A 230,686-nucleotide genomic window follows, 5' to 3' on the forward strand; every position below is an offset into this window, starting at 1 on the left:
CGTGGATATCGACCGCACCAAAGCCGAATCCCTCGGCATTCCGATGAAGAGCGTGTTCGACACGCTCAGCGCCTATCTCGGCTCGGTTTATGTCAACCTGTTTAACAAGTTTAACCAGGTGTTTCAGGTCTACGTCCAAGCGGACGCGGCCTATCGCCTGACACCGGACGACATCAAGTCGCTGTATGTACGCAACAACAAGGGGGAGGTGGTGCCCCTTGGGACGCTCTTGACGATCGAGACGATCCTAAGCAGCGAACTGGTGACGCGCTACAACCTCTATCCCGCGGCGGCGGTGTTCGGTGCTGCTGCGCCAGGCTTCAGTTCTGGTGAAGCACTTGAGCTGATGGAGCAGGTGGCGGCGAACACGCTCCCCGCCGGCATGTCTTTCGATTGGACGGCAACCGCCTTCCAGGAGCGACAAATCGGCAATCAGGCCTACTTCATCTACGCCCTGTCGCTGATACTGGTGTTCCTGGTGTTGGCGGCGCAGTACGAGAGCTGGTCCAGCCCCGCCGCTGTTATCCTGACGGTGCCGATGGCGCTGGTCGGCGTCCTTTTGGCGCTGATGGTCCGCAAGTTCGACAACAACCTCTACACCCAGGTCGGTCTGGTGCTGATGATCGCGCTCGCCGCCAAGAACGCGATTCTCATCGTCGAGTTCGCCCGCGAGTTGCGAGCGGAAGGCATGCCCATCGTCGATGCGGCCATCGAGGCGACACGGCGGCGGTTCCGGCCGATCATCATGACCTCCTTTGCCTTCATCCTTGGCGTCGTGCCGATGGCGATCGCAAGTGGTGCCGGCGCAGCGAGCCAACAGGCCCTCGGTACCGTCGTCGTTGGCGGGATGCTGGCCTCGACCCTGCTCGCCATTCCGTTCGTTTCGGTGTTCTACGTCATCATGGAGCGGNNATGGCGGAAAGCAGACAGGCCAGGAAAGCGAAAAAGGCGTCCGCAACAGCCGCCGCGCCGGCGAAGACGGAACCGCAGGGCCCCAGCCATTGATCAACCAGCATTGATCAATCGGCATTGATCAATCGGCATTGATCGAATCAGCACCTGGTCGAAGCACGAGGGAAAAGCGAACGGGACGGCTGCGCAACGGTAGCGACCGAAATGTTGGCGGCCTCTCGCTCGACACTTCGTCGTAACGAATTCCTGCTATAAGCAGGCGCAGCCACCTCCGGGGGCGAAGCTCCCCCCACCTCTCTCTCCGCAACCAAGCCGGCTCAATGACAACCGGCCATCTGAATCAAAGGAAGCGCGATGCTCCGCCGCCTTTACGACTGGGTGATGCGTGCGGCCGAAAGCCCGCAGGCGCTGAAATGGCTTGCCGCGGTTTCCTTCGCCGAGAGCTCCTTCTTTCCCATTCCGCCGGATGCGATGATCGTTCCCATGGTCCTGGCGCAACCGCGCCGCGCCTGGCTCATCGCCACCGTTTGCACCATCGCCTCGGTAGTTGGCGGCTTCTTCGGCTACGCCATCGGCTATTATCTCTATGAAGGTGTCGGGCGGCACATCGTCGAGTTCTATGGCTATCAGGCGGCTTTCGACCGCTTTCGCGATGAATTCCAGCATTGGGGGATGTGGATCATTCTGATCAAAGGGTTGACGCCGATTCCCTACAAGCTGGTGACCATCGCCAGCGGTGTCGCCCATTTCGATCTGCTGGTGTTCGCCTTCGCGTCACTGGTGACGCGCTCTGCCCGCTTTTTTCTTGTCGCGGCGTTGTTGCGCTATTTTGGCCCACCGATTCGCAACTTTATCGAGCGCTACCTGACCTGGGTGACGACCGCCTTCGTTGCATTGATCGTCGCCGGTTTTGTCGTCGTGACCTATTTGTAGAGTGAGACTGTTGCCAATCTGCGGCTGATTTGCTGGCAGTGGCGGGCGAATGGGTGTAAGGGAACTATCACGTACTTCGTCGGGTTTAATCGGTGCGGTAACAGAAGCCGCAACAGTATTCGACTGCTGGAGGCATGATGAGCGAAAAGGCGTATGACGTCCTCGATCGTCCCGAGGTGTTGAGCGTCTTATTTTATCCGCGACGGGACGTGAGCATGGCGCAGACTCTGCCCGGTACCTTCGTGGTGCGTGTCCCGGTCGCCGAGAACATCGCCCTGGGTGGCAAGATTTACTACGCCGGCGCCGGCTGCCCGGTCATTCTCTATTTCCATGGCAATGGCGAAATCGCTGCCGACTACGATACCATCGCTCCCTTCTACACCCGCCTCGGTTTGACCTTGTTCGTCGTCGACTATCGCGGCTACGGAGCCAGTGACGGCTCGCCGACTGCGACGACACTGCTTCGGGACGCCTGTGCCTGCTTCGAGCAATTGCGCGAGGTGATGGCGACGAAGGAATTGCAGGGCGGCGACATCTACGTCATGGGGCGTTCGCTCGGCAGTGCGGCGGCGCTGGAAATTGCGTCACGCGCCCACAACGCTCTTGCCGGCATCATCATTGAAAGCGGCTTTGCCTACACGTTTCCACTGGTGGAGCGGATCGGCTTCCTGCAGATTCCTGACGCTTTCGAGCACAAGGACGGCTTCGGCAATCTCGACAAGATCGCGGACGTCGAACTGCCGACGCTGATCATCCATGGCGAGCGTGACTGGATCATTCCGATCAGTGACGGGGAAGCGCTCTACGACACCTGCGGCAGCAAGAATAAGAAGCTTGTGCGCATTCCCGGTGGCGGCCACAACGACCTGATGCTGATCGGACGCAAGGCCTACTTTGAGGCGGTCGCCGCCTTTTGCGGCCGCGTCGCAGAAAATGCCGGCGCCGAGGTCATCGACGAACCGCAGACGTTGGCGAGTCTGGTTCGTGACATGCCGGAGGGCGGCTCGCCACCGCGCCGCTGAGCCAGCAAGCGGACGGGCAGCGCTGCGCTGCCCGGCGCAACTGGCCATCTTCAGTCGGCCATTTCCAGAGCGATGACCGCGAATGCGGCTCCTTGGGGGTCGGCGAGCACGGCAATCCGGCCAACATCCGGCACGTCGAATGGCTCCTTGAATGTCCGGCCGCCGATGGCCGTTGCCGTTGCGACGGCGGCGTCACAATCGGCGACGTTGAAATAAACCAGCCAGTGCGGCGGCACATCCGGACAGATGACGCTCAGCGGCAGCAACCCGCCCACCGGCTCGCCTTCGAGCATGAACTGGACATAATAGACACACTCCGCCACCGGCTCCGGCCCGGGAACCTGCTTGATCGCCCAGCCGAAGAGTGCGCTGTAGAAGGTGGCGGCGGCGTCCAGGTCTGAGGTCGCCAGCTCGTTCCAGCTTACGGTTCCCGGCTTCGTTCCCTGGCGCGCCGCACCGGCAAAGGCACTGTCACGGCTCCACAGATTGACCACTGCCCCTTGCGGGTCGGCGATCGCCGCCATCCATCCGGTGTCGGGCACCTCGCAAGGCGGTGCGACGACNNGTCTGCCACCCTGCGCCGGGACGAGCGCCACCACACTATCCAGGTTATCGACACTGATGTAGGGCGTCCAGGCGGGTGGGATCCCTGCCGCCTGCATCGCTGCCGGCTGCGGATAGAGGCCGCCGACCGCGCCGCCATCGACGCTGATGATCGAATAGACCATATCCGGCGCCACTGCGTTATCGGTGAACGTCCAGCCGAAGAGGGCGGCGTAAAAGGATTTGGCCGCGGACACGTCCGTCGTCGCCATGTCGGCCCAACAAAACAATCCGTGGGGGTAGTTGCCTTCGGGCATTCATGAGCCTCCTCAGTTCTTGCCGACGTTGCCGTGGAACGCCGTTGCTTAGCGCGTCAGCGGGCGTGACATCAATCGCCGTCCGCGGCGATTCGGCCGCCGTGGACGGGAGCCGATCGGCACCTCGGCCGTTACCGCGAACCCTGTCGGCGCATACAGGGCGAGGGTCTCTCCGATGTTGCGCCTGAGGTGACGAAATCAAGCCGTTTGCCGTTGTTGCGCGGCGATAGCTGCCGCCTTGGTGCCGGACCGGCTATACTCGGCGGATGTACAATGCTGCGTTTGCGAACGCTCGCGTCCGCCTTCCTGCAAGTCCGGCCCTGGTCGCAAGCGTACGCGATGTGGCCTGGGCATGGTCGGGCGAACGGTGCGAGCGGCTGAGCCGAGCCGCCGCTGTCCTTCGCCTCGATGAGGGCGTGGTTCCCTTCGTCTGCCATCTGCGCGCTGTCGCTGCTCGCCTTGGTCGAGGCGTCTTTCCCGCCTTCGACCTGCTGGAACTCTACGCCTTTGTCCGCCCGGCGCGCTTCTGCGTGCCCACTCCGCGCGGCCTCGCCGAGGCGCTGATGCTGCCGCTGCCGTTGACCCCGGAAGAGGAGGCAGCGAGCCTGTTCGTCGCCGCCCGCGCGCTCATCGCCGAATTGACCGCCTCGCCGCGCGATGACGCTCTGCCGATCGCTCTTGCCATGGCGCGCGGTCAGTGGCGATGGGCGGCGACGGTGTTGGCCGCTCTCGGCAGCGAGGTGCCGCCACCGGCCGCCTCCTTTGGCTTCGGACTGCATGTCTGGACCCGGCTGCGCGAGTGGGAGGAGGGGCCGCCACCGGTGCCACCCGACTCGCGACCGGTGGAGCCGGTGGAGGCGCGGGCGCGTCTGGTGCGCCTGCTTGCCGGTGTGGCCGAACCGCGGGCGCGTCAGCTCGACTACGCGTCAACCGCTGCCGCGGCGTTCCTGCCGCGCGATGCCGCCGGGCAGCCGAACATCGCCTTGATCGAGGCCGGCACCGGGATCGGCAAGACGCTCGGTTACATCGCGCCGGCGACGCTGTGGGCAGAAAAGAACCGAGGGCCGGTGTGGATCAGCACCCACACCCGCAACCTGCAACGCCAGCTCGACCGCGAGCTGGATCGGGCGTTTCCCGAACATCGGATCAAGGCCGACCGGGTGGTGGTGCGCAAGGGAAGGGAGAATACGGTCTGCCTGCTCAATTATGAGGAGGCGGTGAGCCGCACCGGCGTGCGCAGTGAAGACGGCGTCGCGCTTGGCCTGGTGGCGCGCTGGCTGATGGCCACCCGCGACGGCGACATGATCGGCGGTGACTTCCCTGCCTGGCTCGCCGACCTGCTCGGCGTCGGCCTGACCCTCGATCTCACTGATGAGCGCGGCGAGTGCATCTACAGTGCCTGCCGCCATTATCGTCGCTGCTTTATCGAACGCTCCATCCGCCGGGCGCGGCGCGCCGACATCGTCGTCGCCAACCATGCGCTGGTGATGATCCAGGCCACCCGTGGGGACGATCCGCTGCCGCCCACCCGGTTCGTCTTCGACGAGGGGCATCACCTGTTCCAGGCCGCCGACGCAGCCTTTGCGCTGCATCTCTCCGGACGCGAGACGCGCGAACTGCGGCAATGGATCAGCGGTGCCGAGCGTTCGCGGGGTTCGCGTCGGCGTGGCCTGCGCATTCGCCTGGGCGACGCGGCGAACGAGGACGCCGCCACCGAGACGGCGCTCGGCCACGTGGAGCGGCTGGCGCGGGTGCTGCCCGATGCCGGCTGGCGGCAGCGGCTAGTGGCCGGCGAACCCGTCGGCCCGGTCGAAGCATTTCTCGCCCTGGTCCGCCAACAGGTCCTTGCCCGCAGCCATGAGCGCGATCCGCTCTACAGCCTGGAGGCAGCACTGCAGCCACCCGTACCGGGACTGGGCGAGGCGGCACTGGCGCTCGGCCAGGCGATCGGCCGTTTGCTGGAGCCGCTCCGCAGCCTGATGCGGTTGCTGCGCGACCGGCTCGACGAGGAAGCGGCGACGCTCGAAACCGGTGCCCGGCAGCGGATCGACAGCATCCGCCGCGGCATCGAGCGCCGCGCCATCCTGCCGCTCGCCGGCTGGCAGGCGATGCTGCGGACGATCGTCGCCACCGAGCCTTCCGCAACGGACACATTGGCATCGCCAAATGCGCCGGAGTCGGCCGATTTTGTCGACTGGCTGGCGATCGAACGCTTCAACGGCCAGGAGTTTGACGTGGGCGTCTACCGCCACTGGGTGGACCCGATGCAGCCCTTCGCCCGCGCGGTGCTGGCGCCGGCGCACGGCGTGCTGATCACCTCGGCGACGCTGCGCGACGGCAGCGGTGACGAAGCGGCCGACTGGCAGGCGGCGGCACTGGCCACTGGCGTGCAGCAGGTGGAGGTGACGCCGACACGGGCAATGCTCGCGTCACCCTTTGACTATCCGGCGCAGACGCGGGTGGTCATCGTCACCGACGTCAACCGCGACGATTCGCGGCAGGTGGCGGCGGCGATGCGCGAGCTGTTCATCGCTGCTGGCGGAGGCGCGCTCGGTCTGTTCACCGCCATCAGCCGGTTGCGCACCGCCTGGCGCCTGCTTGCTGAGCCGCTGGAGGCAGCGGGACTGCTGCTGCTCGCCCAGCATGTGGACGCGCTCGACACCGGCACCCTTGTCGATATTTTTCGCGCCGAGGAGAACTCGTGCCTGCTCGGCACCGATGCGCTGCGGGAGGGGATCGATGTGCCGGGCCGCGCCCTTCGTCTCGTCGTCCTCGATCGGGTGCCATGGCCGCGGCCGACACTGCTGCATCGCGCCCGGCGCAGCGCCTTCGGCCCGCGCGACTACGACGACCGGCTGACGCGGATGCGGCTGAAGCAGGCCTATGGCCGGCTGGTTCGCCATAGCAGCGATCGCGGTGTCTTTGTCGTTCTCGACCGGGCGCTGCCGAGCCGCTTGCTGTCGGCGTTTCCGGAGGGAGTGGTGGTGGAGCGCGTCGGGCTCGCCACAGCGCTCACCCTGGTGCGCGAAACGCTACACTCCTGAGCGCGAAGGGCCTATCGTGGGATCCGGGTGGGCAGCGGCCCGCCGGCGCAACGAGGACTGCGAGCGAAGCGATGCCGAAGGATTGCACTGGGAGAGGCCCCATGATCAGCCACCATGCCGCACTTGTGTATACAATGGTGCTGGTCTCGGCATCCGATCGCGAGATGCCGGATATCGAACTGCGGCAGATCGGCGAAATCATTCGCGGGCTGCCGGTATTCGCCGATTACGATTCCTCCACGCTGCCGCAGACGACGGCGGCGTGCGCGGAGTTACTGGATGAGCCCGACGGCCTTGACAAGGCGGTGGCGATGATTGCCGCGGCCCTGCCGCTGAAGCTGCACGAAACCGCGTACGCACTCGCCTGCGACATTGCCGCCGCCGATGGTCGGGTCCCGGTGGAGGAAATGCGGATGCTGGAAATGATCCGCCATGCGCTCGACATCGACCGGCTCTCCGCCGCGGCGATCGAGCGTGGTGCCCGCGCCCGCTTCACCAAGCTGTAAGGCGGTCTCCGCACCGTTAGACGTACCTGCCGTCGAGCGGCCGGGTCGGCACCTGGGGGCGGATCAACCTGATCCTGGTCTGATCCCCGCCGCCATCGAAGGCGTTCCGGCGGAAGCCTGCCTGCCACCGCCACCGTCGCCCGGATCCGCCGGCAGCGCGCGCGCGGCGGCGTTGCCACCGGTGCACCTTTACAGGTGCCTTCGGTAATTCTACGGTGTTAGCGGGTGCAACATGAAGCCGCGAATGAAACATGCCCGACGGTCCACTCTCCCACTATCGCGCTCGCCTTGCGGCNGGTGAACTCCGAGCCGATCCGGCGCAGGCACTCGCCGCCGAGAAGCTGCAGAGCCTGCACGCGGCGCTGAAAGGCTACCAACCGCAAACTGGCGGCGGCGGTTGGAAGGAGCGCTTCGGTCTCGCCCGCCGGCGCGCCGAGCCACCGCAGGGCCTCTACATCTACGGCGGTGTCGGCCGCGGCAAGTCGATGCTGATGGATGTCTTCTTCCGCACCGCGCCGGTGGTGAAGCGCCGCCGCGTCCACTTCCACGCCTTCATGCAGGAGATTCACGGCCTGCGCGCCCGCCTTGGTCATGGTGCCGGCGCCGCGATCAAGACGAAGGGATCGATGCGGACGGTGGCCGCCCGCAGCCAGGACGTCATCGCCGATGTGGCCGCCCGGGTTGCCGAGAGCGCCCAACTGCTCTGTTTCGACGAGTTCCAGGTGCTGGATATCGCCGACGCGATGATCCTCGGCCGGCTGTTCGAGGCACTGTTCGACGCCGGGGTGATCATCGTTGCCACCTCCAACCGGCCGCCGCGCGATCTTTACAAGAACGGCCTGCAGCGGGAAAACTTCCTGCCCTTCATCGACCTGATCGCCCGTAAGCTCGACGTTTTGCACCTCGACTCACCCACCGATTATCGCCTCGAGACCATGCGGCAGATGGATGTCTACCTGACGCCGCTTGATCAGGCGAATGAGGCACGGCTGAAGGATTACTTCGCCCGGCTGACCCATGGTGCCGACGTTGGCCCGGAAACAATTCTCGTCAACGATCGCCGAGTGGTGATCCCGATGGCGTCGGACGACATCGCCTTCGCCTCCTTCGACGACCTGTGCGAGGCGACGCTTGGACCCGCCGACTATCTGGCCATCGCCGGGCGCTTCGACGTGGTCTGCCTGGCGCGCATTCCTCGCCTCGATACCCACCGCCGCAACGAGGCGAAGCGCTTCGTCACCCTCGTCGACGCGCTCTATGAGCACAAGGTGAAGCTGATCTGCACCGCCGAGGGACCGCCGGAGTCGCTCTATCCGCTGGGCGACGGCGCCTTCGAGTTCGAGCGGACGGTGAGCCGCCTGTTCGAGATGCAGTCCGAAAGCTACATCGGCACCCAGCATCTGTCGTAGCTTGGCCGCAACAGCCTTTCCGCGCGCCCTGCCGCTGGTTGTGTCCTCGTGGTCTGTGAAGCGACGGCTGGGGCGAGTTCCACTGCAACGGCGGCTCGGTCTCGGTCTGGGTAGAAGACTGACGCTGTGCGAGGGGGAGGCGCTAGCCCCCCACCTGCACATGATCCGTACCAAGCGGGGTGGGGTAGTCGCTGCCGATCTGTTCGCAGGCGACGGCGTAAAAGCGGTGATAGGCGGCGTTGGTGTCGCTGTCGGTCAGCCGGACTTCCGCAGTGTGGAAATCCGTAAGCACTGTGTCCACTACCGCGTCGGCGTGTGGCCCGTCGAGGGTGAGACGAACCAGTCGGCGCGCGTATTCGTCTGCCTGTTGGCCATCCAGCCCAAGATGATCGGCTGCCCAGAGACCGAACATCTTGCTGCAGCGACACATCGCCTTGAATCGCATTTCTTCGTCGAGCTTGTACTTGGCTTCGTAGCCTTTTTCGATTTCGCGTAACAGATCAGTCATGGCGCCTCTCCAAAACTCCCTGCTGGAATGTACGATGCGGCAAGGGGTGACGCAATGATTCCTCGGGCGGCGTTAGCCCCTGGCCAACGCATGCGCGGGGCGCTATGTCCTTGTTCAGCATGTGCACGATCATAGTGTTGCGCCGGCCGGGACACCGCTGGCCACTGTTGGTTGCGGCCAATCGGGACGAGATGAACACCCGACCCTGGCTGCCGCCCGGCCGTCACTGGAGCGACCGCGTCGAAGTGCGCGCGGGTCTCGACACGCTTGCCGGCGGAACCTGGCTCGGCCTCAACGACTGGGGCGTCGTCGCCGCCGTGCTCAACCGGATCAATACGCTGGGACCGGCGCCCGGCTTGCGCAGCCGCGGTGAACTGCCACTGGAAGCGCTCGACCATGCGGAAGCCGCCGTTGCCGCGGAAGCGCTTGGCCATCTGGACGCCAGCGCCTATCGTCCCTTCAACATGGTGATCGGTGATGCCCGCGATGCCTTCTGGCTTCGTGCCGCGGCTACGGCGGACGGTGCGGTTCGCCGCATCGAGGTCCTGCCGCTGCCGCCGGGGTTGGCGATGATCACCGCCTACGACCGCAACGACGAAACATCGCCACGCATCCGCCGCTTCCTGCCGCAGTTTGCCGCCGCCGTCACCCCCGATCCTGACCGCGGTGACTGGCGGGCCTGGGTCGAGCTGCTTGGCGTGCGCACCGGCGAGGCAGATGCTGGGCCGGGCGGGGCGATGAGCGTCGTCACCGCCGCCGGCTTTGGCACCGTCTGCTCGTCGCTGCTCGCCCTGCCGGCGCCGGATGATCCGCGTCGCCGGCCGGTCTGGTTGTTCGCCGCCGGCCGACCGGACGAGGCGCCCTACCAACCGGTCGCCTAACCACAGACGTCCTGTCATTGTGTTGATCCAGGTGAGTTGCTATATCAGCCGCGCCGCTTTTCACCGGCCCGTGGCGCGCCGCGAGGAAATGAGGACCATGGCCCGTCGCAGACAAATCTTTGAAGGCAGAGCCAAGATCTTATTTGAAGGTCCGGAGCCGGGAACGCTGGTCCAGTACTTCAAAGACGAGGTTGCAAGCGTCAGCCTGACGTCGAAAAACGTGATCAGCGGCAAAGGCGTTCTCAACAACCGCATCTCGGAATACTTGATGCTGCGTCTTGGTGAGATCGGCGTGCCGACGCACTTCGTTCGCCGGTTGAACATGCGCGAGCAGCTTGTGCGGGAAGTGGAGATGATTCCGCTCGAAGTCGTGGTGCGCAATGCCGCCGCCGGCGATTTTGCTTCGCGCTTTCGCTTGGCGGAAGGCGCGCCGCTGCCGCGTTCGATTGTCGAATTCTATTTCAGCTCCGACGAACTTGCACGGCCGCTGGTCTCGGAAGAACATATCACTGCCTTTGGCTGGGCGGCACCGCAGGACATTGACGAGATCATGGCCCTGTCGCTCAGGATCAACGACTTTCTGAGTGGGCTGTTTCTCGGCATCGGCATGCGGCTGATGGATGTGAAGGTGGAATTCGGCCGCCTGTGGGAAGACGAGCAGATGCGGATCGTGCTTGCCGACGAGATCTGCCCCGACTCTTGCCGCTTGTGGGATTTGCGCGCCAATCAGCCACTGGAACCCGACGCCAGTGAGGGCACGTCGGCAGGCCATCTCGCCGACGCCTACCAGGAGGTGGCGCGCCGGCTCGGCATCCTGCCGGAGAGCGGACCTGCCGATCTCAAGGGGCCGGACACGGTACAATAACGGCGGGGCAGCGCGATCGCCGCCGACTGATTCAGCCATAGAACGGTTCCGCCGCAGGACACTGCGGCCATAAGGAGCGAAGGAGGTCCGGTGAAGGCGAAGGTGCACATCATGCTTAAGGCGGGCGTCCTCGATCCGCAGGGCCGGGCGGTGCAACATTCGCTGGCCGCGCTCGGCTTTGCCGACGTCGACGAGGTGCGGCAGGGCAAGTACATCGAACTTGACCTGAACGAGGACGATCAAGCGGCGGCACGGGCGAGGGTGGAAGCCATGTGTCGGCAACTGCTCGCCAACACGGTGATCGAGACCTATTCGATCGAAATCGTCTAGCCACTGGCGAGATCGTCTAGCCACTGGCGCGGCCAGGCTCGCCATATAGAACTCGCAATACAGGGAGAAGGCGGATGCGCGCCGGGGTGATCGTCTTTCCCGGATCCAATTGTGATCGGGATGTTGCGGTGGCACTGGAACAGACCACCGGGCGACCGACGACGATGATCTGGCACCGGGACACCGCGCTGCCGCCCCTCGACCTGATCGTCGTTCCTGGCGGTTTTGCCTTCGGTGACTACCTGCGTGCCGGCGCCATTGCCGCCCAATCGCCGGTGATGCGCGAGGTGAAGGCCCGCGCTGCCGCAGGGGCGTACGTGCTTGGCATTTGCAACGGCTTTCAGGTGTTGACGGAAGCAGGCCTGCTGGAGGGCGTGCTCATGCGCAATACCGGTCTGCGCTTCGTCTGTCGCGACGTCTACCTCAGGGTCGACAACGCGGCGACGGCGTTCACCCGGGGCTATGGCCAGGGCCAGGTGGTGCGGATGCCGATCGCCCATAACGAGGGCAACTTCTATGCCGATGCGGCCACCCTCGACCGACTGGCGGCGGAGGGCCGGATCGTCTTCAGCTATTGCGACGCCGAAGGTCACAGCGACGTTGCCACCAATCCCAATGGTGCTCAGCGCCACATTGCCGGCATCGTCAACCGGGGTGGCAACGTCCTCGGATTGATGCCGCATCCGGAACGTCTCGCCGACCCGCTGCTTGGCGGCACCGACGGCCGTGCCATGTTCGAAGGCCTGCTCGCGGCCGTCGCTGCCTGACCGCGTGCTGTAGCCGGCGGCAGCGTCGATGACGCCTGCGGTCACTTGCGCTTTTTCATCTTCTATTTCGTCTGCGGCATCACCGCGGCGCTGATCCATGTGGCCAGCGATCCGGGCTCGCTGGTGCTGATGATTTTCTTCGGCGTCTCCGTCCTGGTGCCGGCGATTCTCGTGCTCAGTCTGTGGATTGCGGTGCAGGTGTGTAGCCGGTGTTAGCCATCGCAGGACCTGCTTAGCGCGTTGCATCCATTGGTCCGGCACAAGCGGTCCGATGACCAGCTGGCACAGGCTGTTCCATCGTCCTTGACCGGCGTGGAACAGGTGGCTATTGTATTAGAAAGTTAGTATGTAATGCGTCGCGCTGTCGCGCTGTCGCGCTGTCGCGCATCGGCGTCAGAATCTCCACGATCATCAAACCGAACGTGCTGCCGCGTCGCGGCGAGAGGAGGAGCGGGTGACAGGTCTGCGCGCTGTTCCGGTCTGGGACTTCCCAACACGGGTGTTTCACTGGCTGCTGGTGCTGGCCGTAGCTGTCAGCTACGTCACGGGTGGCGAAGAGGGCTGGCTGTTCGCCCTTCACACCGCATCAGGCTACGTGGTCGCGCTGTTGCTGCTGTTCCGCCTGATCTGGAGTGTGATCGGTAGCCCTCACTCCCGCTTCAGTGATTTCGTCTATGGTCGGCAGGTGGTGGCTGACTACGTCCGCCGCCTGCTCACCTTGGCTCCCCCACGATATGTCGGCCACAATCCGCTGGGTGGCTGGATGATCGTCCTGATGCTAGTCGTCCTGTCGCTTGCGGTGTTGACCGGGCTCTTCTCCGGTGAGGAGGGTGGATTGGCGGGACCACTCTCGTCGTTGCTCGCCGCGCCGCTAAGCGAGGCGATCGGCGAGGGCCACGAGGTTTTCGCCAACCTCATCTTGCTGCTTGCTGTCGTTCATGTCTGCGGCGTTCTGGTCGACTGGTGGCTTACCGGTGAGAACCTGATTTCGGCAATGGTCTCGGGTCGAAAGCAGCTCGACGAAACACTCGCCGCGGCCGAGAAGCCTGTGGCACCCGCCTGGCGAATGATCCTTGCCGCCGGCATCGTTGCCATTGCTGGCGTCATCGTGTTCGCGAAGACGGATTTCGCGGCGTTGATGACGGCGCAGGCGGAGCACAAAGACATTTCCCACGATGATGATTAAGAAAAGCGAGGAGATCGTTATGCGGACAGTGGCAGTGGCGCTGGCCCTTGTGTCAGCGACCATCGGCGCGACGGCAGCGTTGAGCGCCGAAGACCCATTGATGAAGGAAGCACAGGGGCTCTTTCAGCCGATCCCCAACAAGCCGCCGGTGGTGAAGGATGTGGTGGCGACACCGGCACTGGTAGAGCTGGGCAAGGCTCTTTACTTCGATCCGCGCTTGTCGGAAAGCCACAACATCAGCTGCAATACCTGCCATCAGATCGGCCTAGGCGGGGTCGACATGCTGCCGGTTTCCATCGGCCACAAGTCGCAGAAGGGCACCCGCAACGCGCCGACGGTGCTGAACTCCGTCTTCAACACGGCGCAATTCTGGGATGGCCGTGCGGCAGACCTGAAGGAGCAAGCGGGTGGGCCGATCCAGAATCCGGTCGAGATGGCGATCACTCACCAGCACGCCATCGAGATGCTGCGTGGCATTCCCGGCTACAAGCCGCTGTTCGAGGCAGCATTCCCGGGCGACAAGGATCCGGTGACGATCCAAAACGTCGAGAAGGCCATCGCCGTCTTCGAAGCGACGCTGATCACCCCCAACGCGCCCTTCGACAAGTTCCTGCGCGGTGATGGCAATGCGCTCACCGCTGAACAGAAGGCTGGGCTGAGGTTGTTCATCGACCAAGGATGCGCCAGTTGTCACAACGGCATCAACGTCGGCGGTGGCATGTACGCGCCCTTCGGCGTCGTTGAGAAGCCGGGTGCCGATATCCTGCCGCCCACCGACAAGGGACGCTTTCAAGTCACCAAAACGGCCGACGACGAATACGTTTTCAAGGTTCCCACCTTGCGCAATATCGAACTGACACCGCCCTATTTCCACACCGGCAAAGCCTGGGACCTGAAACAGGCAGTGGGCGTGATGGCGACGAGCCAGCTTGGCGAGCACCTGAGCGATGATCAGATCAGCAAGATCACCGCGTTTCTGCATTCGCTGACCGGCGAACAGCCGATGGTGACCTACCCGATCCTGCCNCCCAGCACCGCCACGACGCCGCAACCGGAAATGTGACCGTCAGTCGCCCGTCGTTGTCGGGCAGACATTCGCGATAAGCGTCGGCTTGATGAGGGCCTCGAACGCAGGCAAGAATCCACCTGCATTCCGGCTCCTGGTTTGCGAACCCAATGACTCCGACAGCTTATCGCAAAGCCTGTCTGGCAGGGTGCGGTGCGATGTGCCCTCGTCGCATTGCTAGCAGGTGAGCGGCCAGCGGTTGCTGCGGCCGCTTGAGCGACGAGCGGGCGTGTGCCAGGATCGTCCAGGTTTGCTTTTATGGCGAGTTCGCTCCAGCTAGATGGGCGCTGACTCGGCCGACGGGGATATGGCCACGCAACCGGGCTGATACGGAGAGGAAGCAGCGATGACGTATTGCGTAGGGGTCAAGGTGAACGAGGGATTGCTGTTCGCCAGCGACTCCCGGACTAACGCCGGCGTTGACAGCGTTGCTACCTATCATAAGTTGTTTGTCTTCCCACAGCCNGGGGAGCGGCTGATCGTCGTCATGACCGCCGGCAACCTCGCCGTTACCCAGGAGGTGATTACCCGGTTGCAACAGGGGCTGCAAACGGATGATCCCTTCTCCAACCTCCTCCTCGCACGAACCATGTTCGATGCGACGATGATGGTGGGGGGATTGCTGCGTCGGGTGATCGATCGGGACCGCGCCTACGTGCAATCCTTCGGTGCCGATGTCTCGTCCTCGTTCATTGTCGGCGGCCAGATTGCCGGCGACGAGCCACGATTGTTCCTGGTCTATCCGGCCGGCAACTTCATTGAGAGCGAGCCGGCCACGCCCTACTTCCAGTTGGGTGAGACGAAATACGGCAAGCCGATCCTGGAGCGGATCCTGAACCCGCAGACGACCCTTGCCCAGGTGGCGAAATGCGCCTTGCTGTCATTCGACGGCACGATTAAGGCCAACCTTTCCGTCGATCTGCCTATCGACGTGTTGATCTACAAGGCCAATAGCCTCAGCGTCGGCCGTCACCAGGAGATCAGCAATGGCGATCGCTACTTTGCCGACGTCTGTTCGGCCTGGAGTGACGGTTTGCTGCACGTCTTTGACAGTATCCCCAATCCGCCCTGGGCGGCGGACGACGCCTAGCCAGGCGATGACGCGGGCGAGCCACTGCCGCCGTGAAGGATGCCGGGCGTGATGCAGATCAGCCTGGAATGTCTCCCGGTGGGGCGGCGACAACGGGCAGGGATCATCCTTGCCCTTACGGCCCTCGTTTTCCTCGCCGGTTGTGCGCAGGGTCCGGTGGCGGAAGAAATCGAAGCTGAGGCAAAAGCTGCCTGTGCGGCGCGTGGGTTCACCCCCGGCTCCGCCGACTTCGCCGCCTGCATGAACCCCGCGGAGGCGACGACGCTGCAGCGTGCTGCGGAAGGCTGGCAGCAGATGCAGGAGTAAGCGCGGGAACACCTCTCCTCCCCGCGCCGCGACTTCACCGGACATTTAAGCCTCAATCGTCGCTCCCTTGCTTGCTTTCGCAAGGCTGGGAAACGCTGTCTCAGGCCGTTTCGATTGGCCAATCCAGAGCGCCCCAGCAGTCTTCCCTCCGCGTCGAAAGAAAATCTTGCTATTGCCAACGAAAACGGCAGGCTGTGCTGATAACAACGCTTGCGCTGAAGTCGTGTACACGTAAGTGATTTGTACTTACAGGGGTATTAGACAATAACGGGAGGTGCAAGCGAACATGTAGGTTGCATGCCTCGCTCCCGTTATCATCCTTGTACTCCTCGCCATTGTTGTTTTACTTTATATCAAGGTGAGTTTGGCTGATGCAGGCTACTGCTTATCGCGCCAGATCGGCGCTCTTGTTTTGCTGGTTTTGCGGCACTGGTGCATCGACCTCAGCGTAGAGGTTTAATGACAAAGTCTCACGCGACGGGATGTAAAGCAATGTTCGTGGGCGCAAATCGGCTTAGAGTAATAGTAATGAGCGATATATGTAGGGTGTCCTGGAATAATATCGATAAATCGGCAGTGTTCGCGGTGGTTGTTGCGGGCATGCCATCAGCAGGTTCGAGGGGAACTCAATGATGGTTACGCTGTTGTCAAGGCTGGCTTTGGGATTTTTGCTGGCTGTAATCTACAATATAACGGCGTCTGCTGCGCAGGAGCCGGCCCTTGACTGTACTCAGGATTCGAGTCTCTTACACCACCCGATCTTCAATAGCAGTATGGTCTTGCAGCGCAACGCCATCATCCCTGTCTGGGGCTGCACCCAGCCGGGAAGCAAGGTAACGGTGATGATGGCTGGGCAGACGGTGAAGACCACTGCCACCGCCAATGGCTTCTGGAAACTGCGTCTGGCACCCATGCCGGCAGGCGGGCCGTATTCCATGGCGGTCACTGCCGCCACCAAGCGAACGATCTCCAATGTGTTCTTCGGCGACGTGTGGTTGTGCTCGGGACAATCGAACATGGAGATGGCTCTTTGGAAAGTGCTCAATGCGGACGAGGAAATGGCTGACAGCGTCAACTATCCGCAGATCCGTCTCTTCAAGGTGCCGCCGTTCACCGGCCTGCCGACGCCCAGCCAAACGTTTTCCGCCTCCGCGATCTGGCAAATCAGCAAATCCACCACGACGTACGGGTTCTCGGCCGCCTGCTACTTTTTCGCTCGCGACCTGTTCAACAGCACGGGAGTAGCGCAGGGCCTCATNCAAGCCGCCTACGGCGGATCGCAAATCGAGGATTGGATGAGCGCAGACTCGCTGGCCAACGATCCGGACTTTGCTGCCACCATTGCCGATATCGCCGCGGGGAGTATCCACAGGACACGTTCTACNCCGACATCGCTGTTCAATGGGATGATTTCGCCGCTGCTGCCCTTTGCCCTGCGCGGCATCGTTTGGTACCAGGGCGAAAGCAACGCGCTGCTTCCCGTCCAATACCGACGGTTGCTCCCCAACATGATCGCCGACTGGCGTCAGAAGTTCGGTCTTGGTCAGGGGCCATTCCTGATCGTGCAGTTGCCGAGGTACTCGACGCCGCAGACCCAGCCCTCGCAGGACTACGGCTGGGTAGGGATGCGAGAGGCACAGTTGCTGACGGCAAAGTCGGTAGCTGGCGTCGGCCTGGCGGTAACCGTCGACACCGGGCGGAGTGACACCGTCCATCCACCGGACAAGCAGGACGTGGGCGAGCGCATCGCCACCCTTGCTCGGGGCGTTGCCTACAATGAGGCTATCACTGCCGAGAGCCCGCTCTATGCAGGTATGGCCATCCAGGGATCGACGATCCGGATCTCCTTCCTCAATGCAGAGAACGGGCTGATGGTCGGCTACAAGGAACCGCTGCAACCCGTCGTTGCCGTGCCGAATGGCAGCCTGACCGGCTTTGCCATCGCTGGAGCCGATCGCAAGTTCGTCTGGGGTAACGCACTCATCGACGGATCAACAGTCGTGGTATCTGCGCCCGGAGTGTCGGCGCCGGTTGCCGTACGTTATGACTGGGCCACCAATCCCGCCGGCAACCTTTATGGAGTGGAGGGACTGCCGGCGTCGCCGTTCCGTACCGACGCTTGGTAGCGGACCGCTTCGTCGCCCGGCCGACCGCCGGCTCGGCATGGTCAGGGAGGTCCCGCCAAAGTCGGGATCGAGACCCTGCCGCACCGGCGGCGGCGAGCACCCAATCCAGCGACGATCCCTCGACGCAATAGGGGGCGCTTCTTGGCGGCTAATCCGGCGCTGGCACATAGGTATGTACATATCCACCCGCATTACGTGTTAAATACTATTATGCTTGATTAGCAAACAAGAATAAAATGATGGCAATGAAATTAGCGGTGTTCATGAGACGGTGGAGGAGCAACTCCGGCGGCGCGGCACTGTCCGCAGCGTTCAATGCAGCCATGCCACCAGTACATTCGAAGGATAGTGCAACCATGGTTACGCTATGGGCGCGACTAGCGCTAGTCCTGTTGCTTGCGACGATCTGCGGTGTGACGGGGGCGGCGGCGCAAGAGCCGCATCTCGACTGCGCTAAGCATCCGGGGCTTCTGCACCCGATCTTCTCCGATTATATGGTCCTGCAACGTAATGCCTCGGTACCGGTTTGGGGCTGCACCAAACCGGGAAGCAATGTAACGGTGACGATAGCGGGAAAGACGGTTCAGGCCACCGCGAACACCGGCGGCCTCTGGAAGCTGCGCTTGGCACCCATGCCGGAAGGTGGGCCGTATTCCATGGTGGTCACCGCCGCCACCTCGACACGGACACTTACCAATGTGCTTGTCGGTGACGTCTGGCTGTGCTCGGGGCAATCGAACATGGAACGGGCGCTCTGGAGAATGCTCAATGCGGACGCGGAAATTGCCGCTAGCAGCAACTATACGCGGGTCCGTCTTTTCAAGGTGCCGGTGTACAACGGCTCTTCGACACCCAACCAAATCTTTCACGCTGCCACGAGTTGGCTTATCAGCAACCCCGACAATGCGCAGAGTTTCTCTGCAGTCTGCACGTTCTTTGGCCGTCGACTTTACCAAAGCGGCGGAATTCCTCAGGGCCTCATTCAAGCCACCTACGGTGGCTCACGCATCGAGCATTGGATGAGTCAGCAAACCCTTGCGAATGATCCGGACTTTGCTGCCACCATTGCCGATATTGTTGACGGCAGGTACCCACAGGATACGTTTTATCCGACGTCGCTGTTCAATGGTATGATCTCACCGCTGCTGCCCTTCGCTCTGCGTGGCATCGTTTGGTACCAGGGCGAAAGCAACGTGGAACTTCCTGTCCAGTACCGGCGGCTGCTCAGCAATATGATTACCGATTGGCGCAGTCGACTGGGCATTGATGCGGCTCCGTTCCTGCTCGTGCAGTTGCCAAAGTACACGACGCTGCAGACGCAACCTTCCCAGGACTACGGCTGGGTTAGGTTACGTGAGGCGCAGCTGCAGATGGCAAAAACGCTGCCCGGCGTTGGCTTGGCGGTGACCATCGACACCGGGCGGAGCGACACCGTCCATCCACCGGACAAGAAGGATGTGGGCGACCGTCTCGCCGTCCTCGCCCGCGGTATCGCCTACCACGAGGCCGTCAGGGCCGAGGGGCCGCTTTACAAGAGCATGGCCATCCAGGGATCGACGATCCGGATCTCGTTCCTCAATGCGGAAAACGGCCTCATGGTCGGCAGCAAACAGCCGCTGCAACCTGTCGTCCGGCTACCCAACGCAAATCTGACCGGTTTTGCCATCGCCGGAGCCGATCGCAAGTTCGTCTGGGCCAACGCACGCATCGATGGTTCAACGGTGGTGGTGTCGTCGCCCAACATTGCCGCGCCGGTGGCGGTACGATACGACTGGGCTAACAATCCCATCGGCAACCTTTACCGCATGGTGGGCNNCCCCGCATCACCGTTCCGCACCGACTCCTGGTAGCCGGCCGACACCTGGTAGGCCGCCGGCTCGACATGGTTCGGGCCGGCGCCACCAAGGTTTGGATCGAAGCCCCTGCCGTATCGGTCAGGGAGAGCAGCTGAGCCAGCGGCAACGCCTTCGGCGCAGCAGTGGGGTGCGCGCGTCTGTTGGACTTGCTGTACCAGCGCTTCGATGCGGGTGCAGATATGTGGACACAAATTCCCGTATTACCTGCCGCCGAGCATTGATCTGGGGCATTAGGTTAAGATAGAATTATATCGGTCAAAATTAGCGTTTTGCGCGGGTCGTCGGGAAAGCGATCCCGACGGGAGGGCACTGTGCGCAGCGTTTGATGCGGACATGCCATGAGTCTATGCCAGGGGGCACTCGACGATGGTCGTACTAAGGGTGAAACTGGCGTTAGGCCTGATGCTTGCGGCGATCCTCGCTGCGGCGGGGGCGGCAGCGCAGGAGCCACGTCTTGACTGCGCCCGCCAGCCAGGACTGCTGCATCCGATCTTCACCGACAATATGGTCCTGCAGCGCAACGTCAGGGTCCCAGTCTGGGGTTGCACCCAGCCAGGACGTGCGGTAACGGTGACCGTTGCCGGGCAGACGGTACGCACCGCTGCCGACACCGGCGGCTTTTGGAAACTTCGTTTGGCGCCCATGCCGGCAGGCGGACCGTATAGCATAGTGGTCACCGCCGCCACGCGACGGACGCTCACCAACGTGCTCGTCGGAGACGTCTGGCTGTGTTCGGGTCAATCAAACATGGGACTGCCGGTCTCGGAGGCGCTCAATGCCAACCGGGAAATTGCTGACAGCGTCAATTACACGCGGGTCCGCCTTTTCAAGGTGCTGCCTTTCAAAGGATCGCCTAAACCCGCTCAAATATTTCACGCCGATACGGGATGGCTTGTCAGCAATCCAGCCAATACGCCGAAATTCTCCGCAGCCTGCTACTTNTTTGGCCGTAAATTGTACAACAACCGAAAGGTTCCTCAAGGTCTTATTCAAGCCAGTTATGGTGGCTCACGCATCGAGGATTGGATGAGCGCTACCTCACTGGCCAAAGATCCGGATTTTGCCGCCACCATTGCCGATATTGTTGACGGCAGGTACCCACAGAATACGTTTTATCCAACGTCGCTGTTTAATGGCATGATCTCGCCGCTGCTGCCCTTCGCTCTGCGCGGCGTCGTCTGGTACCAGGGCGAAAGCAACGTGGCCCTTCCTGTCCAATACCGACGGCTGCTCACTAACATGATCGCCGATTGGCGCAGCCGGTTTGGCATTGATACGAGCCCGTTTCTGATCGTGCAGTTGCCAAAGTACTCGACACCACAGACGCAACCTTCCCAGGACTACGGCTGGGTGGGGCTGCGTGAGGCGCAGCTGCAGACGGCAAAAACGCTGCCCGGCGTTGCCTTGGCGGTGACCATCGACACCGGGCGGAGTGACACCGTCCATCCGCCGGACAAGCAGGACGTGGGCGACCGCATCGCCACCCTTGCTCGGGGCGTTGCCTACAATGAGGCTATCACTGCCGAGAGCCCGCTCTATGCAGGTATGGCCATCCAGGGATCGACGATCCGGATCTCCTTCCTCAATGCGGAGAACGGCCTCATGGTCGGCCGCAAGCAACCGCTACAACCAGTCGTCCGGCTGCCCAACGCAAATCTGACCGGCTTTGCCATCGCCGGAGCCGATCGCAAGTTCGTCTGGGCCAACGCACGCATCGATGGCTCAACGGTGGTGGTGTCGTCGCCCTACGTTGGCGCACCGGTGGCGGTACGCTATGACTGGGCTAACAATCCCATCGGCAACCTTTACCGCATGGTGGGCNNCCCCGCATCACCGTTCCGCACCGACGCTTGGTAGCCGGCCGCTAGACCAAGCTTGCCAGCCTGGATACGGCGCACGTTTCAACGATCCGGCTGGGGATGGGCGTGCAGGCTTGCCTCCCCCAAGCTGCCGTTGTTGAGGATCACTGCGCGCCCTGCGAGACGTTGGACCAAGCGGGGATCGTGGGAGACGATCAGCATCGCCTGCGGCAGGCGTTGCAGCAGTGCCACCAAGCGGGCCTCCGCCTCGCTGTCCAGCCCGTTGGTGGGCTCATCCAGCAGCAGGACCTCCGGTTGCATCGCCAGCACGGCGGCGAGCGAGACGAGGCGCTTCTCGCCACCGGAGAGCTTGTGGGTAATCCGCGGCCCGAATCCATCGAGGCCGACGGCGTGGAGGGTGCGCTCGGCGATGGCCAGTGCCTCGCGCCGCCCCTTGCCGAGGTTGAGTGGCCCGAACGCCACATCTTCGATCACCGTCGGGCAGAACAGCTGATCGTCCGGGTCCTGGAACAGTAAACCGGCGCGGGCGCGTACCGGATGAAAATCCGCCTCGCGCCGTCGCTCCCGGCCGAACGCGGTGATGGTGCCGGCGAGCGGCTTGCGCAGGCCGACGAGGAGATGCAGCAGCGTCGTCTTGCCGGCGCCATTGGCGCCAACGATGGCTACTCGCTCGCCCGGATGCAGATCGAGATCAACACCGTCGAGTATGCGCCGGCCGCCGGGGTAGCCGAAGGCAACGTGGCGCAACGCCATCAGCGGCGCGGTCGACGTTGTCATCGCGTGTATTCTAGGGCGATCAGCAACAGCAACGCGGCAACGGTCGTGGCGGCGAACACCCGGTCNGCTAGGGCGGAGTGGTGCAGCCTCCACGGCATGAAACCGGCCGGTGAAGCCGCGGCATTTCATCGCCTCCAGGATCCGCTCCGAGCGCTCGCAGCCGCGGACCAGCAGCATGCCGAACAGATAGCCGATGCTTTGCCAGGTATGCATGCTGCAGGCGGCGCGGAATGCCCGCGCCCGCATTGCCTGGCGCAGCCGCGCATATTCGACCTGCAGTACGACGACGTAGCGGGCGGTCAACAGCAGCATTTGCGCCAGCTTTTCCGGCAGGCCAAGGCCGAGGAAGGCTTGGCCCAGCAGCACCGGCTCAATGGTGCCCACCAGCGCCAACAGTGCCAGCACCACGGTGTTGGCGGTGAGGACGATCCTTGCCGCCTGTTGCACGCCTTCCGCGCTCACCGGCCAGTAACCGATGCTGCCGATCGCGTCGCCCGGCACCGTAAATGGCAGCAACAGCAGGATGGGCAGCATGAAGGCATCCATGCCGAGCATCCGCCGCAGGGTGAGCTCCAGCGGTAGGCGGGCCAGCGCTGCCAGGGCAACGGCGAGAGCGAAGGCGAGGCCGAGGATGACGGCGCTGTGCAGGGCAACCGCGGTCAGCGCAAAGGCCCCGGCGGTGGCGACACGCACCCGGGCGTTAATCTGTTGCAGTGGGCCGAGCGGTGGCGCGGCATCGCCGCCACGCCAGTCGGTGGTAACGAGTTCGGTCATGCGTGCCGATCCTGTTGCCGACGGCGCAACCACATGGCCAGACCGGCAAGGCCGACGATGTAGCCAATGCCGCCGACGATGTCGCGTAGCCGCACCTGATCCTCGTAGGCATTGAGTTGTTCGCGCAGCGGCCGGATCTGCTGCGCCACCGCCTTGGTGATCAGATTCTCCAATGCGGCCTCGTCGGTGGCGGTGGCGACCATTGCTGCTCGTGGTGCCGGCGCAGCAGCCAACGTTGCGGCGGCGGTGCCGGCGCTGGTGGATGATGGCAGGGAGGGNNGGAGATCATCGGCGGCGACGATCGTCTGTGCCGAATGACCATCGCCGGTATCGACGCTGATCACGTGATCGGCCCGCCGCACCACGGTGAACCTGAACTTGCCGTCGGCGTCCGTCAGCAGCGGCGTCACGGNCGAGCCGTCGCCGATATCGATCCTGACTTTGGCGCCGGGAGCAGGCCCGCTACCGACGAAGTAGACGCTGCCTTCGATCTCGGCACCGACAGCGGTGGCGAAGACCTTGAGCTTGTGCGCGTACGCTGGAGAGGCGAACACCATCGCCAGCGCGAGCGTTGCCCAGGCCGCCAATCTAGCCATGGGAAGGTTCCTCAATGCCAAGCAGTTCAGGCTTCGTCTGGCGGAGGAGGAGGACCGTCGCCCCGGTTACCGCACCTTCCATCAGCGCCAGTGGGCCGTAGCTGACGAGGATGATGCCGAGGGCGGGGACGAATTCGCGTCCGCTCAAGGCGAGCGCGGCGCAAACGAACGCGGCGGTCAGCACGACGGCGCTGCCGCCAGCAACGGCACCAATAGCGAAGGCAGCGCGCGGCCGTGCCGCCCGCCGCAGCGTCGGACGCAGGGTTGCGGCGATCAGCAATGCCGGCAGCGCCATGTTGAAGACGTTGACGCCGAGGACGGTGAGACCGCCGAAACCGAAGAATACCGCCTGCAGCAGCAGGGCGACAAGGATCGCCGGCACCGCGGCCCAGCCGAGGACCAGCCCCATCAGACCGCCGAGCAGCGGGTGAACACTGGTGGGGCCGATCGGCAGGTGCACCAGCGAGGCAACGANAAATACCGACGCCAGCATTGCCACTTGCGGAATCCGATCGTAGTCAAGCCGCCTCAGGGCGATGCCAAGGAGGGCAGCCGAAGCGACGCTGCCGCCGATCAGCACAGGTGCCGAAAGCACGCCATCGGGAATGTGGGCCATGCGGCGCTTCTCAACCTTCAGCCCTGGCCGTGGCCCGGTCGGCCAACCGGGCGGNNCTAGCTGTTCGGCGGCAGGCGAACAGCGGATCATCGCATGTCCACCGCGCGCACCCACATCAGCCCGCCTAACTCGACCGGGACCTCCTTCCCCGCGGGNGTTTTTCATCTTCTTGTCGCCCTCGACCAGTGCGGCGAAACCCCACCAGCCGGCGCGTGGCATGGCGTAACTGAAGCTGCCGGCAGCGTCGGTCTTGATGACCTGGGTGACGAAGGGATCGGACGGTGGCTGCACCGTGCCGTCGTTCATCCATTCCACTTCGATCTCGGCGAAGGACACCGGCTTGCCGCCCTGCTCGACCACGCCGCGGAAGACGTTGCCGGTCCACAGGCCATAGGGGCGCACCAGCGGTCTGATCTCCAATGGCAGGCCGATCATTGCATCCCAGCCCTCGCCGGCGCCGAAACCATCCACCACCACCTTGGCGTAGTGAACGATCATTTTCTGCTCGCCCGGCTCCCAGTAGGGCCTGGGCTCGACAAAGAAAACGTAGTCACCCGGCGCCTTGACCACATAGGTTGCCTGCCAGGCCTGCTTGCCGTCGACAGTCTTTGACTGCAGGCTTGCGCTCAGGTCGGCGATGTTGCCGTCCGTCTTGACGGCGAAGCGCGTCGGCCGTTCCATCGCCATAACCGGCCCGCGCTGCATTGGATGGGTGAAGAGCAGATCGAGAGTGACCGGAACGGCCTTCTCGCCCTCGACGATATCCGTCGACGGCTGAATGACCTGGAAATGCGCGCTTGCCGTCTGCGTCAGGGCAACAAGCATCCCGCACACGGCGGCGCTGCATCGGACGATCCGCATCGCTCCCCTCTGCCCACTTAATCCCGCTTCTTGCGGTGGTTCGTCGTTATCGCGCCGCCGGCGTCACGCTAGGATAAGCGGATAGCATATCCGCCGGTATGACGAAACGCTCAATTCGTCATACGTGGTGATCGTGCACGCGTGCGCCGGATGCATCGGCGGCAGTCAGTTCGGGGAGGCATGGCATGCAGCGGATCACCATCTCGGTTGATGACGAGCTGCTGGAGCAGTTCGATACCCTTATCCGCCGTCGCGGCTACATCAATCGTTCGGAGGCGTTTCGTGACCTGCTTCGCGAACATATCGAACGCGAGCGGTTCGCCAGCGTGTCGGCGCCGTTNTGCGTCGGCTGCCTGACCTACGTCTACGATCATGGCGAGCGAGACCTGCCGCGCCGACTGGTGGAGGCGCAGCATGCCCATCACGACCTGCATGTCTCCACCCTGCATATGCATCTGGATCACCACAACTGCCTGGAGGCCGTCATCCTGCGTGGTGCCACCGTCGACGTGCAGGCCTTCGCCGATGCGGTGACGACGGAGCGTGGCGTGCGCCACGGCAATCTGTGGATGGTCCCGGTGGATTTGGATCTGGCGCACCACCACCATCACCATGGGGAGGCCGACAACGTGGGTGAAGAGGCGGTGCCGCATATGCACAGCCGGCCGAAGAGTTGATTGCCGGGGGCGGACGCGGACGACGAGGTAAGTGGGCCCCGTGCGTGGGGCCCATCGGCAGCGGTGTGCGGTGCAGGTAGAGGCGAGCGCAGCAGCCGGCTTACGACAGCAGCGAGCAGGATGCGGTACCGTGCAAGGAGCGCGAGAACTTGCAGGCGGCGTTATATAACTCTTTGAACTTGTTGACGTTATTTGGGCCGGACAAGGTCGATGCACCTTGGATCTTGAGACTGGTATCGATGTAGCCCCACGAGGTGGTGGCGAAAACGACGTTGCGCTTGGACCACAAGCCCAGCGACCCGGCGGTAGTGCTGGTGAGATCACCGAGGTTGGCGAAATGACCGCCACCGCTGGAGCCGCCCTGCATGCCGGAGCCGTAGACGTAATCCCGGCTGTCCGAGACCTCCAGGTGTTCGCCCTGGGTCATGTACTTGCCACTATAATAGTTGGCAGGATAGCCGAGCTGAGTCAGATACCAGTATTTTTGCAGGCAGTTCGTATAGCAGAAGCTGTTGTAGCCGGTGTAGGTGCCGAGTTCGTTGCTGGTCCCGCTGCGCTTGCGCAACACGAAAATGCCCACGTCATAGCCGGCATCGAGCGCACCCGTTTTGTACCAGCCGGCGGTGGTGTTCACCCAGGCGACCTGGGTCGTTCCATAGGGGGCGGTGCCGTTGGCATAGGCCGGGGTGAAGGTGGCGCTCTTGATCCACCCCGCGGCCTTGTTGCCGCCCTTGTGGACGCAGTGACCCGCCGTCACACCGATGGAGCGGCCGATGAGTTGGGCGGTGCAGCGGTAGGAGGCGCCATTGTAGGCAACAAAGCGCAGCCAGCCCACCGTCCGGTACGGGTAGTCGTCGTTTAATTCGGAGTCCAGCAGCCGATCCGTGTAGTGGTACACGGTGGCAACTTTGCCCTGACCATAGTCGAAGGGGGTAATGCCGCCGCCGATGGCATCACTGGCGGAAATCTCCGGCCCCTCAACACTGACGCTTTGCGTTGACTTGAGACCCATATTGCCGGCGCTGATCGCGGGCTCGGCCTCGGTGCTGATTGCAAGTGGGTCGATGAGGGTATGCGCCTCATACGGCAGGGCCGACAGTTGCGGCGTTGGATAAGGTTCGGTGTTTGCCAACAGCTTCGCGACTTCCTGCTGCGAAAGGCCGCCCGCGGCAGTGAGGGATTGACCGGCAGGGATGGTCGCGGCCTCGTTGCTGCTGACGCTGGTGTTGCTGCCCGGGCTCGTATCGGCGGCGTGGCCGAGGCTGGCCGCCGCGCATAACACGATCGCCGATACTGCGGCTAAGTAAAACGTACGAGCGTACATAGGTGTGACCTCATGAATATCGCGCACAGGCTGTAAGATACCTGGTGCTATTTCAGCATTTTATTTGCTAATTTGTCCAACTGAGCGTGCTGCAATTTCAGAGTTGTCGTTGAATGTGATACTATCAACCTGTGAGCGGCGTGCTAACATTAGATTAAGTTCCAATTGCGATGGTATTCGTGTTAAGATTGTGATCGTACACATATATGTATGTGTACGCCATGTCTCGCGGTCAGCTTTCCCCGTTGGCTCTGTAATAAGACGTAAAATACAACGCTCCCCGCAATCCGATAAACTAAAGTATTAATATGTGTAGCCAATAATATTATTGGCTCGCCATCCAGTGTAATCAGATAAGGCAAGAGGTCATTGGCGCGGTAAGAGGGTGCCGCTGCTGTTGGTCCAGAAACGGATTGGCCCACCGTCGCGGTAGACAGTGCGTGCGGTGATTTAGCGGTGGCGACCGGACCGGCTCGCGCAACCCCGGCGATGGTTCATCCAGTGCAACGCCAAGCTGCCTCGCCAGCGCTTAAGGCACGAGCGGTCCATAGAGCCAGACGAGCCACAAGCCAATGCAGAGGAAGGGACCGAAGGCGATCGGACGCTGGGTCTGCAGCCGTCGTTCATGAATGGCAAGGGCCAGCGTTGCCACAAGTGCCGCCATGGAGCCGATCAGCACCACCCCCACCAGTCCCTGCCAGGATACCCAGGCTCCGGCTGCCGCCAGCAGCTTCGCATCGCCAAGACCGAGGCCCTCTCGGCCACGCCAGCGAAAATAAATGGCGCGCAGTGCCGTCGGAACGAGGAAGCCGGCACAAGCACCGATGAGGTGATCGCTGAGGGGCAAAACACCGATCCATGCGGCAACGGCGAGACCGGCCGGGATCAGCGGTAGCGTCAGCGGATCGGGAAGCAGCAGATGGCGAGCATCGATCACAGCGAGTGCCAGCAGCGTCCAGCCGAGGCCGCAGCTCACCCAGAGCACCGGTGGCGGCACGCTGAGCGCTGCCCACAGCGCCACGAGGCCGGCCGCTATTTCGATCAGCGGATAGAACCATCCAAGCCGGGTTCCACAGGTCCGGCAGCGGCCGCGGAGCGCCAACCAGCTGACAATCGGCAGCAGGTCGAGAGCCGACAGGACCCGCCCGCATCCCGGGCAGCGGGAACGGTCGAAGATAACCGGCGCCCCGACCGGCAACCGCAGTACGAGGACGCCAAGGAAGCTACCCACCAGCGGTGCGAGCACCGCCGGCAGCCACCACACGCTCCACCACGCCGTCGAGGCGAGCGCCGCTTGCGTCGGCGGGTCGGCGAAGGCGCTGATCGTCATCGTCATCCTTTCGCCACCGTGGCCGGCGATCCACATTAAGGGAATGGTTCAGCCAGTGGTTCTCGCGGTCGCTGCCCCCATGCGTGCCCTGTTGATGCTCCTGGCGTTGGTCATGGCGCTCGCCGTCAGGCCCGCCCGCGCCGACTTCGCCAGCTATGCGGTGGTCCTTGAGGACGCCTCGTTGCTGATTCGCGGCAAGGTGGTTCATCTCTATGGCATCTATATTCCCGACAACCGGCAGTTCTGCCAGTCGACGATCCGTCCGCCCAGTTGCGGCAACCGTGCTGCGGTGGCGCTTGACCAAAAGATCAGCAAGTTCGTTCGCTGTGAGCCGATCGTCGAATATGACGATGGCTCCATCGGCGCCCAATGCTGGACCAACTACAGCAAGTTTTCCACCGGCGAGGATCTTGCTGCCTACCTGATTTTCCACGGATTCGCCATGGCAGGGCCCGATGCGCCCTTCGAGTATATCGCCCTGGAGCGGTTGGCCGCGGCGAACGGCCGCGGCGTTTGGGGCTTCCAGGCGGATCAGGTCAGCAACGTGCCGCGGCGGCAAGGCCTGTTCAGACATCGTTAGCGCTTCCGTCGCGCCAACGCAGCAGCCAGCGTGACAGCCAGCCGAGGGCGCTGTGAAGGAGAACGCCGGTCAGCGCGAGCAGCAGCAGCGCCGCGAACATCCGCGGCACCTCCAGACGATAGCCGGCTTCGAGGATACGGGTGGCGAGGCCGGTATCGCTGCCGCCGGTTCCGGCGACGAATTCGGCCACCACGGCGCCGATCAGCGCCAGCCCGCCACTGATTCGCACCCCGCCCAAGATATGCGGCAGTGCCGTCGGCAGGCGCAGCAGGCAAAGCGTTTGCCACGGTGATGCGCGGTACAGCCGGAACAGATCCAGCAGGTCCTTCTCGGCACTGGCGAGACCAAGGCTGGTGTTGGCGACGATGGGAAACAAGGCAACGATCGCCGCGCAGATCACCTGGGCGAGGAAAACATCGTCGATCCAGATCAAGATCAACGGCGCGATTGCGACGATAGGCGTGACCTGCAGGGCGACGAGGTAGGGATAGACGCTGCGCTCCAGCCAGCGGAAGCGGGCAAGAGCAAAGGCCAGGGTGAAGCCGACGACGGTTGCCAACACCAGCGCCGATCCGGTCACCTGCAACGTCACCGCCAGCGCGGCCAGCAGTGAGCGGCCATCGCGCCACAGCGTTTCGGCGACGAGCAGCGGGCCGGGCAGGAGGTAAGGCGGGATGGCGAACCAGCGAACCAGGGCTTCCCAGATGCCGAACGCCAACACGCCCACCAGCAGTGGCAGGACGCGCTCGATGCGACGCGCAGCAGCGCTTCCAGCTATCGTCATGTTGCCATCGCCGCCGCCAGCCGCNNTCGCTCGCCTCTCGGCAGAGATCGAGGAAGGCTGCAGAGGTTCGCAGCGCCGCTGCCCGCGGCTGCGGCAGGGTGATCGGCTGATCGGCATAGATGCGGCCCGGCCGCGCCGCCATGGTGATCACCGGGTGGAGAGGTAGCAGGCTTCGAAGACGTTGTGGGTCACGAACATCACCGTCAGCTGCGCCCGGCGCCAAAGATGGTGCAGGTCATCGGTCAGGCGCATGCGGGTGATCTCGTCCAGGGCGGCGAACGGCTCGTCAAGCAGCAGCAGCCGCGGCCGGGTGACCAGCGCCCGGGCGATGGATACCCGCATGCGCATGCCGCCCGAGAGCTGGGGCGGCCGCGCTGCGGCGACACTGTCGAGGCCAACCATGCTTAGTGTTTCGGCGACGCGGTCCGCCGCCGCGGCGCGAGGGAGGCCGGCCAGGCGCAGCGGCAGCCATACATTGTTCGCAACCGTCGCCCAGGGCAGCAGCGTCGGTTCCTGAAAGACGTAGCCGATGCCGCCACTGGCATCGAGCGCCGGGTCGCGGCCGAGCTGACCGCCGGTCGCTTGGGTTAAGCCGGCGACGAGGCGCAGCAGCGTGCTCTTGCCGCAGCCCGACGGCCCGATAAGGCTGAGGAACTCACCGGCGTTGACGCGGATGTTGATGCCGGATAGGGCCAGGTTGCCGGTCGCGAACCGCTTGTCCACTTGCTGCAGCGTCAGCAGCGCTGCCATCTCAGCGGTGGCGGTTCATTGCGGGCGACCGCTGTCGCCGCCAGAACCGGCGCCCTTGCCGACACCGGTGCCGACACCGGTGCCGACATTTGCGCCGACGAAGGCAAGCGTGAACGCCCGTCGCCAGTCGAGGTCGGCAGGGTAGACGCCCGCCTGCGCCATCGTGGTGAAAAACGTCTGCCAGCGAGCTTCGCTCATGGCTCCCGGGCCCGCCGTCGCCGCGTCGCCGCCGAAGACGATCTGATATCGCTTCATCGCGTCGATGGCGTAGGCGAGAAGGGCGTCACTCATCTCCGGATTATCAAGCTTGATCAGGGCATTGCCGGGAGCAGGATCGCCATTGAGGTAGCTCGTCCAGCCGGCCTTGCTGGCGGCGATAAAGCGGCGCACCATATCCGGTCGGCTGTCGACGGTGGATTGCGGGAAGACGACGAGGGCGCCATAGGAGGCGTAACCAGAGTCGGCAAGCAGCATGACCACCGGCTCCACACCTTGCTGCCGCAGCAGGAATGGCTCGCTACCGAGATAACCCTGCTGAATCGCCTGCTTGTCGCGCAGGAAGGGAGCCAGGGAGAAGGTATAGGGTCGGATCTGCGCGTCCGAGTAGGCGAACGCCTGCTTCAGAAACAGCCAGGAGCCGACGCGGGTGTCGGCACCGATCATGATCGGCTTCTGGCGCAGATCGGCGAGGTGGTCGTTGCCCTGACCAGGATGGGCGATCAATATCGCCGGGTCCTTCTGGAAGAAGGCGGCAACGGCAACGAGCGGGATATTCTGCCGGACGAAATTAAGCGGGATGAAGGAATTGGGCGCCATCGCGGCATCGATCCGGCCTGCCGCCAGCAGCTGCGCCTGATTGACCTGCGGTCCCCCTGNGCGGATGGTCACCGCGAGGCCGTTCTGGGCGTAGAGCCCGGTCGCCAGCGCCTGATAGAAGCCGCCATGCTCCGCCTGCGCCCGCCAGTCGGTGCCAAAGATCACCGTATCTGCCGCCTGAAGCGGTGCCGGCGTGGCGGCGAACGCCAGGAGCGAGAGAACCGCCACGAGCAGGACCGGCAGGCGTCGCCGCATCGCTGGCTGCCGCTCGGCCGGGGCCAGCGGCTCAGTCAAACGGCGCCGACTCGGCCGCCGGGTCAACCTTCGACGACCGCACGACCTCCTCGCCAGATTCGACACTGGGCGAGATGACGTCGAGCGGGATACCGGTGGCGTGGGCGTAGAGGAGGAGGTCGTTGAGAAGTTCCGCTTCCACCTCGAAGCGGCGTTTGTCGCGACGGATCATGATCAGCCGGGTAAGCGCCTGGACGTTGAAGCCATCATTCTTCGCCTGCCCTTTCAGGTCCTTGAGGTCGTCCTTAAGGCCATCGATTTCCTCCATGAGCCGCTCCATCCGGTCGGCGTAGGCTCGGAGCTTCTCGCCCGCGTCGGTGTTGATGCCAGTGCTCAATGGTGGTCTCCCTCACGCTGAAACAGGACGGCTGACGTCATTCGCGACGGCGATCGCCATGGCCGCGAACCCAGGCGCCTACCCCGCCCATCGCCTGAACGCAAGCCTTCTTGTGCCAGACTGGCGGCGGAGCCTGGCGCTAGCCTAACGCCAGAGGCTAACGGCAGAGCGAATACGTCAGTTGCCACAGTGCCTGCAGCTCCGGTCGGGCGTAGGCGGCAAAGGCCAGCCCGGTGATCACCGCCAGCAGCGCCAACAGGACCAGTGGCAGGGGTTGCAGGCGCTTCATCCCGCCTCGGTTGCCAGGCGCAGGCGCGCCACCGGGCGCTCGTGCAGCGGCAGATTAAGCAGTGCCGCGGCGATGCTGAGGCCGATCGCCGCTATCCAGACGATGTCGTAGGAGCCGGTCCGGTCGTAGACGGAGCCGCCCAGCCAGCCGCCGAGGAAGGCGCCCAGTTGATGGAAGAGGAAAACCACTCCGGTCAGCATCGACATATTCTTAACGCCGAAGATCGAGGCGACGGTACCGTTGGTCAGTGGGACGGTGCCGAGCCAGAGGAAGCCCATCGCCGCACCGAAGATATAAGCGGTCCACGAGGTAATCGGCAGGACGAAGACGAACAGGACGATCACCACCGCGCGTGCCGCATAGAGACCGGCGAGCAGCTTCGGCTTGCTGAAGCGTCCGCCCCACAGACCGGCGAGATAGGTGCCGGCGACGTTGAACAGACCGACGAGGGCAAGGGCGATGGTGCCCACCTCGATCGACAGGCCGCGGTCGGAGAGGAATGCCGGCAGATGCACAGCGATGAACACCACCTGAAAGCCGCAGACGAAGAAGCCGAAGGAGAGCAGACAATAGCCCCGATGGCTGAAGGCTTCGCGCAGGGCACCGATCAGGGTCAGATCTCCCTCCGGCCGGCGCGTGGCAGGCGCCTCGGTGAGCGTGGCGGCGAGCGGCAGCATCAGGATGGCTAAACCGGCGAGCACGAGAAAGGCCACCGACCAGCCGAAACCGGAGATCAGGGCGAGCGAGCCCGGTACCATCAGGAATTGACCGAGGGAGCCGATGGCGCTGCAGATGCCCATGGCGAGACTGCGCCGCTCGGGTGGAAACGCCCGGCTTACCCCGGCGAAGACAATGGTAAAGCTGGTGCCGCTCAGACCGATGCCGAGCAGGACACCGCTGCCCAGGTTGAGCAGCCACGGCGTCGACGAGGCTGCCATCAGCAACAGCCCGCAGGTATAGAGGACAGCGCCGCCGGCCACCGCCCGCGCCGTGCCGAAGCGATCGGCGAAGGCGCCAGCGAAGGGTTGCGCCACGCCCCACAGGAGGTTCTGCAGCGCGATGGCGAAAGCGAACACCTCCCGGCCCCAGCCGTTGTCGAGCGACATCGGCTGCAGGAACAGCCCGAAGCCGTGGCGAATCCCCAGCGACAGGAACAGAACGCATGCCCCGCACCAGAGCATGAGCTGAGCCGAGGGGCGGAACAATCGCTGCATGGACAGGCCTTTCATCAAAACTTCATCGAGGCAAAACGGGGCGGGTCATCGGCGGGTACCGCTCTCACCGCCGGTGGCCAGTTGCTCGATGACAGCCAGGAGCGCGAACAGCTGCGTGCGTCCCTCCCTGCCCAGCCCGTGTTCCATAGTGTCCTGAACGCGTTGCCAAAGTGGGATAGCCTGGTCGATCATCGCCGCGCCTTCAGGGGTGAGGCGCACCAGTTTTTCGCGCCGGTCCGCGCCGGCGTCCATCCGCACCAGCCCGGCGGCGGCAAGCAGGCGCAGATTGCGTCCGATGGCGCTGCGCTCGATGCCGGTGGCGGCGGCGAGCGCCGACAAATGCGGCTCGGAAAGCCATTGCACGTTGCGTAGCAACGAGAATTGGGCGACGGTGATGCCAAGTGGGCCGAGCGCGGCATCGTAGAGGCCGGTGATCGCGCGCGTTGCACGCCGCATTCGGCTGCAGACGCAAGGGCTGGGTTTCATGTTTGTTGTATATACCCGCTTTCTGCGGATGTCCAGTGGCGGATTAGGGGTTTTCCGTCCATACCCCTTTTTTCGGTTGACCTTTGCCCTGGTTTCGTATTTCTACTGGTTGAAGACGACTTTTTGGCCAGACTTGCCGGCCCGCCCCAAGAGGCTCTGATACAAGTTTCTCACCCAAAAATTTGTCGTTGTGCAGGACCGTGCGATCTACGTGCGGTCGAGTGTTTTGCTACATGCCAAGGAGACGACGATGGCTTCCGGAACTGTGAAGTGGTTCAACGCGACAAAGGGCTATGGCTTCATTCAGCCCTCCGACGGATCCCGTGACGTGTTCGTTCACGTGAGTGCCGTTGAGCGCGCGGGACTGCGGACCCTGGTGGAAGGGCAGCGGATTTCTTTTGATATTACAACGGAGCGGGGCAAGACCGCGGCCACCAACCTAAAGGCCGACTGATCACGCCGGGGCTGGCCCGCAGGCTCCTCCAGCCTGCGCGCTTCGGCCCGCATTTGATCATGCAAGCGGGTCCCGGCTTACGTCGGGGCCCGTTTTTGTTTTGCAGCCGGTGGTTATTGGCGCCGGGATGGTCAACGCCACGGCAACTGCTGTCGCGGCATGGTTCAGCAGTTCGCGAGCAGCCGGGCTAGGTCTGCCTGGCGCGCGCATTCGGTTTTTGCCAGAACCTGCTTCATTTGAAAGCGGACGGTTTGCACCGAAATCGCCCGTCTTTCGGCGTATTCGCGTAGCGAGACGCCCTTCCCGAAGGCGGAAGCCAAAGCCGCTTCTGCCGGCGTCAGCCGGTAGCGGGTCCGCAGCATCTCCTCGCAGCGAGGCGACGGGTAGGCCGCTGCGTCGCCGCCAATCAATACCGTCAGTGCCTGGCGCTGAATAATCTGCCAGAGTTCAGGGTTGTGCCGTGCCGGTTGGATCTTCAGCCTGTAGGGAGGGCGCCCGGAGGGGCGCTCAATTTTCAGCGTGCGGCTGGTAGGCGCTGCCGCCGCCGTGTCGTCCGCCGCCATCGCCACATCGCGCAACACCGCCATCAGTCGGCGTCCGGTCTGCCGATCCGTGGTTTCGATGTGACGTTGGCGGAGGGTGAGGCCATCGTTTGCCTGTAGAATCGTCTGGGCGCGCTCGTTGGCGTGCAGCACTGTGCCACTCGGTTCGAGGACCAGCATCGGATTCGGCAGGCAGTCGAGGGCGTCGGCGAGCAGCCGGGTTCCCTCCTGTATTTGCCACAAGGCCAGACGAAGGGCCATGGCCCGCTGCAGGTGGGGCAGAAAGGCATTGAGCCGCTGCCGCTGTTCTTCCTGGAATGGTCCGCGCAAGGCGCGTTGACCGCAGGAAATCCTGCCGACGAAGGGCGCTGCGACGGCCAGATGCATGCCGATCGTGTAGGCGATATCCGGACGCGGCAGCAATGGGTTACGAATGGGGTGGCGCTTGCAACCGCTGGACGTAAACAATTGTTGGCCATCGTTACTTACAAGGGTCGGCTTGGCTGGCGTGCGCGCACCACGGGTATTGGTCCCCAGATAGTGAGCCGCGTCGTCGCGTTGCTCGTAGAAGTCATCGCTGCTGATGTGTTCGATGATCTGATCGCCAGTCGATCCGTCCAACAGCATGAAATCGACGGTGTCACAGAGCACGAAACGCTGTAGCGCGTTTGCCACGTCGGCCCACAGTTCAGGGCACGCCACCGCATCATAGATGGCGAGCGTAAGGTCCTGTTCGGAAATGGGTTTTTGTGGATCGAGGCGCACTTTGATCTCCGTCCCAGCAGGGTCTTCGGCGCTGCCTAGGTCGGTTTGTCCCGACGCATTCATAGCACAGTTTAAACGATGTGCTAAAGCGAAGCCAAAACGTGTTCTCTCATCTCCCAAATGGGAGATGCATCGATGCCCTGGATCATGCAGGATCGCTCTTACGTTGCATTGATACACCGGCTGGCTTCATACCGAGGTGCGCCGGTTAGCAAAGGGGGTTGAGCAACGTATTAGGGAGCGGTGGGCATTCAGAGTCAAATCTGCGGGAGGCCGACGGGGGTACAGTCGGCCTATCCTGCATTTTCGGCCTATCTGCTGCGCGCTGGTTTAGTGTCGCGTTTCCATTTCCTCTGCCACGTTGCAATTGAAGACATCCAGTGCGCTGTCGATGCTCGCGTTGAGCAGGCGGGTGGCTTCGCGTTTGGCATCCCGCCCCTGGAGCGCACCGACGCCATAGATCAGTCGTGCTGCCGAAATCCCCAAGGCGATGATCGACCATTCGACGGAAGCCGGTTGATCCTTCATCCAGTCGGTCAGTTTCCGCTCCAGATTAATCACGTTCTCCACATCTTCATTCGTCACGGCTGCTCTCCCTCCACCCAGGGTTGCTGATTGCTGACCTTGATAAGAACAAACAGCGAACAATAGGCAAGCAGCTGGCTGATTGTCAATATCTAAGTTTATATTCCTTTTTTCTGCGAGAAAGTGGCCAATTTGGGTGGGGGTGGATAGCCATGGCGCCCGGATAACGGGAAGTTATTGGTCAAATTATGATAATAAGAAGGCATGTTTGTAATTACATCCCCAATAGAGGGGCTACTTTGGCTCGTGTAGAATGTACATACATACCACTTAGTGGGCATGCGCCAAGTCATATGTGTCGTATAGGTTAAAAAACAGAACTTATAAGTATATACATCTCAATGATCATCTCGTTGATTCCGCATATTTGTCTCATACGGGCCATCATCTGGTCATAAAATACATATTGATTAGCATATGCACGCAGTTGTTTAGGCAATGCCGTGCAACATTGTGGTCTAAGCATTTCTACCTAATACAACCGGCGAAGCAATGCGATCGCCGGCGCGGACCACGCAGCGACCGAGAGAAATATGCCCTAAATGGGGCTGTCAGCGACCAACAACGGGAGGACATTCGCAATCTCGCTGGCGTACGCCAGCGTGGACTGCAGATGTCCGGTCCCGCCTGATCAACCACGAGTCATCAACGGTTACAGGGGAAGTAAAAATGCTATGCCGGAACGTAAGTACACATAACCCGTGGGTGAGGACACGTCACGGTCTGTGCCTGTTTATTTGCGCATCTCTTCTACTTATCGCCGCGTTCTTGCCGTCGGCGCCAGCGCAGGCGGCATCGTCCTGCCTCGCCAGTACGATCACCGGCTGGGCCGGCAAGTCGCGGGTCATGACTGGAGCGATGATGACGGACGACGTCGCCGCCAAGGCACCCTTCGATCTGCGCTACGTCTATCTCGCCGGTCAATTGCCCGACCAGGGCGACGCCTGCAACTCTTGCACCTCAAACTGCACGGTCGGTGGTGTCAGCACATCGAATTCGCGCGGCGGCAACTGGTGGGGATGCTGGCAATGGGACCAACTGCCTCCGGGTGCCTACGTCCGTGATCTGATCACCGCCGCAAAGGCGAAGGCGCAGATCCCCATGTTCACCTACTACTACCTGTTCCTCCAGGCGAGCGGTGCCAGCGAGGGCAAGGGGGAGATCAGCAAGGCCAGCGATGCAAGCTTCATGAAGCGGTACTACAACGACTTCCGCTTTTTCCTGAAGCAGATCGGCAGTAACAAAGCAATCGTGCACGTGGAGCCAGACTTCTGGGGCTACGGCCGCCAGGTGAACAGCAGCTCGGCCAATCTCCAGGCGGCAGTTGCGAGCGCCAACGGCACCGACTGCGCAGGGCTACCGAATACGCTCGCAGGCATGGGGCGTTGCATGATCGCCATGGCGCACAAGTACGCACCGAACGCACAAATCGGCCTGCACGCCAGCCCCTGGAATATCTCCTTGAACAAGAACGCGTCCTATAACATCGAGGCCGATGCCCAGGCGGCGGCAAGTTTCCTGACCGCGGCCGGCGGCGGTGACTTGGTGGTGAGCGATCTCGCCGATCGTGATGCCGATTATTATCGCATTGTCCAAGGCCGCAACGAATGGTGGGACGCGACCAACAAGGCGCTTCCCAACTTTACCCAATATCTCCGCTGGGTAACCGCGCTCACGGCGGCGATGCAGAAGCCAGCATTGCTGTGGCAGGTGCCGGTTGGCAACGCCAATCAGAACAACAGCGTTCTCCACTGGAAGGACAACCGCTTGGCCTATTTCTTTGGCCACATGGCGGACTTGGCCAAGGCCAACGTCGCCGGCATCGCTTACGGTGCCGGAGAGGAACAGCAGACCAACCCCTCCTCCGATGGGGGATTGTTGGTTGCGCAGACGAAGTCCTACGTGAATGCTGGCGGCACGGCGGCCTGCGCCCAATGAGCGGAATCACGTGACCGGCGTCGGGACGATCTAAGGCTGAAAGCCGGAAAACAGACCCCGGGGTGCTCATGCAACGCCCCGGGGTCACCTGCTTGATGGCGCACCGCTATCCGCTGGTGGGCGCTGCCGATGCGGTCGGGCTAAGGTGGGGTCAGGCGACGCTGGAGTTCAGGCGACGGGAAGCAGCAGGTGCGAAGTCACGTCGCCAAGCGCCGGAACCTGGCCGATCGGGCCGATCGAGGCCATGGTTGGCGCCGAAGTGAACAGGCGCTGCGCCGCGCGACGGACGGCGGTCGCATCCACCGCCTCGATTTTCGCCACCGACTCGGCCACCGGGATCGGCCGTTCGAACACCATCAATTGCCGCGCCAGTTGTTCGCAGCGCGACGACGTGCTCTCAAGCGACATCAGCAGTCCCGCTTTCATCTGCGCCCGCGCCCGCGCCAGTTCCTCGGCGCTCACCGACTCGATCATGCTGGCGATCTCATCGCAGACCAGAGGCACCAGTTCACCGGCCTCGCGTTCACCGGTGCCGGCGTAGACGCCGAACAGGCCGATGTCGGTATAGGCGGCGGGGAAGGTGTAAATGCTGTAGACGAGACCACGCTTTTCCCGCGCTTCCTGAAACAGCCGCGACGACATGCCGCCACCGAGAATGGTCGACAACACCGACAAGGCGTGGAAGTCCGGATCGCGAAAGCCGAGGCCGCGGAAGCCCATCACCAGGTGCACCTGTTCCAGGTCCCGCTCTTCGCGCCATTCACCGCCGCGATACTCTGCCGGTTCACGTTCGGAGCTGACAGCGGCGGGCAGGCTTGCGAACGCTTCCTCCGCCATTGCCACCAGCGCCTCGTGCTCCACCCGGCCGGAGGCGGCGAGAATCATCCGCGGCGCGCCATAGTGCTCGCGCATATAGCCCATGACCACATCACGGGTGAGGGCGCCGATGTGCTCCGGCGTACCCAGCACCGAGCGACCCAGGGCTTGGGCGGGAAACGCCGTCTCCTGGAAGCGATCGAAGATGATGTCGTCGGGGGTGTCGTTGGCTTGCATGATCTCCTGGATCACCACCGTCCGCTCGCGGCTCAGTTCCTCGTCATCGAGGGTGGCGTTCTGCAGCAGGTCGGCGATGATATCGATGGCGAGACCCTGGTTTTCTTTCAGCACCTTGGCATAGAATGCGGTGTACTCGCGCGAGGTGTGGGCGTTCAGGTGGCCACCCACGGCTTCGATTTCCTCGGCGATCGCCCGCGCGTCGCGGTTGCGCGTACCCTTGAAGACCATGTGCTCAAGGAAATGGGAGATACCGTTGATCGGAGCCCGCTCGAAGCGGCTGCCGGCTTCCACCCAGACACCAACCGACGCCGTCTCCACCGAGTCCATGGGATCCGACGCCACCCGCATCCCGTTGGCGAGGGTCGACACGCGGATGCGGCTCATGAGGATTCCCCTTTCCGGGCTAGAATGCCGTCGATGTGTGCCTCGACGGACGATAAGTCGTTCTTAAGGATATGATACCGCTCTGGCTTGGTGAAAAGATCGGCCAGACGGGGCGGCAACGCCGGACTGACACCGGTCGCCGCTGCCACCGCGTCGGGGAACTTCGCCGGGTGCGCCGTTGCCACCGCGACCACCGGTGTTTGCCGCTCGCCAGATGCTAGGCGGGCACCGGCGATGCCGATGGCGGTATGCGGGTCGACCGTCATCCCACCCCGGGCGAAAATATCGCCGATGACGGCGAGCGTAGCCGAATCATCGAGCCGCACGGCGTGAAAATCGGCGCGCGCCTGCTGCCATTCCGTGGCGGTAACCTGAAACCGACCGGTGGCGCGGAATTCGGCCATTGCTGCCGCCACCCGATTGCCGTCACGCGCGAACAGTTCGAACAGATAGCGCTCGAAGTTACTGGACACCTGGATGTCCATGCTGGGACTGAGGGTGGCGTGGACTTCGCCCATCGCCATCTCGCCGCTGTCAAAAAAACGGGTGAGAATGTCGTTGCGGTTGGAGGCGACGATCAGGGTCTCGATTGGCAGGCCCATCCGCTTGGCCGCCCAGGCGGCGAAGACATTGCCGAAGTTGCCGGTGGGGACGGCGAAACTCACGCCGGTGTCAGGCGCTCCCAGCCGCACCGCAGCGTAGACATAATAGACGATCTGCGCCGCAATGCGCGCCCAGTTGATAGAATTGACCGCGGCCAGCTGGTGGCGATCGCGAAAAGGCTGATCGTTGAACAGCGCCTTTACCAAGTCCTGGCAATCATCGAAGGTGCCTTCAATCGCCACGTTGTGGACGTTCGCGGCCGCCACGGTGGTCATCTGTCGCCGCTGCACGTCGGTTACCCGCCCATGCGGATGCAGGATAAAGATGTCGATGCGGTCGCGGTCGCGGCAGGCTTCGATGGCGGCCGAGCCGGTGTCACCGGAGGTGGCGCCGACGATGGTGACCCGCTCGCCCCTTCGGGTCAGCACCAGATCGAACAGCCGGCCCAGCACCTGCAGGGCGTAGTCCTTGAACGCCAACGTCGGGCCGTGAAACAGCTCGAGCAGCCATGCATCGCCGTCACCAAGACGGACCAGCGGCGCCACCTGCGGGTGGGCGAAGTCGCGATAGGCATCGTCACAAAGTTGCGCCAGGGTGGCGCGGTCGATCGCCGGCGTTGCGAACAGCGCCAGGACCTCCGCCGCCAGCTGCGGATAGCTGAGCCGGGCGAAGCCGCGGATGTCGGCCGCCGACATCCGCGGCCAGGCCTCGGGCATGTAGAGACCGCCGTCGCGGGCGAGCCCGGCCAGAACCACATCGTCGAAGGCGAGCCGCTCGGCTCCACCGCGGGTTGAAACATACATCACGGGTGCAGGAATCCGTCCATCCGGATGCGCCGGGAGGACTATGTCCGGGCGCAAAAACTTCACCTTCACAGCCTATACAATGATGTGCGCCGCGACACAAAAAGAGTTAGCTTGAACCCAAGCTTTTAGGGTAAGCGCATGTTACTATCGCGAACCTTCAATAAGTCGATCCGCAGGTTGGCGTACCAAGAACGACCACCGGAACACACCCTGCGGCTATAAGATTAACTCGACAGAAGCTGCGCCGCCCTCTTAAGTAATTTCCATAATAGCCCGAATCTTCTCCAATATAGAAGCCGACAAGGCCGCGGTGTTTCCTTCCCAGTCTATTACTGGTAAGTCATTAATGTCAAAAGGAAGCCGAACACCTTTACGCCTGGTTATTATCACGTTTTTCTTAAGGCCTATAGCAAAACCGAGCTCATAATATACGTTCGGGCTTGGTTTCGAAACGTCCGCGAATACGAGGGACGATCTTGTAATTTCCTTATATATCCTTGGAATAATATGAGTTGTGTTTCCAATCGTGTGATCAATTCTTTTCGCGCTGAACCCGCATTTATTGGCACAGTCTTCGAATATGCCCGCCAAGGTAGTGTATTGCAACGCCTTCTCAAACGGCATAATGATGAAGCAATTTTTTGATTGCGTTACCTTTTCCGCGAGGGTGACCAATTCCTCAGCGTACGCTTGAAGGTCTCGTTGATCGCTCTCGCAAAGTTGGGGAATATTCCCAGACGAATTTGGAAAAGCCTTTTTCAGAACTTCATATTCGTCCCGCGTAATTCGATCGCCATACTTTCGATCAAACTGCTGCATTTCGTGCCTAAATATTCTGTGTATATCTTCTTTATTTAAATGTAATTGATGTGACGAAAAACTAGTAACAGGCAATATCGGCTTCTCAGCAATCTGTGCCCAGAACGTTATAATCTGAACGTGTTGATTCTCGCCAAGCAAAATTATGACATCTGCTTTCACAATCGCCTCTGGAAATGGGATATTGGCTTCTAGTCTCGACCATGTGGAGGAGTCACTGTAAATAAAATCACCGATGTTATGCGATCTTTCAGCGTTGCGACAAACATACGAAACTATTCGTCCTCCTACCGCTGTACATTGTGAACAAAGCCAAGCCTTTGCACCCTCAGCAACGAAGCGATCAAGTAAAGTTTCCGCACATCCAAAAAGAACATGATTGCGCTCAACGATCGTCTTTCCAAGCTGATTCGCTAACTCACGTATTCGTTTAGCGTTTGTGCTGCTTTCCATCGCACCATTATCCGTGCCCGGCAAGCCTGAAAGACACTCCCTCCAAGCCTTTTCTGCCGTTTCGTCATAATGTCCGACCACAAGAATATTTGCCATTACTTTAGTTTAGCACCGAACAGCTAAATCCATCAACAGCAGCTGGCTTTTGCTGCTGTGAACTGCCAATAGGCCTACCCTCCAGGGAGGGTAGGCCCTTGATTGCTTGCCGACGTTGAGCCTTAACGTAAATCGATTTACGCCGATTCCTTGGCGATCTCCTTCACCCGGTCGCGCAACTGGAATTTCTGCACTTTGCCGGTGGAGGTTTTCGGCAGCGGGCCGAAGATGATCGTCCGCGGTACCTTGAAGTGCGCCATCCGCGCTCGGCAGAATTCGATGATCTCGGCTTCGGTGGCCCTTGATCCGGGCTTGAGGCCGACAAAGGCACAGGGTGTTTCACCCCATTTTTCCGATGGCTTGGCAACCACCGCCGCTTCGAGAATGTCGGGATGACGGTAGAGCACGTCTTCCACTTCGATCGACGAAATGTTCTCGCCGCCAGAGATGATGATGTCCTTGGAGCGGTCCTTGATCTCGATGTAGCCGTCGGGATGCCAGACGGCGAGATCGCCGGAATGAAACCAGCCGCCCCTGAAGGCCTCATCGGTGGCTTTCGGATTCTGCAGGTAACCCTTCATCACGTTGTTGCCGCGCATGAAGACTTCGCCGATGGTCTGACCGTCGCGCGGCACCCGCTCCAGCGTCAGCGGATCGGCGACAATCAGTTCCTCCAGCATCAGGTCGCGTACGCCCTGGCGCGCCTTGAGGCGGGCCTTCTCCTCCAGCGTCAGCTTGTCCCAACTGTCGTGCCAATCGCAGACGACCGCAGGACCATAGGTTTCGGTCAGCCCGTAGACGTGGGTGACCTCGATCCCCATTCGCTCCATTCCTTCGATGACGGCGGCTGGCGGTGCTGCGCCCGCGGTCATCACCTTCACCTTGTGGCCGATCCCTTCCTTCAACTCCGCCGGCGCGTTGATCAACAGGTTGAGGACGATCGGCGCACCGCAGAAGTAGCNCACCACCCGCTCGTCGCGGATCGCATCGAAGATGTTGTCGGCACGAACATGGCGGAGGCAGACATTGGTGCCGGCGACGGCGGCGACTGCCCACGGGAAGCACCAGCCGTTGCAATGAAACATCGGCAGCGTCCAGAGATAGACCGAGTGTCGGACCATGCCCCAGGTGACGACATTGGAAACGGCGTTCAGGTGTGCGCCGCGGTGGTGGTAGACGACGCCCTTCGGGTTGCCGGTGGTCCCCGATGTGTAGTTGAGGGCGATTGCCTGCCATTCGTCGGCCGGGTTTTCCCAGGCGAACTCTGGATCGCCTTCAGCGATCAGCGCATCGTAGGTCAGCTCGCCGATTTGCTTGCCACCCTCGTAGCTGGCGTCGAGGACGTCGACGACGAACGGCCGCTGTCCGAGCCGCCCGAGCGCATCCATGGCGACGGCGGAAAACTCCGGATCGACGATCAGCACCTTCGCTTGGCCATGTTCGAGGATGAACGCGATCGCCTCAGCGTCGAGGCGGATATTGATGGTGTTGATGACTGCGCCGCACATAGGAATGCCGAAATGGCACTCGAACATTTCCGGCAGGTTGGCGCAGAGGACGGCGACGGTGTCGCCGAGGCCAATGCCGCGCTTTAANNGGGCGCTGCCGAGGCGCCGGCAGCGTGCATAGGTCTCGGCCCAGTTGCGACGGATATCGCCGTGGACGACGGCAAGATGGCCCGGATAGACCGATGCTGACCGCTCGATGAAGGTAAGCGGTGTCAACTGAATGAAGTTGGCCTCGTTTTTGGCGAGCCCAAGATCGTAAATTGTCCCCTGCGCGGGCATGGAACGTCTCCTCGTTTCCCAGTTGCTTCCTGTTAGCGGCGGCGCGTTCGGTGGAACCGGACTGCATTTCAACCCCCGCGAACTGAGCGCAACCATAGCGCATTTTCGCTCCGCGCATTGTGCGGGAGTTTGTTTGCGTGCAGCGAAATCGTCACTGGTCTCATCCCCACGGGCGAGTTTCGCCAGCAGACTTCGCCTGCAAACTTTGCCCGTCGGGTGGCGCGGTGAGGGAACCCTGAACGTGATGCTGTAGCTCGTGTGTGGACGGCCCCCTGGGTGCAAGGGGTGAGGGGGAGAAAATCTGATCTGGTGCGATGGCAGTCGTGTGTCCGGCCTGTTTTGCGCGGCACGATGTCCGCTGGCCCAGATGGGTTCCGCGATCCACGCCCAAACGGATTAGCGGCCTTGATGGCCACCGGGCTACCCGGGTTCTGTGGATCGTCGGCTCGACCGATCAGCATCTCTCTTCCTCAGCCCTGCACCCTTGGCATCAAAGAGTGGTCAGGCGGTGGCCGGCTGGCGATACGCCTCTCCACTCGTCATCATCGCCCAGACGATGCGCGCCATCTTGTTGGCCAGGGCGACCGCCGCGAGCTTGCGCGGCCGCCTTGCCAGCAAAGCGATGAGCCAAGCCGAGGCTCTTCCCGGCTTGGCCTGCCTGATCACCGCGGTTGCTCCCCAGCACCAGCAGCTGGCGCAACCGCTCATCGCCGGCGCGGCTGATCCCGCCCAGCCGCGTCTTGCCGCCGGTGGAATGCTCGCGCGGAGTCAGCCCCAGCCAGGAGGCGAAATGCCGCCCCGACTTGAACTGGCTGAAGTCGACCCGCAGCACCAGGCTCAGCGCGCCGATCGGCCCGATCCCCGGCACCTCCGCCAGCATCTGGCTGGTTGGCGTCTGTTTGTGTTGCGCCACCAGCCGGGCGTCGACCTCGGCCAGCCGCGCATCCAGCCGACCGATCTCGGCGCCCAGCAACGCCAATGCGTCCTTCGCCGGCGTCGGCAGCTCCGCGTCCTCGGCGACGTCGGCCAGCAGCTTTGCCACGCCTTGGCGGCCAAGGCGGCCGACATGACCGAACTCGGCCGCGTGTCCGCGCAGCGCGTTGACCAGCTGCGTGCGTTGGCGCACCAGGAGCTCGCGCACCGACAGCAGCATCGCGTTGGCCTGCTGCCTCGCCGACTTGACCGCGACCTCGCGCATCTCCGGCCGGGCCGCGGCTTCGCTGATCGCCTCGGCATCGTTGCGATCGTTCTTGCCGCGCTTGACGAAGGGTTTGACGTATTGCGGCGGGATCAACCGCACCGTGTGGCCGAGCCCAGCCAGCACACGGCCCCAGTGATGCGAGCCGCCGCAGGCCTCCAGCACCACCTCCATCGGCGGTCGGCGCGCGAAGAATGGCACCATGTCCTGGCGGCGCAGATTGCGTCGCAGCACCGCCCGCCCGTCGGCATCCGTGCCATGCAGGGTGAAGACGGACTTGGACGTGTCGATCGCAATGCGGGTAAGCTCGGTCATGGACGGCTCCTGTTCACTTCGACAGCGAACCTTGGCACCAGATGCCGCGGGGCCGTCCACCCCAACGGTTTCGTCGGCGACGTTGCGAGCGGATGTGCTATGCCGAAGCGTCGGTGGTGAGACGTCCGGCGCGTAACCGCCGTGGCGACAAACTAAGGAGAACGCCTTTGCTCTTCGCGGATGCATCGCCACGCGTGCCTCTAGGCAAGCCCGGAACCTCGGCTCGCCTGTCTGCGATGTACGATGCGGCGGCGCTAGTGCTGCTCGGCCTGTTTCTGGTCTTTGTTCTCTGCACCTTCCGCGATTACGGCATCACCATCGACGAGTGGGTCAACCAGGAGTCCGGTAGGTTAACCCTGGAGCTTTATACAAGCTTCGGCGCAGACCAGCGGGCGGTCAACTTTATCGACCTGTATTATTACGGTCCTTGGTATCAGACCCTCGTCGCCGTTGCCGACCGCCTCCTGCCGTATTCTCCCTTCGATACCCGCCATCTTGTGGGCGGGCTCGCTGGCGTGGCGACGGCCTTGGCCAGTTGGTATTTGGGACGGCAAACGCTGGGAGCGGCCGGTGGCCTGCTGACGCTGATCCTGCTCCTGGCAACCGGCTACTTCGTCGGCAACGTCTTCAACGATCCCATCGACACGCCTTTCATGCTGGCGATGACGCTTTCTGGTTGCCATCAANNCCGCTATCTGGGCCGCATGGATGAGTCGGGTTGGCGGCTGACGCTACCGGTGGGTCTGGCGATTGGTCTTGCCTTGGCGACGCGAATCGGCGGTGTGCTCTTTCTCGTCAATCTGGCCGTGGGTCAGGCAATTTTTAGCCTGTATGCGGTGCGTCGCGCCGGCTGGCGATCGGCGGCGCCAACGATCGGCCGCTTCGTCGTCGACAATCTGCTCATCGGTCTTGTTGCGCTGGCGGTGACCTATGCACTTTGGCCCTGGCTTTGGCCTGACCCGATTACCCGGCTGCTGGCGGCTGCAGACCACTTTTCCCGCATGCCGCTCGACTTCGAGTTCCCGTTCTTCGGTCGCATGTTGAGAACCACCATGCTTCCAGCTTGGTACGTCCCTGCGAATCTCCTGGTTCGTCTACCTGAGGCTTTTCTGCTCTGCCTCTTTGCCCTGCCGGTCGCGGTCATCGCGGCAGGCGGTGCCGTCGTTCGCGCTTCGGAGCGTTTCCTGCTGCTTATGCGCATCAATGTCGGGCTCGGCTGGATGCTACCGATCGCCGTCGTTATCATGACCCGGCCCGTACTGTACGATGGCTTCCGCCACCTCCTCTTCATTCTCCCGCCGCTGGCGGTAACCGCCGCAGCGGGTGGGCTCCTGGTACTCCAGCATTGGCGATGGCTCGGGATCGCACTCGCCGCTGTTGTCTTGGTGGGTCTCACCACGACAGTTTCGACCCTGATCCGCCTGCATCCGTACGAATACGTTTACTTCAACCGGTTGGTGGGAGGACCGGCGGGGGCCGCGGGTCAATTCGAACTGGATTACTGGGGTGCGAGTTTGAGGGAGGCTGCCCACGTGCTGGTTGCCCGCCTCACTGCGGAACGCGGCGCCGATGCAGTCAATGAACCGGTATCGGTGGATGTCTGCAATCCCTGGCATGATTCAGCCCAGCTGCTCCCGCCCGCTTGGCGCGGAGTGGACGTGGGCGAAGATAAAATTCCGGATTTTGCGATTACATTTGAACGGAAATACTGCCCTCAATACGACCAATATCCGATTTATGCGGTCGTATCGCGGCTGGGTGTCGTCCTGGCGACGGTCTATGACCTGCGGCACGGACCGATGACGCCTTAGTGTCTGACTGAAAATCGGATAGGTCGTTCAGGCTTTTGCCAAGTGTCGTGAGGATAGTTTGACCTCGACGTCCTTGGCGAGGCGGCGGTAGCGGTGAGCTAGGAGAGGGTGCGCTCGACGCCGATAACGTGACCGCTTCCTGCTTGAACTGATCCGTGAAACTCCGACGCGGTAGCCGGAAATTCCGCAACAGGCTCCCAGGACGTCGCGAAGCAGCTGTGTGGCGGCGCAATCGACGACACCGATCGGTGGTGTTCAGGGTGAAACGAACCCTATAGACCGACGCGGCAGCACCAGCCGGATTTTTGCTAACCTTGACCCCCTTCGCCGCCAAGCCTAAATCCGCCGAGATAAACGGTTAACCGCGATGAATTCCAAGCGGGGCATTGCCGGCGCTTCGCGGCCGGGATTGCCGCGCGGCTTTTCCGCCCGCGTTGTTGTTGATCCGCTCAGTGAGCTGTCCATGTCCACTCAAAAGTCCAACGCTTCCCATCCCGATTGGCACGGGACGACCGTGCTGTGCGTGCGCAAGGGCGGGCGCGTCGTCATCGCCGGCGACGGCCAGGTTTCCATGGGCAACACCATCATCAAGGCGAATGCGCGCAAAGTGCGCCGGCTGGCTGATGGCGGCGTCATTGCCGGCTTTGCCGGCGCCACCGCCGATGCGTTCACTCTGTTCGAGCGGCTGGAGAGCAAGCTGGAGCAGTATCCTCGCCAGCTCACCCGTGCCTGTGTCGAACTCGCCAAGGATTGGCGCACCGATCGCTACCTGCGCCGGCTGGAAGCGATGATGGCGGTGGCGGATGCGTCCGTTTCACTCGTTTTGACCGGGTCCGGCGACGTGCTGGAACCAGAAGACGGCCTGATCGGCATCGGCTCCGGCGGTTCGTTTGCGCTGGCGGCGGCGCGGGCGATGATTGACCGCGACGACATGGATGCCGAGGCGATCGCCCGCCGGGCGCTCGCCATCGCGGCGCAAATCTGCGTCTTTACCAACGACAACGTCATCGTCGAGGCACTCTAGCAGCCTGTCGGACTTAACGCGAGGCGGAGCTGTGGGTTATAGAATCCGGGCATGGATTCACGCCCCCGGCCCGGACCTCTTCGGCATGAGCAACTTCCGCCCGATCGACCGCGACAGCGGATTTCTGATGCCGCCGTCGGTGGACGAGTGGCTTCCGCAGCGGCACTTGGCGCGGTTCGTGGTGGAGGTGATCGCGGGGCTGGATCTGCGGCCGATGACCGGCAGCTACCGTGGCTCTGGGGAAGCGTCCTACCACCCCAGCCTTCTGCTGGGCATTCTGATCTACGGCTACGCCACCGGGGTGTTCTCCAGCCGCAAGCTGGAGCGGGCGACCTATGACAGCGTGGCGTTCCGCTTCATCGCGGCGAACGATCATCCGGACCATGACACCATCGCCGCGTTCCGCCGACGCTTTCTGCCGCAGATCGAGAAGCTGTTCGTCCAGGTGCTGGTGCTCGCGCGCGAGATGGGCGTGCTGAAGCTGGGAACGGTCGGGCTCGACGGGACCAAGGTCCACGCCAATGCCAGCCGGCACAGCGCGCTGTCCTATGACCATGCGGGCAAGCTGGAGGCCCAACTGCAGGCCGAAGTGGCCGATCTCATGGCCAAGGCAGAAGCGGCGGACCAGGTGGACATCGCTGACGGCATGTCGATCCCCGACGAACTGGCGCGACGTGAGGAACGGTTGTCCAGGCTCGCCGAGGCCCGGGCGAAGATCGAGGCCCGCGCGAAGGAACGCTTCGAACGGGAGCAGGCAGACCATCAGGCGAAACTCGCAGCACGGGACGCCAAGGCAGCGGCCACCGGCAAGAAGCCCACGGGCCGTGAGCCGAAGCCGCCGGTGGCGACGCCGCTGCCCACGGATCAGATCAATCTGACCGACGAGGAAAGCCGCATCATGGCGGTGGCGGGCGGCGGTTTTGAGCAGTGCTACAATGCGCAGGCGGCGGTGGCGGCGGGCAGTCTGCTGGTGGTGGTCGCCGACGTGGTGCAGGCGCCCAACGACAAGCAGCAGCTTACACCCATGCTGGACAAGATCGGCACTCTGCCGGACGTGCTCGGCAGGCCGGACATGCTGTTGGCGGACAATGGCTACTTCAGCGAGGCGAATGTGCAGGCCTGTGTGGCCGGCGGGATCGAACCGCTGATCGCACTTGGTCGCGAGGCGCATCATCTCAGCCTGCAAGAGCGCTTCGCTGCGGCGCCACCGGCGCCCGAAGACCCCACCCCGGTTCAGGCGATGGCGTATCGGCTGCGCACGCCGCAGGGCCGCGCGCTCTACGCCCTGCGCAAGCAGACGCCCGAGCCAGTGTTTGGCATCATCAAGTCCGTGCTGGGGTTCCGGCAGTTCCTGCTGCGCGGGCTCAATGCCGCCCGTGGCGAGTGGAGGCTTGTGACCATGGCATGGAACCTGAAGCGGATGTTCGCCCTCAGCCGCGCCGTCTAGCCTGCGCGGCCAGTTCCGCAGGCGCGCCAGCGCGACCGCACCGCCCAAAATGGCGCTGACAGAGGCGCCGACGCACCGATCCCTACGCAGGTCCGGCGACGCCCGAGACGCAAGTCCGACAGGCTGCTAGGCAGCTTGACGACCCCAGGGCTGTCCTTTCCGACAATCAGGCCTTACGGGGCGGCCGTAGCCGCCCCTGGCGCGAAGGTTGGCCTGATACGAGAGCTGGAAAAGTGGATTAGGTGCCGATGACGCCGCCGTCGTCCTTGGTGATAACGACGATGCCGGAGCGGGGCTTGTGGACCTTGGCGCGGTGGCTCTGCGTCGTCGGGCCGTTGACGCCGCTGTCCGGCCAAGTGGAGTTGGCAGTGAAGCTGCCCGACCAGTCCTCACCCGGATGCTGGATGCCGACGAACAGCGTCTTGCCGTCGGGGGTACCGACAACACCGGTGACTTCGCAGTTCTTCGGGCTGGTGAGGAAGCGGCGGGTCTCGCCGGTGGATGGATCGGCGCAGAGCATCATGTTGCCACCGATGTTCACCCAGTCGCCGGTGGCGTCGCCGGGCTGGTCGGTCTCGATCCACAACCGGCCGTCCTTATCGAACCACAGGCCGTCCGGCGCGCCGTAGTCGTCGCCGTTGATGTTGCCCTTGTAGCCGTCGTGGCCGGCCGGGTTGTAGCTGGCACCGAGCGTCTTGGTGGTGGCTTTGTCACCGCATTTAACGAAGATGTCCCAGGTGAAGGTCAGCGCGGTGACGACGCTGCCGTCCTCACGCCAGCGGATGATGTGGCCGAAGTCGTTGTCGGGACGCGGGTTGGCGGCGTCCACCGGCGGGTTGGCGCTGGCGGCATTGGTGGTGCCGTCCGGCTTGTTGCTGGAGACGGGAGTGTTGCCGCGGCGGTTGTTGTTGGTCAGCGTCATGTAGACTTCGCCGGTGACCGGATGCGCTGCACCCCACTCCGGGCGGTCCATCATCGTCGCACCCAGGCGATCCGCCGCCTGGCGGGTCTTGATCAGCACCTCGCCCTGGTCGGCGAAGCCGTTGGCCGCGGTCAGGCCATTCTGGCCCCAGATCAGCGGCAGCCAAGTGCCGGTGCCGTCGGCGTTGAACTTCGCGACGTAGAGGACGCCTTGGTCCAGCATGTCGCGGTCGCCACTGTTCACCTTCGCGGCGCAGACGAATTTGTAGATGTACTCGTTGCGCTCGTCGTCGCCCATGTAGAAGGCGACGTTCTTGGCGGCGTCGACGACCAGTTGTGCGCCCTCATGCTTCAGGCGGCCCATGGCGGTGCGCTTGACCGGCTTGGCGTTCGGCTTATTGGGATCGATCTCCACCACCCAGCCGAACCGGTTGGGCTCGTTGGGGTGGAGGTCGGCGCGGAAGCGCTCGTCCACCTCGTGCCAGCGGTAGCCGAAACCGCCCTTGACCACGCCGTAGCGGCTCTGCCCGGCGATGATCTGCAGCTTCTGATCGCCGTCCGGCACGCCGACCACGTCTCCGGTCTCGTTGGAGAAATAGCCGTTCCAGTTCTCTTCGCAGGTCAGGTAGGTGCCCCAGGGGGTGTGCCCGTGCGAGCAATTGTTCAGCGTGCCCAGCACCATCGTCCCGGTCGGGTCGTCAGCGGTCTGCAGCAGCGGGTGGCCGGCGGCAGGACCGCTGACGAGGCACGGTGTGTTGCCGGTAATGCGGCGATTGAGCGGCGAACTGCGAACGATCTGCCACTCGCCGGTGGCGCGCGTCGAGATTTTCATGACGTTGACCCCGTGCGCTGCCTGTTGCGCGCGGACCATGTCCAACGTGATGGTGTCGGTGGCATAGCTGGTGGTGCTGTTCACCAGCCCCGGGTCGCAGTACTCACTGTTGGCGCACAGGACGCCACGCTCGTTGGAGGAGTGAGGGATGCCGTTCTCGGCATGAGGGAAGAAGTGCATGCCGTCGGTATGGCAGCCGTAGCAATGCAATTGCGTGGCCTCCGTCATCGCGCCCGACGGGTTCCAGTTTCCTGCCAGGGTCAGCGAGTCACCCCAGGCTACCAGGACCTTCGCGGTATAGCCTGTCGGCACGGTCACCTTATCGGTAAACGTCGCCGCCACGTTGGCCGGAACCGAGGTGAAGCCGATGCCACCGACCGGCGACGGTGCGGCATGAGCGACGTTCGTCAGGGTTTCGAGGATGCTGGTTCCCAGAACCGCGACAGCTGTGGCACCGAGGGAGGTCTTCAGGAAGCCGCGCCGGCCGAGTTGGCGCTGTTCGATCAAATCGAAGATGCTGGGGTTGCCCGNATCGTTGCTGACTGACAGGCTGGGGCTCAGCTTGCTGTCAGGGTGAAACTTGCTGCTCATCCAAAGGCCCTCTTGGTTGTCTTGCGCCGGTCCGCCACGCCGTATTCGCGCGTCCCGTCCAGTAATCGAGGGCTGCACGATAGTTGGGTTGAATGACACCCTGATGAAACGAGCTCGCATTTTTCTGCTTCGCTTAGGCGAGCGTCTTCTTGGCGGCGGCCGGAACAAGGCTTCGGCGGTCCGCTGTTGCGCACCGCGTTGGGGCGGGGGATGATCATTCGCAAGGATCGAGGGCAGGGGCGCCGAGGCAATCGCGCGCCGCGCCTTGGCTATCGCCGTACAGAGGCTACATCTGCAGCAACAATCACGTCATCGTCGAGGCTCTATGACCAGCTTCACTCCGCGGGAAATCGTCTCCGAACTTGATCGCCATATCGTCGGCCAGGACGAGGCCAAGCGCGCTGTGGCGATCGCGCTACGCAATCGCTGGCGCCGGCAGCAGCTGGCCGACGATATGCGCCATGAGGTGTTGCCGAAGAATATCCTGATGATCGGTCCGACGGGGGTGGGCAAGACCGAGATCGCGCGGCGGCTGGCCAATCTTGCCCAGGCCCCCTTCATCAAGGTGGAGGCGACGAAGTTCACCGAGGTGGGCTATGTGGGCCGCGACGTGGAGCAGATCATTCGTGACCTGCTGGAAGCGGCAATCCTCATGACGCGCGAGCGGATGCGCCGCGAGGTACAGGCGAAAGCGGAACTGGCGGCGGAGGAGCGGCTTGTGGTCGGCCTCGTCGGTGAGAATGCCAGCGCCGAAACCAGGGACAAGTTCCGCCGGATGCTGCGCGCCGGGCAGCTGGAAGACAAGGAGATTGAGGTGCAGGTTGCCGACAGCAGCGGCCTGCAACTCCCCACCTTCGATATCCCCGGCATGCCCGGTGGCCAGATGGGCATGCTCAATCTCAATGACATGTTCTCGAAGGCAATGGGCGGCGGGCCGACGAAGAAGAAGAAGCTCCTGGTCGCCGACGCCCGCACCCTGCTGCAACAGCAGGAGGCAGACAAGCTGCTCGACGAGGACGGCATCGTCAAGGATGCGATCGAGCAGGTGGAGAACCACGGCATCGTCTTTCTCGACGAGATCGACAAGATCACCGGCCGATCCGAGAGGGTGGGCGGCGCCGACGTCAGTCGCGAGGGGGTGCAGCGGGATCTGCTGCCGCTGATCGAGGGCACCGTGGTGCCGACCAAACGCGGTTCGGTGAAGACCGACCACATCCTGTTTATCGCCTCGGGCGCTTTTCACATCGCCAAGCCGTCGGACATGCTGCCGGAATTGCAGGGTCGCTTGCCGATCCGCGTCGAACTCAAGGCGCTGACCCGCGACGACTTCGTCCGCATTCTCACCGAGCCGCAGGCGAGTCTGATCAAACAGTACAAGGCGCTGATGGCGACGGAGGGGGTGGAGCTGCAGTTCACCTCGGACGCCATTGAGGAAATCGCCACCCTGGCCGCCGAGATCAACAGCGGCGTCGAAAACATCGGTGCCCGCAGGCTGCAGACGGTGTTGGAGAAGCTGGTGGAGGAGATCAGCTTCACCGCATCCGAGCGGACCGGCGAGACGATCACCCTGAACGCAACCGACGTGCGCGGGACGGTAGGCATTCTGGCCAAGTCAGCGGATCTGGCGAAGTTTATTTTGTAGCAGCGGCTGGCGGCGTCGGCTGGTCTTGCGACATCATGAGGATTGGCTTTGCGGACTGATCCTGTGAGGAACTGCCATGCCGACGATCGATCCGATGCTGGCCCTCGGGGTGGCGGCGTCCACTGCCGTGACCGACGCGGCCTATGTATTTTTTAATGCCGCGGTATCGTCGCGACAGCGGATTCGGGCGGCTACCTGGAGCAGCGTCTGGTACCTGCTCTCCGCCTTCGCCGTGATTACCTACACAAGCAGTTGGATTTACGTCCTGTTCGCCGCCGGAGGCTCCTGGCTCGGTGCTTTTGCGACGGTGAGCCTGTTGCGGCCGAGGACATCCACCCTCGACCGCAGCTGAGCGCCGTCGGGTAGTCTGCAGTTCTCAGGCCGGCGAACTCGCGGCATCTGGGGCTGCAGGCTGCTCAGTCCCGATGCCGGGGCGAGTGCTCCCGCGTCGGTGGCGATGAACTCTTCGGCGCGGGTGGCAGCCAGCGGCAAGCGGGGGTCACCGGCGTGCTCGCCAGCAGCCGGCGCACCGTTGCCAGGGTTCGCCAGTAGACACCTTCCATCAGCCAGTGGCCGAACTCGCCGTTGCGGCCGATGCTGACCAAGCCGTCGATGCCGGTACCGTGCTGCCAGGCAAGGCGCTCTTCCTCGTAGTCGAGATGGAAGATGGGATAGGCCGTTGCCAAGCGCAGGGTATGCGCACCCTGAAAGCGGCGTTCGGCGTCGGGGATGGTGCCGGCGAGCCCGGCCAGACATTCGCGGGCCAGCGTGTCGTTGTCCTTCGCCCAGACCGGGTCACCCGGTTCGGCGCTGATATCGGCGGTGATCACCGTCTTGCCCTCAGGCGCCAGCCACGGCATGGAAATCGGTGCCTCGGTCAGGCGGAAGAAGGGCACGTCGCGCTTCGGATACCAGACCACGGCGTCAGACAGCAGATTGCGGCCCTCAAGACAGAGATTGACGGCGATGATGCCGCGATAGCGGAAGCGGCGATAGGGCTCGAGCCGATTGGTGCCGGTGACGAGGCGGGCGAGGATATGCACCGGCGCGGTGCTGATCACCGCCGAAGCCGCAATGGTGCGGCCATTGACCCGCACTCCTTCCACCCGATCGTTGGCGACGAAAATCTCCTCCACCCGGGCGCCGGTTTCGATCCGCGGCCCCAGATCCCTGGCCAGGGTGTCGCAGATCATGCTCAGGCCGCCCTTGGGATACACCAGCCAAACGTTGGAATTCAGTTTCTGGTCGCTGTTGTAACCGATGGCCACGGCGCGCTTGGTCACCCGCTTGACCAAGCTGTAGGAGAGGATTTCCCAGACGGAGTTCATCTTGTCGCCCACGTCGGGCGACAACTCATGGGNGGACGTACCCGACCACGCCTCACACAGCGGCAGCGCCACGTCCCTNNCGGCGAACCGGTCGCCGTAGGTGGCGCGAAACCATTCCGCTGCATTGGGCGGCGTGCCGCGCTGACCCCGGCGCAGACGGCTTGCGAGGGCCGAGACGAGGTACTTCGGTTGGCGCAGCATCAGACCGAAGGGGTAGGTGCAGGCGGTTTCGCCCAGCCGGACCGATTCGCCATAGTAGGCGATGTCCCGACAACTGGCATCGACACCGAGCGCCGCAGTCAGGCGATTGGTGAGAAAATGCGCGCCTGAGTCGTACTTGAAGCCTTTCTCGTCGCGGAACGACGACGCCATGCCGGCGATCGACGGGCTGCCCTCGAAAACCTGCACGTCGACACCGCGGCGATGCAGTTCGCTTGCGGCGGCCAGCCCGGCCAACCCGGCACCGATGACCACCACCGGCGCTGCCTTGCCGGCAGCGGCAGGCGCTAGGCCCTGGATCTTGACCATCTCTATTCACTCCCCCCGACGGCCGCCGCAAAACAGCCTGCAGCAACGCGCCGCGTCCGAACAGCTGATGCAATGTGTCGAATATTGTGAATATGCCAAGAGTTACCGGCGTCTTCAGGCTGAATTGCTCAATCAACCAACGGGGTGCGCCGTAGTCCTCTAGCATATTACGCAGTGAATAGGTCCAGTTGACGGGGCTGACAATGGTGCGGATGACATCGACATTGTAATCGCACTTGTGAGCCAGCCGGCCGAGAGACTTGCGGTTGAACAGATTGAAGTGGCGCGGGAAGTGGTAACCTCCCCAGTGCCGGCTCTTGAACACGCTGAAATCAAGACTGTCGGTATTGTCGGTCACGATCAGCAACCGTCCGCCCGGTTTCAGCAGCGCGTGGACAGCGGCCAGCACTTCTGGCGGGGAACTCACGTGCTCGATGGTCTGGATCATCAGCGCGAAATCATAGGCGGACCGTTCGAGCGGCAGATCCTGCACCGTACCGAGGTGAACACTCAGGCCACGCTGGCTTGCGACCAGAGCCGCCCGCTGGTCCAAGTCGACGCCCTCCAACCGCCAGGATTTGGGGCCAAATTCCTGCAGCAGCCCCAGGTGGAAACCATCACCGCAGCCGATGTCAATAATACGCGCGTTGCTTGGAAGGTCATTGCAAATGGAAAGAAGCCGCTTTGCCTCCAGTCGGCGTCGAACTTTGTAAACAAGACCGAAGCTCGTCTCCGAAAAGGCGAATGCATGATAGTTGTCGGGGTAAATTCTGGCAAATTCACTGTCGTCTGGGCGTGGATTCAGGTACACAAGCCCACATTCTTTACATTGCATGGCGAGAAAACTGTCGTCGCTGGTCTTGTACTCGAAATCCTTGCCGACAGCGACGGGCGTCGCGTCATCGTGACCACAAATACAGCAACCGACCTTGTGCAGGGCGATCGTTGTTGCCGATTCCGCAGGGCTGGCGTCCATAATGTCTCCAAACGAAATGCGGTGATTTGTTTAGGGAATTCACCGCTCCCTACTAACATCAACGACACTCGACAATAGAATTGCAACTTGTGATGCGTTCTATAGGTTGCAGAACTCAGCGACGCTTATTTTATCCGCATCGTTGGCGCGGCGTGTTGGTTTTTTTTGTCCGAATTGTGTTTCACAGATCCGAATGGGCTATATCTGCACCAGCTTCGCTCGTCTATCTACCGTGGGTTACTTATTGGCGGGCGAAATTCTCTGAGTGTCAGCGGTCGGTGAAGTGTGGCGAGCGCGTCTCGATAAAGGCCGACATGCCCTCCAAACGATCGGCCAGCGCGAAGGTGAGCGTGAACATCCGCCGTTCGAAGGCGTGGCCGGCTAACCAACGGGGAGGGGCTCCACCGACGTGCCGCTCAGGCAGCCTCACCCCCTTACCAATTGCCGGGCGTCGTGGTCAGCGGCGGCGGGAAGTAGGGCCTACCGGCGGCTCGCTAGTGCGCAGGCGGCGCAGCAGGACGTAGAGGGCGCCTTCGCCGCCGTCCTGACTGGCGGCAAAGGCAAAGGCCAATATTCGTTCGCGATTGGGCTGTTCGTTGAGCCAGCGCGGGACGTTCGTTTTCAGCACGCCTACGGCACCATCGGACCCGTAGCCTTTGCCGGTGATGACAAGAACACAGCGGCGGCCCGCTTGTTGCGCGCGGGCGAGGAACCCGCCAAGTGCCGCATGTGCCTCCCCCTGCGTCATCCGGTGCAAGTCGATCTGCGTCTGCGGCCGCAGCAGGCCGCGTTTCAGCCGCAGCAGCGTCCGCTGATCGAGACCGGCGGCGGATCCTGGCGCTAATGGGGACGGCGATGGAGGCATTGCCGAAGCTACGTGCGCTGACGGCAGCGGCGGCAGGGCAGCGCGTCGTTCTGTCACGACAACGGGTGCTGGCGGCGGCGGTGAGGGCGCCGTCGCCGGTGCTTGGCGAGCCTCTGACCGCGGACGGGGCAACGGCTTGATTCCAGAGGTGAATTTCTGCCATAGCTCCGCGTCGGACTCTTTGCCGTCCTCAGGTTTGCGTCGGCTGTGGTTCGGCATCGACGAGCACGATCAGCAACTGTTTCGGTCCGTGCGCCCCAAGGAGCAGCGTTTGTTCGATGTCAGCGGTTCGCGACGGTCCGGTGATCCAGTTCACCACCCGTGGCATCATCGCTTCGCCACTGCCTGCCCGCAGACAGTCCCAGGCATCTTCGTAGGTACCAACAACCCACGTGGTCGGCAACACGACCACATGCACTTCTGGCAGGAAGTTGAGATTGGTCGGGCTGGTTGATCCGGATACTAGCATCAAGGTGCCGGTTTCGCCTATGCCTGCGTAGGCGCCGGTTACCGCTACAGGATCGTCCGCTGTCGCGGCACCGATCGAGAAGCTCAGCGTCGGCTCGCACGCCCAGGGAATCGCCGTGATCAGGGGATGGGGCGCCAGCTTCAGGCGCATCGACATGTTGAGGCCGTGCAGCAATGCTGCAACGACGGAGGGGACAGCATCCCAACTGGCGACGGTACGAACGACGGCGCTCACCCGCTCTGCTTCGGCGATAAATCGGGAAATGAGCTCGCTGCCATCGGCGCGTCCGCGCTGCGGAATGAGGTTGTGCAGCGGATTGTCCAGGCGATCGGCCACCGCCTGCCGCTCGCCCGGCGACGGCGCGTCGCGGCCGAGCGCAGCACGAATCGATGCCAGCATCTGCTCGCGATCGCTGCCCCGCGCGCTCATCGCTGCCACCTCATGNNTCCTCTCAGCCATCTTGTCGCCGGCGTTGCCGCGGTCGGCCTGCTTCTGCTGCGCCTGCCAGAGATCGTGAAATGTCCGCCCTGCCGGCGCCGGCAGATCACGGCTGCGGGTCCAGCCGCCCGCCAAGGGTAGCCAGCGGAGGCGCCCTGATCGTCGGCCGAGAAGTCCGGCGAGACCGACAGCGATCCGCATTGCCAGGTGGTAGAGCGCGGGCCGGGTGGCCAGCATGGCCCAGCCTCGCAAACCGTAGCGCAGTGAACGTGGCCCCAGGCGGTGGGCGAAGTGTTGCGCCCGCAGGCTGCGCAACATCCGCGGGAGCGGAATGCGCTGCGGACAGACCTCCTCGCAGCGGCCGCAGAGGGTCGATGCGTTGGGCAGGTGCCCTGCCGCGTCGATGCCGAGCAGATTGGGGGTCATTACCGCGCCCACCGGCCCGGAATATACCCAGCCATAGGCGTGGCCGCCGACAGCGGCGTATATGGGGCAATGATTGATGCATGCGCCGCAGCGGATGCAGCGCAGCATGTCGCGAAATTCGCTGCCCAGCATGGCTGAGCGGCCATTGTCGAGCAGGATCACGTGCGTGGCCTGCGGGCCGTCGCGATCGTTGACGCGGCGTGGCCCGGTGAGGAATGAGGTGTAGACGGAGAGGTCCTGGCCGGTGGCGGACCGCGCCAGAAGCCGCAGGATCGTTGTCGCATCATCGAGCGTTGGCACCACCTTCTCGATCGATGCGATGGCGATGTGCACCTTTGGCAGATTGCAGGTGAGATCGCCGTTGCCCTCGTTGGTCACCAGCACCACCGAGCCGGTCTCGGCAATCAGCATATTGGCGCCGGTAATGCCCACATCGGCGGTAAGGAAGGCGTGACGCAGGACCGTGCGCGCCTCATCCAACAGTGCACGCGGCTCCGCCAGGGGGCGATCGGCGGCAAGCTGGGTGTGCGCGTTGCGGAAGGTATCGGCCACCTGCGCCTGCGACAGGTGAATGGCCGGGGCGATGATATGGCTCGGCGCCTCGCCCCGTAGCTGGATGATGTACTCGCCCAGGTCGGTTTCAATCGGCCGGAAGCCTTCCCGCTCCAACCGCGCATTCATATCGAGTTCCTCGCCGAGCATGGACTTGCCCTTGGCGATGGTGTGGGCGTTGGCCTCGCGGCAGATACGGACGATTGTCGCACGCGCCGTCTCGGCATCGCTGCACCAGTGTACCTGACCACCGGCGGCGGTCAGGCGCTCCTCGAAACGCTCCAGATACAGATCCAGGTGGGCGAGGGTATGATCCTTGATCGCCACCGCGGCATCGCAGACCGCGTTGAACTCAGGCAGTCGCTCGATCGCCGCCCGGCGCTTGAGCGGAAAGCCTTGGCGGAAGCGGACGAGCGCTGCCTGCAGCTTGTCGTCATGCAACGCGCGTTTGGCGTTGGCGGGGAATGAATGCGCTGTCGAGTGCAAGCGGCTCTCCTCGTCCACTGTTTGCATCGGTTCTACATTCACCGTTGCCTGCCTTTGTTTCTCCGGCAGCGTTGCTTGGTCTGGGTGGTTTGCGCCGCTGCGCCGCTGCGCCGCTGCGCCGATCAGTCCCGTAGCGGCCAGCCGATGGGTGGCGCATCGTCGGTCATCCCGGCCAGCACCTCCGCCACATGGCGAACGCGAATCGACTTTCCTTCGCGGCTCAATCGGCCGGCGATGTTGAGCAAACATCCCAGATCGCCGCCAAGCAGCGTGTCTGCCCCCGAAGCAGCGATCGCCGCAACTTTAGCCGCCACCATGTGTGTGGAAATCTCCGGATACTTGACGCAGAACAGGCCGCCGAAGCCGCAGCAGCTGTCGGTATCCTCAATCTCGCACAGCTGCAGGCCTTCGATCCGCGCCAGCAGGGGGTGCGCGGCTGCTGCCGAATGCCAAGTTCGCGCAGGCTGGAGCAGGAATCGTGATAGGCGACTGTCGCCGCGTGCGCCGGCAGCGGGCCGGTTACGCCAAGCACGTCGATGAGAAAGGTGGTCAGTTCGAAGGTTCGCGCCGCCATTTGGCGCGCCCGGTCCGCCCACTCCACGTCATCCTTGAACAGTTCCGGGTAGTGCACGGCGATGGTGCCACCGCAGGAGCCGGACGGAACGACCACATAATCCACATGGGCGAAGGCTTCGATAAGTCGCCGCGCGACCGCACGAGCGCCATCGTTGTCGCCGGAATTGAACGCCGGCTGGCCGCAGCAGGTCTGCGCGTCCGGCACATCCACCTCGCAGCCGGCCTCTTGCAGCAGCTTGATGGCCGCGAAGCCGACAATGGGCCGCCACGCGTCGGCGAGACAGGTGACGAAGAGGCCAACCGTGGGGTGCCGCCGGTCGCGAGTCGTTTGCATTCAATAACTGTGAATGCGGCCTGTGATCGACGCAAGCCCATTCGCAGCGGCGCGAGGCGTCACAACGCGGGCAGACACACGCTCACCACGGCCGGCGGACGACGTCGTAGTACCGCCAGTCACTTACCCGCGCGCGCCAGAATCCCGGCTCAGTCCGCGCTCACTCAGGGCCTGGAGATAGGCCTGCCACAGGCTCTCCTGGTCGGTCCCGAGATGATAAAGATAATCCCAGGTAAACAGGCCGGAGTCGTGCCCGTCATCGAAGCGGATACGCAGGGCATAGCTTCCCACCGGCTCGAGACCGGCAATCGTCACCTTGCGGCGACCGCTGACGATCTGCTTCTGCGCTGGACTGTGTCCCTGCACCTCCGCTGACGGGCTCTCGACCCGCAGCAACTCCGCCGGCAACCGGAACGACTGCCCATCGTCGAAATCCAGCTCAAGAACTTGCTCTTCCCGCTTCAGGCGGATCTCGATGGGTCGGTGTTGGTTGCCGAATTCGGTCATCGTGCCTTCGCTTGTGCCCGTTCAATTTCGTTCAGAGGCCGCGCTTCGTCTGCCAGCATGATCGGGATGCCGTCGCGAATAGGATAGGCGAGGCCGGCGCGATCGCTGATCAATTCATCCTGGTCGGCCAGATAGCGCAGCGGACCCTTGGTGACCGGGCAGACGAGAATCTCGAGAAGCTTGGGATCAATGCGGTTACGGTTCATGGTGTTGCCTTTCCATGTGCATGACCGAGCCCGATCACCGCATGCCGCTGATGCGGGATGCTCCGATCGTGCCAGTACACCCTGGCTGCAAGCAAAAACCTTGCCGCCATCAGTGCAGGAGGCCGGTAACACCGCTCTCGTTCTCGATCAATGCCATTTCAAACAACGATATGAGCATGTTCCCCTGGTCAGTCAGCGAACGGCTTTCCAGCAGGGCCTGTTTCTCACCGGTCTCGAACGGACAAATCATCGCCAGCGAGGTCACGATTGCCGGAATTGACGCCGCCTCGACCGCTGACCATTCGCAGGCGATGGACTTTGCCTGCAGATAGGCTTTGGCGGCAGCGAGCAGCCGCGCGCGGTCAAGCGACGGCTCCGCGGCCGTCTCCAGATCGATCAGGTAGGGCGAGAAATCGGGATGAACGCGTCGGAAAGGCTGATCGCCCAGCGGCAGTTCGTCAGCGACACGGAACCGGCAGATACCCTTCAAGGTAATGAGAAAGCGGCCGTCATCGGTCTCCGAAAAGCTGACAATGCGACCAGCACATCCCACCTCGAAAATCGGCGCATCATCAGGAATCGGGTGGGTCTCGACCTGGCGGGGCTGAATCATGCCGATCATGCGCCCGAGGCCGAGCGCGGCTTCAACCATCGCCCGATAGCGGTGTTCGAACACATGCAACGGCAGATGGCCGTGCGGCAGCAGTACGGCGCCATCAAGCGGGAAGATGGGGAGGAGGGGCGGCAGGTGGGGGAGGGAAGCCTCATCCGAAAAATCGGTCATTTGCTCATTCCACTCAAGGCACCTGCCCGAATGCGCGCCAAATTTAGGAAAACAGGATGGAAGACAGCCGTCGGCGGCCCGAAACGGTCAGCGGATGCGACGATCCCAGGGCGTCGAAGATCTTGACCAATTGCTTGCGCGCCGCCTCATCATTCCATTGCCGGTCCTGGCGGATCATCTCCAGCAGCCTGTCCACCGCCACGTCACTTCGGCCATGGCCGAAGTGCGCAACCGCTAGATCGAGCTTCGCTGCCTGGTCGTTGGGGTCGGCGTCGATTCGCCGTTGCAGATCGGCGAGATCGCCCAGAGCCTGCGTCTGCTCGGCGAGGTCAATGGCCTGGATCGCTGCCTTGATGTCGACGTTGCCTCTAAGCTCCGGCGACAAGTCAGCGAGCAGCGCCCGGGCACCGGCAGGGTCGCCGGCGGCGACACGGGTGCGAATCAGCCCGGCTATGGCCTTGGCGTGCGCCGGATCCTCGGTCAGGATGTGCGAGAATAGCTCTCCCGCCAACAACGGATCGCCGGCATCCAGGGCGTCCTGCGCTTCCTGCAGGATGTCGTCCACCGATGATGGGGCGCCTTGCAGCAATCGGTCGATAAACTGCTTGACCTTGCTCTCAGCCTGCGCGCCGGCGAAGGCATCCACCGGCTGGCCACCCTGAAAGGCGTAGACCGTCGGCACCGACTTGATCCGGAGCTGCATCGCCAGCTCCTGATNTCTGTCGACGTCGATCTTGACCAGGCTGATGCGACCTTTTGCCTGCTTGACGAGGCGTTCAAGCAGCGGTGTCAACTGTTTGCACGGCTGACACCACGTGGCCCAGAAATCAACGATGACCGGTGCGTTCATCGACGCACGGATCACGTCGTCGTTGAAGGTGCTGATGTCACCGTCCTTGATAACTGCGGCGGGCGCACCGGCCTTAGACACTTGTCCGGTTGGGCTCAATATCATGGCTGTGTGGGATCCAGGCGTGGCTGCAATTGCGTCAATCTGCAGGCTCATACATGGCATCTTCCGGCGGATGGCTCAAGGGTGCTGGCCTGCAGCAGTGGCCAGGGAGAGAACTCGCGGTGGATGGCCAACGGCGGCAAGGAAGCGGAGCAGTCCGGCCGGCGAGATTGCCGTCGTCGCGGTGTTCTGTAGCGGATGAAAGTTGAGCGGATCGCAGCGCATCATTGCCGCATCGAGAATCACCTGCACCAGCCCCGCGGCGTCGTTGATAACGGCGAAGGGAGTAACGGAGCCGGGTTGGACGCCAAGACTGGTCACCAGGGGCTCTGGCCGGGCAAAGGAGAGGGAAGGCGCGCCGAGGATGACGCGCAAGGCCTTGAGATCGATCGGCTGATCCTCCAACACCACCACCAGCCACAGGCCACCTTTCCTGTCCTTGAGAAACAGATTTTTCCTATGCGCCCCAGGTAGTTCGCCGCGTAGCGCCTTGTTCTCCGCCACCGTCGCCACTGGCGGATGTTCGATCGTTCGTACGGCAATGCCCAGGCTGGCAAGCCTCTGCAGCAGATCAGTGCGGCTGGCGGGTGGATGCGGCATGGCAAACACCTCCGATCGGTGGAACCGCTGGCGGGCGTGAGCGGCAGCCAGCTGTGCCGCGCAATCGGCCTTGCATTGCCGGGCGGGTTGCGTAATATCCCGGCTCCGGGGTGAACGCCATCCCGTGTGCGGGCGTAGCTCAGGGGTAGAGCGCAACCTTGCCAAGGTTGAAGTCGAGGGTTCGAATCCCTTCGCCCGCTCCAAGTTTTCCTTAGGAAAATCAGAGCGTTAAAGACGGCCCTTCGGGGCCGTTTTTGCTTAGAGCGGTCAATTTCCGTGCCGCTCCAAGCAGAATCTATTCAATTGGAGCAAAATCGGCTGCGGCGATCGTCTAATACCAGGGAGCGTAGAGTTTGACTCTCTTGGGGGTTTCTTGTGGTGTGGGAATTGCTTTGATCGGGGCCGGCGATGGCGGCGTGGGAGACGGCTCGATGGGGGCGGCGGTGCGTTTGCGTGAGGATTTCGGCGCGGAGGAGCTGCGCCGGTTGGCCTGCAAGGCGGTGAACGGGCTGCAGGCCCGGCGGTTGATGGCGCCGCCGGCGATTGCTGATGGCAAGAGCCGGGCCGAGGCGGCGAGCGTCGGCTTGATGGACCGGCAGACGCTGCGGGACTGGGTCGTTCGCTTCAATGCCGAGGGGCCGGCTGGGCTGATCGACAAGCCATCACCGGGCCGGCGGGCGAAGCTGACGCCGTCACACAAAGAGGCCTTGCGCCAACTGGTCGAAGATGGACCTGGCCAGCACAAACCCGATCTCGTCCGCTGGCGGCGCGCCGACCTGGCGGCGGTGATCAGNGACCGGTTTGCCGTCGATTGCCACGCGACAACGATCGGTCGGATGTTGCGGCAACTGGGGTTTTCGCACGTCAGCCCGCGGNNCCCACGGCATCCGGAGAAGGACGACCAAGCCGCGGACACGTTTAANAAAAACTTCGTCGAGCGGGTGACGGACCTCGCCAAGGGGCTGCCGGAGGGGACACCCGTGGAGATCTGGTTTCAGGACGAGGCGCGTGTCGGCCAGAAGAACGGTCTCGTCTACCAGTGGGCCAGACGTGGCACGCGACCGCGGCAACCGAAAGACCAGCGCACCGCCTGGGCCTACATCTTCGGTGCGGTCTGCCCGGCCCGCGACACCGGGGCGGCGCTAGTGATGCCGCGCGCCGACACCGAGGCGATGCGGTTGCATCTGGAGGAAATCAGCCGCACGGTGGCGCCCGGCGCCCACGGCGTCGTCGTCATCGACAAGGCCGGCTGGCACACCACCCCGGCGCTGGCGGTTCCGGCCAACCTCTCGCTGCTCCACTTGCCGCCCTGCAGCCCGGAGCTCAACCCGCAAGAGAACATCTGGCAGTTTCTCCGCCAAACCTATCTGTCCAACCCTGTGTTCGATGGCTACGAGGCCATTGTCGAAGCCTGCTGCAAAGCCTGGAATGCCCTGCTCGACGAGGCCGGCCGCATCGCCTCCATCGCCACCCGAACCTGGGCCATCATCGATCAGTAATTATGCTCGCTGGTATAAGTGGATGCGCAGCCGAAGTGGCAAAGCCGATGCCAAGCCTTCTGCGAGCGAGTTCGGTCCCCGCTCGGTGGCTGACGGCGTAGATCCGTCTTCTTGGCGTTGGCAGCCTTGAATTAGCCCCACTCACTATTAAGCTATATGGCGATATGCTTTAATAGCGGAAAAGCTAATTAAAGGATCGCTTGTGACGAACGGAGAGAACCAAAGGCTCGGGGCATATGCCGAAACGAGCGCGGGAGGCGAGCGTGTGCGCGCCTATGTGCCTGCGCCGCTGCCGCCGAATCCGCCGCTCGAACTCGGGCGGTTCATGCGGGTCTACGAACGCGCCATCGCCGCGGTCGGGCGTCTCGATGGCGTGACGACGATCCTGCCCTCGACGCCTCTGTTCCTCTACATGTACGTCCGCAAGGAAGCCCTGCTGTCCTCTCAGATCGAGGGGACGCAATCGTCGCTGTCGGATCTGCTGCTGTTCGAAAATCATGAAGCGCCGACGGTCGAACTCGACGACGTGACCGAGGTCTCGAACTACGTTGCGGCGATCGAGCATGGCGTCTCGCGGATGCGGGGCGGATTTCCGTTGTCGCTCCGGCTGATCCGCGAAATGCACGCCATCCTGCTCAAGTCGGGACGGGGCGCCGCGAAGCAACCGGGCGAGTTCCGCCGCTCGCAGAACTGGATCGGCGGAACGCGGCCCGGCAACGCGCTGTTCGTGCCGCCACCGCCGAACCGGCTGGAGGAATGCCTCGATGCGCTCGAGCGCTTCCTGCACAGCGAGGATGCGGCGCTGCCCCCGCTCATCCGGGCGGGCCTGGCCCACGTCCAGTTCGAGACGATCCACCCCTTCCTCGACGGCAACGGGCGCCTGGGTCGGCTTCTCATCACGCTGATCCTGTGCGAGGCGGGGGTGTTGCGCGAGCCAATCCTCTATCTCAGCCTGTTCCTGAAGACCCGGCGCGACGACTATTACCGGCTCCTGCAGGAGGTCCGCCAGGCTGGGACCTGGGAGACCTGGATGGAGTTCTTCCTGACCGGCGTCGCGGAGACCGCGGAACAAGCCGCCGCGACGGCGCGCGATCTGATCGCCATGTTCGATGCTCACCGACAGCAGATCGCCGGCCTCGGCCGCGCGGCCCCATCCGCGCTCCGAGCCCACGAATTGATGCAAGCCAGCCCGATCGTCACCATCCAGACTGTCTCCGAGAAACTCGCCGTCTCCTTCCCGACCGCCAGCACGGCGCTGGAAAACCTCGCCAAGATCAACGTCGTGCGCGAGACCACGGGACGGCAACGCGGCCGGATCTACGCCTATTCGGACTATCTGGCCTTGCTCGATCGCGGCACCGACCCTCTGCCGGCCTGACGCATAGGGGAAGATCCAAACCAAGCGCAACGTATATCGAGATGGAGGCGAACAGGGAGGGGCGGCAAAGTTTGTAGGAGGCGTCGGCGCGTATGCGGGCCGACGATGTGAACGGCGTGGATATAGAGCTTCGTGATTTGCGTTTGGCGCTCGTAACGTCACAGCACCGCAGCCTGCGACAGGCGGCGGAAGCTCTGAACATACGCCAATCGACCCTGAGCCGCCGGCTGCACGAGATCGAGCGCCAGCTCGGCGTGGTGTTGTTCGAAAGGACGAATGGCGGCACCCGCCTCACCACGGTGGGGCTGGAGTTCGTCGCGAGCGCCAAGCGGATACTTGATGACGTGGATACGGAACTCCAGCGGCTCAGGAGCAGGAGCCGTGGCGAACTTGGCCTGCTGGCGATCGGCGTTCATGCCTCCCCTTCGGCAGGGAACATGCACACGACGCTGGTCGAATACCATCGGCGCTTTCCGGATGTGGATGTGCGCACGGTCGATGGAAGCCATGAGCGGCTGCTTTGCGCCCTCGCGGGCAACGCCGTCGATGTTGCGATCATGACCGGCCAAGCGACGGCGTGGGACGGCCGCGTGCTTCCACTATGGAGCGAGCGGGTGATCGTGGCTTTCCCCGAGCATCATGCGCTTGGCCAAAATCCGAGGATTCGCTGGGCGGATCTTGCAAATGAAAAGTTCCTCGTCCCGCAGCAAGGCCCTGGACCGGAATTGGAAGGGCTGCTCGCAGCGAAGCTTCGTCATGCGGTGGGCTCCCAGCACATCGTCCATCAGGACGCTTCACTGGACAGGCTGCTGAGCCTGGTCAGTGCGAATTATGGAACGCTCCTGATGTTCGAGGGCGCGACGGGGGGCCGCTACGAAGGCGTCGTCTACCGGGAGGTCTGGGACGACGACGGTCCGACCCAAGTCAAATTCATGGCCTGTTGGCGAGATGCGAACAGCAATCCCGCGCTGGGATCGTTCCTGGCGATGTTGCGCGAACACTATCCCGACTTCTCGGCCGAACCGCCTGCGACCTGAGCGGCCCGATCGCGACGCGCCTTGGCGAAGGCGCGATCGGTCGCCATGAATCGCTCGATCATCGGCACGATGAGCTTCGAAGGCTCGGGCGCCGTTTGGCCGCTCGTCCGGCCGAGCACCTGAGCATAGGCGACGAGATCGCGATGCACGGCGGCGGGCAGTTCGACGCTCATCTTGACCGGCTTGTCGTCGGCCAGCGGCCCGAGTTTAAGCTTCGTCATGGAGTCCCTCCGTGGCCGTAGGGCGCCAGCACCAGATCGCGCGTGACGATGACACGAACCGGGAAGCCCGGTCGGATAGTGAGCGTCGGCTGAATGTTGAGCTGGCGCTGCACGATCTGCTGGCCGGTCTGGCTGATCGAGTTCGAAGCGCCCGAGCGGATCGCCTGGACGAGATTGTTCTCGTTCTGGCTCGTACCGGCTTCGGCGCCGACGCTGAGGAGGGTCGAGAGGACGGCGGCCTTGAACAGCATGCCCCAATGGTTATCGACCTCGTCTTCGAGCCCCGCATAGCCTTGCGTATCGGCGCCTGGCTGTCGTTCCAGCACGATGGAATTGCCGTCCGGCATGATGATGCGCGTCCAGACGAGAAGGATACGGCTCTGACCGAAGGCGACCGAGCTGTCGTATTGACCGATCAGCTTCGCGCCCTGCGGGATCAACAGGTATTGCCCGGTCGGGCTGTCGTAGACGGCCTCCGTCACCTGGGCAGTGATCTGGCCCGGAAGATCGGAGCGGATGCCGGTGATGAGCGCCGCAGGGATCACGGTTCCCGCCTGCACGACATAGGGCGAAGCCTTGGCTTCGAGACGGTCGGGGCTGACCGTTCGCTTGTCCGTCGCGGCGTTGAGAAACGCCGTCTTGCGATCCTGCATGTTCTGCGCGGACCCAGCATCGACGGGTGGCGTGGGTGTCGGACCGCTCTGTGTCGCCGTCGCCGGCGGAGCAACGAGGCCGACCGGCTGCGGCTGCTGGATGGTCTGGGCGAACAGGCGGCTTACGCGCGCTGCCTCGGTCTCCTGAGCCAGCCGCTGCGCCGCGGGATCGGGCGTAGTTGCCGAAACGCTGGCATTTGGCGCGGCGCCGGCATTCAGGATGGGTTTGCCGAGATCTCCGGGCAACGGCGGCCCAAGTGGGGGCGCCTGGCGCGGAAGGCCGGTATAGTCTTTCGGCAGCCCGGCAAGCCCCTCGGCCGAGGGGCGGCTTTGGGTGCTGAGCAACTCCTGCCCCGTCTGCGACCTGTTCCGGGTCTGAAGGGCGTAGCCGAGAGCGCCCGCGATCGCGAGGGCCGACACGGCGCCGAGCGTGATCAGCACCTTGCGCGAGAGGCGCGTGACGCGCGGCCGCTCGCCCCGGAGCCGCAAATCGGGCGGCACGACAGGCGCTGGCGCCGGCGCTTGTTCTTCCGGTTCGTCCGTCATGACCGCGGCCTTCCATCGGTGCGCACGATGCGGACGCGACGCTCACTATCCTTGTCGCCGAGACGAAGTTCGGCCGCGGCGAACAGGCGGTCGACGATGTAGTAGTTGGCGCGAACGCGGTAGTTCACCAGCTCGGAGCCGCCGGCCGGACCGATGACGAAGAGCGGCGGCATCTCGCCCTGGCGGATGCCGGACGGGAATTCGATATAGACCTTCTGGCCGTCGTCGAAGGCGCGCAGCGGCCGCCAAGCGGGATTGTCTCCCTCGATCGCATAGCGGAAGTTGATCGCGGCGAGATCGACGCCGGTGGCGATCGGCGCGGCTGTTTCGGCCGCCGCATTTTGCTGGCGCAACGCGATGAGCTGGTCTTCGGGATATTGCCAGGAGACCGACGCCATATAGGTCTTCTCGGTCGAGCGCAGCTCCAGGAGATAGGTCCGCCGATCGGTGTTGATGACGAGGTTCGTCATNNCTCTCAGGTCCGGCCGGGTCGGCTTGACCAAGATGTGGACCTTCTTGGTGGGACCCGCGCCGCTTTCCGTGTCGCCGATGATCCAGCGCACAGTGTCGCCGGCGGCGACCGGCCCCGTGCCGACGAGCTGTTCGCCTTCCTGCAGGGCGATGTCGGTAATCTCGCCGGGCGCCGTGTAGGCCTGATAGAGCGCGCCCGCCGAATAGGGGTAGACCTGCACGGCGTTGATGAAGCCGTCGCGCACGGGCTGCACGCGGGCGGCAGCATTCGCGCGATTAACGCGCACCTCTGGATCGATCGATTGCGGTGGCTCCTTCCCGCCGGCAAGGGGCTTCAACTGCCCGGGCAGCGGCAAGGGCTTCGGAAGCTCGACGATCTTGACCGGCGCCGNGGGATCGACGGTGAGCTTCGCCGGCACGGCGCTGTCGTAGTTGATGTCGGGCGGAATGAACTTGTGGGCGCAGCCGCCGAGCGCCGTCACCGCCAGCAGCAGAGCCGCGAAGCCGGATTTACGGAAAGGCGCAAAGCCGGCCTTCCGGCTCGGTTGAGAGACTGAAAGACGTGAAGCCGGACCGCCGGCTTCCATGGAAAACGGCGGGGTCATTGTCCCAACTCCTTCGACCAGTTGATGGCGGTGACGTAGATGCCGAGCGGGTTCTTGCGGAGCACGTCGGCGGAGGTAGGCGGCTGGATCGCGACGGTGAGGATCGCGGTCCAGCGTGAGGTCTCGGCGAGCGCGCCGTCCTGATAGCGGTGCTCGACCCACTCGACTCGGAAGCTGGACGGCGATGCGCGGATCACGCTCGAGACGTCGATGGCGATCTGCTGGTGGCCGAGCTTGGCGAAGGGATCGTTGGCGCGGGCGTAATCGTTGAGCGCCTGTGAGCCCGAGGTGGTGGTGAAGTCGTAGGCCTGCAGCCAGTTCTGCCGCACGATGATGGGATCGGCCGATAGCGAGCGGACCATCTCGATGAAGTGGGCGAGATACCAGGCGATCTCCGGATCGCTCGGGGCATAGTCGGCCGTGGCCGGCGCGACAGCCTGCGCCTGGCCGAGCTTGTCGACCTGCACCACCAGGGGGNNGACGATGCTGCCGTGGGTGGACTGCCAGACCAGGCCACCGGCCAGACCCATCGAAAGCGCGAGTGAGCCGAAGGCCATCAGCCGCCAGTTCTTCGCCTGCACCGGGCCGAACCAATTCGCTCATCCCAANGCTTGGGCGGCGCGCTGGTAGGGGGTCTCGGGTTCGGGNGTACGGCCGTAGCGGACCGTGGATCGGCGAAAGAGCGCCATTGTCNNTATTCTCCCGAAAGATCGACGGAATGGCCGCCGCCGTGGCTGTCACCGGACCTGAGGACGTGCGCCGCGGTGGTCGCGCCCTGGTGGATCGATTGGTTGCGTCGCATCCGCTGCGCCCAAGCGGGAGGACTGGATCCGCTCGAACTCGGCGTAGGGGCGGCCGCCTCGCTGCTGCCGACCGTTCCTTTCNNGTCGAGGAGCCGCCCGTGGCCGAGAAACTGGACCTCGCGCCGGCGGCGAAGCTGTCGCGCATCGAGCCTGCGGCCTGAGCCGCCGCGCGCCGCATTGGCGCTGAGGCCGCCGCCGTCGCGGCTCGACCGACACCGCCAAGACCAGCGGCCATGCCCGAAGCGCCGGACCGTCCGGCGGAGGCCAGGCTGTAGGCGGAAGAGGCGCCACCGGCCATCGCCGCACCACCCCGGGCCGCGGCCGCCGTCCCCGACGCAGCCGCCATCGCTCCTCNNTTCCGGCCAGGCCGAGCGCGCCAGCGCCGGCCATCGCGGTGCCTGCGACAGCGAGGCCGGTGCCGACGGCCGCGCCGGCGCCGAGTTGAGGCGCGCCCGATACGAGGCCCGTGGCGATGCCGGGCCCAAAGATGCCAAGGCCCAGCATGGCCAGCGCCGCGAGCACAACGGACAGCGCCTGCTCGATGGTCGGCTGGCCACCGGCATAGGTCTGGGTGAACTGTGAGAAGAGGCCGGTGCCGATGCCGACGATGACAGCCAGCACCATCACCTTGACGCCGGAGGCGACGATGTTGCCGAGCACCTTCTCGGCGAGGAAGGCGGTCTTGTTGAAGAGGGCGAACGGAATGAGGATGAAGCCGGCGAGCGTCGTCAGCTTGAACTCGATCAGCGTGACGAAGAGCTGCACCGCCAAGATGAAGAAGGCGATCAGCACCAGCAGCCACGACACCATCAGGACCGCGATCTGGACGAAATTCGCGAAGAAGCTGGTGAAGCCCATCATCTGGCTCGCCGCGTCGAGCAGCGGTTGGCCGGCGTCGAGACCGACCTGGGCGAGATGGCCTGGCTGCAAAAAGGTGGCGGTCGAGATCGTCGAGCCGCCGGCCTTCAGGCCCAGCCCGGCGAAACTGTTGAAGACGATGGCCGACAGGTTGTTGAAGTTGGTGATGATGAAGGCGAAGAAGCCGATGTAGAGGGTCTTCTTCACCAGGCGCTGGAGAATGTCTTCGTCGCCGCCCCAGGCCCAAAACAGGCCCGCCAACGTGATGTCGATGACGATCAGGGTGGAGGAAAGATAGGCGACCTCGCCCTTGATCAGGCCGAAGCCGGAATCGATGTAGGTCGTGAACGTGTTGAGGAAGGTGTCGATGACGCCGACGTTGTTCATCGCGCATCTCCCGAAGTGGTGGTGGCCGGCGCGACAGCGGCTGGGGGCGATGGCGGCAGCGGCCGCGCCGGCCTGCCGAAGAAGCGCCGGCGGTTCTCCTCCCAGACCGCCTCGCAACGCGCATCCACGGCATCCTTGGGACCGAGCGCGCTGCATCGGCGCAGCTCGGCCGTAAGGTCATCGGTGGCTGGAGCGGGGACGGTCGGAAGAGGCTCGACAACGGGCGTCGAGGGACGCCGGTTGATCGCGAAAAGGGTCGCGGCGAAGCACGCGATCAGAGCGACGATCGCGGCGGCGCGGAAGATGTCCGACCGGCCCAGCATCAGCGCGCCTCAGTTGCCGCTGAACATGGTGACGTTGCCAGGCTGGTAGCCGCTGCGCGTCGAGAAGTTCTTATAGTTCTGCTGGCCTTGCGCCTCGGCGGCGGCGTCTCGAGCCTGCTCGAGAGCATCGGCGCGGCTGTTCGCCGACAGCACTGCGACGACATCGGAGAGCTGCTGGGATTGCAGGGCCAAAAGCTGGTTGCCGGCTTGCGCCGCTTGGAGCGCGCCGGTGGCATTCTGGCTGGCCGAGACGAGCGAGGTCATCGCGCTGGAATTGGTCGAGATATTGCCGACCACCCCCGCCTGAACCTTCAGGCTGTCCTCGAAAGCCGCGACCGAATTTTGCCAGCGCTGCTGAGCATTGGCGACCATCGTCGTGGTCGAGCCCGTGCCCGCTGCGCTGCCATAGCTGGTCGAATAAGCCTGCTCGATCCGCTGGACGTTGAAGGCGATGTTTTGCGCTTGGCCGAGAAGCGACTGGGTCTGTGCGATCGACGACTGAAGCTGGGTCAGCGTCGACATCGGCAGGTTGGCGAGATTGCGCGCCTGGTTGACCAGGCTCGTCGCCTGATTGGTCAACATCTGGATCTGATTGTTGATCTGCTGCAGCTCGCGCGCCGCCGTCAGCACGTTCTGGCTGAAATTGGTCGGGTCGTAGACGATCCATTGCGCCGAAGCCGGCGGCACGGCGACGGCCACGGACAGCACGACGGCGCTTGCCGCCGCCAGATGGCGCAGCTTGATCATGATGACGTCTCCAGGTTGGTCAGCTCGGGAATTAGATCGGCGGACCAGAGAAGCTCGCGATCGGCGAGCCAGGTGGGCGTAAAGGCCTCACGGCCGCTCTCGGCGATGACGCGCTCGATTGCGGCGTGGTCTTGCTTGGAGGACGCGGCGCAGAAGGCCAGCGCGACCGGCCCGAGCCCCAGCTCGAAGAGGCGATTGCCGCGGCGAGATTGGCAGTAGTAGTCGCGCTTCGGGGTCGCCCGCGCGAGGATCTCGATCTGGCGATCGTTGAGGCCGAAGCGCCGGTAGATCGCCGTGATCTGCGGCTCGATCGCGCGTTCGTTCGGCAGGAAGATGCGTGTCGGGCAGCTCTCGACGATCGCGGGGGCGATGTTGCTGCCGTCGATATCGGAGAGCGATTGGGTGGCGAAGACGACGGAGGCGTTCTTCTTGCGCAGCGTCTTCAGCCACTCGCGGAGCTGCTGCGCGAACGCCGGATCGTCGAGGACGAGCCAGCCCTCATCGATGATCAACAGCGTTGGCCGACCATCGAGTCGGCCCTCGATGCGATGGAACAAATAGGTCAGCACGGCGGGCGCCGCGCCGGCGCCGATCAGTCCTTCGGTCTCGAACGCCTGCACCGACGCTGTGCCGAGCTGCTCGCTCTCGGCGTCGAGCAACCGACCGGAGGGGCCACCGACGCAGTAGGGTTGGAGTGCCTGCTTCAGCGCCGTCGATTGCAACAGGACGGCCAGGCCAGTGATCGTGCGCTCGCCGATTGGTGAAGAGGCCAGCGAAGTCAGCGCCGACCAGACATGCTCCTTCGCGGTCGGATCGATGGTGACGCCTTCCTTGGCGAGGATCGCCGTCACCCACTCCGCCGCCCAGGCGCGCTCGGCCTGATCGTCGATCCGCGCGAGGGGTTGAAGAGAAACGGAATGCTCCGACCCCGCGGAGAGGCTGCCGCCGAGGTCGTGCCAGTCGCCGCCCATGGCGAGCGCCGCGGTGCGAATCGAGCCGCCGAAATCGAAGGCGAAGATCTGATTGCCGCGGTAGCGGCGGAACTGCATCGCCATCAGCGACAGAAGGACCGATTTGCCGGCGCCGGTCGGGCCGACGATGAGCGTGTGTCCGACGTCGCCGACATGCAGGCTCAAGCGGAACGGCGTCGAGCCTTCGGTCTTGCCGAACAGCAGCGGCGGCGCCTGGAAATGCTCGTCGCGTGCCGGCCCCGCCCAGACCGCCGAAAGCGGGATCATGTGGGCGAGATTCAGTGTCGAGATCGGCGGCTGGCGGACGTTGGCGTAGGCATGGCCCGGGACGGAGCCGAGCCAGGCCTCGAGCGCGTTCACCCCTTCCGGCATGCAGGTGAAGTCGCGGCCTTGGATCACCTTCTCGATCAGGCGCAGCTTCTCCGCCGCGAGGCCGGCGTCTTCGTCCCAGACGGTGACAGTGGCGGTGACATAGGCCTGGCCCACGTCGTCGGAGCCCAGCTCCTGAAGCGCGAGGTCCGCGTCGGCCGCCTTGTTGGCCGCATCGCTATCGACCAGCGTCGAGGCCTCGTTGGTCATCACCTCTTTGACGATGGCGGCGATCGACTTGCGCTTGGCGAACCATTGCCGCCGGATCTTGGTCAGCAGCTTCACCGCCTCGGTCTTGTCGAGGAGGATCGCACGGGTCGACCAGCGATACGGAAAGGCGAGCCGGTTCAGCTCGTCGAGGATGCCGGGATGAGTCGTGGTCGGAAATCCGACCACGGTGAGTGTCCGCAGATGATGGGCGCCGAGCCGGGGCTCAAGTCCGCCGGCGAGCGGCTCGTCAGCGAGCAACGCATCGAGGTGCATCGGCGTCTCGGGGACGCGCACGCGCTGCTGCCGCGTCGAGATGGTCGAGTGAAGGTAGGTCAGCGCGTCGCCGTCATCGAGCCAGGCGACCTCGGGCATGAAGCCCTCGACCAGTTGCAGGACGCGGTTGGTCCGATCGACGAAGCCATGCAGCAGCTCCCACGGATCGACACCGGTCCGGGACCGGCCTTCATAAAGCCAGCCTTCCACCCGAGAGGCGTCCTCGGCCGGCGGGAGCCAGACGAAGGTCAGGAAATAGCGGCTCTCGAAGTGGGCGCCTGCTTCCTCGAAGGCGTCCTGCCGTTCGAGATCGACCAGGGCCGATGCCGGATCAGGAAACGTCGAATGCGGATAGGTCTGGGCGGCGATCCGCTGCGCCTCGACGAAGATCGCCCAGCCGGAGCCGAGCCGGCGCAGCGCGTTGTTCAGCCGCGCGGTGACGCCTACCAGCTCGGCCGGCGTCGCGCTGTCGAGATCCGGGCCGCGAAAACGGGCGGTGCGCTGGAACGAGCCGTCCTTGTTGAGGACGACACCCTCACCGACGAGAGCGGCCCAGGGCAGGAAGTCGGCGAGGCCTGCGGGGCGATGGCGGTATTCGGCGAGGTTCAGCATCATTGCCTCACACGCCGAGGTGGGCGGGATAGCGGAGATGGCGGCGCACCACGTCGACGAATTGCGGGTCGCGTTTCGCCGCCCAGACAGCCGCGGCGTGGCCGACCGCCCAGATCAGCGTGCCGGGAATCCAGAGGCGAAGGCCGAGGGCGATCGCCGCCGCCAAGGTGCCGTTGGCGATCGCGACGGTCCGCGGTGCCCCGCCCATCAGGATCGGGTCGGTAAGGGCGCGATGGACCGGCGCGAAGAAGCCAGGCACGTCGGGATCGACGATCGCTGCCATCAGATCAGCGCCCCGCCGGAGAAGCTGAAGAAGGACAGGAAGAAGCTCGACGCGGCGAAGGCGATCGAGAGGCCGAACACGATTTGGATCAGCCGCCGGAAGCCGCCCGAAGTGTCGCCGAAGGCGAGCGTTAGGCCGGTCACGGTGATGATGATGACCGAGATGATTTTGGCGACNCGGCCCCTGCACGGACCCAGGATCGAGTTCAGCGGGGTCTCCCACGGCATTGAGGAGCCGGAGGCGTAGGCGGCGGGCGCGAAAGCCAGCGTGAGGGTGGCGAGCGTGAGAAGCTCCGCCAGGCGGCGGCGTGACTGGCGAGCGACGGCGATAACGCGGATCATGATGGGTCTCCGAGGGGCAAGGGGTCGCCGCCCGCCCCGGAGGACTGGACGCGGTAATCGCCGGTGGCGGGATCGAGGCCGGCGATGAGTGCGAGTTCGGAGAGGCGGCGCTCTGAGCCGCGGCCGCGTAGCACCACGACGAGATCGATGGTCTCGGCGATCAGCGCCTTGGGGACGGTGACGACGGCTTCCTGGATGAGCTGTTCGAGGCGCCGGATCGCGCCAAGCGCGGTGCCGGCATGGATGGTGCCGATCCCGCCGGGGTGGCCGGTGCCCCAGGCCTTGAGTAGGTCCAGCGCCTCAGCACCGCGCACCTCGCCGATCGGAATCCGGTCAGGCCGCAGGCGCAGCGAGGAGCGGACCAGGTCCGAGAGCGACGCGACGCCGTCCTTCGTCCGCATCGCGACCAGATTGGGGGCGCGGCATTGCAGCTCGCGCGTGTCCTCGATCAGCACCACCCGATCGCTCGTGCCGGCGATCTCGGCCAGCAGAGCGTTGGTCAGCGTCGTCTTGCCGGTGCCGGTCCCGCCGGCGACCAGGATGTTCTTGCGCGATGCCACGGCGGCGCGCAGTGCCGCGGCCTGGCCCACGGTCATGGTGCCGGCGGCGACGTAGTCGTCGAGCGTGAAGACGGCGACGGCGGGCTTGCGGATGGCGAAGGCCGGCGCCGTGACGACGGGCGGCAGCAGCCCCTCGAACCGCTCTCCCGTCTCGGGCAGCTCGGCCGAGACACGCGGGCGCTCCGCGTGAACCTCGGCGCCGACATGGTGCGCGACAAGGCGCACGATCCGCTCGCCATCGGCGGCGGACAGGGTCCGGCCGCTATCCTCCAGCCCACCCGACAGCCGGTCGATCCAGAGCCGGCCATCGGGGTTGAGCATCACCTCGACGATCGAGGGGTCTTCGAGGAAGGAGGCGATGGCGGGGCCGAGCGCGGTGCGCAACATGCGCGCGCCGCGTGAGAAGGCCTCAGAATGGAGCGGAGCAGCCGCCACGATCGTCCCCGTCATTGGCCAATCGCGATATGCGATTGGCGACAGGGTCGATTAGAAGAGGCAAGAAATGGGGCAATTCAACAAGTATTTAGACAGCGTAGAGGCAGAGCGTAGCCCAGAGAAAAAGTATTTGCTTGGTGCGGCGTTGTCAGGGGGCCGATACCCTCTCATTGTCAGGACAGCTTGGAACCCACAGCCGGCATTTTCCAAACTGAGGTGGCGCCGTGATCGATAGAGACGCAGCGAGAGCAGCAGCCGCGGACCTCCACGCGAAGATGACGCTGGCTGGGGATTCCCTCTTCCTGCCCACGGGCGGCGCCTTCCTTTCCATGTCCCCGAGTCGAACCGAGGCGATCATTTCCCAATCTCGATCGCTCACGAATGAGGATGTGTTCGACACCTATGCGACTTGGCACGAGGGCGTTCACATGGCGCAACTCGTGACGTCGCCATTCCTCTTTCCCATCGCTTTCGATATGGCAGGCTTGGCCCAACGAGCACACCGGGTGAAGACCGGCCTCGACGACAATGCAACTGATGTCAGTGATCTTGCGCTCCGCTATCGCAGATTATGTGCCGTTCTAGAAGAGCCGGTCGGAGGTTTCTCGCCCATCGACGTGATCGAGACGCACGCCGTCACACAAGGGTTCAGATGGACAATGGCGCACAATAACGGGAGTGACCTTCGCTTTATTGCGAACTATTTTTACGAAGACCAATCTCCTAAATATGTACGGCTGTTGAATGACGTCTGCACGGCGTTCGATGATGACGTCGGAACGATCCTTCTTCCCCGCTTCTGTTTCCTTTCGCTGCAAGCGGAACTTCCGGTTCAGCGCTTGTTCGATCTTCTTAACAAGCTGGGTGGCGCGGCGAGCTTTTCAGAGATAGTGGCTTATTCGCCCGCGCAGCTTTGTGAATGGGCGGGCGCGCCGATCCAACTCGTAACCAGATCACTTCGAGAACGCGCGGCATCGTTCATGCGTGACCCGCAGGGAAATCCTGTCAGGCTAACGGATCACCCCTGGGTCGGGATATTTAGGCATCATTTCGATCAATTTGAGGATGTGATGGACGCCGAAAGACGGCTCGACCTGCTCATGGGGTGGCAAGGCGGATATGCTTATCCGCAGTTTTCCCCGCTATTCAGGATATACTCGAACGGAGACGTTCGCATTCGCGGGACTGATCCAGACGAGCAGTCTGAGATGTCCCTTGCCGCAAGGCACAGTTTCGTGGAAGCGACGGCAAACATGCTTTCAGGTTTAGATTTTTTGCAGCATTGCTAATTCTATTGCAGATCACTGTCACGAAGAGCCGATCGAAGAGTTGAGCTAAGTGGAGCCTGCGCATGGACGTCGAAATCTCGTTATTCGGTTTGGACCTGCCTGGATGGCTGCCTCTGCTCGAAGGCAGGCTCTCGGAAGTCCAGATGGAGTCACTAATTATCATCAGCCCAGTCGCTCCCCGCCCGGGGCACTGGGTGCGGGCGCTGGCGCGATGATCAAGGCATCGCTCACCGGCACTGTGGGTCTCGCCACTGTTATCGGTGCGGCGGCTTCGCTCTACAGCGCGGTGAACCCCCGGCCAACGGCTTGCGAAGTGTCCGTGCAGTCAGGTGAAATCCGAACCGTGATGACCTACGACTGCAAAGACGCCGACCCGGTCAGACTGGCGCAAGCGGTTTCCCGGCTAGTGGCGGAGAGTCTTCCAGCCCACGTAAGCCGCCATGGCCAACCGCATAAGGTGATCTTGCGTCCGGTTCGATCACATGCCCCCAAGCTCACCGAGTGACCTCACCTTCGGCGGGCGCTTGAGGGTGGTCTTCTGGGATTTCTTGGCGCAGCTTCGGCCCTTCGTTGAGTCGTCGGCCAAGCGTCGCGACAAAGTTATCGTACCGCGCCCCGGCCTGCGCTCGTGCGGCCTTGGCGGCTGGCTCCGGCAACGGCGGCGTCGTGTTGAGCCAGAAGCGGATGAACAGCGCCAGGGTTTCGACACCGATCCCTACATCACGCTCGAGCCGCGCCAAGCGACGGTCCTGCTGGTCGAGCCGTTTGGCGATCGCCGCCTCCTTCCGCTCGTCCGCATCCGGCGACAGGAACGAGGCGATCGCGGCTTCGGCGATCAGCGACATAGATTGGTCCCGACGCGCGGCATAGGCAGACAAGGCCTGCATGACATCCGGATCGAGATAGACCGAGAGCTGAGCCTTCTTCTTCGCCATGGCCATGCGCGCCTCACATGCCGAGGTCGTCGCCCGGATCGAGCGACGCCTGTCGCGCAAGGCCCTGCATGAGATCGTTCATACGACCGATCCGAGGCGCCTCCTCCTCCATGTCGTCGGGTTGGTCGAGCGCGAATTCATTCTCGATTGGCGCCTGTTTCTCGACCGTTCCTTGGCTGAGCTCCGGCTGCTTCCGGCGATCGGCGTTCTTCGGATCCTCGTCGTCGGCGTCATCGCCTTCGGCCGCCACCGGCGCCGGAGGGCGAGGAGGCAGCGGACGCGAACTCCAATCGTCGGGGCGACCCTCCTTCGGCCGCGCGGGGACAGGCGGCGCCACGATCCGCTCCTGGAAGCGTCCATCCTCATAGTAGCGGGCCTTCTTCGCCCGGATCGGATGGACACCCGACACCATGACGATCTCGTCGGTGGGCGGGAGCTGCATGACCTCGCCCGGCGTCAGCAGAGGGCGCGCAGTCTCTGAGCGTGACACCATCAGATGCCCGAGCCAAGGCGACAGCCGGCTCCCGGCATAGTTCTTCATCGCCTTCATCTCGGTTGCGGTGCCGAGCGCATCGCTGACCCGCTTGGCCGTCCGCTCGTCGTTGGTCGCGAAGCTGACCCGGACGTGGCAGTTGTCGAGGATCGAGTTGTTGGGGCCGTAGGCCTTCTCGATCTGGTTCAGCGACTGGGCGATGAGAAAGCTCTTGATGCCGTAGCCCGCCATGAAGGCGAGAGCCGACTCGAAGAAGTCGAGGCGACCGAGCGCCGGGAACTCGTCCAGCATCAGGAGGAGCCAGCGTCGCCCGACCTTGGCCTGCAGGTCCTCGGTCAGCCGCCGGCCGACCTGGTTAAGGATCAGGCGGATCAGCGGCTTGGTCCGGTTGATATCGGACGGCGGCACTACGAGGTAGAGCGTGGTGGGCCGCTCGCCGGCGACGATGTCGCCGATCCGCCAGTCGCAGCGCCGCGTCACTTCGGCGACCACGGGATCGCGATAGAGGCCGAGGAATGACATGGCCGTGCTGAGCACGCCGGACCGTTCGTTGCCAGATTTGTTCAGCAGCTCCCGCGCGGCGGAGGCGACGACAGGATGGACGCCGGCTTCGCCGAGGTGCGGCGTCCGCATCATGGCGGAGAGCGTCGACTCGATCGGCCGCTTCGGATCGGAGAGGAACGAGGCGACGCCAGCGAGGGTCTTGTCCTCCTCGGCGTAGAGGACGTGGAGAATCGCGCCGACCAGCAACGCATGGCTGGTCTTCTCCCAGTGGTTCCGCTTTTCCAGGCTGCCTTCAGGATCGACCAGGATGTCGGCGATGTTCTGGACGTCGCGGACCTCCCACTCGCCGCGGCGGACCTCGAGCAGCGGATTGTAGGCCGACGACTTCGCGTTGGTCGGATCGAACAGGAGGACGCGGCCGTGCTGGGCGCGGAAGCCCGCGGTGAGCTGCCAGTTCTCGCCCTTGATGTCGTGGACGATCGCCGAACCTGGCCAGGTCAGCAGCGACGGGATGACGAGGCCCACGCTGTGTATGGCGGTGACAAATTAGGCCACGTAGCGGCGGTGATTGGTGCTGCCGCGCCGGAGTAAAATCTGGCCAGTGGTTAGGCGGTCTCTTTTTGTGGGGGCGGCCGGGGATGTTTGCCGTGGAAGTCTACGCCGCCGTTCGGCATTTCGTTTTCATCGAGGGCAACAGCCGGCGTGAGGCGGCCCGGGTGTTCGGGCTGAGCCGTGAGACGGTTTCGAAGATGTGCCGGTTCTCGTTGCCGCCCGGCTACACGCGAACGAAGCCGGTGAAGAAGCCGAAGCTCGGGGTGCTGCTGCCGGTGATCGACGCCATCCTCGAGGCCGACAGGACGGCGCCTTCGAAGCAGCGGCATTCGGCCAAGCGGATCTTCGAGCCACTGCGCGACGAGCACGGTTATGCCGGCGGTCTGACGGTGGTGAGGGACTACGTCCGGGTTGCTCGGGGAGATTGCGGGAGACCTTCGTGCCGTTGGCTCATCCGTCCGGTCATGCGCAGGTCGACTTTGGCGAGGCGATCGGCGTGATCGGCGGCGTCCGGCAGAAGATCCACTTCTTCTGCATGGACCTGCCGCAATCGGATACTCCTTTCGTGAAGGCCTATCCGGCGGAGACGACGGAAGCCTTCCTCGACGGGCATGTGTCGGCATTCGCATTCTTCGGCGGCGTGCCGTTGTCGGTGCTTTACGACAACACGACGCTCGCGGTGGCGAAGATCTGCGGCGACGGCAGGCGGGAGCGCACCCGGGCCTTTACGGAACTGCAGAGCCATTACCTGTTCCAGGATCGCTTCGGCCGTCCCGGCAAGGGCAACGACAAGGGCAAGGTCGAGGGGCTGGTGAAGTATGCTCGATCGAACTTCCTGACGCCGATCCCCCAGGCGGCAAGCTTCGACGATCTCAATGCCATGCTGGAAGAGCGCTGCCGGCAGCGACGAGGCGAACGCGCCGGTCGCCACGGCGAAACCATCGGCGAGCGTCTCGTCGCCGACCTCGAAGCCTTCCGGGATTTGCCGGCGGTGCCATTGGAGCCGAGCGAGAAGCGGGCGGCCCGTGTCTCATCGACCGCCCTGGTCCGCTACCGCGGCAACGACTACTCGGTACCGACGGCATACGGCTTCCGGGATGTTGTGGTGAAGGGCTTCGTCGACGAGGTGGTGATCCTTTGTGCCGGCGAGGCGATCGCCCGGCATCGTCGCTGCTATGGCACGGGCACCTTCGTATTCGAGCCGCTGCACTATCTGGCGCTGATCGAGACGAAGCCGAATGCCCTCGACCAAGCGGCGGCGCTGAAAGACTGGGATCTGCCGGAGGCGTTCCAGCACCTGCGCCATCTCCTCGAGGCGCGCATGGGCAACCGCGGCAGGCGGGAGTTCATCCAGGTGCTGCGGCTGATGGAGGCGATCCCGATGGAGATGGTGGCGAGCGCGGTCAGCGAAGCGATCCGGCTCGGCGTCATCGGCTTTGATGCGGTCAAGCAGATTGCTCTGGCGCGCGTCGAGCGGCGGCCGGCCCGGCTCGACCTGACGGCCTATCCACATCTGCCGAAAATGGACGTCAGGATGACGGCGGCGGCTGACTACGCCGTTCTCGTTCCCGGGACAACGGCATGACCGGCAAGGCGGGCGCTGATGCGATGCCGGCGGGAACGACAAGCGGCACACCGCAGGTTCTGCTGGCGCATCACCTCAAGCAGTTGAAGCTGCCGACCGTTCTGCGGGAATACGACAAGATCGCCCGCGAATGCGCACGCGACGGCGTCGATCATCCCCGCTATCTGCTGCGCCTGGTGGAACTCGAACTGATCGACCGAGAACGCCGAATGGTCGAGCGGCGGATCAAGGCAGCACGCTTCCCGGCGGTCAAAAGCCTCGACACCTTCGACTTCACCGCGATTCCCAGCCTCAACAAGATGCTGGTGCTCGAGCTGGCCCGCTGCGAGTTCATCCTGCGCCGGGAGAACGTCATCGCGCTCGGCAACAGTGGCACCGGCAAGACCCATGTCGGGCTCGCCCTCGCTCTTGCCGCCTGCCAGAAGGGGTTCACCGTCGCCTTCACCACCGCGGCCGCCCTCGTGCACCAGTTGATGGAGGCGCGTGACGAGCGCCGCTTGCTGAAGCTGCAACGCGATCTCCAGTCGGTGATGTTGCTCATCGTCGACGAACTCGGTTACCTGCCGCTATCGCCGACCGGGGCGGAACTTCTGTTCGAGGTGTTCTCCCAGCGCTACGAGCGCGGCTCGACCCTCGTCACCTCCAATCTGCCGTTCGAGGACTGGACCTCGGTGCTGGGATCGGAACGGCTCACCGGCGCGCTGCTCGACCGCCTGACCCACCACGTCCATATCCTCACCATGAACGGCGACAGCTACCGGTTGAAGCAATCCGCCGGACGTCGTCGTCCCCCCACCGCAGCCGATCGGGCGGAGCAAAACCAGACCACCGCCGAGACCGTCGATCCCGAGACCGGCAAAACCAGCAAGCCCTGATCCCCGAGGCAAAGCCGACGCACGGCAAGGGGCCCGATCGGGCCCCTTGCCGTGATTGCACCGCTCTCGCCCAAATGGCCTGCTTTGACTCCGCTACAGTGGCCCAGAATTGCTCCGCCGTTGACAGGCGGCAGCGACGCAAGCCGCTCGATTAGTTCGTTGCGACGGGCGACGGCCTCGCGGCTCTCGACCGGCTGGCCGTCGCGGAAGACGGGCCGGGAGGAGAGATTGCCCTCACTGTCGGTGAACGGCTCGTAGAGCTGCACCGGGAAGGAATGGGCCAGGTAGTCGAGAACGTATTCGCGCGGTGTGATGTCGACGCGGATGTCGTTCCATTCCTCGGTCGGGATCTCGGCGAGCCTGCGTTCCATCAGCGCCTCGCCGGTCGAAACGATCTGCACTACGGCGGCATGGCCGGCCGCCAGGTCCTGACCGATCGAACGGATCAGCGTCGGCGTCTTCATCGAGGTCAGCAGGTGGCCAAAGAAGCGCTGCTTGGCGCTCTCGAAAGCCGAGCGGGCCGCCGACTTCGCCTGCCGGTTCAACGTGCCGGTCTCGCCGGTGATGTTGGCGGCCTGCATCGCGGCGTCGAGATGGTTGTGGATGATGGCGAACGCGCCGGCATAGGCGTCGTAGATGCGCCGCTGCTCGTCGGTGAGCGAGTGCTCGACCAGCTCGTATTCGACGCCGTCATAGGAGAGCGAGCGGGCCGTGTAGAGACCGAGCGAACGCAGATCGCGGGCGAGCACTTCCATGGCGGCGACACCGCCATCCTCGATCGCCTCCACGAACTCCGCGCGGGTGGCGAGGGGAAGTCCTCGCCTCCCCAGAGGCCGAGCCGCTGGGCATAGGCGAGATTGTGGACGGTGGTCGCGCCGGTGGCCGAGACATAGACCACGCGCGCGTCGGGCAGCGCGTGCTGCAAGCGCAAGCCCGCGCGGCCCTGCTGGGAGGGCGCGACATCGCCGCGTTCGCCCTTGCCGCCACCGGCGTTCTGCATGGCATGGCTCTCGTCGAAAATGATCACTCCGTCGAAGTCGGAGCCCAACCATTCAACGATCTGGCGGACGCGCGAAAGCTTCTCGCCGCGGTCGTCGTACCGCAGCGTAGCGTAGGTTAAAAATAGGATGCCTTCGGCGAGCCGGATCGGCTTACCCTGGGGGAAGCGCGAGAGTGGCGTGATGAGCAGGCGCTCCATCCCCAGCGCCGACCAGTCGCGTTGCGCGTCCTCGAGCAGCTTGTCGGACTTGGAGACCCAGACCGCCTTACGGCGCCCCTTCAGCCAGTTGTCCAGGATGATGCCGGCCGACTGGCGGCCTTTCCCGGCGCCGGTGCCGTCACCCAACATGAAGCCCCGGCGAAAGCGCACGGCGTTCAGCGCATCGTCGCGCGCGGCTGTGACGAGATCGAAGGTCTCGTCCACCGTCCAGGCGCCTGCGAGATAGTCGCCATGCGCTTCACCGGCATAGATCACGGTCTCTAGCAGCCTGTCGGACTTGCGTCTCGGGCGTCGCCGGACCTGCGTAGGGATCGGTGCGTCGGCGCCTCTGTCAGCGCCATTTTGGGCGGTGCGGTCGCGCGCTGGCGCGCCTGCGGAACTGGCCGCGCAGGCTAGACGGCGCGGCTGAGGGCGAACATCCGCTTCAGGTTCCATGCCATGGTTACAAGCCTCCACTCGCCACGGGCGGCATTGAGCCCGCGCAGCAGGAACTGCCGGAACCCCAGCACGGACTTGATGATGCCAAACACTGGCTCGGGCGTCTGCTTGCGCAGGGCGTAGAGCGCGCGGCCCTGCGGCGTGCGCAGCCGATACGCCATCGCCTGAACCGGGGTGGGGTCTTCGGGCGCCGGTGGCGCCGCAGCGAAGCGCTCTTGCAGGCTGAGATGATGCGCCTCGCGACCAAGTGCGATCAGCGGTTCGATCCCGCCGGCCACACAGGCCTGCACATTCGCCTCGCTGAAGTAGCCATTGTCCGCCAACAGCATGTCCGGCCTGCCGAGCACGTCCGGCAGAGTGCCGATCTTGTCCAGCATGGGTGTAAGCTGCTGCTTGTCGTTGGGCGCCTGCACCACGTCGGCGACCACCACCAGCAGACTGCCCGCCGCCACCGCCGCCTGCGCATTGTAGCACTGCTCAAAACCGCCGCCCGCCACCGCCATGATGCGGCTTTCCTCGTCGGTCAGATTGATCTGATCCGTGGGCAGCGGCGTCGCCACCGGCGGCTTCGGCTCACGGCCCGTGGGCTTCTTGCCGGTGGCCGCTGCCTTGGCGTCCCGTGCTGCGAGTTTCGCCTGATGGTCTGCCTGCTCCCGTTCGAAGCGTTCCTTCGCGCGGGCCTCGATCTTCGCCCGGGCCTCGGCGAGCCTGGACAACCGTTCCTCACGTCGCGCCAGTTCGTCGGGGATCGACATGCCGTCAGCGATGTCCACCTGGTCCGCCGCTTCTGCCTTGGCCATGAGATCGGCCACTTCGGCCTGCAGTTGGGCCTCCAGCTTGCCCGCATGGTCATAGGACAGCGCGCTGTGCCGGCTGGCATTGGCGTGGACCTTGGTCCCGTCGAGCCCGACCGTTCCCAGCTTCAGCACGCCCATCTCGCGCGCGAGCACCAGCACCTGGACGAACAGCTTCTCGATCTGCGGCAGAAAGCGTCGGCGGAACGCGGCGATGGTGTCATGGTCCGGATGATCGTTCGCCGCGATGAAGCGGAACGCCACGCTGTCATAGGTCGCCCGCTCCAGCTTGCGGCTGGAGAACACCCCGGTGGCGTAGCCGTAGATCAGAATGCCCAGCAGAAGGCTGGGGTGGTAGGACGCTTCCCCAGAGCCACGGTAGCTGCCGGTCATCGGCCGCAGATCCAGCCCCGCGATCACCTCCACCACGAACCGCGCCAAGTGCCGCTGCGGAAGCCACTCGTCCACCGACGGCGGCATCAGAAATCCGCTGTCGCGGTCGATCGGGCGGAAGTTGCTCATGCCGAAGAGGTCCGGGCCGGGGGCGTGAATCCATGCCCGGATTCTATAACCCACAGCTCCGCCTCGCGTTAAGTCCGACAGGCTGCTAGCTGGGCGTCAGACAGGACGGCCTCGCTGACGAGACTGATCGGCAGGCGTGGCCGGTAGCTCGGCTTCGGCGGTGCGACCGAGGACATCGCGGCGGATTGCACCAGCTTGGTGGGATGCGCCTGGGCTCCGGGAATCCGGATCGATTGGAGCCGGTATTCCTCATAGATCGCGTCGCTGAGACGCGCGCCCTCAGGCGGCGTCCAGTCGATGGTCTCGTAGGCGAGATCAACCGCCTCCGGGTCGGCGACGGACGGCTTGGCCGGCTGCGCCGCAGCAACACGGGCGAAATAGCCGCGCACCGTCCGCGGTGCGGCGGCAGCCGGCATGGGAATGGCAAGGCTCGGCGCGGGCGTCAGACGCGCCGGAACGTGCTCGGCGATCCAGCTCAGCAACGTGGCGACGTCGGGCGCGATGCCCCGCGATTCCGGTAGGGCGGATGAGTCGTCAGCCGGCGCCTTGTCGATGACGATCAGTCGTGTGTCGATGCTCGTACCGTGCTTGGCATACACCGCCCCATTGATCGCGGTGGTGAAGACAATACGGCCGCGCTCCTGCAGTCGGGCGAAGGCGTCGCGCCAAGCCGGAGCGTCGGGGGAAAAGTTCGCGCCAGTGATCGCCACCAGCCGCCCGCCCTCGGCCAGGCGCGCGAGGGCCGAGGCGATGTGGCGATAGGCGGTATCGGCCATACGGCCAGCCACATTGGCCATCGCCGAGAAGGGCGGGTTCATCAGCACGACGCTCGGGACGACGGCCTGATCGAGGTGATCGTCGATCTGGGCGGCATCGAAGCGCGTGACGGGAACGGCCGGAAAGAGGGAGGTGAGCAGCGCCGACCGGGTCTCGGCCAACTCGTTCAGGACGAGTGCGCCGCCGGCGATCTCGGCCAGGATGGCGAGGAGGCCGGTTCCGGCCGAAGGCTCCAGCACGCGATCAGCAGGCCCGATGGCGGCGGCGGTCAGGCCCGCGAAGCCGAGCGGGATCGGCGTGGAGAATTGCTGGAAGGCTTCGCTCTCGGTGGAGCGGCGGGTGTGGGTGGGGAGAAGGCCGGCGATCTTGACCAGGGCGGAAAGCCGCGAAGCCGGAGAATCGGCTTCGCGGAACAGCGCCTTTCCGTATTTGCGCAGGAAGAGGACGGTCGCGGCCTCGCAAGCATCGTAGGCCGTCTTCCAGTCCCAGGCGCCGGACGCATCGGATGCGCCGAAGGCCGCTTCCATGGCGGCGCGCATGATCGTGGCGTCGACGCGCTGGCCACGTTCGAGATGCGGGAGTAGCTGCTTGGCAGCAGCGATGGTGGTGCTCGCAGCGTCGGAAGCGCAAGCGGACGAAATCACCGCGGCCTGGTCGGCCGCGATCGGGGAAAGGTCGTTCATGAAGGAAGCCTCGGGAGAGCGGGAACGGGCGAGCCGGCCAGCGCTCTCTCTCGGACCGCACCGGCTCAAACCCGTCCCGGCCCGCCTCTCACTCTCTGCCCGACGACTTGAATCAACGCCGGTCGAGCACTACTTCACGAGCGTCAGGGTCGCCGCGCATCGCGTGGCAAGGACCGCTTGTGGCGAGAGCCCAAGAGCTGAACGGCTTGGTCAACAGGCCGCCGCTGACCTGCATCCGCGCTCTCTCGCGCGGGCGGGTCTCGGCATGCGGTTCACGAGCCCCGACAAGACCATTGAACCGCTTCGCGCATCGAAGGACGATTTGATGGCTCAGATTCTGAAATTTCCTACCAAGAAAATCGAACCCCTATCCATTCACAGCGGGAGTAAGCACCGCATCAGCGTCAAGGTACTTGATGACGTTCGGCCTCGGCGGACGCGATGGAAGCTGCAATTTGAGATCCAGGAGGCCGCAGGGTTTGCTGCTTTGAAGGGATTTACAGACAGCGCCGTGGCACTTGGCTACCGACATCGTTTCGAGGTGAGCAACACGCGGGTGGTGCGGCAGTTCGTAGCGGAAACTTCCGGCCTCGTCGCCGCCGGCAAGGTCGCGATCTGGATTGACCGTGTTCGGGTCCAGCCACGAGTGGCTCGCAGCGCATAGAAAAATGGCTGGGGCGAAGGTCGTCGCCCCAGCCGTTGTCTTTATTCGGCGGCAATCGTGCACGGCCCTTCTGCCGGGGCTTCCTCATCGTCACCGGCGAGGAACTCGGGCAGCGCTTCGCCGTCATCCTCGGTGGCTTCGACGGGCGCATCGTCCGCGGCGGCGATCCGCAGCGGCTCGGGCAGCCAGCCGGTGTCGGCCAGGAGCCGTTCGGCTTCCTTGGCCATGTCGCCCTTCTTCAGGTGGTCGATGAGCTGTGCCGCCCGTTCGCCGGCGCCTTCTTGCACCGCCTCAAGGATGCGGCGCTTGGGCACCCGGCCGAGATAGTTCTCGACGGTCGGACGCCAGCCGGCCTGCACCATGTCGAGATCGACGGCCTGGGCCAGGCGATTGGCCTCGGCGATCCGCTGTTCGACGGTGTGGGACGAGACGCCGGCGCCGTAGCGGTCGCCCTTCTCGTAGAGCGCATTGACGCCGAAGGAGGCGCAATGGGCGAAGAGCGTGGCCTGCTCGTCGCCGGTGAGGGTCGTGAACCAGTCCCAGAGATCGGCTTTGTCCTTGGGCAAGCGCTCTTCCCAAGCCTTGTGACGCACGTCGATCGCCTTCGCCGCGGGCGTGTCCTTCAGCCCCTGGGCCTGCACCGGGAAGCTGGCGCTGCGGACCGACACCTCCATCGCCGTCCCATAGGAGAAGTAGCGGGAGAAGACGTCGAGGCACAACTTGTGCAGCACGGCCTGGAACGCGACGGCGGGCGTGTTCGCCAGCTTGTCGCGCAACGCCAGCGTCCGCTCCGCGGTCAGCTCGGTCACGAGGCGGTCGGGGAGCGGCTTCAGGTCCTCGTCGTTCTCATCCTCCGGCCCGGCGACTTGGCCGCCTGTGGTGATGACCACGCGCTGCACCGCGGGCGTGTCAGGATCGGCGCGCATTGGCTCCGCCGCCCCGGTATCGGCCTCGCCGTCCTGCTCCGGCTGGCCCACGGGCGCCTCATCCTGCGGTCGGACATAGCCACGGTCGACCGACAGGGCGCCTTCGGTATCGATGCTGACGAAGACGCCGGCGCGGGCGATGTCGGTCGGATCATAGGTGACGGGCCGATCGTCGAAGGCGGCCAGCGCCGCCTCGATCTCGCCGAGGCGTTCGTCCACTTCGTCCGGCAGCTCGTCGGCGCCGTCATACTCTTCCTCCAGTTTGGCGTATTCTGCCTTCAGCGCGTCGATCGTCGCCTGCTCCTCGCTGGTGAGATCGATGGTGACGCCCTCCAGTTCGCGCAGGCCGTGGGTGTGGCCGTACGGAAAGTCGATGGCGACCTCGATCCACTTCCAGCCCTCGGCGGCGATCGTCTCCGCCTCGGTCTTCAGCTTCTCGGCGACGAGGCCGTCCAGCAGCGCGATGTCTTCGAGCCAGCCGCCATCATCGGACTGGAACAGGTCGCGCAGCACCACGCCGCCTGCGGCCTCATAGGCGTCGAAACCGACGAACACCGCCCGCCGGTCGGAGGCGCGCACCGTCTTCTCCGTCAGCATGCGGCGGATCTGATAGGGCTCCTTCTGCCAGGAGCCGGAGACCGCCTGCCAGACCTGTTCCTGGCGGGCATGGTCGGCCGTGACGGTGAATGCCATGAGCTGCTCGAGCGACATGCCGTCCTCGGCGTAGATGTCGAGCAGGGTCGGCGCGACCGACGCCAGGCGCAGGCGCTGCTTCACGACGTTCACGCCGACGAAGAACGCCGCGGCGATGTCCTCCTCGGAGCGCCCCTTCTCGCGCAGGGCCTGGAAGGCGCGGTACTGGTCGAGCGGATGCAGCGGCGCACGCTGGATGTTCTCGGCCAGCGAGTCGTCCTCACCGAGAATGTCGGTCGCGGGATCGCGGACCACGCACGGAACCGGCGCAGTCTTCGCCAGGCGCTTCTGCTTCACGAGCAACTCGAGCGCCCGGTAGCGCCGGCCGCCGGCCGGGATCTCGAACATGCCGGTCTCGGCGCCCTCGACGTCGAGGACTGGCCGGACGTTCAAGCCTTGAAGCAGGGTGCGCCTTGCGATGTCCTCGGCCAGCTCCTCGATCGAGACGCCGGCCTTCACGCGCCGGACGTTCGACTGGCTGAGCACCAGCTTGTTGAAGGGAATGTCGCGCGAGGACGACAGAGTGATCTTCTGAACTGCAGTCGCCATGGGATGATACTCCGCGACGGGCGGCCGGGGACTCTCCCTCGACCTCCAAACCCGTCACGAAGACCGGCGCAGCCCTCTTCCTCTCGGGTCGCTCGGCCGCCGCCACCGCGGTGGCGGCTGTGCTACGATCCGGACAAAAGGGGACAGACGTCAGAGCATGCGCGGCAACGAGACACGTAATCAGCACTTCGTGCCGCAGGTTGAGCAAAAGCTCAACGCGAGCAACCCCGACAGCACCAGCGGCAAGTTCCGGATCTACTCGTTTCGGATTACGGATCGAGAGGCTTACCAGATTGAGCTGGAGGCTCCCCGCGGGCATGCGATTGCAACGACCTTGTCAATGCTGGACCTCTTCAGCTTTGACGTGCCGGGAGGCGGACCGCTGCGCATGAATCTCGAAGCGCTATTTCACAAGTACGAAGCGAATGTCGAGATCCATACCAAGGGCCTGCTCGAGAAACTGGCGGCGGGCAGCGCGGACATCAAGACGGAGCTTATCGACCTGTTCGCGGCGAAGCTGCTGAACTTCGTCCGCAATCCCTTTTGCATCCAGAAGGTATTGAACAGCTTTCCCGGCGTTGGGCGGTACGAGCCGACCGATCCGGAGTTGCTCGCTGTCTATCGACGGATCATCAACGGACAGAAGCCGCACCAGGCTCACCTGTGCCGGCAACTCGACGTATCGCAGGAGACCTATGTCGAGTGGCTCCGGCTGATCTTCGTTCTATTGATGCAGACCGGGGATGACCGGCCGAACCTGTTCGAGGGCATGATCAAGAGGCTGTTTGAGGCGCGCGACACGCAGGCCGCAGCCTTTGTCTGGACTTACGACCAAGATGTCTGCCTGCTTTCGGATCGAAGCTACTGCCAGCCCATTCCAGACGGCGCGCACATGGCGATGTCCTTCAATCTGCGCTCCACCGCCTTCGTCGATTACGTTTTTGCCGACGCTGCGACTTTGGTCGAAGGCCGCGCTGCACCTGCGTTTGTGGCGAATGCCTTAGCCGCTTGGCGGCAGCGGCCCCAGGCCACAATCAATGTGACGGTGACGAAAAACAATCGCCCAATGCTGGCCCGCTACAATCGGCGAGTCATTGAGCAGGCGCGCGAACGGGTCTACTGCGCGGTGAAGACCGGCATCGTGCTGGCGTAGGCCGCCATCGCCACTTCGGTTAGGCCGCTTGCTGTGCAACGGCGGAGGCCGACCCACCGTCGCGTTGAAGGAAACCGAGGATCCAGTCAGCAGCCTTGCTCGCCTGCGACGCCGCGCGCACGATGGCGCGGTTATCCTCGCGCAACACCTCGAGCCATGAGCCGATATAGTCGGCATGGCGCACGGTCGGGACGATGCCGAGCGAGGCGCAGCAGAAGGCGGCGTTCATCTCGGCGATCAGCTCCTCGAACGCATACTTCTTGGTGCCGAAGGCCCCGGTCAGGTCGCGATTGAGGCGGGAGGAATGGCCGCTGGCGTGGCCGACCTCGTGCAGGGCCGTCCGGTGCCAGTTGATCGGCTCGAAATAGGCCTGCGGCGGCGGCACCATCACGAAGTCCGGGCCCGGCGCGTAGAAGGCGCGGTTGCCGCCGATGCGAAAGTCGATGCCGGTCGCCCGGATCAGCGCCTCGACCCTCGGTTCGATCAGATCCGGTGGCGGCGGTGGTGCAGCGGCAGCAATCTCGGCCGGCAGGTTCTCGCATTGGGCAGCGTTGAAGACGGTGAATCGCTTCAGGAACGGGATCGCGGCGGCCTCCTCGCCCGTCTCGCGGGCGCGGCGCTTTTCGTCCTCGGGCGTAAAGCGGTCGGCATAGACCACGGTGGTGCCGTGCTCGCCCTTGCGCACGTTGCCGCCGAGCGCAAGCGCCTGGCGAAAGGTAAGCCAACTCTGGGCTGAGAAGCCGTGCTCGATTGCGGCGCCCCAAAGGATCAGGACGTTGATCCCCGAATACTGCCGGCCGGTAACGGCATTCGTAGGCATGGCGAGCGGCGCCTTCGCCGCGGCCGTACCCCAGGGCTGGACCCAGGGCAGCCGCCCAGCCTCCAACTCGCTGATGATCTTGGTGGTGATTTCGTCGTAGAGGCTGGCGCGGCCAGGGCCGGCCTCGTGGTGGTGCTTGTACATCGCGGGTCTCCGCGACGGGCGCCGGGAGCCTCTCTCCCGACCCTCAACCCGTCACGGCAAACCCGGTCCGCACTCTCACTCTAAACGGGGTGTTGCGGGGATCTCCCCGCAGAAGGGGGTGTGCCGGCGACCATGGCGCAGGCCAGGGGGAAGGCATTCCCCTTCCGGCTCCTAGACGGCGATCCTAAAACTTCCAATCAGCGGATCGTTGACTTCCAATTAGCCGGCATCTACGGTTCCAATCGTCCGGGACGCGGGGATGGCATGTTCGAGCGGTTTGTGGAGCGGCGGGCGAAGGAGGCCCTTTCGGATACGCCAGTGGTCCTGGTGGTCGGGCCGCGCCGGGCCGGCAAGACCACGCTCGTTCGAAAAATGGAAGACGCTGGGCGAACTTATATCACGCTCGACGATCAGACCGTCCTTGAGGCAGCCCAGTCCGATCCCGTCGGTTTCATCCGGGGCCTGGACCGGGCCATCATCGACGAAATCCAGCGCGTGCCCGACCTGCTGCTTGCGATCAAGAAGACGGTCGATGAGGACTATCGCCCAGGCCGCTTTTTACTCACTGGCTCGGCGAATGTGCTGACACTGCCGCGGATCGCCGACAGCCTCGCTGGCCGGATGGAGACCATCCAGATGCTGCCGCTGGCGAAGGCCGAAATCGAGGGGCGAGCGCCGACCTTTCTGGAGCACCTNTTCGACGGGAAGCTACAAAGCCAACGGAACGCGATCGTCGGCGATGATCTTGTCCAACTCGTCCTGCTCGGGGGCTTCCCCGAAGCGATCAGCCGTGACAATGAGCGGCGCCGGCAGGACTGGGCACGCTCCTATCTCACGTCGATCCTGACCCGCGATCTGCGTGACATCGCCGACGTTGAGAAGCTGACCGAGCTTCCGAAATTCGTTCGGCTGCTGGCCGAGCATTCCGGTCAGTTGGTCAACTATTCGCAATTCGGCGGCGCGATCAACGTCAGTCACAAGACAGGGCAGCGCTATGTGGGCCTGCTCGAACAGGTGTTCCTGATCGCGACAGTACAGCCCTGGTTCACCAATGCACTGAAGCGGATCGTCAAGACACCCAAGCTGCATTTCCTCGATTCTGGCGTGCTGGCGGCCGCGCGCGGGCTCACCTCCGACAGGGTCCGGGCGGATCGCGGGACGTTCGGCGCGCTTCTGGAGAGCTTCGTGTTTTCGGAGGTGCTGAAGCTGCTGACGGCCTCAGATCTGCGGCTGACGCCTCATCATTTCCGGGATCGGGACATGCGTGAGGTGGACATCGTGCTGGAGCGCGATGACGGGATGATTGCAGGCATCGAGGTGAAGGGGAGCGCCACGGTCAAGGCCGGCGATTTCTCGGGCCTGCGGGCCTTAGCCGAAGCCTGCGGCAAGCGCTTCGCCTTCGGCGTCGTCCTGTATGACAGCACGGACTTCGTGCCGTTTGGTGATCGACTGGCAGCGGCGCCGCTATCATGCCTGTGGGGGCAACGCCATGAGGCAGCATGGAAAGCCAAAGGGCCTAAAACGCCGATCGGAGCGATATATCAATACAGGACGGCAATCGATTGGTGAGTCCGCCGAGGATAATAATGGCCCCACAAGAAACATCGTGGGGGACAAACTGGCAATGAAGACATTCGAATTCCACCACCGTCTTATCGATTTCTACGCTCTATGCTCTCGGTATTCCAGGACCATTCGATCTGAAGATCCGAAGGCGGAGATCGATTGCCAATACGACGTTGGTCGTTTCTGGCCCGACGCCCTGCTGTCTATCAACCCTCGATTTCTTCAAAAACCGACGGTCGATGAATGGGTGCGCGCCAGAGGCCCCGGGAAGAAGACGGAGGAGGCCACCGGGGCAAGCGATGATGGGAACGACGCAGACCAGCGATCGACGACTCGAGCCAGCGAGCGCACAGCGTGAAATAGCGCGTCCGCATGAAAGCGGCTCGCGGGTCGGCGTGCGTTTGCGTTTCGGGTCGGCCGCCGAGGTCACCCACTACCTCCGCGCACTCACGGGCCTGCTCCTCGGCGCGAGCACCAAGGTCACCGCAACGCTGGTGACGGGCGCGCTTCGCGAAGATCTCACCGCCGAGGAGATCGCCGAGCGGCTCACACGCGGTGCCGTCCACAAGCTCCGCTTCGCGCTCCGACTCGGCGAGCACGCGATCGCCGTCGAGCTCGCGCTCCAGGCCTCGGAGCCGGGCGTCGTGGAGATCCGAGCGCCGTTCATGAGCGGCCTCGTCACCTCGCGCCTGTGGCTCCAGTCCGACGCCGACGTCCTCGCGCCCATCCCTCTGCTGGCGCTCCCGACGACCACCGAGGGGTGTCAACGGCGGAGCAATTCTGGGCCACTGTAGCGGAGTCAAAGCAGGCCATTTGGGCGAGAGCGGTGCAATCACGGCAAGGGGCCCGATCGGGCCCCTTGCCGTGCGTCGGCTTTGCCTCGGGGATCAGGGCTTGCTGGTTTTGCCGGTCTCGGGATCGACGGTCTCGGCGGTGGTCTGGTTTTGCTCCGCCCGATCGGCTGCGGTGGGGGACGACGACGTCCGGCGGATTGCTTCAACCGGTAGCTGTCGCCGTTCATGGTGAGGATATGGACGTGGTGGGTCAGGCGGTCGAGCAGCGCGCCGGTGAGCCGTTCCGATCCCAGCACCGAGGTCCAGTCCTCGAACGGCAGATTGGAGGTGACGAGGGTCGAGCCGCGCTCGTAGCGCTGGGAGAACACCTCGAACAGAAGTTCCGCCCCGGTCGGCGACAGCGGCAGGTAACCGAGTTCGTCGACGATGAGCAACATCACCGACTGGAGATCGCGTTGCAGCTTCAGCAAGCGGCGCTCGTCACGCGCCTCCATCAACTGGTGCACGAGGGCGGCTGCGGTGGTGAAGGCGACGGTGAACCCCTTCTGGCAGGCGGCAAGAGCGAGGGCGAGCCCGACATGGGTCTTGCCGGTGCCACTGTTGCCGAGCGCGATGACGTTCTCCCGGCGCAGGATGAACTCGCAGCGGGCCAGCTCGAGCACCAGCATCTTGTTGAGGCTGGGAATCGCGGTGAAGTCGAAGGTGTCGAGGCTTTTGACCGCCGGGAAGCGTGCTGCCTTGATCCGCCGCTCGACCATTCGGCGTTCTCGGTCGATCAGTGCGAGTTCCACCAGGCGCAGCAGATAGCGGGGATGATCGACGCCGTCGCGTGCGCATTCGCGGGCGATCTTGTCGTATTCCCGCAGAACGGTCGGCAGCTTCAACTGCTTGAGGTGATGCGCCAGCAGAACCTGCGGTGTGCCGCTTGTCGTTCCCGCCGGCATCGCATCAGCGCCCGCCTTGCCGGTCATGCCGTTGTCCCGGGAACGAGAACGGCGTAGTCAGCCGCCGCCGTCATCCTGACGTCCATTTTCGGCAGATGTGGATAGGCCGTCAGGTCGAGCCGGGCCGGCCGCCGCTCGACGCGCGCCAGAGCAATCTGCTTGACCGCATCAAAGCCGATGACGCCGAGCCGGATCGCTTCGCTGACCGCGCTCGCCACCATCTCCATCGGGATCGCCTCCATCAGCCGCAGCACCTGGATGAACTCCCGCCTGCCGCGGTTGCCCATGCGCGCCTCGAGGAGATGGCGCAGGTGCTGGAACGCCTCCGGCAGATCCCAGTCTTTCAGCGCCGCCGCCTGGTCGAGGGCATTCGGCTTCGTCTCGATCAGCGCCAGATAGTGCAGCGGCTCGAATACGAAGGTGCCCGTGCCATAGCAGCGACGATGCCGGGCGATCGCCTCGCCGGCACAAAGGATCACCACCTCGTCGACGAAGCCCTTCACCACAACATCCCGGAAGCCGTATGCCGTCGGTACCGAGTAGTCGTTGCCGCGGTAGCGGACCAGGGCGGTCGATGAGACACGGGCCGCCCGCTTCTCGCTCGGCTCCAATGGCACCGCCGGCAAATCCCGGAAGGCTTCGAGGTCGGCGACGAGACGCTCGCCGATGGTTTCGCCGTGGCGACCGGCGCGTTCGCCTCGTCGCTGCCGGCAGCGATCTTCCAGCATGGCATTGAGATCGTCGAAGCTTGCCGCCTGGGGGATCGGCGTCAGGAAGTTCGATCGAGCATACTTCACCAGCCCCTCGACCTTGCCCTTGTCGTTGCCCTTGCCGGGACGGCCGAAGCGATCCTGGAACAGGTAATGGCTCTGCAGTTCCGTAAAGGCCCGGGTGCGCTCCCGCCTGCCGTCGCCGCAGATCTTCGCCACCGCGAGCGTCGTGTTGTCGTAAAGCACCGACAACGGCACGCCGCCAAAGAAGGCGAATGCCGACACATGCCCGTCGAGGAAGGCTTCCGTCGTCTCCGCCGGATAGGCCTTCACGAAAGGAGTATCCGATTGCGGCAGGTCCATGCAGAAGAAGTGGATCTTCTGCCGGACGCCGCCGATCACGCCGATCGCCTCGCCAAAGTCGACCTGCGCATGACCGGACGGATGAGCCAGCGGCACGAAGGTCTCCCGCAATCTCCCCGAGCAACCCGGACGTAGTCCCTCACCACCGTCAGACCGCCGGCATAACCGTGCTCGTCGCGCAGTCGCTCGAAGATCCGCTTGGCCGAATGCCGCTGCTTCGAAGGCGCCGTCCTGTCGGCCTCGAGGATGGCGTCGATCACCGGCAGCAGCACCCCGAGCTTCGGCTTCTTCACCGGCTTCGTTCGCGTGTAGCCGGGCGGCAACGAGAACCGGCACATCTTCGAAACCGTCTCACGGCTCAGCCCGAACACCGGGCCGCCTCACGCCGGCTGTTGCCCTCGATGAAAACGAAATGCCGAACGGCGGCGTAGACTTCCACGGCAAACATCCCCGGCCGCCCCCACAAAAAAAAGAGACAGCCTAACCACTGGCCAGATTTTACTCCGGCGCGGCAGCACCAATCACCGCCGCTACGTGGCCTAATTTGTCACCGCCATACACAGACTTCGAAGAACCCGCCCTGTTTGCGGAGCGAGCACGCCACGAGCGGCGCGTGCTCTACGTAGGCCTCACCGCGCGATGCGCGGCTTGATGCTGATTTCTCCCAAAGGATGTCGGCATCCCGCCATCGTCGATCTCGACCTCAACCACTGGCACGTGGAGAGCGTCCTATGAGTAACGTGAACCTCCACAACTACGCCGATGAAGGTCGACTCGTCGATGCGGACATTGTCGGCTTCCTCCGCAAGAAGCTCGACACAAGGGCGACAAGCTCGACTTCTCGAACATCGTCGAGGTGGCCGACGCCGTGCTCGACGCGCTCTTCGACGGCCGGTCGCCGGAGCAAGTGGCGGACGTCATCGTCGAGCTGAGCCCCGCCGCCGACAAGGCGCTCGCGGCATGGTCGGATCGCGCGGGCGGCAAGGTCACGAAGGCAGAGAAATCCACGCGCAAAGCCACCGTGCGCAAGCCCGCGCAGTCGACGCAACCGCCCCCGTTCATTGAGCGCGATCCGACGGGCGACGAGCGCTTCACGCCCACGCGCCTCGTGCGCCGCCTTCAGGAGGCTCTGCAGGGCTACATCGAGAGCGCCTACCCGCTGAACGATCCGACGCTGGTCCGCTCACGGCGCCGCCTTCTCGAAGAGGACGCTGGGGGCCATCTGCTCGCGCAGGAACCCTACATCGAGACCACCACGCGCTACGCGACTTCGAAGGCGGCCTACGTTGACATCGGGTTCACGTCAGAGATCGCGGGCTTCTTCTCGAAGCTCGCCAAGACCGCGTCGGTGCAGAGCACGCCGGAGGACGAGCGCACGGTTCTCTTCCCGTCGATCTACGTGCATCAGGAGCGCGCTTTCCGTGAGTTCCTTGTCGAGCGGAAGGACATCGTCGTCGCGACGGGTACGGGCTCCGGCAAGACCGAGTGCTTCCTCGTACCGATGCTCGGCTCGCTTTACGACGAGGCAGTGCGCTCGCCCAGGACGTTCGAGCAGCCTGGCGTGCGTGCGCTGATCCTCTACCCGATGAACGCGCTGGTGAACGACCAGCTCTCGCGCCTGCGCCTGTTGCTCGGTGACCCCGCGGTCGCCGATGCGTTCACGGCGCTCGGCACGGACCGCCGCTTCCCGCGCTTCGGCATGTACACCGGCCGCACTCCGTACCCGGGACCGCGCTCAGCCTCGCGCGACGGCGAGCGCGTGAAGCCGCTGCTCGAGTACTACTTGGGCCTCTCGCCCGAGGTCGAAGAGCGCCTCCGTCGTCTGGGCCGCTATCCCGCAAAGGACCTCCAGGCCTTCTACGCGCAAAACGAGGCGCGCCGGCGGACCTACCAGAGCGGCAAGCGCGCCGGGCAGGAGTACACAGACCACAACTGGCAGCGGCGCCTTCACACGGGCCTGAACGATCGCGAGCTACTCACTCGGCAGGAGATGGTACACGGAGCTGGCAGCCTCCCGGGCCATGCGCCCGATGTGCTCGTCACAAACTACTCGATGCTCGAGTACATGCTGATGCGCCCGTTCGAGCGTCCCGTCTTTGCCGAGACGAAGCGCTGGCTCGACCAGGACGGCACGCAGCTGCTACTGGTCCTCGACGAAGCGCACATGTACCGTGGAGCCAAAGGCGCAGAAGTCGCGTTCCTCATTCGACGCCTGCGTGCGCGTCTCGGCATCCACGATCGCCCTGAGAAGCTGCGCGTAATCGCCACGTCTGCCTCGCTCGGCGAGGGCGCGGTGGCGGTCGATGCAGTCAAGCGCTTCGCCGCAGATATTACCGGCAAGCGCCCTGAGAACTTCGAGGCTATCACAGGCACGCGCGAGGTTCCGACGCCTGCCAGCCCCGCTCCGAAGGACGTGGCCGACACGCTGGCCTCGCTCGACCTCGACGGCATCAACAAGGCGCTCGACGCGCCCATGCTTCGCGAGAAGCTCGCGCCGTTGCTACCGGCAAGCTTAACGGCCGACGCCAGCGAGAACGAAGTGCTCGCGGCCCTGCATGCGGCGTTGAAGAACAAGCCGTGGGTCAACCAGTTGGTGAAGGAAGCAGCTGGCCACGCCGTTGCGGTGAGCGAGCTCGCCCCGCGCGTGTTCCCGGACTACCCGGACGCGCGCCGCGCGCTGGAAGCGCTGCTCACGGTGTCCACGCTCGCGCGCATCAAGGCCGACGAGCCGGGCCTCGTGCCGACGCGCGTGCATGGTCTCTTCCGTGGCCTGCACGGGCTCTATGCCTGCGTTAACCCGCAGTGCGGCGGACGCCAGAGCGAGCCGGGTGAGCGGGCGATCCTTGGCAAACTGTTCACCACGCCGAGCGCGGTGTGTGACGCATGCGGCTGCCGCGTCTTCGAGATCGCGTCGTGCCGCGACTGCGGCAGTCCGTATCTGCTCGCGTACTCGCAAGAGGAGTCGCTCGACCGGCTCTCGTTCCTCTGGGGCGAGACGGAGGGCGCGCTGTTTCGCCTACAGCTCCTGCCGAGTGCGCCGCGCTATACCGGGCGCACGGAGATCGTGCGGCTCCACCTGCGCACCGGCTACCTCGACACCGGCAATCGGTTCCCGGATGACGAGGTCCGCAACCTAGCGCTCTGGCTCAACGGCGATGGCAAACGCGAGGCCTCGTTCGACCGCTGCGCCATGTGCCAGCCCTCGGCGAACGCGAAGAGCCGCATCCACGACTTCAGGACGCGCGGCGAGCAGCCCTTCACGGCGCTCATCGAGGCTCAGTTCGCCGAGCAGCCGCCGCAGAAGAAGGACCCACGTCTGCCAAACCACGGGCGCAAGGTGCTGGTCTTCAGCGACGGACGGCAGAAGGCCGCGCGCCTGGCACCCGCCCTCGAGCACAGCCACGCGCGTGATCTGTTCCGCCAGGTCGTCGCGCTCGCAGCCCACGAGCTTCGCGAGCAGGCTAGCATGTCGGCGATGCAGTACCTGTACCCGGCAGTTGTGTATGGCGGTGACAAATTAGGCCACGTAGCGGCGGTGATTGGTGCTGCCGCGCCGGAGTAAAATCTGGCCAGTGGTTAGGCGGTCTCTTTTTTGTGGGGGCGGCCGGGGATGTTTGCCGTGGAAGTCTACGCCGCCGTTCGGCATTTCGTTTTCATCGAGGGCAACAGCCGGCGTGAGGCGGCCCGGGTGTTCGGGCTGAGCCGTGAGACGGTTTCGAAGATGTGCCGGTTCTCGTTGCCGCCCGGCTACACGCGAACGAAGCCGGTGAAGAAGCCGAAGCTCGGGGTGCTGCTGCCGGTGATCGACGCCATCCTCGAGGCCGACAGGACGGCGCCTTCGAAGCAGCGGCATTCGGCCAAGCGGATCTTCGAGCGACTGCGCGACGAGCACGGTTATGCCGGCGGTCTGACGGTGGTGAGGGACTACGTCCGGGTTGCTCGGGGAGATTGCGGGAGACCTTCGTGCCGTTGGCTCATCCGTCCGGTCATGCGCAGGTCGACTTTGGCGAGGCGATCGGCGTGATCGGCGGCGTCCGGCAGAAGATCCACTTCTTCTGCATGGACCTGCCGCAATCGGATACTCCTTTCGTGAAGGCCTATCCGGCGGAGACGACGGAAGCCTTCCTCGACGGGCATGTGTCGGCATTCGCATTCTTCGGCGGCGTGCCGTTGTCGGTGCTTTACGACAACACGACGCTCGCGGTGGCGAAGATCTGCGGCGACGGCAGGCGGGAGCGCACCCGGGCCTTTACGGAACTGCAGAGCCATTACCTGTTCCAGGATCGCTTCGGCCGTCCCGGCAAGGGCAACGACAAGGGCAAGGTCGAGGGGCTGGTGAAGTATGCTCGATCGAACTTCCTGACGCCGATCCCCCAGGCGGCAAGCTTCGACGATCTCAATGCCATGCTGGAAGAGCGCTGCCGGCAGCGACGAGGCGAACGCGCCGGTCGCCACGGCGAAACCATCGGCGAGCGTCTCGTCGCCGACCTCGAAGCCTTCCGGGATTTGCCGGCGGTGCCATTGGAGCCGAGCGAGAAGCGGGCGGCCCGTGTCTCATCGACCGCCCTGGTCCGCTACCGCGGCAACGACTACTCGGTACCGACGGCATACGGCTTCCGGGATGTTGTGGTGAAGGGCTTCGTCGACGAGGTGGTGATCCTTTGTGCCGGCGAGGCGATCGCCCGGCATCGTCGCTGCTATGGCACGGGCACCTTCGTATTCGAGCCGCTGCACTATCTGGCGCTGATCGAGACGAAGCCGAATGCCCTCGACCAGGCGGCGGCGCTGAAAGACTGGGATCTGCCGGAGGCGTTCCAGCACCTGCGCCATCTCCTCGAGGCGCGCATGGGCAACCGCGGCAGGCGGGAGTTCATCCAGGTGCTGCGGCTGATGGAGGCGATCCCGATGGAGATGGTGGCGAGCGCGGTCAGCGAAGCGATCCGGCTCGGCGTCATCGGCTTTGATGCGGTCAAGCAGATTGCTCTGGCGCGCGTCGAGCGGCGGCCGGCCCGGCTCGACCTGACGGCCTATCCACATCTGCCGAAAATGGACGTCAGGATGACGGCGGCGGCTGACTACGCCGTTCTCGTTCCCGGGACAACGGCATGACCGGCAAGGCGGGCGCTGATGCGATGCCGGCGGGAACGACAAGCGGCACACCGCAGGTTCTGCTGGCGCATCACCTCAAGCAGTTGAAGCTGCCGACCGTTCTGCGGGAATACGACAAGATCGCCCGCGAATGCGCACGCGACGGCGTCGATCATCCCCGCTATCTGCTGCGCCTGGTGGAACTCGCACTGATCGACCGAGAACGCCGAATGGTCGAGCGGCGGATCAAGGCAGCACGCTTCCCGGCGGTCAAAAGCCTCGACACCTTCGACTTCACCGCGATTCCCAGCCTCAACAAGATGCTGGTGCTCGAGCTGGCCCGCTGCGAGTTCATCCTGCGCCGGGAGAACGTCATCGCGCTCGGCAACAGTGGCACCGGCAAGACCCATGTCGGGCTCGCCCTCGCTCTTGCCGCCTGCCAGAAGGGGTTCACCGTCGCCTTCACCACCGCAGCCGCCCTCGTGCACCAGTTGATGGAGGCGCGTGACGAGCGCCGCTTGCTGAAGCTGCAACGCGATCTCCAGTCGGTGATGTTGCTCATCGTCGACGAACTCGGTTACCTGCCGCTGTCGCCGACCGGGGCGGAACTTCTGTTCGAGGTGTTCTCCCAGCGCTACGAGCGCGGCTCGACCCTCGTCACCTCCAATCTGCCGTTCGAGGACTGGACCTCGGTGCTGGGATCGGAACGGCTCACCGGCGCGCTGCTCGACCGCCTGACCCACCACGTCCATATCCTCACCATGAACGGCGACAGCTACCGGTTGAAGCAATCCGCCGGACGTCGTCGTCCCCCCACCGCAGCCGATCGGGCGGAGCAAAACCAGACCACCGCCGAGACCGTCGATCCCGAGACCGGCGAAACCAGCAAGCCCTGATCCCCGAGGCAAAGCCGACGCACGGCAAGGGGCCCGATCGGGCCCCTTGCCGTGATTGCACCGCTCTCGCCCAAATGGCCTGCTTTGACTCCGCTACAGTGGCCCAGAATTGCTCCGCCGTTGACAGGCATGACCTGAACGCCGAAGCCGCGGAGCTCCTTGTCCCACACGAAAGTCTCCCGAACCTTAACCCCAACCTCGGAAGGTTTCGGAGCCTTGAGACCGTCGACGATCCGCTAGGTGAGCTTTTCCGCAGCCATATCAATCACCTGCTGGAAGCTTGATTAGAATTAGCCTATCATACCACCAATCGAAGCTAATTCCAATCAGTTCGTAGCAAGTCGGAGGCCGCCCGGGCGTAAACGCGGCGGCTCAGAGGTCACGTACTATGCTGTGTTATCGTAGTTTTTCTTAACTGCGCGAAGCGGGTCGAAGGCCGGCGAAGGTCGTGGGACACCTTGCCAAGGTTGAAGTCGAGGGTTCGAATCCCTTCGCCCGCTCCAAGTTTTCCCTTATGGAATTCAGGCGCTAAGAACGGCCCCTCGCGGCCATTTTTACTTGTCCGCTCCCAGCACGGGTCCTGGGAGCAAGAGGGAAGCCGCAGACGGCAAAACGTAGCGGGTCCTCGAGTGTCCCTGGCATGGGCAGCGTCCAACGCCTGTGCCTCTTTCCAGTGCACGCTAGGTGCGATGAGTCGCGCCACACTCGTCCATGGACGCATGCGTCTATCGCGGTAAAGCTCCCCCGAATTAGTGGACATCTTTGCTATGCTCCGGGAAGGGGCAGGAAGGTGTTTGATGGCGAAACCGCGTCAGAGTTTCACGGACGAGTTCAAGCGGGAGGCGGTCGCATTGTTGGCGTCGAGCGGCCGTCCCTTGATGCAGATTGCCGAGGAGTTGGGCGTTCAGCCGTCGATGTTACGGCGATGGCGCACAGCGGTCGGGGGCATGCGGTCCTGGTGACCAGTCGGCAGAAATCGTACGCCTTCGGCGGGAGGTCGAACGGTTGTACAAACCGACTCGCCTCAACCAGAGTGCAAATGCGCTAATACCTCGCGCGAATGCAATTCAACTTTGTATGGGCGGATGCTGTGACATCCGCCCATACAAAGCGCTTCCTACGCGGCTTCCATTGCCGTTTGCTGCACGATCTTGATGATGTCGGCCATGATGGTGTTGAGGTCGAAGTCCTTTGGCGTGTAGACGCGGGCAACGCCGGCCTTGAGCAGTTTCTCCGCATCCTCCGGCGGGATGATGCCGCCGACGACTACCGGCACATCCATCAGGTCGGCGGCTTTCATCCGTTCCATGATTTCCGTGACCAGCGGCAAGTGCGAGCCCGACAGGATCGACAGGCCGACGACGTGGACGCCTTCCTCCAGCGCTGCGGCGACGATCTGCTCCGGCGTCAGGCGAATGCCCTCATAGACCACCTCGAAGCCGGCATCGCGGGCGCGAAGGGCGATCTGCTCGGCGCCGTTGGAGTGGCCGTCGAGGCCCGGCTTGCCGACCAGCATCTTGATCCGCCGGCCCATCTTGTCCGTGGCTTCCTCGACCTTGGCACGGAGCGTCATCAAGCCGGAGATATCGGTCGCCACCACCGCCTGGGCGACGCCGGTGGGGGCGCGATACTCGCCGAAGATATCGCGTAGCAGGCCCGACCATTCGCCGGTGGTAACGCCGGCGTGGGCACAGGCGATCGACGGCTCCATGATGTTGCGGCCGTCGCGGATGGCGTCGGCGAGATCGGCGAGCGTCGCTTTCACCTTTGCTGCGTCGCGCGACTGCTTCCAGGCGGTGAGGCTGGCGATCTGCTCCTGCTCGGCGCGCGGATCGACGGTGACGATGCTCTCCTCGCCGGCGCCGAGCGGTGACGGCTCGCCCTCGGTGAACTTGTTGACGCCGACGACGATCTGCTCGCCGGACTCGATCGCGGCGAGGCGCGTCGCATTCGACTCGACCAGGCGGCGCTTCATGTAGCCGGACTCGACGGCGACGACGGCACCGCCAAGCTGGTCAATCTTCGCCAGTTCCTCACGTGCCGAATAACACAGGGCTTCGACCTTCTCGGCGATCGCCCGGCTGCCGTCAAAGATGTCGCCGAAATCGAGCAGGTCGGTCTCGAAGGCGACAATCTGCTGCAGGCGAAGCGACCACTGCTGGTCCCACGGTCGCGGCAGGCCCAGCGCCTCGTTCCACGCCGGCAGTTGCACCGCGCGTGCCCGGGCATTCTTCGAAAGCACGACAGCCAGCATCTCAAGCAGGATGCGGTAGACGTTGTTCTCCGCCTGTGGTTCGGTCAGCCCCAGCGAGTTGACCTGGACGCCATAGCGAAAGCGGCTCAATTTTGGATCGGTGACCCCATAGCGGTCGCGACAGATCTCTTCCCACAGAACATTGAACGCCCGCATCTTGCACATCTCGGTAATGAACCGGATGCCGGCATTGGTGAAGAAGCTGATCCGGCCTACAACCTGGGGTAAGTCCTCCGGCGGCACCTGTCCCGACGCCTTCACCGCATCGAGGACGGCCAGCGCATTGGCCAGCGCGAAGGCCAGTTCCTGCTCCGGTGTCGCTCCCGCCTCCTGCAGGTGGTAGGAGCAGACGTTCATCGGGTTCCACTTCGGCACCTCCTTGTAGGTGAAGGAGATGACGTCGCAGATCAGCCGCATCGATGGTGCCGGCGGAAAGATGTACGTACCGCGGGAGAGGTATTCCTTGATGATGTCGTTCTGGGTGGTCCCCGAAAGCGTGGCGCGATCGATGCCGCGGCGCTCGGCGACGGCGATGTAGAGAGAAAGCAACCACGCCGCCGGGGCATTGATCGTCATCGACGTATTCATCCGGTCGAGGGGGATGCCGTCGAGCAGCGTGTCCATATCGCCGATGTGGCAGACCGGCACGCCAACCTTGCCAACCTCGCCCCGCGCGAGAATATGGTCAGAATCATAACCGGTTTGTGTTGGCAGATCGAAAGCAATCGACAGCCCGGTCTGGCCGCGCGCCAAGTTCTTGCGATAAAGTGCGTTCGACTCTTTCGCTGATGCATAGCCCGAGTAGGTGCGGATCAGCCACGGGGCCTCGCGCTTCGGGGATTTTTGTTTTGCGGTTGCTAACTGCTCGGCCATGTCCTTACTCCCTCCCGGATGCGGCGCACTGCCGCTTGCGCGCCCATCACGGCGCTCTCGTTGCGAAATGCTCAAAGAAATAATGCACTACTTTAGAGTTCGCGGTAGGTTAGCAAATTGTGCGTTGCGAAGAAAGGCGCTCCCGTCTACAAGATTCGTTCTTTCGAATGTACGGCGCACGGTCGATGGCGGCGGATGCGGCGAGTGCGAAAAACCGATGTGTGCGCTGCGGCAATCAACGCAGCAATGGGTACGGGAAACACTGTCGCGTCGCAATCAGGACGCGACGACGGCGGCCTAGGAGGGATCAAGAATGGCGAAGGACCTTTACGAGATCGGCGAGCAACCNCCCCTCGGGGAAGTTCCGTCGAATATGCATGCCTGGCTGGTGCGCGAAGAGCGCTTCGGTCAGCCGACGACCGCGTTCCAGAAGGAGGTCGTTCCTGTTCCTTCCATCGCCGACGACGAATGTCTCGTTTACGTCATGGCGGCGGGTATCAACTATAACAATGTTTGGGCTGCGCTCGGCATTCCTGTCAACGTCATCAAGGCGCGTAACAAGCAGGGTGAGAAGGAAAACTTCCACATCGGCGGTTCGGACGCCTCGGGGATCGTCTACGCCGTCGGCAAGGACGTAACCAACGTCAAGGTCGGCGATGAAGTCGTTGCGCACTGCGGCCAGTGGAACCGCAACTGCCCGTGGGTGACTGCCGGCAACGATCCGATGTACTCGCCGAGCTTCCGCATCTGGGGCTATGAGACGAACTACGGCTCCTTTGCCCAGTTCGCCAAAGTGCAGGCGCAGCAGTTGATGCCGAAGCCGAAGCACATGACCTGGGAGGAGTCAGCCTCCTATGTGCTCGTCGGCGCCACTGCCTGGCGGATGCTGCACGGCTGGCCTGAGCACAAGCTCAATGCGGGTGACGTTGCCCTGATCTGGGGTGGCGCCGGTGGCCTCGGCTCGATGGCGATTCAGATCGCCAAGGCCTCAGGTGCGATCCCGGTCGCCGTCGTCTCCGGTGAAGACAAGATCGACTACTGCATGAAGCTCGGCGCCAAGGGCTGCATCAACCGCAAGAATTTCGACCACTGGGGCATGCTGCCGCATTGGAAGGACACCGTCGGCTACAACAACTGGCTGAAGGGTGTGCGCTCCTTTGGTGCGGCGCTGTGGGATATTCTCGGCACCAAGGCGTCGCCGAAGGTGGTTTTCGAGCACCCGGGCGAGTCGACGATGCCCACCTCCATGTTCGTCTGCGACACCGGCGGCATGGTGGTCATCTGCGCCGGCACCACCGGCTACAATGCCACCGTTGACCTGCGCTACCTGTGGATGCGGCAGAAGCGGGTGCAGGGTTCGCACTTCGCCAATTGCGTCCAGGCGAACGACATGAACGAACTGGCGGTTGAGGGGCTCCTCGATCCCTGCATGTCTCGCTGCTTCACCTATGACGACCTGCCGGTCGCCCACCAGTTGATGCACGACAACAAGCATCCGCACGGCAACATGGCCGTTCTCATCGGTGCACCGTCCTTTGGTACCGGCAAGTCCGCCGACGCACCGGTCAAGCTGGCAAAGGCAACGCTGCCCAAGTCTGACGTGCACGACACGCCGCATCCGTACCCGCTGTCGATGCCGTTGCCGAGCGTTGCTGGCGAGATCGAAGCCGAGATCAAAGTGTTCGACGACGGCAGCAAGGTGCGTGACCAGATGCATAAGGGCATCATCTTCTGCTCGAAGACCGATGCTCTGGAAGACGCAGCGCGGGTGATGATCGACAATGACGTCCACGCTGTGGTCGTCGTCGATAACAATCTGGCCGTCGGCGTCGTTTCGCAGACCGACATCGTCATGGCCCGCCAGGGGCGCACCCCGGAAGAGACGCGGGCGCTGCCGGTGGGGCAGTTCATGACCGACGGCTGCGCCACTTGCCACGCCGATGCGCCACTGTCGGCGGCGATCACCGACATGTTGCGGCGACGCATCCACCGTCTCGTCGTCGTCGACGCGGACTCGAAGCCGATCGGTGTGCTGTCGATGACCGACATCATCCGAAAGGTGCTGGCCTAATCGCGCATCCTGGCGATGCCGCTCCCACCGCAGCGCGGTCGGGGCGGCTCGCCAGGGCGGCGACGTGCGTGTGCCCGCCAACGTTGGCGGCGGGCACTGTTCTTTCAAGGGCTTGCCCGGGTCTACCGGCGCAAGCATAAAAAAACCGTTGGTGGCGGTGCGGGTGTGCCGCCGGATACGAATTGGATCGAATGGCACGCCGATGACCCGACGGCGTCGGTGGCCGGACAGAGGAAACCGCCATGGACGTCGCCGTGACCGAAGAGAAAAGCCCCGTCCTTCCCGACCTGATCAACACCTGCCTCGATGCCTTTTCCTCGGCACAGCACCTTCTTGTCGAAGTGCGCAAGGGCGTCTCGGCGAAGGTAATCCGTGCTGGCCGACTGGATTCCGACCTGCTCGACCAGCACCAGTTTGCCGCGCACGGCTACTCCTGGCTCGCCACCTACGTTGCTGCCCTGCAGCAGATGCTGGCCTGGGCAGAGCGACTGGATGCCGAGGGTGCCCTCAGCGAACTCGAGACGCTGATGCTGCAATCGGCCTACGGCGAATACCTGGCACAGATCGCCGGTGGCATCCCGATGACCCAGGTGGAGTTGGTTCGCCCCGCCGACATGGGCGTTACCGATGAGGCGATGCACGCCTTCTTCACCCCGGCGGTGACGACGCTGATCCGCCATGGCAACGCCGCCCCGGTCAGGATGCGGATTGCTGTGCTGATTGCCGACGGCAACTTCGGCAACCCCGGTAGCGACGAGATGCTGAACATGGTGCGCGACCAGTTCCGCCGCTTCGTCGAAGAAAAGGTGGTGCCGTTCGCCCACGGCTGGCACGAGCGCGACGAGCTGATCCCGATGGCGATCATCGAGGAGATGGCCGAGCTTGGCGTCTTCGGCCTCACCATTCCCGAGGAGTTCGGTGGCCTGGGGATGGAAAAAATGGCGATGTGCGTCGTCACCGAGGAACTCAGCCGCGGCTACATCGGCGTCGGCTCGCTGGGCACCCGCTCGGAGATCGCCGCCGAATTGATCCGCTTGGGCGGCACCGACGACCAGAAGGCCTACTACCTGCCGAAGCTGGCGTCCGGCGAGATCCTGCCGACGGCGGTGTTTACCGAGCCCAACACCGGCTCCGATCTCGGTTCCCTGCGCACCCGCGCGGTCAAGGATGGCGATACCTATAAGATCATCGGCAACAAGACCTGGATCACCCACGCCGCACGCACCGACCTGATGACGCTGCTCGCCCGCACCGATCCGGGCAGCAAGGACTGGCGCGGCCTGTCCATGTTCCTCGCCGAAAAGCCGCGCGGCACCGATGACGAGCCATTCCCGGCCAAGGGGATGACCGGCGGTGAGATCGAGGTGCTGGGCTATCGCGGGATGAAGGAATACGAGCTGGCCTTCGACGACTTCGAGGTGCCGGCGGCGAACCTGCTCGGCCGCCAGGAGGGGCAGGGCTTCAAGCAGCTGATGGCAACCTTCGAGAGTGCCCGCATCCAGACGGCGGCGCGTGCCGTCGGCGTCGCTCAGAACGCCATGGAACTGGGGATGAAGTACGCCCAGGAGCGCAATCAGTTCGGCCGGCCGATCTTCGAGTTCCCGCGGGTGGCGCTGAAGGTGGCCTGGATGGCGGTCGAAACGATGATTGCCCGCCAGCTCACCTACGACTCGGCCCGCCAGAAAGANCCCGATCGCCGCTGCGACATCGAGGCCGGAATGGCCAAGCTGCTCGGCGCCCGCGTCGCCTGGTCCAACGCCGACAACGCCCTGCAGATCCACGGCGGCAACGGCTACGCCACCGAATACCAGATCAGCCGCGTCATCTGCGACGCCCGCATCCTCAACGTCTTCGAAGGGGCGGCGGAAATCCAGGCGCACGTGGTAGCAAGGGGACTGCTGTCGGCGCGGAATTAGTTGTCTTGAAGGACTAAGGCTGCTGTCTCCGGTCTACCTCCTATGGAGCCGGCAGCCTTAACGCCATATGCCTCAGACCACCTAAATATGCTTATCCATCGCCAAATGTTTGGAGAACACTTCTAAGCTGGTCAAAGAGGACCGAAAAGTGCTTTATGTCAAGATCATTAAAGCCCTCGTGTCTTCCGAACACCAGTTCTGCAAACTTAGTTCTTGATAGAGCGCAGTTTTTACCATCCGCATCCTTTAGTGTGTCAACGTCTTTGTCATATATTTTTTTTGATCTCTCGCTTGCAATATCCTTTGACGGCAATATTGATATTTGACGCCCCTTCGTCTTCTCGGCACCCGGCTGCTTTCTAATTACTTCTTCAACCTCATTTGTGAAGTAAAGACGCCTATTTTCCTCGTCTTTTCGCTGAAGGTCGACGTCGTCATAATATAACTCGGTATAAAAAGGGAAATATTCCTGCCTATGTTTTGGCAGTGGCAAGACGATCGAAAATACCTCATTACTCCAACGCTTAGTTTCGCAACCTGCGTTTTTCTCGTTTAAGATTTTCTGATCTTCTCTGTCAAACACGCAGATAATTGGTTTATTGTGCCTCACTTTTGATAAATGCCTGCACATTTGAAGCAGATCTGCATTTCCCTTTGACTCTTCATAGCGAAGAAACTCACAATCAACTTCCGCAAATTCTCCAGCAGATTGAAAGCGCGATAAAGCCGCCGAGATATGCATCCAATCAGTTTTTCCTTCTGTTATAATGAGCGGCTTTTGTGTATTACGCAATTTCTCTATTGCAGTATCATATTTACTTCTGAAGCCCTCGTTCCAAGATAGAAACTGTTCATAAGCAACTTTGAACTCCGAAAATTCTTCCGGAATGACAGGTGTACCCGACGGCAGTTCGATGAAATCCACTTCTTCCCCGTATACGTCTCGCATACCAAGAATCATTAAAGGAGAATGAGTGGAAATTATAAACTGTACTCGAGGGAATAGCTTCATCATTGCAGCAAAAGTTTCTTTTTGTAATTTAATATGCAGATGTAAATCTGCTTCATCGATAATTACAATCCCCTTTATATCATCCATCTCGATGCGATCACCGGGGTTCCGAATATCGTGCTCGCGCAATATCGATATAAATAAGCCGAGTAAGTAAGATTCTCCTGCCGATAGATGAAAGAAAGACGGCGCATATACGTATTCAGTCTTGTTATCATTGCCAATAATTATTGCAACTTGACGTGTTTGTCGTCGTGAAACGCCCAGTCTGGCATACGATATATCTGGGAACTTCGTTTTTAAAGCGGTGGTAAGTAATTTATTAACTAGTTCTACGTATTGACTTCCTCTACCTTTATAGCCGAGCAGCAAGGTAACAGCTCGTCCATCAATAATATGTGATACAGTCTGCTTTTCGTATAATTCTCTATCAAGAAATATGTCGACTATCCATGATTGCGAAATACGCGATAGATTCATCTGAATAATCGAGCTATCTGCCTTTCCTTGGATAGGCTCACGGAAAGGCATATCGATTTTGGTTTCTTTGTTAAGCCAAACTGGGATTTCAAATCGGAAGGGAGGAAAATATAGAAAAATATCTGTTCTGATGCTGCCCCACATCTGCTCAGGGAGCATTGTCTGATCATGGTTTCCTGTTTTCCGGAACTCGTCTGAGGTCGTTTTGAAGTATTTATTCACCTTATCGTTAGGGGACGCATCTGGTTCATGCATACGGTGGTGACGACAATAGATTGCACGCGACGCGTGTGCGCCGCCCTCGATGAACTCAGCAAATGTGAGGTAAAAATTCTCTTTAGGCCCAATTAAGTCAGGGCGTATTACTTGGAAGAAATATTTATGCTCAATTTCAGGTATCGAATCATACACATTCTTTTTAAAAGATATGACCGCATCGACAATAATGCTTGTCAGTAATGTTTTTCCACATCCATTTGGGCCCAGCAAAACCAGTGGCCAAGGCAGTCCCGAGGCGGAGACTGTTGGCACAATGTCTACATTACGCAGTGGTCCATAATTTACACAGCCGACTGAATTTAGATACATCGTCCAGGGCAACCTTCTGATAATTTCTTACTACTTTAACGCCCATGAGACAGCCGCGCCTGGCCGCCGATCCTGCTCGGCCAGCGCCTCGATATAAAGCGTTGCCGCCATCGCACCCCTGCGGAGGTGATTGTCGATCAGCGCATAGGGCGGAATAGCCCCTTGGCGTATTCCGCCGGATGTTGCAGCTCCAAAGCTGGCTCCCTTAAAGATCCCACTTGACCCCCTCGATACGAGACGATGTGTTGCGGCATTCGGCGGAATACGCAAGAGCTATTCCGCCCTATTCTATCTGACTGCTTCAATCGGGCTCGCCGGCTTGGAGGTCGTGGACATCCATGCCGGCCCACGTCGCGGGGTAGAGGCCGCGGGCGATGCAGGCGCGGAAGGTGGAATACGGCCAATCGGCCGGCGCGGTGACGTAGCCGTGCTTGACCGGATTGAAGTGCACGTAATCCATGTGTGCGGCGTAGTCGGCGTCGTCGAGGATGGCGTGCTCCCAGAACCGCCGCTGCCAGATGCCGCGCTCGCCTCGTTCGCGCCGCACCGGCGACCGCCATTCGAAGTGCGACAGGCCGCGGACGAAGAACGACTTGATCAGCCGCCAGCGGGTCGAGATATCGTCGTCGCCGGGCGGCAGCGTCCAGACGGCGTGAAGATGGTCGGGCAGCACCACCCAGGCGTCGATGCTGAACGGCCGCTGCCGACGGACGCGCCGGACGGCGTCTCGGAGGAGGTTGATGCGCTCGGTCAGAAGCGCGGTACCCTGCCGCTGCAGCAGGTTCACCGTGAAGAACGCGCTCCCAGCCGGAACGCGAAAGCGGCGGTAGTCGGGCATCGCTTTCCCCTTCCAAATTTTGGAGCGCATCGGAGTGCATCATCCGGCGCAATACGCAAGAGCTATGGCGGGATGAGATCAAGCGCGCGCATTTCCGTTGTTAGCGAGATAGTTGGTGCATTCGGTTGGTGAGATGGTGTCGAGGATCTCTGCGATGGCCCTGCAGAGGGCGTCGCGGGTTCGTTCGGCGGCGTGGCGCAGGCAATGTTTGAGTTTGGCGAACAACTGTTCGATCGGGTTGAGGTCGGGCGAGTATTTCGGCAGGAACAGCAGCGTCGCACCGCTGGCACGGATCGCCCGCCGAATCGCTTTGTGGGGTTCAGCGAACGCTTACGCTACTTCTGCCATTAGCCATCTTCCTATGAGTACAGGTCGGCGAAAGCGCGAGTCGATCCATTGCGGCAATCACCACGCTGCCGCGTCGCCCGGTGAGCGATGACTCCCGGCTTTGCGGCTGATCGTGTACTGCTGCCAGTCTCTGCCAAGTGAAACCAGTGGTGCGCCGCTGCCATTTTCGGCGATAGAGAGCAATACGCCATAAACATGGCATAGCGCTGGGGCACAATAATCTTCGCCGTCCGTTGCTGTTAAGCGAGGCGGTGGCTGAAGGCGAGAAGGCCCGCCGCAGCGATCAGCGCGCCACCACCGGCGCGATTGAGCCAGCGGCTTGAGCGTGCGTCGCGGATCATTCGGCGTGCATGGCCGGCAACCAGCGCGTAGGCCGTTGCATTGATGGCGCCGACGACGAGGAAGGTCAGCGCCAGGATCGCCAGCTGTGGTGCTGCCGGCTGGTCGTGGCCGACGAACTGCGGCAGGAAGGCGACGTAGAACGCGATGGATTTGGGATTGAGCGCCGTCACTAGATAGAGGTGACGCCGCACCGCCCAGCGCGACCGCGACGCGGGGGCGCTGTCGCNGACTGTTGTCGCGGCCAGGGGCGATGGCGACGGTGCGCGCCACATCCGGATGCCGAGGACGAACAGATAGGCCGCTCCGGCCAGCTTGAGGAGAGTGAACAGGGCTTCCGTGCTAGCGATGATCGCACCCAGCCCGGCGAGCGACAGCGCCATCGCCGTCACGTCCCCCAGCATCACCGCCGGCACCGTCAGCAGGGCGCCTCGTCGGCCGAGGGTCAGGCCATAGCTGACAAGTAAGAGTGCCGTCGGCCCCGGTGCCGCGGCGACAACGAGGGCCGTGACCAGGAACGCTAGCCAAGTTGTAGGAGCGATCATGCGCGGCGACGATCCATTGCCACGCTCTCTCCGCAATACGAACGATGCGCATGTCGTCGGGCTGACGGGGCGCCACGAGGGAGGGGGGGACGGCGGCCGATCGCCACGGATGGCGATGCCGCCCATCCCTCAGCCGCGTAACAGGGTGGGCGGTAGCATCCAGGCGATGAGCCAAGCGCGGCTGGCGCTGCGGCGGGTCAGGCAGACGACCGTCCCGGGGTNGACGTCCACCAGCACCGGTGCTTCCTTGCCGAGAACCAGTCGCGAAACCAGCTTGCCGATGAAGGGCTGATGGCCGACGACCATGGTGTCCTCGTGCCAGTCGGCGATTTCCTCGGCCAGCCACTCCGGTGAATCACCCGGCAAAACCCGGGTTCGTTCGGCGAGCTTGCCGCCATTGCCCACCGCTGAGGCAAGCAACTGCGCCGAATGGATGGAGCGAAGCTTGCTTGAATGAATGATCAGCGGCACCTTTACCCCGACCTCGGCGAGAAAAGCGCCCATGCGCTCCACATCGCTACGGCCTGTCGGCGTCAACGGCCGGTCAGGGTTCTCGGACTCGGGAACAGCCTCGCCGTGCTGGACGAGATACAGAAACATGTTTCCCTCAGAAGCCGTGCGTTCGTTCTTGTACTGACGAATCGCCGATTGGGATGATAGTGCGAATGACAAGCGGACCCGGCCAAGTCGGCCGGATCCATACTCATTCTATTTACGCTTTGCCGTGCGGCTTGTCGAACGCTTCGTAGGCTTCGACCATCGCTTCCGCCGCTTTCAGGTCGCGCTCGGCGAGGGTGCGTACCCCGACCGTATCGGCAACCATCAGGGCGTCGTGCGCCCGCTTCAGCCGCGCTTCCGCGTCTTCACGGCTGAGGTCGGCGACGCGGACCGCTTCCTCGGCGAGGACCGTAGTCCGCTCCGGTGTTACCTCGGCGAACCCACCGTCGACGAAAATCTGGTCGACAATGGCGAGTGCCTTGTCGCGGATCTCGATCACCCCCGGGCGCAGCGTTGACAGCAGTGGCGCGTGCCCAGGAAGGACACCGAAGTTACCGCCGGCGCCCGGAATAATCACCAGCTCCACCGGCTGCGAAATCATCGGCGCTGCCGGTGTCACCAGCTCGAACTTGAAGGTATCGGCCATGGCGCGTCTCTCCGTTGCCGCTGCTTATGCGGCTTCTTCGGCGAGCTTCTTCGCCTTTTCCACCGCCTGCTCGATGGTGCCGACCATGTAGAAGGCGGCTTCCGGCAGGTGGTCGTATTCGCCGGCGACGATCCCCTTGAAGCCCTTGATGGTGTCTTCGAGGGAAACGAAGACGCCGGGGCTGCCGGTGAACACTTCGGCCACATGGAACGGCTGCGACAGGAAGCGCTGGATCTTGCGGGCGCGCGCCACAGTCATCTTGTCGTCTTCGGACAGCTCGTCCATGCCAAGGATGGCGATGATGTCCTGCAGTGACTTGTAGGTCTGCAGCACCCGCTGCACTTCGCGGGCGATGGTGTAGTGTTCCTCGCCGACGATGCGCGGATCAAGGGCGCGGGAGGTGGAGTCGAGCGGGTCCACCGCCGGATAGATGCCGAGCTCAGCGATGGAGCGGCTGAGCACCGTCGTTGCGTCCAAGTGGGCGAAGGTGGTGGCCGGCGCCGGGTCGGTCAAGTCGTCGGCCGGCACGTAGATGGCCTGCACCGAGGTGATCGAACCCTTCTTGGTGGAGGTGATCCGCTCCTGCATCGCACCGAGGTCGGTAGCAAGCGTCGGTTGATAGCCCACCGCCGAGGGAATGCGGCCGAGCAGCGCCGACACCTCGGAACCCGCCTGGGTAAAGCGGAAGATGTTGTCGACGAAGAACAGCACGTCTTGGCCTTCCTCGTCGCGGAAGTATTCGGCCACTGTCAGCCCGGTGAGGCCGACGCGGGCACGGGCGCCCGGCGGTTCGTTCATCTGACCGTAGACAAGCGCCGCCTTGGAGCCGCTGGCACCAATCTGAATAACGCCCGACTCGATCATCTCATGGTAGAGGTCGTTGCCTTCGCGCGTCCGCTCGCCGACACCGGCGAACACCGAGTAACCGCCGTGCGCCTTGGCGATGTTGTTGATCAACTCCATGATGATGACGGTCTTGCCGACGCCGGCGCCGCCGAACAGGCCGACTTTGCCACCCTTGAGGTACGGCTCGATCAGGTCGACTACCTTGATGCCGGTCACTAGGATCTCGGCGTCCGTCGCCTGATCGACAAATTCCGGGGCGCTGCGGTGAATCGGGAAGGTTCGCTTGGTCTCGATCGGTCCCAGTTCGTCCACCGGCTCACCGACGACATTCATGATCCGCCCAAGCGTTTCCGGCCCCACCGGAATGTTGATCGGCGAACCGGTATCCATCGCTTCCTGGCCGCGGACGAGTCCGTCGGTGGTGTCCATGGCGACGGTGCGGACGACCCCTTCTCCCAACTCCTGCGCCACTTCAAGCACGAGACGCTTGCCGCGGTTTTCCACGTGCAGGGCATTCAGAATATGCGGCAGTTCGCTCTCTTCGAAGCGGACATCGACCACGGCGCCCAAGACCTGGGTGATCGTGCCGACGGCGTTGTTGCTGGTCATCCTCTGCTCCCTCGACTTTTATCGTCCCTCAGGCGGCCGTCGGCCTTAGACCGCTTCGGCCCCGGAGATGATTTCGATCAGTTCCTTGGTGATCGCTGCCTGGCGGCTGCGGTTGTACGTCAGCGTCAACTTATTAATCATGTCGCCGGCATTACGGGTGGCGCTGTCCATCGCCGTCATCCTGGCACCCTGTTCCGAGGCGTAGCTCTCGAGGAGGGCGGCAAAGATCTGCATCGCCAAATTGGCCGGCAGCAGTGCTTCGAGCAGCGCATCCTCTTCCGGCTCAAGATCGTAGGCTGCCGATTGTATCGCTTCCCCAGGGGACATCGCCGTTGTCAGTGTCGTGTAGGGAAAGGGGATGATCTGCTTTATCGTCACCACCTGTGTCATTGCCGACTTGAAGGTGTTGTACAGCAGCGAGCAGACGTCAAACTCCCGCGCCTCGTACTTGTTGCGCAGGTTGCGGGCAATGTCGCGCGCCGGGGCAAACTGGGCCCCGCTGCGGGTGACGTTGTCGAGGGAGTCGTCGATCAGCCGGCCGTATTCGCGCCGGAGCGCGTCACGCCCTTTGCGGCCAATGCAGAACAGCTTGACCTCTTTGCCGTCCTTGTGAAGCTTCGCGATCTGCCGCTTGGCTTCACGGGCGATGTTGCTGTTGTAGCCGCCGCAAAGGCCACGGTCGGCGGTGACGACAATGAGGAGATGTTTCTGGCTGGCACCATAGCCGGAAAGCAGCTTTGGTGCCGTGTCCAGCGTCGGCAAGCTGGCGATCAACCCGGACAGCATGCGCTCCATGCTGTGCGAATAGGGCCGGCCTTCTTCAGCGGAGGCCTGCGCCCGCCGCAATTTGGCCGCCGCCACCATCTTCATTGCCGACGTGATTTTTGCGTCGATTTGACGCTGGTGATGCGAACTCGCAGATCCTTGAGACTCGGCATGGGAGGCGCCTTCCACTCCTCGACGCCTGACGCAAGCGCGCAGGCGTCGCTATCACAAAGTTAGGAAAACGACTTGCCGAAGCGATCGAGGAACGCCTTCAGCTTCGCTTCGATGTCGGCGGTCAGGTCCTTCTGGGAACGGATGGCGTCGAGAATGTCGGCACCGTTCGCCCGCATGTTGTCGAGAAGCGCCTGCTCGTAACGCGAGACCTGATCGGCCGGAATAGCGTCGAGATAGCCACGCGTACCCGCGTAGATAACCGCCACCTGTTCTTCCACCGGATAGGGCTTGAACTGCGGCTGTTTCAAGAGTTGCGTCAGGCGCGCACCGCGATTGAGCAGCTTCTGGGTCGATGCGTCGAGGTCAGAAGCAAACTGGGCGAAGGAGGCCATTTCGCGGTACTGGGCTAGCTCCAGCTTGATCGAGCCGGCAACCTTCTTCATCGCCTTGATCTGCGCCGCGGAACCCACGCGGCTGACCGAGATGCCGACGTTCACCGCAGGGCGGATGCCCTTATAGAACAGCTCGGTTTCGAGGAAGATCTGACCGTCGGTGATCGAGATGACGTTGGTCGGAATGTAGGCAGACACGTCGCCGGCCTGGGTTTCGATCACTGGCAGCGAGGTGAGCGAGCCGGACCCATGATCCTTGTTCAGCTTCGCCGCCCGCTCGAGGAGCCGTGAATGCAGGTAGAAGACGTCACCCGGATAGGCTTCGCGGCCCGGCGGGCGGCGCAGCAGCAGCGACATCTGGCGATAGGCGACGGCCTGCTTGGAGAGGTCATCGTAGAAGACCACCGCGTGCATGCCGTTGTCGCGGAAATACTCACCGATGGTGCAGCCGGTATAGGGCGCCAGGTACTGCAGCGGCGCCGGCTCGGATGCGGTTGCGGCGACGACCACCGAGTATTGGAAGGCGTCGTTGTCCTGCAGGATCTTCACCAGCTGGGCAACCGAGGAGCGCTTCTGGCCGATGGCGACGTAGATGCAATAAAGCTTCTCGTGCTCGTTCGTGGCCTGGGCGTTGACTTGTTTCTGATTGAGAATGGTGTCGATGATGATCGCGGTCTTGCCGGTCTGCCGATCGCCAATGACCAACTCGCGTTGACCGCGACCGATCGGGATCAGGCAGTCGATCGCCTTGACACCGGTCTGCATCGGCTCGTGCACCGAACGCCGTGGGATGATGCCCGGCGCCTTGACGTCGGCAAGACGACGCTCCGTCGCGTCGATCGGACCCTTGCCGTCGATGGGCTCGCCCAGCGCGTTGATGACGCGACCAAGGAGGCCCTTGCCGACGGGAACGTCGACGATGGCGCCGGTCCGCTTGACGGTGTCGCCCTCGCGGATGGCGCGGTCGTCACCGAACAGCACGATGCCGACGTTATCCTCTTCGAGGTTAAGGGCCATGCCCTTGGTCCCGTCGGGGAACTCGACAAGTTCGCCGGCCTGAACCTTGTCCAGGCCGAAGGCACGCACAATGCCGTCACCAACCGACAGCACCGTTCCGACTTCCGCTACCTCGGCTTCGGTCCCGAAGGTGGCGATTTGCTTCTTGATGATCTCAGAGATTTCCGCGGCCCGGATTTCCATTAGGCGACCCCCTTAATGGCAAGGCTCAACCGTTTAAGCTTGGTTCGAATGGAGCTGTCGACCATACGCGAACCCACCTTGACGACCAGCCCGCCCAGCAATGCGGGATCGATACGGGTGGTGAGAGCGACGTTCTTCGACACGGCCTTTTGCAAGGCCAGGGTAATGGCGTTCAATTGCGCCGGCGTCAACGCCTGGGCGGCAACCACCTCGACGGAGGTTTCGCCCCGCTGCTCGGCCAACCGATGCAGGAACGCGGTGATGATCGACGGTAATGCGAAGAGGCGGCGGTTATCGGCGACCACACCCACAAAGCGTCGGGTGAGATCACTGATCCCCACGTGCTGGAGGATGGCATCGACAGCGCGCCACTGGCTCTTGCGGCTGATGACTGGCGATGCGATGAGGCGTGCCAGATCGGGACTTCCGCCGATCAGCGCATTCACGCTTCGCAGCTCAGCCGCGACGGCATCGAGAGAGGAGGTAGATTGCGCCAACTCAANAAGAGCGGACGCATAGCGGTCAGCCAGACCGGTCGAACCAGCGGTTGCAGATGTCACCGGAGAGCGCCCTCTATTGGTTGTTTTTGGCGGCCCCGAAGCTGCGCGGGAGACCCGGACCGATCCGCGCGCGACAATCTCGGTGGCGAGAGGAATGGTTCTGTAACATACTCATTTCGGCGTTGCAACCAGACTTGCCGGAAGAAGTTACAGGCCCAAGCATCCGCATCGGCTCCGGTAAGGTCTTGATTGCACGCACCACACCCGCATCCGCATCTTGAACGCAGGTGCAGCATTCACCGCCTACTTTGCCTCCCGTCGGCGGCGTATGCAACGCTTCGATGACGGTTGCGAAACAATTCGCTGCCGCCGGCGCCGGCGCTTGCGCGCAACCGCCATTGCCCGGTGGCGGGTCTGCCGGCTATGCTTCGGTCATGTCCTCTCCCGTGATCGGTATTACCCTCGATGCGGAAGAGCCAGGTGGCTATTCGAAGTTTCCCTGGCTCGCGCTCCGTGAAAATTATCCGTGCGCCGTCGTCCACGCCGGTGGCCTGCCGGTGCTGCTGCCGCATGAGCCGGAGCAGGCCGATCGCTATCTCGACCTGCTCGACGGCCTGATCATCTCCGGCGGCAATTTCGACGTGGATCCGGCGCTGTTCGGTGCCGCGGCACGCCACCCCACGGTCAAGACCAAGGACCGGCGCACCGCTTTCGAACTGGCGTTGACGCGTGGTGCGCTCGCCCGCGACCTGCCAATCCTCGGCATCTGTGGCGGCGAGCAATTGCTGCACGTGGTCCTCGGCGGTACCCTGATCCAGCACATCCCCGATGAGGTGGCAGACGCGCTCGCCCATGAGCAGCCAAATCCGCGCGACGAGCCGGGGCATGAGGTGGCCATCCTGCCGGGAACGCGGCTCAGGGCGATCGTCGGTGCCGATCGGCTGGCGGTGAACAGCGCCCACCATCAAGCGGCGAAGGACGAACCGGACGGCCTTGTCGTCAACGCCCGGGCGCCGGATGGCGTCATCGAGGGGATCGAGGCGCCGGGGCGGCGGTTCTGCGTCGGCGTGCAGTGGCATCCGGAATTCGAAATCAGTGCCGGCGACCGGGCACTGCTGGCGGCGTTCGTCACTGCGGCGGCTGGCTGAGACCGCCATGGACGATATCGAAATTGCTGCCGAGCCGAACGAGGGCCGTCGCGGCGAACGGATCGCCAAGGTCATCGCCGCTGCCGGTCTGTGTTCGCGCCGCGAGGCGGAGGTTTGGATCGCCGCCGGCCGGGTAGCGGTCAATGGGACGGTCCTCGCCACACCTGCTGTCGTCGTTGGCGAGACCGATCTGGTGACCGTCGATGGGCGAGCGCTGCCGGATCGGCCGGTGCTGCGTCTCTGGCGCTACCACAAGCCGCCGGGACTGGTGACTACGCACAAGGATCCGGCTGGACGGCCGACGGTGTTCGCGCACCTGCCGGCGGACCTCGGGCGGGTGATCTCCGTCGGCCGCCTCGACCTCAATTCGGAGGGGTTGCTGCTGCTGACCAATTCCGGCGCCCTGGCGCGGCGTCTGGAACTGCCGACGACCGGCTGGACGCGGCGCTACCGGACACGCGCGCACGGGACGATCGAACCGACGGCGCTTGCTGCCCTCGCCCGTGGCGTCAGCGTCGGTGGCGTCCATTACGGGCCGATCGAGGCCCGGCTCGACCGGGAGCAGGGATCGAACCTGTGGCTGACGCTGGCGCTGAAGGAGGGGAAGAACCGCGAGGTCCGCAAAGTGCTGGAGCACCTGGGATTGACCGTGAGCCGGCTGATCCGCGTCGCCTACGGGCCGTTTCAGCTGGGCAATCTTGCCCGTAGCGAGGTGGCGGAGGTATCGCGCAAGGTGCTGCGCNNGAGCAACTGGGCCACGACGTGCCGGGGTCGAAGGCACGATAGGAAACGAGCGATGCGGATCATCGGCGGCAAACACCGCGGGCGAGCGCTGAAGGTGCCGGCGGCGGCGGGGGTGCGGCCGACGGCGGACCGGGTGCGCGAGGCGGTCTTCAACATTCTCGTTCATGGAGCCGCGGGCGGTGCCCTCGAAGGCGCGCACGTCATCGACCTCTTCGCCGGTACCGGCGCCTACGGACTGGAAGCGCTGTCACGTGGCGCAGCGCACGCCACCTTCATCGATCGCGAACCGGCCACCCTGGCAACCATCCGCCGCAACGCTGCTGCTATCGGCGAGGCGACGGCGATCACCTTGCTCAATCTTGATGCGACACGTTTGCCGCCGCCGCCGCTCGCCGCCGGTGCCCCCTGTGCGATCGCTTTTCTCGATCCGCCGTACCAATCCGGCCTGGCGCTGCCGGCGCTGCAGGTGCTGGCGACGCAGCACTGGCTTTGCGGCGGGTGCCCTTGCCGTGGTCGAAGTGGGCGCACGCGAGCCGTTGCACCCGCCGCCGCGCTATACGGTCATCGATGAGCGCGTCTATGGCGCGGCGCGGGCGATCTTTCTCACCCATGGGTCTTCGCCCAGCCCGGCATGAAGGGTGTTGCATAACGTCGAGGATGGCCGGAACAAGCCCGGCTATGACGGGTGGGAGATATGGCTGCAGTCAGCCCAAGCGCTACAGCAAAGAATTGTCGTTAGAGATGGTAGCCGTCGGCCCGATACATATCGACGCACTGTTTTTCCTTGCGTGCATTCATCACGCCCCACCAGTCGGCCCACCAGGAGCGTGATCCGCAATCGACGGTTGCCCCGGTAGCAGAATTCGTAAGTATGATGGGATCGGTCGCGCACGCTGACAGAACCGCGGACAGCGCAACAACGAGAAGCGTTTTTTGCATGTAATAATTTTCCTTAGAGCAGGATCGAGGAAGCCCTGGCCAATCTTACCAGTTCAGGATCATCACACCACCCTGCACCGCGTAGCCGTCGAGGCGGCTGAGGAAGCTCATTCCGAGCAGGGAAACGCCGATCGGCTGTTCATTGACCACCGCCGGGACCTGACGCAGCTGAAGGGCGCCGATGGTCATTTCACCTAGCGTCACTGGCGCGGCACGGACGACCCCCACCCGCGGTGCGGAAGGTTTCGGTGAAATCGCGGTCGCGCGGCCGGAGGCCAATGCGCGCCGCATCCTCTGGCGTCAGCACCACCGTGGTGGCGCCGGTGTCGATAAGAAAGCGGACGGCGGTCCCATCGACGGTGGCAACGACGGTGAAATGGCCGTCGCGATCGGCGCGGATGCGCATCGTCCGACTGGGGCTGGTTTTGCCGGGAACCGCCTTAGCGGGAGCCAAGTGACTTGGCGGCTGACTTGGTGGCGCCGGTCCTGGGATGGCGCGGCCAGCCGATGCCGCCGCCGGGCCTCTGGCACCGCCGTCGAGATAGGCAAGGATGTCGTCGCGGTGGGTATAGATGGCGAGAGCGGCGACCGCCGCCACCGCGAGGTTGGTCAACTGGCGGCTGAGCCAGAAGATCATCGCCCGAATATCCCTTGGCCATTGCCGTCATGGCGATCGGGCATCACCATCGCTCAACGACGCTGGAACAGCCGCTCGATCTCCACCCGGTCGAGATGGACGAAGGTGGGGCGGCCGTGGCTGCACTGGCCGCTGTGCGGGGTTGCTTCCATGTCACGCAGCAGCGCATTCATTTCCTCGATCGAAAGCTTGCGTCCGGCGCGCACGCTGCCGTGGCAGGCCATGCTGGCGCAGACTGCCGAAAGCCGGTCCTTGAGCGCCAGCGTATCGCCCAGCTCGGCAAGGTCATCGGCCACGTCCCGGATCAGGCTCCGCACGTCGCCGCGTCCGAGCAGCGCCGGCACTTCGCGCACCACTACGGCGCCGGCACCGAACGGTTCGATCGGCAGCCCCAGCGCCGCCAGTTCGTCCCGGCGGGCGAGGAGTCGCTGGCAGGCGGCGTCGTCCAGTTCCACCACCTCGGGGATCAGCAACGCCTGGCGGGCGATGCTGCCGCCCTCGGCCAGTTGCCGCTTGAGACGTTCGTGCACCAGCCGCTCGTGCGCCGCGTGCTGGTCGACGATAACGATACCGTCCCTGGCTTGCGAAATGATGAACGTGCCGAGGAACTGTGCCCGGGCAAAACCGAGTGGCGGGATGTCGGCCGGCGTTGCCGTTTCCACCGCGTCCGCGGCAGGCGCATCGGTGGGCCGACCAAGAACGGCATCGAGAACCGGGGTCGGCAGCGGCAGGTGAAACGCCGCTGCGGCTTCGGCGAGCCCGGCGGCGACGCGGCCACTGCCGCCCGTCGGCAGCGACCACGCTGTTCCCCGGGTTTCGCCACCACCGCCGGCGGCAGGAATGAGACTGCGCACGACGGTGCTCGCCGCCCGGTGTCCGGCATCGGCGAGCGCCCGGCGCACCGCGCCGACGATCAGGGCGCGGACCAGGGCCGCATCACGGAAGCGGACCTCGGTCTTCATTGGATGGACGTTGACATCCAGCAGGTCCGGCGGCACGGCAAGGAACAGCGCTACCAGCGGCTGGCGGTCGGCGGCGAGCAGATCCTGATAGGCGCCGCGCAGTGCTCCCTGCAGCATCCGGTCGCGTACCGGCCGGCCGTTGACGACGAGAAACTGCTGCCCCGTGTTGCGGCGATTGAGCGTCGGCAATCCGGCGAAACCGGAGATCTCGACTCCTTCGCGCCCGGCCTCGACAGTGACGGCGTTGGCAATGAAATCGTCGCCCATCAGCCGGCCGATCCGCTCGCGCCGTACCGTCTCGTCGTCACCAGCTGCCGCCGGCAGGTTGAGGACTGTCCGCGCCGCGGTTGCCACGCTGAAGCCGACGCGCGGGTGCGCCATCGCTAGCCGTTCGATGGCCTCGATGGCGTGCGCCTGTTCGGTTGCCGGTGCCTTGAGAAACTTGAGCCGCGCCGGCGTCGCATAGAAGAGGTCGCGGACCTCGACGCGGGTGCCGGNGGGATGCGCCGCGGGCTGCGGCTCCCCACCGTNGCCGCCCTCGACGGTGAGCGCCCAGGCGTGCGCCGCCTCGACGGGGCGGCTGGTCAGCGTCAGTCGCGAGACCGAGCCGATTGACGGTAGCGCTTCGCCGCGAAAGCCGAGGGTGGCGATGCGGCTCAGGTCATCGTCCGGCAGTTTCGAGGTGGCGTGGCGCTCGATCGCCAGCAGCAGCTCGTCGGCGGTCATGCCGCGGCCATCGTCGGCGACCGAAATGAGCGTCTGGCCGCCGTCGCGCAGCGTCACCTCGATCCGTGTCGCCCCGGCATCAAGGCTGTTCTCCACCAGCTCCTTGACCGCAGACGCCGGTCGCTCCACTACCTCGCCGGCAGCGATGCGGTTGACGACGCCTGCAGGCAGTCGGCGGATGGGGCTCACGCGAATGGCCGCTCCCTTACCGCATCGCCTTGTAGGTATTGATCAGGCCGTTGGTTGATGCGTCGTGGCCGGTGACCGCCTCCGCGTTGGTCAGCTCCGGCAGGATCACTTTCGCCAGAGCCTTGCCCAGTTCGACGCCCCATTGGTCGAAGGAATTGATCTGCCAGATGATGCCCTGGACGAAGATCTTCTGCTCGTAAAGAGCGATCAGCATCCCGAGCGTGAAGGGGTCGATCTGTTTGACCAGGATCGAGTTGGTCGGTCGGTTGCCTTCGAACACCTTGTGCGGCACCAGCGCCTCCAGCGCCTCGCCGCTCAGCCCCTGGGCGATGAGCTCGGCACGCACCTCGGCCTCGGTCTTGCCGCGCATCAGTGCTTCCGGCTGAGCGAAGAAGTTGGACAGCAACAGTGCATGGTGCTCGCCGATCGGATTGTGGCTGATGGCGGGGGCGATGAAATCGCAGGGGATCAGGTGCGTGCCCTGGTGGACGAGTTGGTAGAAGGAGTGCTGGCCGTTGGTGCCCGGCTCGCCGAACAGGATCGGCCCGGTGGACCACTCGACCGAGGTGCCGGCGCGGGTGACGTACTTGCCGTTGCTCTCCATGTCCGCCTGCCAGGNCAGGTAGGCGGGCAGCCGGTGCAGATACTGATCGTAGGGCAGGACGGCGTAGGTGGGGGCGCCAAGGAAGTTGGCGTTCCAGACGCCGATCAGTGCCAGGATGACCGGCAGGTTGGCTTCGAGGGGAGCGGTGCGGAAATGGTCGTCCATCGCCCGGCCGCCGGCGGCGAGCGCATCGAAGCCGTCCATGCCGATGGCGATGGCGATGGACATGCCGATCGCCGACCACAGGGAGAAGCGGCCGCCGACCCAGTCCCAGAACTCGAACATGTTGGCCGGATCGATGCCGAAGGCGCGTACCGCCTTCTCGTTGGTGGAGAGCGCGATGAAATGCTTGGCGACGGCATCGGCGCCGAGCGCCTGCACCAGCCAAGCCTTGGCCGACTCGGCGTTGGCCATCGTCTCCTGGGTGGTGAACGTCTTCGAGGCGACGATGAACAGCGAGGTTTCCGGGTTCAGTGTCTTCAGCGTCTCGGCGATGTGGCTGCCGTCGACGTTGGAGGTGAAGTGAACGCGCAGCCCCGGCTTCTGGTACGGCTTCAGAGCCTCGGTCACCATCACCGGGCCGAGGTCGGAACCGCCGATGCCGATGTTGACCACATCGGTCATCGCCTTGCCAGTCTTGCCGCGCCAACTGCCGTTGCGCACTGCGTCGGAGAACGTGCGCATTTGCTCGCGCACCCGCATCACGCCCGGCATCACGTCCGTGCCGTCGACGACGATCGGCCGGTCAGCGGTGTTGCGCAGGGCGACGTGGAGGACGGCGCGGCCCTCGGTGGTGTTGATCTTGGCACCGGAGAACATCTTCTCCCGCCACTCCTCCAACTTCGCCTCGCGGGCGAGGGCGACGAGGAGGCTGATCGTCTCGGCGGTGATCCGGTTCTTCGAGTAATCGAGCAGGAGGTCGCCGAGACGCACGGAGAAGCGGCCGAAGCGCTCGGGATCGGCGGCGAACAGGTCGCGCATGTGCTGCGCGCCCGTGGTCTTCGCGTGCTCCTCCAGCGCCTTCCAGGCGGACGATTGGCTGATCGCGCTCATCGCTTGTCTTCTCTCCTCTTGGTCCCGGTGCATGCTTGGTGCAAGGCGTGAATGGCGGCGCCGACCTTAGCAAAGCCATTGCAGCGCGTCGATGCCGCGGCAACTGCAGGGGCCGAGTGGCGGGTGGCTCATTTATCCGCAAGTGTGATCATCACCCCGCTTTCGCCGCGTCGCAGCCGCTGCAGGTGATAGGCGGCGAGGGGATCGTGCGGCCAATGGCTAATCACGGCGGTAAACGCCTCTTCCGCCGTGGCGTCGCCACGTTCGAGGCGCTCGTAGGCGTCACGGTAGGCGGCCATCCACGCCGGTTCGATGTTGGTGTCTTTCAGTGGCTCGTAGACGGCGGTCGGCTGGGTCTTGCCTTTCAGCACCAGGAGGCCGGCCGGGCGACCGAAGAAATTCGGGCACAGGGCGACGGTGCGGCCGCTGACACAGACCCGGGTGCCGAGATACTTGTTGGCTCCCTCCAGGCGGGCGGCAGTGTTGATGGCGTCGCCATGCGCGGTGTAGTCGAATTTGAGTTCACCGCCGAAATTGCCGACGATGGCATTGCCGGAATTGACCCCGATCCGGGTTCGGCCGAAGGCGATGCCTTCTTCGCGCTTGCCCTGGGAGAAGGCTTCGGCGAACCGATCGATATCGAGCGCACAGGCGACGGCGTTGGCGGCATGATCGGGGTCGGCCACCGGCGCACCGAACATGATGTGCAACGCATCGCCGATGACCTTGTCGACGGTGCCATTGTGGCGGAAGGCGATGCGGATCATCCCATCCAGATACGCGTTGATCACCGGCACGATGACTGATGGCGCGGTTTGCTCGACGAGCGAGGTGAAGCTTTCCAGATCGGTGAAAAGGAAGGTCAGTTCGCGCCGCTCACCGCTCAGCCGCAGGTATTGCGGGTTTTCCACCAGTTGATTGACCAGGGTCGGCGACATGTAGCTGGAGAAGGCCTTGCGGATCCAGCGCTGCTCGCGCTCGGTGTGCAAGGTGCGGATCAAAGAGAACACCGTATAGGTGACCAGCACCGTCGCTGCCGGATAGAGCGGGTCGAGCAGGATGCGATGCTCGCGAAAGGCGTACCACGAGGCGAGAAAGGCGGCGCCGATGCCGAGTGAACCGATCACCGCCGTCCACATGGCGCCGATGCGCGCGCCAAGCGCCAGCACCACGGCAGAGAGGGTGAGCATGAGCAGGACTTCCGCCCCCTTCGCCCAGTCGGGACGTGTGAGGTGGACGCCGAGCATGATCTGTTCGATGACGCGGGCGTGAATCGACACCCNCGGCACGGCGATGCCGAGCGGCGATGCATGCAGGTCCTGCAGACCCGTCGCCGTCGAGCCGATCAGGACGATGGCGCCGCGGATGGCCGCAGCGTGGGTATCGCCTTCAAACACTTCCCAGGCAGGGACATAACGCTCGGCGCGCGGTGCCGTGTAGTAGACCCAGACCTGACCGCGACTGTCGGTCGGCACCGTGTAGGCGCCGACGCGAACGTGGGTGATGCCGGTCTGGCCGCCAAAACTGGTCTCACCCCNCGAGCCCGCGCTCTTGATCAGGTAGGTGGAGACGCTTTGCGCCACCCGCAGCGCTTCCGCCGCCAGCGATGGATAGATCTCGTCGCCTAGCACCGCCAGCAAGGGTACTCTGCGGATCACCCCGCCGGCGGCGATGCCTACATTGAGGGCGCCATTGCCGGCAGCGGCATCCTCGATCAACGGCATCGAGGTCACCGCACCTCGATAGGTGGGGAGGAACGGCCGCGGGTCGCCACCGATGTAGGCGAAGGCGGCCGGATGCGTTGGTCGCCGCGGCTCTTCGGTGGGTACCAGGGCAAAGCCGGTCACCGTTGGCCCATCGCGGATCGCCTTGGCGAATTCGGCGTCGTAGTCGGCCAGCCGATCGACCCAGTTCTCGAGCGGCGGTGCGTTCTTCCACAGGCGTAGCAGGTTTGACGGCGAGGTCCGGTCCGGTTCGGCGAACAGCATGTCGAAGACGATGGCCGCCGCGCCCATCGCTTCCAGCCGTTGTACCAGTTCGGCCAGACGCGAGCGTGACCATGGCCACTGACCCAAGCGGGTGAGGCTGTCCTCGTCGATGTTGACGATCCGTACCGGGACATTCTGGTATTCGCGCGGTCGCAGCCGCTGATAGGCATCGAAGACGCTTTCGCGCAGGGCGACGACGAACAGCGGGTCGCGAAAGGCAAAATTGACCGCCGCCACAAGCACCAGCAACGGGATCAGAGCTTCCAGGCGGAACAGCTTCATACGCCAACACCAGCGCGAATGTGTGCACAGACGCTTCTACGGCAATTCGGCTGCTGCCGCGAGCCTTGATCCGCGGCAATGGCGCGGTGGGGCGCCTTGCAAGCAGAGCTTTTGTATTTCAATAAAATCTAATATAAGATCTCGCATCACTGACTTTACGTCAGCCGGATTGCGATAAGTCAAACGTGGAGGACCCGAATGGGCAAAAATTATCCAGATATCATCGGCAGTTTGACCAAGCCGATGCGCGACTTGCATCAGGGCATGCCGAAGGTGATGAAAGGGTTCGGTGCCCTCGCTGATAACGCCAAGGCTTCCGGCGTGCTCGATGCCAAGACCAAGGAATTGATCGCCATGGGGATTTCGATTGCCCTGCGCTGCGATGGTTGCATCGGCTTCCATACCCGCGGCGCCATTCGCCACGGCGCCAGTCGCGAGGAATTCATGGAGATGATCGGCGTCGCCATCATGATGGGCGGCGGCCCGTCGACGGTGTATGGCGCCTATGCGCTCGAAGCGTTCGATCAGTTGACAGCAACGGCGGGCTGAACCGTCGTTGCGGCGCGATCGGTTGCCGCAGGCGCAGGACACAAAAAACCCCGGAGGATCGCTCCGGGGTTTTGCCTTGCCGGCAAACGCTACGGTCGCCGGGGTAACGGCCGTCGATGCAGTGGCAACGGCTAATTGTTGCGGGCAACACCCACGAGCTGCAGAATCCAGACGAACATGGTTATGAAGCTGCCGTAAAGCATGAACGCGCCGAAGATCGCTTTCCTGGCGATAACGTCGCCGACGTCGGACTCATAATACCAGTTCTTGATTTGCTGCGTCTCATAGGCGGTCAGGCCGGCAAAGATCACCGGCACCAACACCGACATGATCAATTGCAGACCGCTCGATTGGACGAAGATATTGACCACGAGAGCGATCAGGACGCCGAAGCTGGCCATGACCAGGAAACGCCCGACGCCGGAGAGGTCTCGCTTCGTCACGTAACCGAACAGACTCATCCCCGCGAATGCCGCCGCGGTGATGANAAATGCACGGGCAATGCTGCCGCCAGTATAAATGGCGAACATGGGCGCAATCAGCGCTCCCCACATCGCCGCGTAGGCCCAGAAGCAGAGCTGCGCCGTGCCTTCGCTCTTCGACATAATCAGTCGCGGCGCGAAGAAGCCAAGGCCCATAATGCCGATGAACAGCACCCACTTGAACGGACCGAGCGCGATCGCCTGCATTACTGCCGGGTTCATCGATACCAGCAGCGAGACGACCCCTGTCAGCGCCACGCCGAGGGCCATGTAATTGTAGACCCGCAGCATGTACTGGCGAAGGCCGACATCGATCTGCGCGGCCGACGCCTGAGCCGGGGTCATCGTGTCGGTTCGCACACCGAAACGCCTGTCAGGTCCAAAAGCCATCGTGTCCCTCTCGCAAAGTAAAGTACCGAACATACATATGTCCGCTGGCCATGGCTGGTGCAAGCTTCCACGTGCACCAGCCATGCTTATCTGATAGCCATACATGCCGAGTTCGACGGTAGTTAGCGAGGCGCAAGCGCCGGAGCAGCCCTGCCGCTTTCGGGACAAACTTCCACCGGGTCGGGACCCTTGGTCGCCGCCTGGCAACAAGGCCAAACGCCAATGAATGGCTTTCGCGTGGCAATGAGCACCACGGAGGACTGCGAAGCGGCCGCGGACCAGTGTGCCGAACGCCTGGGAAGCGCCGGAATCGACGAGGAGGCCGTCGGGTTTCTCTACCTTTCCGATCATTTTGCCGAAGACTTCGCCACCGTGCGTGGCCGGCTGCAGGGGTTGACGGGGGTGCGCGATTGGGTCGGCAGCATCGGCACTGGCGTGTTGGGCGTCGATGCCGTCGGTGAAGGCAGCGAAATCAACGACCAGCCGGCGATTGTCGCGGCGGTGGCACCGATGCCGGCGGGATCGTTTCGCCTGATCGATCGGCTGGAGTTGCTGGCGCCCACAGACGTTGCCTCCGGCGTCGGTTTGGAGGCGCAATACCCCTTCGGCATCATCCATGTGGATCCGAGCCGGCCGGAGGCGATGGAAGAGATTTCCGCCCTGGCCGATCGCAGTGGCGGCTTTCTCGTCGGCGGCTTGGCGTCCACCAGAAAGCCGCTGCCGCAGCAGACGCCGCCCTTTGCCGGCCGTGCGCTATGCGGGGTGATGTTTGATCCGTCGGTTTCGGTGCAGACCGGCCTGACGCAAGGCTGTTCGCCGCTGGGGCCGGTGCGGGTGATCACCGAGGGACACGACCATCTGATCATGGCTATCGATGGTCGTCCCGCGCTCGACGTTTTCTGTGAGGACATTGGCGAAAGCCTCGCCAGCGATCTGAAGCGGGTGGGCAACTACGTCCACGTGGCACTGCCACTGGCCGACTGCGACCGCCGCGACTATCTGGTGCGCAACCTGATCGGCATCGATCCGATGCGACGCTGGCTCGCCGTTGGCGAGTACATCGCGTCCGGCGAGCGGTTGATGTTCGTTCGCCGCGACCCGGCTTCGGCACGCACTGACCTGGAGGCGATGCTGCGCTCCCTGGCTCGCCGCCTTGATGCGCCGCCGCGCGGCAGCGTCTATTTCAGCTGCGTCGCCCGGGGCGAAAACATGTTCGGGCGACCGGGCGAGGAACTCGCCATCATCCGCCGCGAGCTCGGTCCGCTGCCGTTGGTCGGCTTCGCCTGCGGCGGAGAGATATGCAACGGCCGAGTTTACGGTTATACCGGGGTTCTCGCCGTCTTCACCTGAAGCCAAGCAGTCGCGGGCCAACGTGTGATGCACTATCAGGCGCTCGGTCGTACTGGTTTGAAGGTCAGCCGTATCTGTCTCGGCACGATGACCTTCGGCGAACAGAATTCCGCCGACGAGGCCTGTCGGATGCTGGACTTCGCCGTCGCCGGCGGCGTCAACTTCCTCGATACAGCCGAGATGTATCCGATTCCGCCGCGGGCGACGACTGCGGGTGCGACGGAGTTGATCATCGGTGATTGGCTCCGCCAGCGCGGCGGCCGCGACCGTCTTGTCATCGCCACCAAGATCGCCGGCCCCGGACTCCAGCATCTGCAACGCCGGCCGAGCGCCTTCACCCGCGACGCCATTCGCAGTGCCATCGACGGCAGTCTGCGGCGTTTGCAGACCGATTACATCGACCTTTACCAACTGCACTGGCCGGAGCGGAAGGCGAACTTTTTCGGTCAGTTGGGCTATCGATACGACGCCAGCGACGCGTTCACCCCCTTTGCCGAGGTACTGGCGGCCCTGGCGGCAGAGATCGCCGATGGTCGTATCCGCGCCATTGGCGTGTCCAACGAGACGCCCTGGGGCCTGATGCGAATGCTGGCGCTTGCCGAAGCCGAAGGACTGCCGCGGCTGGCCGGCATCCAGAATCCCTACAACCTGCTGAATCGCAGCTTCGAGGTGGGACTGGCCGAGGTGGCGCTGCGGGAAGACTGCGGCCTGCTCGCCTATTCACCACTCGCCTTCGGTACCCTCTCCGGCAAATACCTGAACGGCGAGCCGCTGACCGCGGCGCGGTTGACGCTGTTTCCGCAGTATTGCCGCTACACCGGCGCGCGCGCCGTTGCCGCGACGGGGGATTACTGTGCCATCGCCCGTCGTTGCGGCTACGACCCGGCGCAAATGGCGCTGGCGGCGGTCATCCGCCAGCCCTTTGTCACCGCAACGATCATCGGTGCCACGACTTTGTCCCAACTGGCGACGAACTTGGCGGCGGAGACACTGGAGCTCTCGCCGGACGCGCTCGCTGCTATTGAGGCCGTTCACGTCGATAATCCCAACCCGGCCCCTTGATGGGACCGTGTGAGAGGAGACGCTGCCATGCACCGGCTGTTTGTCGCCATCCCCTTGCCCGAAGACGTGTGTGACCAACTCGATTGGCTTTGCTGCGGCATCCAAGGTGCGCGCTGGGTCGGTCGCGACGGTATGCACCTGACTTTGCGTTTCATCGGCGAAGTGGACGGGGCGCTCGCCGAAGACATTCACGAGGCGTTGCTGCGCGTCACCGCCCCCGCCTTTGAGCTGATGGTGAGCGGTGTCGGCTGCTTCGATCAGGCTGGCAAGGTGCATACCCTGTGGGCTGGGGTGGAGAAGCAGCCGCAGCTCGTGCATCTGCACGACAAGATCGCATCGGCGGTTGTCCGCGCCGGTGTCGAGCCGGATCGCCGCAAGTTCAAGCCGCACATCACGCTTGCCCGCTTTCGTGGGGGCAGTATCGGCCGCCTTGGCGGCTATATCCAACGCCACAGCCGGTTTGCCCTGCCGCCGTTTACCGTCGATCACTTCGCGATGTTTCGCAGCTATCTGAGCAGCGAGCGTGCCTATTACGAAATCCTGGCGGAGTATGCGTTGCGACGGACTATCGTCGTCCAGTCCCCCTGGCAGCCGACGTTCCGGCGTCAACAGCAAATACTTGAGAGTGCACGCGGCGCAGCCCGCAGCGGCTGCGCCTGGCGCGGATCCTGTTTACCGCCCCTGTGCCACCAGCGCCGGCAACAGCGCCATACGCTCGAACGTCATCCGTGCACCCGCGCGCCGCAGCATCGACGCGTAGCCGTCCCGACAGTGCGCACCACCGGCGAAGCCGAGGACGTCCATGCCGGCGGCAACGGCGGCGGTGACGCCAGCGACGGAGTCTTCGACCACCAAGCAGGCTGCGGGTGGTACACGCATCTGCCGGGCGGCGTAGGCGAACAAATCCGGCGCCGGTTTGCCACGGGCAACCATGCTGGCGGAGAACAGGTGCGGCTCGAACAGCGGCAGCAGCCCGGTGAGGCCAAGGGTGAAGCGCATCTTCTCGGGTGAGCCCGAGGAGGCAACGCAACGGCGGCAGTCGAGTGCCCGGATCGCCGCTTCCACACCTTCGATCGGTCGCAGCTGGCAAGCGAAGGCCCGCTGGTCGGCGGCACGGATCCGGGCTTCGAAGTCCGGCGGCAGCGGCTGGCCCAGATCTGCTTCGATCATGGTGCGAACCGCCGCCATACTGATGCCGGTGAACCGGTCGAGGCAATCCTCCGGGCTGAGGGAGTAACCAAGCGCCGTTGCCTCGTCGGCGAGGACGCGCGCCGACAGGACCTCAGAATCGACGAGGACGCCGTCGCAGTCGAAGAGGACGAGATCAACCGGCATCGCTGTGTTTACACTTCGGCCGCGGCAGCGTCGCTGCGGTCGTTTGGGAAATGGCGGGTGCGGATCGCAAGCAGCAGCCCGGCGGCGCCCGCCTCGATCAGGTTGAGCATGGTCTCGAAGCCTTCCGGACCACCGTAATACGGGTCAGGCACGTCGCGACAGCCGGTTTCGGGGGCAAAGTCGAGCAGCAGATGCAGGCGGTCTTCAGTCGCGGCGGGACAGGCGGCGCTCAGCGCCAGCAGGTTGGCGGCATCCATTGCCACCAGATAGTCAAAACGGTGGAAATCGGCGCTGCAGGTGCGGCGCGCCCGCAGGCCGGAGATGTCGATGCCGCGGCGACGGATCGCCGCCTGTGCACGTGGGTCCGGTGGCCGGCAGATGTTCCAGCCGCTGGTACCGGCGCTGTCGATCTCGATCCGGTCGGCAAGGCCCGCCGCGTTTGCCAGGGCGCGAAAGATGCCTTCGGCCGCGGGCGATCGACAGATGTTGCCGAGGCAGACAAAGAGGATTTTGACCACCGCGAATATCCTTGACTCCAAGTGGCGGAGGGGAGCAATCGGGGCCGGCAGCTTATGGGACGCAGCATAATGATCAACAGCAAAGACCGGGCAGGCGGCATTGTCGTGCTGACCGGAGCCGGCATCTCCAAGGAGTCGGGGCTCGACACGTTTCGCTGCAGCGAAGGTATCTGGTCGCGGGTCAATCTCGAGGACGTGGCGACCCCGGAAGGCTTTCGCCGCAATCCGGACCTGGTCCACCAGTTTTACAACGACCGGCGGCGCGGGCTCCTCGATGCCGCGATTGAGCCGAACGCGGCGCATCTGGCGCTTGCCCGGCTCGAACTTGAGTGGCCGGACGAAGTCTTCATCGTCACCCAGAACATCGATGACCTGCACGAACGCGCCGGCAGCCGCAGCGTCCTGCACATGCACGGCGAGTTGCGGCGAATTCGCTGCGAAGCCTGCGAAAGCGAGTTCGCATGGGATGCCGATCTGAGCGTGGATGACGCTTGCCCGCACTGCAAGCGGACGCGGTTTCTGCGGCCGCATGTGGTGTGGTTTGGCGAAATGCCCATTGGCATGGAGCAGATCTACGACGCTCTCGACCGCTGCGCGCTGTTCGTCTCTATCGGCACCTCGGGCAATGTCTATCCGGCCGCCGGGTTCGTCAGTCACGTGCGCATGTACACCCGTGCCCGCACCGTGGAGCTGAACCTCGAACCGTCCACCGGGGCGACGCTCTTTGCCGAGGCTACCTATGGACCGGCAACGGAGGTGGTGCCGGTGTTCGTGCAGCGCCTGTTCCGGGACGGCATCTGAGCTACGGCGAAGCGTGAAGGTACAGCGCTGGGCTCTGCTCAGGGCCCGTCTCTTGTACAGCTCGGCCCTGCGCCCACACGCTGATCCAGCCGACGGTCGGCCGCGCGTGCGACCGTGCAAAAACCGCTTCCCTGTAAACACAACTTTTACTATTATATGCGGCAGCTAATGCTCTTAAATGGCGAGTCGGCCGGCGGCCGTGACCCGTTGAGAGTTTGGAGGCACAGCAGTGAGGAAGCGAGGAATGTCCACCTTCGAGCCGCTGATTCGTCACACGGGTTTGGCACCGACGCGCCGTTGGGAGGAACGACGGCAGGGCGTTGATCGGCGCTGCGGTCGCGACCGCCGCCTGAGCAACTCGTCGCAGACAGTGAGCCTGAAGCCGCGACCATACGGCTTTCGCGCGTTCAGTGAGCGGCGCAACCGGCAGGATCGGCGCATTTACGGGCCTGACAGCTATGGAGCCGACAGCGAAAGCGGTGATCGTCGCGCCGACACCGCACCGTTCGACCGGGACTCACTGCGCTCGCTGCTCACTGAAGAGGAGATCCGCTACCTGCTGCGCTGCGGTCGTCGCCGGCGTCGCTGAGCCAGGGACTACGCAGCGCCGGGGGCGCCGCTGAGCCGCGGAAAGAGGCTGGCGGCGGCTTCCGGTCGGCCTTTGCGTCGCTTGTGAGCACCGGGGTTGGCGGCAATCCTACTCGGCGGCGGCGAGTTCGTTGGTCCGCGCGATGACGCTGCTGGGAGCTTCGATTGCCCGCAGCAGCCGCTCCTGTATCTTCGCCAGCTTCTGCGGCTGCTCGATCTTCAGCCCGAAGACGTCCTTGACGTAGAAGACGTCGACGACGCGTTCGCCGTAGGTGGAGATGTGGGCGCTGACGACCTGCATCCCCATCGCCGTCAGCGTTGAGGTGATGTCGTGCAGGAAGCCCGGACGATCGCGGCCGTTGACCTCGATTAGGGTATTCGTGATCGACGCCTTGTTGTCGAAGATCACCCGCGGCGCAACCTTGAACACCCCGGTGCGGCTGGGGAGCGCCCGAATGCGCTGCGCCTCCAGTTCGCGGTCCGGATGGAGCTTGCCGGTGATGGCGGCTTCGATTCGTTGTGTCAGCCGCTCCAGCCGGTCGGGGCTTTCGAGCGGTCTGCCGCTCATGTCCTGCACCTGGAAGGAGTCGAGGGCCATGCTGTTGGCGAGGGTCACCACCTTGGCGTTGACGATCGAGTTACCGGTGAGGGCGATTGCGCCGGCGATCTGTGCGAACAGGCCCGGGTGATCCGGTGCGTAGACGATGACTTCGGTGGTGTCGTGCATCGGCTGCTGCCGGGCTTCGACCCACATCTCGCGGCCCTGCTGTTCGGCCTCGCGCATCACCTGAAAATGGTATTCCTGCTCAGCAGTGGTATAGACAAGCCAATAGTCGGCATAGCCGCGCGCGACATAGGTTTCGCGCAAATGTTCGTCCCAATCGTTCAGTCGGGCGATCAATTTCGACTTCGCCCGCTCGACCCGTGCCGCCCGGCGCTCTGCCGGCTGGCCGCCAGTTATCTCGATTTCCTCCAACGCCCGATAGTAGAGTTCATCGAGCAGGCCGCGCTTCCAGGCATTCCAGATGTTGGGACCGACGGCGCGGATGTCTGCATTGGACAAGATCATCAACATCCTAAGCCGCTCCGGCGACTGGACGACGCTGGTAAAGTCGGTCACCGTCTTAGGGTCGTCGACGTCGCGTTTGAAGGCGAAGCGGCTTAGCACGAGGTGGTAGCGTACCAGCCAGCACACCGTCTCGGTTTCCCACTCGTCGAGGCCAAGCCGCGGACAGAGCGTCTGCGCGATCTGCGCCCCCACCTCCGAGTGGTCGCCGCCGCGCCCCTTGGCGATGTCGTGCAGCAGCACCGCGACGTAGAGTGCCCGCCGCGACCGGATTTCGCCGAAGGCGGTCGCTGCCGCCGGGTGGTCGTCCTCAATCTCGCCGCGCTCGATCCGATTGAGGATGCCGATGGCGCGGATGGTGTGCTCGTCGACGGTATAGATGTGGTACATGTCGTACTGCATCTGCGCCACCACCCGGCCAAAGTCGGGTATGAAGCGGCCGAAAATACCGGCGTCGTTCATCCGCCGCAGCGTCGGTTCCGGATCATCCTTATAGGTGAGCATCTCGAGGAACAGCCGGTTCGCTTCGGCACTCTCGCGCTCNNCGCCGGAACCAATCAGCCGCAGATTTTGCTGCACCAGACGCATCGCTGTCGGATGGATGTCGAGGCGCGAACGCTGCGCCTCGTGGAACAACCGTAACAACCGAATTGGGTCGCCCTGCAGGGACTCGGCGGAATCGAAGGCAAGCCGGTTGCCGATGATGCGGAAGCCAGCGGGTGAGCGGCGAAACAGCGAGATCGGCAGCGAAGGCAGGCGGAAACGGATGCGTGCACGCCGGTGTTCGTCCTCGATGACGGCGCAGATCACCCGCGTCAGATCACCGACCGACTTGGTGACCCGGAAGTAGTGCTTCATGAACCGTTCAACGCCGCGCGCAGCGGGACGATCGGCGTAGCCCAGACGCTGCGCGATCACTTCCTGGAAATTAAACGTCAGCCGCTCTTCCGGCCGCCCGGCGACGTAGTGCAGGTGACAGCGCACGGTCCAGAGGAAATTGAGCGCCTGGCGAAACTGCCGGCAGTCCTGGGACGTGAACACACTGCGGTGGGTCAGCTCGCTCATATCTTTGACGCGATAGAGATACTTGGCGATCCAGAACAGCGTCTGCAGATCGCGAAGCCCGCCCTTGCCTTCCTTGATGTGCGGTTCGAGGACGTAGCGCGAGTCGCCCATCCGTTCGTGGCGGGCGTCGCGCTCGGCCATCTTCGACTCGACGAAGGCGATGCCGGTGGTCGCGACGAGCTCGGTCATGAAACGGTGCTCGAAGGTGTTGAACAATTGCTTGTTGGCCCACAGCCAGCGAGCCTCGAGGAGGCAGGTGCGGATCGACAGGTCCTCGCCACCAAGGCGGATGCAGTCGTCGATTGTCCGCGTTGCGTGCCCCACCTGTAGGCCGGAATCCCATAGCATGTAGAGGATGTATTCGATGATCTGCTCGGCCAAGGGCGGTGATTGCGGCGGGAGCAGGAACATCAGGTCGATATCGGAGAATGGCGACAGCTCGCCGCGGCCGTAGCCACCGGTGGCTATGACTGCCATTTGATCGTCGTCGGTCGGCACGTCCTGCGGATAGACATGCGTGGTGGCAAAATCGTAGATGCTGCGCACGAGTTGATCGACGAGAAAGGCGTTGGCCTGTACCACCTCGGTGCCGCTGGCGCCTTCATCCTCGAACCGCCGCCGCACTTCGTGCACGCCCCGGTACAGCGACGCCTTGAAGATTTGCAGCGCATTGGCGCGGCCGCGGGGCGACGTTACCCNCCAGCGCAGCTGTTCGCTGAGCTCGTCAAGGAGTGCCTTGCGATTGATGATGGCGCGTCGGTTCGGTATGCGGTACATCGCGTTTCCTGTCTGTCGCCACTTATATAAACCGGGCGCGGCACATCACACGCTTTTCTTGGCGGTATCGGCCATGGGCGGTAGCCCGTTACTGATCATCGACGTACAAAAAGGCTTCATCAACGAGTGGACGGCGCATGTACCGTCCCGCGTCGAGAGTCTGCAGGACAGCTTTGATCAGATTATCATCACCCGGCTCTATAATCCGCAGCGTTCCCTTTACAGACGGTTGACGGGCTGGAACCAATTTTCCTTGGGTGCTGCCGAGACGCAGCTGGCTTTTGCGCCGCACGCGCGGGCAACGATTATGGATAAGGCCACCTACAGCGCTGCCAGCGAGGAACTCCTTGCCCGTTTCCGCACCGAGGGTGTCAATCGCGTCCACCTGTGTGGCATCGCGACCGAGGCCTCGGTGCTGTTGACCGCAGCCGCTTTGTTCGAGCAGGGGATCGAGCCGGTGGTTCTCGCCCACGCCTGCGGCAGCGATACTGGCCACCACCTGCACCAGGCGGGCCTGCAGATCATCTCCCGTCTGATCGGCGTGAAACAGGTGATCGGCTCCTAGCCAGCTGGCGGCGGCTCAACAAGCTGCACCAGCGGATCGTTGTCGATGTGCCCGTGGCGCCACACCCGTTCGGCCGCAGCGAGGCCGCCGGTTTGCAGCCGAATGATCGGCTCCGGGCCAATCTCGGACAGCAGGATGGCCATGTGTCCAGGCCGCGGCGGTGCCAGCGGCCAGCAGCGCACGCCATAAGCGGCGAGGGAAGAGCGGTCCATATCACCCCAAATCTGTGCCACTGCGGCACCTGGTGCCCGCGCGGCGATGATCCCCGCCTCTCTGGGGCCGATGGCAGGCCCACGTTGCGGCTGGAAGACGCAGAGGATGGCGTCCCAGCGTCCCGCCGGGAGCGCCTCGACGCTGGTAAGCACCTGCACCCGGGCGCCCATTGCGGCAAGCCCGCGGGCAATCGGTTCGGCAAAGGGATTGTCGCAGAGCACGGCGATCCGGCTGCGGTAGACGGCGATGCCGGCATCGAAGAGCAGTTTGGCGCTCATCGGCGCCATGTACGGGTAAACATCGATGGACGGGTGGCAGACGTCGACGCCGACAATTGGAATCCCGCGCTCGGCACAGGCGGGACGGTCAATATCCTGGTCGCGAACCGCCCACGCTTCAGACATCAGGGCGATGACCGCACCCGCCGGTAGCCGTTCGATCAGCGAACGGCGCAGCGGCCGCAGATGACCGCTGTTGGTGACCACGTCGAAGGCAAGCTTCGCGCTCGCCGGCAGATGCTCGGTCACCTCCACGACGGTGGCGACGCCGGCGGCGGCAGCCAGGCGGCGGGTTTGCGCGGCGATGTCTTCGCTTGTGCGATGGCGCCCGGCCGCGGCGACGGCAACGACACCCTGTGCGCCGGCGAGGGCCGCGATCACCGGCGTAACCGCATAGGCACCCGTTGCCGCCTCGGTCAGCACCGACATGCCGGTCAGGTTGAGGCTCATCACCTCGATCGCTTCCAGCATCAGGCCCACCAGGCGCACCGGATGCAATCCGGGACTGAGCAAGTCCATCTCAACCAAGGCGTTTCTCACCGGGCTGCTGCATAAAGGCCAGGTTGGGGCCACCAGGAATGTCAGCCACTCGCCACCGGCAGGGTTGACGGTAATTTCCGCAGCGCAGCATGTTGCATCATAGTATCTTCGAATATTGTTCCCAGGACAACGCGGTGCAAGTGCGTCAAGAGTGAAATGGCTATGGGCATGAGAGCACCGTCTTCGCGCTGGCTAACGTCCTGGCGTCCTCTCGAATTGCCAAATTCGTGGCGAATGGCTGCTGTAGGCGGAACTCGCGGCCTATATTTTTATTGGCGTTTTTCGCTGGACGTATGCGCCAAGCCTTCCCAAATGATCCCTGACATTTTTGCGTGGCGCAAAGGCGCCCGAGGCAATTGGTCGCGCCCCGCCGCGGGTGGAAGAGGAGCGGGTGACTGGCGCCGGGTCACTGGTAATCGACGCGGGACGTACCCGCGCATAGGGCTTGGCTTGAGTGACGGACCACTTGAACGGACTGCGTTGCTGGGAGACGACAGATGGACCAGAGCGAGCGCCAAAACGATCGCCAAGGCGAGCCTTGTCACCGCTGCTGCGGTGCAGTGGTCAGTGTCGGTGCCTACGGCGATTGGCACCATTGCGAGGCGTGCGAACTGATGGCGGTGCCCCCTGGTCGCCGGCGCATACTGGCGCGGCACCGATGGCGCGAAAGCAGCAGCATTAGGGTCAGCGCGTAAGGACAGACATAAGCAGAGGGGGCTTGGACGGGCGGCGCGGTGGGGTTTCCCACCGCGCGCGCTCCGTTCATCGGTGGATCAGCCGACGACGAGCGGATGGCCAAGGGCAAAGTTGGCCAGATCGTCGATGAAACGGGCCGGCTGGCCAACATGCGGTGAGTGATCGGCCGCGGCGTAAGTCTTTAACTGCGATCCGGGAATGGCTTGCTGGACGTAAGCGCCGGTGGCGGGCGGATAGAAGTTGCTCTGCTCGCCGTAGATCAGCAGCGTCGGGCAGGTGATGGTCGGCAGCACCGGGCGCAGATCGGCAGCGCCGAGGCTCGGCCAGACCGCGATCAGCGGTGCCGGGTCAAGCATGCCGAGGAAGGTGCGCATGCGGGCGATCGCCGGATGGGCGTTCTGGTAGCGCTGGCGGGCGGCNNCCTGGTTCAAGCCGTCCGCTACCAGTCGAACGACGGTTTCGACGAAATCCTCCTGCATCGCGGTGATGAATGCGGCATTGCGCGCCGGCGACCAGTCGCCATAGATGCCGAGATGCCAATCGACGTCGGTCATCAGCTTCGGCGACTGATCAAGGAAACACAGCCGGCCGATATGCGCCGAGCCGTGGCGGCCGATGTGCGCCCACAGGGTCAACGCCCCCATGGAGTGACCGACGACGGTTGGCTGCTGCAGCGCGAAATGGCGCAGCATGCAGGCGAGGTCGTCCGCCATGCGGTCCAGGTTGACGGATGCTGCCGACTGCGGCGAATGCACACCGTGGCCGCGGGCATCCCAGCGATAGACGGTGAAATGGGGCGCCAGGTGGTGGGCGAAGGCCTCCCAGATGCGGTGGCTTGACGCCCACTCGTGCAGCAGTACCAGCGGCGGCCCGTCGCCGGTCACCCAGACATGCATCTCCTCGCCGTCATCGGTGGTAAACCGCTGTTCCATCGCCTTCGTCCCTCACCGTCGCGGCTAACGTCGTGAGGGACGCCAGCACTTCTAGGCGGCTTGGGGGCGATACGCTTCCGGATTGCTGCCGTCAATCAGGATTGTCGAGCAGTGCGCCGACGGCAGACAGTGCGACCGTTGCCGCTTGCTCGGCGCCACCGACAACCTCCGGCGCAGCAGGGTTCGGCCACGACGAGGGGCTGTCGCGCCTTGGTCTCAGCCGGCTGTTCGGACGCTGATCTGCCCTAACCCGCCGTTTACGGTCGCCACAGCTGGATGCCCTCCGGCCGCGTGCCGCGGTCGAGGCAACCGCGGACGTCGGTAACGATGCCGCGGCCGCCAACCAGCAGCGACTGCACCAGAGGCCAGCCAGCGTCGCGAAAGATCGCGTGCGGCACCGCCAACACCACCGCATCGCCCGGCGTCACATCGTCGATGGCGATGAGGTCGATGCCGTGTTCGCGCTGCGCCGCCTCGGCATCGGCGAGCGGATCGTGCACCTCTACCTTGCAGCCGAAGGCACGCGCTTCGCGGACCAGATCGGCGACCCGGCTGTTGCGCACATCGCGCACATCCTCCTTGAAGGTCAGACCGAGCACGACGACGCGGAAGGGACTGGGGCCGCCACCGGCCATCAGCCGCTTGACGGTCTCGCCGGCGATCCAGGCCCCCATCCCGTCGTTGATCCGTCGCCCGGCGAGAATGACCTCCGGATGATAGCCGGCGCGCTGGGCGGCATAGGTGAGGTAGTAGGGATCGACACCGACGCAGTGACCGCCCACCAGCCCAGGGGCAAAGGGCAGGAAGTTCCACTTCGTCGCCGCGGCGGCCAGCACGTCGGCGGTATCGAGGTCGAGGCGGGCGGCGATCATCGCCAGTTCGTTCATCAGCGCGATGTTGAGATCGCGCTGGGTATTCTCCATCACCTTCGCCGCCTCGGCGGTACGGATCGAGGTCGCTCGATGGATGCCGGCGGTCACCACGCTGCCGTAGACCGCCGCTACCACGTCGAGGGTTGCCGGGTCGCTCGCCGCCACCACCTTGGTAATGGTCTCGAAGCGGTGCGTCCGGTCGCCGGGATTGATCCGCTCCGGCGAGTAGGCAAGCGCAAAGTCGCGGCCGAGGACGAGGCCCGACTCCTGCGCCAGAATCGGGCCGCAAATATCCTCGGTGGTGCCGGGGTAGACGGTAGACTCGTAGACGACGATGGAGCCGCGGGCGAGGTGGCGTCCGAGCGTCGCCGTCGCCGCGCTCAGCGGTCCGAGGTCGGGAGGGTGGGCACCGGTGACCGGCGTCGGCGCGGCGACAATGTGGAAATCGGCCTGCGCCAACGAGGCGGGATCGGCGGTGTAGCAAACCGGTGCGGCAGCCAGTTCGGCGGCGCTCAGTTCGCCGGTTCTATCGTGGCCCCGGCGCAATGCTTCGATGCGGCGATGATCGATGTCGTAACCGATCACCGGCACGCCCGTGCGGGCGAATGCCACCGCCACGGGCAGGCCGACGTAGCCGAGACCGATGACGGCGATGCGGCGGCGATGCAGGCTGGCGGCGCTCATCCGGTGATCGGCACTGGTGGAGGCGCGGGGTGAAGGCGTCGGGCGTAGGCGCGGGTCGCATCGATGCGGCTGCTCTTCGCAAACAACATGCGTAGGCGCGGGTCGCATCGATGCGGCTGCTCTTCGCAAACAACATGCGTAGGGCTATTATCGACCTTTGTCCCGAAGGGCCAGGAGTTTCGGTGCGAGCGGATGGAGCGGACGGCAGATCAGCGGCGACGCAGCGTGCCGTAGGCGGCGCGGCGCCGCCGACTGCGGAGGCTGGGGCGGCCGATCAGCGCGTCGGCGGCTCGCTGATCGGGGCCGCGGATCCGTCGCCCTTCGAACTGATCAACCCCTATGCGACGCCGCCGCTGCTTCTCGTCTGCGATCATGCGAGCCGCACCATTCCGGCAGCGCTCGCCGGCCTCGGTCTCGACCGACAGGCGCTCGACCGGCATATCGCCTGGGATATCGGTGCGGCGCCGCTGACCCGGGCGCTGGCGCGCCGCCTGGAAGCGGCGGCGGTGCTGGCCGGTTATTCCCGACTCGTTATCGACGTCAACCGCCAGCCGGGCGATCCGCAGTCGATCGTCGAGAGCAGCGACGGTACCGTAATCCCTGGCAACCGCGCCCTCGGCATTGCTGAGCTGGCAGTGCGCGCAGAAACCTTTCATTGGCCCTATCACCACGTTGTCGATCAGGCATTTGCCCGCCTGCGACGAATCGGTCCCGAGCCGGTGCTCGTCTCCGTCCACACCTTTACCCCCTGTCTGGGCGGCGCGCCGCGTCCGTGGGACGTGGGCATTCTGTGGAACCACGACCCGCGCTTGGCCGTGCCGCTGATCGATCTGCTTCGCCGCGAGCCAGGCCTGTGCGTCGGCGACAACGAACCCTACTCGGGCCGCGAGTTGGCCTACACGCTCAACCTGCACGCTGGCGCTGCCGGGCTGCCCAATGCGGCGATCGAGGTCCGCCAGGATCACTGCGCAACCGAGACTGGCGTCGCCCGCTGGGCAGAGCTTCTGGCCGGCGTCCTCACCCGGATTTTGCGCATGCCGCACCTCCACCGCATTGCCGAGTTCTGAGGCATCACCATGGCCGAGCCTTCCTTCACCGTCGGCATCGAGGAAGAGTATCTGCTCGTCGATCGGCAGAGCCGGGAAGCGGTGACCGATCCGCCGCCGGCGCTGCTTGCCGGCTGCGAGCAGCGCCTGGCAGACTTGGTGCGCCCGGAATTTCTCACCTCGCAGATCGAGGTCGGAACGCGCGTCTGTCGCACCGTGGGCGAGGCCGGCCGACAGCTGGGACAGCTTCGCCGTCAGGTGGCGGAGGTGGCGGGCGAATATGGCTTGGCGCCGATTGCCGCCTCTACCCATCCCTTTAGCGAGTGGCAGACGCAGCGGCACACCGACAAGGCGCGCTACCATGTCATCGCCCGCGACATGCAAGGCGTGGCGCGGCGCCTGCTCATCTGCGGCATGCACGTCCATGTGGGCCTCGACGACGATGAACTCCGCATCGATCTGATGACTCAGGCGAGCTACTTTCTGCCGCATCTGCTGGCGCTGAGCACCTCGTCGCCCTTCTGGCGTGGCGAGGACAGCGGTCTGAAATCGTACCGGCTCAGCGTCTTCGATGAGTTGCCGCGTACCGGCCTGCCGTCGCAGTTTGCATCTTACGCTGAATATCGGCGGCACGTGGATATCCTGGTCAACACCGAGCTGATTCCCGACGCGTCGATGATCTGGTGGGACATCCGCCCGAGCGCCCGCTTTCCCACCCTCGAAATGCGCATCACCGACGTCTGTACCTCGCTTGAGGATGCGATCGCCATCGCCGGCCTTTATCAGTGTATCCTGCACATGTTGTTTCGCCTGCGCCGGACCAACCAGCGTTGGCGAACCTACGACCGGATGCTGCTGGCGGAAAATCGCTGGCGGGCGAAACGCTATGGCATCGATGCCGGACTGATCGATTTCGGTCGTGGCGAGGTAGTACCGTTCGCCGATTTGACCGACGAATTACTTGCGCTCGTTGCCGTCGATGCGGAAGCGCTTGATTGTATCTCGCAGATCCGGCATTGCCGGGAGATCGCTCGGCATGGAACCAGCGCCCATCGTCAACTGGCGACGTATGAAGCAGCCCAGGCTGCGGGAAGGGATCGTGAGGCTTCCCTTTGGGCAGTGGTTGACGGGCTGATCGAACAGACAGTGCGCGGCCTGGAGCAGCACTAACGTGGGAGGCTTACAATGTACGTGTCCGATATCTTGCGTAACAAAGGGGCGCGGATCGTCTCGGTGAAGGCCGACGATCCGGTTGCAGAGGCAATTGCCCTTCTCTGCAGCAACCGCATCGGTGCCGTGCTTGTCCTGGACCATCAAGAAAACATTGTCGGAATCTTCTCCGAACGCGACATTGTGCGTAGCGTCCATCGGCACGGCAAGGCGCTTCTNGACAAGCCGGTGGGCGAATTGATGACCTCGCCGGTGATCACTTGCTCGCCCGGAGATCCAGTGGCGTCGATCGAAGGGATGATGACAGCCAATCGCTTCCGCCACGTTCCCGTCGTCGATGGCGGCCGGCTGGTGGGCATGATCTCCATTGGCGACGTGGTCAAGCATCGCATCGAAGAGGCACAGGCAGAGGTGGACGCGCTCAGGCGCTACATCGCCCTCTAAAGGCCCAACCAAGGCGCCAGGACTTAGGCACACGTCTGCAAACCCGGCACGCAGGCGATCGCTTCCAACGGCCCTCGCGCGCCTGACGGGCGCGAGGGAAGGGCGGGCGTTGCCGCCGCCACGTTCGGCTGCCCACCCAGGATAAGCAGGACTCACGCGCCGGAGTGTGATCTGGACATACGTAAAACGACAACAATTCGGCTATAAACGCTACCTTTGATCAATCCTGGCCGGCGACAGGCCGTTTCGACCGGGTGGAGGACTCGACATAGGGGCAGACGCAACGGCAAGTCATCTGCTGTCGATTGCCTGGCTGGCGTTGGCCGCGACGATTGTATGCAGTAGCGGCGGCAATGTGATCACCAACTGGTCGCATCGGTTTTCCGGCCTCCGGCACCTTCTGGTCCTTGGAATTGCCTCTGGCATTCAGGTCGTAGGCCTGCTTTTCTATTCCATGGCCCTCACCGCCATCCCACTCAGCATTGCCTATTCCATTCTGGTTGGAAGCACGCTGGTGGTGGTGACGATCGTTGCCGCCCTCTGGTTCAAAGAGCGGCTGACCCGTTGGCATCTGATCGGCATTGCGCTGATCATCCTCGGCATGGCGCTGATCAAATCCGGGAAACAGCACGACCACACCTAAGCGCGCAGTCGACGACATCGATGTTGAGCCGGGAGACCGTGGGGTGAGCGGCAAGGGCGCCGTGGCGCCGTCTTCCGGCACCCGTACGGCATGGATCATGCTGACCATTGCCATCATACTGCTCAATGGCGGCAATCTGATCCTGGAGTCTGTCTACAGCGGCAGCTCGCTGTCGCTCGAAATGTTTCTCCAGCCCGGCTTTTTTGCGCCCTCGCGTTTCTCGGCATGTCCTTTGCTTTCTACTCCCGGGCGCTTGCCGTGCTGCCGCTAGCGGTTGCCTATCCGATAATGGTAGGAGTTACTCTGCTGATTGTTGGTGTTGCCGGCTATCTGTGGCTTGACGCTGACCTTGACGCGTTGCAGGTAATCGGAATGGCGGTAGTATTCGCGGGTGTAACCCTGATATCGCGTAAAGCGAACGGGTCAGCGGAAGAGGAACGAAAGTGATGGCGGCGATGCATCGATCGATCTCCGGCGGGGCCGGGAGTGGTCGGGTTCGTCTATGGCCGCGAATCGCGGCGCGTCCGGCGATGGCCTGCCTCGGCGCAGGCCGTGGCGATTGGCAAGGTGTCGCTTCGCGTCGCCCGTCCCGCTGGCTGTCGATCGGTGTAACCTGCCTTTCGGCGCTGTTGCCCTGGTCTATCGCCGCCTGTGCCGAACTGAACCCGTTCGGCGGGCCGGCGACCGTTNGCCTCTCCGGCGGCCGGCAGCGCGCCGACGGCCGAGGCGCCGGCCGCTGACAAGGCGATCGCCGCTGCCATCGAAAAGCAGCTCGCATCGGGTGAACAGGTGGTGGGGGGCTGGTCGACGCCGGTTGACAGCTTCGCCACGTTCTATCAGTCGCGTGCCTATGAGCCGGTTTGGGTTACAGCCGGGGGCCTGTCAGCGCGGGGGCANGCGCTCGTCACCGACCTGAAGAAGGTGGATCGCGACGGCTTCAATCCCCGCCTGTACATTGCCGACCCGCTGCCCGGTCCCGGATCCTCGGCTGCGGATCTGGCGAAAGGCGAGCTTGAACTCAGTGCCGGCCTCGTCCGTTTTGACACGGACGCCCGCAATGGCGTTTCACCGCCGCGTCGCGGCGATCCCGACGTTGCGGCAACGGAAAAGGTCATTGATCCCACCAGCGTCCTGTTGAGCGGGGCGAGTGCTCCCGACCTTGCCGCCTTTCTCGACCAATTGCCGCCCAATGATGCCATCTATCATGGCCTGCGTGAGGCGCTGGGGCGCTACCGGGCACTGGAACGATCCGGCGTTTGGCAACCGTTGACCGCGACGATGGCGCTCCAGCCGGGCGCCAGCAACGACAACGTCCGTCATTTCCGCGAATCGCTGGTCCTTATGGGGGACTTGCCGGCGGATGCTGATGCCCATTCCACCCACTTTGACGCCAGCGTCACCGCGGCCGTCAGTCGGTTTCAGCGGCGGCACGCGCTGCCGGTAACCGGCGTCGTCGATGCAGCCACGCGGACCGCCTACAATGTTCCGCCGTCGGCGCGNGTGCGTCAAATCCTGGTCAACATGGAGCGGCGGCGGTGGATGCCGACCGACCTTGGTGAGAGCCACATTTTTGTCAATCTCGCCAATTACAGCCTCGATGTGATGGAAGACGGCAAATCGGTGCTGCAGATGCGGGTGGTGGTCGGCAAGCCCACTTGGCCGACGCCGGTCTTCAGCGACATGATGGAGTATCTGGAGTTCAATCCCTATTGGACGGTGCCNCCCGGAATTTTGAAGAAAGAGGTGCTGCCGAAAATGCGCAGCAATCCGGGCTATGCCTCCTCCGCCGGTCTGAAGGTCTACCAAAACGGTCGTCCTGTGGATCCATCCGCCATCGACTGGTCGACCGTCGCCGGCGGCTACAGCTTCCGTCAGGATCCGGGGAGCGGNAATGCGCTTGGCCGCATCAAGTTCATGTTTCCCAATTCGTATAGTGTTTACCTGCACGATACGCCGTCGAGAGCGCTGTTTGCCCGCTCGACGCGCGCCTTCAGCCATGGCTGCGTCCGGGTGGAAAAGCCGATGGACTTGGCTACCTATCTGCTCGCTCGCAACGGCGACGGCTGGAACGAAGATCGAATCGACAGGACAATTGATAGTGGGAAGAACAGTTCCATCCGCCTCAAGGATCCGATCCAGGTGCACTTGGCGTACTTGACAGTGTGGCTGGGAAGCGACGGAAGTGTGCAATTCCGCAACGATATTTATGGGCGCGATACAACCCTGGATCGTGTCCTCTCCGCCTCTGCAGGTTAGAGGTTTGTTTAAGAATGGTGGCTATCCCCTTTTGAATTCTAGGTCTTGACCGCGACTGCCTGAATCAGGCAGAAAGCCGTCTGACTGATGTCAAAATCTCGTCGCACTTACTGGGAAGGAGCAAGCGATAGTGGATAATGACGCAGGGGGAGGCGTTTTACGAGGCGCCACCTGTTTGCAATCGGAGCCGCGAGCGCCGCGGCTACCGTCACAACCGGACCGGCCTGGGCACGCAGTGACGCGGATTGGCTCCAGGGTAACTTCAGCTGGGGGCGTGCAAAAATATCGGTCNGCACGCTCTCTTGCGTTCCGGCACACGCATACCGACGAGACCCTTAATCTGGTCTATTACGAAAATGGTCGGTATCTGCCGGGCGCCCTAGAAGAAATTAACTACCTGTTCCGCGACTTTCGCACCGACGAGGTCAAGGAGATCGATCCGCGGCTGCTCGATACCCTGTATGCCGTCCGGCTGCGGACCGAAACCTCGGAAGCGTACGACATTCTGTCGGCCTACCGCTCTCCCGAGACCAACGCTATGTTGCGCCGCACCAGTTGGGGTGTCGCCCGCAACAGCCTGCACATCCAGGGGATGGCAATCGATATCCGCCTCGCCGACCGGGATTCCCGCTACATTGCCCGTGCGGCACGTGACATGGGGCGCGGTGGGGTCGGGCTCTATATCGGCGCCAACTTCGTCCACTTGGATAGCGGCTCGGTTAGGACCTGGGGAGCCGCCTAAGCGCCTCTCTCCGGGCGTTATCTTCGCTCGGCCGCGACCTGCGGCCAGCGGCGCTTCGGCGGCCAGCCATCGTCGGCTTATGACGGCGACCGAAGCGCCGACACGAGACTTGACCTCGATTGGGGCGGCCGGCAAGCGGTCGCTCGCAATCGAGTCGGTTCTGTGCGTGCTTTCCGACGCGATGGGTGAGGCATCGACCGGTCGACAGGCGGATGACGAGAGGCTAATCCCTGACGATGCGGCTCGACGATTTCGACTTTTCCTTGCCCGCGACGGCCATTGCCCAGCATCCGGCTAGTCCACGTGATGCAGCGCGCCTGCTGCTGGTCGGAGCTGACCTCGCGCACCATCGTGTCCATGATCTGCCGGAGTTGCTGCGACCGGGCGACCTGCTCGTGCTCAACAACACCAAGGTCTTGCCGACACGCCTGCGCGGCCGGCGCGACGCGGTGGCCATCGACGCGACACTGCATCAGCCGGTGGACGACGATGCCTGGCAGGCGTTCGCTCGCCCGGGCAAGCGCCTGAAGGTTGGGCAGCGGATCGATTTTGCCGATGACTTCGCCGCAGTGGTGGAGGAGAAGGCGCCGAGCGGCGAGGTGCTGCTCCGCTTCAATTGCGGCGGCGGGGCACTGCTTGCGGCGCTCGAACGTTATGGTGCCATGCCGCTTCCTCCTTACATTCGCCGCGCTGCACCTGACTGCCGCGATGCCCGCGACTATCAGACGGTTTTCGCTGCGCGGCCGGGAGCCGTCGCGGCTCCCACCGCCGGACTGCACTTCACCCCGGAACTGCTGGCGCGGCTGCGGGACGCAGGCATTCGTTCGGTGTTTGTCACCTTGCATGTGGGCGCCGGCACGTTTTTGCCGGTGAAGGCGGACGCCATCGAAGAGCATCGCATGCACGCCGAGTGGGGAGAAATCGACAGCGAGGTGGTGGCAGCGGTGGAGGCGGCACGCCACAGCGGCGGCCGCATCGTCGCCGTCGGCACCACCTCGCTCCGCCTGCTGGAATCCGCAGCCGCGGCGTCCGGTCGGCTCGCCCCCTTCAGCGGCGAAACCCGCTTGTTCATCACCCCCGGCTATCGCTTTCGGGTGGTCGATCGGTTGATGACCAATTTTCATCTGCCGCGTTCGACCCTGTTCATCCTTGTCGCCGCCTTCGCCGGCCTCGCGCGGATGCAGGCCGCCTACGCCGCCGCGCTCGGTGCCGGCTATCGCTTCTACTCCTACGGCGACGCCTGCCTGCTGCAACCGGAGGGGGCATCNGTGACCGGACCCAGCTTTGCCCTGCTTGCCACCGATGGTGTCGCACGGCGCGGCCGGCTGGCGACCGCGCACGGAACGGTGGAGACACCGGCGTTCATGCCGGTGGGAACCGCCGCGACGGTGAAAGCGCTGACGCCGGCAATGGTTGCCGCCACCGGGGCGCAGATGGTGCTCGCCAACACCTATCACCTGATGCTGCGCCCGAGTGCCGAACGGATCGCCCGGCTTGGCGGTCTGCACCGGTTCATGGGCTGGGACGGCCCGATTCTCACCGACTCCGGCGGTTTTCAGGTCATGTCGCTCGCGTCATTGCGGACGATCAACGAGACCGGCGTGCAGTTCCGCAGCCACGTGGACGGCGCCCGCTATGAGCTGACGCCGGAGCGCGCCATGGAGATTCAGTATCTGCTCGACGCCGACGTGACCATGGTGCTCGACGAGTGTGTCGCCCATCCGGCCGAGCCAGACGCGGTGGCGGAGGCGATGCGCCGCTCGTTGCGCTGGGCCGCCCGCTGCCGCGAGGCGTTTCGTGCCCGGCCAGGCTATCATCTGTTCGGCATCGTCCAAGGCGGGATCGATCCGGCCTTGCGTGCCGAGTCCGCCGCCGGGTTGCGGGCGATCGGCTTCGACGGTTATGCGGTGGGCGGCCTCGCCGTGGGTGTGGGGCAGGCGGCAATGTTCGATGTCCTCGACGTCACCGCGCCGTTGCTGCCGGCGGCGCAGCCGCGCTATCTGATGGGCGTCGGCAAGCCGGACGATTTGGTGGGGGCGGTGGCGCGTGGTATCGACCTGTTCGATTGCGTCATCCCCACCCGCTCCGGCCGCACCGGCCAGGCGTTCAGTCGCGAAGGTGCCCTTAACTTGCGCAACGCCTGCCATGCCGAGGACCCGCGTCCGCTTGACGAAAGCATTCCTTGCCCGGCCAGCCGCGACTTCAGCCGTGCCTACCTGCATCATCTGGTGCGAACCAACGAAATCCTGGGCGCGATGCTGCTCAGCTGGCACAACGTCGCCTATTACCAGCAATTGATGGCGGACATGCGGGCGGCGATCGAAGCCGGGCGCTTTGATGCGTTTTGCGACGATTTCAACCGGCGTCGAAGCGGTGACGATCAGTAGTGACGGCAATCAGTCGGTGGCGGGTGCCCTTGCCCGCGGGTGCGCAGCCTGATGGATTTCGAGCAGTCTGGCCGTTTCCACCTGGGTGTAGCGTTGCGTCGTCGAAAGCGAGGCGTGACCAAGCAGTTCCTGGATCGAGCGCAGATCGCCGCCGGCGGCGAGCAGGTGGGTGGCGAAGCTGTGGCGAAGCGCATGCGGTGTTGCCGTCTCCGGCAGGCCGAGGAGGCGGCGCAGCCGGCGCATCTGCCGCTGCACCACGCCGGGGTTGAGCGGACCGCCTTTGGCGCCGACAAACAGCGGTTGCTCCGGATCGAGAGGGTAGGGCAGGGCGGCAAGATAGGCATCGACTGCCTGACGAACCGCCGGCAGCACCGGGACGATCCGCTCCTTGCTGCCCTTGCCGGTGACCAGCAGCACGTCGGCGAGAGGGGCGGCACCGCGGACGATGGACAGCGCTTCGGCGATGCGCAGCCCGCAGCCGTACAGCAGGGTGAACAAGGCCATGTCGCGGGCGGCGATCCAGGGGGCTTCGTCCGGATCGGCTGGCGTCTGCGTGACTGCCAAGGCGTCGGCGGCAGTCAACGGTTTCGGCAGGCCGCGCTTGACCTTCGGCGTCCGCACGCCTTCGATGGCGACAACCGTGGTAAAGTTACGACGGTCGAGAAAACGGCAGAAACTGCGAATGCTGGCAAGGGCGCGGGCGGCAGACGCATGCGACAGACCGTCACCCACCCGCCTTGCAACGTAGGCGCGGAAGTCGGCGACGCGCAGCGCGGACAGGTCGACAAGCGTCACCGGTCCGCCGAGGTGCGCCGCGAGGAAGGTAACAAAGGCAGCGACATCGCGGCGATAGGCCTCCTGGGTGCGGGCGGCCAGCCGGCGTTCGCCGTCGAGCCAGCGCGCCCAGGCGCTGAGCGCCGCCGCGGTGTCCTGGGCCACCGGCAGCAGTTGCAGCGACAGCCGTTGCTCCGGCAGCGCCGTTGCGTCGCGGTCAGCGTTGACCTCGTTGTCTGGCCTGCGCTCCGGTCCCCTCGTCGGCCGCTTCACCGGCGCTTAGGCGGGCAGGAGCGGGCGGTTGGCGAGGCAACGCGTCACCACCTGGGCGAGGAAGCAGACCAGGTTGGTGCCCTGCCGTGGATGGAAGGCGTCTTGCGTGGTGGCGCCGAAGAGCAGCAGTCCGGGGGCAGCCCCACTCTCCAGCGGCAGCCGGACCAGGGCGGCGGAAACGATCTCGTCGGCGGCGCCGCCGAAGAGGGTTCCGTCGTCGGTGATCAGCGGCAGCAGCAGTGCCTCTTCGCCGTCGAGGAGGGCCGCGACACCGCCTGGCGGCAGCACCGCCACGTCGTCTGGGATCGCCTCGGCAGCCTCACCTTCGGCTTCGAAGGCGAGACGGGCAATGTCCACGTCGAGCAGTTCCGGCAGTTCGTCGCTGACGACGCGGAGCAGGTCGTCGAGATCGTTGGCCGCAAGCAGTTTCAGCACGGCGGCGTGAGTGCGAACCTGTGTTGCTAAATTAACACGGCTGGTCTCGATAACGCTGATGGCGCAATCCCTGAGTCCGGCCATCTCGTCCTTCAGGACATCCAGCCGCCGTGTTTGCAGGTCGACCACACCGGCTTCACTCCAGCGCGGCGGCGGGGGTCATTTTCCGCAGCAATTCGCTGCGCTGGACGAAAAAGTCGGGATTTTGTCCGAGATATTCGGCGACTTGCTGCGGAGTTGGCGCATCCGGGAATTGGCCGGAATCGCCACTGCCGCCGCCACCGCCACCGGCGAGGCAAGCGTCGTCGAACAGCGTTGGCGCAGAAGCGAAGTCGTCGATGTCGTGATCCATGGTGGCACCTCAGGGACACATACCTGTTGCACGTATTCATCTCTAAACTCGTAGCAATGAGCAACGATTCTTATCCACAGGGGCCGAACCACGACACGTTTGCGCCAGGCGAGCGGGTGCGGGTGATGCTGCCGTTACCGCTGTCGGAGGCATATGAATACCGTGTCGGCGCCGATTTAAGGCTCACTGGTGGCGATTTCGTCGAAGTTCCGCTTGGAAGGCGGAATCTTGTTGGCGTCGTCTGGGGAGGCGGTGCAGGGGGTATCGAAGAGGGGCGATTGCGGCCGGTCAGCAGCCGAGTCGACCTGCCGCCGCTGCCGGAAGTAAGCCGACGNATCGTTGAGTGGGTTGCGGAGTATACCGTGAGCCCGCCGGGCGCCGTCCTCAGGATGGCGATGAGCGTCCCGGAAGCGCTGCACGCGCCGCGCGCCCGCCTCGTCTACGGCCTCGCCACCGCGTCGCCATTGCCTGCCGCGTTGACCCCAGCGCGCCGCCGCGTTGTCGATGCGCTGATGGCCGGCCCGCCGCGTCCGTCGGCCGAACTGGTGCGTGATGCCGGCGTCAGCCCGGCGGTGATTCGCGCCATGGTCGATGCGGGGATCGTTATCGCCCAGGCGTCCGACGATTCACTCCCGTCCCCGGATTGGCGACGCGCCGGACCGGCGCTGATTCCCGGCCAGGCGGCGGCGGCGAGGGAGTTGTGCGCCGCCGTTGATGGCGGTTACCGGGTGCTTGTCGTCGACGGTCAGCCGGGCGCCGGCAAGACGGAGGTCTATTTCGAGGCGATTGCCGCCACCCTCGCCGCCGGCCGTCAGGTGCTGGTGTTGTTGCCGGAGATCGCGCTGGGCGCGCAGTGGCTCGCCCGCTTTGCCGCCCGCTTTGGCGTGCCGCCGTTGGTCTGGCACTCGGAGGTGGGCCAGGCGGTGCGGCGGCGAACCTGGCGTTCGGTTCTCACCGGCGAGGCGGCAGTCGTCGTCGGTGCCCGCTCGGCGCTGTTCCTGCCGTTCCCGAACCTGGGGCTGATCGTTGTCGACGAGGAACACGACGGCTCGTTCAAGCAGGAGGACGGTGTTGCTTATCACGCCCGCGATATGGCGGTGGTGCGTGCACGTCTCGGCGCCATCCCGGTGGCACTGGTCTCGGCAACACCGTCGCTGGAGACGATCATCAATGCCAGGCGCGGCCGCTATCACCTGCTGACGCTGCCGGACCGCCCGGGTGCGGCGCCACTACCGGCGATCGAACTGGTTGACCTTACCCGCGATCGTCCCGCGCGCGGCGGCTTTGTCGCACCTTCGCTCGCCGCGGCGCTGGCCGAAACGACGGCGCGCGGCGAACAGGCGCTCCTCTTCCTCAATCGCCGCGGTTATGCCCCGTTGACGCTCTGTCGCGGCTGCGGCCACCGGATGGCCTGTCCTGCCTGCACTGCCTGGCTGGTGGAGCATCGACTGATTCGCCGCCTTATCTGCCACCACTGCGGCTTCGCTGTTGCATTACCCGAGGCGTGCCCGTCTTGCGGTGCCACCGATACGCTGGCGGCCTGCGGCCCCGGCGTCGAGCGTCTCGCCGAGGAAATTGGCGCGCTGTTTCCGCAGCTGCGCTGGGTGATGGCGACCAGTGATACGCTGACCGGTCCGCGGGAGGCGGCGGACTTGGTGCGGCGGATTGAGGCGCACGAGATCGATGCCATCATCGGCACCCAGATCGTCGCCAAGGGCTATCACTTCCCGCTGCTGACCCTGGTTGGTGTCATCGATGCCGATCTTGGTCTCAGTGGCGGCGATCTGCGGGCGGCGGAGCGCACTTTCCAGTTGCTCTCCCAGGTGGCAGGGCGGGCGGGGCGCGCCGAGCGATCCGGTCGCGCTCTGTTGCAGACGACGATGCCTGCGCATCCGTTGATGACCGCGCTCGCCTCTGGTGATCGGCAGCGGTTTCTCGCGGCCGAGGAAGCGGCACGTGCGGCCACTGCCATGCCTCCCTTCGGCCGCCTTGCGGCGCTGATTCTCTCTGCTCGCGACGAAACGCAGGTGGACGCGGCTGCCCGGGCGCTGGCGCAGACGGCGCCGCGTGTGCCGGGGGTGCGCATCCTCGGGCCGGCGCCTGCCCCGCTTGCCCTGCTGCGTGGCCGGCACCGCCGCCGGTTTCTCGTCCATGGCGGCAAGGCTGTGCGATTGTCGCCGCTCATCCGCGCCTGGATGGCGCAGGTCCGCCTGCCATCGGCAGTGCGGATCCAGGTGGATATCGATCCGTTCAGCTTCCTGTGAGGGGATGTCGCGGCGCGATACCGGAGCGGACGGCATCGGCCGGAGCAGCAGAAACCCCACTGCTTCCTTTAGTGACGACCATCGATTATAAGGTTAACATATTGCGCATCTTAATCCAGCCAGCCCACACCAACACGGATGCACGCGTGCCCCGGGAAACGGACCGCACGGTGAGGGAGATAACTCCCGCCGTCGCGAACGATGGAGGGCTTGCCGGTTCGGTGTGGAAATTGCTACGCCGGGAGGCCGAAGCAGGCTTGCATACAATGCCCGGTAGTTTCTACAACTGTTGCTACTGACAGTGGTTGGCGGGCGCGAAGTGAGCAAATGGGGGGAGTCCGTCGCCCGTCGGGCGTGAACTGTGAGTCAATACGGAGGGGTGCGGCTGCGCCGCTGGTGCTGAACGTTCTGGCCCTGTGACGTCGAATCCCGGTAGCGGAAGGTCCTTAATGCGCACGTTCCTCGATTTCGAAAAGCCGATTGCTGAGCTTGAGAGCAAAATCGACGAGCTTCGCCACATCAGCAGTTCGAGCGAGCTCAACATCGCCGAAGAGGTCACCCGGCTGCAGGACAAGCTGAACAGCATGCTGCGCCAGACCTACAATAAGCTGACCCCCTGGCAGAAAGCGCAGGTCGCACGACACGCCGAACGTCCGCATACCCTGGATTATATTGGGCGGCTGATCGAGGAATTCACCCCACTGGCCGGTGATCGCCTGTTCGGCGAGGACGCGGCGATGATCGGTGGCATTGGCCGGTTTCGTGGTCGCTCCATCGTCGTTCTCGGTCAGGAGAAGGGCTCGACCACGGAGACGCGCATCCGCCACAACTTCGGCATGGCGCGCCCGGAAGGCTATCGCAAAGCACAGCGGCTGATGCGGCTGGCCGACAGGTTTCGCCTGCCGGTGCTCACCTTCGTCGATACGCCGGGGGCCTATCCCGGCGTGGACGCCGAAGCGCGTGGCCAAGCCGAAGCCATCGCCCGTTGCATCGAGACCTGCCTTGATCTCAGGGTTCCGATGGTCGCCGTCGTCATCGGTGAAGGCGGGTCGGGCGGTGCCATCGCTCTCGCCGCGGCCGATCGGGTGTTGATCCTCGAACACGCGATTTATTCGGTGATCTCTCCCGAAGGGTGCGCCTCGATCCTCTGGCGCGAGGGTGAGAACGTGAAGACGGCGGCGGAGCAATTGCGGCTGACCTCCTTCGATCTTCTCCGCCTGGGCGTCGTCGAACGGGTCATCCACGAGCCGCTCGGTGGTGCGCACCGCGGTCCGGAGGAGGCCATCGACCGCGTCGGCGATGCCATCGCTGAAGCTTTGGACGAACTGCTTGCCCTCGCCGAGCCGGATCTGCGGGCGCTGCGCCGGCAGCGCTTCCTGACCATCGGTGCTGCCGCATGATCGGCCGGTTGCAGGACACTCCTGGTCGCCGCCAGAAGGTGAAGTGGGTCACACTCAAGCGATGCTCTGTTGGCGTATACCATTCCAGTCGGCCGCGAATTTCCCGCGCCGTACCGGTCTCACGATATCGCAGCGGGGAGTTGGACTAGATGCGCGTGCGCAAGAAGGCCATGGTAACCGGCGGCGCCGGCTATATCGGCAGCCATGTGACATGGGCACTCCTCGAAGCCGGGTGGGACGTGGTCGTCATCGACGATCTGTCAACCGGACGGCGCGAGTCGGTGGCCGCGGCAGCCGCATTCATTCTCGGCGACGTGGGCGAACCGGTGACGATTAACGCGGCCCTCGCGGAGCACCGGCCGGACGCGGTACTGCATTTGGCCGGCTCGGCGATCATTCCGGAATCGGTAATCGATCCTCTCAAGTATTATCGCAATAATACGGCAGCCAGTCGGACCCTGATCGAAGCAACGGTCAATGCCGGTATCGATGCCTTCCTGTTTTCGTCGACGGCGGCGATTTACGGCGTGCCGCCACGGATGCCCATCGACGAGGACATGCCGACACAACCGATCACGCCCTACGGAACCTCCAAGCTCTGCACCGAATTCATCCTCCGCGACGTGGCCGCGGCAACGTCGATGCGCTATGTCTCGCTGCGCTATTTCAACGTTGCCGGCGCCGACCCGAAGGGGAGAACCGGCCAATCGACACCGATCTCGACCCACCTGATCAAAATTGCCTGTGAAACCATCGTCGGTAAGCGCAGCTTCTTCAATATTTGTGGTGATGACTATCCGACGCCGGACGGAACATGTATCCGTGACTATCTGCATGTGAGTGATCTGGCCGATCTGCATGTAACGGCAATCGAATACCTCGTCGCCGGCGGTGCCAGCGAAGCCTTCAACTGTGGTTACGGTCACGGCTATTCGGTTGCAGAGGTGGCCAACGTGATCCGTCAGGTGGCCGGCGGCCATATCGACGCGCGTATTGCGCCGCGCCGGCCGGGCGATCCGCCGCAACTGGTGGCCGATGCGCGCAAGATCCGTCGGCAGTTTGGCTGGCAGCCGAAGTACGACGACCTCCGGTTTATCGTCGAGACAGCACTCGCCTGGGAACGGTGGTTGCAGGCGCGCGCGGCGTGAGCGGCGGGCGGTGCTCCCGAAAAGTCCCCGGGGCGCCGTCATCCAGTCGGGCAGTGTCAGCTTGCGGGCTTGCCGATGGTGATGATGCGGCGGATCTCATCGGTCTTGAAGCCGATGGCCATCGGACGGACGACGTTGGGGATGACGGCGACGTCGTAAAGCTCCTGAATCGGCCCCTCGATCGAGAGCCAGTGGACGATGTCAGCGGTGCGCAGGTCGATGACCATCAAGCCGCAGCGCGGCTCGGCGTGACGTTTCGCCAGTTCGTCATCCAATGGCAGGCCGGACAGGCTGCGATTTTCCCGACAGCGCGAGAGGCCGACCAGGGCGAAGTCGCCGAAGAAGGCGAGACCGCGCAGGTAGCCGGGGCAGAAGGTCAACCGCTCGAAGCGCCTCGAGGCCAGATCCACATAGCCGAAATAGCCGGTACCGGACTCAAGCAGCCATAGCCGACCCTCGTACACCCGCGGTGAATGCGGCATGGCGAAGCCCTCTGCCACCACCGCGCCGCTGGCGACATCGATCACCACGCCGCCGTCGCGGCGATGATCGCGCCAGCCGGCAGCCACGTCGCTGCGGCTGACCGCGGTGACGTAGGCCGGTTTGCCATCGCGCATGGCAAGGCCGTTCAAATGGCAGCGATCCTCGGCGGCGAGCTTGCTGATGAAGGGCGGGCGCCAGAGTGGCACGAAGCTCGCCTGTTCGCTCAAGGTTGCGAGGCAGCTGAACAGGGTGTTGACGAAAACCACCCGGCCCTCACTGTCCACGGCGATGTCGTGGGTGTCGATATCGCCGGTGGTGTAGCCGAGGCGGGGGACATAGACCCGATCGTATCCCTTGTGCAGGACGCCCGGATCGAGAGCGTTTTCGAACCGCCACAGCTGATAGAGCGTGCTCATCCACAGGCGGTCGCCATCCACGTGCAGACCCATGCAGCGGCTGAAGTTGCGCTCGAACATGGACAACTGCTCTGATGTCTGATGTCCGACCAGGAACAGCTTGCCGGCCTGATAGGTGGTAAAGGCGAGACTGATGCGTTGTTCATGCAGCCATGAGCCGAACTGCCGCGACGCAGCAATCTCCAGCTTCGCTCCCGCTGCCGCCGGCTCAGCGGTTTCGGTCAGCGTCGCCTCGTCCATATCCCGTCTACCCCCTTAAACGCAGTCTTGCGCAGGTGTACTGCACCCGGCGCCGTTCTTACAAGGACCAGCCGCCTCGGCCCCGGCTACGCGGGGTTACGGGGCAGCGGTCTTGGGTGTTGCAGGAGGTTGTCTTGCGGCGGCTCGGTGATCCATGGCCGCGGCGTGTAGTGGGACGATCCTCGCGGCGGGTAGTCAACAAGGCCTTCCTTTTCCCATTACAGCGCGGGATCAAATGCCGACAGAGACACTGAGCGGTGTGCCCGAATCGCTTGCGCGCCGCCGCGCCTTGATGGTGCTTGTCCCATCGCTTCCCCCATCGCCGAAGCGACCGGATGAGGAGGAACGCCCCGATCAGCACGCCGGCGAGGATCAGCTATTGCCAGATCGTCTTGCCGAGGACGATTGACTTCGACCAGCCGGGAATCGCCTTCGCCCAGGACCTCGTTACGATTAATCCAGGGCCGTAAACAAAGGCATTGTAAATGCCGGGCGTCGCTCCTGGTCTGTAGGAAAGATCTTTGACGCGTTCGTAATAGGTCTGAAGTCTATCGATTGTCTCGGCGTTAAACAGGAACTTACCGGCCGCGGGCCGATCTCTCATTTTTTCAATGGTGATCGATGTACAGGAAATGGCCCGATGCGTCAGTGGCCTTTCTTCGTTCGCTTCCTCGGCATCGCCCGGGGGCCGATCCGATCGAGAATCTCCTTCAGCAGAAGTGCCGTCTCGATTTGTCTCGGGACCGCTCCCGGTCAACGGGGCGGAAGCCCTTGCGCAAGATACGTTTGCAGCCTATCGCCGCTCGTCTATAAGTCGTTGCCTTTATAGCTGCCGGGGAGCATCGGGGCGTGAGCAGCGCAGAGAATTGCATCTTCGTCGGCAAGGCGGCGCAACCGGTGGTTCTCGATCTGGCCTACGCCAATCGCCATGGACTGATCGCCGGTGCCACCGGAACCGGCAAGACGGTGACCCTGCAGCGACTGGCGGAGGGGTTTGCCAGCCATGGCGTCCCGGTTTTTCTCGCCGACGTGAAGGGCGACCTTTCCGGCCTCGGCATGGCCGGCGGCGGCGGCAAACTCGCGGAGCGGGCGCAGGCGATTGGCCTCGACGACTACGCACCTTCCGCCTTCCCTTGTCTATTCTGGGACGTGTTCGGCGCGGAGGGGCATCCGGTGCGCGCCACCGTTTCCGATGTGGGGCCGCTGCTGCTGGCGCGCCTGTTCGAACTGAACGACACCCAGGAAGGCGTCCTCCATGCCGCCTTTGCCGTTGCTGACGCGCAGGGGCTGTTGCTGCTCGACCTGAAGGACCTGCGAGCGATCCTTGCCTACGTCGGCGAAAACGCCCAGGCGCTGCAGCCCACCTACGGCAATATCTCCTCCGCCTCGGTCGGTGCCATCCAGCGCAAGCTGCTGGTGATCGAGCGCGAAGGTGGTAATGCCTTATTCGGTGAACCGGCGCTCCGCCTCGAAGATCTGATGCGGACCAGCGACGACGGTCGCGGTTGCATCAGCATTCTCGCCGCCGACAAGCTGATCCAGCGGCCGCGCCTCTATGCCGTCTTCCTGCTGTGGCTGCTCTCCGAACTCTTTGAGGGCTTGCCGGAGGCTGGCGATCTCGCCAAGCCGAAGCTGGTCTTGTTCTTCGACGAAGCGCACCTGCTGTTTGAGGATGCGCCGAAGGCGTTGCTGGACAAGGTGGAGCAGGTGGTGCGGCTGATCCGCTCCAAGGGTGTTGGCGTCTACTTCATCTCGCAGAGCCCCACCGACCTGCCCGAGGACGTTCTTGGCCAACTCGGCAACCGGGTGCAGCATGCGTTGCGGGCGTTTACGCCGAAGGACCAGAAGGCGGTGCGGGCGGCGGCGGAAACCTTCCGCGCCAATCCGGCTTTTCGCACCGACCAAGCGATCACCGAACTTGGTGTCGGCGAAGCGCTGGTGTCGATGCTGGAGGCGAAGGGAACGCCTTCAATCGTCGAGCGGGCGCTCATTGCTCCGCCCGTCTCGCGCGTCGGCCCGGTCACTGCTGCCGAACGCCGCGCGCTCCAGGATGCCAGCCCGATCGCCGGCGTCTACGAGTGCGCCGTGGACCGCGAATCTGCCTACGAGCGGCTGAGCCAGCGGGCGCAGGAAGCCTCGGCATCGGCGACCCCAGCGGCGGGCAGGCCGGCCTCCGGCTCCACGCGGTCGTCGGAACGGGGGCGACGTCCGGTCACCACCGAAGATATCCTCAGCACCGTCGCCAAGGATGCGGCGCGGGCGGTAGGCAGCCGTCTCGGCCGTGAGATTGTGCGCGGATTGCTCGGAAGTATCTTTCGCGGTCGCTAGCGAGACCCCCGTCAGCGCCCTTCTTCTCCCCACGAGTCTACGGCACCCATGAGTGACATCCACACCTTGTTGCAGCTGGACGCGCTGACGGCGCTCGTTTCCGTCGTGCTCATTGATGTTGCCCTCGCCGGCGATAATGCCATTGCCGTCGGCATGGCTGCCGCCGGCTTGCCGGTGGCGCAACGGCGGCGCGCCATCGTCGTCGGCGTGATGGCCGCGGCGGTGTTGCGCATCCTCTTTGCCATCTTCACCGTCCACCTGCTGGAGATTATCGGCTTGCTCCTGGCNGGGGGCATTCTCCTTCTCTGGGTGGCCTGGAAGCTATGGCGCGAGTTACGCGCCGCGGCGGCCGAGCAGGAAGCCGAAGCCGCTTTAGATGGCGACGCGGTCTCGCCATTGGCGCCAACGAAAACGCTTGCCGCCGCGGTGACCCAGATCGTCGCTGCCGACGTCTCCATGTCGCTTGACAACGTCCTCGCCGTCGCCGGCGCGGCGCGCGAGCATGAAATTGTCCTGGTATTTGGTCTGGTGCTGTCGGTGGCGCTGATGGGGCTGGCAGCCTCGGTGATAGCGCACCTGCTGAAGCGCTATCACTGGATCGCCTACATCGGCCTCGCGATCATTGTTTATGTGGCGCTGAGGATGATTTGGGACGGGACGCTGGCTGTGGTTTCGGCGATGCAATTTTAACCGTTTCCCGTTCCACCGCCGCCGCTGGCGCCTTACCGCGTGGGGTCGCCATCGCCAGCTTGACTCGTTCGTCTGGTCGTGCCGCCGGTGTTTTCGCGCTGGGGCGCTCGGTGCTGCGGACAGCTGCCACTTGGGTGGCTTTGCCACGGCTTGCTGGGGTTGGAGCGACCTTCGCCGATGCCGTCTTAACCGACACTGTCTTGGCCGATGCCGTGCGGCTGGCCACCACCGGCGCCGCTTTCGCCTTCCCGGCGCTGCGAGAGGACTTGGCTGCGGCTTTCGCCGAACTGTCTTCCCGTTTGGCTAATTGCGCGGCTGTCTGCTCGCTGACGCCTTGATCCTTCGCCGACCAGCGGGCCAGCCGCTCGACCGTCCGCTCAGGCGTCCGTTCCAATGCTTGCTCGGTAGAGCGGGCCGTCGCCACTTGTGTGAGCCGATCCGCGGCTTCCTCAGCCGCGTTGTCACCATTGCTTGCCGCCATCTGCAGCAGGCGTTGCGCTTCGGCGACATCCTGCGCCGCGCCATCGCCGTTGAGGTTGCCGGCCAATGCCAGTTGCGCATCGGGATGGCCCTGGGCGGCGGCGGCCTGCAACCATCGCTTCGCTTCAGCGGGATCAACCGGCACAGCGCGGCCGCGGGCATAGGCCTGGCCGAGGCTGAACTGCGCGTCCGCCTGCCCTTTCTCCGCGGCAATTCGCCACAACCGTATCGCCTCGTCGTAGCTGCGACTGACGCCCTCGCCGTGGGCGTACAGGTTGGCGAGAAAGGCGATTGCGTCCACATCGCCCTGGTCGGCTGCCATCTGAATCCATTGCGCCGCCTGCGACGTCTGCGCCGGCGTCTGGGCGTTCACAAGCAGGTGCGCACCAAGATTGTAGGCGGCGGACGTGTTACCGCGCTGCGCTGCCTCGCTCCACAGCGTCATCGCTTGTGCCTCGTCGCGCGGTACGCTAAGGCCGCGTGCATGAGCAATACCGAGGGCGTTCATGCTGTCGGTGTTGCCTTGCGCCGCGGCCTGACGCCACAGCTCGATCGCCTGATCCATATTGGCTGCGCCTGCCCAGCCCTCGGCGTAGCCAACGCCAAGATTAAACTGCGCCTGCGGACTGCCTTCGGCGGCCATTGCCTGCATCGACTGCAGCGCCACGGCATCACCGCTGCGCGCTTTTGTCGTCAGGCTGCCCATGCCCTCAGCGTCGGACGCGGCGGTCCGGGCGTTGGGGGCCGAGCACGATGCAACCGTCATGGACAAAACGATGGCGGCAAGCGTCGTCCCGATAGCCGTGAACCGCATCCGTCGCTACCCCTTAATTCAATCTGTGGTTCCCAACCCAGACTAGTCTACGCAGCGAGGCGGCAAAGAAAAGCCTCGAAGCCGAAAATCACAAGCAGCGGAACCGACCTCGTTGCAGAACTTATGTTTCCCGCTCTCTAGCTCCATGCTCCGGAGCAATACCGAAGGGCACGAAGCCGACTTCTGGTCCGCGGCGTCCTGCTTCTCCTATCGAATCGGTCGGACAAACCCGGCAATAATATGGCCGAATAGAGCGCCTTCGAACGTGTTGCGCGCGCAACAACCGGCGACAAAATGTCCGAAGCCGGTCTATCCGTTCCCGGCGGGGGTAGGCTCGGCCTCAAGCGGCGGCGGCGTTACGCAATCGAAGGTGCTCTCGGAGGTGCTGGTGAAAAAGGTCGAGATCGATGGCGCGACGGCTTCCGTCCGCACCAGCACCGGCCGCTTGCCAAACTGTGCGCAGTGCCGGGTTGCTTGGTTGAGGGCAAAATCCGAGTGGTAGGTGTTGAACTGGACGACGATGCGCTCGGGCGTAGCCTGAACGACCGAGCAGGCGGCAACAACAGTGGCGGCGGTGGCGATGGCTGGCGCCCATTTCGGCAGGCGAACCAGACCGCTTCGTTCTCTTTTCAGCATTGGCTCTACCTATAATTGTGCTCGATTGGTGCGACAGACGCCTCGACGCAGCCTAGCGCCGGCGGACGCTCCTGTCATGAACTGTCGCCAGCAGTCGGGTGGAGCCGGACGGCGTCCGGTTCGTCACCGTCAGCGGTCGGAACATCTAGCCGTGGCGGGCACGGCGTCGACGCCTCGCCGCACATCGCCTTTTCGATGCGCAACGGTTTGTCTCCCCATGTCTTTTCTGCAATAAGGAGGCGAGGCTATGAATTCGCTCGAATTGGCTTATCCTCCGGAATGATCCGGAATGAGAGGATGTGGAATGTGCCGGACGACCCCGTAGGATCCCTATCCACGGCACGTGCCGTTCATCCAAATGCGAATCATTCTGGTAGGGTCAGTTAGCCATGAACGCATGCGTAGCCGCATCGCGTCTCGCATGGCCCTAAAGTGTTCTTGGTTGCACATTAGCGGCGCTTTATTGACGCGGTGATGGTGCTGGCAGCTTTATTTGTGCGGCGGCGTCACGGGAGACAAGTTGCCGGAGCTTGCTATAAAATTGAAACATAACGAGCAATACACAATGGACGTGGATGGGGCAGCGGTAATTGGGGACAAGGTCAGAATAAGTATTTGTATTTGTACTTATAAGAGACCGCAACAGCTGGAGGAGTTGCTGGAAGGGATTGCCGAACAGCAGCTTGACCCTTCCTTGTCTCCGCAAATTGCGGTGATTGTTGCCGACAACGAGGGAAGCATCGAGGCAAGGCGGATTTGTGAAGAGTTTCGCTTGTCACGAGGGATGGACATCACCTATCGGCACGAGCCACAGCGGGGTATTTCCTACGCTCGTAACGCCTGTATTGCCCTGGTGCCGGCCGATTGCGACTTCGTTATTATGGTCGATGACGACGAAGTGCCACAGTCGCGCTGGCTCGAACAGTTGCTCGTGGTGCAGCGCGCCACCGGCGCCGATGTCGTACAGGGGCCGGTGCTCGGGATCCTGCCGCCCGATGCGCCCGAATGGTTGACCCGCGGCAAGTTTTTCGGCTGGCCCTATTATCGTCGTCGCAAACCCCTTCCCGAGTGGGAGGATCGGGCCGAAATTAGAGCCGCCGCCACCAACAACGTTCTGATCAATTGGCGCCGTCTCCAGCAACTGGGGGTGACGTTCGAGAAGCGTCTGGCATTGACCGGTGGCGAGGATGTTGCCTTNTTTCGTCAGCTGCGGGCGGCCAACTTCTCCTTCCATTATGCGGCGCATGCAGTGGTGACCGAGGCGGTACCGCCGGCGCGGGCACGGTTCGCTTATTTGTGTCGAGCCGAGTATCGCGATGGTTGCCTGAAGGTTTCTTTCAAAAAATTGCAGGAAAAAGAGCGCTTTTCGTGGTTCCTGGATCTCAGGCATCGGCTGCAAATCATTGCCAGAGGACTCTCTGAAATGTTGTCCGGCAGTTGGTTTTTAATCAGCAGCGTAGTTATGCATGGATTTTCCAGGTATTATCTAGCACTTGGCGCATTGCGGATCGTCCACGGTGTTGGACTGATCGTGGGTGCTTTCGGCTTTCGATATCAGCATTACCGCCTCTCGTCGTAACCTGAGCCGACCGACATCTTACCGCCGCCTCGCGCCACCAAGACGTCACTTGGCTTTTACTGCCGGAGCAGCGCACGATTGCGCGACGGAGGGTCGGCTGCAGCGACGAACGATCCCAGCTCGCTCTCCGATATATCATGTAGTAAGGACATGGCATTGTGCGCCTGAGTGCCCTTGAGCCGTTGTTTCGGCCGCATTCGATCGCCCTGATCGGCGCGGATTGTCAGCCTCGATCGGTGGGCGAGGTTTTGGCCCGCAATCTGTTCTCCGGCCGGTTCGACGGCCCGGTGATGCCGGTACACGCGAGCCTGCCGGCCGTCCGCGGGGTTCTCGCCTTTCGGTCCATTGCCGAACTGCCGGTGGTTCCCGATCTGGCGGTGATTGCCGCCGAGGCCGAGGCGGTGCCGGATGTGGTCAGCGAACTAGGCGCGCGCGGCTGCCGGATGGCAATCGTGCTTACCGCCGGCTTTGACAATGGTGAGGCGGCGGTGGGACGGCGCTTGGCCGAGTCGGCACGCGCCGCCGGGGTGCGGATTGTCGGGCCGGCCTGCCTCGGCGTCATCGTCCCGAAAATCGGCATGAACGCCACCTACGCCCATGGCGAGCCAAAGCAGGGCGACGTGGCGCTCATTGCGCAATCCGGCTCGCTGGTGTCGATCCTCCTCGACAGCCCCGCCGGGCGCGACACGGGTTTTTCCGTTGTCGCGTCGCTCGGGGACATGACGGAGGTGGATTTCGGCGATGTGCTTGATTTCCTCGTCCTTGATCCGAACTCACGCTCGGTTCTGCTGGCGGTGGACCGCATCGCCGATGCAAGGCGCTTCATGTCCGCGGCGCGTCTGCTGGCGCGGGTAAAGCCGGTCATCGTCTTCGACGCAGGGCGCGAAGGCGGGCGCTCAGACGCCGTCGACGTGGCGACCATACCGCGCGACCAAGTCTACGATGCCGCCTTTCGCCGCGCCGGCATGCTGCCGGTGCCGCTGTTGAGTGATCTGGTTGCCGCTGCCGGGACACTTGCCACCGCCACCCGCGTTCGCGGCAACCGCATCGCCATCGTCTGCAACGGCGGCGGCATCGGCCGGGTGACGATGCAGATGTGGCAGCGGACGGGCGGTGCGGCGGCGCACCTGAGCGAGACGACGCGCGAGGCGCTCGATAAAGTGCTGCCCCCTGGATGGGGACGGCGGAATCCCGTTAACATCTTTGCTGACGCCCTGGCGGATCGGTTTCGCCAGACGCTGACGACGTTGTTTCAGGACGAGACCACGGACATCATCCTGGTGATCGTTTGCCCGACGGCGATTGGCGATACCCTGGCCGCAGTGCAAGCGATCGTCGAGACGCTGCCGCCGCGCTCGCGGCAGATGCCGCTGCTGTCGGTGGCGTGGCTTGACGAAGCGACACGCGCGGAAGCCACCGCCATCTTCGCCGCGCAACGGGTGGCGGTGCATCCATCCGTCCGCTGGGCGGTGACGACCTTTGCCCATCTGCTCACCTACCAGCGCAACCAGGAGATGCTGATCGAAACGCCGGCGTCGGTGCCGGACCTGTTCAGCTGTGACGCGCGGCGGGCGGAAGCGGCGATCAGCGGCGCACTTGCCCAGGGTAGAGAGTGGCTGGAGCGAGCGGAGGCGGAGGCGGTGCTGGCCGCCTATGATTTGCCTTTGCTGGAGTCGCGACGTGCGGCAACCGCGGCGGAGGCGGTATCAATCGCCGACGCTTTGGGCTACCCGGTGGCATTACGGGTGCGTACCGAGGCGGTGGTGGATGAGAGCGCGATCGGTGGCATCGCCCTCGACCTGGAGGATGCGGACGCAGTGCGCGCCGCGGCGCACCGGATCGAGCGACGCGTCCACGAGTTGCGTCCCGATCTGGTCACCGGTGGTTTCCTCGTTGCACCCCTCGTCGGCAAGGGTGACGCGCACGCCTTGCGGCTGAGCATCGCCGCAGACCCCACCTTTGGGCCGGTGATCCGTTTCGGCCAGGGCGGCAACCGGATGGGCCAGACCACCGACGATGCCATTGGCCTGCCGCCGCTCAATCTGGCGCTGGCCCGGATGTTGATGAGCGAAACCCGATTGTGGTGGGAACTGCAGGAGGCCGGCGATCATCCGCCAGCCGCCCTCGACGAATTGGCACTCGCCATCGTCCGGCTGTCGCAGATCGCCACCGACCTGCCGCAGGTGCAGGAGGTGGACATCAATCCGCTGTTGGCCGATGCCGATGGTGTGGCCGCGCTCTCGGTGCGGATCCGCATCGCGCCGGTGGAAGGCGGTGCGGCGTCACGCCTGGCGATCCGTCCCTACCCGGTTGAACTCGAGAAGACGATCATTACCCGTAAGGGCAAACAGCTGCTGCTGCGGCCGATCCGTCCCGAGGACGAGCCGGCGCTGCAGGCGTTCGTCCGCCAGATGCAGCCCGAAGACGTGCGCATGCGCTTCTTCGCACCGTTGAAGGAGATCGATCACCGGTTCGCGGCGCGGTTGAGCCAAATCGACTACGACCGTGAAATGGCGCTGGTGGCGATCGACCCCGAGGCCGATGGCACATCCATCTGGGGTGTGATGCGGATTTCCGCCGATGCCAGCGGCGCCTCGGCCGAGTACGCAGGCTCGGTGCGCTCCGACCTTAAGGGGCAGGGACTAGGCCGGCTGCTGATGGAAGAGATCCTCGATTGCGCCAAGCGGCGGGGGATCAGCGAGGTCTGGGGCGAAGTGCTGGCGGAGAACCAGGGAATGCTGGTACTTGCCCGCAAGCTCGGATTTCGCCTCGATCGTGATCCGGAAGATCCGTCCGTCATCCACGTGATCAAGACGCTGGCCGAGGGGTAAGACCGCTCAGGGTTCCAGGCGGCCGCCAGCGCGGCTCGCCCGGTATGGGTGGGATGGCGCGGTGGGATGCTCTTCAGACGCTGGCAAGCCAAGCGATCGCGTCCGCGCGCTCCGCCGTGGGAAAGCGCCGCACCTCGGCCAGCTTGTAGATATCGGCGATGCGCAGCGTTTCATCCTCCCAGGTAGCGTCGGCGAGCACTGCGACCCGTCGCACGCCGCCCCAATGGCGCATGCCGAACCAGGTTCCAACCGTTTTTGCGCCCTTTGCCCAACCCTCCAACTCCGTCCAGTCGAGCAACACGGTCTGCGAACTGGCCGCACCGACACTTTCCGCCAAGCGGTCGCTGCAGTGGTCGATTTCGCTCTCGGTAATCAATCCCGACATCTGAACGACGACGCGTCGGCCGTTGTCCTCTGTTTGCACTTCGATCATCGAAGAATCCCTCGGAGCATGTTGTCCCGGACTCCATCAGCTTAGAGCGAGAGCGGCCGGACGCAAGCCATCGATCTCGCAGGCAACCGCCGATGTACTTGCGCAGCGGCATTGCCACGTCAAGTGATTAAATTCCTAAAGCGTCCGCCGCTTCCTTAAGAATGGTCGCACTGCGCCGCAGTGCCTCTACCTCCTCCAGATCCAGCGCCGGGTCGACGTTGAGCAGCACACCCTCACGGCCGATCACCCGCGGCAGTGATAGTGCCACCTCGCGGATACCGCCCACTTCCTCGTTGATGATTGCGACCGTCATCACCGAGCGCTCGTCGCGGAGAATGGCACGGACCAGCCGGCTCAATCCAGCCCCGATGCCATAGTTGGTCGCGCCTTTGCCGGCGATGATCGTGTAGGCGGCATTGCGAACGCCGTCGTCGATGCCGGCTTTCACCGCCTGTGTCAGTGGCACGCGGCTCAGCGCGGCGAAAGCCGTCGCCGAGATGGTGCCGGCAACGGCGCTCGACCAGACCAGGACTTCGCTGTCACCATGTTCGCCTATCACATAGGCGTGCACCGATTGCGGCGCGATCGCCATATGCTCGGCCAGCAGCGCCTGGAAGCGAGCGGTATCGAGGATGGTCCCCGATCCGATGACCCGCGACGGCGGCAGACCCGAAATGCGGGTGGCCGCCTGGGTCATGATGTCTACCGGGTTGGTGGCGATCACCAGCAAGGCATCGGGGGCTGCGGCGAGGATCGGAGGAATGATGCTGCGGAACACTGCCGCGTTGCGATCGAGCAGTTGAAGGCGCGTCTCACCGGGCTTTTGGTTGACTCCGGCGCAGATGATGATCACGGCGGCGCCGTCGAGATCGGCGTAGCCGCCCTCGCGGACCACCGTCGCATGGGCGAAGGGCACCGCGTGGCTGATGTCCTCCGCCTGCGCTCGCGCCAGGTCGGGGTTGAGGTCGACGATGACGATCTCGTTGGCAACGCCGTTCAGCGTCAGGGCGTACGCGGCGGCGCTGCCCACCAGACCAGCCCCAATGACTCCCACTTTCATGCCGTACTCCCAATACTTGCGATCGGTGCTTATGTTCGGCAGGGCAGTCTTATCACCAACGCCACCGCCACCCTGTTGATAGGGGTATTTTCGCTGGAATGAGCCCATCTTAGTATGACAATTCGAGTTTGGTCGATGCGACGCAGCGAGGACGAGCGATGTGGAACCTGACCAGGAAGAAGACGTGGTTGCCAACGGCGGAGGAAGCCCTTCCGGGCCGTTCGCAAGGTGTGCGGGTGGCAGAGCGCCACTACGTTAACGGGACCGCTCTTGCCGGCCCGGTTGCGGACGGGCACGCGGTCGCCGTGTTCGGCCTCGGCTGCTTTTGGGGAGCGGAGCGCAAGTTCTGGCAGGCGCCGGGCGTCTACACCACGGCGGTCGGCTATGCCGGCGGTCACACCCCCAACCCGACCTATGAAGAGGTCTGCTCGGGACGGACCGGGCACGCAGAGGTGGTGCGGGTGGTGTACGATCCGCGGCTGATCTCGTTCGAAGATCTGCTGAAGATTTTCTGGGAAAGCCACGACCCGACCCAGGGAATGCGCCAGGGCAACGACACCGGCACCCAATACCGTTCGGCAATCTACTGTACCACCCCGCAACAACTGGCGCTGGCCGAAGCCTCGAAGCGGCAGTACGAGGCGGCGCTGGCCGCATCTGCCTATGGGCCGATCACCACCGAGATCAGCATGGCACCGCCATTCTACTACGCCGAAGACTACCATCAGCAGTATCTGGCGAAGAACCCGGGCGGCTATTGTGGTCTGGGTGGCACCGGTGTCAGTTGCTCCATCGATCGGGTCGACACCGGGGTTGCCTGATGGGGGAACGCCGCAACGATGGCCCGAAGCGGACGCACCGGCGGCACGGAGTCCGCTCGTCCTCCTGGTGCTGCTCGCTTTCTGCCTGGGCGTCTCCGCCATCGGTGGCGCGATCACCGCTTCTAGCGTCGACACTTGGTATCCGGCGCTGAACAAGCCATCCTTCACCCCACCCAACTGGATCTTCGCCCCGGTCTGGACGACGCTCTACGTGATGATGGCGGTGGCAGCCTGGCGGGTCTGGGGGCAGCGTCGCCGCGCCGACATCCGCTGGGCGTCCTGTTGGTTCTGTGGCCAACTGGTACTAAACCTGATGTGGACGGTGGCCTTTTTCGGCCTGCGCAACCTTTCGGCCGCCCTCTTCGTCATCCTGCTGCTGGTGTTCGCGGTCGTGATGACCACGATCGTTTTCCTCCGCATCGACCGGCTCGCCGGCTGGTTGTTCGTGCCGTATCTGGGATGGGTGGCCTTCGCCACGCTGCTGATGGCCGGCATCTGGCTGCTCAATCTGCCGTGACCGGCTCCCCGCCAGCGGACGCTCAGGTCCCTCAGGTCGTCGCCTCGTTGTCCTTGCGGGCGAGCAACGAGGTCTGCAGCGCCAGCGCGTAGCGGGAGACGATCAGCGGCGTTGAGAGCCACATCTGGATCAGGTCGAGATTGGAGAAGTGAGTCGCGAAGTTGCGCGAGAAGGGAAACGCCAGCGGTCGCCGCCGCCATTCACCTGCCAATTCGCTGATCAGCGCTCGTGCCAGCACCCGATCGACGCGACAGGTGGCCGATACGTCGGCGAGAACGCCGTCCAGCGTCTGCAGCACCTTGCGAAACATGATCAGACCGCTGCCAAAACGGGCCTGTGCTTCCACCAGCGCCGCGTCCATCAGATCCATCAACCAGGTAAGGCTTGGCCATCGTCCATCGCGCAACTCGCCGAGACGGGCGGCAACCAACCGCTTGAGGGCGTCAGCCTCGACGCGGTCGCGCGCCAGCGTCCGAATGGCTGCTTCGATCCGCTCCGCATCGAGGGTCATCGCGCCGAGAATGATCTGGGTCAGCCCGATCTGGTCGGCTTTCTCCAGCCGGCCGGTCAGGCTCCAGTCAAGGATCGCCAGCCGGCCATCCAGCGTGGCGAAGAGATTGCCGGCGTGCGGGTCGGCGTGAAAGGTGCTGGTTTCACCCCGCGACCACAGGGGTGNGGCGATCAGCGCCTGGACAATCGCTTTTGCCAGCCTGCGGTGGGCGCGCGGGCTTAGTTTACCCGTCTCGGTGACCTTATGTCCGTCAATCCGCTGCATCGCCGTCATGCGCGGGGTGGACAGGGAATACACCTCGGGTACGACCACCGACTTCATGCTGGCATAGGCCGCACGCGCGGCGCGCAGGTGCGCCTGCTCCTGGTCGAGCCGCACCTCGCAGGCGAGGAGATCGCGCACCTCGAGAAAGGTCGCTTCGTAGTCGATCGGCGGCAGATTGTGCAGCCGGCAGCGTTCGTCAAGTCGGGCGCCGATTTGCTGCAGAATATCCAGCTCCTCCGCCAGCTTGGCCTCAATGCCTGGCTTCAGCAACTTGAATACCCCGCGGACGGGGGCAGTGGCGGTGGCGGTATGCCAAGTAAAGGGAATGACGATAGCAACGCTGGCTTCAGCCAGAGGTGGGGCATCGACGGTGACGCCCTGCGGCTGCAGTGGCCCCAGCTCTGCCTCTACCGCCGCCCGCGCCGCGTCGGCATCGAGTGTCGCCGGCATCGACTCCAGCGATTGCAGCAGGGTGCGGAACGTCTCCGGCAGCCGCCNGGTTTCGCGCGCCAGCACCTGACCCAGCTTGTGCAGGGCAGGGCAATGCCGGGCGATAGCAACGACACGTTCCTCGACGCCGGCGTCTTCGTCGAGCTCCGCCTGGGCGGCGAGCAGGTCCCAGGTCCGCGCCGGCGGCAGGTTTTCGAGGAAGAAGACCATGCCCTCGATGACCGCCGGCCGGTAACGGGCATAGCCCTCGGGGACCAGCGCGCCGAGGTCGAGACTGTCGCAGAATTCGATCCAGCCGGTGGCCTCGTCGTCGACCGGCGCCTCTCCGGTCTCGTTGGCGGGCAGGGATGCAGCTTCGGTCATCGGGATCCTAAACGTAGTCGGTCCGACACGCGGGCGAGCCGCGCTGCCAGATAGATAGGCGAATTTGCAGCGGATGGGCAGGGGGCACGACGGTGACGTGCGGTCGGCTCGAGCCGGATGAACGGGCCGTTTCGAACCGGGATTGGGGTGAATATCGCATCCGGCGGGTTACGCTACGCTTTAGACCCGCCCTACACCTCATCCTAGTCTAAAGGCTATATAGCGGACGACAATAAGTTGATTTAAAACAATTATTACTTTCATTTTATCGTGTAATAGAAGTTAGTTGTTTTGCATGACAGGTAAAAATAGTTGCTATATAATACTCTATCGCTGAGTTTGCTGAGGTTCATAGCTTTCTGAGGTTTCCTAGCGTCCCGGTGACGGAAAAACTCCTAAGAAAGGGCGGGAAAAGATGTCTAGGGTTGGGATTCATCCAATCGTTACAGCCTGGGAAGGCCGAAGCTCACGCCACGGATGGCTGCGGCTTTCGGTTGTTGCCGTATTGATCGCCTCGTTGGCCTTTTGCCTCTGCATGAGTAAGCGCGCTCAAGCTTGGCCAGAGGGTGCGTGGACGGTCACGGGTAATATGAGCCGACCGAGGATTCTTCATACTGCCACTCTCCTTCCCAACGGAAAGGTCCTCGTGGCCGGCGGCGCCGCCGAATATCTCTCGCTAACGGCTACAGCAACGAGCGAACTATACGACCCTCTTTCCGGGAAATGGAGTGTTACTGGGTCGATGAAAACCCCTCGCAATTATCATCAGGCTGTCCTTCTGCCAAATGGTAAAGTCCTAGTGATGGGGGGCAGAATTTTTTGGTTTCCGATTCTCTATCAATTGCAGAAATATACGACCCTAAAAGTGGCAAATGGACAGCCACCGGGAGTATGAAGAGTCCACGCTCTGGTTTCCTTGCAGCACTAATCACAAAAGGGCCGCTCGTGGGAAAGGTCATTGTCGTCGGGGGCGGGAGTTACGGTGCAGGCGGCGACCAGAACCTCGCCAGTGCGGAGTTGTATGATTCGAGCACCGGTCATTGGACAACCACCGGCGCTATGAGTCTCGCTCGTTATTGGGGTGAGCAAGGCTACAGCATTCAGCAGCTCTCGGATGGTTCCGTCCTTATTGTCGGGGGAACCACATGCTGTCCGTACAGATTCTAAATGAAGCCGAGGTATTCAACCAGGCAACGCAAACGTGGAGCATTACAAACAAAAAGACAACTGCCGCAAACGGGCCGACTGCGTTGCTGGAAGACGGTCGCATGATGGTAGCGGGGGCTGGCGCGGGACGCAACCAGACGCATCTTTCGTTGCCACTGCCGAGTTGTTCAATCCGCGGACAGGGATGTGGTCGCAGACGGCGAAAATGTCTACCGTTCGAAATAATCACTCGCTGACGCCGCTAACAAATGGCCGAATCTTGGTTGCCGGTGGCGAAAGCGGGGGCTGGGGCGTCTGCAACACGTTGTCAACCGCGCAGCGCTACGATCCCGTTACTGGCAAGTGGCTCATCGCGGCCAGCATGAATGTCGCGCGTAGTCTTCATACGGCAACGCCGTTACGCGATGGAAAAGTTCTCGTCGTCGGCGGAGTGGCTCGTGAGCCCGATTGCTACATTTCTCCGGCTCTAAGAAGCGCGGAACTGTACAACTATCCGCGACCGGCAACAGCTCCGTAAGGGCCTTCTGAGACCCGCTGAGAATGGGTCGGTGGACGCGCTGAGCGGCGTCTCCAGTTCCTCGACCCGGTCTCCGCTTTTGGACTGACAGCCCGGGTAGCCCGGGTAATTTTGTAGGGCGGGTTTGAAGCGAAGCGCAACCCGCCGCACGCGGTGGATGCACCGGCGCATCCGGCAGGTCACGCTTCGCTTTAGACCTGCCCTACGGGGAGTCAATCGCCGACGATCCGGGTCGCTCACCGTCGCAATGCGCGGCATAGCGAACGCAGACAAGAGCGACCTCCGAACGGTAGCGAATGGGATAAACCGTTCGGCGTTGCCCACAACTTGCGGTCATTCGGATTGGGGTTAGCGGGTGCTGCCTGGCTGGTCACCGGAGCTCGCCTCAAATTCGGCGAGCAAAGTCACGCAGGGCTGCCATGGGGTGCCGCGGATGCGGGTGTAAAGGCGGCGGTCGGCGGTGACGAGCGTCGCCCGGCGCGCCTCGGCGAGCGCCAGGTAAAGGCAGTCGTAGACCGGGTGATCCAGTCGTCGGGCAATCGTTGTCGCCGGGACCGCAAGCGCCAGATCGGGGACAAGAGCCAATCCCATACGACCGATCCGGTCGGCGATCCAGTCGAGGTGGCGCTCGGTGGTTTCGCCGCGCCGGAACCGTTTCCAGGCAGCATTGCAGACCTCGGCGACGAGCAGGGTCGGCGCGATCAGGTCGTCGGCGCGACGCAGCACGGCTTCGGCGGCGAGGGAATCGGGTTCTGGCAGGAACCACTTCAGCGCGACGGATGCGTCGACGACCAGAGTCACCGGCTGTCGCGGTCGTCGCGGATCAGATCCTCGGCGAGCGGCGCGCCGGCCGGAAGCGGTGGCGAGAGAGAACGCCCGCGCGCCAGTTCCTCGATCACTTCGGCGCGGGAAGGGATGGCCGCCTCGGTCAGGATCTCGCGCAACGTCTGCTCCAGCGATTGTCGTTTCGCCGCCGCCCGGGCCTTCAGCCGTTCGACCACCGCATCGTCGATGTTGCGGATCACCACTTGCGCCATTCGCACCCTCAGCCGTTGATAGCATCATGATAGCATGCCTCGCCGACGACTGTCATCCGCGAGACGATGCGTTTCGCCAGGAAGCCGGCATGGCCCGGCCACCCGGACGCGAGGCTTTATCAGCGCTGGCCGGCGATGCTAGTGTCGCGGCTCGCTCGCGTTTTCGCGCCAGCGCCAACGATCACTCTGCCAACGATCCTCATCCAGGCCAATAAAATCAGGGAGCAGTCCATGGACGTGCGTGCCGCCGTTGCCCATCAGGCTGGGCAACCGCTGACCATTGAGACCGTGCAACTGGACGGGCCGCGCGCCGGCGAGGTGCTTGTCGAGATCAAGGCGACCGGTGTTTGCCATACCGACGCCTATACGCTCTCCGGCCGCGATCCGGAAGGGCTGTTCCCGGCGATCCTCGGCCACGAGGGGGCGGGCGTCGTCGTCGAGGTGGGGGCGGGGGTCACCTCGGTGAAGCCGGGCGACCACGTGATCCCGCTCTACACGCCCGAATGCCGGCAGTGCGAATACTGCCTCAACCCGAAGACCAACCTCTGTCAGGCGATTCGCCCCACCCAGGGCAAGGGGCTGATGCCGGACGGCACCAGCCGCTTCAGCCTGGGCGGCCAGCCGATTCTCCACTACATGGGCACGTCCACCTTCGCCAACTTCACCGTGCTGCCGGAGATCGCCGTCGCCAAGGTGCGCGAGGACGCGCCGTTCGATAAGATCTGCTACATCGGCTGCGGCGTGACCACCGGCATCGGCGCCGTCATCTACACCGCCAAGGTGGAACCGGGATCGAAGGTGGTGGTCTTCGGCTTGGGCGGCATCGGCCTCAACGTCATCCAGGGGGCGCGGATGGTGGGCGCCGACATGATCGTCGGCGTCGACGTCAATCCGTCAAAGAAGGCGATGGCCGAAAAGTTCGGGATGACCCACTTCGTCAACCCGAAGGAGGTGGGCGGCGATCTGGTGAATTACCTGGTCGACCTGACCAAGGGCGGCGCCGACTACGCCTTCGAGTGCGTCGGCAACGTGACGCTGATGCGCCAAGCGCTCGAATGCTGCCACAAGGGCTGGGGCGAATGCATCATCATCGGTGTTGCCGGTGCCGGTGAGGAGATCGCGACCCGGCCGTTCCAGCTGGTCACCGGTCGTTCCTGGCGGGGCAGCGCCTTCGGCGGCGCCCGCGGCCGCACCGACGTGCCGAAAATCGTCGACTGGTACATGGAGGGCAAGATCAACATCGACGACCTGATCACCCATGTCCTGCCGCTGGAGAAGATCAACGATGCGTTCGAGCTGATGCACGAGGGGCATTCGATCCGCACCGTGGTGACGTTCTGAACGAGGGCAGGAGATGAGCCTCGAGTGCCTCAACCAGTACCGCAGCTTCGGCGGCAGCCAAGCNNGATCTATCGCCATCCGTCCGCCGCCACCGGGACGCCGATGGAGTTTTCCATCTATCTGCCGCCGCAGGTGGAGGCGGGGCCACGGCCGGTGCTCTACTGGCTCTCCGGCCTCACCTGCACTTGGGCCAACTTCACCGAGAAGGCCGGGGCGCAGCGCTATGCCGCCGAACACGGGCTGATCGTCGTTTGCCCCGATACCAGCCCGCGCGGCACCGACCTGCCGGGTGAACATGAGGCGTGGGATTTTGGCTCCGGTGCCGGGTTCTACATCGATGCGACGGTCGATCCGTGGTCGCGTTACTACCGGATGTACACCTACGTGACCGAGGAGCTTCCGGCGCTGCTTGCCGATGCGTTCCCCGTCGACCGGCGTCGGGAAGGAATCTGCGGTCACTCCATGGGCGGCCACGGGGCGCTGACGATCGCCTTCAAAAACCCGCAGCGTTTCCGCTCGCTCTCGGCCTTCGCACCCATCGTCGCGCCGACGCACGTCCCCTGGGGTAGGAAGGCCTTTGCAGGCTACTTTGGGGCGGAGGAGGCGGGATGGGTGGCACACGACGCCTGCGAACTGGCCGCTGCCAGCGGTTGGCGCGCGCCGATCCTGGTGGATCAGGGCTTGGCCGATCCGTTCCTCGACGTCCAACTGCAGCCGGAGCGTTTCGCCGCCGCCTGCAGTACCGCTGGCATACCGCTCACGCTGCGCCGCCAGGAGGGCTATGATCATAGCTATTACTTTATCGCCACGTTTATCGGCGATCATTTTACCCACCACGCCCGCTACCTGCTCGGAGACTGAGGTGACGTCATGCAAGCGCAGCCTGTGTTGAGCCGTTGGGCGTCGATCGTCGTCGCCCTTCTCGCCCTGTCGATCCTGCCCGGCCTAGCCGCGGCACAGACGGCGACGCCGACGATTACCCTCGACGCGTCAGCCAACGGCGGTTCCACCACGATCGTACCGGGAGCGGTTTTTGCCGTGTCGCTGGCGGAAAATCCATCCACTGGCTACACGTGGCAGCTGCAGCCGCTGGGTGAGGTGGTGGTGGGGGTGATCGGTGATCGCTTCGTGCCGGAGTCGGGAGATCTGCGGCTGGGTGCCGGTGGCAGGCGAGTCATTACCTTTGCCGCGCTCGCGCCGGGGACGGAGACGCTCATTCTGCGGCGGCTACGTTCGGGAGAGGTAACGGCGGCGCCATCAGATACGTTTTCGGTGACGATCACCGTCGAACCGCGCACCGATGGCGGCTATTGAGTCACCCACCGCGGCCAACGGCTATCTGAACTTGCATGCGCGGCTGCTGGCGACCAGCTATCGCCGCTGGACCGGCCGCGATCTGTTGGTGCCAACGGTGGCGGCGGATGATATCGGCTGCTGGCTGTTCGAAGCTCCGTTTGCCCTGCTTTCGCACCGCTGCGGTGCTGATCCGCTGTTCACCTACGCCAATCGTACCGCGCTCACCTTGTTCGAGTTGGACTGGGCGCAGCTGATCGCCATGCCGTCGCGCCTCTCGACCGAGCCGCTGGCGCAGGCGGAGCGTGCGCGTCTGCTGGCGCGCGTGAGCGCCGACGGTTTCATCGATGATTACGCTGGCGTGCGCATCTCCCGTAGTGGGCGGCGCTTTCGCATCGGCAAGGCGACAGTGTGGAACGTGGTCGATGCTGCCGGTGTCCAGCATGGCCAAGCGGCCACCTTCGCTGAGTGGCAGCCGTTACCGGCTACCACACATCGAACTGAGAGCGCCGCCTTCAGCTGAGATAGCGGCGCTGCAGGTGGGACTTGAATGCCTCGGCGGTCAGCGGCTTGCCGGTGGCGTGGGTGAGCAAGTCGTTCGTCGACAGCAGCGAGCCGAGACCGTGGACGTTGGTGCGCAGCCACGTCAGCAGCGGGGCGAAATCGCCGCGGGCGATGCCAGGGCGGATATCGGCGTCGGTGGCGCAGGCGGCGGCGAACAACTGCGCGGCGGCCATGGCGCCCAGCGTATAAGTGGGGAAGTAGCCCCAGGCGCCATCGTACCAGTGGATGTCCTGCAGGCAGCCGAGCCGGTTGCTGGGGGGACNGATGCCGAGCAGCCGCTCCAGTCCCGCCGCCCAGGCCTGTGGCAGGTCTTCGGGATCGAGACTATCGGCAATCATCGCCCGTTCCAACTCATAGCGCAGGATCACGTGCGCCGGATAGGTGACCTCGTCGGCATCGACGCGGATGAAGCCGCGTTCGACCTTGGTATAGTGATGGTAGAGGTTTTCGGCGTCCCAGGCGGGCCCGCTGCCGGCGAAGGCCTCGCGCACCAGTGGCGCGGCAAAGGCAAGAAACTCCCGCGACCGGCAGACTTGCATCTCGATCAGCAGCGACTGGCTTTCGTGCATGGCCATGCCGCGGGCGTCGCCCACCGGCAGGCCGCGCCACGGTGTCGGCAGGCCGCGTTCGTAAAGCGCATGTCCCGTTTCGTGCATGACGCCCATCAGGGCGGGGCGAAAGTCGTCCTCGCGGTAACGGGTGGTGATGCGCACGTCGTCAGGGGTGCCACCGCAAAAAGGGTGCAGGCTGACGTCGAGGCGGCCGTGATGGAAGTCGAAGCCGAGGAGTTCCATCAGGCGGATGCCAAGCCGCCGCTGGTCGTCGATCGCAAACGGCCCCTGCGGTTCCACCGTCGCCGGCCGCGTTGCCTGCGCGTCGAGGGCGCGGACGAGGAAGTCGGGCAGGAAGGCGGCGAGATCGGCGAAGATAACGTCGATGTCGGCGCTCCGACCGTCCGGTTCGTACTCGTCGAGCAGGGCGTCGTAGGGCGACAGGCCGAGTGCCTCGGCCTTCGCCGTGGCGGTCTCCCTGACCAAAACCAGCAGCGCCTTCAACGCCGGCAGGANCGCGGGGAAATCATCGTCGGCGCGGGCGTCGCGCCACACCGCCTCACAGGCCGACGTGGCGCGCGACAACGCCTCCACCAGCGGTGCGTCGAGGGCGGTGGCATGGGCATGGGCGCGGCGCATCTCGCGCAGATTGGCCCCCTGCCAGGCCTCCAGCGCCGCCATGTCCTCTCCCGCCTCGGCCAGCCAGTCACTCACCTCGGCTGCGGTGAGCATGCCGTGACGGATCGTCTTCAGCGTTGCCAGTTGCTCTGCCCGTGCCGACGATCCGCCTTTCGGCATCATCGTCGCCAGGTCCCAGTGCAGCATCGATTCCGCGTCGCGCAGCGCGCCCAGGCGACGAAAGCGATCCTGCAAGTGTTGATAGGCAGCCAGCGTGGCCATCGCCGGGCTCCTACCAGACCGCCAGCGCCACCGCCCGGTCGACGAGCAGGCAGGCAAAGATCAGGAACAGGTAGAGGATCGAGAACAGGAACAGCGCCTTTGGCGCCTCGCTGTCGCGGGCGCGGAGCACTTGCAGTGCACGGTAGAGAAAAAGGGCGCCGAGAATGGCTGCCGCCACGCCGTAGAGCGCACCCGACATGCCGATCAGCAGCGGAGCCAGGGTGACCGGCACCAGAAGACAGCTGTAGACAAACATCTGCTGTCGGGTCGATCGTTCCCCGGCGACGACGGGCATCATGGGGACGCCGGCGCGGTGATAGTCGCTGCGGCGGAACAGTGCCAGTGCCCAGGAGTGCGGCGGCGTCCAGAGGAAGATGATGAGGAAGAGGACGACGGCGCCCAGGCCGACGTGGCCGGTGGCCGCAGCCCAGCCAATCACCGGCGGCAGTGCGCCGGAGGCGCCGCCGATGACGATGTTCTGCGGCGTGCGCCGTTTCAGCCAGACGGTATAAATAAGAACGTAATAGACGATGGTCACCGCAAGCAGTGTTGCGGCGACCGTGTTGACCAATAGCGCCATGGCAACCACCGAGGCGATGGCGAGGCTGAGTCCGAAGACAAGCGCGCTGCGCGGACTGAGGCGCCCGGCCGGCAGCGGACGGTGCTGGGTTCGCGTCATCACCCGGTCGATATCGCGATCATACCACATGTTGATCGCGCCTGCCGCGCCGGCGCCGAGCGCGATCAGAAATACCGCGGCCACCGCAGTAACGATGGGCAGCGGCGCTGCCGCCGGTGCCATCAGCATGCCGACGCAGCCAGTAAAGACGACGAGCGACATGACACGCGGTTTGAGCAGGATGGCGTAGTCGCGAACGCTGAAGCGAGGCTCGCGTGCCGCATCGCTCGGGCCTGCCAGATTGGTGGCCAGATCCACATGATGACTACGGCTGGTCACTTTTTTTCTCTTCTCCTGGTTTGTCCCGCATCAACCAGCGGAGCGCTTCGGGCACCCGTCGCCCCACGCTTGAGTGTACTATAACTACCGGCGCGGAGCGGGCGAGGAAATTTACGTTCTGGCGCCGGTAGTACTGATCGTCGCCGGGTGACTCGGGCGGAGCAGTGCTGCTGCCATCGTCCAGACGAACAGGATGCCACCGATTACCGCCACCAGCCCTCCCAGGCCATTCAGGCCCATACCGGCATAGGCGGCCCAGTCACTGAGACCCTGCGCCGCCCCCGCAACCTTGCGCGGTGCGCCATGGCCACCAGCGATAAACAGCCCGATGCAGGCGGCGAGCTGGCCCCAGCCGAAGAGGCCGATGGTCCAGACGACGCGGCGGCGGCTTGGGCTCGGTCGCTCGAGCCACGGCAGGAGGCGGAAGTAGGCGACGCCGATCAGCGCCAGGGTGACCCCGGCAATGACGCCGTGATAGTGGGCCGGCGTCCGTGTATCGCTGCCGTCGACGAACAGGCCGAGGAAACCGCCGGCGCCGAACACCAGGATCGACAAGGCGAGGCAGAGCAGCGCCGGATGAACCCCCTTCGCCGCACCGGACGTGCCGGCAGCGACCGGCGTCTTGCGCACGCGCCCGACCAGCGTGAGGAGGGCGATCACCGTTGCTGGGCCAAAGGCGTACTGGATGTTGGTGAAGGCCTGCATTTGCGGGCCGGAAAAGGCCGGATACAGTGCATAGAACAGCAGACCGAGCAAGGCGCTCGCCGTCAGCAGTCCGGCGACCACGGCGATGGTCACTGGCGGACGCGGGCCCGGGGCGGCGATACCGGCCAGTATCCCCCAGGCGACGAGGGCGATAGTGGTGTTGACGAACTGCAGCAGGTGGCCGCCGCCCCACATCAGGTGTTCGTTGAGGGCGAAGTCGAAGGTACTGCCGGCCAGCCCGGCATAACTGAGGGCAAAGGCGACCAGGGCGGCGAGGTACGTTGCCGCTGCGGCGGTGACCGCAGCCGCCAGCGGCCGCTGGCGCCAGTGGGCGAGTGGAAACGTCAGCACCAGGCGCAGTGCGGCGATGGCGATGGCGATGGCGAGCACCACGAGCCCGGCATAATAGAGCGGATCGATGATCACCGGGATGTAGTTGTTCAGCGTCGCCTCGCCGCGGTCGAGGAAGGCCGGGGCGAACAACAGCGGCAGGGCGAGCGCCGCCAGGGCCGGAGCGAGCCGACCGAGCCAGGGCAAGTCAGGACCAGCCGGGCCACGGGCAAGCGCCGCCAGTGCCGCGAAGATGCACAGGAACCAGACGACGAAGGAAAAGACGACGTGGATTACCAAGCCCTTGCCGAAGAACCCCAGTGGCCNAGNGAACACCCGTTCGATGCTGGGAATGCGCGAAAAAGCGAGGAGGAAGGCGAAGGCGCCGGCGATGGCCAGCGCGGTGATGGCCACCGCCGTCCAGGCGAAGACCTCACGGCGGATCGCGGGGTGAAGCGTACCGGTGCTGTCGGCGTCGAGATCACCTGCCGCAAGCAGCTGTTCAGCCATTTGCGCCCTCGCCGGTGTAGGGGAAGAGATGAATCGCCATAATGTAGACCACTACCCCGGAGACAGCGACGTACATCCACAAGGGCCAGGTCCAGCGCGCCAGCCGCCGGTGGCGATCGAACTGAGCCGACAGGGCGCGGGACAGGGTGAGCGGCACGAGCGGGGTGATGACTACGGCGATCAGGACGTGGGCAATGAGGAAGGCAAAGTAGATCGGCCGGATCACTCCCACGCCACCGAATTTGGCCAGCCCCGAATTGAAATGATAAATGAGATAGCTGATAAGAAATGCCGCCGAAACAACAGAAGCGGAAATCATACAAAACCGATGGTGGGCAATATCACGCCGGCGAATAAAGTAATATCCGGCCGAGAGAAAAACGATTGTGATTGCGTTCAGCGCCGCGTTCAGGTGCGGTAATTCATTTACAGCAAGCATGATTGGTCTGTTTCAATTCTTGTTGGTTGGTTGCAGTGTCACCATAGCCAGGCCAAAGCGGCCAACGGCTTTGATGCGCTCTATTGCCGGCTCATTTGAACAAAGACGCTTACATACATGAACAGCGACGCGGCGCCGAGAACGAGCGCCAGATAAACCTTCTTGCGCATTGACTTGTCCCTATCCAGAGCACACCCGGATGCCGGGCGTTCCGTCCGGTCCCGAAGCTGTCTTGCTATTGTTGCGACCTGCGTTGCTCTCGGTCCTGATCCTGCCTCAGGCTGCAGCCGTCACCGGACAACCTAAACGGCCGAGACCTTAGCTACCCCTCGCCATGCACGGGTGGTGTGGTGAGGTGAACAGCGAGGCACAGCGGTCATTGGCGTTTCGTCAGTATGACAGCGGCGAGAGTATATGCAAACATTCGAAAAAAGCAATAATCACACGGGTTTCGTCGAAGGTAGTGGCAGTGGTTCGCGTCGCCGCGACGCGCGAAAGAAAATACTTTGCATTCGGTTTTGCTCATGTTAAGCAGCAAGTAACGTCGAATTTATCTCCCTGACAGACCCTTGGATGCCCAGCGTCGCAAGTCTGGCAGGAGTTTCCCGCAAGTCGGGCAATGACAACTGGTTCGACGGTAGGTGGCGTAGCCTTAATGCGCTAGAATAGCGGTCGGGAGAAACAAAAGGGATGCGAAACCGGACGATGGTACAGCGCGTTGTTTTTGCAGCGCTCTTTGCGCTTGTCGGGGGTGTCGGTTGGATGCGCAGCGCAGCGGCGCAGATGGTCGGCAAGGCGCACGAATGGCAGTTGGGGATGCAGACGGCAGCCTCGCCGGTTGCTGAGCGCATCCACGCAATGAACCACTTCCTGGAAATCATCATCACCGCAATTGTGCTGCTGGTGCTGGCGATCCTCGCCTACGTGATCCTGCGCTTTAATGCCAAGCGCAACCCGGTCCCGTCGAAGACCGCACACAACACGCTGATTGAGATCATCTGGACGGCGGCGCCCGTCGCCATTCTGGTGGTGATTGCCATCCCGTCGATAAAGTTGCTCTATTATGAAGACACCGCTAAGGATCACCAGTTGACCCTGAAGGTGACCGGGCACCAATGGTACTGGACTTACACCTACCCCGATCAGGGCGGCTTTTCCTTCGATAGCATTCCGATCCCGGAATCCGATCTGCAGCCCGAGCAGCCGCGACTGTTGACGGTGGACAACGCTGTTGTCGTTCCGGTGGGCGCCTCGGTGCAGGTATTGGCCACGTCCGAGGACGTGATCCACAACTGGGCTATCCCATCGTTGGGGCTGAAAAAGGATGCCACGCCGGGTCGGGTGAACGAGACATGGTTCCGTGCCGACCACGAGGGTGTCTATTACGGCATGTGTTCGGAGCTGTGCGGCGTCAATCACTACTTCATGCCGATTGTCGTCAAAGCGGTGAGCCCGGAAGCGTTTGACGCCTGGGTNGAAAGACGCGCAGCAAAAGTTTGCCAAAGCCGATGGCACAGCGGCCGAAGTCGTTGCCCGCAACGNAAGCGGCGGCTGGGTCACGTTGATCGAGGCTTTCTGACCGGTGCGTTGGCGCGTAATAACCGTCGCCAACGCTGAAGACGAGCGTGAAGCAGCAGGGTCCGGGGAACGGGTCGTAACACAACAATCGGNACCGACCACCCCTCGGCGACACCAGGAGACGGAGTGAAGATGGCATACGGTGCTGTCGCAGGACATGATGACCACGAGCATCATCCCACGGGCTGGAAGCGGTGGGTGTACTCGACCAATCACAAGGATATCGGCACCCTGTACCTGTGGCTGTCGATGGTGGCGGCGCTCGTCGGCGGACTGATGTCCTGGGCGCTGCGGTTGGAACTCGCNAAGCCCGGTCTGCAGTTCTTTGACGGGCACACTCAGCTTTATAATTCCCTGCTCACCGCGCACGGCTTCATCATGGTGTTCTTCGTGGTGATGCCGGCAATGATCGGCGGCTTCGGCAACTGGTTCGTCCCGCTGATGATCGGCGCGCCAGACATGGCGTTCCCGCGGATGAACAACGTCAGCTTCTGGCTCACCGCCGGCGGCTTGCTGCTGCTGTGCATGGCGGCGGTGGTCGGCGATGGTCCGGGCACCGGCTGGACAGTCTATCCGCCCTTGTCCTCCATTGCCTATCACCCGGGTCCATCGGTTGACTTCGGTATTCTGGCGCTGCACGTCGCCGGTGCCGGTTCCATTCTTGGCGCGATCAACTTCATCGTCACCATCTTCAACATGCGTGCGCCGGGAATGACCCTGTTCCGGATGCCGCTGTTCGCCTGGTCGATGCTGGTGACCGCGTTCCTGCTGCTGCTGGCGGTCCCCGTTCTCGCCGGCGCCCTGACCATGCTGCTCACCGACCGCAACTTCGGCACCCATTTCTACGACGTGGCCGGTGGTGGCGATCCGCTGCTGTGGCAGCACCTGTTCTGGTTCTTCGGCCACCCCGAGGTCTACATCATCATTCTGCCGGCGTTCGGCATCGTCAGCCACCTCGTCTCCACCTTCTCGAAGAAGCCGGTGTTCGGTTACATGGGCATGGCGCTCGCTATGTGCGCCATTGGCGCCGTCGGCTTCATCGTCTGGGCGCACCACATGTACCAGGCGGGCATCGGCGTCAACGCGCGAGCCTACTTCACCCTGGCAACGCTGATCATCGCCGTGCCCACCGGCATCAAGATTTTCAGCTGGCTGGCGACGATGTGGGGTGGCTCGATCGATTTCAAGGCGCCGATGATGTATGCCGTTGGCTTCATCTGGCTCTTTGTTGTCGGTGGTGTGACTGGTGTGGTCCTCGCCAACTCCTCTGTCGACGTGTCGATGCACGACACCTATTACGTCGTTGCTCACTTCCATTACGTGATGGCCATCGCGGCTATTTTCGCCATGTTCGGCGCATGGTATTACTGGATCAGCAAGATGATTGGCCGCCAGTACGACGAAACGCTGGCGAAGGTGCAGTTCTGGATCTTCTTCATCGGCGTCAACGTCCTCTTTTTCCCACAGCACTTCTTGGGCTTGGCCGGGATGCCGCGACGTATTCCTGACTACCCGGATGTCTACGCCGGCTGGAACATGGTGAGTTCGATCGGTGCCGCCATCACTGCGGTTGGCACGCTGATGTTCTACTACATCGTCTGGCACACCTATCGCTCAGGCAAGATCGTCACCGCGGCCAATCCGTGGGGCGAGGGGGCGACGACTCTGGAGTGGACCGTCCCGAGCCCGGCACCGTTCCACACCCATGAGGTGATGCCGGTGATCAGCGGCGGGAGCGGCCACGGCCATGCCCCGCATCCATCGGCGGCGGAATAGCCGGCCAATAACGTGCTATCCGGCTTCGGTCCCTGGCCAACTGGACCGAAGCCGGAATGGATCGTCACTTGAGCATCATTAGCGCAATCGGTGGGACGCAGGGACTTGGCAGTGGGCGATGGTGACGACATGGCGCGGAGGGCGTCGCGACGGAAGACTTTCACGACGGCCCTGCTGTGCGGCGTGGTGTTTGCGATGATCGGCCTCTCATTCGCGTCGGTGCCACTCTACCGCATGTTCTGTCAGGCGACCGGCTACGACGGGACACCGCGCACCGCTGGGGTGCAGCACCCGGTGCAGGTTCTCGACCGTGTCGTTCGCGTGCGCTTCGATGCCAACGTCAATCCGGCCCTGCCGTGGCGGTTCACCCCGGGGCAGCGTTCGGTCGATGTCAAGTTGGGAGCCGAGACGCTGGTGTACTACACGGCGCGCAACAATTCTGACCGCCCGCTGACCGGCACCGCCACCTTCAGCGTCGTGCCGGAAAAAGCGGCGCAGTACTTCAGCAAAATCCAATGCTTCTGCTTTACCGAGCAGACGCTGGCGCCTGGGCAGGAAGTGAACATGCCGGTGGTGTTTTACATCGACCCGGCACTGGACGCGGATCCTGACGCAGGCGACGTGCGAGAGTTTACTCTATCCTATACGTTCTTCCCCGCCGAGACGGACAGCGGGCGTTCGCCCGTCGTCGGTACGGCGGATCAGGCAACAAAGACCAGGGGGTGGGCGGCTGAGCCATCCGGCTCGGGCTGACCCACTGGCGATTGGGGAGAAGACATGGCGACCCACACCGCGAAAACGCATCCTTTCCATATGGTCGATCCCAGCCCATGGCCGGCGGTCGGTACGGCTGCCGCTGTCTGTATGGCGATTGGCGGCATCTGGTTTATGCATGACGGCCCGCCCTGGGTGCTGATCGCGGGGTTCTGCATTCTATTGGCCACCTTCTTCGGCTGGTGGCGCGACGTGGTGAAGGAATCACGCCACGGCGACCATTCGCCCGTGGTGGCGCACGGCCTGCGTGTCGGCGTCTTGCTGTTCATCGCCTCTGAGGTGATGTTCTTCTTCGCTTTCTTCTGGGCCTACTTCAACTCCCATGTGGAGCTGATCAACGCCGCGGCGCACCAGACGTGGCCGCCCGAAGGGATCACCCCACTCTACACCTGGGGCCTGCCCTTCCTGAACACCCTGATCCTGCTGACCTCCGGTGCAACGATTACGATTGCCCACCACGCGGTGCGGCTCGGCGATCGGGAAAAGACCACCTTCTGGACCGGGTTGACGGTGCTGCTTGGCGTGCTCTTCCTTGGCCTGCAGGCGACCGAATACCATCACGCCAGTTTCGGTTTCACCGACGGCATCTTCTCCTCCACCTTCTTCATGGCCACCGGCTTCCACGGCTTCCATGTCTTCGTTGGTGCCTGTGCGCTCCTGGTCTGCTTCCTGCGTTCGCGCGCCGGCCACTTTACGCCCGAGAAGCACGTGGGCTTCGAAGCTGCAGCTTGGTATTGGCACTTCGTCGACGTGGTCTGGCTGTTCCTGTTCGTCTGCATCTACTGGTGGGGTGGCGCATCCTTCTGGGCGTCGCACGTTCCCGGCGCGCATTGAACGCGAACACGTGGAGGCGAAACTGCTCGCTCAGGACGCTGTCGGTCGAAGGCATGGCATGGCGATGAGTTCGCTCCCGCCGGCGACCACAGCAACCATTCTCGGCCGCGGTGTGCGTGGTCGTTGTCCGCACTGCGGCAAGGGCACTTTGTTCGACGGTTATCTCACCGTCGCCGAGTCCTGCCGCAACTGTGGCCACGCACTCGCCGGCCATGATTCCGGCGACGGTCCGGCCGTCTTCGCTATCTTCATTCTCGGTTTCGTCGTCGTCGGCCTCGCCGGTGTGGTCGAGTATATGTTCTCACCGCCCTTGTGGCTGCATGCAGTGCTTTGGCTGCCGCTCACGCTCGCCGGCACCCTCGTGCTGCTGCGGCCATTGAAGGGAATTGCAGTCGCCCTGCAGTATCGCTATCGCTCGCTGGAAGAGCCGGAGCGTCCCGGCGGAACCTGATCGGCACAAGCAGAGCAGCCCATCGTACAGGTTGTCGCTGCGGCCAGGACCAAGGCGCCAGCTTGACGCCCGGCGCGACTTCCCATAGCTAAGGCGAAACAAATCTGCGCGGCTAGCGCAAGTGTTTCGGGCGAAGAGGAGGGAACCGTGAGCGCTCCTGGCAGCGAAACCTACCGCCTTCCGGTCAATATCCGCCGTATTACCGACGTGGATCGGTCCGGCCATTGGCTGGCGCAGGGGTGGCGGGACTTTGTCGCAACGCCGATGGTGAGTCTTGCCTATGGCGGGGCATTCGTCATCATCAGCATGGCGCTTACCGTCGGCCTCCGGGCGGTGGGGCTCGATNNCTCGCTCATTCTACCGCTTTGCCTTGGCTTTATCATGCTCGCGCCGGTGCTGGTGGTCGGCCTGTATGATGTCAGCCGACGCCTGGAGCTTGGGCTTGAGGTGACGCTGCGCGATGTTTTCCGCACCTTTTGGCAGCACATCGGCCAGCTGACGGCGATGGGTATCGTCCTCATGCTCTGCTACTGGGTGTGGATCGAAATCGCCCTGGTCTTGTTCATGGGCTTCTTCAATCAATCGCCGCCGACCCTTGACACTNNTTTTTTCGAGGGCGTGGTGTTCACCCTGAATGGCGCCTTCATGCTCGGCATCGGTACAGTGGTGGGAGCGATCATCGGCGCCGTCGTGTTCAGCATCAGCGCCGTCTCGGTACCCTTGATCTACGATCGCCAGCTCGACGTGGTGACAGCCATCAGCGCCAGCCTGCTCAGCGTTCGTACCAACTGGCGGGTCATGTTCGGCTGGGCAGCGCTGATCGTCGTCTGCAGTGCCGTCGGTCTGGTGACGCTGTTCCTCGGTCTTGCGGTGGTGGTTCCGGTGCTCGCCTACGCCACTTGGCACTGCTATCGCGACATAATTATCTCACCCGACGCAGCCTAAGCCAGCGCCGCGTGGCTGCGTACCGCCCGGCCATGAGCGCCCAGGCTTGCCGGGCAAGAAAGTCTCAAGGTGGCGCGGCGGGTGGCTGAGCGGGATGTTCGTCTCAGATAGTCGCCTTGATCGCTGCCTCGGCCGGCATGAGCGTGGCCGCCTCATCCTCGCCGTTCGCGTGCTCCCTGTTCGTGGCGTCAGTCTCTGTTGCCGTGGCGGCAGCCGCAGCATCCGTCGCCTCTGGCGCCTCTGGCGCCGGTGGTGTCCAGAAGGGTGGGCGAGCGATGAAATGTTCCCATGCCGTGAGCAGCCTCGCTTCCCGCACGCCGGTAACGTGGCTGTGCCAGCCGACGACGAGGCCGGCGGCGAAAGCAAGGCGGGTTTTCTCCCGCCCGGCCAAAGGTCGCGTGACCTTGCGCAACAGGCTGCGCGCGACCTCCACATCGTTGCCGGCGCCAAGATCGTCCTGTAATTCCTTCAACATCGCCATGAAGGGCACCACCTTGCGGCGCAGGTACAGCGAGGCAAAGAACTCGCTAGCATAGCGCAACTTCTTGATCTCGATGCGCAGGCTGTGGCGGGCTTCCGGTTCAAGGTCGGCGAAGTCTGCGCCCGCCAGCATCACCTGCTGATAGTGGTCATGCAGCATGCGGTTGGCGAGTTGCACCGCCGGGCGCTGCAGCGCCGACGCAGTGGCGGCTGGCAGATAGTCGCGCCAGCGGCGTCCATTCGCCCATGCATCAAGCAGCATGACCAGACCGAGATAGCGATGATCGGCAAGGGCCCGCTGCGCCTGTGTGTAGGCCTCGTCGCGCCGCTCATCGACGCGCTGCGCCAATTCGACCAGCCTCGCCTCAGTTGGAATCTGTTTGCGCACCGGCGTCAGGATGTCATCGACGAACACATCCCAATCGCGTGCCGGACCCAGTTGGCCGATCAGCCATTTCAACTCGCCATTGAGGTGATCATGCTGCGGTGGTGGCATGAACTCACGAAATAGCGACAGACAGGAGCGCAGCCGCCGGACGGCGACACGCATCTGATGTACGCCCTCCACGTGGCTGCGGTTAAGCACGCAGGCTTCATTGCCGCGCAAATGCTCAACGCCGAGGAGGATGATCGAAGCCAGCGCCGCGTCCGCGCTCGTCGACCCGGTAAGCCGCGGTGCCTTTGCCTTCAGCCATTTTGTCGGCGTGACAGCCGTTTCCTTTTCGGGGGCGGAGGCAATTCCGGCAGCGGTATCGTCTGAAACCATGACGTTTTGTTCTCGGTTTTCTTTCTGAAGTGCCAAGCTGATCGCATCGCTTAAAATAATGAGAGAAGCGATCAAGCACTGTCCCGCAGTCACAGTATGACTTTGAACGCTGATGCGGGCAACGTTGTCGCGTCGGGCCCGGTTTGCAACCCTGGCGCCTTACAGCTTCCAGTGGCCGGAGGTTCTGGCTACCATGCCAACATATAGGAAGGCGGGCATAGGTCGCAAAGCCCAGCCGTAGCGCAGGGGCAACCAGGACCATCCAAACATGACGCCGCAAGCCATTTTTGTCATTGGCGTGCTTGCCACGGCAGCCGCACTGTTCGCCATCAACAAGATTCGCAGTGACATCGTTGCCATGCTGGTGGTGATGGCACTGATGCTGAGCGGGGTGCTGACGGTCCCGCAGTCGCTCGCCGGCTTCGCCGATCCCGTGGTTATTCTGATTGCCGCCCTGTTCGTTGTCAGCGAAGCGGTGGTCAGCACCGGCCTTTCCACGCGCATCAGCGAGATGGTGATGCGGATCGGCGGTAGTAGCGAGACGCGGCTGCTGGCCGTGCTGATGGCGGTGACCGCTGGTGTCGGTGCGTTCATGAGTTCGACGGCGGTGGTGGCGCTATTCATCCCCGTGGCGATCACCATTGCCAACCGTACCGGCATCAATCGACGCACGCTGCTGATGCCGTTGGCGGCCGCCGGCTTGACCAGCGGCATGATGACGCTGATCGCCACCGCACCGAATCTGATTGTCGATGAGGCGCTGAAGGAGCGGGGGCTCGGTTCGCTGGGATTCTTCGGCTTCACTCCCTTTGGTATCGCCATCCTCGTGGTGGCGATTGCCTACATGCTGCTGGTCGGGCGGCGGTTGTTGGCAGCGAAGGACAAGGGGCTGAACGTCGCGACTGATGCCCGCACGGTCAAGGACCTGGCTGATGCGTATGGTCTCGACACTCGCGTCGCCCGGCTGCGGGTGCTACCGGTTTCGCCACTGCATGACCATACGGTGGTGCGGATGGGATTGCGGACCCGTTACGGTGTTGTCGTCGTCGGCTTCGACAAGGGACGCGGCAATAGCCACGTTTTTATCCCCGCCCTCCTGGAGACGGTGTTTCGCGTCGGTGATGCCTTCTACGTCGTCGGCGACGAGGAACAGATCGCTACCCTCTGTGACGAAATGAAGCTGGAGCGATTACCGCGGCTGCCAGAGCATCTGGCCCGTCAGGCGCTGCAGGAGATCGGCTTCGCCGAGGTGATGCTTGCACCGACGTCGCGGCTGATCGGCCGCACCATCGGCGAAGTCGAATTCCGCTCCCGCTTTGCGGTGACGGTGCTGGCGGTCCGTCATCGTGGCGAGGCGGAAATCGCCGATCTGGTGAACACCAGGCTTGATTTTGGCGATGCGCTGCTGGTGTCCGGCAGCTGGGATAGAATTCAGCGATTGGGCCGTGAACGCAACGATTTCGTGCTGCTGACCATGCCCGAAGAGTACAAGGACGTCGCTCCTACCGGTAACCGGGCAATGGCCGCCCTGGCCATCCTCCTTGGCATGGTGGTGCTGATGGCCAGCGGACTGGTGCCGAACGTGGCAGCGGCGGTTATCGCCGCGCTGGCGATGCTGGCCTGCGGCTGCGTCAAGCTTGACGCCGTCTATCGATCGATCAACTGGCCTACCTTGGTGTTGATCGCCGGCGTCCTGCCGCTGGCAACGGCGCTCACGGCGACCGGCGTCAGCGCCCATCTCGCCGAAGTGCTGGTCCACGCCCTGGGGCCGCTGGGCGAAATGGGGATGCTGGCTATCGTCTTCATCATCACCGCCGCGCTCGGGCTGTTCATCTCCAATACGGCAACGGCGGTGCTGATCGCGCCGATCGCCATCGATGCGGCGCTCGCCATTGGCGTTTCGCCGCAGGCGTTTGCGATGACGGTGGCGATCGCCAGTTCCGCTGCTTACGCCACCCCCGTCTCCTCGCCGGTCAACACCATCGTTTACGAGCCGGGTGGCTATAGCTTCTTCGACTTCGTCAAGGTGGGGGTCCCGTTGATGGCACTGGTGCTGGTCGTCACCGTGCTGATGGCGGCGGTGATTTATCCGCAGTAAGCGGGAGCCGGCCTACAGATCGGCCATCGGCCGGGTGGCGAACTCGGCCTTGATCCGCTGGATGAGTTGATCGCGTATCTGGCGGAAGGCGTCGAGCCGCGTTTCCCGACTGCCCTCGACGATCGAGGGATCGAAGGTTCGCCAGAACAGCACTTCGCAGGCCATCGTCCGCGTCAGTTCCACCGCCTTGTGTTGCGCTTCGGGTGACAGGGAGATGATTACGTCGAAGGAGTCATCTTCCAGATCCTCGAAGGCCTTCGGCTTATGCTTACTGATATCGATGCCGATTTCGTCCATCACCTGCACCGCGAAGGGATCGAGTTCGCCCGGACGGGCACCCACCGAGTCGACGAACAGGTGGCGGCCACACAGATGCTTGAGAATCCCCTCCGCCATCGGCGAGCGGATGGCATTGTGGGTGCAGGAAAACAGAACGGCAGAGGGGCCTTGCGCCAAGGTGCCACTAGCCTCNNGAATGTGCATGACGCAGATGAGGGTAAACAATCGCCGCGCCGTATCCTTGTCCATCTCAACCCGATCGGCGAGCCGTTCCCGCAGCAACTCGGCGCCTTCGTTGTGCAGGCCGCGTCGCGCCATGTCGATCGCTTCGATCCGACTCGCCGGCATCGTCTTGATGGCGCTGAAGTAGTTATCGCAGATCATGAAATAGTCTTTAATGATCCGCTGCAGCTCACTGAGAGGCAGGGGAAAATTGGCGAGTTCGCGCTCCCGCTCATCGGTCACCCGAAAGCGGATGCGGCGCATTTCTTCGGCGGTCAAATGCAGGACATAGGGGCCATGATCGGCACCGGCCAGGGCGAAGTGATTCTCCTGCAGCAGGTCGAACAGGGCGACCCGCCGCTCCTGCTCGACGCTGGGGCTGAGGCGGATGCGGACGGGATCATCGATGGTCATACGGACGATGCGCTGGCGCGTTGCGGGATCGGCGTCGGTCACTGCGGCGGATTTCGATGTCTAGGACAGAGTGGTGGGGCGAGAGTAGCGCAAGTCGCAGGCACGCGCGCGGCTGATCGCCGGGCTTTTTCGCGTTGCACTCTCAACGGCGGGCATCGTCACGCGCATCGGCGGCAAACAGGTCTTCCAGTTCCCTTTCAGCCCGCTTCGCCACTGCCTGCATCCGCTTTGCGTCATTGTGCTGGCCAAACATGCCGTAGAGAAGATCTTCGTCATGGCGGCGAAATGTCTCGGTAGCTTGCGCCGCGGTGTACTCGGTCAGGCCGAGCGCGGTGAGAACATGCCGGGCCATGTCGAGGCTGGATAGATACGTTTCCCGCCAGACCACGCTGATTCCGAGTTCCATCAGCCGGTAGGCGTGCTGCCGGTTGCGCGCGCGGGCGAAGATCTTTAGGTGCGGAAAGTGCTTGCTGACAACCTCCGCCGTCCGCACCGACGCCTCCACATCATCGATCGCCAGGATGAAGAGCTCGGCCGCGTCTGCCTTCGCTGCCTGCAGCAGGTCGAGGCGTGAAGCGTCGCCATAGTAGACCTTGGAGCCGTACTGGCGGACGAAATTAACCTGCTCGGCCGAAATCTCGAGCGCGGTGAAAGCGATCCCCTTGCCGGTAAGGATGCGGCCGACGATCTGGCCGAAGCGACCGAAGCCGGCGATGATCANCCGGCGTCTCCTCCCCGGCAGGGTATCGAAAGCCCCGGTCTGCCGTCCGGCGCGCCAGGCGGTGAACTTTTCATTGAGGGTGAACAGTATCGGCGTCACCGCCATCGACAGCGTCACCGCAGCGATCAGCCGGCTGGACAGTCCCTGTGTCAACAGGCCGTAGGTGGCGGCGGCGCCGAGCAGGACGAAGGCAAATTCGCCGCCTTCGCCAAGTGCTACGGCAAGCGACCGCGCCGCACCATCGTCGAGGCCATTGCCGCGGGCAAGGCCGTAGAGAATGATCCCTTTCAGCAAAAGCAGGGCGATGACGATCATTGCCATCGTCCCCGGTTCGCCGACGATCAGGTGCAGGTCGAGCGACATGCCCACCGCCATGAAGAACAGGCCGAGGAGCAGCCCTTTGAACGGTTCAAGGTCCGCTTCCAGTTCGTGACGGTATTCGGAATCGGCAAGCAGCACGCCGGCGATGAAGCTGCCGAGCGCCGCCGAGATGCCGAGTTCCGCCATCAAGCCGGCGGTGCCGACAACAGTGAGCAGCGAAGCGGCGGTGAACACCTCCTGCACCCGGGTGAGGGCGACGACGCGAAAGGCATAGCGCAGCACCAGCCGGCCGATGACCGCAACGCCGACGAGGATACCGAGGGTCTCGGCTGCGGCGAGGAGGCCAGCGCTATCGAGGACCGAGCCGCCGACGCCCGCCAGCATTGGCACCGCGGCCAGCAGCGGGATCGCGGCGATATCCTGGAGCAGCAGGATGGCGAAGGCGGCGCGGCCATGCTTGGTGGTGAGCTGGCCACGCTCCGCCAGCGTTTGCAGGGCGAAGGCGGTGGAGGACAGGGCCAGGGAGATGCCGACCACGGCGGCCGGCGCCGGGGCAAGGCCGAGCAGACGTCCGAGTACGGCAAACGCGCCGCCGGTGATGAACACCTGCAGGCAGCCGTAGGCGACGACGGTGCGGCGCATCGTCCAGAGTCGGCTCGGCTGCAATTCGAGGCCGATGACGAACAGCAGGAGCACGACGCCGAATTCGGCAAAGTGGAGAATCTTGTCCACGTCGCTGATCAGGCCCAACCCTTGCGGTCCGATCAGCGCACCACCGGCGAGGAAGCCCAGCACCGCGCCCAGTCCGAGCCGGCGGGCGACGGCGACGGCGACGACGGCGGCCGAGAGAATAATGATCGCGCTGCGCAGGTCTTCCACGCGTTCCGCCTTTACTGCCGTTGGCCTGCTTCTGCCGCATGGATGACGTTACACCCATGCCACTGCCGAGCCTGCCACGGCTCGCGAACGGGTGCCAGTGGGCACGCTACAGTGGGTGTGCTACAGCAGGCGTGCAAGCTCCCGGGCGCAGACGCAAAAGCGGAGCCATGCGGTGGGGCGACGCCAGCGAAAATACGCGTAACTCAAATGTCTGCTGCCGGCGTCAGCTCTTCGTCGAGTTCCTCCGAATGAGTCCATTCCCGGATGATGGTATAGGCAACGGCAAGCAGGGTGGGGCCGAGGAACAGCCCGATAAAGCCGAAGGCGACGATGCCGCCGACGACACCGAGGTAAACCAGCAGCAGAGGTAGCGAACTGCCGAGACTGATGAAGTAGGGCCGAATGATGTTGTCGACGACGAAGACGACGACAATCGCCCAGATGATAAGAAATATCGCCTGCGTCGTATGGTCGAGGGAAAGAAGCCACAGGATCACCGGCACCCAGACCAGAGGCGGTCCCATCGGCACCAGGGCGACGATGGTGGTCAACAGTCCGAGAAAGAGCGGGCCGGGCACGCCGGCGAACCGCATTCCCACAGCGGCGAGTGCGCCTTGCAGCAGTGCCGTACCGAGAATGCCGTAAACGACGCCGATCATCGTCTGTTTCGCCACATCAAGCAGGCGGCGGCCACGGGCGCCGGCAACCTTATCGATCAGCACCGTCAGGCGAACGGCGCCGCGCGCCCCGTCGCGGAAGAAGAAGAAGGCGACAATAACGCTCAGCGACAGATCGAGAATACCGTGGCCGATGCTGCTGCCGACCTCGAACAGGATCGCTGTCGCCGGCTTGAGATTGGCACTGACGGACTGGATGAACCGGGCGGTGTCGTGCGCGTAGCCATCCCACACCTTGAGCAATTCTTCGCCAAAGATCGGCAGGTGGCCGACCCAAGCCGGTGGTGGTGGCGGGCCGTTCTCGAAGACGGCGAGCACCCGGCTGGCGAAGTGACTGAAGTTCTCGGCAACGCTGCCCCCAAGGATCGACAATGGGACGAGAAGACCCAAGGCCAATGCCGCCGTCATGATCGCCGCCGCCAGTGTCGATCTTCCGTTGAGCCTGTCCTCCAGCCAGCGAAACGCCGGCCAGGTGCAAATCGACAGGATGGTCGACCACAGCAGCGCCGGCAGGAACGGCTGCAGCACGATAATGCAGCCGGTGCCGAGGACGATCAGCACACCCAAGCCGATGAACTGTTCGATGCGGTGGAGGGAGATGCGCATCAGCAGAGACTCACACTTGGCGCGTGGCGCGGAATTGTGGGGACGTGGCGACCGCAATGGCCTGCTTGAAGTTTCCCTGCCGGCGCCGCGCCAGCTGCGGCGGTATTGCCATCAGCAGGCAAGCTCTTTCTCACCCAATCAGATTTCCGCCGCCGGCTGTTCGCTTTCGTCCAGTTCCTTCGAGTGGGTCCACTCGCGGACGATCGTATAGGCGATCGCGAGCAGGGTCGGACCGATGAACAGTCCGAGAAAGCCGAAGCTGATAATTCCGCCCAACACGCCGAGATAGACGAGCAACAGCGGCAGCGCGCTGCCGAGGCTGATGAAATACGGGCGAATGATGTTGTCGACGGTCGAGACGACGCCGAAACCCCAAAGCCCCATAAAGATACCCCATTCGATTCGCCCGACGGAAAACAGCCAGATGGTTGACGGGAGCCAGACCATCGGCGGCCCCATCGGCACGAACGAGAGCAGCGATGTCAGCAGGCCAAGGAAAAGCGCGCCAGGGACACCTGCCAGCCATAAGCCGAATGCGGCGAGCAGGCCCTGTGCCAGGGATGTGCCGAGGATGCCGTAAATGACGCCGATCATCGTCTTTTCGGCGATTTCGAGTAAATGGCGACCGCGCGGACCGGCCACCTTGTCCATCAGCACCCTCAAACGCGCGGCCCCATAGGCGCCATCGCGGAAGAAGAAGAAGGCGACGAGGACGCTCAGCGCCAAATCGACGATACCGCGGCCGATTTTGGTCCCGACGCCGAGGAGAAACTCGGTGGCCGGTTTGACGTACTCGCCAACGGCTTCGGCGAAGCGGGTGGTATCGTTGGCGTACGACTGCCAGAGGTCGCTCAGTTCGTCGCCGATGAGCGGGACGTCAGCGACCCAGGCCGGTGGCGGCGGTGGGCCGGTCTCGAAAACGCCAAGGACGTTGCCGGCAAATTTGGCGAAGTTTTCGGCAAGGCTGCCACCGAGGATCGACAGTGGCACCAGAAAGCCGACGGCAAGGACGATGCTCATGATTGCGGCAGCGAGGGACGTACGGCCGCCGAGACGCGCTTCCAGCCAGCGGAACGCTGGCCAGGTGGCGATGGAAAGGATCGTCGACCAGAGCAGCGCCGGCAGGAATGGTTTCAGGACGATAAAGCAGCCCCCAACCACCACGGCCAAGACGCCGAAGCCGATAAACTGCTCGATGCGACGGACCGAGTGGCCCATCGACACTCCTCATTGCCAGGGAAAGACCGGCCTGTTGCCCGGTCAGGGACGATGCACTTCCTTCATACCTCGCTCTGCGGGTGAATGCGACAGGGTTAGGGTGTAAGCGGCCGCGACGCTGTTGCCTCCTCTCCGCGGGAGCGGCGGCTACGGCCGTAGTTGACTTCACCCCTCTCCCGCTGTCGCGCTGACACGGTGGTGGGGCAAAACCCTTGCGCATGTAATCCGCGCTATTATTCTACCACAAGCGGCGTGGCCAGCCTAAACATGGCAACCTGCTCTCCCCAAAGTGGGAGATAAAACTTTCCCGCCTGTGGATGCTTGTGTATTTTTCCTGGTTAACGTGTACATAACAGGGTTGGCCTGGAGCGCAACTGATGGAGCATGCGAACGCCGATCCTGAACTGGTAGCGGGCCTGTTCGAGGCGGCGCTTGATCCATCCCGGCCGATGCGAGACATGATGGATGAATTCGCGCGTCGGCTTGAAGTGGACGCGGCGTTTTTCAAGCTGGTTGATCGGAGCGGCGACATCGTCCTTGAGGGGGTCGGCGGAGGCATTCGCGAAGGATCCGATCGTGACTACCTCGATCACTACCTGGCCAGCGATATCCGGGTCCCGCGGGTGGTTCGTGCCCAACTCGGAACGGTGTTCGATGATCGTGCCCTCATATCACGTGATGAGCGGCGGCGGAGTGCGTTTCACAACGAATGGCTGATCAAGTACGAGATCGGCCATCTCCTTCACGCCAATATCTCGCCATCGACGGACCAGATCGCCATCGTCACCCTGGCCCAGGACACCGGCCGGGGCGAGTTTGTCACCGCGCAGCAATGCCTGTTCAACCTGTACGTGCCGTTTTTCGTCCGGGCTGCCCATCTGCGGGTTCGCTTCGCACAGTCGGAAGCACGACGCCAGCTTCTCGCCGGGGCGCTGGATTGCGTGCAAAGCGCCGCCCTGCTGGTTGACCAACGCGGCAGGGTGCATTTCACCAACTTGCGCGGGGAAAGACTGCTCGCCGAGTGTGACGGCGCTGGAATGTCGGGCAACCAACTTGTGCTGTCGGACCGCCGTGCTGGTGCGGCGCTGCAGCAATGGCTCNNGATACCAGTAGCGTGCCGCAGGGGGAGTCGCATCGGCCGGTCGTGCCGTTGTCACCGCCCAGCGACCCTCGGGCAAAGCCGCATACCGNNGATCGAAATCCTGCCGGTGCCACGGTCCTGCGCCACCGCCGCCGGCAGTTTCGGGCCGACCTCGCTCCTGCTAATTAGCGATCCGTCGGAGACCGCCGGACAGCGTTTGCGTTTGGTCCGAACCGACTTTGACCTCACACCGGCGGAAGCGGCGCTTGCTGTCGCCGTGGCTGATGGCGAGACGCTGCGCCAGTGCGCCGACCGGCGCGGTGTTACCATCGGCACCGTCCGCTCGCAGATGAAGCAGGTCCTGGGAAAAACCGGTTGCCGCCGTCAGGCCGATCTGGTCCGCGTCGTCGGTGCCAGTGATTGCACCTGACCGGCCTTCGCCCGCTGTCAATGCGGGCGACCGCCTCACTGCTGCAGCCATCCCAGCTTGCGCAACATCGCCTTCTCCGCCTCGATGAGGGCGAAGACGGCGAGGGAAGCGACGCCGATCCAGGCCCAGGCATGAACGGGTAACGAGGCGGTGGCGAACAGGGTCTGCAGCGGCTCGAGGTAGGTGAAGCCCAACTGCAGCAGCGAGACCAGGATGATGGCGATCAGCGCCGGCTGCATGCCAACACGGCCGGCCGCCGACAGTGCCGGGACGAGGCCGGGGCGGACGGCAAGCAAATAGACGATCTCAAAGCCGACGAGGACATTGACCGCCATCGTCCGCGCCGTTTCCAGCGAAAGGCCGCGGGCGAGCGCGGCTTCGAAGGTCAGCACGACGCCGCCGACCATCAGTGCCGAGACGAAGGCGATCCTCGCCAGCAGTGCCGCCGAGACCCAGGGGGCGCCGCGCGCCCGCGGCGGGCGGTTCATCACATCGGGCTCCGGCCGCTCGAAGGCGAGCGCCATCGACAGCGTCACCGCCGTGACCATGTTTACCCACAGCACCTGCACCGCAGTGATCGGCAGTGGCTGGCCCATGAGCACGGCGACGATGATGGTCAGTGCCTGGGTGCCGTTGGTGACGAGCAGGTAGAGGATCGCTTTCTTCAGGTTGTCGTAGACGGTGCGGCCTTCCTCCACCGCATGGGCGATGGAGGCGAAGTTATCGTCGGCGAGGACGATCTGCGCCGCCTCCTTCGCCGCTTCGGTGCCGCGCCTGCCCATGGCGATGCCCACGTCGGCGCGCTTCAGCGCCGGTGCATCGTTGACGCCATCGCCGGTCATCGCCACCGTCAGGCCCTGGCGTTGTAGCGCTTCCACCAGCCGCAGCTTGTGCGCCGGCGTGGTGCGGGCGAAGACGTGGACAGCGCGCACCTCGCGGCCGAGCGTGGTGTCGTCGAGCCGTTCGATTTCGCTCCCGGTCAGCACCCGCTCGCCGCCGAAGCCGAAGTGAGCGGCGATGGCGCGGGCGGTGTCGGCGTGATCGCCGGTAATCATCCTGACGCTGATGCCGGCTGCCTGGCACTGGCGGACGGCGGCGATCGCTTCCTCCCGCGGTGCATCGACGATGCCGACCAGCCCCAGCAGCGTCAAATCGCTCAGGGCGCTCTCGTCGAGCCCATCGGCAGCAGCGTCGAGGCGCGTTGCCGCCACCGCCAGCACCCGCTGACCGCGATTGCCGACGGTCGCCATCTGCTGCTGCCAGTGCGCACGGTCGAGCGGCGAGGCATCGCNCGACGACCCCTGCATCGTGCACATGGCGAGCANCCGCTCCGGCGCGCCCTTGACCACCACGCAGGCGCCGCCGCTGCCGTCCGCGCGGTGCAGCGTCGCCATGAACTGGGTCTGTGATTCAAAGGGAATGATGGCGAGCCGTGGCAACGCCTGGCGCTCGTGCGCCGGATCGAGCCCTACCTTCATCGCCGCGACGACGAGGGCGCCTTCGGTGGGATCGCCTTCGATGCTCCATCCGTCGTTGTCCTGCTGCACGTGCGCGTCACTGCAGAGCAACCCGGCGCGGAGGATGGCGATGCTGTCGGGCATGGCGTCCGAACCTACGGGCTCACCCTCCGCCTCAAAGCGGCCATCCGGCCGATAGCCCTCGCCGGTGACCGTCAGCAGCCGCGACGGCGTCACGAGGCTCGCCAGCATCATCTCGTTGCGGGTCAGCGTGCCGGTCTTGTCCGAACAGATGACATCCACCGAGCCCAGGGTTTCCACCGCTGGCAGGCGGCGGATGATGGCATTGCGCCGCGCCATCCGCTCGACGCCGATGGCGAGGGTGATGGTGACGATTGCCGGAAGTCCTTCGGGGATGGCGGCAACGGCGAGCCCCACCGCCGCCATGAACATCTCATCGAGAGCGAAGCCATGATACAGGGCGCCGACGGCGAAGACGCCGCCGGTCAACGCCAGGATCAGCAGCGTCAGCAGGCGGCTGAAACGCGCGAGCTGATCCATCAGCGGCGTCCGAACGCCCTCCACCTCGCCCAGCATCAGGCCGATGCGGCCGACCTCGGTGGCATCGCCAGTGGCGACGACGATGCCCTCGCCCTGGCCGGTGGCGATGAGGGTGCCTGCGTAGGCCATGCCGACCCGGTCGCCGAGATCGGTTGCCGCATCCACCGCCGCCGTCGCCTTGGCCACCGCCGCCGCCTCGCCGGTGAGCACCGCCTCCTGTATCTGCAGCGCATTCACCTGGCGCAGGCGCAGGTCGGCCGGCACCTTGTCGCCCGATTGCAACAGCACCACGTCGCCCGGCACCAGCTCTTCGGCGGCGATCGACTGGCGGGCACCGTCGCGAATGACGCTCGCGTGCAGCGACAGCATCTGACGGATGGCGTCGAGTGCCCGCTCCGCCTTGCCCTCCTGCAGGAAGCCGATGATGGCGTTGATGACGACGACGCCGAAGATGACGCCGGCATCGACACGGTGGCCGATGGCAACGGTGATCGCACCGGCGGCGAGGAGGACGTAGATCAGTACGTTGTGGAACTGCAGCAGGAAACGGACGAAGGCACTGCGCCGATGCGGTGGCCGCAGCCGGTTGGGTCCGTAGCGATCGAGGCGCTGGCGTGCCTCCTCGCTGCTCAGGCCATCGGTGCCGGTGGCGAGTCGGGTTTCGATCGCGCTGACCGTCAGGCTGTGCCAGGGCTCGGCGGGTGGGAGGGGAGCGGTACGGTTGCCCTCGCTCACATCGCCTTCGGTCGCATCGCCCTTGGTCGCATCGTCCATACTCGTCTCCTTCCGGCGACCGACGCGGCGATGGTGGTCAGAGGCGATGCCGGTGCTGCCGCGCCCGGACTGCTGAGGTAGGCATCAAACCCTGTGGCGGCAATCGCGGCAACGGTAGGGGCAGGTACGTGCCGATGGCAGGCCGGTAACTCGCGCGGCCAAGTCCGCCGCCCGCGGGAGAGGCTTGGGGCCGCCGCAATGGGCGCCTAGAATAGGCGCTTCGGGTGAGACCGTCCGGGGAATGGTCGGCAGCGAAAGGGAGCGATGGCGATGGAGAACCGGTGGTCGGACCGCGACGCGGAGGCGGCCGTAGAGCGTTACACCAAGCAAGGTGTCAGCTACGATCTGGCACTCCGCACCTATTCCACCCGCCTGCTCGGCAGTGAGCCACGGCTGGTGATCCATGGTGGCGGCAACACCTCGGTCAAGACGGAGGTGCATGACGCCACCGGCGAATCAGTCAAAGTGCTATGCGTCAAGGGCTCCGGCTGGGACATGGCGACGATCGAGCCGGCAGGCCTGCCGGCGGTGCGGCTGCAACCGCTGCGGCGGCTGGCGGATCTGGAGACGCTTACCGACGAGGCGATGGTCAACCTGCAGCGGGTCAACCTACTCGATGCGTCAGCACCCAATCCTTCGGTGGAGACGCTGCTGCACGCGTTCCTGCCCTTCAAGTATATCGATCACACCCACGCCAATGCCGTCCTTGCCTTGACCGACCAGCCGAACGGCGAGTTGCTCTGCCGTCAGATCTACGGCGAGCGGATGGCCCTCGTTCCCTACATCATGCCCGGCTTCCAACTGGCGAAGCGTGCGCTTGCCGTGTTTCGCCAGCATCCCGAGGCACAGGGGATGATCCTGCTCAAGCACGGCATCTTCACCTTCGGCGACACGGCGCGGCAGGCCTACGAGCGGATGCTGGAGATGGTTACCCTGGCCGAGGAGCGCATCGCCGAGGCGAAGCGGGTCAGCGTCGCCGGCGTTCACCTGCCAAGGGGCATGGGCCACCAGCGCCCGAAAGCCTTGCTGCCGGTGCGGCTGCCGGGGGCAATGGCGCGTGTGGCGCAGGTTGTGCCGCTGCTGCGCGGACTGCTGGCGATGGCGGAAGGGCCCGGCAACTGGCGTCGATGGGTCCTCGATTTCCGCGCCGGTGCGGCGGTGGAGGAGTTCGTCAACGGCCAGGACCTCGCCCGCTACAGTCAGCGCGGCACCGCCACCCCCGATCACGTGATTCGCACCAAGCGGCTGCCGCTGCTGCTGCCGCCGCCCACCGCTGAGGGGCTGAGTGGCTTTGCCGCCCAGGCGCGCACCGCCCTCGAAGCTTACATTGCTGCCTATCGCACCTATTTCGTCGACAACAACGAGCGGGTCGGTCGGACCAAGAAGCCGCTCGATCCGATGCCGCGGGTGCTGCTGGTGCCAGGGCTGGGCCTGTTCGGGGTGGGGGCTTCGAAACAGGAGGCGCGGATCGCTGCCGACTTGGCCGAGACCAATATCGAGGTGATCACCGCCGCCGAAACCATGGATGCATTCGAGTCCATATCCGCAGCCGACGCCTTCGACATGGAATACTGGTCGTTGGAGCAGGCCAAGCTCGGCAAGACCGCGGCGAAGCCGCTCGCCCGGCATGTGGTGGTTATTACTGGCGGCGGCTCCGGCATTGGCGCCGCAACGGCGCTCGCCTTCCGCGCCGAGGGGGCCGAGGTGGCGGTGCTCGACCAGGGGGAAGCGGCGGCGGGCAAGGTGGCGCGCCAGGTGGGCGGCATCTCCGTCGTCTGTGACGTGACCGATCCGGAGCAGGTTGCCGCCGCCTTCGACCGGGTGGTGGAAGCCTTCGGCGGCGTCGACATCGTCGTTTCCAACGCTGGCGGCGCTTGGCAAGGACGGATCGGCGACGTGGACAATGCTATCCTCCGTCAGAGTTTCGAGCTGAATTTCTGGGCGCACCAGACGGTGGCGCAACGGGCGGTGGCGATCATGCGGGCGCAGGCCACCGGCGGCTGCCTGCTGTTCAACGCCTCGAAGCAGGCGCTCAACCCGGGGCCTGACTTCGGTCCCTATGGCTTGCCGAAGGCGGCGATGCTGGCGCTGATGCGCCAATATGCGCTCGATCATGGCCGCGATCGCATCCGCGCCAATGCCGTCAACGCCGATCGTGTCCGCACCGGCCTGTTGACGCCGCAACTGGCAACCGAGCGCGCGAAGGCGCGCGGCGTTAGCGTCGAGGAATACATGGCCGGCAATCTGCTGGGCCTGGAGGTGACGGTGGAGGACGTGGCCCGTGCCTTCGTCCACTTGGCCCTGTCGCCGACGACGACGGCGGCGGTGCTGACGGTGGACGGCGGCAATATTGCTGCGGCGGTTCGCTGACCGCCGTCCCTTATCCGGGTCGAACCTCCGGCGCTGTGGGCGCTGAGTGGCGGGCGGCGAGCAACCGATCCAGCATCTGTTTGTAGATCGGCCGGCCGCCGAGGAGTTCCGCCGTCGCGGCGCAGGTGAGTGCCACCACCAGGATCAGGAAGAGGAGATTGATGCTGCCGGTCATCTCGACGACGAGGGCGAGACCGGTGAGCGGCGCCCGCACCGTCGCCGTCAGCAGACCGGCCATGCCGGCGATGGCAAAGGTGGCCGGCTCGGCGATCGACCCCGGTGCGAAATGATTGACGGCCACGGCGAACAGCAGACCGAGGATGGCGCCGAAGGCCAGTTGCGGCGCGAAGATGCCGCCTGGCGTACCGGCACCGTAGCTCACCAGGAAGGCAAGCAGTCGGATCAGCAGCAAAACGAACAGGGTCGTCGCCGGCGCACCGACGACGACAAGCTGCCCGGCCAGAATCTCGCCGCCGCCTGTCGCCTCCGGATAGCCCCAGACCAACAGCCCGATGCCGGCACCGACGCTGAGNNAGAGGGGCAGCCAGCCGCAGTGCCCGGCAAGGCGGCGCATCGCCGCAATCGTCCACAGCAAAGCGGCGTTAAGGGCGACGCCGAAAGCGCCGACGCCGACGCCGAAGACCACCGCAAGCAGGAGTTCCAGCACGGTGGGATTGGCGACATCCGGCATGGGCAGGACGCGATCAAAGCCAAGCATCGCACCGGCGACCGCCGTGGCAAGGATGCTGGCGACGATCACGTACTGGGCAACGAGATGGGAATAGGGAATGTCGTCGCGCATTTCCTCGGCGACGAAGAGGATGCCGCCCAATGGCGCATTGAACGCCACGCTCAGTCCAGCGCCGGCACCCGCGGCAGTTAGTGCATGACGGTGCTCGTCGGTTATCTTCGCCCATTGGCCGACCATCGCGCCGATGGCGCCACCCAGGTGAATGCTCGGGCCTTCGCGCCCGAGGACGAGGCCGGCACACATGGCGGCAAGGCCGCCGGCAAACTTCACCGGCAGGACACGCTGCCAGCGGATCTGTGGCAGCGCGTCCTTCATCGTCCCTTCGATGAACTGAATGCCGCTGCCGGCGGCTTCCGGGGCAAAGCGCCGGCTGATGAACACCGCGAAGGTGACCGATGCCGCGCCGATGAGCGGGGCGGCGATCCAGCCGGGGCAGCCGTAGCGATCGACCGTCGAGGCGATCGCAATGAACGCGGCATAGCCATGGGCAATCAGCGCCCGGAAGGCGGCAGCGACGACGCCGACAAGGCAGCCGGTTACTGTTGCGAGCACGAAGATACGAAAGAACATCGGTCGCGGCAGGTTGCCTTCGGCTTCGCTTGCGGGCTGGTTCATTATCCGATCGGCTTGTTGGCGACAATTGCCTTACCGATACTGTGATTGCGTTGTCGCCGGCAACGCTTACGACGCGAAGCGGTGGTGCTCGCGTCAATTAAAAGATGACAGACGCCGGCTGAGGCGGCATACCCAGCCGGCCCGGCAGGGGGCTGCTTGCCGGCGAGCAGGCACCAAAAACGACACGTACAAACGAAGGTGAGAAGGCGATGGCTGATCCCGCATTGACTGGAAGCCCGCAGGCACCTGCCCGGCGGCTACCGTTCTGGGTCGATGAACTGCCCTATGTGGCGATGCTGCTGCTGGCTTTGGGCGGGGTGACCTACGCCAGTGTCTCGCCGCGCGCGACCTTCGACTACTGGCAGATCCTGGTGCCGGTTTTTGCNCTCATCTGCATCGTTGCCGGTTGGCGTGGCACCGTCGATAAGGCTGCCCGCTGGCGCCTTGTCTGGACTCAGATCCTCCACTGGGGAGTAATTCTGCTCACCATGCGCGTACTGTTCATGCCGAACGTGCAGCAAATGCTCAACAGCGACGCGATTGGCCTCTCTGCGCTCGGCCTGCAGGCGCTGGGGACGTTTCTCGCCGGCGTGCATGCGGCATCCTGGCGCGTTTGCGTCGTCGGCGTGGTGCTGGCGACCGCCATCCCGGCCGTGGCGTTTCTGGAGCAGGCGGTGCTGTTCGTGCTCTTGGTGGGCGTGGTGCTGGTGGCCGCCTATGCGCTGATCCTCTGGCGCAAGAAGCGGCAGCTTGAGAGTGACGCGGCGACGTCCCCGGCCGCTTTCTGATTACCGACTCAGGCCGCCGGCGACGGCAAGGGGCTGGCCGGGCGCCAGCCGCCGGCCATCGGCTACGCGATGGTCAGGCGAGGCGCACCTTCATCGCCTCGGTGGCACGCACCAGGGCGGCACGGATGCCCGGTTCCATCGCCGAATGGCCGGCATCGGCGACAATGACATAGCGTGCCTCGGGCCAGGCATGCGCCAACCGGTCGGCGGTGACGATCGGGCAGACCATATCGTAACGACCCTGCACGATTGTTCCCGGGACAAGGTGACGCAGGGTACTCACGCCATGCAGGATCTCATCATCGGCGAGGAAGGCATTGTTGACGAAATAGTGCGCCTCGATTCGCGCCAGGGCGAGCGCCGCCTCGTCGTGCGATCCTGCCAACGGATCGTCCGCCCGCTGGATCAGGCTTGAGCAGACGGTCTCGTAGCGGCTCCAGGTGTGCGCTGCCGGCAGGTGGACCGCCGGATCGGCGTCGAGCAGCCGGCGGTGATAGGCGGTGAGGAGATCGCCGTGCTCCGCTACCGGGATCGATTCGGCAAAGTGGCGCCAAGCTTCGGGAAAAAAGGTGCGCATGCCATACAGAAACCAGTCGATCTCCGAGCGTCCACCGAGAAAGATGCCGCGGAGAACGAGGCCGGTGCAGCGACGCGGATGGCGGATGCCGTAGGCGAGGGCCAGCGTCGATCCCCAGGATCCACCGAACAGCATCCAGCGCTTGATGCCGAGATGGTCCCGCAGCGTTTCCATGTCCTCCACCAGATGCTGGGTGGAGTTATCCCGTACCTCCCCGTGTGGGTGGGAGCGGCCGCACCCGCGCTGGTCGAAAATCACCACCCGATAGGCGTGAGGGTCGAAGAAACGACGGTGCGCCGGCGCCGCGCCGGCGCCGGGGCCACCGTGGAGAAAGATCACCGGGATGCCGCGCGGATTGCCCGATTGCTCCCAATAGATGGTGTGGTGCGAGTCGACGGCTAGCAATCCGGAGGCGAACGGTTCGATCTCCGGAAACAGGTCGTGGCGGACGTGACGGACATCCATTCGGATCGATCATCTCCTGATGCGTGCAGCCCCCGCACCTGCTTGCGAGGTTCTCATTGTCGAAGCCATTATATGCGTCGGAAATCAATGGGGGAACATCCTCACGGTCCGTGTGGATGCGGATATTCTGCCTCCACGTCGGCGCCGCAGATGCTGCAGGGCCACAATGGGCGGCAAGGCCAAGTTGGACATGGGCGTTCACCGCGCTGCCATTGCCACGTCGATCGTTGGGTTGATCCTCGCGTCCTTGTGGCCCATCGCTGCCGGCGCCGAGGAGCTACCGTGTCTGAAAGCCGCCAGTGTTGCTGCCGGTGACACCTTTACGCTGACGGCGCCGATTGAGGGAACGGCGACGGTGCGGCTCGCCGGAATTCTGGCACCGCTGCCCCCAGCCAATGCGCCGGCTAACGCCACCTGGCCACTGGCGACGGCAGCGCGCGACGCGCTGCTGGCGTTGCTCGGCGACTACTGCCTGCGCCTCGTTCCCGACGCGCCGCTCGTCGATCGCTACAATCGACTGTCCGCGCAGATCTTTCGCCACGACGGGGTGTGGATTCAGGGGCAACTGGTGCATCAGGGCCTGGCGCGGGTCGTCCCCGGTCTGGATACGGGCGAGAATATTCGCCGCCTGCTGCCGCTGGAAGCCGACGCACGCGCCGCCGCTCGTGGCCTGTGGGCCGATGACGCGTATGCGGTGCGCACGGATGCCACTGCCGGCCGCTTCATCGGCACCTTTCAGTTGGTGGAGGGGACAGTGCGCAAGGCGGCGCGCGTTGGCCCCAATGTCTACCTCAACTTCGGCGATGACTGGCGCAGCGATTTCACCGTGGTGATCCCGGCAAAGACGCTCGCCGCCTGGGCGCGTGCCGGCAGCGATCCAATGCAACTGGGCGGTCGGCGCGTTCGCGTCCGCGGCGTGATCGAATCACTCAATGGCGCGATGATTGAGGCAGCGGAGCCTGAGATGCTCGAAGTGCTGCCATAGGCCACCCGCCACCGCGACGCTCGGGCTATTCGCCCTGCGTCAGCAGCAGCCCACGCTGGCGGGCGACGTGGCAGATGCGCAGGAAGAAGAGGATGGCAGCCACGAAGTAACCGAGGTTGAGGAACGTGGCGGTGAGCAACAGCCGGCTCGACAGCGTGTGCTCGAACAGAATGCTGCGCATGCCTTCGAAGATGTATGCCGGAGGCAACAGCCAGGAGAGGGGCTGCAGCCAGGACGGCAGCACGTCGACAGGATAGTAAACACCGCACAGCGGCGCGATGGCGAAGATCACCACCCAGGCGAGGCTTTCCGCTCCCAGCCCCAGCCGCAGCACCAGGGCGGCGATCACCAGGCCGATGCTCCAGCCGAACATCAGCAGGTTGGCGAAGAAGAGCGCGAGCGGCATTCCGAGAGCGAACACCGAGACATGAAACAGCGGCAGCGACAGCAGCGCCGCGGGGAGCACGCCGATCACCGTGCGCACCAGGCTCATGATCGCCAGCGCGGCGACGAGTTCGATTGGCCGCAGCGGGCTGGCGAACATCTGCGCCAGGTTGCGGGCCCACATCTCCTCCATGAAGACGATGGCGACCCCGAGATTGCCGCGGAAGAAGACGTCCCACAGCAGGACTGCCGAGATCAGCACCCCCGCCGCCTGGGCGACCCAGGTGCTGTGCTGGAGAAAGAAGCTGCTGACGAATCCCCACAGCACCATCTGCACCGTCGGCCAGTAGGCGAGTTCGAGCAGACGTGGCCATGACCGGCGGAGAATGTAGATATGGCGTAGCAACACTGCGCCGATGCGCTGCCAGGACAGCGGCCACTGCTGCTGGCGCTGCGCTCGTCCCGGCAGCCAGTCGCCGCCGTTCACCGGGCGAGCGTCCGCGCCGGCGGCTGCACATCCGCGGCATCTCTATCCGCCGTATCCTCGGTCGTCGCACTTGCATCCCCGGTCGTCGCACCGCGGCGGGCGATGTGAATGAAAACCTCCTCCAGTGTTTGCCGTCCGTAACGGGCGATCAGCGCCGCCGGCGCACCGGTATCGACGATACGTCCGTCGCGCAGCATCAGCACGTGATCGCACAGCCGCTCCACCTCGGCCATGTTATGCGAGGCGAGAAGGATGGTCGCACCCGACCGCTGTTGGTAGACCTCCAGATAGGCCCGTATCCAGTCGCCACTGTCAGGGTCGAGGGATGCCGTCGGCTCGTCAAGCAGCAGCAATAGCGGGTCGTTGAGCAACGACTTGGCCAGTGCCACCCGCGTCCGCTGGCCCGCCGACAACTGGCCGAGCGGGCGATCGAGGAGATCGGTGATGTGGAGTTCGTCGGAGAGGGCAACAATGCGATCCCGCAGACGCGCCACCCCGTACAAACGGCCGTAGACGGTCAGGTTCTCGCGAACGCTGAGCCGGCGCGGCAGATCCACATAGGGCGAGGAGAAATTCATTCGCGCCAGTGCCGCATGGCGATGTCGCAGCATATCAATGCCGAGCACCGTGACCCGCCCGGAGGTAGGCAGCAGCAGGCCGAGCAAGATGGACAGGGTTGTCGTCTTGCCGGCGCCGTTGCCGCCAAGCAGCGCTGTCGTCGAGCCTGGCGCGACGGCAAAGCTGACGTGATCGAGGGCAACGACGGTATCGAAACGCTTCGTCAGCTCTTCGACGACAACGATCGGCGCGGTGCTCACCGGCGCCTCACCGGCAGCGGGGTAGCGCCAGCGGCGTCAGTGGCTGGACGTGCCACCCATCGCGCTACCCATCCCGCCGCGATCACAGACGACGGAGAGGCGTTGCCGTGTTCTCGCATCACGAATGGCCTGTTCCAGATAGCGCCCCTGAAACAGTTCGATCCCGGCGTCGACACCGAAGGCAAGTCCGGCGGGCGCGTCGGTGCCGGCGAGGACGATCCGTGCTGGTACCAGACGCTTCGCCGTTGCGGCCAGCTGCCGGACCGCCGCCGGTGCGTGCAGGGACGAGGGCATGCATTGGGTGCGGACAAAATCGATGCCGAGACCGTCGAGCGAGAGGAGGGGAAGGGTGTCGGTGGTGATGCCCTTCAACAGAATGCGGTAGCCTCGATGCCTGGCCAGCCGGAAGACGAAACGTGCGGCATCGAGATCCTGCAAGATATCGGTAAGGCCGAGCTTCAGCACAATGCTGCCCCGACGCATGATCGAAATCTGATCGTCGAAGTGACGAAAAGCCTCGGAAACCAACGTTGCCAGGGTCACGGGGATGGCGATGTTGCCACGCTCAGCTTGCGAGTCCTGGCGTAGCAACGTGGTCAGGATACGGCGGTCGAGGGTTTCCGCCAGATAGCGGGCGATGCAAGGGTCGGCCTGTAGATCGAAGGTCGGCACTGTGGCCTCGGCGAGGGCGCGACAATGCAACGTGCAGGGCGGACAAATCGTCGCCAACCATGCGGGTGATCCGGCTGATTGCTTCATCGACGCGGTCGACGACAAGATTGCTGCAGAGGAGAACCAGATCGGCATCTGCGAGCGTATAGAGACCCACATCCGTACCTTCGCTGATCGCCCACAGCGGTTCGCGCAGCACCGCCGCCGGCCAGGGCTGCTGGTTTACCCAGCGGTTGCGCAGCACCTCCAGCCGTACGGCGAACATGCCTGCGTGCTGCGGCGTTCGTGCGCGCAGATGCTTCGCCAATTGCGACGCGCCGGGAAGGGCTGAACAGGACTGCGGCAGGTGGGGCATCCGCGACATCCGGGAACTTTCGGCGATGCTGACGTTTCATTGTGAGGGCAGCGGTGACTCGTTTATTAGGATGCTCCATGTGGTTGCGCGCTTTTTTTGATCGCTCGGATGGCGGCATGCCGACGGAACGCCGGAGGGAATATCAGGGGCGGCGGCGTTCGCGCATCACAGGCGAANGGAACGGGACCAGCAATGCCCATCGACGCCGCCCGGATCCCGGCAGGCAAGCGCCTCTACGCAGTGGGCGATATTCATGGGCGCATCGACCTGCTCACCGAGATCGAGCAGATGATTGCCGCCGATGCCACGACCGCTGCGGACGCGGAACTGACCGTTGTCTATCTCGGCGATTACGTTGACCGCGGCAGCAATTCCTTTGCGGTGGTGGATCGGCTGGTGCACGCGCCGCTGCCGGGATTCACTGCGGTCCATCTTCGTGGCAATCATGAAGAGATGATGCACAGCTTCCTCGATGGTGAACCTGAGCCGCTGTGGTTGATGAACGGCGGGATCGCAACACTGGAGAGCTATGGGGTCGCCTTCGATTGGGGCGATTTGGATCGGCCCATGCTGCAGAGTTTACAGCAGCGCCTCAACGCGGCGATGCCGGACAGCCATCGGCAGTTCCTCGACCGGCTTGAACTGACATTTAGCTGTGGCGATTACGCCTTCGTCCATGCNGGGGTCCGTCCCGGACTACCCCTCGACATGCAGTTGCCGCGCGACCTGCTGTGGATCCGCGCGCCATTTCTTCGCTCGGAGGAAGATTTCGGCAAGCGGGTGGTGCATGGCCACACGATAGTCAGGCGCCCGGAGGTGAAGGCGAACCGGATCGGCATCGACACCGGCGCCTTCCACAGCGGACACCTCACCTGTCTGGTGCTGGAGGCGGAGACGATCCGCTTTCTCCGCACCTGAAGGTAGACGTCGCTCACGGATCGGTCTTACCGTGTTGTGGTAAAGTGGCCTATCCAGGGAGATCGAAGACAGACCATTGCTGCCAGAAAAGCGTAACAAGTAAAAAAGAGTCTGTCTCCAGCGGAACGCTCTCGCTGCGCTTACTTGGCATGGCAAACATGATAATACTTGGTTAAGGGCGCGCAAAAATGTCTGTATTCAAGCATGTGGTCGTTGCGTCGCATCCACGCTCTGGCACTCACCTTACTATTGACTCCCTACGGTTAAATTTCGATGCCCTTGCGGATGACTTCGTTGACCTCGACTGGCTGTTGCCGAAGCACAAAAAGCCGTTGACACTCGAAGATTTTCGCGCGCGACTGGACCGGCACGCCCGGATCCCGATCCTCAAGACCCACTCGTGTGCGGCGCGCCAGGAATTCACCCACGACGAGGCGGTGTCGCGGCTGGCACAGTCGATCCTGGATACAAGCAGAATCATCTACGTATTCCGAGATGGTAGAGATGTACTAACATCTCTCTATTTCTATCACAAAGGCATTGTTCCGCCACTGCCGGACATATCCTTTGCGCAATTTCTGCGCTCTCCCAGCGCGATATTTGACCGCTCAGCGGCCGATGCTGCCTGCGGCTGGCCGAGCGGTCTGACGACAGTGCAGGTGTGGGCGCGACATGTCAGCGAATGGCTCGACAGTGGCCTCAGTCTTCCCATCGGCTACGAGGAATGGAGCGCCGATCCGGTGGCAACGCTGCATAAGGTTGCTCGTTATCTCGATCTGCCGGTGCCGGCCTCGGTGCGGCGTGCTGCCTTCCAGCGCCCCTCGTTCCTGGCTCGGCTCAAGCGCAAGCTCACCGGCAAGCAGTTGGAGTCAAGTNNGGTCCTGCCACGCAAGGGTGTGGTGGGCGACTGGGTGAACTACTTTTCCAAGGATGACGAGGATCTATTCTGGGAGCTCGCCGGCCCGGCAATGCAGCGTCTCGGCTACCACCGGTAGCCGCCCAGAAACCGTCCGATCCGCCCGGTTACCGGCGCGGACATGCGGTGCGGGGGCCTTGCGTGGCAGGCTGTGCAGCGACTCGCGGCGATCCGATCCTGCGATGAAACTCGCTCGCCTTTCCGTCAGGCCAATCCGCATCTCAGCTTGAGCCGCGTTGCGCGATGCAGATCCCGGTGGGAAGCCGCTAATCGGGAAAGTGCTCCACATGCGTCTCAGCGGTTCGGCCGATGTAGAGCGCACGGCGGCCCGAGAATGAGACGATGTAGGCTGCACAGCCGGCCGATGCGACCTTCTTGCAGAAGCCCAGATAGGTATAGCCAGGAACCTGTTGCTGCGCTTCCTTGATGGCGGCTTGAACGCGCATCGCGTCAAAGGCTGGAGCGACGGGAACATCGATCTTGTGCGTCGGCACGTCGATGCTGTCACCATCGGCCGTGTAGTAGGTGGCAAGCGCGCGACGGAAGTCGATCGCGTAGCCTTCAAAGCCCTCCTGCATTAATGTTCTGACGGCTTGCGGAAACGTCATGCTGTTGTCTTCCGCGCCTTCGCGGCAGGCATTGGCGACAGACCGTTTATGATTGTCCATGTGTATTCTCTGTTCTGTGCGTTGGATTGAGCTCATTCGATTGGCGTTGTCGTTATCTGGCAGCGCTCGACCAACCGCTTCAGGAGCCGCTTCAGCGTCTCCCGTTCGTCTGCGGTCAGGTGGTTGAAGAATTCTGCGTCGTTCCGATCGGCGATCGCCGCCAGTTCCGGCACCAGGCTGCTCCCCTGCGGCGTCAGGGTGAGCGTCTGCGTTCGGCCATCGTTGCGGCTGGCCTCGCGGACGATCAGCGATTTGCTGATCAGCCGGTCCGCCAGCTTGGTGATAGCCCCTCGCGTCATACCCATCTCAGCTGCGAGACGGCTCGGCGGCATCGGATCCTTGCCGTAAAGTGCGCGCATCATGACCCATTCGGCCACCGTTACGCCCTTGGCGGCGAGCTTGCCGGCGAAAGCGTGTGAGACGTGGTTGGACACCGTGCGCAGCCAGAAACCGAGATGCGCGGTTAGCTCCGATGCGGCGGGTGTTGAAGACATGGCAGCTCCTAAGTTGACTAGGAAACTACCGCGCCAATAGTTTCCTAGTCAACTATTGGCGAACAACCCGCCGCGCGTACGGTGAAGGCAGCACGGTATCGCTGCGGGCAGATGGATTTTGCATCGTCTGGAGGGCAACAGGTGCATCCACGGCTTGCGTGAAACTTCGTCGCCAGCGGTGAATCGCATTGTTAGTGTCGGTTTTAGCTATTACTTTAGCGTTTATGAAAAAGCTTCGCCCCTACGGTCAAGTGATGGAACTGCTGCGACGCGCCGGGTTGCGACCAACGCGGCAGCGTCTGGCGCTCGCCCGTCTGCTGTTCGATGCTGGTGATCGGCATGTGACGGCGGAAAAGCTGCATGAAGAGGCCATCGAAGCCGACATCCCGGTGTCGCTCGCGACCATCTACAACACCCTGCATCAGTTTACCGCCGCCGGGTTGCTGCGTGAGATCATCGTCGATGCCGGCCGCTCATATTTCGACACCAACACCAGCACGCACCATCATTTCTTCCACGAAGACAACGGCCACCTTGAGGATATCCCCGGTGACAAGGTGGTGGTGGCAGTACTGCCGCCAGCGCCGCCAGGCACGCTGGTGCGCCGCGTCGATATCGTCGTTCGCCTCTCAACCAAAGAAAATACGACTTACAATCAATGACTTTGGAAGATTTTTAGAACTTCTAAAATGTCCTTTGACTTGCGTTTGCCGCGGTTCCATATTCAATCACGGAATGATTGCGGCGTGCGGTCTGCAACCGTACCGTTGCAGCAGTTTAACGAGGGAGAGATATGACGATGCCGGAACTGAAGGGTTCAAAGACCGAAGAAAACTTGAAGGCTGCGTTTGCAGGCGAGTCGCAGGCCAATCGTCGCTACCTGTATTTCGCGCAAAAGGCAGACGTTGAGGGCTACAACGACGTTGCCGCGGTGTTCCGTTCCACCGCCGAGGGTGAAACCGGACACGCCCATGGCCACCTCGAGTTTCTCGAAAAGGTCGGTGATCCCGCCACCGGCCTGCCGATCGGCCTCACGCCAGACAACCTGAAGGCGGCGATTGCCGGTGAGACCCACGAGTACACCGACATGTATCCGGGAATGGCGAAGGCAGCCCGCGAAGAGGGCTTCGGTGAGATTGCCGACTGGTTTGAGACGCTGGCAAAGGCGGAGAAGTCACACGCCGGCCGCTTCCAGAAGGCGTTTGACACTCTCGCCTAACGGCTGGCTGGATCGTTCGCGATCGGCGAAGCTGGCGATAGTCCGGTAAGACCGGCACGCGCTAGCTTCGCCCATTCACTCCCCCATTTGCAGCACTCCGGACGGGAGGTTTTGCCATGCGCGAAGGCAGCCTTGATGCGCCTGTTCGTCATCCGATCGCTTGGCGCGACGAGGATTTCTACGACGATGCCAAGATCGACGCCGAACTGCGCCGCGTCTTCGACATCTGCCACGGTTGCCGCCGCTGCTTCAACCTCTGCGACAGTTTTCCCCGCCTGTTCGACCTGGTGGATGCCACCGAGAGCGGCGAAGTTGAAGGCGTAGCCAGCAGCGAATTCAAGCAGGTGGTGGATGCGTGTACGCTCTGCGACCTCTGCTTCATGACCAAATGTCCCTACGTCCCGCCGCACGCCTTCGCCCTTGATTTTCCCCATTTGATGTTGCGCGCGCGCGCGGCCGAATTTCGCAAGCACGGCGTGCCCTTCGTCAAGAAACAGCTGACCGAGACCGACCGCAATGGCCGGCTCGCCGCGCCGGTGGCGCCGATCGCCAACTGGGCGACCCGCTGCGGCAATTCGCTCACCCGGCCGGTGATGGAAAAGGTTGCCGGCGTGCATCGCGATGCCCACCTGCCGGCCTTCCACGGTCACACCTTCGAGCGCCGCGCTCGGGCGCAGAAGCCGGAGCTCAATCGTGCCGCGCCGGCCTTCGGTCGCAAGGTCGCCCTCTACGCCACCTGCTTCGTCAACTACAACAATCCAGCCATCGGCGAGGCGATGCTCGCCGTGCTGGCGAAGAACGGCGTCGAGGCCGAGGTGGTCTATCCGGCCTGCTGTGGCATGCCGCAGCTTGAACACGGCGATCTCGCCCGGGTGGCGGAAAAGGCGCGGACGATTGCCGCCGAGCTCCGCCCCTGGGTCGACAAGGGCTACGACATCGTTTCGCTGGTGCCGTCGTGCAGCCTGATGATGAAGTTCGAGTGGCCGCTGATTGAACCCAACGACGACAACGTCAAGGCGCTGAGTCGCGCTGTCTTCGATGCATCGGAATACGTCGTCGATATCGCCAAGCGCCAGGGGCTGGCGCCGGGTCTCAAGCCCGTCAGCGGCGGCATCAGCATGCACATTGCCTGTCATGCGCGGGCGCAGAACATGGGGCAGAAGGCAGCCGAGATGCTACGCCTGCTGCCGGAGACACCGGTGAAGGTGATTGAGCGCTGTTCCGGCCACGGTGGCTCCTGGGGGATTATGAAGGAGCATTTCGAGGTCGCACTCAAGGTGGGCAAGCCGGTCGCCGAGCAGGCGAAGACCAACGGTAGCGCCTACGTGCTGTCGGAATGCCCGCTCGCCCGCGATCACATTGTCCAGGGTATGGAACGGCTGAACGGCGGCCCCGTCACCGTCGAGCCGGTGGTCCATCCGATCCAGATTATCGCCCGGGCCTATGCCTGAGGCTTATGCCTGAGCGCCGCGCCGGCTGTCGCAACGATGAGGACGAGCATGACCGCCCGAGTGATCACCCGTGAGGACATCCTGCCGCTAGCCGAATATGGCCGCGTCCGCGACAGCCGCCGTCGCGAAATGTCAGCCATCAAGCAGCATCGACGCGTCGCCGTCGGCCCCGACGTGACGTTCTATTTCGAGAGCTTCGCAACGATGCTGCACCAGGTGCACGAGATGCTCTTCATCGAGAAGGGCGGCGATGAGCAGTTGGAGGACGAGCTGCGCGCTTACAACCCGCTGATCCCCTCCGGCAGCGATCTGGTGGCGACGATGATGATCGAGATCGAGGATGCCGATCGCCGCGGCCGCGTGTTGGGCCAATTGGGCGGGATCGAGGAAACGATCAGCATCAGCGTCGGCGGCGAGACGATCAAGGCGGTGCCGGAAGGCGACGTCGAGCGGACGACGCCCGACGGCAAGACGTCATCGGTGCACTTCCTCAAGTTCCCATTCACCGCCGCGGCGATCGCCGCCTTCCGCACCCCGGGTGCCCGCGTCGTCCTCGCCATCGGCCACTCCAACTACGACCACATGGCAGCATTGCCGGAGCCGGTGCGCGCAGCATTGGCGGCCGACTTCGCCTAGCGACGCACCATCACTTCGTGGCAGGCGTCCCGCACGCCTCGCCCGACCACACCGTCCCGGAAGACGCTTTGTCCCATTCGCTACCGTTCGGAGGTCGCTGTTGTCTGCGTCCGCTCTGGTGCGCCTTGCGACGGTGAGCGACCCGGATCGTCGGCGATTGACTCCCTGTAGGGCAGGTCTAAAGCGAAGCGTGACCTGCCGGATGCGCCGGTGCATCCACCGCGTGCGGCGGGTTGCGCTTCGCTTCAAACCCGCCCTACCAAATTACCCGTTGGGGTGGACGGCCCCGCGGCATCTGGTGCCAAGGTTCGCTGTCAAAGTGAACAGGAGCCGTCCATGACCGAGATTACCCGCATTGCGATCGACACGTCCAAGTCCGTCTTCACCCTGCATGGCACGGATGCCGACGGGCGGGCGGTGCTGCGACGCAATCTGCGCCGCCAGGACATGGTGCCATTCTTCGCGCGCCGACCGCCGATGGAGGTGGTGCTGGAGGCCTGCGGCGGCTCGCATCACTGGGGCCGTGTGCTGGCTGGGCTCGGCCACACGGTGCGGTTGATCCCGCCGCAATACGTCAAACCCTTCGTCAAGCGCGGCAAGAACGATCGCAACGATGCCGAGGCGATCAGCGAAGCCGCGGCCCGGCCGGAGATGCGCGAGGTCGCGGTCAAGTCGGCGAGGCAGCAGGCCAACGCGATGCTGCTGTCGGTGCGCGAGCTCCTGGTGCGCCAACGCACGCAGCTGGTCAACGCGCTGCGCGGACACGCGGCCGAGTTCGGTCATGTCGGCCGCCTTGGCCGCCAAGGCGTGGCAAAGCTGCTGGCCGACGTCGCCGAGGACGCGGATCTGCCGACGCCGGCGAAGGACGCATTGGCGTTGCTGGGCGCCGAGATCGGTCGGCTGGATGCGCGGCTGGCCGAGGTCGACGCCCGGCTGGTGGCGCAACACAAACAGACGCCAACCAGCCAGATGCTGGCGGAGGTGCCGGGGATCGGGCCGATCGGCGCGCTGAGCCTGGTGCTGCGGGTCGACTTCAGCCAGTTCAAGTCGGGGCGGCATTTCGCCTCCTGGCTGGGGCTGACTCCGCGCGAGCATTCCACCGGCGGCAAGACGCGGCTGGGCGGGATCAGCCGCGCCGGCGATGAGCGGTTGCGCCAGCTGCTGGTGCTGGGAGCAACCGCGGTGATCAGGCAGGCCAAGCCGGGAAGAGCCTCGGCTTGGCTCATCGCTTTGCTGGCAAGGCGGCCGCGCAAGCTCGCGGCGGTCGCCCTGGCCAACAAGATGGCGCGCATCGTCTGGGCGATGATGACGCGCGGCGAGGCGTATCGCCAGCCGGCCACCGCCTGACCACTCTTTGATGCCAAGGGTGCAGGGCTGAGGAAGAGAGATGCTGATCGGTCGAGCCGACGATCCACAGAACCCGGGTAGCCCGGTGGCCATCAAGGCCGCTAATCCGTTTGGGCGTGGATCGCGGAACCCATCTGGGCCAGCGGACATCGTGCCGCGCAAAACAGGCCGGACACACGACTGCTATCGCACCAGATCAGATTTTCTCCCCCTCACCCCTTGCACCCAGGGGGCCGTCCACACACGGGCTACGCGTCCAATTAAGGGTGCGATGCTTCAATCGCCGTGGCCACCTCGTTGCAAGTCTCGATAGTGGCGGAGGACGGTCACGTCCTCGTTAGACCGAGAGCCGGCGTCGATAAGCTGGTTCACCCTCGTTTCGAAGCGCTCCACATCAAGGATTTGCTCGTAAGGACGCAAGTCGACGCGGACGGATCGCCGCCCGACGCGATCGCCCATACTATCGATCCCCATGCTGCGGCTCCAGGATTCGGAAGGGATGGCCCTCGCCATGGCGATAACAAACGCGTCATGGTCCAGGGCCTCGTCGGTCCATGACCGCACATGCGCTGCGCCATCGGGTGCGAGCCGCGACCAAGCAAACATGAGCAAATTGATTCGCGGGTGAGTGATGATCGAGCCGTTTTCGACCGACTGTGCAATCTTTTCGAGGCTGATTGTTCGGAATTGCGCAGCTGCTTGCTGGCTGACGAGTGGCTCATGTAATTTGCCGTCGCGCGGCTGGTAGCAGGCAATGCAGCGCTCAGCGAAATTAACGGCCCAATGGAGCGCGGCGTCAGCCATTGCATCGCGGTAGATGCGGTCGCGCTCGTCGTCTTCGAACCGTTCCGTAACCAGGACGTTGAACAGCCAATGTAACCGAAGCTGATTATTGCCCATTCCGAAGCCGCGCACAACGTCGGCCTCAACATCAAGCTCATCGCCGAGTGCAAAGAGCGTTGCGGTCAACGCGCCGACACGGTTGGCATCAATATCGCGCGCACGCACGGTCAGTTCTTCAAGCAAGAGCGCTGCGCTGGTCGAGCCGTTGCGCCGCCTGCGGGCCAAGGCCTCGCGGAAGGCGGTAGCGACGTAATCGCGATCGTCGGCGCGTGTTATTAGCGCCTCAATCCGCTCCGCCGGAATCACATCTTCGGACGGCGCAAAGGCGAAATAGCTCTGGAAGTTCTCAGCCGAGGCAATCAGACGCTCGCGGCGCCAATCGCTCCCATCGCCATGCCAGACATTCGCCCAAACCGAATCGAGACGCGGAAACAGGCGCTGCAGAACTCCACGCAGCCTTGGCCGTTCGCGTTCCGGCCGGGTCGCAATTCCCATGAGATTGTCGTAGTGTTCGGCGATGTCTTGCGGCCGCTGGCCGACGCGGTCACCCGCGCCGCATAGCTCGCTCGGGTGTTCACGGATGGCGCTGTAAAGGGCAGCATCGAAGACTTGGAGCGTGGCGAGAGCGAGAAAATCCGCACGGTCGACATTGCCGGCGACCGCTGGCCAAGTTATGGCGAGGTGATTAGCGATGCGCGTGACATCGCGAGGCGTGCGGATGTATGGCGCGACAACGTCATAAAAGACATTCCAGAAGCGCACACGTTGCTGCTCGCCCGGTTCTCCCATGACTTGGACAGCCGCTTCGACGACCTGCTGGCGCAGCACATCGACGAGCGGCGGGGGAAGTTCGAACGCCCCCTGAATGATCTTTTCCAGATAGCTCGGTCCCTCAGTCGGAAATCGCTCGGCGACGATCCGCTCAGCGATCGCGCGATCGAAGGCGAGCAAGTAGATAACGTTGGGTAAGCGCCCGACCGACTTCACCAGTCGAAAAATCGTGAGCGCGTCGTCGGGACTTAATCGATCGATGTCGTCAATGATGACTAGGAATCGCTTTTTCTGTTCGCTGAGCGCGTTAGACAGGTCTTTGTGTTCTTGGTCGACCGTGCGCTGATTGCTGCTCAGGCGCCCAACTAGGCCTGCAACACTCTCGATCAGTTCTCCAAGGCCCGGCGCTTTCAGGTTGGCGAGCGCTCCGGCGACAGCCCCGACCGCCGAGACGCAACGGCCGAGGTTAGCCAGTGATTTCCTGGCCGTTTTCGGCAGCGAGGGGCCGATCGCCTTGTTGAGCTCCTGGAAGAAGGCGAGTGTCAGCGTGTCTGCGCCTGCGAACCACCATGGATTGAAGGGGACGATGACAATGTAGCCCGCATCAATAGGCGCCTGCAGGTGATGACGGATGAGATTGATGGCGCTGCTCTTGCCTGTGCCCCACGCGCCATTGACTGCGAGCACGACGCCGGCGGGCGCGGCCATGCTCGCGATGCTCTTCGCAATGGCCGCGGCGAACGGGTCGAGGCCGAAACGATCGTCGCTCGGTGTAGCAATGGGCTGGTCATTGGACAGCGTCAAATGTGGAACTCCCAAAGCGCGCATATCTGAATTGCGCGACGAATGCAGAATGCTTCGGCCGTGGACGAAAAATTAAGATGGTCCCGGGAAATTGGACAGCTCGTGGAGTCGTAGACTTGCCGCATGCGCTATTCACCCAAGTCTTCCGGGGCAAAGCACACGCGGTGCCCTCATTTTAAACCGACTGCCGATGCTGCTGGGCCGGTGGATCATCGCCGGCAGGATTGGGGAAGGTGAGGGGCGGGGCTACCCGCACTGGGCCTTGTGGCGTAGGAGGTGGTCGGCGAGGGTGAGGGCCATCATCGCTTCGGCGACGGGGACGCCGCGGATGGCGACGCAGGGGTCGTGGCGGCGGGGAGATTACCGCCGCTTCGTCCAAGACCGTCACCATCTTGTGCGGTGGAATATCACCGTCTCCTGCGGAGTGGCCTCGCGCGTCCGTACCCCCATCCGGAAGTCTCGAGACCAAACCGAAGGTTTTTTATGCTAGACTCGATATTCAACAATGAGTGGATTGAAAATAAAGAAGAGGGGAACTTTGGGGGATCGGGAATCAAGGGGAGGCGGCAGGCGTGGTGCCCAGTAAACGCCATGATGCATCGTAGCAGGCGCCAGGCGGGCTAACAGCCCACCGCGTCACCGCCATTCGGTGATCGGGTCCGCCCGATGATCTCCTTTTCGCGCGATGAACGTGAGGAGGAGGGATTGTCATGCGAATCGCACGAACGCGTGGATCGACGGCGATCGTTGCCCGGGATCGGCTGATGCTATGCCTTTGCCGAGTATTGCGTTGGTTGCCAACCATGCCCGCAGCATTGCTCGCCGTCGCGATCGGCGCGCCGGCGGCGAACGCACAGACCATTGTTCCCGCCATCACCGGGGAAGCGGACGGCCTCTGGTACTGGGAGCTGCCGCAGACACCAAACGGCCTGCGGCCAACCCAGAGCTGGTCGGGCGCGGCATCGTCGCCAACCGGCGATATCTACGTCGCCGGCATGGATCACCAGACAAACTCCGCCCTTTATCGGCTGCGGCTCAACACGCTCACCTATCTGGGCGACGCGCGCGCCACCTCGACCGCTGCCGGCAACTGGCTGACCAACGAGACGGCGGAGAAGTTCCACACCCATCCGACCTGGCTGAACGGCAACGTCTATGTCGCCACCCTGCCCGATTCCAACCTCAACGCCAGCTATTTGGCGAAGCGCGGTTTCCACTGGTACCGCTATATACCGCCNGCATCCGCCACCTTCACCGACTTGAGCGCCGGTATCGGCACCGGCGTGGCGATCGCCCACGGCGGCCCGGTAAGCATCGCCGCTGACCCAACCCGCAACGTCATTTATGCGGCGATCAATCCCACCGGGCAGATCCTGCGCTTCAATGTGGCGAACCGAAGCAACACGGTTCTCGGCCGGCCCGTCTATGGACGACAGTACGTCTATCCCGGCCGATGGATGTGGGTGGACCGCAAGGGTCGCCTCTACTTCACGGCAGGCAACTCGAAGTCTGCCTATTACGGCGGAGAGTATGACCCTGCAATCTTCAACCATGTCTACTTCTATGATCCGGCGAGCGGATTCGGCCAGCGCATCGGCTGGAAACTGAACGATCAGCGGGCGATCGATGCCGGGCAGTGCTTTCCCAGTGCCGGCGTCTGCGTTCTCTGCGACAATGTCGGCCACATCTACAGGTTCAACGAGGTGGGGCCCACCTGGAGCTATCTCGGCAATATAGGTCAGTCGGACCAGTTCAAGTACGGCTATGTCTGGGTGTTTCATGTCCGGGCGGACCGCACTCGCGCCTACCTGATCTCAACCAACGGCGATTTTTTCGAGTTCAACCTGATAGCCAAGACTTCCAGGTGGATCGGCAATATTAAGAGCGTCGCGCCACGATTACAGCAACTGAAGTTTCTCTATGGCCACAACGCATGGGACAAGCAGGGCCGGTTCTTCTTTGCGGCCTTCTCCGACCAAGTGAAAACCGGACCGAACGTCCTGTTGACCGCGATCGATCCCGACCGCCTGAAGGCCACTTTCGGCACCGGCCAGTAGGCTCTTGCCGAAAGCCCATCCAACCTCGCTGCGCCGTGATCAAGGCGGCGCAGCCTCGGCGGCGGCGGCGGAACGCGACAGCGGGATGGTGGCACGTTCGCCGGCATGTTAAGCAAGCGGCGATGCCTGTGCCGCTGCCGAGCCTGCAACGACGGTGAGCGATCACCGCGACCCTGACGAGCGAGCCCCGCTTGGGACGGGCGCGGCCCCGGCCGTGTTAGCGTCGCCTCTGCATTCGTGGGCGCTGACACCGCGCGAGGCCATTCGCCTGCAAGCGGAACTGGCGTCACGGGTGGCGGCGACAGACCGGTTGGGCACGATCCGAACGCTAGCCGGAGTGGACGTGGCCTACGGCCGGCGCGGTGGCCCGGCGCAGGCGGTGGTGGTGGTCCTCAGCTTTCCGGACCTCGTACTGCTTGAACAGGTCCGCGTCACCCGGCCGGCCACCTTTCCTTACGTTCCCGGCCTCCTCAGCTTCCGCGAGGCGCCAGCCGTGCTGGAGGCTTTCGAGCGGTTGCGCATCCGTCCGGATCTCATTCTCGTCGATGGCCAGGGCGTGGCGCATCCACGCCGCTTCGGCATCGCCAGCCATCTCGGCCTGTGGCTCGATCTGCCGGCGATCGGCGTCGCCAAGTCGCGGCTGTGCGGCACTTTTGCCGAGCCGGGGCCGGAGCGCGGTGACTGGACGCCGCTGCGCGACGGCGAAGACGTGATCGGCGTCGTGCTGCGATCGCGAAGGAACACCCGGCCGCTGTTTATTTCCATTGGCCATCGCGTCAGTCTTGCCACAGCGGTTGGCGTCGTTCTTGCCTCTGGTCGGGGTACNCGCCTGCCGGAGCCCACTCGCATGGCCGATCGCCTTTCCAAGCAAGCTCACTGATCGCCGCCATCACTGTTTGCGTCGGCAACCTATTGGTATTCCTCTATTTATGTTGCGGCGAGGCGGGTCGCTGCGGACAGCTAGGAGGCGATTCGCGCTGACAGCCTGTGCCATCCGGCGCAATGTCCGGCCAAAATTTCAACCAATCCGATTGGCAAATGGTTGGCACCCCTTGCGGTAGGCAAATTGTTAACCAGCCCACTTGTATTGCGATGCGGCACACCATAGATGACAGCGATCATGAAACACATTCGCACCCTTCTGCCGCACGAGCTGCCGAAGTATCGCGAACACCTCCTGCGGCTAAACCCTGAGGACCGTCGCCTCCGTTTCGGCTATCCGATCACCGATGATGGCATCCGCGCCTTCGTCGATGGGCTGACCTGGCGGAAGGACCGTATCCTTGTTCATCACAGCCCGGCGATGCGGGTCGTCGGTGCTGCCCACCTAGCCATTGAGGATCGTGAGACTGCCGAGATGGCCTTTTCCGTCGAAGCGCCCTACCGCTGCCAGGGGCTCGCCCGCGAGCTCTTTCGCCGTGGCCTGCTGGCAGCAGGCAACCGTAACGTCCGCAATGTCTGCCTGCATTTTCTCGCCGAGAATGGCAGCATGCGCCACCTCGCCCGCGAAACGGGAATGGATATTCACCTCGAATCCGGCGAGTGCGAGGCCATACTGGCCGCACCGTCGGCGACACCGCAAAGCGTCTTTGCCGAACTGACCGCCGAAGCGCAGGCGCAAACCGATTACCTGAAGCGGATGAACCGGCGGGTGATGTTCCGGCCATCCCTGGCCATACGCCCAGCCTGAGCCCACATCACGCCACCGGAGACGTCGCTCCGGTGGCGGCTTTATCCCCGCCGGCGCCGTGGCTGCGCCGGAGCTCAGCACACGGTTGCCGAAGGCGCTGCCCGGCAGTTATGGTTCGCCGCCGCACGGCAACGGATCGGCGATGCGCATTCTCTTCGTTCACCAGAACTTTCCCGGCCAGTACAAGCATCTTGCCCCGGCGCTGGCGGCCGCCGGGCACCAGGTGCTGGCGCTGACGCTGGCCGCGGCGCCTCCGATGCCGGGTATCCGGGTGATCCGCTATCGGCTCGAAGGCGGGATGGCCAGCAATCAGCACCCCTGGCTGACCAACGTGGAGCCAAAGGTGATCCGCGGCGAGGCGGCCGCCAGAGCGGCACTGACGCTGAAACAGGAGGGCTTCGTTCCCGACCTCATCTGCGCCCACCCCGGCTGGGGCGAAGCGCTGTTCCTCAAGGACGTCTTTCCGCAGGCGCGCCTGCTCAGTTTCTTCGAGTTTCACTACCGGCCGACGGGAGCGGATTTCAACTTTGATCCGGAGTATCCGAGCGACGATTTCGCCTCCATGGCCAACCTGCGGATGAAGAACGCCAACAACCTCCTCAATCTGGATGCCTGTGACTGGGGCATCTCGCCGACGCGCTGGCAGTGGTCGACCCTTCCCGCCGTTTACCGGTCCCGGGTTAGCGTCATCCACGACGGGATCGATACCGCCATCGTCCGTCCGGACCCTCGCGCCAGCCTGCAGCTGCAGGTCGCTGACGTGACGCTCAACGCCGCCGATGAGGTGATTACCTTCGTCAACCGCAACCTGGAGCCCTACCGCGGCTTTCACAGCTTCATGCGCGCGCTGCCGGAGATCCAGCGCCGCCGGCCCAACGCCTGGGTGCTGATTGTCGGCGGCAGTGATGTCAGCTACGGCCGCGCCCTGCCACCAGGCGAAAGCTACAAGGAAAAGTACCTGCGGGAGGTGGGCCCGGCGCTCAATATATGCAGNCGCATCCGCTTCCTAGGCCACATTCCCTACCCGATCTTTCTCCGCATGCTGCAGGTCTCCGCCGTCCACGTCTATCTGACCTATCCTTTCGTCCTCTCCTGGTCGATGCTGGAGGCGATGGCCAGTGGCTGTCTCGTCGTCGGCTCGGCGACGCCGCCGGTGACCGAGGTGATCGAGGACGGTGACAACGGGCTGCTCGTCGATTTCTTCTCCCCGGCGGCCATCGCCGATGCCGTCGATCGCGTCCTCGACCACCCGACGCGCATGGCTGAGATCCGTGCCCGGGCGCGCGCCACCGTCGTCGAACGCTATGACCTGCGTACCGTCTGCCTGCCGCGCCAGCTGCAGCTGGCGGCGGCGGTGGCGGCCGGACGCACCGCCGAGCCGTCGCTGCCGCCCAATGCGCCGGCGCTTTCCCCCTCGCAACCCTGAGCACGACAAGGCATATTCCCTCCATGAGTACGCATTTTCACCGCATGCCGGTTGTTGCTGTCGTCACCATCATCGCCCTGACGCTGATCGTTGCCGGCTGCGGCAAGAAGGGGGCGCCGGAACGGCCGCTGGGGTCGGACTTTCCGCGCCAGTATCCAAACCCGAACCCGCGCGGGGCGTCCAACCGGACTCAAGTGCAGCGCCCAATTCGGACCCGCAACCATAAGCGGAGCAGCATCGTCGTGGATCATTTCGACTACCGCGCCGGCTACCTAGCAGCCGAAAACGTGCCGATCCGCCGCATCGCCGAGACGGTGGGGACGCCGGTTTACGTTTATTCCACCGCGACGCTGGAACGCCATTTCCGCGTGTTTGCCGCCGCCGTCGCCGATCTCGGCGCGCTCGTCTGCTATGCGGTGAAGGCCAATGGCAACCTTGCCGTGGTTCGCGCCCTGGCCCGTCTTGGCGCTGGCGCCGATGTGGTCTCCGGCGGCGAACTGCAGACGGCGCTGGTGGCCGGGGTGCCGGCGGAACGGATCGTCTTCTCCGGCGTCGGCAAGAGCGAAGAGGAGCTAGCCGCAGCGATCAGCGCCGGGGTGATGCAGATCAACGTCGAATCCGAGCCGGAACTGCGGCTGCTCAATCAGGTGGCGCTCGCCATGGGCTGTCGGGCGCCGGCGGCGATCCGCGTCAATCCCGACGTGGATGCACACACGCACGAGAAAATCTCCACCGGCCTCAGTGAGAACAAGTTCGGCATCGATTGGACGGCCGCGCCGCGGCTCTACGCTCGCGCCGCGGCGATGCCGGGCATTCGCCTCAACGGCGTTGCCGTCCACATTGGCTCGCAGCTGACCTGCGTCGAACCCTTCCGCGAGGCCTTTCACCGCGTTCGCGACCTGGTGGCGATGCTGCGTGCCGATGGCCACTCGATCGACACCCTGGACCTTGGGGGAGGTCTCGGCATTCCTTATGGCAACGAGGACGGGCCGCTACCGTCGCCGGTGGACTATGCCGCGGCGATCCGCCACGCGCTCGCCGATCTGCGCTGCCAGCTCATTCTCGAGCCAGGACGACTGCTCGTCGGCAACGCCGGCGTGCTGGTGACCCGCGTCCTTTATGTAAAGGAAGGCACCGCGCGCACCTTCGTCATCGTCGATGCGGCGATGAACGACCTCATGCGTCCGGCCCTCTACGACGCCTTCCACCACATCGTCCCGGAGCGACAGCCGGCCTGTGGCGTAGTACCGCGGGTGGTGGACGTGGTCGGTCCGATCTGCGAGACGAGCGATACCTTTGCCGCCGAGCGGCCGCTGCCGCCGGTTGTCGCCGGCGATCTCCTCGTCATCCGCACCGCCGGCGCCTATGGCGCTTCAATGGCGTCCTCCTACAATGCCCGGCCGCTGGCGGCAGAAGTGATGGTCAGCGGCGATGCCTTTGCCGTTGTCCGCGAGCGCGAAACCGTTGCCGACCTGCTCGCCCGCCAGCATCTGCCGCCGTGGTTCGAGTGGCCCACCCCAGCGACCCCAGCAGCGACCCCCGTGGCGAAGTCGGCAACATCCGGAGCGGACGCGCAGCCGTGAGCCAGGGGCAGCAGCGCCGTCTGCGGCGGTTGCTCTGGCTCTCTGCCGTCGCCCTATTCATTGAGCGCCTGTGGCCGCGGTTGTGGCCGCTGGCTGCCGTTGTCGGCGGCTTTCTCG

General features: G+C 63.8%; 192 protein-coding genes, 1 tRNA gene and 17 pseudogenes (2 of these 210 only partly in view). 101 read left to right on the forward strand and 109 right to left on the reverse strand.

The window, feature by feature from the left end:
• The 3 genes from HQ394_RS14365 to HQ394_RS14375 form a co-directional block, all read left to right on the forward strand.
• Positions 1 to 1,033: the final stretch of an efflux RND transporter permease subunit gene (locus HQ394_RS14365; protein WP_190260806.1), read on the forward strand. It extends 2,177 nt beyond the left edge of the window; the window shows 1,033 of its 3,210 coding nt (coding positions 2,178–3,210); its start codon lies off the left edge, out of view; its stop codon occupies positions 1,031 to 1,033.
• 233 nt (positions 1,034 to 1,266) lie between these two features.
• Positions 1,267 to 1,845 carry a YqaA family protein gene (locus HQ394_RS14370; RefSeq protein WP_190260807.1) on the forward strand — a complete coding sequence of 193 codons (579 nt, stop codon included), beginning with the start codon at positions 1,267 to 1,269 and terminating at the stop codon, positions 1,843 to 1,845.
• Between the two features lie 137 nt (positions 1,846 to 1,982).
• A complete protein-coding gene (locus tag HQ394_RS14375) occupies positions 1,983 to 2,867 on the forward strand; it encodes an alpha/beta hydrolase (protein WP_223291606.1) in 885 nt (294 codons plus the stop codon).
• Between the two features lie 50 nt (positions 2,868 to 2,917).
• On the opposite strand, the gene HQ394_RS14380 is transcribed toward HQ394_RS14375, so the two are convergent.
• Positions 2,918 to 3,727, reverse strand: coding sequence for a VOC family protein (locus HQ394_RS14380; RefSeq protein ID WP_190260809.1), 810 nt, complete (start codon positions 3,725 to 3,727; stop codon positions 2,918 to 2,920).
• 341 nt (positions 3,728 to 4,068) lie between these two features.
• Here HQ394_RS14380 and HQ394_RS14385 point away from each other — a divergent pair, with 341 nt between their 5' ends.
• From HQ394_RS14385 to zapE, 3 genes are all read left to right on the forward strand, one after another.
• Positions 4,069 to 6,771, forward strand: a complete 2,703-nt coding sequence (locus HQ394_RS14385; RefSeq protein WP_223291607.1) for an ATP-dependent DNA helicase — start codon at positions 4,069 to 4,071, stop codon at positions 6,769 to 6,771.
• Positions 6,772 to 6,872: 101 nt separating this feature from the next.
• Positions 6,873 to 7,277, forward strand: coding sequence for a tellurite resistance TerB family protein (locus tag HQ394_RS14390; protein WP_190260811.1), 405 nt, complete (start codon positions 6,873 to 6,875; stop codon positions 7,275 to 7,277).
• A 251-nt stretch (positions 7,278 to 7,528) separates the two neighbouring features.
• A complete protein-coding gene (gene zapE / locus HQ394_RS14395; RefSeq protein ID WP_190260812.1) occupies positions 7,529 to 8,686 on the forward strand; it encodes a cell division protein ZapE in 1,158 nt (385 codons plus the stop codon).
• Positions 8,687 to 8,828: 142 nt separating this feature from the next.
• Here zapE and HQ394_RS14400 read toward each other — a convergent pair whose 3' ends face one another.
• Entirely contained in the window at positions 8,829 to 9,194 is a 366-nt protein-coding gene (locus tag HQ394_RS14400; RefSeq protein WP_190260813.1) for a DUF1476 domain-containing protein, read from the reverse strand.
• 119 nt (positions 9,195 to 9,313) lie between these two features.
• Here HQ394_RS14400 and HQ394_RS14405 point away from each other — a divergent pair, with 119 nt between their 5' ends.
• The 12 genes and pseudogenes from HQ394_RS14405 (at position 9,314) to HQ394_RS14460 (ending at position 21,524) form a co-directional block, all read left to right on the forward strand.
• Positions 9,314 to 10,075 carry an NRDE family protein gene (locus HQ394_RS14405; protein ID WP_190260814.1) on the forward strand — a complete coding sequence of 254 codons (762 nt, stop codon included), beginning with the start codon at positions 9,314 to 9,316 and terminating at the stop codon, positions 10,073 to 10,075.
• Positions 10,076 to 10,172: 97 nt separating this feature from the next.
• Positions 10,173 to 10,940: a phosphoribosylaminoimidazolesuccinocarboxamide synthase gene (locus HQ394_RS14410; protein WP_190263316.1), complete on the forward strand. Its 768-nt coding sequence runs from the start codon at positions 10,173 to 10,175 to the stop codon at positions 10,938 to 10,940.
• A gap of 90 nt (positions 10,941 to 11,030) precedes the next feature.
• Positions 11,031 to 11,270, forward strand: coding sequence for a phosphoribosylformylglycinamidine synthase subunit PurS (gene purS, locus HQ394_RS14415; protein WP_190260815.1), 240 nt, complete (start codon positions 11,031 to 11,033; stop codon positions 11,268 to 11,270).
• A 74-nt stretch (positions 11,271 to 11,344) separates the two neighbouring features.
• The gene (purQ, locus tag HQ394_RS14420) at positions 11,345 to 12,037 is read left to right on the forward strand and encodes a phosphoribosylformylglycinamidine synthase subunit PurQ (protein WP_190260816.1); all 693 of its coding nucleotides are present in this window, start codon (positions 11,345 to 11,347) and stop codon (positions 12,035 to 12,037) included.
• Between the two features lie 21 nt (positions 12,038 to 12,058).
• A pseudogene (locus tag HQ394_RS14425) lies at positions 12,059 to 12,253 on the forward strand (hypothetical protein); the annotation flags it as partial.
• A 238-nt stretch (positions 12,254 to 12,491) separates the two neighbouring features.
• On the forward strand, positions 12,492 to 13,223 hold the full coding sequence (locus tag HQ394_RS14430) for a cytochrome b/b6 domain-containing protein (protein WP_190260818.1): 732 nt from the start codon (positions 12,492 to 12,494) through the stop codon (positions 13,221 to 13,223).
• A gap of 100 nt (positions 13,224 to 13,323) precedes the next feature.
• The gene (locus HQ394_RS14435; protein WP_456151621.1) at positions 13,324 to 14,286 is read left to right on the forward strand and encodes a cytochrome-c peroxidase; all 963 of its coding nucleotides are present in this window, start codon (positions 13,324 to 13,326) and stop codon (positions 14,284 to 14,286) included.
• Positions 14,287 to 14,635: 349 nt separating this feature from the next.
• Positions 14,636 to 15,379, forward strand: a complete 744-nt coding sequence (locus HQ394_RS14440) for a peptidase (protein ID WP_190260820.1) — start codon at positions 14,636 to 14,638, stop codon at positions 15,377 to 15,379.
• 48 nt (positions 15,380 to 15,427) lie between these two features.
• Complete coding sequence (locus HQ394_RS14445; protein WP_190260821.1) at positions 15,428 to 15,685, forward strand: hypothetical protein; 258 nt, start codon at positions 15,428 to 15,430, stop codon at positions 15,683 to 15,685.
• A gap of 935 nt (positions 15,686 to 16,620) precedes the next feature.
• Positions 16,621 to 17,811: a sialate O-acetylesterase gene (locus HQ394_RS14450; RefSeq protein ID WP_456151622.1), complete on the forward strand. Its 1,191-nt coding sequence runs from the start codon at positions 16,621 to 16,623 to the stop codon at positions 17,809 to 17,811.
• A 656-nt stretch (positions 17,812 to 18,467) separates the two neighbouring features.
• Positions 18,468 to 19,661, forward strand: a complete 1,194-nt coding sequence (locus HQ394_RS14455; protein ID WP_456151623.1) for a sialate O-acetylesterase — start codon at positions 18,468 to 18,470, stop codon at positions 19,659 to 19,661.
• A 648-nt stretch (positions 19,662 to 20,309) separates the two neighbouring features.
• Positions 20,310 to 21,524 (forward strand): sialate O-acetylesterase, encoded by a 1,215-nt coding sequence (locus HQ394_RS14460; RefSeq protein WP_456151624.1) that lies wholly within the window; start codon positions 20,310 to 20,312, stop codon positions 21,522 to 21,524.
• Positions 21,525 to 21,568: 44 nt separating this feature from the next.
• Here the strand turns inward: HQ394_RS14460 and cbiQ are convergent, their stop codons facing one another.
• Both cbiQ and cbiM read right to left on the reverse strand, forming a co-directional pair.
• Complete coding sequence (gene cbiQ / locus HQ394_RS20825; RefSeq protein WP_190260825.1) at positions 21,569 to 23,038, reverse strand: cobalt ECF transporter T component CbiQ; 1,470 nt, start codon at positions 23,036 to 23,038, stop codon at positions 21,569 to 21,571.
• A gap of 588 nt (positions 23,039 to 23,626) precedes the next feature.
• Positions 23,627 to 25,111: a cobalt transporter CbiM gene (gene cbiM, locus HQ394_RS20085; RefSeq protein ID WP_223291608.1), complete on the reverse strand. Its 1,485-nt coding sequence runs from the start codon at positions 25,109 to 25,111 to the stop codon at positions 23,627 to 23,629.
• 185 nt (positions 25,112 to 25,296) lie between these two features.
• On the opposite strand from cbiM, the gene nikR reads away from it, so the two are divergent.
• Positions 25,297 to 25,788 (forward strand): nickel-responsive transcriptional regulator NikR, encoded by a 492-nt coding sequence (gene nikR, locus HQ394_RS14485; protein WP_190260828.1) that lies wholly within the window; start codon positions 25,297 to 25,299, stop codon positions 25,786 to 25,788.
• A gap of 100 nt (positions 25,789 to 25,888) precedes the next feature.
• On the opposite strand, the gene HQ394_RS14490 is transcribed toward nikR, so the two are convergent.
• A complete protein-coding gene (locus tag HQ394_RS14490; protein ID WP_190260829.1) occupies positions 25,889 to 27,112 on the reverse strand; it encodes a trypsin-like serine peptidase in 1,224 nt (407 codons plus the stop codon).
• A gap of 529 nt (positions 27,113 to 27,641) precedes the next feature.
• Complete coding sequence (locus HQ394_RS14495; protein ID WP_223291609.1) at positions 27,642 to 28,448, reverse strand: prepilin peptidase; 807 nt, start codon at positions 28,446 to 28,448, stop codon at positions 27,642 to 27,644.
• A 49-nt stretch (positions 28,449 to 28,497) separates the two neighbouring features.
• On the opposite strand from HQ394_RS14495, the gene HQ394_RS14500 reads away from it, so the two are divergent.
• Positions 28,498 to 29,022 carry a thermonuclease family protein gene (locus tag HQ394_RS14500; protein WP_223291610.1) on the forward strand — a complete coding sequence of 175 codons (525 nt, stop codon included), beginning with the start codon at positions 28,498 to 28,500 and terminating at the stop codon, positions 29,020 to 29,022.
• On the opposite strand, the gene HQ394_RS14505 is transcribed toward HQ394_RS14500, so the two are convergent.
• The 7 genes from HQ394_RS14505 to HQ394_RS14530 form a co-directional block, all read right to left on the reverse strand.
• Positions 29,009 to 29,806, reverse strand: a complete 798-nt coding sequence (locus tag HQ394_RS14505) for an ABC transporter permease (RefSeq protein WP_190260831.1) — start codon at positions 29,804 to 29,806, stop codon at positions 29,009 to 29,011. The two genes, HQ394_RS14500 and HQ394_RS14505, sit on opposite strands and share 14 nt — an antisense overlap.
• A gap of 147 nt (positions 29,807 to 29,953) precedes the next feature.
• Positions 29,954 to 30,556, reverse strand: coding sequence for an ABC transporter ATP-binding protein (locus HQ394_RS14510; protein WP_223291611.1), 603 nt, complete (start codon positions 30,554 to 30,556; stop codon positions 29,954 to 29,956).
• 15 nt (positions 30,557 to 30,571) lie between these two features.
• Positions 30,572 to 31,627, reverse strand: coding sequence for an ABC transporter substrate-binding protein (locus HQ394_RS14515; protein ID WP_190263318.1), 1,056 nt, complete (start codon positions 31,625 to 31,627; stop codon positions 30,572 to 30,574).
• Positions 31,628 to 31,658: 31 nt separating this feature from the next.
• Complete coding sequence (locus HQ394_RS14520) at positions 31,659 to 32,003, reverse strand: GapR family DNA-binding domain-containing protein (protein ID WP_190260832.1); 345 nt, start codon at positions 32,001 to 32,003, stop codon at positions 31,659 to 31,661.
• Positions 32,004 to 32,160: 157 nt separating this feature from the next.
• Positions 32,161 to 32,292 (reverse strand): hypothetical protein, encoded by a 132-nt coding sequence (locus HQ394_RS20535; protein ID WP_263053730.1) that lies wholly within the window; start codon positions 32,290 to 32,292, stop codon positions 32,161 to 32,163.
• Positions 32,289 to 33,521, reverse strand: a complete 1,233-nt coding sequence (locus HQ394_RS14525; RefSeq protein WP_223291613.1) for an MFS transporter — start codon at positions 33,519 to 33,521, stop codon at positions 32,289 to 32,291. The genes HQ394_RS20535 and HQ394_RS14525 overlap by 4 nt, the downstream gene beginning before the upstream one ends.
• A gap of 30 nt (positions 33,522 to 33,551) precedes the next feature.
• The gene (locus HQ394_RS14530; protein ID WP_190260833.1) at positions 33,552 to 33,962 is read right to left on the reverse strand and encodes a MarR family winged helix-turn-helix transcriptional regulator; all 411 of its coding nucleotides are present in this window, start codon (positions 33,960 to 33,962) and stop codon (positions 33,552 to 33,554) included.
• 280 nt (positions 33,963 to 34,242) lie between these two features.
• Between HQ394_RS14530 and HQ394_RS14535 the strand changes: the two genes are divergently transcribed.
• Complete coding sequence (locus tag HQ394_RS14535) at positions 34,243 to 34,446, forward strand: cold-shock protein (protein ID WP_190260834.1); 204 nt, start codon at positions 34,243 to 34,245, stop codon at positions 34,444 to 34,446.
• Positions 34,447 to 34,610: 164 nt separating this feature from the next.
• On the opposite strand, the gene HQ394_RS14540 is transcribed toward HQ394_RS14535, so the two are convergent.
• Positions 34,611 to 35,753: a helix-turn-helix transcriptional regulator gene (locus tag HQ394_RS14540; protein ID WP_190260835.1), complete on the reverse strand. Its 1,143-nt coding sequence runs from the start codon at positions 35,751 to 35,753 to the stop codon at positions 34,611 to 34,613.
• A gap of 330 nt (positions 35,754 to 36,083) precedes the next feature.
• Entirely contained in the window at positions 36,084 to 36,338 is a 255-nt protein-coding gene (locus HQ394_RS14545; RefSeq protein ID WP_190260836.1) for a hypothetical protein, read from the reverse strand.
• Between the two features lie 861 nt (positions 36,339 to 37,199).
• On the opposite strand from HQ394_RS14545, the gene HQ394_RS14550 reads away from it, so the two are divergent.
• Positions 37,200 to 38,276 carry a hypothetical protein gene (locus tag HQ394_RS14550; RefSeq protein WP_223291614.1) on the forward strand — a complete coding sequence of 359 codons (1,077 nt, stop codon included), beginning with the start codon at positions 37,200 to 37,202 and terminating at the stop codon, positions 38,274 to 38,276.
• A 168-nt stretch (positions 38,277 to 38,444) separates the two neighbouring features.
• On the opposite strand, the gene HQ394_RS14555 is transcribed toward HQ394_RS14550, so the two are convergent.
• From HQ394_RS14555 to HQ394_RS14575, 5 genes and pseudogenes are all read right to left on the reverse strand, one after another.
• On the reverse strand, positions 38,445 to 39,716 hold the full coding sequence (locus HQ394_RS14555; protein WP_190260837.1) for a M16 family metallopeptidase: 1,272 nt from the start codon (positions 39,714 to 39,716) through the stop codon (positions 38,445 to 38,447).
• Complete coding sequence (thrC, locus tag HQ394_RS14560) at positions 39,713 to 41,125, reverse strand: threonine synthase (RefSeq protein WP_190260838.1); 1,413 nt, start codon at positions 41,123 to 41,125, stop codon at positions 39,713 to 39,715. The genes HQ394_RS14555 and thrC overlap by 4 nt, the downstream gene beginning before the upstream one ends.
• Before the next feature lie 252 nt (positions 41,126 to 41,377).
• The gene (locus HQ394_RS14565) at positions 41,378 to 42,493 is read right to left on the reverse strand and encodes a hypothetical protein (protein WP_190260839.1); all 1,116 of its coding nucleotides are present in this window, start codon (positions 42,491 to 42,493) and stop codon (positions 41,378 to 41,380) included.
• A gap of 137 nt (positions 42,494 to 42,630) precedes the next feature.
• Entirely contained in the window at positions 42,631 to 44,280 is a 1,650-nt protein-coding gene (locus HQ394_RS14570; RefSeq protein ID WP_190260840.1) for an acyl-CoA synthetase, read from the reverse strand.
• Between the two features lie 501 nt (positions 44,281 to 44,781).
• Positions 44,782 to 45,793, reverse strand: a pseudogene (locus tag HQ394_RS14575) (IS110 family RNA-guided transposase).
• 2,274 nt (positions 45,794 to 48,067) lie between these two features.
• On the opposite strand from HQ394_RS14575, the gene hslV reads away from it, so the two are divergent.
• Together hslV and HQ394_RS14590 are read left to right on the forward strand one after the other, a co-directional pair.
• Positions 48,068 to 48,628 carry an ATP-dependent protease subunit HslV gene (gene hslV / locus HQ394_RS14585; RefSeq protein ID WP_190260842.1) on the forward strand — a complete coding sequence of 187 codons (561 nt, stop codon included), beginning with the start codon at positions 48,068 to 48,070 and terminating at the stop codon, positions 48,626 to 48,628.
• 85 nt (positions 48,629 to 48,713) lie between these two features.
• The gene (locus HQ394_RS14590) at positions 48,714 to 50,075 is read left to right on the forward strand and encodes an IS1182 family transposase (protein ID WP_190260069.1); all 1,362 of its coding nucleotides are present in this window, start codon (positions 48,714 to 48,716) and stop codon (positions 50,073 to 50,075) included.
• 238 nt (positions 50,076 to 50,313) lie between these two features.
• Here the strand turns inward: HQ394_RS14590 and HQ394_RS14595 are convergent, their stop codons facing one another.
• Entirely contained in the window at positions 50,314 to 52,539 is a 2,226-nt protein-coding gene (locus tag HQ394_RS14595) for a PhoX family protein (protein ID WP_456151441.1), read from the reverse strand.
• A gap of 205 nt (positions 52,540 to 52,744) precedes the next feature.
• On the opposite strand from HQ394_RS14595, the gene hslU reads away from it, so the two are divergent.
• Positions 52,745 to 54,061: an ATP-dependent protease ATPase subunit HslU gene (hslU, locus tag HQ394_RS14600; RefSeq protein ID WP_190260844.1), complete on the forward strand. Its 1,317-nt coding sequence runs from the start codon at positions 52,745 to 52,747 to the stop codon at positions 54,059 to 54,061.
• A gap of 76 nt (positions 54,062 to 54,137) precedes the next feature.
• A complete protein-coding gene (locus tag HQ394_RS14605) occupies positions 54,138 to 54,413 on the forward strand; it encodes a hypothetical protein (protein ID WP_190260845.1) in 276 nt (91 codons plus the stop codon).
• Positions 54,414 to 54,477: 64 nt separating this feature from the next.
• Here HQ394_RS14605 and HQ394_RS14610 read toward each other — a convergent pair whose 3' ends face one another.
• From HQ394_RS14610 to HQ394_RS14620, 3 genes and pseudogenes are all read right to left on the reverse strand, one after another.
• On the reverse strand, positions 54,478 to 55,917 hold the full coding sequence (locus HQ394_RS14610) for a protoporphyrinogen/coproporphyrinogen oxidase (RefSeq protein WP_190260846.1): 1,440 nt from the start codon (positions 55,915 to 55,917) through the stop codon (positions 54,478 to 54,480).
• 280 nt (positions 55,918 to 56,197) lie between these two features.
• A pseudogene (locus HQ394_RS21240) lies at positions 56,198 to 56,893 on the reverse strand (class I SAM-dependent methyltransferase); the annotation flags it as partial.
• A gap of 457 nt (positions 56,894 to 57,350) precedes the next feature.
• Entirely contained in the window at positions 57,351 to 57,758 is a 408-nt protein-coding gene (locus tag HQ394_RS14620; protein WP_190260847.1) for a Smr/MutS family protein, read from the reverse strand.
• Between HQ394_RS14620 and HQ394_RS14625 the strand changes: the two genes are divergently transcribed.
• Positions 57,749 to 57,898, forward strand: a complete 150-nt coding sequence (locus HQ394_RS14625; RefSeq protein WP_190260848.1) for a hypothetical protein — start codon at positions 57,749 to 57,751, stop codon at positions 57,896 to 57,898. The two genes, HQ394_RS14620 and HQ394_RS14625, sit on opposite strands and share 10 nt — an antisense overlap.
• A 50-nt stretch (positions 57,899 to 57,948) precedes the next feature.
• On the opposite strand, the gene HQ394_RS20830 is transcribed toward HQ394_RS14625, so the two are convergent.
• From HQ394_RS20830 to HQ394_RS14660, 8 genes and pseudogenes are all read right to left on the reverse strand, one after another.
• The gene (locus HQ394_RS20830; protein ID WP_190260849.1) at positions 57,949 to 60,156 is read right to left on the reverse strand and encodes an LUD domain-containing protein; all 2,208 of its coding nucleotides are present in this window, start codon (positions 60,154 to 60,156) and stop codon (positions 57,949 to 57,951) included.
• A 266-nt stretch (positions 60,157 to 60,422) separates the two neighbouring features.
• A pseudogene (locus HQ394_RS20835) lies at positions 60,423 to 60,725 on the reverse strand (heterodisulfide reductase-related iron-sulfur binding cluster); the annotation flags it as partial.
• 98 nt (positions 60,726 to 60,823) lie between these two features.
• A pseudogene (locus tag HQ394_RS20840) lies at positions 60,824 to 61,039 on the reverse strand (heterodisulfide reductase-related iron-sulfur binding cluster); the annotation flags it as partial.
• A gap of 123 nt (positions 61,040 to 61,162) precedes the next feature.
• Positions 61,163 to 61,546, reverse strand: a complete 384-nt coding sequence (locus HQ394_RS14640; RefSeq protein WP_190260850.1) for a gamma-butyrobetaine hydroxylase-like domain-containing protein — start codon at positions 61,544 to 61,546, stop codon at positions 61,163 to 61,165.
• Positions 61,543 to 61,752 (reverse strand): Trm112 family protein, encoded by a 210-nt coding sequence (locus HQ394_RS14645; RefSeq protein ID WP_190260851.1) that lies wholly within the window; start codon positions 61,750 to 61,752, stop codon positions 61,543 to 61,545. Before HQ394_RS14645 ends, HQ394_RS14640 begins: the two co-directional genes overlap by 4 nt.
• A gap of 109 nt (positions 61,753 to 61,861) precedes the next feature.
• The gene (locus HQ394_RS14650; RefSeq protein WP_190260852.1) at positions 61,862 to 62,536 is read right to left on the reverse strand and encodes an LON peptidase substrate-binding domain-containing protein; all 675 of its coding nucleotides are present in this window, start codon (positions 62,534 to 62,536) and stop codon (positions 61,862 to 61,864) included.
• Positions 62,537 to 62,579: 43 nt separating this feature from the next.
• Positions 62,580 to 63,551: a tetratricopeptide repeat protein gene (locus tag HQ394_RS14655; RefSeq protein WP_456151442.1), complete on the reverse strand. Its 972-nt coding sequence runs from the start codon at positions 63,549 to 63,551 to the stop codon at positions 62,580 to 62,582.
• 15 nt (positions 63,552 to 63,566) lie between these two features.
• A complete protein-coding gene (locus tag HQ394_RS14660) occupies positions 63,567 to 64,088 on the reverse strand; it encodes a prolyl-tRNA synthetase associated domain-containing protein (RefSeq protein WP_190260854.1) in 522 nt (173 codons plus the stop codon).
• 128 nt (positions 64,089 to 64,216) lie between these two features.
• Here HQ394_RS14660 and HQ394_RS14665 point away from each other — a divergent pair.
• The 4 genes from HQ394_RS14665 to HQ394_RS14680 all read left to right on the forward strand — a co-directional run bounded on the left by HQ394_RS14665 (position 64,217) and on the right by HQ394_RS14680 (position 68,002).
• Positions 64,217 to 64,291, forward strand: a tRNA-Gly gene (locus HQ394_RS14665).
• 228 nt (positions 64,292 to 64,519) lie between these two features.
• Positions 64,520 to 65,587 carry an IS630 family transposase gene (locus HQ394_RS14670; RefSeq protein ID WP_190260855.1) on the forward strand — a complete coding sequence of 356 codons (1,068 nt, stop codon included), beginning with the start codon at positions 64,520 to 64,522 and terminating at the stop codon, positions 65,585 to 65,587.
• A 265-nt stretch (positions 65,588 to 65,852) separates the two neighbouring features.
• Complete coding sequence (locus HQ394_RS14675; RefSeq protein WP_223291616.1) at positions 65,853 to 66,965, forward strand: Fic family protein; 1,113 nt, start codon at positions 65,853 to 65,855, stop codon at positions 66,963 to 66,965.
• A 92-nt stretch (positions 66,966 to 67,057) separates the two neighbouring features.
• Positions 67,058 to 68,002 carry a LysR family transcriptional regulator gene (locus tag HQ394_RS14680; RefSeq protein ID WP_223291617.1) on the forward strand — a complete coding sequence of 315 codons (945 nt, stop codon included), beginning with the start codon at positions 67,058 to 67,060 and terminating at the stop codon, positions 68,000 to 68,002.
• Here HQ394_RS14680 and HQ394_RS14685 read toward each other — a convergent pair.
• From HQ394_RS14685 to trbB, 11 genes are all read right to left on the reverse strand, one after another.
• Entirely contained in the window at positions 67,966 to 68,223 is a 258-nt protein-coding gene (locus tag HQ394_RS14685; protein WP_190260857.1) for a DUF2274 domain-containing protein, read from the reverse strand. The two genes, HQ394_RS14680 and HQ394_RS14685, sit on opposite strands and share 37 nt — an antisense overlap.
• Positions 68,220 to 69,377: a TrbI/VirB10 family protein gene (locus tag HQ394_RS14690; RefSeq protein WP_456151443.1), complete on the reverse strand. Its 1,158-nt coding sequence runs from the start codon at positions 69,375 to 69,377 to the stop codon at positions 68,220 to 68,222. Before HQ394_RS14690 ends, HQ394_RS14685 begins: the two co-directional genes overlap by 4 nt.
• A 41-nt stretch (positions 69,378 to 69,418) precedes the next feature.
• Positions 69,419 to 70,498, reverse strand: a complete 1,080-nt coding sequence (gene trbG / locus HQ394_RS14695) for a P-type conjugative transfer protein TrbG (protein WP_190260859.1) — start codon at positions 70,496 to 70,498, stop codon at positions 69,419 to 69,421.
• Positions 70,495 to 71,079 (reverse strand): conjugal transfer protein TrbF, encoded by a 585-nt coding sequence (trbF, locus tag HQ394_RS14700; RefSeq protein WP_456151444.1) that lies wholly within the window; start codon positions 71,077 to 71,079, stop codon positions 70,495 to 70,497. The genes trbG and trbF overlap by 4 nt, the downstream gene beginning before the upstream one ends.
• Positions 71,080 to 71,235: 156 nt before the next feature.
• Complete coding sequence (gene trbL / locus HQ394_RS14705; protein WP_456151445.1) at positions 71,236 to 72,546, reverse strand: P-type conjugative transfer protein TrbL; 1,311 nt, start codon at positions 72,544 to 72,546, stop codon at positions 71,236 to 71,238.
• The gene (trbK-alt, locus tag HQ394_RS14710; protein WP_190260860.1) at positions 72,543 to 72,869 is read right to left on the reverse strand and encodes a putative entry exclusion protein TrbK-alt; all 327 of its coding nucleotides are present in this window, start codon (positions 72,867 to 72,869) and stop codon (positions 72,543 to 72,545) included. The genes trbL and trbK-alt overlap by 4 nt, the downstream gene beginning before the upstream one ends.
• A 9-nt stretch (positions 72,870 to 72,878) precedes the next feature.
• The gene (gene trbJ / locus HQ394_RS14715) at positions 72,879 to 73,616 is read right to left on the reverse strand and encodes a P-type conjugative transfer protein TrbJ (protein ID WP_190260861.1); all 738 of its coding nucleotides are present in this window, start codon (positions 73,614 to 73,616) and stop codon (positions 72,879 to 72,881) included.
• Positions 73,613 to 76,051 (reverse strand): conjugal transfer protein TrbE, encoded by a 2,439-nt coding sequence (gene trbE / locus HQ394_RS14720; protein WP_190263322.1) that lies wholly within the window; start codon positions 76,049 to 76,051, stop codon positions 73,613 to 73,615. Before trbE ends, trbJ begins: the two co-directional genes overlap by 4 nt.
• Before the next feature lie 7 nt (positions 76,052 to 76,058).
• On the reverse strand, positions 76,059 to 76,334 hold the full coding sequence (locus HQ394_RS14725) for a VirB3 family type IV secretion system protein (protein WP_190260862.1): 276 nt from the start codon (positions 76,332 to 76,334) through the stop codon (positions 76,059 to 76,061).
• The gene (locus HQ394_RS14730; protein WP_190260863.1) at positions 76,334 to 76,675 is read right to left on the reverse strand and encodes a TrbC/VirB2 family protein; all 342 of its coding nucleotides are present in this window, start codon (positions 76,673 to 76,675) and stop codon (positions 76,334 to 76,336) included. Before HQ394_RS14730 ends, HQ394_RS14725 begins: the two co-directional genes overlap by 1 nt.
• Positions 76,672 to 77,622 carry a P-type conjugative transfer ATPase TrbB gene (trbB, locus tag HQ394_RS14735; RefSeq protein ID WP_263053732.1) on the reverse strand — a complete coding sequence of 317 codons (951 nt, stop codon included), beginning with the start codon at positions 77,620 to 77,622 and terminating at the stop codon, positions 76,672 to 76,674. Before trbB ends, HQ394_RS14730 begins: the two co-directional genes overlap by 4 nt.
• Positions 77,623 to 77,894: 272 nt before the next feature.
• Here trbB and HQ394_RS14740 point away from each other — a divergent pair, with 272 nt between their 5' ends.
• A complete protein-coding gene (locus HQ394_RS14740) occupies positions 77,895 to 78,959 on the forward strand; it encodes a hypothetical protein (protein ID WP_190260864.1) in 1,065 nt (354 codons plus the stop codon).
• A 494-nt stretch (positions 78,960 to 79,453) separates the two neighbouring features.
• Here the strand turns inward: HQ394_RS14740 and HQ394_RS14745 are convergent, their stop codons facing one another.
• Together HQ394_RS14745 and traG are read right to left on the reverse strand one after the other, a co-directional pair.
• On the reverse strand, positions 79,454 to 79,894 hold the full coding sequence (locus HQ394_RS14745) for a CopG family transcriptional regulator (protein ID WP_456151446.1): 441 nt from the start codon (positions 79,892 to 79,894) through the stop codon (positions 79,454 to 79,456).
• 13 nt (positions 79,895 to 79,907) lie between these two features.
• Positions 79,908 to 81,416, reverse strand: a complete 1,509-nt coding sequence (traG, locus tag HQ394_RS14750) for an IncP-type conjugal transfer protein TraG (RefSeq protein WP_223291618.1) — start codon at positions 81,414 to 81,416, stop codon at positions 79,908 to 79,910.
• 113 nt (positions 81,417 to 81,529) lie between these two features.
• On the opposite strand from traG, the pseudogene istA (HQ394_RS14755) reads away from it, so the two are divergent.
• Positions 81,530 to 83,028: pseudogene (istA, locus tag HQ394_RS14755) on the forward strand (IS21 family transposase).
• Entirely contained in the window at positions 83,025 to 83,903 is an 879-nt protein-coding gene (gene istB, locus HQ394_RS14760) for an IS21-like element helper ATPase IstB (RefSeq protein WP_317628947.1), read from the forward strand. The pseudogene istA (HQ394_RS14755) and the gene istB (HQ394_RS14760) overlap by 4 nt, the downstream one beginning before the upstream one ends.
• A 686-nt stretch (positions 83,904 to 84,589) precedes the next feature.
• On the opposite strand, the pseudogene HQ394_RS21605 reads toward istB (HQ394_RS14760), so the two are convergent.
• The 4 genes and pseudogenes from HQ394_RS21605 to HQ394_RS14780 all read right to left on the reverse strand — a co-directional run.
• Positions 84,590 to 84,658: pseudogene (locus HQ394_RS21605) on the reverse strand (hypothetical protein); the annotation flags it as partial.
• A gap of 116 nt (positions 84,659 to 84,774) precedes the next feature.
• Positions 84,775 to 85,557, reverse strand: a pseudogene (locus HQ394_RS21610) (strawberry notch family protein); the annotation flags it as partial.
• The gene (locus HQ394_RS14775) at positions 85,515 to 86,876 is read right to left on the reverse strand and encodes an IS1182 family transposase (RefSeq protein ID WP_190260069.1); all 1,362 of its coding nucleotides are present in this window, start codon (positions 86,874 to 86,876) and stop codon (positions 85,515 to 85,517) included. The pseudogene HQ394_RS21610 and the gene HQ394_RS14775, both read right to left, overlap by 43 nt.
• Before the next feature lie 68 nt (positions 86,877 to 86,944).
• Positions 86,945 to 88,336 carry a strawberry notch-like NTP hydrolase domain-containing protein gene (locus HQ394_RS14780; protein WP_456151447.1) on the reverse strand — a complete coding sequence of 464 codons (1,392 nt, stop codon included), beginning with the start codon at positions 88,334 to 88,336 and terminating at the stop codon, positions 86,945 to 86,947.
• On the opposite strand from HQ394_RS14780, the gene HQ394_RS14785 reads away from it, so the two are divergent.
• Positions 88,335 to 89,000, forward strand: coding sequence for a hypothetical protein (locus tag HQ394_RS14785; RefSeq protein ID WP_190260866.1), 666 nt, complete (start codon positions 88,335 to 88,337; stop codon positions 88,998 to 89,000). The two genes, HQ394_RS14780 and HQ394_RS14785, sit on opposite strands and share 2 nt — an antisense overlap.
• 41 nt (positions 89,001 to 89,041) lie before the next feature.
• Here the strand turns inward: HQ394_RS14785 and HQ394_RS14790 are convergent, their stop codons facing one another.
• Entirely contained in the window at positions 89,042 to 91,168 is a 2,127-nt protein-coding gene (locus HQ394_RS14790; protein ID WP_190260867.1) for a ParB/RepB/Spo0J family partition protein, read from the reverse strand.
• Positions 91,169 to 91,325: 157 nt separating this feature from the next.
• Between HQ394_RS14790 and HQ394_RS14795 the strand changes: the two genes are divergently transcribed.
• Positions 91,326 to 92,321 (forward strand): hypothetical protein, encoded by a 996-nt coding sequence (locus HQ394_RS14795; RefSeq protein ID WP_190260868.1) that lies wholly within the window; start codon positions 91,326 to 91,328, stop codon positions 92,319 to 92,321.
• A 19-nt stretch (positions 92,322 to 92,340) separates the two neighbouring features.
• On the opposite strand, the gene HQ394_RS14800 is transcribed toward HQ394_RS14795, so the two are convergent.
• Positions 92,341 to 93,285, reverse strand: coding sequence for an ArdC family protein (locus HQ394_RS14800; RefSeq protein ID WP_190260869.1), 945 nt, complete (start codon positions 93,283 to 93,285; stop codon positions 92,341 to 92,343).
• Positions 93,286 to 93,549: 264 nt separating this feature from the next.
• Between HQ394_RS14800 and HQ394_RS14805 the strand changes: the two genes are divergently transcribed.
• Together HQ394_RS14805 and HQ394_RS14810 are read left to right on the forward strand one after the other, a co-directional pair.
• A complete protein-coding gene (locus HQ394_RS14805; RefSeq protein WP_456151625.1) occupies positions 93,550 to 94,854 on the forward strand; it encodes an ATP-binding protein in 1,305 nt (434 codons plus the stop codon).
• Positions 94,855 to 95,150: 296 nt separating this feature from the next.
• Positions 95,151 to 95,645, forward strand: coding sequence for a hypothetical protein (locus HQ394_RS14810; protein ID WP_190260870.1), 495 nt, complete (start codon positions 95,151 to 95,153; stop codon positions 95,643 to 95,645).
• 38 nt (positions 95,646 to 95,683) lie between these two features.
• Here the strand turns inward: HQ394_RS14810 and istB (HQ394_RS14815) are convergent, their stop codons facing one another.
• On the reverse strand, positions 95,684 to 96,616 hold the full coding sequence (gene istB / locus HQ394_RS14815; protein ID WP_317628952.1) for an IS21-like element helper ATPase IstB: 933 nt from the start codon (positions 96,614 to 96,616) through the stop codon (positions 95,684 to 95,686).
• Positions 96,613 to 98,110: pseudogene (gene istA, locus HQ394_RS14820) on the reverse strand (IS21 family transposase). The gene istB (HQ394_RS14815) and the pseudogene istA (HQ394_RS14820) overlap by 4 nt, the downstream one beginning before the upstream one ends.
• Positions 98,111 to 98,518: 408 nt before the next feature.
• Here istA (HQ394_RS14820) and HQ394_RS14825 point away from each other — a divergent pair.
• The 4 genes and pseudogenes from HQ394_RS14825 to HQ394_RS21245 form a co-directional block, all read left to right on the forward strand.
• Positions 98,519 to 101,224, forward strand: coding sequence for a DEAD/DEAH box helicase (locus HQ394_RS14825; protein ID WP_190260871.1), 2,706 nt, complete (start codon positions 98,519 to 98,521; stop codon positions 101,222 to 101,224).
• A gap of 48 nt (positions 101,225 to 101,272) precedes the next feature.
• A pseudogene (gene istA / locus HQ394_RS14830) lies at positions 101,273 to 102,771 on the forward strand (IS21 family transposase).
• Positions 102,768 to 103,646, forward strand: a complete 879-nt coding sequence (gene istB / locus HQ394_RS14835) for an IS21-like element helper ATPase IstB (RefSeq protein ID WP_317628948.1) — start codon at positions 102,768 to 102,770, stop codon at positions 103,644 to 103,646. Before istA (HQ394_RS14830) ends, istB (HQ394_RS14835) begins: the two are co-directional and overlap by 4 nt.
• Positions 103,647 to 104,443: 797 nt before the next feature.
• Positions 104,444 to 104,651 (forward strand): annotated as a pseudogene (locus HQ394_RS21245) (transposase); the annotation flags it as partial.
• Between the two features lie 112 nt (positions 104,652 to 104,763).
• Here the strand turns inward: HQ394_RS21245 and HQ394_RS14845 are convergent.
• Complete coding sequence (locus HQ394_RS14845) at positions 104,764 to 106,773, reverse strand: protein meaA (protein ID WP_190260873.1); 2,010 nt, start codon at positions 106,771 to 106,773, stop codon at positions 104,764 to 104,766.
• Between the two features lie 373 nt (positions 106,774 to 107,146).
• Here HQ394_RS14845 and ccrA point away from each other — a divergent pair, with 373 nt between their 5' ends.
• Together ccrA and HQ394_RS14855 are read left to right on the forward strand one after the other, a co-directional pair.
• A complete protein-coding gene (ccrA, locus tag HQ394_RS14850; protein WP_456151626.1) occupies positions 107,147 to 108,844 on the forward strand; it encodes a crotonyl-CoA carboxylase/reductase in 1,698 nt (565 codons plus the stop codon).
• A gap of 242 nt (positions 108,845 to 109,086) precedes the next feature.
• Entirely contained in the window at positions 109,087 to 110,760 is a 1,674-nt protein-coding gene (locus HQ394_RS14855; protein ID WP_190260875.1) for an acyl-CoA dehydrogenase family protein, read from the forward strand.
• 91 nt (positions 110,761 to 110,851) lie between these two features.
• Here HQ394_RS14855 and HQ394_RS14860 read toward each other — a convergent pair whose 3' ends face one another.
• The 10 genes and pseudogenes from HQ394_RS14860 to HQ394_RS14905 all read right to left on the reverse strand — a co-directional run bounded on the left by HQ394_RS14860 (position 110,852) and on the right by HQ394_RS14905 (position 120,600).
• Complete coding sequence (locus HQ394_RS14860) at positions 110,852 to 112,840, reverse strand: AAA family ATPase (protein ID WP_190260876.1); 1,989 nt, start codon at positions 112,838 to 112,840, stop codon at positions 110,852 to 110,854.
• 301 nt (positions 112,841 to 113,141) lie between these two features.
• Positions 113,142 to 113,678: an REP-associated tyrosine transposase gene (locus HQ394_RS14865; RefSeq protein ID WP_190260877.1), complete on the reverse strand. Its 537-nt coding sequence runs from the start codon at positions 113,676 to 113,678 to the stop codon at positions 113,142 to 113,144.
• 78 nt (positions 113,679 to 113,756) lie between these two features.
• Positions 113,757 to 113,993 (reverse strand): annotated as a pseudogene (locus tag HQ394_RS14870) (transposase); the annotation flags it as partial.
• Between the two features lie 272 nt (positions 113,994 to 114,265).
• Positions 114,266 to 115,036: a LysE family translocator gene (locus HQ394_RS14875; RefSeq protein ID WP_456151448.1), complete on the reverse strand. Its 771-nt coding sequence runs from the start codon at positions 115,034 to 115,036 to the stop codon at positions 114,266 to 114,268.
• Positions 115,037 to 115,039: 3 nt separating this feature from the next.
• Positions 115,040 to 115,510, reverse strand: coding sequence for a phosphohistidine phosphatase SixA (gene sixA / locus HQ394_RS14880; protein ID WP_190260878.1), 471 nt, complete (start codon positions 115,508 to 115,510; stop codon positions 115,040 to 115,042).
• Positions 115,511 to 115,622: 112 nt separating this feature from the next.
• Positions 115,623 to 116,054 (reverse strand): ATP synthase F1 subunit epsilon, encoded by a 432-nt coding sequence (gene atpC, locus HQ394_RS14885; RefSeq protein WP_190260879.1) that lies wholly within the window; start codon positions 116,052 to 116,054, stop codon positions 115,623 to 115,625.
• Positions 116,055 to 116,078: 24 nt separating this feature from the next.
• A complete protein-coding gene (atpD, locus tag HQ394_RS14890) occupies positions 116,079 to 117,509 on the reverse strand; it encodes a F0F1 ATP synthase subunit beta (RefSeq protein WP_190260880.1) in 1,431 nt (476 codons plus the stop codon).
• A gap of 45 nt (positions 117,510 to 117,554) precedes the next feature.
• The gene (locus tag HQ394_RS14895) at positions 117,555 to 118,379 is read right to left on the reverse strand and encodes a F0F1 ATP synthase subunit gamma (RefSeq protein WP_317628953.1); all 825 of its coding nucleotides are present in this window, start codon (positions 118,377 to 118,379) and stop codon (positions 117,555 to 117,557) included.
• 128 nt (positions 118,380 to 118,507) lie between these two features.
• Positions 118,508 to 120,040, reverse strand: a complete 1,533-nt coding sequence (gene atpA / locus HQ394_RS14900) for a F0F1 ATP synthase subunit alpha (protein WP_190260881.1) — start codon at positions 120,038 to 120,040, stop codon at positions 118,508 to 118,510.
• Positions 120,040 to 120,600 (reverse strand): F0F1 ATP synthase subunit delta, encoded by a 561-nt coding sequence (locus HQ394_RS14905; protein WP_190260882.1) that lies wholly within the window; start codon positions 120,598 to 120,600, stop codon positions 120,040 to 120,042. The genes atpA and HQ394_RS14905 overlap by 1 nt, the downstream gene beginning before the upstream one ends.
• 374 nt (positions 120,601 to 120,974) lie before the next feature.
• On the opposite strand from HQ394_RS14905, the gene HQ394_RS14910 reads away from it, so the two are divergent.
• Together HQ394_RS14910 and rsmD are read left to right on the forward strand one after the other, a co-directional pair.
• Positions 120,975 to 121,688 (forward strand): gamma-glutamyl-gamma-aminobutyrate hydrolase family protein, encoded by a 714-nt coding sequence (locus HQ394_RS14910; protein WP_190263326.1) that lies wholly within the window; start codon positions 120,975 to 120,977, stop codon positions 121,686 to 121,688.
• Between the two features lie 7 nt (positions 121,689 to 121,695).
• Positions 121,696 to 123,003 (forward strand): 16S rRNA (guanine(966)-N(2))-methyltransferase RsmD, encoded by a 1,308-nt coding sequence (gene rsmD, locus HQ394_RS20845; RefSeq protein ID WP_317628954.1) that lies wholly within the window; start codon positions 121,696 to 121,698, stop codon positions 123,001 to 123,003.
• 164 nt (positions 123,004 to 123,167) lie between these two features.
• Here the strand turns inward: rsmD and HQ394_RS14925 are convergent, their stop codons facing one another.
• The 6 genes from HQ394_RS14925 to HQ394_RS14950 all read right to left on the reverse strand — a co-directional run bounded on the left by HQ394_RS14925 (position 123,168) and on the right by HQ394_RS14950 (position 129,812).
• On the reverse strand, positions 123,168 to 123,371 hold the full coding sequence (locus HQ394_RS14925; RefSeq protein ID WP_190260883.1) for a hypothetical protein: 204 nt from the start codon (positions 123,369 to 123,371) through the stop codon (positions 123,168 to 123,170).
• 45 nt (positions 123,372 to 123,416) lie between these two features.
• Positions 123,417 to 123,560 (reverse strand): pepsin/retropepsin-like aspartic protease family protein, encoded by a 144-nt coding sequence (locus HQ394_RS20545; protein WP_263053733.1) that lies wholly within the window; start codon positions 123,558 to 123,560, stop codon positions 123,417 to 123,419.
• Between the two features lies 1 nt (position 123,561).
• Entirely contained in the window at positions 123,562 to 124,008 is a 447-nt protein-coding gene (locus HQ394_RS20550; protein ID WP_190260885.1) for a retropepsin-like aspartic protease family protein, read from the reverse strand.
• A 53-nt stretch (positions 124,009 to 124,061) separates the two neighbouring features.
• Positions 124,062 to 125,885: a DNA mismatch repair endonuclease MutL gene (gene mutL, locus HQ394_RS14940; RefSeq protein WP_190260886.1), complete on the reverse strand. Its 1,824-nt coding sequence runs from the start codon at positions 125,883 to 125,885 to the stop codon at positions 124,062 to 124,064.
• 16 nt (positions 125,886 to 125,901) lie between these two features.
• The gene (gene pgi / locus HQ394_RS14945) at positions 125,902 to 127,542 is read right to left on the reverse strand and encodes a glucose-6-phosphate isomerase (RefSeq protein ID WP_190260887.1); all 1,641 of its coding nucleotides are present in this window, start codon (positions 127,540 to 127,542) and stop codon (positions 125,902 to 125,904) included.
• A 128-nt stretch (positions 127,543 to 127,670) separates the two neighbouring features.
• Positions 127,671 to 129,812 carry a CHASE2 domain-containing protein gene (locus tag HQ394_RS14950; protein WP_190260888.1) on the reverse strand — a complete coding sequence of 714 codons (2,142 nt, stop codon included), beginning with the start codon at positions 129,810 to 129,812 and terminating at the stop codon, positions 127,671 to 127,673.
• Between the two features lie 198 nt (positions 129,813 to 130,010).
• Between HQ394_RS14950 and HQ394_RS14955 the strand changes: the two genes are divergently transcribed.
• Positions 130,011 to 130,361 (forward strand): carboxymuconolactone decarboxylase family protein, encoded by a 351-nt coding sequence (locus HQ394_RS14955; RefSeq protein WP_190260889.1) that lies wholly within the window; start codon positions 130,011 to 130,013, stop codon positions 130,359 to 130,361.
• Positions 130,362 to 130,492: 131 nt separating this feature from the next.
• Here HQ394_RS14955 and HQ394_RS14960 read toward each other — a convergent pair whose 3' ends face one another.
• Positions 130,493 to 131,338 carry a Bax inhibitor-1/YccA family protein gene (locus HQ394_RS14960; protein ID WP_223291621.1) on the reverse strand — a complete coding sequence of 282 codons (846 nt, stop codon included), beginning with the start codon at positions 131,336 to 131,338 and terminating at the stop codon, positions 130,493 to 130,495.
• A gap of 117 nt (positions 131,339 to 131,455) precedes the next feature.
• On the opposite strand from HQ394_RS14960, the gene HQ394_RS14965 reads away from it, so the two are divergent.
• From HQ394_RS14965 to thpR, 3 genes and pseudogenes are all read left to right on the forward strand, one after another.
• Positions 131,456 to 132,583, forward strand: a complete 1,128-nt coding sequence (locus tag HQ394_RS14965) for an FIST signal transduction protein (protein WP_190260890.1) — start codon at positions 131,456 to 131,458, stop codon at positions 132,581 to 132,583.
• A gap of 27 nt (positions 132,584 to 132,610) precedes the next feature.
• Entirely contained in the window at positions 132,611 to 133,645 is a 1,035-nt protein-coding gene (locus tag HQ394_RS14970; protein WP_190263328.1) for an NADP(H)-dependent aldo-keto reductase, read from the forward strand.
• Between the two features lie 27 nt (positions 133,646 to 133,672).
• Positions 133,673 to 134,191, forward strand: a pseudogene (thpR, locus tag HQ394_RS21250) (RNA 2',3'-cyclic phosphodiesterase); the annotation flags it as partial.
• A gap of 126 nt (positions 134,192 to 134,317) precedes the next feature.
• On the opposite strand, the gene HQ394_RS14975 reads toward thpR, so the two are convergent.
• Both HQ394_RS14975 and HQ394_RS14980 read right to left on the reverse strand, forming a co-directional pair.
• On the reverse strand, positions 134,318 to 134,980 hold the full coding sequence (locus HQ394_RS14975; RefSeq protein ID WP_190260891.1) for an HAD-IA family hydrolase: 663 nt from the start codon (positions 134,978 to 134,980) through the stop codon (positions 134,318 to 134,320).
• 8 nt (positions 134,981 to 134,988) lie between these two features.
• On the reverse strand, positions 134,989 to 135,498 hold the full coding sequence (locus HQ394_RS14980) for a low molecular weight protein-tyrosine-phosphatase (RefSeq protein WP_190260892.1): 510 nt from the start codon (positions 135,496 to 135,498) through the stop codon (positions 134,989 to 134,991).
• Between the two features lie 69 nt (positions 135,499 to 135,567).
• Between HQ394_RS14980 and cobB the strand changes: the two genes are divergently transcribed.
• Positions 135,568 to 136,299 (forward strand): Sir2 family NAD+-dependent deacetylase, encoded by a 732-nt coding sequence (gene cobB, locus HQ394_RS14985; RefSeq protein WP_190260893.1) that lies wholly within the window; start codon positions 135,568 to 135,570, stop codon positions 136,297 to 136,299.
• Between the two features lie 244 nt (positions 136,300 to 136,543).
• Positions 136,544 to 136,888, forward strand: coding sequence for a hypothetical protein (locus HQ394_RS14990; protein WP_190260894.1), 345 nt, complete (start codon positions 136,544 to 136,546; stop codon positions 136,886 to 136,888).
• Positions 136,889 to 136,996: 108 nt separating this feature from the next.
• On the opposite strand, the gene HQ394_RS14995 is transcribed toward HQ394_RS14990, so the two are convergent.
• Positions 136,997 to 139,795 carry a [protein-PII] uridylyltransferase gene (locus HQ394_RS14995; protein WP_190260895.1) on the reverse strand — a complete coding sequence of 933 codons (2,799 nt, stop codon included), beginning with the start codon at positions 139,793 to 139,795 and terminating at the stop codon, positions 136,997 to 136,999.
• 73 nt (positions 139,796 to 139,868) lie between these two features.
• On the opposite strand from HQ394_RS14995, the gene HQ394_RS15000 reads away from it, so the two are divergent.
• Positions 139,869 to 140,360 (forward strand): isochorismatase family cysteine hydrolase, encoded by a 492-nt coding sequence (locus HQ394_RS15000; protein ID WP_190260896.1) that lies wholly within the window; start codon positions 139,869 to 139,871, stop codon positions 140,358 to 140,360.
• Here the strand turns inward: HQ394_RS15000 and HQ394_RS15005 are convergent.
• The 3 genes from HQ394_RS15005 to HQ394_RS15015 form a co-directional block, all read right to left on the reverse strand.
• The gene (locus HQ394_RS15005) at positions 140,357 to 141,379 is read right to left on the reverse strand and encodes a hypothetical protein (protein WP_223291622.1); all 1,023 of its coding nucleotides are present in this window, start codon (positions 141,377 to 141,379) and stop codon (positions 140,357 to 140,359) included. The two genes, HQ394_RS15000 and HQ394_RS15005, sit on opposite strands and share 4 nt — an antisense overlap.
• 785 nt (positions 141,380 to 142,164) lie before the next feature.
• Positions 142,165 to 143,019, reverse strand: coding sequence for an alpha/beta fold hydrolase (locus HQ394_RS15010; RefSeq protein ID WP_190260897.1), 855 nt, complete (start codon positions 143,017 to 143,019; stop codon positions 142,165 to 142,167).
• 257 nt (positions 143,020 to 143,276) lie between these two features.
• On the reverse strand, positions 143,277 to 144,575 hold the full coding sequence (locus HQ394_RS15015) for a nucleotide sugar dehydrogenase (RefSeq protein WP_190260898.1): 1,299 nt from the start codon (positions 144,573 to 144,575) through the stop codon (positions 143,277 to 143,279).
• Between the two features lie 182 nt (positions 144,576 to 144,757).
• On the opposite strand from HQ394_RS15015, the gene HQ394_RS15020 reads away from it, so the two are divergent.
• From HQ394_RS15020 to tgt, 10 genes and pseudogenes are all read left to right on the forward strand, one after another.
• Entirely contained in the window at positions 144,758 to 145,642 is an 885-nt protein-coding gene (locus HQ394_RS15020; protein WP_223291623.1) for an N-formylglutamate amidohydrolase, read from the forward strand.
• Between the two features lie 9 nt (positions 145,643 to 145,651).
• Positions 145,652 to 146,791, forward strand: a complete 1,140-nt coding sequence (locus tag HQ394_RS15025; protein WP_190260900.1) for a carboxylate-amine ligase — start codon at positions 145,652 to 145,654, stop codon at positions 146,789 to 146,791.
• A 15-nt stretch (positions 146,792 to 146,806) separates the two neighbouring features.
• Positions 146,807 to 147,235 (forward strand): CBS domain-containing protein, encoded by a 429-nt coding sequence (locus HQ394_RS15030; RefSeq protein WP_190260901.1) that lies wholly within the window; start codon positions 146,807 to 146,809, stop codon positions 147,233 to 147,235.
• A 298-nt stretch (positions 147,236 to 147,533) separates the two neighbouring features.
• Positions 147,534 to 147,878, forward strand: coding sequence for a DMT family transporter (locus HQ394_RS15035; protein ID WP_456151627.1), 345 nt, complete (start codon positions 147,534 to 147,536; stop codon positions 147,876 to 147,878).
• Positions 147,879 to 147,921: 43 nt separating this feature from the next.
• Entirely contained in the window at positions 147,922 to 148,149 is a 228-nt protein-coding gene (locus tag HQ394_RS15040; protein ID WP_190260903.1) for a hypothetical protein, read from the forward strand.
• Positions 148,104 to 148,325 (forward strand): SMR family transporter, encoded by a 222-nt coding sequence (locus tag HQ394_RS21255; RefSeq protein ID WP_190260904.1) that lies wholly within the window; start codon positions 148,104 to 148,106, stop codon positions 148,323 to 148,325. The genes HQ394_RS15040 and HQ394_RS21255 overlap by 46 nt, the downstream gene beginning before the upstream one ends.
• Before the next feature lie 345 nt (positions 148,326 to 148,670).
• The gene (locus HQ394_RS15050) at positions 148,671 to 150,134 is read left to right on the forward strand and encodes a L,D-transpeptidase family protein (protein WP_190260905.1); all 1,464 of its coding nucleotides are present in this window, start codon (positions 148,671 to 148,673) and stop codon (positions 150,132 to 150,134) included.
• A 274-nt stretch (positions 150,135 to 150,408) separates the two neighbouring features.
• Positions 150,409 to 150,876, forward strand: coding sequence for a YcbK family protein (locus HQ394_RS15055; protein WP_223291624.1), 468 nt, complete (start codon positions 150,409 to 150,411; stop codon positions 150,874 to 150,876).
• A 236-nt stretch (positions 150,877 to 151,112) separates the two neighbouring features.
• Positions 151,113 to 152,126, forward strand: a pseudogene (gene queA / locus HQ394_RS20125) (tRNA preQ1(34) S-adenosylmethionine ribosyltransferase-isomerase QueA); the annotation flags it as partial.
• Positions 152,127 to 152,144: 18 nt separating this feature from the next.
• A complete protein-coding gene (gene tgt, locus HQ394_RS20130; protein WP_223292111.1) occupies positions 152,145 to 153,263 on the forward strand; it encodes a tRNA guanosine(34) transglycosylase Tgt in 1,119 nt (372 codons plus the stop codon).
• Positions 153,264 to 153,272: 9 nt separating this feature from the next.
• Here tgt and HQ394_RS15065 read toward each other — a convergent pair whose 3' ends face one another.
• Genes HQ394_RS15065 through HQ394_RS15075 form a run of 3 tightly spaced genes read right to left on the reverse strand, consistent with a single transcriptional unit; the run spans position 153,273 to position 155,097 of the window.
• Positions 153,273 to 154,310, reverse strand: coding sequence for a tyrosine recombinase XerC (locus HQ394_RS15065; RefSeq protein ID WP_223291625.1), 1,038 nt, complete (start codon positions 154,308 to 154,310; stop codon positions 153,273 to 153,275).
• Between the two features lie 6 nt (positions 154,311 to 154,316).
• The gene (locus tag HQ394_RS15070; RefSeq protein ID WP_190260908.1) at positions 154,317 to 154,874 is read right to left on the reverse strand and encodes a DUF484 family protein; all 558 of its coding nucleotides are present in this window, start codon (positions 154,872 to 154,874) and stop codon (positions 154,317 to 154,319) included.
• A 7-nt stretch (positions 154,875 to 154,881) separates the two neighbouring features.
• Positions 154,882 to 155,097, reverse strand: coding sequence for a hypothetical protein (locus HQ394_RS15075; RefSeq protein WP_190260909.1), 216 nt, complete (start codon positions 155,095 to 155,097; stop codon positions 154,882 to 154,884).
• Between the two features lie 56 nt (positions 155,098 to 155,153).
• On the opposite strand from HQ394_RS15075, the gene HQ394_RS15080 reads away from it, so the two are divergent.
• The 3 genes from HQ394_RS15080 to galE all read left to right on the forward strand — a co-directional run bounded on the left by HQ394_RS15080 (position 155,154) and on the right by galE (position 159,909).
• A complete protein-coding gene (locus HQ394_RS15080; protein WP_190260910.1) occupies positions 155,154 to 157,361 on the forward strand; it encodes a primosomal protein N' in 2,208 nt (735 codons plus the stop codon).
• Between the two features lie 449 nt (positions 157,362 to 157,810).
• The gene (locus HQ394_RS15085) at positions 157,811 to 158,761 is read left to right on the forward strand and encodes an acetyl-CoA carboxylase carboxyltransferase subunit alpha (RefSeq protein WP_190260911.1); all 951 of its coding nucleotides are present in this window, start codon (positions 157,811 to 157,813) and stop codon (positions 158,759 to 158,761) included.
• Positions 158,762 to 158,910: 149 nt separating this feature from the next.
• On the forward strand, positions 158,911 to 159,909 hold the full coding sequence (galE, locus tag HQ394_RS15090; RefSeq protein ID WP_190260912.1) for a UDP-glucose 4-epimerase GalE: 999 nt from the start codon (positions 158,911 to 158,913) through the stop codon (positions 159,907 to 159,909).
• Positions 159,910 to 159,965: 56 nt separating this feature from the next.
• Here the strand turns inward: galE and HQ394_RS15095 are convergent, their stop codons facing one another.
• Both HQ394_RS15095 and HQ394_RS15100 read right to left on the reverse strand, forming a co-directional pair.
• Positions 159,966 to 161,048 (reverse strand): TIGR03032 family protein, encoded by a 1,083-nt coding sequence (locus tag HQ394_RS15095; protein ID WP_190260913.1) that lies wholly within the window; start codon positions 161,046 to 161,048, stop codon positions 159,966 to 159,968.
• A 376-nt stretch (positions 161,049 to 161,424) separates the two neighbouring features.
• Positions 161,425 to 161,805 carry a hypothetical protein gene (locus tag HQ394_RS15100; RefSeq protein ID WP_190260914.1) on the reverse strand — a complete coding sequence of 127 codons (381 nt, stop codon included), beginning with the start codon at positions 161,803 to 161,805 and terminating at the stop codon, positions 161,425 to 161,427.
• A gap of 92 nt (positions 161,806 to 161,897) precedes the next feature.
• Between HQ394_RS15100 and HQ394_RS15105 the strand changes: the two genes are divergently transcribed.
• The gene (locus HQ394_RS15105; protein ID WP_190260915.1) at positions 161,898 to 163,376 is read left to right on the forward strand and encodes a helicase HerA-like domain-containing protein; all 1,479 of its coding nucleotides are present in this window, start codon (positions 161,898 to 161,900) and stop codon (positions 163,374 to 163,376) included.
• Positions 163,377 to 163,529: 153 nt separating this feature from the next.
• A complete protein-coding gene (locus tag HQ394_RS15110) occupies positions 163,530 to 164,066 on the forward strand; it encodes a YjbE family putative metal transport protein (RefSeq protein WP_456151628.1) in 537 nt (178 codons plus the stop codon).
• On the opposite strand, the gene HQ394_RS15115 is transcribed toward HQ394_RS15110, so the two are convergent.
• Both HQ394_RS15115 and HQ394_RS15120 read right to left on the reverse strand, forming a co-directional pair.
• Positions 163,996 to 165,360 carry an SEL1-like repeat protein gene (locus tag HQ394_RS15115; protein WP_190260917.1) on the reverse strand — a complete coding sequence of 455 codons (1,365 nt, stop codon included), beginning with the start codon at positions 165,358 to 165,360 and terminating at the stop codon, positions 163,996 to 163,998. The genes HQ394_RS15110 and HQ394_RS15115 overlap by 71 nt on opposite strands.
• A 309-nt stretch (positions 165,361 to 165,669) precedes the next feature.
• On the reverse strand, positions 165,670 to 165,996 hold the full coding sequence (locus HQ394_RS15120; RefSeq protein ID WP_190260918.1) for a hypothetical protein: 327 nt from the start codon (positions 165,994 to 165,996) through the stop codon (positions 165,670 to 165,672).
• 565 nt (positions 165,997 to 166,561) lie between these two features.
• Between HQ394_RS15120 and HQ394_RS15125 the strand changes: the two genes are divergently transcribed.
• Together HQ394_RS15125 and HQ394_RS15130 are read left to right on the forward strand one after the other, a co-directional pair.
• Positions 166,562 to 167,575: a glycosyltransferase family 2 protein gene (locus tag HQ394_RS15125; RefSeq protein ID WP_456151629.1), complete on the forward strand. Its 1,014-nt coding sequence runs from the start codon at positions 166,562 to 166,564 to the stop codon at positions 167,573 to 167,575.
• 158 nt (positions 167,576 to 167,733) lie between these two features.
• Positions 167,734 to 170,406: a bifunctional acetate--CoA ligase family protein/GNAT family N-acetyltransferase gene (locus tag HQ394_RS15130; protein ID WP_223291626.1), complete on the forward strand. Its 2,673-nt coding sequence runs from the start codon at positions 167,734 to 167,736 to the stop codon at positions 170,404 to 170,406.
• A gap of 73 nt (positions 170,407 to 170,479) precedes the next feature.
• On the opposite strand, the gene HQ394_RS15135 is transcribed toward HQ394_RS15130, so the two are convergent.
• Together HQ394_RS15135 and HQ394_RS15140 are read right to left on the reverse strand one after the other, a co-directional pair.
• Positions 170,480 to 170,839, reverse strand: a complete 360-nt coding sequence (locus tag HQ394_RS15135; RefSeq protein WP_190260921.1) for a SpoIIAA family protein — start codon at positions 170,837 to 170,839, stop codon at positions 170,480 to 170,482.
• Positions 170,840 to 170,966: 127 nt separating this feature from the next.
• Positions 170,967 to 171,899, reverse strand: a complete 933-nt coding sequence (locus HQ394_RS15140; protein ID WP_190263331.1) for an L-lactate dehydrogenase — start codon at positions 171,897 to 171,899, stop codon at positions 170,967 to 170,969.
• A gap of 158 nt (positions 171,900 to 172,057) precedes the next feature.
• On the opposite strand from HQ394_RS15140, the gene msrA reads away from it, so the two are divergent.
• Positions 172,058 to 172,720, forward strand: a complete 663-nt coding sequence (gene msrA / locus HQ394_RS15145) for a peptide-methionine (S)-S-oxide reductase MsrA (RefSeq protein WP_190260922.1) — start codon at positions 172,058 to 172,060, stop codon at positions 172,718 to 172,720.
• Positions 172,713 to 173,237, forward strand: a complete 525-nt coding sequence (locus tag HQ394_RS15150; RefSeq protein ID WP_190260923.1) for a TspO/MBR family protein — start codon at positions 172,713 to 172,715, stop codon at positions 173,235 to 173,237. Before msrA ends, HQ394_RS15150 begins: the two co-directional genes overlap by 8 nt.
• 31 nt (positions 173,238 to 173,268) lie before the next feature.
• Here HQ394_RS15150 and HQ394_RS15155 read toward each other — a convergent pair whose 3' ends face one another.
• Positions 173,269 to 174,825, reverse strand: coding sequence for an AarF/UbiB family protein (locus HQ394_RS15155; protein ID WP_190260924.1), 1,557 nt, complete (start codon positions 174,823 to 174,825; stop codon positions 173,269 to 173,271).
• A 589-nt stretch (positions 174,826 to 175,414) separates the two neighbouring features.
• Between HQ394_RS15155 and HQ394_RS21260 the strand changes: the two genes are divergently transcribed.
• The 3 genes and pseudogenes from HQ394_RS21260 to HQ394_RS21270 all read left to right on the forward strand — a co-directional run bounded on the left by HQ394_RS21260 (position 175,415) and on the right by HQ394_RS21270 (position 176,509).
• Positions 175,415 to 175,720, forward strand: a complete 306-nt coding sequence (locus HQ394_RS21260; RefSeq protein ID WP_223292112.1) for a kelch repeat-containing protein — start codon at positions 175,415 to 175,417, stop codon at positions 175,718 to 175,720.
• A pseudogene (locus tag HQ394_RS21265) lies at positions 175,642 to 175,992 on the forward strand (hypothetical protein); the annotation flags it as partial. The gene HQ394_RS21260 and the pseudogene HQ394_RS21265, both read left to right, overlap by 79 nt.
• Positions 175,993 to 176,197: 205 nt before the next feature.
• Entirely contained in the window at positions 176,198 to 176,509 is a 312-nt protein-coding gene (locus tag HQ394_RS21270; protein WP_190260927.1) for a kelch repeat-containing protein, read from the forward strand.
• 348 nt (positions 176,510 to 176,857) lie between these two features.
• On the opposite strand, the gene HQ394_RS15175 is transcribed toward HQ394_RS21270, so the two are convergent.
• Positions 176,858 to 177,310 carry a type II toxin-antitoxin system VapC family toxin gene (locus HQ394_RS15175; protein ID WP_190260928.1) on the reverse strand — a complete coding sequence of 151 codons (453 nt, stop codon included), beginning with the start codon at positions 177,308 to 177,310 and terminating at the stop codon, positions 176,858 to 176,860.
• On the reverse strand, positions 177,307 to 177,546 hold the full coding sequence (locus HQ394_RS15180) for a FitA-like ribbon-helix-helix domain-containing protein (RefSeq protein WP_190260929.1): 240 nt from the start codon (positions 177,544 to 177,546) through the stop codon (positions 177,307 to 177,309). The genes HQ394_RS15175 and HQ394_RS15180 overlap by 4 nt, the downstream gene beginning before the upstream one ends.
• 231 nt (positions 177,547 to 177,777) lie before the next feature.
• On the opposite strand from HQ394_RS15180, the gene HQ394_RS15185 reads away from it, so the two are divergent.
• The 4 genes from HQ394_RS15185 (at position 177,778) to HQ394_RS15200 (ending at position 180,703) form a co-directional block, all read left to right on the forward strand.
• Positions 177,778 to 178,887: an S-(hydroxymethyl)glutathione dehydrogenase/class III alcohol dehydrogenase gene (locus HQ394_RS15185; RefSeq protein ID WP_190260930.1), complete on the forward strand. Its 1,110-nt coding sequence runs from the start codon at positions 177,778 to 177,780 to the stop codon at positions 178,885 to 178,887.
• 102 nt (positions 178,888 to 178,989) lie between these two features.
• On the forward strand, positions 178,990 to 179,748 hold the full coding sequence (fghA, locus tag HQ394_RS15190) for an S-formylglutathione hydrolase (protein ID WP_190263332.1): 759 nt from the start codon (positions 178,990 to 178,992) through the stop codon (positions 179,746 to 179,748).
• A 9-nt stretch (positions 179,749 to 179,757) separates the two neighbouring features.
• Positions 179,758 to 180,201, forward strand: a complete 444-nt coding sequence (locus HQ394_RS15195) for a protease inhibitor I42 family protein (protein WP_190260931.1) — start codon at positions 179,758 to 179,760, stop codon at positions 180,199 to 180,201.
• On the forward strand, positions 180,188 to 180,703 hold the full coding sequence (locus tag HQ394_RS15200) for an MEKHLA domain-containing protein (RefSeq protein ID WP_190260932.1): 516 nt from the start codon (positions 180,188 to 180,190) through the stop codon (positions 180,701 to 180,703). The genes HQ394_RS15195 and HQ394_RS15200 overlap by 14 nt, the downstream gene beginning before the upstream one ends.
• Here the strand turns inward: HQ394_RS15200 and HQ394_RS15205 are convergent.
• The 4 genes from HQ394_RS15205 to HQ394_RS15220 form a co-directional block, all read right to left on the reverse strand.
• On the reverse strand, positions 180,696 to 182,195 hold the full coding sequence (locus HQ394_RS15205) for a carboxypeptidase M32 (RefSeq protein ID WP_190260933.1): 1,500 nt from the start codon (positions 182,193 to 182,195) through the stop codon (positions 180,696 to 180,698). The two genes, HQ394_RS15200 and HQ394_RS15205, sit on opposite strands and share 8 nt — an antisense overlap.
• Before the next feature lie 10 nt (positions 182,196 to 182,205).
• Positions 182,206 to 183,153 (reverse strand): heme o synthase, encoded by a 948-nt coding sequence (locus tag HQ394_RS15210; protein WP_317628955.1) that lies wholly within the window; start codon positions 183,151 to 183,153, stop codon positions 182,206 to 182,208.
• Between the two features lie 111 nt (positions 183,154 to 183,264).
• Positions 183,265 to 184,698: a cbb3-type cytochrome c oxidase subunit I gene (locus tag HQ394_RS15215; protein ID WP_190260934.1), complete on the reverse strand. Its 1,434-nt coding sequence runs from the start codon at positions 184,696 to 184,698 to the stop codon at positions 183,265 to 183,267.
• On the reverse strand, positions 184,691 to 185,137 hold the full coding sequence (locus HQ394_RS15220; RefSeq protein WP_190260935.1) for a DUF420 domain-containing protein: 447 nt from the start codon (positions 185,135 to 185,137) through the stop codon (positions 184,691 to 184,693). The genes HQ394_RS15215 and HQ394_RS15220 overlap by 8 nt, the downstream gene beginning before the upstream one ends.
• Positions 185,138 to 185,995: 858 nt before the next feature.
• Here HQ394_RS15220 and coxB point away from each other — a divergent pair.
• From coxB to HQ394_RS15250, 6 genes are all read left to right on the forward strand, one after another.
• On the forward strand, positions 185,996 to 186,754 hold the full coding sequence (gene coxB / locus HQ394_RS15225) for a cytochrome c oxidase subunit II (protein ID WP_456151630.1): 759 nt from the start codon (positions 185,996 to 185,998) through the stop codon (positions 186,752 to 186,754).
• Between the two features lie 93 nt (positions 186,755 to 186,847).
• Positions 186,848 to 188,491 (forward strand): cytochrome c oxidase subunit I, encoded by a 1,644-nt coding sequence (gene ctaD, locus HQ394_RS15230; protein WP_190260936.1) that lies wholly within the window; start codon positions 186,848 to 186,850, stop codon positions 188,489 to 188,491.
• Positions 188,492 to 188,620: 129 nt separating this feature from the next.
• Positions 188,621 to 189,244, forward strand: coding sequence for a cytochrome c oxidase assembly protein (locus HQ394_RS15235; RefSeq protein ID WP_190263334.1), 624 nt, complete (start codon positions 188,621 to 188,623; stop codon positions 189,242 to 189,244).
• Between the two features lie 24 nt (positions 189,245 to 189,268).
• Positions 189,269 to 190,099 (forward strand): cytochrome c oxidase subunit 3, encoded by an 831-nt coding sequence (locus HQ394_RS15240; RefSeq protein ID WP_190260937.1) that lies wholly within the window; start codon positions 189,269 to 189,271, stop codon positions 190,097 to 190,099.
• Between the two features lie 64 nt (positions 190,100 to 190,163).
• On the forward strand, positions 190,164 to 190,550 hold the full coding sequence (locus tag HQ394_RS15245) for a DUF983 domain-containing protein (RefSeq protein ID WP_190263335.1): 387 nt from the start codon (positions 190,164 to 190,166) through the stop codon (positions 190,548 to 190,550).
• 306 nt (positions 190,551 to 190,856) lie between these two features.
• Positions 190,857 to 191,495: a DUF2189 domain-containing protein gene (locus HQ394_RS15250; protein ID WP_456151631.1), complete on the forward strand. Its 639-nt coding sequence runs from the start codon at positions 190,857 to 190,859 to the stop codon at positions 191,493 to 191,495.
• Between the two features lie 103 nt (positions 191,496 to 191,598).
• On the opposite strand, the gene HQ394_RS15255 is transcribed toward HQ394_RS15250, so the two are convergent.
• Entirely contained in the window at positions 191,599 to 192,741 is a 1,143-nt protein-coding gene (locus HQ394_RS15255; protein ID WP_190260939.1) for a CHAD domain-containing protein, read from the reverse strand.
• A 268-nt stretch (positions 192,742 to 193,009) separates the two neighbouring features.
• On the opposite strand from HQ394_RS15255, the gene HQ394_RS15260 reads away from it, so the two are divergent.
• Entirely contained in the window at positions 193,010 to 194,839 is a 1,830-nt protein-coding gene (locus tag HQ394_RS15260; protein ID WP_190260940.1) for an SLC13 family permease, read from the forward strand.
• 12 nt (positions 194,840 to 194,851) lie between these two features.
• On the opposite strand, the gene HQ394_RS15265 is transcribed toward HQ394_RS15260, so the two are convergent.
• From HQ394_RS15265 to HQ394_RS15295, 6 genes and pseudogenes are all read right to left on the reverse strand, one after another.
• Positions 194,852 to 195,322, reverse strand: coding sequence for an arsenate reductase ArsC (locus HQ394_RS15265; protein ID WP_407644750.1), 471 nt, complete (start codon positions 195,320 to 195,322; stop codon positions 194,852 to 194,854).
• Positions 195,314 to 195,796: pseudogene (locus HQ394_RS15270) on the reverse strand (UPF0262 family protein); the annotation flags it as partial. The gene HQ394_RS15265 and the pseudogene HQ394_RS15270, both read right to left, overlap by 9 nt.
• Positions 195,797 to 195,896: 100 nt before the next feature.
• On the reverse strand, positions 195,897 to 197,675 hold the full coding sequence (locus tag HQ394_RS15275) for a monovalent cation:proton antiporter-2 (CPA2) family protein (protein WP_190260941.1): 1,779 nt from the start codon (positions 197,673 to 197,675) through the stop codon (positions 195,897 to 195,899).
• A 203-nt stretch (positions 197,676 to 197,878) separates the two neighbouring features.
• Positions 197,879 to 198,958 (reverse strand): AI-2E family transporter, encoded by a 1,080-nt coding sequence (locus tag HQ394_RS15280; RefSeq protein ID WP_190260942.1) that lies wholly within the window; start codon positions 198,956 to 198,958, stop codon positions 197,879 to 197,881.
• A gap of 138 nt (positions 198,959 to 199,096) precedes the next feature.
• On the reverse strand, positions 199,097 to 200,176 hold the full coding sequence (locus HQ394_RS15285; protein WP_190260943.1) for an AI-2E family transporter: 1,080 nt from the start codon (positions 200,174 to 200,176) through the stop codon (positions 199,097 to 199,099).
• A 1,546-nt stretch (positions 200,177 to 201,722) separates the two neighbouring features.
• Entirely contained in the window at positions 201,723 to 204,479 is a 2,757-nt protein-coding gene (locus tag HQ394_RS15295) for a cation-translocating P-type ATPase (RefSeq protein WP_190260945.1), read from the reverse strand.
• 270 nt (positions 204,480 to 204,749) lie between these two features.
• On the opposite strand from HQ394_RS15295, the gene HQ394_RS15300 reads away from it, so the two are divergent.
• Entirely contained in the window at positions 204,750 to 206,849 is a 2,100-nt protein-coding gene (locus tag HQ394_RS15300) for a bifunctional aldolase/short-chain dehydrogenase (RefSeq protein WP_190260946.1), read from the forward strand.
• Between the two features lie 10 nt (positions 206,850 to 206,859).
• Here the strand turns inward: HQ394_RS15300 and clcA are convergent, their stop codons facing one another.
• Positions 206,860 to 208,215: a H(+)/Cl(-) exchange transporter ClcA gene (clcA, locus tag HQ394_RS15305; protein WP_190260947.1), complete on the reverse strand. Its 1,356-nt coding sequence runs from the start codon at positions 208,213 to 208,215 to the stop codon at positions 206,860 to 206,862.
• Positions 208,216 to 209,076: 861 nt separating this feature from the next.
• Positions 209,077 to 210,045: a prolyl aminopeptidase gene (gene pip / locus HQ394_RS15315; RefSeq protein ID WP_190260949.1), complete on the reverse strand. Its 969-nt coding sequence runs from the start codon at positions 210,043 to 210,045 to the stop codon at positions 209,077 to 209,079.
• Between the two features lie 166 nt (positions 210,046 to 210,211).
• On the opposite strand from pip, the gene HQ394_RS15320 reads away from it, so the two are divergent.
• Positions 210,212 to 211,030: a thermonuclease family protein gene (locus HQ394_RS15320; protein ID WP_190260950.1), complete on the forward strand. Its 819-nt coding sequence runs from the start codon at positions 210,212 to 210,214 to the stop codon at positions 211,028 to 211,030.
• A gap of 25 nt (positions 211,031 to 211,055) precedes the next feature.
• On the opposite strand, the gene HQ394_RS15325 is transcribed toward HQ394_RS15320, so the two are convergent.
• Genes HQ394_RS15325 through HQ394_RS15335 form a run of 3 tightly spaced genes read right to left on the reverse strand, consistent with a single transcriptional unit; the run spans position 211,056 to position 213,391 of the window.
• The gene (locus tag HQ394_RS15325; protein WP_223291629.1) at positions 211,056 to 211,901 is read right to left on the reverse strand and encodes an ABC transporter permease; all 846 of its coding nucleotides are present in this window, start codon (positions 211,899 to 211,901) and stop codon (positions 211,056 to 211,058) included.
• Positions 211,898 to 212,719 (reverse strand): ABC transporter ATP-binding protein, encoded by an 822-nt coding sequence (locus HQ394_RS15330; protein ID WP_190260951.1) that lies wholly within the window; start codon positions 212,717 to 212,719, stop codon positions 211,898 to 211,900. Before HQ394_RS15330 ends, HQ394_RS15325 begins: the two co-directional genes overlap by 4 nt.
• A gap of 36 nt (positions 212,720 to 212,755) precedes the next feature.
• Positions 212,756 to 213,391 carry an EAL domain-containing protein gene (locus HQ394_RS15335; RefSeq protein ID WP_190260952.1) on the reverse strand — a complete coding sequence of 212 codons (636 nt, stop codon included), beginning with the start codon at positions 213,389 to 213,391 and terminating at the stop codon, positions 212,756 to 212,758.
• 31 nt (positions 213,392 to 213,422) lie between these two features.
• On the opposite strand from HQ394_RS15335, the gene HQ394_RS15340 reads away from it, so the two are divergent.
• From HQ394_RS15340 to HQ394_RS15350, 3 genes are all read left to right on the forward strand, one after another.
• Complete coding sequence (locus HQ394_RS15340; RefSeq protein ID WP_190260953.1) at positions 213,423 to 213,722, forward strand: hypothetical protein; 300 nt, start codon at positions 213,423 to 213,425, stop codon at positions 213,720 to 213,722.
• 216 nt (positions 213,723 to 213,938) lie between these two features.
• A complete protein-coding gene (locus tag HQ394_RS15345) occupies positions 213,939 to 214,664 on the forward strand; it encodes a metallophosphoesterase family protein (protein WP_190260954.1) in 726 nt (241 codons plus the stop codon).
• A 188-nt stretch (positions 214,665 to 214,852) separates the two neighbouring features.
• Positions 214,853 to 215,659 (forward strand): sulfotransferase domain-containing protein, encoded by an 807-nt coding sequence (locus HQ394_RS15350; protein ID WP_190260955.1) that lies wholly within the window; start codon positions 214,853 to 214,855, stop codon positions 215,657 to 215,659.
• 187 nt (positions 215,660 to 215,846) lie between these two features.
• Here HQ394_RS15350 and HQ394_RS15355 read toward each other — a convergent pair whose 3' ends face one another.
• The gene (locus HQ394_RS15355) at positions 215,847 to 216,248 is read right to left on the reverse strand and encodes a DUF1398 domain-containing protein (protein WP_190260956.1); all 402 of its coding nucleotides are present in this window, start codon (positions 216,246 to 216,248) and stop codon (positions 215,847 to 215,849) included.
• A 32-nt stretch (positions 216,249 to 216,280) separates the two neighbouring features.
• Entirely contained in the window at positions 216,281 to 216,742 is a 462-nt protein-coding gene (locus tag HQ394_RS15360) for a MarR family winged helix-turn-helix transcriptional regulator (protein WP_190260957.1), read from the reverse strand.
• Between the two features lie 224 nt (positions 216,743 to 216,966).
• Here HQ394_RS15360 and irrA point away from each other — a divergent pair, with 224 nt between their 5' ends.
• The 5 genes from irrA to HQ394_RS15385 all read left to right on the forward strand — a co-directional run bounded on the left by irrA (position 216,967) and on the right by HQ394_RS15385 (position 221,395).
• Positions 216,967 to 217,404, forward strand: a complete 438-nt coding sequence (gene irrA / locus HQ394_RS15365; RefSeq protein ID WP_190263338.1) for an iron response transcriptional regulator IrrA — start codon at positions 216,967 to 216,969, stop codon at positions 217,402 to 217,404.
• A 137-nt stretch (positions 217,405 to 217,541) separates the two neighbouring features.
• On the forward strand, positions 217,542 to 217,961 hold the full coding sequence (locus tag HQ394_RS15370) for a rubrerythrin family protein (protein ID WP_190260958.1): 420 nt from the start codon (positions 217,542 to 217,544) through the stop codon (positions 217,959 to 217,961).
• Between the two features lie 116 nt (positions 217,962 to 218,077).
• Positions 218,078 to 219,412 carry a heterodisulfide reductase-related iron-sulfur binding cluster gene (locus HQ394_RS15375; protein WP_190260959.1) on the forward strand — a complete coding sequence of 445 codons (1,335 nt, stop codon included), beginning with the start codon at positions 218,078 to 218,080 and terminating at the stop codon, positions 219,410 to 219,412.
• A 48-nt stretch (positions 219,413 to 219,460) separates the two neighbouring features.
• Positions 219,461 to 220,048 (forward strand): DUF3501 family protein, encoded by a 588-nt coding sequence (locus tag HQ394_RS15380; protein WP_190260960.1) that lies wholly within the window; start codon positions 219,461 to 219,463, stop codon positions 220,046 to 220,048.
• A 336-nt stretch (positions 220,049 to 220,384) separates the two neighbouring features.
• On the forward strand, positions 220,385 to 221,395 hold the full coding sequence (locus tag HQ394_RS15385; RefSeq protein ID WP_190260961.1) for an IS110 family RNA-guided transposase: 1,011 nt from the start codon (positions 220,385 to 220,387) through the stop codon (positions 221,393 to 221,395).
• Positions 221,396 to 221,671: 276 nt separating this feature from the next.
• Here the strand turns inward: HQ394_RS15385 and HQ394_RS15390 are convergent, their stop codons facing one another.
• Together HQ394_RS15390 and HQ394_RS15395 are read right to left on the reverse strand one after the other, a co-directional pair.
• A complete protein-coding gene (locus HQ394_RS15390) occupies positions 221,672 to 223,813 on the reverse strand; it encodes a KAP family P-loop NTPase fold protein (RefSeq protein WP_190260962.1) in 2,142 nt (713 codons plus the stop codon).
• A gap of 246 nt (positions 223,814 to 224,059) precedes the next feature.
• A pseudogene (locus HQ394_RS15395) lies at positions 224,060 to 224,164 on the reverse strand (chorismate synthase); the annotation flags it as partial.
• 1,920 nt (positions 224,165 to 226,084) lie between these two features.
• Here HQ394_RS15395 and nfi point away from each other — a divergent pair.
• The 5 genes from nfi to HQ394_RS15425 form a co-directional block, all read left to right on the forward strand.
• Positions 226,085 to 226,750 carry a deoxyribonuclease V gene (gene nfi / locus HQ394_RS15405; protein ID WP_190260964.1) on the forward strand — a complete coding sequence of 222 codons (666 nt, stop codon included), beginning with the start codon at positions 226,085 to 226,087 and terminating at the stop codon, positions 226,748 to 226,750.
• A 240-nt stretch (positions 226,751 to 226,990) separates the two neighbouring features.
• On the forward strand, positions 226,991 to 227,560 hold the full coding sequence (locus HQ394_RS15410) for a GNAT family N-acetyltransferase (protein WP_190260965.1): 570 nt from the start codon (positions 226,991 to 226,993) through the stop codon (positions 227,558 to 227,560).
• Between the two features lie 142 nt (positions 227,561 to 227,702).
• On the forward strand, positions 227,703 to 228,986 hold the full coding sequence (locus HQ394_RS15415; RefSeq protein WP_190263339.1) for a glycosyltransferase family 4 protein: 1,284 nt from the start codon (positions 227,703 to 227,705) through the stop codon (positions 228,984 to 228,986).
• Between the two features lie 242 nt (positions 228,987 to 229,228).
• Positions 229,229 to 230,569, forward strand: a complete 1,341-nt coding sequence (gene lysA, locus HQ394_RS15420; protein WP_190263340.1) for a diaminopimelate decarboxylase — start codon at positions 229,229 to 229,231, stop codon at positions 230,567 to 230,569.
• Positions 230,566 to 230,686, forward strand: the beginning of a protein-coding gene (locus HQ394_RS15425) for a DUF4175 domain-containing protein (protein ID WP_190260966.1). Its footprint extends 2,330 nt past the window's final position; the window shows 121 of its 2,451 coding nt (coding positions 1–121); it begins with the start codon at positions 230,566 to 230,568; its stop codon lies beyond the right edge, outside the window. Before lysA ends, HQ394_RS15425 begins: the two co-directional genes overlap by 4 nt.

The organism is Defluviicoccus vanus, from assembly GCF_014672695.1.
GTDB classification, from domain to species: domain Bacteria; phylum Pseudomonadota; class Alphaproteobacteria; order Rhodospirillales; family Defluviicoccaceae; genus Defluviicoccus; species Defluviicoccus vanus.

Excerpts from the sequence above, each read along its gene's own strand:
- HQ394_RS14370 (WP_190260807.1), top strand. The coding sequence starts at position 1,267 with ATGCTCCGCCGCCTTTACGACTGGGTGATGCGTGCGGCCGAAAGCCCG.
- HQ394_RS14375 (WP_223291606.1), top strand. The coding sequence starts at position 1,983 with ATGAGCGAAAAGGCGTATGACGTCCTCGATCGTCCCGAGGTGTTGAGC.
- HQ394_RS14390 (WP_190260811.1), top strand. The coding sequence starts at position 6,873 with ATGATCAGCCACCATGCCGCACTTGTGTATACAATGGTGCTGGTCTCG.
- HQ394_RS14400 (WP_190260813.1), bottom strand. The coding sequence starts at position 9,194 with ATGACTGATCTGTTACGCGAAATCGAAAAAGGCTACGAAGCCAAGTAC.
- HQ394_RS14405 (WP_190260814.1), top strand. The coding sequence starts at position 9,314 with ATGTGCACGATCATAGTGTTGCGCCGGCCGGGACACCGCTGGCCACTG.
- HQ394_RS14410 (WP_190263316.1), top strand. The coding sequence starts at position 10,173 with ATGGCCCGTCGCAGACAAATCTTTGAAGGCAGAGCCAAGATCTTATTT.
- purQ (WP_190260816.1), top strand. The coding sequence starts at position 11,345 with ATGCGCGCCGGGGTGATCGTCTTTCCCGGATCCAATTGTGATCGGGAT.
- HQ394_RS14490 (WP_190260829.1), bottom strand. The coding sequence starts at position 27,112 with ATGTACGCTCGTACGTTTTACTTAGCCGCAGTATCGGCGATCGTGTTA.
- HQ394_RS14495 (WP_223291609.1), bottom strand. The coding sequence starts at position 28,448 with ATGACGATGACGATCAGCGCCTTCGCCGACCCGCCGACGCAAGCGGCG.
- HQ394_RS14505 (WP_190260831.1), bottom strand. The coding sequence starts at position 29,806 with ATGACGATAGCTGGAAGCGCTGCTGCGCGTCGCATCGAGCGCGTCCTG.
- HQ394_RS14510 (WP_223291611.1), bottom strand. The coding sequence starts at position 30,556 with ATGGCAGCGCTGCTGACGCTGCAGCAAGTGGACAAGCGGTTCGCGACC.
- HQ394_RS20535 (WP_263053730.1), bottom strand. The coding sequence starts at position 32,292 with ATGAAGCGCCTGCAACCCCTGCCACTGGTCCTGTTGGCGCTGCTGGCG.
- HQ394_RS14525 (WP_223291613.1), bottom strand. The coding sequence starts at position 33,521 with ATGAAAGGCCTGTCCATGCAGCGATTGTTCCGCCCCTCGGCTCAGCTC.
- HQ394_RS14530 (WP_190260833.1), bottom strand. The coding sequence starts at position 33,962 with ATGCGGCGTGCAACGCGCGCGATCACCGGCCTCTACGATGCCGCGCTC.
- HQ394_RS14535 (WP_190260834.1), top strand. The coding sequence starts at position 34,243 with ATGGCTTCCGGAACTGTGAAGTGGTTCAACGCGACAAAGGGCTATGGC.
- HQ394_RS14550 (WP_223291614.1), top strand. The coding sequence starts at position 37,200 with ATGACGGACGACGTCGCCGCCAAGGCACCCTTCGATCTGCGCTACGTC.
- HQ394_RS14555 (WP_190260837.1), bottom strand. The coding sequence starts at position 39,716 with ATGAGCCGCATCCGCGTGTCGACCCTCGCCAACGGGATGCGGGTGGCG.
- HQ394_RS14565 (WP_190260839.1), bottom strand. The coding sequence starts at position 42,493 with ATGGCAAATATTCTTGTGGTCGGACATTATGACGAAACGGCAGAAAAG.
- hslV (WP_190260842.1), top strand. The coding sequence starts at position 48,068 with ATGTCCACTCAAAAGTCCAACGCTTCCCATCCCGATTGGCACGGGACG.
- HQ394_RS14590 (WP_190260069.1), top strand. The coding sequence starts at position 48,714 with ATGAGCAACTTCCGCCCGATCGACCGCGACAGCGGATTTCTGATGCCG.
- hslU (WP_190260844.1), top strand. The coding sequence starts at position 52,745 with ATGACCAGCTTCACTCCGCGGGAAATCGTCTCCGAACTTGATCGCCAT.
- HQ394_RS14605 (WP_190260845.1), top strand. The coding sequence starts at position 54,138 with ATGCCGACGATCGATCCGATGCTGGCCCTCGGGGTGGCGGCGTCCACT.
- HQ394_RS14625 (WP_190260848.1), top strand. The coding sequence starts at position 57,749 with ATGGAGGCATTGCCGAAGCTACGTGCGCTGACGGCAGCGGCGGCAGGG.
- HQ394_RS14620 (WP_190260847.1), bottom strand. The coding sequence starts at position 57,758 with ATGCCTCCATCGCCGTCCCCATTAGCGCCAGGATCCGCCGCCGGTCTC.
- HQ394_RS14640 (WP_190260850.1), bottom strand. The coding sequence starts at position 61,546 with ATGACCGAATTCGGCAACCAACACCGACCCATCGAGATCCGCCTGAAG.
- HQ394_RS14645 (WP_190260851.1), bottom strand. The coding sequence starts at position 61,752 with ATGAACCGTAACCGCATTGATCCCAAGCTTCTCGAGATTCTCGTCTGC.
- HQ394_RS14650 (WP_190260852.1), bottom strand. The coding sequence starts at position 62,536 with ATGACCGATTTTTCGGATGAGGCTTCCCTCCCCCACCTGCCGCCCCTC.
- HQ394_RS14660 (WP_190260854.1), bottom strand. The coding sequence starts at position 64,088 with ATGCCGCATCCACCCGCCAGCCGCACTGATCTGCTGCAGAGGCTTGCC.
- HQ394_RS14680 (WP_223291617.1), top strand. The coding sequence starts at position 67,058 with ATGCGGGCCGACGATGTGAACGGCGTGGATATAGAGCTTCGTGATTTG.
- HQ394_RS14685 (WP_190260857.1), bottom strand. The coding sequence starts at position 68,223 with ATGACGAAGCTTAAACTCGGGCCGCTGGCCGACGACAAGCCGGTCAAG.
- trbK-alt (WP_190260860.1), bottom strand. The coding sequence starts at position 72,869 with ATGCTGGGCCGGTCGGACATCTTCCGCGCCGCCGCGATCGTCGCTCTG.
- trbJ (WP_190260861.1), bottom strand. The coding sequence starts at position 73,616 with ATGATCAAGCTGCGCCATCTGGCGGCGGCAAGCGCCGTCGTGCTGTCC.
- trbE (WP_190263322.1), bottom strand. The coding sequence starts at position 76,051 with ATGCTGAACCTCGCCGAATACCGCCATCGCCCCGCAGGCCTCGCCGAC.
- HQ394_RS14725 (WP_190260862.1), bottom strand. The coding sequence starts at position 76,334 with ATGGCAGCGATCGTCGATCCCGACGTGCCTGGCTTCTTCGCGCCGGTC.
- trbB (WP_263053732.1), bottom strand. The coding sequence starts at position 77,622 with ATGTTGCGCACCGCGCTCGGCCCCGCCATCGCCTCCTTCCTCGAAGAC.
- HQ394_RS14745 (WP_456151446.1), bottom strand. The coding sequence starts at position 79,894 with ATGGCGAAGAAGAAGGCTCAGCTCTCGGTCTATCTCGATCCGGATGTC.
- istB (WP_317628947.1), top strand. The coding sequence starts at position 83,025 with ATGACCGGCAAGGCGGGCGCTGATGCGATGCCGGCGGGAACGACAAGC.
- HQ394_RS14775 (WP_190260069.1), bottom strand. The coding sequence starts at position 86,876 with ATGAGCAACTTCCGCCCGATCGACCGCGACAGCGGATTTCTGATGCCG.
- HQ394_RS14785 (WP_190260866.1), top strand. The coding sequence starts at position 88,335 with ATGAAGGAAGCCTCGGGAGAGCGGGAACGGGCGAGCCGGCCAGCGCTC.
- HQ394_RS14780 (WP_456151447.1), bottom strand. The coding sequence starts at position 88,336 with ATGAACGACCTTTCCCCGATCGCGGCCGACCAGGCCGCGGTGATTTCG.
- HQ394_RS14790 (WP_190260867.1), bottom strand. The coding sequence starts at position 91,168 with ATGGCGACTGCAGTTCAGAAGATCACTCTGTCGTCCTCGCGCGACATT.
- HQ394_RS14795 (WP_190260868.1), top strand. The coding sequence starts at position 91,326 with ATGCGCGGCAACGAGACACGTAATCAGCACTTCGTGCCGCAGGTTGAG.
- HQ394_RS14800 (WP_190260869.1), bottom strand. The coding sequence starts at position 93,285 with ATGTACAAGCACCACCACGAGGCCGGCCCTGGCCGCGCCAGCCTCTAC.
- HQ394_RS14810 (WP_190260870.1), top strand. The coding sequence starts at position 95,151 with ATGATGGGAACGACGCAGACCAGCGATCGACGACTCGAGCCAGCGAGC.
- istB (WP_317628952.1), bottom strand. The coding sequence starts at position 96,616 with ATGACCGGCAAGGCGGGCGCTGATGCGATGCCGGCGGGAACGACAAGC.
- istB (WP_317628948.1), top strand. The coding sequence starts at position 102,768 with ATGACCGGCAAGGCGGGCGCTGATGCGATGCCGGCGGGAACGACAAGC.
- HQ394_RS14845 (WP_190260873.1), bottom strand. The coding sequence starts at position 106,773 with ATGGCCGAGCAGTTAGCAACCGCAAAACAAAAATCCCCGAAGCGCGAG.
- ccrA (WP_456151626.1), top strand. The coding sequence starts at position 107,147 with ATGCATGCCTGGCTGGTGCGCGAAGAGCGCTTCGGTCAGCCGACGACC.
- HQ394_RS14860 (WP_190260876.1), bottom strand. The coding sequence starts at position 112,840 with ATGTATCTAAATTCAGTCGGCTGTGTAAATTATGGACCACTGCGTAAT.
- HQ394_RS14865 (WP_190260877.1), bottom strand. The coding sequence starts at position 113,678 with ATGCCCGACTACCGCCGCTTTCGCGTTCCGGCTGGGAGCGCGTTCTTC.
- atpC (WP_190260879.1), bottom strand. The coding sequence starts at position 116,054 with ATGGCCGATACCTTCAAGTTCGAGCTGGTGACACCGGCAGCGCCGATG.
- atpD (WP_190260880.1), bottom strand. The coding sequence starts at position 117,509 with ATGACCAGCAACAACGCCGTCGGCACGATCACCCAGGTCTTGGGCGCC.
- HQ394_RS14895 (WP_317628953.1), bottom strand. The coding sequence starts at position 118,379 with ATGAAGATGGTGGCGGCGGCCAAATTGCGGCGGGCGCAGGCCTCCGCT.
- atpA (WP_190260881.1), bottom strand. The coding sequence starts at position 120,040 with ATGGAAATCCGGGCCGCGGAAATCTCTGAGATCATCAAGAAGCAAATC.
- HQ394_RS14910 (WP_190263326.1), top strand. The coding sequence starts at position 120,975 with ATGTCCTCTCCCGTGATCGGTATTACCCTCGATGCGGAAGAGCCAGGT.
- HQ394_RS14925 (WP_190260883.1), bottom strand. The coding sequence starts at position 123,371 with ATGCAAAAAACGCTTCTCGTTGTTGCGCTGTCCGCGGTTCTGTCAGCG.
- HQ394_RS20545 (WP_263053733.1), bottom strand. The coding sequence starts at position 123,560 with ATGACCATCGGCGCCCTTCAGCTGCGTCAGGTCCCGGCGGTGGTCAAT.
- HQ394_RS20550 (WP_190260885.1), bottom strand. The coding sequence starts at position 124,008 with ATGATCTTCTGGCTCAGCCGCCAGTTGACCAACCTCGCGGTGGCGGCG.
- HQ394_RS14955 (WP_190260889.1), top strand. The coding sequence starts at position 130,011 with ATGGGCAAAAATTATCCAGATATCATCGGCAGTTTGACCAAGCCGATG.
- HQ394_RS14965 (WP_190260890.1), top strand. The coding sequence starts at position 131,456 with ATGAATGGCTTTCGCGTGGCAATGAGCACCACGGAGGACTGCGAAGCG.
- HQ394_RS14970 (WP_190263328.1), top strand. The coding sequence starts at position 132,611 with ATGCACTATCAGGCGCTCGGTCGTACTGGTTTGAAGGTCAGCCGTATC.
- HQ394_RS14975 (WP_190260891.1), bottom strand. The coding sequence starts at position 134,980 with ATGCCGGTTGATCTCGTCCTCTTCGACTGCGACGGCGTCCTCGTCGAT.
- cobB (WP_190260893.1), top strand. The coding sequence starts at position 135,568 with ATGATCAACAGCAAAGACCGGGCAGGCGGCATTGTCGTGCTGACCGGA.
- HQ394_RS14990 (WP_190260894.1), top strand. The coding sequence starts at position 136,544 with ATGTCCACCTTCGAGCCGCTGATTCGTCACACGGGTTTGGCACCGACG.
- HQ394_RS15000 (WP_190260896.1), top strand. The coding sequence starts at position 139,869 with ATGGGCGGTAGCCCGTTACTGATCATCGACGTACAAAAAGGCTTCATC.
- HQ394_RS15015 (WP_190260898.1), bottom strand. The coding sequence starts at position 144,575 with ATGAGCGCCGCCAGCCTGCATCGCCGCCGCATCGCCGTCATCGGTCTC.
- HQ394_RS15025 (WP_190260900.1), top strand. The coding sequence starts at position 145,652 with ATGGCCGAGCCTTCCTTCACCGTCGGCATCGAGGAAGAGTATCTGCTC.
- HQ394_RS21255 (WP_190260904.1), top strand. The coding sequence starts at position 148,104 with ATGTCCTTTGCTTTCTACTCCCGGGCGCTTGCCGTGCTGCCGCTAGCG.
- HQ394_RS15075 (WP_190260909.1), bottom strand. The coding sequence starts at position 155,097 with ATGGATCACGACATCGACGACTTCGCTTCTGCGCCAACGCTGTTCGAC.
- HQ394_RS15085 (WP_190260911.1), top strand. The coding sequence starts at position 157,811 with ATGCGCACGTTCCTCGATTTCGAAAAGCCGATTGCTGAGCTTGAGAGC.
- galE (WP_190260912.1), top strand. The coding sequence starts at position 158,911 with ATGCGCGTGCGCAAGAAGGCCATGGTAACCGGCGGCGCCGGCTATATC.
- HQ394_RS15095 (WP_190260913.1), bottom strand. The coding sequence starts at position 161,048 with ATGGACGAGGCGACGCTGACCGAAACCGCTGAGCCGGCGGCAGCGGGA.
- HQ394_RS15115 (WP_190260917.1), bottom strand. The coding sequence starts at position 165,360 with ATGCGGTTCACGGCTATCGGGACGACGCTTGCCGCCATCGTTTTGTCC.
- HQ394_RS15120 (WP_190260918.1), bottom strand. The coding sequence starts at position 165,996 with ATGCTGAAAAGAGAACGAAGCGGTCTGGTTCGCCTGCCGAAATGGGCG.
- HQ394_RS15135 (WP_190260921.1), bottom strand. The coding sequence starts at position 170,839 with ATGATCGAAGTGCAAACAGAGGACAACGGCCGACGCGTCGTCGTTCAG.
- HQ394_RS15140 (WP_190263331.1), bottom strand. The coding sequence starts at position 171,899 with ATGAAAGTGGGAGTCATTGGGGCTGGTCTGGTGGGCAGCGCCGCCGCG.
- msrA (WP_190260922.1), top strand. The coding sequence starts at position 172,058 with ATGTGGAACCTGACCAGGAAGAAGACGTGGTTGCCAACGGCGGAGGAA.
- HQ394_RS21260 (WP_223292112.1), top strand. The coding sequence starts at position 175,415 with ATGAGCCGACCGAGGATTCTTCATACTGCCACTCTCCTTCCCAACGGA.
- HQ394_RS21270 (WP_190260927.1), top strand. The coding sequence starts at position 176,198 with ATGTCTACCGTTCGAAATAATCACTCGCTGACGCCGCTAACAAATGGC.
- HQ394_RS15180 (WP_190260929.1), bottom strand. The coding sequence starts at position 177,546 with ATGGCGCAAGTGGTGATCCGCAACATCGACGATGCGGTGGTCGAACGG.
- HQ394_RS15185 (WP_190260930.1), top strand. The coding sequence starts at position 177,778 with ATGGACGTGCGTGCCGCCGTTGCCCATCAGGCTGGGCAACCGCTGACC.
- fghA (WP_190263332.1), top strand. The coding sequence starts at position 178,990 with ATGGAGTTTTCCATCTATCTGCCGCCGCAGGTGGAGGCGGGGCCACGG.
- HQ394_RS15195 (WP_190260931.1), top strand. The coding sequence starts at position 179,758 with ATGCAAGCGCAGCCTGTGTTGAGCCGTTGGGCGTCGATCGTCGTCGCC.
- HQ394_RS15200 (WP_190260932.1), top strand. The coding sequence starts at position 180,188 with ATGGCGGCTATTGAGTCACCCACCGCGGCCAACGGCTATCTGAACTTG.
- HQ394_RS15220 (WP_190260935.1), bottom strand. The coding sequence starts at position 185,137 with ATGCTTGCTGTAAATGAATTACCGCACCTGAACGCGGCGCTGAACGCA.
- HQ394_RS15235 (WP_190263334.1), top strand. The coding sequence starts at position 188,621 with ATGGCGCGGAGGGCGTCGCGACGGAAGACTTTCACGACGGCCCTGCTG.
- HQ394_RS15240 (WP_190260937.1), top strand. The coding sequence starts at position 189,269 with ATGGCGACCCACACCGCGAAAACGCATCCTTTCCATATGGTCGATCCC.
- HQ394_RS15245 (WP_190263335.1), top strand. The coding sequence starts at position 190,164 with ATGAGTTCGCTCCCGCCGGCGACCACAGCAACCATTCTCGGCCGCGGT.
- HQ394_RS15255 (WP_190260939.1), bottom strand. The coding sequence starts at position 192,741 with ATGGTTTCAGACGATACCGCTGCCGGAATTGCCTCCGCCCCCGAAAAG.
- HQ394_RS15260 (WP_190260940.1), top strand. The coding sequence starts at position 193,010 with ATGACGCCGCAAGCCATTTTTGTCATTGGCGTGCTTGCCACGGCAGCC.
- HQ394_RS15280 (WP_190260942.1), bottom strand. The coding sequence starts at position 198,958 with ATGCGCATCTCCCTCCACCGCATCGAACAGTTCATCGGCTTGGGTGTG.
- HQ394_RS15285 (WP_190260943.1), bottom strand. The coding sequence starts at position 200,176 with ATGGGCCACTCGGTCCGTCGCATCGAGCAGTTTATCGGCTTCGGCGTC.
- HQ394_RS15300 (WP_190260946.1), top strand. The coding sequence starts at position 204,750 with ATGGAGAACCGGTGGTCGGACCGCGACGCGGAGGCGGCCGTAGAGCGT.
- pip (WP_190260949.1), bottom strand. The coding sequence starts at position 210,045 with ATGGATGTCCGTCACGTCCGCCACGACCTGTTTCCGGAGATCGAACCG.
- HQ394_RS15320 (WP_190260950.1), top strand. The coding sequence starts at position 210,212 with ATGGGCGGCAAGGCCAAGTTGGACATGGGCGTTCACCGCGCTGCCATT.
- HQ394_RS15355 (WP_190260956.1), bottom strand. The coding sequence starts at position 216,248 with ATGGACAATCATAAACGGTCTGTCGCCAATGCCTGCCGCGAAGGCGCG.
- HQ394_RS15360 (WP_190260957.1), bottom strand. The coding sequence starts at position 216,742 with ATGTCTTCAACACCCGCCGCATCGGAGCTAACCGCGCATCTCGGTTTC.
- irrA (WP_190263338.1), top strand. The coding sequence starts at position 216,967 with ATGAAAAAGCTTCGCCCCTACGGTCAAGTGATGGAACTGCTGCGACGC.
- HQ394_RS15370 (WP_190260958.1), top strand. The coding sequence starts at position 217,542 with ATGCCGGAACTGAAGGGTTCAAAGACCGAAGAAAACTTGAAGGCTGCG.
- HQ394_RS15375 (WP_190260959.1), top strand. The coding sequence starts at position 218,078 with ATGCGCGAAGGCAGCCTTGATGCGCCTGTTCGTCATCCGATCGCTTGG.
- HQ394_RS15380 (WP_190260960.1), top strand. The coding sequence starts at position 219,461 with ATGACCGCCCGAGTGATCACCCGTGAGGACATCCTGCCGCTAGCCGAA.
- HQ394_RS15385 (WP_190260961.1), top strand. The coding sequence starts at position 220,385 with ATGACCGAGATTACCCGCATTGCGATCGACACGTCCAAGTCCGTCTTC.
- HQ394_RS15410 (WP_190260965.1), top strand. The coding sequence starts at position 226,991 with ATGAAACACATTCGCACCCTTCTGCCGCACGAGCTGCCGAAGTATCGC.